This is a genomic window from Trebonia kvetii (genome assembly GCF_007827045.1).
GTDB lineage: Bacteria > Actinomycetota > Actinomycetes > Streptosporangiales > Streptosporangiaceae > Trebonia > Trebonia kvetii.
Genome location: NZ_RPFW01000001.1, coordinates 344190 through 574875, shown reverse-complemented (window position 1 = coordinate 574875; position 230686 = coordinate 344190). Strand labels below are relative to the sequence as shown.

188 protein-coding genes and 3 pseudogenes (1 of these 191 running past the window's edge) are annotated in these 230686 nt (G+C 69.9%); 120 read left to right on the top strand and 71 right to left on the bottom strand.

The window, feature by feature from the left end:
* Nucleotides 1-178: 178 nt before the first annotated feature.
* Genes EAS64_RS02385 through EAS64_RS02370 form a run of 4 tightly spaced genes read right to left on the bottom strand, consistent with a single transcriptional unit; the run spans nt 179 to nt 5878 of the window.
* Entirely contained in the window at nt 179-637 is a 459-nt protein-coding gene (locus tag EAS64_RS02385) for a hypothetical protein (RefSeq protein ID WP_222848932.1), read from the bottom strand.
* Nucleotides 634-2760, bottom strand: coding sequence for an integrase (locus tag EAS64_RS02380; RefSeq protein ID WP_145851054.1), 2127 nt, complete (start codon nt 2758-2760; stop codon nt 634-636). Before EAS64_RS02380 ends, EAS64_RS02385 begins: the two co-directional genes overlap by 4 nt.
* Nucleotides 2757-4499, bottom strand: coding sequence for a hypothetical protein (locus EAS64_RS02375; protein WP_145851053.1), 1743 nt, complete (start codon nt 4497-4499; stop codon nt 2757-2759). The genes EAS64_RS02380 and EAS64_RS02375 overlap by 4 nt, the downstream gene beginning before the upstream one ends.
* On the bottom strand, nt 4496-5878 hold the full coding sequence (locus tag EAS64_RS02370; RefSeq protein WP_222848931.1) for a site-specific integrase: 1383 nt from the start codon (nt 5876-5878) through the stop codon (nt 4496-4498). Before EAS64_RS02370 ends, EAS64_RS02375 begins: the two co-directional genes overlap by 4 nt.
* Here EAS64_RS02370 and EAS64_RS02365 point away from each other — a divergent pair.
* From EAS64_RS02365 to EAS64_RS02330, 8 genes are all read left to right on the top strand, one after another.
* Nucleotides 5759-7513 (top strand): YifB family Mg chelatase-like AAA ATPase, encoded by a 1755-nt coding sequence (locus tag EAS64_RS02365; RefSeq protein WP_342781999.1) that lies wholly within the window; start codon nt 5759-5761, stop codon nt 7511-7513. The two genes, EAS64_RS02370 and EAS64_RS02365, sit on opposite strands and share 120 nt — an antisense overlap.
* Entirely contained in the window at nt 7510-8652 is a 1143-nt protein-coding gene (gene dprA / locus EAS64_RS02360) for a DNA-processing protein DprA (protein WP_246115490.1), read from the top strand. The genes EAS64_RS02365 and dprA overlap by 4 nt, the downstream gene beginning before the upstream one ends.
* A 51-nt stretch (nt 8653-8703) precedes the next feature.
* A complete protein-coding gene (locus EAS64_RS02355) occupies nt 8704-9705 on the top strand; it encodes a tyrosine-type recombinase/integrase (RefSeq protein WP_145851051.1) in 1002 nt (333 codons plus the stop codon).
* Nucleotides 9706-10032: 327 nt separating this feature from the next.
* Complete coding sequence (gene rpsB / locus EAS64_RS02350) at nt 10033-11031, top strand: 30S ribosomal protein S2 (protein WP_145851050.1); 999 nt, start codon at nt 10033-10035, stop codon at nt 11029-11031.
* 53 nt (nt 11032-11084) lie between these two features.
* Nucleotides 11085-11921 (top strand): translation elongation factor Ts, encoded by an 837-nt coding sequence (gene tsf, locus EAS64_RS02345; RefSeq protein WP_145851049.1) that lies wholly within the window; start codon nt 11085-11087, stop codon nt 11919-11921.
* A gap of 103 nt (nt 11922-12024) precedes the next feature.
* Nucleotides 12025-12582, top strand: coding sequence for a ribosome recycling factor (gene frr, locus EAS64_RS02340; protein ID WP_145852287.1), 558 nt, complete (start codon nt 12025-12027; stop codon nt 12580-12582).
* 26 nt (nt 12583-12608) lie between these two features.
* Nucleotides 12609-13472, top strand: coding sequence for a phosphatidate cytidylyltransferase (locus EAS64_RS02335; protein ID WP_145851048.1), 864 nt, complete (start codon nt 12609-12611; stop codon nt 13470-13472).
* A gap of 130 nt (nt 13473-13602) precedes the next feature.
* Complete coding sequence (locus EAS64_RS02330) at nt 13603-13782, top strand: hypothetical protein (RefSeq protein ID WP_145851047.1); 180 nt, start codon at nt 13603-13605, stop codon at nt 13780-13782.
* Between the two features lie 2 nt (nt 13783-13784).
* Here EAS64_RS02330 and EAS64_RS02325 read toward each other — a convergent pair whose 3' ends face one another.
* Complete coding sequence (locus EAS64_RS02325) at nt 13785-14888, bottom strand: suppressor of fused domain protein (RefSeq protein ID WP_145852285.1); 1104 nt, start codon at nt 14886-14888, stop codon at nt 13785-13787.
* A 99-nt stretch (nt 14889-14987) separates the two neighbouring features.
* Here EAS64_RS02325 and rlmN point away from each other — a divergent pair, with 99 nt between their 5' ends.
* Together rlmN and EAS64_RS46630 are read left to right on the top strand one after the other, a co-directional pair.
* Nucleotides 14988-16094: a dual-specificity RNA methyltransferase RlmN gene (gene rlmN / locus EAS64_RS02320; RefSeq protein WP_246115489.1), complete on the top strand. Its 1107-nt coding sequence runs from the start codon at nt 14988-14990 to the stop codon at nt 16092-16094.
* Nucleotides 16095-16213: 119 nt separating this feature from the next.
* Nucleotides 16214-16879 (top strand): acyltransferase, encoded by a 666-nt coding sequence (locus tag EAS64_RS46630; protein ID WP_281283172.1) that lies wholly within the window; start codon nt 16214-16216, stop codon nt 16877-16879.
* Here EAS64_RS46630 and EAS64_RS02310 read toward each other — a convergent pair.
* Nucleotides 16830-17444: a response regulator gene (locus tag EAS64_RS02310; protein WP_145851044.1), complete on the bottom strand. Its 615-nt coding sequence runs from the start codon at nt 17442-17444 to the stop codon at nt 16830-16832. The genes EAS64_RS46630 and EAS64_RS02310 overlap by 50 nt on opposite strands.
* Before the next feature lie 198 nt (nt 17445-17642).
* Between EAS64_RS02310 and EAS64_RS02305 the strand changes: the two genes are divergently transcribed.
* The 3 genes from EAS64_RS02305 to EAS64_RS02295 are packed head-to-tail and all read left to right on the top strand — an operon-like array spanning nt 17643 to nt 20175.
* Complete coding sequence (locus EAS64_RS02305; protein ID WP_222848930.1) at nt 17643-18374, top strand: ABC transporter ATP-binding protein; 732 nt, start codon at nt 17643-17645, stop codon at nt 18372-18374.
* Nucleotides 18371-19135 carry an ABC transporter permease gene (locus EAS64_RS02300; protein WP_145851042.1) on the top strand — a complete coding sequence of 255 codons (765 nt, stop codon included), beginning with the start codon at nt 18371-18373 and terminating at the stop codon, nt 19133-19135. Before EAS64_RS02305 ends, EAS64_RS02300 begins: the two co-directional genes overlap by 4 nt.
* On the top strand, nt 19132-20175 hold the full coding sequence (locus EAS64_RS02295; RefSeq protein ID WP_145851041.1) for an ABC transporter substrate-binding protein: 1044 nt from the start codon (nt 19132-19134) through the stop codon (nt 20173-20175). The genes EAS64_RS02300 and EAS64_RS02295 overlap by 4 nt, the downstream gene beginning before the upstream one ends.
* On the opposite strand, the gene EAS64_RS02290 is transcribed toward EAS64_RS02295, so the two are convergent.
* The 3 genes from EAS64_RS02290 to EAS64_RS02280 all read right to left on the bottom strand — a co-directional run bounded on the left by EAS64_RS02290 (nt 20172) and on the right by EAS64_RS02280 (nt 21801).
* The gene (locus EAS64_RS02290) at nt 20172-20381 is read right to left on the bottom strand and encodes a type II toxin-antitoxin system antitoxin (RefSeq protein WP_145851040.1); all 210 of its coding nucleotides are present in this window, start codon (nt 20379-20381) and stop codon (nt 20172-20174) included. The genes EAS64_RS02295 and EAS64_RS02290 overlap by 4 nt on opposite strands.
* Before the next feature lie 7 nt (nt 20382-20388).
* Nucleotides 20389-21318 carry an SPFH domain-containing protein gene (locus tag EAS64_RS02285; RefSeq protein WP_145851039.1) on the bottom strand — a complete coding sequence of 310 codons (930 nt, stop codon included), beginning with the start codon at nt 21316-21318 and terminating at the stop codon, nt 20389-20391.
* Between the two features lie 114 nt (nt 21319-21432).
* Nucleotides 21433-21801, bottom strand: coding sequence for a hypothetical protein (locus EAS64_RS02280; protein WP_145851038.1), 369 nt, complete (start codon nt 21799-21801; stop codon nt 21433-21435).
* A gap of 162 nt (nt 21802-21963) precedes the next feature.
* Here EAS64_RS02280 and EAS64_RS02275 point away from each other — a divergent pair, with 162 nt between their 5' ends.
* Genes EAS64_RS02275 through EAS64_RS02265 form a run of 3 tightly spaced genes read left to right on the top strand, consistent with a single transcriptional unit; the run spans nt 21964 to nt 23916 of the window.
* On the top strand, nt 21964-22896 hold the full coding sequence (locus EAS64_RS02275; RefSeq protein WP_222848929.1) for a zinc-dependent alcohol dehydrogenase: 933 nt from the start codon (nt 21964-21966) through the stop codon (nt 22894-22896).
* Nucleotides 22886-23278: a 6-pyruvoyl trahydropterin synthase family protein gene (locus tag EAS64_RS02270; protein ID WP_187365637.1), complete on the top strand. Its 393-nt coding sequence runs from the start codon at nt 22886-22888 to the stop codon at nt 23276-23278. Before EAS64_RS02275 ends, EAS64_RS02270 begins: the two co-directional genes overlap by 11 nt.
* Nucleotides 23275-23916 carry a histidine phosphatase family protein gene (locus EAS64_RS02265; protein WP_145851035.1) on the top strand — a complete coding sequence of 214 codons (642 nt, stop codon included), beginning with the start codon at nt 23275-23277 and terminating at the stop codon, nt 23914-23916. Before EAS64_RS02270 ends, EAS64_RS02265 begins: the two co-directional genes overlap by 4 nt.
* A 1-nt stretch (nt 23917) precedes the next feature.
* On the opposite strand, the gene EAS64_RS02260 is transcribed toward EAS64_RS02265, so the two are convergent.
* Nucleotides 23918-26296, bottom strand: a complete 2379-nt coding sequence (locus tag EAS64_RS02260) for a CDP-alcohol phosphatidyltransferase family protein (protein WP_145851034.1) — start codon at nt 26294-26296, stop codon at nt 23918-23920.
* A gap of 156 nt (nt 26297-26452) precedes the next feature.
* On the opposite strand from EAS64_RS02260, the gene ribA reads away from it, so the two are divergent.
* On the top strand, nt 26453-28147 hold the full coding sequence (ribA, locus tag EAS64_RS44435; protein ID WP_222848928.1) for a GTP cyclohydrolase II RibA: 1695 nt from the start codon (nt 26453-26455) through the stop codon (nt 28145-28147).
* Here ribA and EAS64_RS02245 read toward each other — a convergent pair.
* Both EAS64_RS02245 and EAS64_RS02240 read right to left on the bottom strand, forming a co-directional pair.
* Nucleotides 28144-29028, bottom strand: a complete 885-nt coding sequence (locus tag EAS64_RS02245; RefSeq protein WP_145851033.1) for a class I SAM-dependent methyltransferase — start codon at nt 29026-29028, stop codon at nt 28144-28146. The two genes, ribA and EAS64_RS02245, sit on opposite strands and share 4 nt — an antisense overlap.
* Complete coding sequence (locus EAS64_RS02240) at nt 29025-29690, bottom strand: class I SAM-dependent methyltransferase (RefSeq protein WP_145851032.1); 666 nt, start codon at nt 29688-29690, stop codon at nt 29025-29027. The genes EAS64_RS02245 and EAS64_RS02240 overlap by 4 nt, the downstream gene beginning before the upstream one ends.
* Nucleotides 29691-29896: 206 nt before the next feature.
* Here EAS64_RS02240 and EAS64_RS02235 point away from each other — a divergent pair, with 206 nt between their 5' ends.
* The 5 genes from EAS64_RS02235 (at nt 29897) to EAS64_RS02215 (ending at nt 33366) form a co-directional block, all read left to right on the top strand.
* Complete coding sequence (locus EAS64_RS02235) at nt 29897-30958, top strand: glycosyltransferase family 4 protein (RefSeq protein ID WP_222848927.1); 1062 nt, start codon at nt 29897-29899, stop codon at nt 30956-30958.
* Nucleotides 30955-31416 (top strand): SRPBCC family protein, encoded by a 462-nt coding sequence (locus EAS64_RS02230; protein WP_145851030.1) that lies wholly within the window; start codon nt 30955-30957, stop codon nt 31414-31416. The genes EAS64_RS02235 and EAS64_RS02230 overlap by 4 nt, the downstream gene beginning before the upstream one ends.
* Complete coding sequence (locus tag EAS64_RS02225; RefSeq protein ID WP_145851029.1) at nt 31417-32133, top strand: class I SAM-dependent methyltransferase; 717 nt, start codon at nt 31417-31419, stop codon at nt 32131-32133.
* A gap of 85 nt (nt 32134-32218) precedes the next feature.
* On the top strand, nt 32219-32737 hold the full coding sequence (locus tag EAS64_RS02220; RefSeq protein WP_145851028.1) for a hypothetical protein: 519 nt from the start codon (nt 32219-32221) through the stop codon (nt 32735-32737).
* Nucleotides 32734-33366 carry an RDD family protein gene (locus EAS64_RS02215; protein WP_145851027.1) on the top strand — a complete coding sequence of 211 codons (633 nt, stop codon included), beginning with the start codon at nt 32734-32736 and terminating at the stop codon, nt 33364-33366. Before EAS64_RS02220 ends, EAS64_RS02215 begins: the two co-directional genes overlap by 4 nt.
* On the opposite strand, the gene EAS64_RS02210 is transcribed toward EAS64_RS02215, so the two are convergent.
* From EAS64_RS02210 to EAS64_RS02200, 3 genes are all read right to left on the bottom strand, one after another.
* On the bottom strand, nt 33363-34898 hold the full coding sequence (locus EAS64_RS02210; protein WP_145851026.1) for a beta propeller repeat protein: 1536 nt from the start codon (nt 34896-34898) through the stop codon (nt 33363-33365). The genes EAS64_RS02215 and EAS64_RS02210 overlap by 4 nt on opposite strands.
* Nucleotides 34891-35460, bottom strand: a complete 570-nt coding sequence (locus EAS64_RS02205) for an RNA polymerase sigma factor (RefSeq protein ID WP_187365636.1) — start codon at nt 35458-35460, stop codon at nt 34891-34893. The genes EAS64_RS02210 and EAS64_RS02205 overlap by 8 nt, the downstream gene beginning before the upstream one ends.
* 76 nt (nt 35461-35536) lie before the next feature.
* Nucleotides 35537-36139 (bottom strand): TetR/AcrR family transcriptional regulator, encoded by a 603-nt coding sequence (locus EAS64_RS02200; RefSeq protein WP_246115488.1) that lies wholly within the window; start codon nt 36137-36139, stop codon nt 35537-35539.
* A gap of 99 nt (nt 36140-36238) precedes the next feature.
* Here EAS64_RS02200 and EAS64_RS02195 point away from each other — a divergent pair, with 99 nt between their 5' ends.
* Nucleotides 36239-37120, top strand: a complete 882-nt coding sequence (locus EAS64_RS02195) for an LLM class flavin-dependent oxidoreductase (protein ID WP_222848926.1) — start codon at nt 36239-36241, stop codon at nt 37118-37120.
* Nucleotides 37121-37218: 98 nt separating this feature from the next.
* Here EAS64_RS02195 and EAS64_RS46625 read toward each other — a convergent pair whose 3' ends face one another.
* Both EAS64_RS46625 and EAS64_RS02185 read right to left on the bottom strand, forming a co-directional pair.
* A complete protein-coding gene (locus EAS64_RS46625; RefSeq protein ID WP_145851024.1) occupies nt 37219-40200 on the bottom strand; it encodes a helix-turn-helix transcriptional regulator in 2982 nt (993 codons plus the stop codon).
* A gap of 122 nt (nt 40201-40322) precedes the next feature.
* Complete coding sequence (locus EAS64_RS02185) at nt 40323-40580, bottom strand: hypothetical protein (RefSeq protein ID WP_145851023.1); 258 nt, start codon at nt 40578-40580, stop codon at nt 40323-40325.
* 331 nt (nt 40581-40911) lie between these two features.
* On the opposite strand from EAS64_RS02185, the gene typA reads away from it, so the two are divergent.
* From typA to EAS64_RS02165, 4 genes are all read left to right on the top strand, one after another.
* Nucleotides 40912-42777, top strand: coding sequence for a translational GTPase TypA (gene typA, locus EAS64_RS02180; RefSeq protein WP_145851022.1), 1866 nt, complete (start codon nt 40912-40914; stop codon nt 42775-42777).
* 97 nt (nt 42778-42874) lie between these two features.
* Nucleotides 42875-43552 (top strand): hypothetical protein, encoded by a 678-nt coding sequence (locus EAS64_RS02175; protein WP_145851021.1) that lies wholly within the window; start codon nt 42875-42877, stop codon nt 43550-43552.
* Nucleotides 43553-44004: 452 nt separating this feature from the next.
* Complete coding sequence (locus tag EAS64_RS02170; RefSeq protein WP_187365635.1) at nt 44005-44862, top strand: GH25 family lysozyme; 858 nt, start codon at nt 44005-44007, stop codon at nt 44860-44862.
* A 63-nt stretch (nt 44863-44925) separates the two neighbouring features.
* Nucleotides 44926-46392: a GH25 family lysozyme gene (locus EAS64_RS02165; protein WP_145851019.1), complete on the top strand. Its 1467-nt coding sequence runs from the start codon at nt 44926-44928 to the stop codon at nt 46390-46392.
* A 65-nt stretch (nt 46393-46457) separates the two neighbouring features.
* Here EAS64_RS02165 and EAS64_RS02160 read toward each other — a convergent pair whose 3' ends face one another.
* The 6 genes from EAS64_RS02160 to EAS64_RS02135 form a co-directional block, all read right to left on the bottom strand.
* A complete protein-coding gene (locus EAS64_RS02160; protein ID WP_145852278.1) occupies nt 46458-47243 on the bottom strand; it encodes a succinate dehydrogenase/fumarate reductase iron-sulfur subunit in 786 nt (261 codons plus the stop codon).
* A 1-nt stretch (nt 47244) separates the two neighbouring features.
* On the bottom strand, nt 47245-49167 hold the full coding sequence (locus EAS64_RS02155) for a fumarate reductase/succinate dehydrogenase flavoprotein subunit (protein ID WP_145851018.1): 1923 nt from the start codon (nt 49165-49167) through the stop codon (nt 47245-47247).
* A 26-nt stretch (nt 49168-49193) separates the two neighbouring features.
* The gene (gene sdhC, locus EAS64_RS02150; protein WP_145851017.1) at nt 49194-50000 is read right to left on the bottom strand and encodes a succinate dehydrogenase subunit SdhC; all 807 of its coding nucleotides are present in this window, start codon (nt 49998-50000) and stop codon (nt 49194-49196) included.
* Nucleotides 50001-50329: 329 nt separating this feature from the next.
* The gene (locus EAS64_RS02145) at nt 50330-52471 is read right to left on the bottom strand and encodes a prolyl oligopeptidase family serine peptidase (protein WP_145851016.1); all 2142 of its coding nucleotides are present in this window, start codon (nt 52469-52471) and stop codon (nt 50330-50332) included.
* A gap of 168 nt (nt 52472-52639) precedes the next feature.
* On the bottom strand, nt 52640-53623 hold the full coding sequence (locus EAS64_RS02140) for a YncE family protein (protein WP_145851015.1): 984 nt from the start codon (nt 53621-53623) through the stop codon (nt 52640-52642).
* Nucleotides 53624-53746: 123 nt separating this feature from the next.
* Nucleotides 53747-56407 carry a helix-turn-helix transcriptional regulator gene (locus EAS64_RS02135; protein WP_145851014.1) on the bottom strand — a complete coding sequence of 887 codons (2661 nt, stop codon included), beginning with the start codon at nt 56405-56407 and terminating at the stop codon, nt 53747-53749.
* A gap of 58 nt (nt 56408-56465) precedes the next feature.
* Here EAS64_RS02135 and EAS64_RS02130 point away from each other — a divergent pair, with 58 nt between their 5' ends.
* The 4 genes from EAS64_RS02130 (at nt 56466) to EAS64_RS02115 (ending at nt 59403) form a co-directional block, all read left to right on the top strand.
* Nucleotides 56466-57263: an alpha/beta hydrolase gene (locus EAS64_RS02130; protein WP_145851013.1), complete on the top strand. Its 798-nt coding sequence runs from the start codon at nt 56466-56468 to the stop codon at nt 57261-57263.
* 2 nt (nt 57264-57265) lie between these two features.
* Nucleotides 57266-58045: an SDR family NAD(P)-dependent oxidoreductase gene (locus EAS64_RS02125; RefSeq protein WP_342781998.1), complete on the top strand. Its 780-nt coding sequence runs from the start codon at nt 57266-57268 to the stop codon at nt 58043-58045.
* A 93-nt stretch (nt 58046-58138) separates the two neighbouring features.
* Nucleotides 58139-58945 (top strand): N-acetyl-1-D-myo-inositol-2-amino-2-deoxy-alpha-D-glucopyranoside deacetylase, encoded by an 807-nt coding sequence (mshB, locus tag EAS64_RS02120; protein ID WP_145851012.1) that lies wholly within the window; start codon nt 58139-58141, stop codon nt 58943-58945.
* Nucleotides 58946-58980: 35 nt separating this feature from the next.
* Entirely contained in the window at nt 58981-59403 is a 423-nt protein-coding gene (locus EAS64_RS02115) for a DUF6113 family protein (RefSeq protein WP_145851011.1), read from the top strand.
* 85 nt (nt 59404-59488) lie between these two features.
* Here the strand turns inward: EAS64_RS02115 and rocD are convergent, their stop codons facing one another.
* The 5 genes from rocD to EAS64_RS02090 all read right to left on the bottom strand — a co-directional run bounded on the left by rocD (nt 59489) and on the right by EAS64_RS02090 (nt 64140).
* Complete coding sequence (rocD, locus tag EAS64_RS02110) at nt 59489-60715, bottom strand: ornithine--oxo-acid transaminase (RefSeq protein ID WP_145851010.1); 1227 nt, start codon at nt 60713-60715, stop codon at nt 59489-59491.
* Nucleotides 60712-61548, bottom strand: a complete 837-nt coding sequence (gene ddaH / locus EAS64_RS02105; protein WP_145851009.1) for a dimethylargininase — start codon at nt 61546-61548, stop codon at nt 60712-60714. The genes rocD and ddaH overlap by 4 nt, the downstream gene beginning before the upstream one ends.
* A 152-nt stretch (nt 61549-61700) precedes the next feature.
* On the bottom strand, nt 61701-62831 hold the full coding sequence (dapC, locus tag EAS64_RS02100; RefSeq protein WP_222848925.1) for a succinyldiaminopimelate transaminase: 1131 nt from the start codon (nt 62829-62831) through the stop codon (nt 61701-61703).
* Nucleotides 62828-63154 carry a ferredoxin gene (gene fdxA / locus EAS64_RS44430; RefSeq protein WP_145851007.1) on the bottom strand — a complete coding sequence of 109 codons (327 nt, stop codon included), beginning with the start codon at nt 63152-63154 and terminating at the stop codon, nt 62828-62830. The genes dapC and fdxA overlap by 4 nt, the downstream gene beginning before the upstream one ends.
* A gap of 62 nt (nt 63155-63216) precedes the next feature.
* Nucleotides 63217-64140: a hypothetical protein gene (locus EAS64_RS02090; RefSeq protein ID WP_145851006.1), complete on the bottom strand. Its 924-nt coding sequence runs from the start codon at nt 64138-64140 to the stop codon at nt 63217-63219.
* Nucleotides 64141-64194: 54 nt separating this feature from the next.
* Between EAS64_RS02090 and EAS64_RS02085 the strand changes: the two genes are divergently transcribed.
* Together EAS64_RS02085 and EAS64_RS02080 are read left to right on the top strand one after the other, a co-directional pair.
* The gene (locus tag EAS64_RS02085) at nt 64195-65028 is read left to right on the top strand and encodes a 2,3,4,5-tetrahydropyridine-2,6-dicarboxylate N-succinyltransferase (protein WP_145851005.1); all 834 of its coding nucleotides are present in this window, start codon (nt 64195-64197) and stop codon (nt 65026-65028) included.
* 104 nt (nt 65029-65132) lie between these two features.
* Entirely contained in the window at nt 65133-65885 is a 753-nt protein-coding gene (locus tag EAS64_RS02080; protein WP_145851004.1) for an LOG family protein, read from the top strand.
* Between the two features lie 176 nt (nt 65886-66061).
* Here EAS64_RS02080 and EAS64_RS02075 read toward each other — a convergent pair whose 3' ends face one another.
* On the bottom strand, nt 66062-67519 hold the full coding sequence (locus EAS64_RS02075; RefSeq protein WP_145851003.1) for an MFS transporter: 1458 nt from the start codon (nt 67517-67519) through the stop codon (nt 66062-66064).
* Nucleotides 67520-67676: 157 nt separating this feature from the next.
* Between EAS64_RS02075 and EAS64_RS02070 the strand changes: the two genes are divergently transcribed.
* The 4 genes from EAS64_RS02070 to EAS64_RS02055 all read left to right on the top strand — a co-directional run bounded on the left by EAS64_RS02070 (nt 67677) and on the right by EAS64_RS02055 (nt 70769).
* Entirely contained in the window at nt 67677-68561 is an 885-nt protein-coding gene (locus tag EAS64_RS02070) for a helix-turn-helix transcriptional regulator (protein WP_145851002.1), read from the top strand.
* Nucleotides 68562-68653: 92 nt separating this feature from the next.
* Nucleotides 68654-69289: a hypothetical protein gene (locus EAS64_RS43200; RefSeq protein ID WP_187365634.1), complete on the top strand. Its 636-nt coding sequence runs from the start codon at nt 68654-68656 to the stop codon at nt 69287-69289.
* The gene (locus tag EAS64_RS02060) at nt 69282-69920 is read left to right on the top strand and encodes a DNA-3-methyladenine glycosylase I (protein WP_145851001.1); all 639 of its coding nucleotides are present in this window, start codon (nt 69282-69284) and stop codon (nt 69918-69920) included. Before EAS64_RS43200 ends, EAS64_RS02060 begins: the two co-directional genes overlap by 8 nt.
* A 111-nt stretch (nt 69921-70031) precedes the next feature.
* Entirely contained in the window at nt 70032-70769 is a 738-nt protein-coding gene (locus tag EAS64_RS02055; RefSeq protein ID WP_145851000.1) for a hypothetical protein, read from the top strand.
* A gap of 36 nt (nt 70770-70805) precedes the next feature.
* Here EAS64_RS02055 and EAS64_RS02050 read toward each other — a convergent pair whose 3' ends face one another.
* Entirely contained in the window at nt 70806-72038 is a 1233-nt protein-coding gene (locus EAS64_RS02050) for a CehA/McbA family metallohydrolase (protein WP_145850999.1), read from the bottom strand.
* Nucleotides 72039-72215: 177 nt separating this feature from the next.
* On the opposite strand from EAS64_RS02050, the gene EAS64_RS02045 reads away from it, so the two are divergent.
* Nucleotides 72216-74432, top strand: a complete 2217-nt coding sequence (locus EAS64_RS02045) for a HelD family protein (protein WP_145850998.1) — start codon at nt 72216-72218, stop codon at nt 74430-74432.
* An 81-nt stretch (nt 74433-74513) separates the two neighbouring features.
* Nucleotides 74514-74816 carry a hypothetical protein gene (locus EAS64_RS02040; RefSeq protein WP_145850997.1) on the top strand — a complete coding sequence of 101 codons (303 nt, stop codon included), beginning with the start codon at nt 74514-74516 and terminating at the stop codon, nt 74814-74816.
* Here EAS64_RS02040 and EAS64_RS02035 read toward each other — a convergent pair.
* Complete coding sequence (locus EAS64_RS02035; RefSeq protein WP_145850996.1) at nt 74809-75237, bottom strand: ferritin-like domain-containing protein; 429 nt, start codon at nt 75235-75237, stop codon at nt 74809-74811. The genes EAS64_RS02040 and EAS64_RS02035 overlap by 8 nt on opposite strands.
* Nucleotides 75237-75731: a hypothetical protein gene (locus EAS64_RS02030; protein WP_145850995.1), complete on the bottom strand. Its 495-nt coding sequence runs from the start codon at nt 75729-75731 to the stop codon at nt 75237-75239. Before EAS64_RS02030 ends, EAS64_RS02035 begins: the two co-directional genes overlap by 1 nt.
* 172 nt (nt 75732-75903) lie before the next feature.
* Between EAS64_RS02030 and rimP the strand changes: the two genes are divergently transcribed.
* The 15 genes and pseudogenes from rimP (at nt 75904) to EAS64_RS01955 (ending at nt 93707) form a co-directional block, all read left to right on the top strand.
* Nucleotides 75904-76482, top strand: coding sequence for a ribosome maturation factor RimP (rimP, locus tag EAS64_RS02025; protein WP_145850994.1), 579 nt, complete (start codon nt 75904-75906; stop codon nt 76480-76482).
* Nucleotides 76472-77554: a transcription termination factor NusA gene (gene nusA / locus EAS64_RS02020; protein WP_187365633.1), complete on the top strand. Its 1083-nt coding sequence runs from the start codon at nt 76472-76474 to the stop codon at nt 77552-77554. The genes rimP and nusA overlap by 11 nt, the downstream gene beginning before the upstream one ends.
* A gap of 19 nt (nt 77555-77573) precedes the next feature.
* Nucleotides 77574-77924 (top strand): YlxR family protein, encoded by a 351-nt coding sequence (locus EAS64_RS02015; protein ID WP_145850993.1) that lies wholly within the window; start codon nt 77574-77576, stop codon nt 77922-77924.
* A 122-nt stretch (nt 77925-78046) separates the two neighbouring features.
* Entirely contained in the window at nt 78047-81406 is a 3360-nt protein-coding gene (gene infB / locus EAS64_RS02010; protein WP_145850992.1) for a translation initiation factor IF-2, read from the top strand.
* 21 nt (nt 81407-81427) lie between these two features.
* Nucleotides 81428-81721: pseudogene (locus tag EAS64_RS02005) on the top strand (DUF503 domain-containing protein); the annotation flags it as partial.
* 31 nt (nt 81722-81752) lie between these two features.
* Nucleotides 81753-82223: a 30S ribosome-binding factor RbfA gene (gene rbfA, locus EAS64_RS02000; RefSeq protein WP_145850990.1), complete on the top strand. Its 471-nt coding sequence runs from the start codon at nt 81753-81755 to the stop codon at nt 82221-82223.
* Nucleotides 82186-83235, top strand: a complete 1050-nt coding sequence (gene truB / locus EAS64_RS01995) for a tRNA pseudouridine(55) synthase TruB (RefSeq protein WP_145850989.1) — start codon at nt 82186-82188, stop codon at nt 83233-83235. The genes rbfA and truB overlap by 38 nt, the downstream gene beginning before the upstream one ends.
* 184 nt (nt 83236-83419) lie before the next feature.
* Nucleotides 83420-84511 carry an ABC transporter ATP-binding protein gene (locus EAS64_RS01990; RefSeq protein WP_145850988.1) on the top strand — a complete coding sequence of 364 codons (1092 nt, stop codon included), beginning with the start codon at nt 83420-83422 and terminating at the stop codon, nt 84509-84511.
* Nucleotides 84512-84577: 66 nt separating this feature from the next.
* A complete protein-coding gene (locus EAS64_RS01985; protein ID WP_222848924.1) occupies nt 84578-85813 on the top strand; it encodes an ABC transporter substrate-binding protein in 1236 nt (411 codons plus the stop codon).
* Nucleotides 85814-85824: 11 nt separating this feature from the next.
* Entirely contained in the window at nt 85825-86757 is a 933-nt protein-coding gene (locus tag EAS64_RS01980; RefSeq protein ID WP_145850987.1) for an ABC transporter permease, read from the top strand.
* An 18-nt stretch (nt 86758-86775) separates the two neighbouring features.
* Nucleotides 86776-87585 (top strand): ABC transporter permease, encoded by an 810-nt coding sequence (locus EAS64_RS01975; protein ID WP_145850986.1) that lies wholly within the window; start codon nt 86776-86778, stop codon nt 87583-87585.
* A 223-nt stretch (nt 87586-87808) separates the two neighbouring features.
* Nucleotides 87809-88759: a bifunctional riboflavin kinase/FAD synthetase gene (locus EAS64_RS01970; protein ID WP_145850985.1), complete on the top strand. Its 951-nt coding sequence runs from the start codon at nt 87809-87811 to the stop codon at nt 88757-88759.
* 494 nt (nt 88760-89253) lie between these two features.
* The gene (rpsO, locus tag EAS64_RS01965; RefSeq protein WP_145850984.1) at nt 89254-89523 is read left to right on the top strand and encodes a 30S ribosomal protein S15; all 270 of its coding nucleotides are present in this window, start codon (nt 89254-89256) and stop codon (nt 89521-89523) included.
* Nucleotides 89524-89879: 356 nt separating this feature from the next.
* Complete coding sequence (locus EAS64_RS01960; RefSeq protein ID WP_145850983.1) at nt 89880-92228, top strand: polyribonucleotide nucleotidyltransferase; 2349 nt, start codon at nt 89880-89882, stop codon at nt 92226-92228.
* A complete protein-coding gene (locus tag EAS64_RS01955; protein ID WP_145850982.1) occupies nt 92229-93707 on the top strand; it encodes a M16 family metallopeptidase in 1479 nt (492 codons plus the stop codon).
* Here the strand turns inward: EAS64_RS01955 and dapB are convergent.
* Nucleotides 93670-94413 (bottom strand): 4-hydroxy-tetrahydrodipicolinate reductase, encoded by a 744-nt coding sequence (gene dapB / locus EAS64_RS01950; protein ID WP_145852270.1) that lies wholly within the window; start codon nt 94411-94413, stop codon nt 93670-93672. The genes EAS64_RS01955 and dapB overlap by 38 nt on opposite strands.
* Nucleotides 94414-94509: 96 nt before the next feature.
* Between dapB and EAS64_RS01945 the strand changes: the two genes are divergently transcribed.
* The 4 genes from EAS64_RS01945 (at nt 94510) to EAS64_RS01930 (ending at nt 96873) form a co-directional block, all read left to right on the top strand.
* Entirely contained in the window at nt 94510-94734 is a 225-nt protein-coding gene (locus EAS64_RS01945) for a DUF2277 domain-containing protein (protein ID WP_145850981.1), read from the top strand.
* Nucleotides 94735-94801: 67 nt separating this feature from the next.
* Nucleotides 94802-95224, top strand: coding sequence for a YccF domain-containing protein (locus tag EAS64_RS01940; RefSeq protein ID WP_145850980.1), 423 nt, complete (start codon nt 94802-94804; stop codon nt 95222-95224).
* A gap of 45 nt (nt 95225-95269) precedes the next feature.
* Nucleotides 95270-95500 carry a DUF397 domain-containing protein gene (locus tag EAS64_RS01935; protein WP_342781997.1) on the top strand — a complete coding sequence of 77 codons (231 nt, stop codon included), beginning with the start codon at nt 95270-95272 and terminating at the stop codon, nt 95498-95500.
* A 92-nt stretch (nt 95501-95592) separates the two neighbouring features.
* Nucleotides 95593-96873 carry a PrsW family intramembrane metalloprotease gene (locus EAS64_RS01930; RefSeq protein ID WP_145850978.1) on the top strand — a complete coding sequence of 427 codons (1281 nt, stop codon included), beginning with the start codon at nt 95593-95595 and terminating at the stop codon, nt 96871-96873.
* A gap of 14 nt (nt 96874-96887) precedes the next feature.
* On the opposite strand, the gene EAS64_RS01925 is transcribed toward EAS64_RS01930, so the two are convergent.
* Together EAS64_RS01925 and EAS64_RS01920 are read right to left on the bottom strand one after the other, a co-directional pair.
* Nucleotides 96888-97445 carry a methylated-DNA--[protein]-cysteine S-methyltransferase gene (locus EAS64_RS01925; RefSeq protein WP_145850977.1) on the bottom strand — a complete coding sequence of 186 codons (558 nt, stop codon included), beginning with the start codon at nt 97443-97445 and terminating at the stop codon, nt 96888-96890.
* Nucleotides 97446-97476: 31 nt separating this feature from the next.
* Nucleotides 97477-99048 carry a DNA-3-methyladenine glycosylase 2 gene (locus EAS64_RS01920; protein ID WP_145852268.1) on the bottom strand — a complete coding sequence of 524 codons (1572 nt, stop codon included), beginning with the start codon at nt 99046-99048 and terminating at the stop codon, nt 97477-97479.
* Nucleotides 99049-99163: 115 nt separating this feature from the next.
* Here EAS64_RS01920 and EAS64_RS01915 point away from each other — a divergent pair, with 115 nt between their 5' ends.
* Nucleotides 99164-100000: an N-acetylmuramoyl-L-alanine amidase gene (locus EAS64_RS01915; protein ID WP_187365632.1), complete on the top strand. Its 837-nt coding sequence runs from the start codon at nt 99164-99166 to the stop codon at nt 99998-100000.
* A 10-nt stretch (nt 100001-100010) separates the two neighbouring features.
* Here the strand turns inward: EAS64_RS01915 and EAS64_RS01910 are convergent, their stop codons facing one another.
* Both EAS64_RS01910 and EAS64_RS01905 read right to left on the bottom strand, forming a co-directional pair.
* Entirely contained in the window at nt 100011-100832 is an 822-nt protein-coding gene (locus EAS64_RS01910; protein WP_145850975.1) for a PHP domain-containing protein, read from the bottom strand.
* Nucleotides 100833-100876: 44 nt separating this feature from the next.
* Nucleotides 100877-103066: a helix-turn-helix domain-containing protein gene (locus EAS64_RS01905; RefSeq protein ID WP_187365631.1), complete on the bottom strand. Its 2190-nt coding sequence runs from the start codon at nt 103064-103066 to the stop codon at nt 100877-100879.
* Between the two features lie 256 nt (nt 103067-103322).
* Here EAS64_RS01905 and EAS64_RS01895 point away from each other — a divergent pair, with 256 nt between their 5' ends.
* On the top strand, nt 103323-103754 hold the full coding sequence (locus EAS64_RS01895) for an NfeD family protein (protein WP_145850972.1): 432 nt from the start codon (nt 103323-103325) through the stop codon (nt 103752-103754).
* 2 nt (nt 103755-103756) lie between these two features.
* Nucleotides 103757-104908 carry an SPFH domain-containing protein gene (locus tag EAS64_RS01890; protein ID WP_145850971.1) on the top strand — a complete coding sequence of 384 codons (1152 nt, stop codon included), beginning with the start codon at nt 103757-103759 and terminating at the stop codon, nt 104906-104908.
* Here EAS64_RS01890 and EAS64_RS43195 read toward each other — a convergent pair.
* From EAS64_RS43195 to EAS64_RS01855, 5 genes are all read right to left on the bottom strand, one after another.
* A complete protein-coding gene (locus EAS64_RS43195; protein WP_187365630.1) occupies nt 104891-105982 on the bottom strand; it encodes a helix-turn-helix domain-containing protein in 1092 nt (363 codons plus the stop codon). The two genes, EAS64_RS01890 and EAS64_RS43195, sit on opposite strands and share 18 nt — an antisense overlap.
* A gap of 253 nt (nt 105983-106235) precedes the next feature.
* Nucleotides 106236-107114: a 1,4-dihydroxy-2-naphthoate polyprenyltransferase gene (locus tag EAS64_RS01870; protein ID WP_145850968.1), complete on the bottom strand. Its 879-nt coding sequence runs from the start codon at nt 107112-107114 to the stop codon at nt 106236-106238.
* 191 nt (nt 107115-107305) lie between these two features.
* Nucleotides 107306-107863 carry a GNAT family N-acetyltransferase gene (locus EAS64_RS01865; RefSeq protein ID WP_145850967.1) on the bottom strand — a complete coding sequence of 186 codons (558 nt, stop codon included), beginning with the start codon at nt 107861-107863 and terminating at the stop codon, nt 107306-107308.
* Entirely contained in the window at nt 107860-109740 is a 1881-nt protein-coding gene (gene ilvD, locus EAS64_RS01860; RefSeq protein ID WP_145850966.1) for a dihydroxy-acid dehydratase, read from the bottom strand. Before ilvD ends, EAS64_RS01865 begins: the two co-directional genes overlap by 4 nt.
* Before the next feature lie 35 nt (nt 109741-109775).
* Nucleotides 109776-111146 carry a nuclease-related domain-containing protein gene (locus EAS64_RS01855; RefSeq protein WP_187365629.1) on the bottom strand — a complete coding sequence of 457 codons (1371 nt, stop codon included), beginning with the start codon at nt 111144-111146 and terminating at the stop codon, nt 109776-109778.
* A 651-nt stretch (nt 111147-111797) separates the two neighbouring features.
* On the opposite strand from EAS64_RS01855, the gene EAS64_RS01850 reads away from it, so the two are divergent.
* From EAS64_RS01850 to EAS64_RS01840, 3 genes are all read left to right on the top strand, one after another.
* A complete protein-coding gene (locus tag EAS64_RS01850) occupies nt 111798-114512 on the top strand; it encodes a penicillin acylase family protein (protein ID WP_187365628.1) in 2715 nt (904 codons plus the stop codon).
* Nucleotides 114505-114960 (top strand): hypothetical protein, encoded by a 456-nt coding sequence (locus EAS64_RS01845; RefSeq protein WP_145850963.1) that lies wholly within the window; start codon nt 114505-114507, stop codon nt 114958-114960. Before EAS64_RS01850 ends, EAS64_RS01845 begins: the two co-directional genes overlap by 8 nt.
* A 140-nt stretch (nt 114961-115100) precedes the next feature.
* A complete protein-coding gene (locus EAS64_RS01840) occupies nt 115101-116846 on the top strand; it encodes a proline--tRNA ligase (RefSeq protein WP_145850962.1) in 1746 nt (581 codons plus the stop codon).
* A gap of 296 nt (nt 116847-117142) precedes the next feature.
* On the opposite strand, the gene pepN is transcribed toward EAS64_RS01840, so the two are convergent.
* Nucleotides 117143-119680 (bottom strand): aminopeptidase N, encoded by a 2538-nt coding sequence (gene pepN / locus EAS64_RS01835; protein WP_145850961.1) that lies wholly within the window; start codon nt 119678-119680, stop codon nt 117143-117145.
* Nucleotides 119681-119935: 255 nt separating this feature from the next.
* Here pepN and EAS64_RS01830 point away from each other — a divergent pair.
* Nucleotides 119936-120397: pseudogene (locus EAS64_RS01830) on the top strand (ribose-5-phosphate isomerase); the annotation flags it as partial.
* Nucleotides 120398-120956: 559 nt separating this feature from the next.
* On the opposite strand, the gene EAS64_RS01825 reads toward EAS64_RS01830, so the two are convergent.
* Nucleotides 120957-122228 (bottom strand): GNAT family N-acetyltransferase, encoded by a 1272-nt coding sequence (locus tag EAS64_RS01825; RefSeq protein ID WP_187365627.1) that lies wholly within the window; start codon nt 122226-122228, stop codon nt 120957-120959.
* Nucleotides 122229-122391: 163 nt separating this feature from the next.
* On the opposite strand from EAS64_RS01825, the gene EAS64_RS01820 reads away from it, so the two are divergent.
* Nucleotides 122392-123492 carry a PP2C family protein-serine/threonine phosphatase gene (locus tag EAS64_RS01820; protein WP_246115485.1) on the top strand — a complete coding sequence of 367 codons (1101 nt, stop codon included), beginning with the start codon at nt 122392-122394 and terminating at the stop codon, nt 123490-123492.
* 153 nt (nt 123493-123645) lie between these two features.
* Here the strand turns inward: EAS64_RS01820 and EAS64_RS01815 are convergent, their stop codons facing one another.
* Nucleotides 123646-125775 carry a hypothetical protein gene (locus EAS64_RS01815; RefSeq protein ID WP_145850957.1) on the bottom strand — a complete coding sequence of 710 codons (2130 nt, stop codon included), beginning with the start codon at nt 125773-125775 and terminating at the stop codon, nt 123646-123648.
* A gap of 827 nt (nt 125776-126602) precedes the next feature.
* Here EAS64_RS01815 and hpnC point away from each other — a divergent pair.
* The 11 genes from hpnC (at nt 126603) to EAS64_RS01760 (ending at nt 142423) form a co-directional block, all read left to right on the top strand.
* Nucleotides 126603-127541, top strand: a complete 939-nt coding sequence (gene hpnC / locus EAS64_RS01810; protein WP_145850956.1) for a squalene synthase HpnC — start codon at nt 126603-126605, stop codon at nt 127539-127541.
* Nucleotides 127542-127543: 2 nt separating this feature from the next.
* The gene (locus tag EAS64_RS01805; protein WP_145850955.1) at nt 127544-128476 is read left to right on the top strand and encodes a phytoene/squalene synthase family protein; all 933 of its coding nucleotides are present in this window, start codon (nt 127544-127546) and stop codon (nt 128474-128476) included.
* Nucleotides 128473-130119 (top strand): hydroxysqualene dehydroxylase, encoded by a 1647-nt coding sequence (locus EAS64_RS45445; protein WP_145850954.1) that lies wholly within the window; start codon nt 128473-128475, stop codon nt 130117-130119. The genes EAS64_RS01805 and EAS64_RS45445 overlap by 4 nt, the downstream gene beginning before the upstream one ends.
* Nucleotides 130116-131132 carry a polyprenyl synthetase family protein gene (locus EAS64_RS01795; protein WP_246115484.1) on the top strand — a complete coding sequence of 339 codons (1017 nt, stop codon included), beginning with the start codon at nt 130116-130118 and terminating at the stop codon, nt 131130-131132. The genes EAS64_RS45445 and EAS64_RS01795 overlap by 4 nt, the downstream gene beginning before the upstream one ends.
* A 14-nt stretch (nt 131133-131146) precedes the next feature.
* The gene (gene shc / locus EAS64_RS01790) at nt 131147-133222 is read left to right on the top strand and encodes a squalene--hopene cyclase (protein WP_145850953.1); all 2076 of its coding nucleotides are present in this window, start codon (nt 131147-131149) and stop codon (nt 133220-133222) included.
* 2 nt (nt 133223-133224) lie between these two features.
* A complete protein-coding gene (ispH, locus tag EAS64_RS01785) occupies nt 133225-134799 on the top strand; it encodes a 4-hydroxy-3-methylbut-2-enyl diphosphate reductase (RefSeq protein ID WP_145850952.1) in 1575 nt (524 codons plus the stop codon).
* A gap of 354 nt (nt 134800-135153) precedes the next feature.
* Entirely contained in the window at nt 135154-136707 is a 1554-nt protein-coding gene (locus EAS64_RS01780; RefSeq protein WP_145850951.1) for an ABC transporter permease, read from the top strand.
* Nucleotides 136708-136729: 22 nt separating this feature from the next.
* Nucleotides 136730-137410, top strand: a complete 681-nt coding sequence (locus EAS64_RS01775; RefSeq protein WP_145850950.1) for an ABC transporter ATP-binding protein — start codon at nt 136730-136732, stop codon at nt 137408-137410.
* Nucleotides 137411-137990: 580 nt separating this feature from the next.
* On the top strand, nt 137991-140192 hold the full coding sequence (locus EAS64_RS01770; protein ID WP_145850949.1) for a sensor histidine kinase: 2202 nt from the start codon (nt 137991-137993) through the stop codon (nt 140190-140192).
* 86 nt (nt 140193-140278) lie between these two features.
* Nucleotides 140279-141292 (top strand): phosphate ABC transporter substrate-binding protein PstS, encoded by a 1014-nt coding sequence (pstS, locus tag EAS64_RS01765; RefSeq protein ID WP_187365626.1) that lies wholly within the window; start codon nt 140279-140281, stop codon nt 141290-141292.
* A 195-nt stretch (nt 141293-141487) separates the two neighbouring features.
* On the top strand, nt 141488-142423 hold the full coding sequence (locus EAS64_RS01760) for a serine protein kinase RIO (protein WP_145850947.1): 936 nt from the start codon (nt 141488-141490) through the stop codon (nt 142421-142423).
* Nucleotides 142424-142471: 48 nt separating this feature from the next.
* Here the strand turns inward: EAS64_RS01760 and EAS64_RS01755 are convergent, their stop codons facing one another.
* From EAS64_RS01755 to EAS64_RS01745, 3 genes are all read right to left on the bottom strand, one after another.
* Entirely contained in the window at nt 142472-142714 is a 243-nt protein-coding gene (locus EAS64_RS01755; protein ID WP_145850946.1) for a type II toxin-antitoxin system RelE family toxin, read from the bottom strand.
* Nucleotides 142711-142956 carry a hypothetical protein gene (locus EAS64_RS01750; RefSeq protein ID WP_145850945.1) on the bottom strand — a complete coding sequence of 82 codons (246 nt, stop codon included), beginning with the start codon at nt 142954-142956 and terminating at the stop codon, nt 142711-142713. The genes EAS64_RS01755 and EAS64_RS01750 overlap by 4 nt, the downstream gene beginning before the upstream one ends.
* 141 nt (nt 142957-143097) lie before the next feature.
* Entirely contained in the window at nt 143098-143517 is a 420-nt protein-coding gene (locus tag EAS64_RS01745) for a hypothetical protein (protein WP_187365625.1), read from the bottom strand.
* Nucleotides 143518-144023: 506 nt separating this feature from the next.
* Here EAS64_RS01745 and EAS64_RS01740 point away from each other — a divergent pair.
* From EAS64_RS01740 to EAS64_RS01730, 3 genes are all read left to right on the top strand, one after another.
* The gene (locus tag EAS64_RS01740; protein WP_222848923.1) at nt 144024-145004 is read left to right on the top strand and encodes a PfkB family carbohydrate kinase; all 981 of its coding nucleotides are present in this window, start codon (nt 144024-144026) and stop codon (nt 145002-145004) included.
* A gap of 134 nt (nt 145005-145138) precedes the next feature.
* Nucleotides 145139-146842 carry a CHAD domain-containing protein gene (locus tag EAS64_RS01735; RefSeq protein ID WP_145850943.1) on the top strand — a complete coding sequence of 568 codons (1704 nt, stop codon included), beginning with the start codon at nt 145139-145141 and terminating at the stop codon, nt 146840-146842.
* On the top strand, nt 146843-147616 hold the full coding sequence (locus EAS64_RS01730; protein WP_145850942.1) for a ParA family protein: 774 nt from the start codon (nt 146843-146845) through the stop codon (nt 147614-147616).
* Here the strand turns inward: EAS64_RS01730 and EAS64_RS01725 are convergent.
* Nucleotides 147613-149019 (bottom strand): FUSC family protein, encoded by a 1407-nt coding sequence (locus EAS64_RS01725; RefSeq protein WP_145850941.1) that lies wholly within the window; start codon nt 149017-149019, stop codon nt 147613-147615. The two genes, EAS64_RS01730 and EAS64_RS01725, sit on opposite strands and share 4 nt — an antisense overlap.
* Before the next feature lie 240 nt (nt 149020-149259).
* On the opposite strand from EAS64_RS01725, the gene EAS64_RS01720 reads away from it, so the two are divergent.
* Entirely contained in the window at nt 149260-151800 is a 2541-nt protein-coding gene (locus EAS64_RS01720; RefSeq protein WP_145850940.1) for a LuxR C-terminal-related transcriptional regulator, read from the top strand.
* 106 nt (nt 151801-151906) lie between these two features.
* Here EAS64_RS01720 and EAS64_RS01715 read toward each other — a convergent pair whose 3' ends face one another.
* The gene (locus EAS64_RS01715) at nt 151907-153421 is read right to left on the bottom strand and encodes a hypothetical protein (RefSeq protein ID WP_222848922.1); all 1515 of its coding nucleotides are present in this window, start codon (nt 153419-153421) and stop codon (nt 151907-151909) included.
* A 365-nt stretch (nt 153422-153786) separates the two neighbouring features.
* Between EAS64_RS01715 and EAS64_RS01710 the strand changes: the two genes are divergently transcribed.
* Both EAS64_RS01710 and EAS64_RS01705 read left to right on the top strand, forming a co-directional pair.
* Nucleotides 153787-154884: a glucosyl-3-phosphoglycerate synthase gene (locus EAS64_RS01710; protein ID WP_187365624.1), complete on the top strand. Its 1098-nt coding sequence runs from the start codon at nt 153787-153789 to the stop codon at nt 154882-154884.
* A 130-nt stretch (nt 154885-155014) separates the two neighbouring features.
* A complete protein-coding gene (locus tag EAS64_RS01705; protein ID WP_145850938.1) occupies nt 155015-156610 on the top strand; it encodes a GMC family oxidoreductase in 1596 nt (531 codons plus the stop codon).
* On the opposite strand, the gene EAS64_RS01700 is transcribed toward EAS64_RS01705, so the two are convergent.
* A complete protein-coding gene (locus EAS64_RS01700) occupies nt 156570-158078 on the bottom strand; it encodes an alkaline phosphatase family protein (protein ID WP_145850937.1) in 1509 nt (502 codons plus the stop codon). The two genes, EAS64_RS01705 and EAS64_RS01700, sit on opposite strands and share 41 nt — an antisense overlap.
* Before the next feature lie 250 nt (nt 158079-158328).
* On the opposite strand from EAS64_RS01700, the gene EAS64_RS01695 reads away from it, so the two are divergent.
* The 5 genes from EAS64_RS01695 (at nt 158329) to cysS (ending at nt 166900) form a co-directional block, all read left to right on the top strand.
* Nucleotides 158329-161619 carry a BTAD domain-containing putative transcriptional regulator gene (locus EAS64_RS01695; RefSeq protein WP_145850936.1) on the top strand — a complete coding sequence of 1097 codons (3291 nt, stop codon included), beginning with the start codon at nt 158329-158331 and terminating at the stop codon, nt 161617-161619.
* Nucleotides 161620-161783: 164 nt separating this feature from the next.
* Nucleotides 161784-162245, top strand: a complete 462-nt coding sequence (locus EAS64_RS01690; protein ID WP_145850935.1) for a YybH family protein — start codon at nt 161784-161786, stop codon at nt 162243-162245.
* 157 nt (nt 162246-162402) lie between these two features.
* On the top strand, nt 162403-163425 hold the full coding sequence (locus tag EAS64_RS01685) for a hypothetical protein (RefSeq protein WP_145850934.1): 1023 nt from the start codon (nt 162403-162405) through the stop codon (nt 163423-163425).
* Between the two features lie 107 nt (nt 163426-163532).
* Entirely contained in the window at nt 163533-165329 is a 1797-nt protein-coding gene (locus EAS64_RS01680) for an AMP-dependent synthetase/ligase (RefSeq protein WP_187365622.1), read from the top strand.
* A 41-nt stretch (nt 165330-165370) separates the two neighbouring features.
* On the top strand, nt 165371-166900 hold the full coding sequence (gene cysS, locus EAS64_RS01675) for a cysteine--tRNA ligase (RefSeq protein ID WP_187365621.1): 1530 nt from the start codon (nt 165371-165373) through the stop codon (nt 166898-166900).
* A gap of 188 nt (nt 166901-167088) precedes the next feature.
* On the opposite strand, the gene EAS64_RS01670 is transcribed toward cysS, so the two are convergent.
* The 3 genes from EAS64_RS01670 to EAS64_RS01660 all read right to left on the bottom strand — a co-directional run bounded on the left by EAS64_RS01670 (nt 167089) and on the right by EAS64_RS01660 (nt 171915).
* Nucleotides 167089-168306 (bottom strand): winged helix DNA-binding domain-containing protein, encoded by a 1218-nt coding sequence (locus tag EAS64_RS01670; protein WP_145850931.1) that lies wholly within the window; start codon nt 168304-168306, stop codon nt 167089-167091.
* Nucleotides 168307-168333: 27 nt separating this feature from the next.
* On the bottom strand, nt 168334-169161 hold the full coding sequence (locus tag EAS64_RS01665) for a putative protein N(5)-glutamine methyltransferase (RefSeq protein ID WP_145850930.1): 828 nt from the start codon (nt 169159-169161) through the stop codon (nt 168334-168336).
* Between the two features lie 210 nt (nt 169162-169371).
* Complete coding sequence (locus tag EAS64_RS01660; RefSeq protein ID WP_145850929.1) at nt 169372-171915, bottom strand: DEAD/DEAH box helicase; 2544 nt, start codon at nt 171913-171915, stop codon at nt 169372-169374.
* A 470-nt stretch (nt 171916-172385) separates the two neighbouring features.
* Between EAS64_RS01660 and EAS64_RS01655 the strand changes: the two genes are divergently transcribed.
* A complete protein-coding gene (locus tag EAS64_RS01655; protein WP_187365620.1) occupies nt 172386-173690 on the top strand; it encodes a glycosyltransferase family 4 protein in 1305 nt (434 codons plus the stop codon).
* A gap of 243 nt (nt 173691-173933) precedes the next feature.
* Here EAS64_RS01655 and EAS64_RS01650 read toward each other — a convergent pair whose 3' ends face one another.
* Nucleotides 173934-175577 (bottom strand): glutamate--tRNA ligase, encoded by a 1644-nt coding sequence (locus EAS64_RS01650; RefSeq protein WP_145850927.1) that lies wholly within the window; start codon nt 175575-175577, stop codon nt 173934-173936.
* Between the two features lie 140 nt (nt 175578-175717).
* Entirely contained in the window at nt 175718-177319 is a 1602-nt protein-coding gene (locus EAS64_RS01645) for a protein kinase family protein (RefSeq protein ID WP_145850926.1), read from the bottom strand.
* 219 nt (nt 177320-177538) lie between these two features.
* Here EAS64_RS01645 and EAS64_RS01640 point away from each other — a divergent pair, with 219 nt between their 5' ends.
* From EAS64_RS01640 to dapE, 4 genes are all read left to right on the top strand, one after another.
* On the top strand, nt 177539-178225 hold the full coding sequence (locus EAS64_RS01640; protein ID WP_145850925.1) for a Crp/Fnr family transcriptional regulator: 687 nt from the start codon (nt 177539-177541) through the stop codon (nt 178223-178225).
* Between the two features lie 423 nt (nt 178226-178648).
* Nucleotides 178649-179236: a TMEM165/GDT1 family protein gene (locus EAS64_RS01635; protein ID WP_145850924.1), complete on the top strand. Its 588-nt coding sequence runs from the start codon at nt 178649-178651 to the stop codon at nt 179234-179236.
* Between the two features lie 52 nt (nt 179237-179288).
* Nucleotides 179289-180251, top strand: a complete 963-nt coding sequence (locus EAS64_RS01630) for a LysR family transcriptional regulator (RefSeq protein ID WP_145850923.1) — start codon at nt 179289-179291, stop codon at nt 180249-180251.
* Nucleotides 180252-180332: 81 nt separating this feature from the next.
* Nucleotides 180333-181379 (top strand): succinyl-diaminopimelate desuccinylase, encoded by a 1047-nt coding sequence (dapE, locus tag EAS64_RS01625; RefSeq protein WP_145852260.1) that lies wholly within the window; start codon nt 180333-180335, stop codon nt 181377-181379.
* 137 nt (nt 181380-181516) lie between these two features.
* On the opposite strand, the gene EAS64_RS01620 is transcribed toward dapE, so the two are convergent.
* The 6 genes from EAS64_RS01620 to EAS64_RS01595 form a co-directional block, all read right to left on the bottom strand.
* On the bottom strand, nt 181517-183166 hold the full coding sequence (locus tag EAS64_RS01620; RefSeq protein ID WP_145850922.1) for a S1C family serine protease: 1650 nt from the start codon (nt 183164-183166) through the stop codon (nt 181517-181519).
* A gap of 222 nt (nt 183167-183388) precedes the next feature.
* Complete coding sequence (locus tag EAS64_RS01615; RefSeq protein WP_145850921.1) at nt 183389-184588, bottom strand: S1C family serine protease; 1200 nt, start codon at nt 184586-184588, stop codon at nt 183389-183391.
* 94 nt (nt 184589-184682) lie between these two features.
* Nucleotides 184683-185306: a hypothetical protein gene (locus EAS64_RS01610; protein ID WP_145850920.1), complete on the bottom strand. Its 624-nt coding sequence runs from the start codon at nt 185304-185306 to the stop codon at nt 184683-184685.
* 36 nt (nt 185307-185342) lie between these two features.
* Nucleotides 185343-185912, bottom strand: a complete 570-nt coding sequence (locus EAS64_RS01605) for a TlpA family protein disulfide reductase (protein WP_145850919.1) — start codon at nt 185910-185912, stop codon at nt 185343-185345.
* The gene (locus tag EAS64_RS01600) at nt 185909-187294 is read right to left on the bottom strand and encodes a sensor histidine kinase (RefSeq protein WP_145850918.1); all 1386 of its coding nucleotides are present in this window, start codon (nt 187292-187294) and stop codon (nt 185909-185911) included. Before EAS64_RS01600 ends, EAS64_RS01605 begins: the two co-directional genes overlap by 4 nt.
* Entirely contained in the window at nt 187269-188012 is a 744-nt protein-coding gene (locus EAS64_RS01595; protein WP_187365619.1) for a response regulator transcription factor, read from the bottom strand. The genes EAS64_RS01600 and EAS64_RS01595 overlap by 26 nt, the downstream gene beginning before the upstream one ends.
* Nucleotides 188013-188288: 276 nt before the next feature.
* Between EAS64_RS01595 and EAS64_RS01590 the strand changes: the two genes are divergently transcribed.
* The 10 genes from EAS64_RS01590 to EAS64_RS01545 all read left to right on the top strand — a co-directional run bounded on the left by EAS64_RS01590 (nt 188289) and on the right by EAS64_RS01545 (nt 200174).
* Entirely contained in the window at nt 188289-189020 is a 732-nt protein-coding gene (locus EAS64_RS01590) for a hypothetical protein (RefSeq protein ID WP_145850916.1), read from the top strand.
* The gene (locus EAS64_RS01585; RefSeq protein WP_145850915.1) at nt 189020-189997 is read left to right on the top strand and encodes a cytochrome c oxidase subunit II; all 978 of its coding nucleotides are present in this window, start codon (nt 189020-189022) and stop codon (nt 189995-189997) included. Before EAS64_RS01590 ends, EAS64_RS01585 begins: the two co-directional genes overlap by 1 nt.
* Before the next feature lie 20 nt (nt 189998-190017).
* Nucleotides 190018-192021, top strand: a complete 2004-nt coding sequence (locus tag EAS64_RS01580) for a cytochrome c oxidase subunit I (protein ID WP_187365618.1) — start codon at nt 190018-190020, stop codon at nt 192019-192021.
* Between the two features lie 4 nt (nt 192022-192025).
* Entirely contained in the window at nt 192026-192694 is a 669-nt protein-coding gene (locus EAS64_RS01575) for a hypothetical protein (RefSeq protein WP_145850913.1), read from the top strand.
* A 9-nt stretch (nt 192695-192703) separates the two neighbouring features.
* Complete coding sequence (locus EAS64_RS01570) at nt 192704-193030, top strand: hypothetical protein (protein ID WP_145850912.1); 327 nt, start codon at nt 192704-192706, stop codon at nt 193028-193030.
* Nucleotides 193030-193995, top strand: a complete 966-nt coding sequence (locus tag EAS64_RS01565) for a heme o synthase (RefSeq protein ID WP_145850911.1) — start codon at nt 193030-193032, stop codon at nt 193993-193995. The genes EAS64_RS01570 and EAS64_RS01565 overlap by 1 nt, the downstream gene beginning before the upstream one ends.
* Nucleotides 193989-194639 (top strand): sigma factor-like helix-turn-helix DNA-binding protein, encoded by a 651-nt coding sequence (locus EAS64_RS01560; protein WP_145852259.1) that lies wholly within the window; start codon nt 193989-193991, stop codon nt 194637-194639. Before EAS64_RS01565 ends, EAS64_RS01560 begins: the two co-directional genes overlap by 7 nt.
* Before the next feature lie 304 nt (nt 194640-194943).
* Nucleotides 194944-195798 (top strand): LamG domain-containing protein, encoded by an 855-nt coding sequence (locus tag EAS64_RS01555; RefSeq protein WP_145850910.1) that lies wholly within the window; start codon nt 194944-194946, stop codon nt 195796-195798.
* A gap of 835 nt (nt 195799-196633) precedes the next feature.
* On the top strand, nt 196634-197530 hold the full coding sequence (locus EAS64_RS01550; RefSeq protein WP_187365617.1) for a LamG domain-containing protein: 897 nt from the start codon (nt 196634-196636) through the stop codon (nt 197528-197530).
* A gap of 451 nt (nt 197531-197981) precedes the next feature.
* Entirely contained in the window at nt 197982-200174 is a 2193-nt protein-coding gene (locus tag EAS64_RS01545; RefSeq protein WP_145850908.1) for a discoidin domain-containing protein, read from the top strand.
* 55 nt (nt 200175-200229) lie between these two features.
* On the opposite strand, the gene EAS64_RS01540 is transcribed toward EAS64_RS01545, so the two are convergent.
* Nucleotides 200230-201453, bottom strand: a complete 1224-nt coding sequence (locus EAS64_RS01540; RefSeq protein WP_145850907.1) for an ROK family transcriptional regulator — start codon at nt 201451-201453, stop codon at nt 200230-200232.
* Nucleotides 201454-201612: 159 nt separating this feature from the next.
* Here EAS64_RS01540 and EAS64_RS01530 point away from each other — a divergent pair, with 159 nt between their 5' ends.
* Complete coding sequence (locus EAS64_RS01530; RefSeq protein ID WP_187365616.1) at nt 201613-204570, top strand: pectate lyase-like domain-containing protein; 2958 nt, start codon at nt 201613-201615, stop codon at nt 204568-204570.
* 155 nt (nt 204571-204725) lie between these two features.
* Here the strand turns inward: EAS64_RS01530 and EAS64_RS01525 are convergent, their stop codons facing one another.
* Together EAS64_RS01525 and EAS64_RS01520 are read right to left on the bottom strand one after the other, a co-directional pair.
* Nucleotides 204726-206294 carry a sensor histidine kinase gene (locus tag EAS64_RS01525; RefSeq protein ID WP_246115483.1) on the bottom strand — a complete coding sequence of 523 codons (1569 nt, stop codon included), beginning with the start codon at nt 206292-206294 and terminating at the stop codon, nt 204726-204728.
* The gene (locus EAS64_RS01520) at nt 206287-206967 is read right to left on the bottom strand and encodes a response regulator transcription factor (protein WP_145850906.1); all 681 of its coding nucleotides are present in this window, start codon (nt 206965-206967) and stop codon (nt 206287-206289) included. The genes EAS64_RS01525 and EAS64_RS01520 overlap by 8 nt, the downstream gene beginning before the upstream one ends.
* A gap of 281 nt (nt 206968-207248) precedes the next feature.
* Between EAS64_RS01520 and EAS64_RS01515 the strand changes: the two genes are divergently transcribed.
* The 3 genes from EAS64_RS01515 to EAS64_RS01505 are packed head-to-tail and all read left to right on the top strand — an operon-like array spanning nt 207249 to nt 210347.
* Nucleotides 207249-208433 carry a LolA family protein gene (locus EAS64_RS01515; RefSeq protein WP_187365615.1) on the top strand — a complete coding sequence of 395 codons (1185 nt, stop codon included), beginning with the start codon at nt 207249-207251 and terminating at the stop codon, nt 208431-208433.
* Nucleotides 208430-209443, top strand: a complete 1014-nt coding sequence (locus EAS64_RS01510) for an ABC transporter ATP-binding protein (RefSeq protein ID WP_145850904.1) — start codon at nt 208430-208432, stop codon at nt 209441-209443. Before EAS64_RS01515 ends, EAS64_RS01510 begins: the two co-directional genes overlap by 4 nt.
* Entirely contained in the window at nt 209430-210347 is a 918-nt protein-coding gene (locus tag EAS64_RS01505; RefSeq protein ID WP_145850903.1) for an ABC transporter permease, read from the top strand. The genes EAS64_RS01510 and EAS64_RS01505 overlap by 14 nt, the downstream gene beginning before the upstream one ends.
* Here EAS64_RS01505 and EAS64_RS01500 read toward each other — a convergent pair.
* Nucleotides 210337-211675: pseudogene (locus EAS64_RS01500) on the bottom strand (AMP-binding protein). The gene EAS64_RS01505 and the pseudogene EAS64_RS01500 overlap by 11 nt on opposite strands.
* 205 nt (nt 211676-211880) lie before the next feature.
* Between EAS64_RS01500 and EAS64_RS01495 the strand changes: the two are divergent.
* The gene (locus tag EAS64_RS01495) at nt 211881-212435 is read left to right on the top strand and encodes a hypothetical protein (protein WP_145850902.1); all 555 of its coding nucleotides are present in this window, start codon (nt 211881-211883) and stop codon (nt 212433-212435) included.
* Between the two features lie 93 nt (nt 212436-212528).
* On the top strand, nt 212529-213572 hold the full coding sequence (locus EAS64_RS01490) for an FAD:protein FMN transferase (protein ID WP_145850901.1): 1044 nt from the start codon (nt 212529-212531) through the stop codon (nt 213570-213572).
* A gap of 32 nt (nt 213573-213604) precedes the next feature.
* Here EAS64_RS01490 and ggh read toward each other — a convergent pair whose 3' ends face one another.
* A complete protein-coding gene (gene ggh / locus EAS64_RS01485) occupies nt 213605-214939 on the bottom strand; it encodes a glucosylglycerate hydrolase (RefSeq protein ID WP_145850900.1) in 1335 nt (444 codons plus the stop codon).
* Nucleotides 214940-215341: 402 nt separating this feature from the next.
* Between ggh and EAS64_RS01480 the strand changes: the two genes are divergently transcribed.
* The 7 genes from EAS64_RS01480 to EAS64_RS01450 all read left to right on the top strand — a co-directional run bounded on the left by EAS64_RS01480 (nt 215342) and on the right by EAS64_RS01450 (nt 221215).
* On the top strand, nt 215342-216022 hold the full coding sequence (locus EAS64_RS01480; RefSeq protein WP_222848920.1) for a ferric reductase-like transmembrane domain-containing protein: 681 nt from the start codon (nt 215342-215344) through the stop codon (nt 216020-216022).
* Nucleotides 216019-217338, top strand: coding sequence for an NADH-ubiquinone oxidoreductase-F iron-sulfur binding region domain-containing protein (locus EAS64_RS01475; protein WP_222848919.1), 1320 nt, complete (start codon nt 216019-216021; stop codon nt 217336-217338). The genes EAS64_RS01480 and EAS64_RS01475 overlap by 4 nt, the downstream gene beginning before the upstream one ends.
* 5 nt (nt 217339-217343) lie before the next feature.
* Nucleotides 217344-217544: a ferredoxin gene (locus EAS64_RS01470; RefSeq protein WP_145850899.1), complete on the top strand. Its 201-nt coding sequence runs from the start codon at nt 217344-217346 to the stop codon at nt 217542-217544.
* 203 nt (nt 217545-217747) lie between these two features.
* The gene (locus tag EAS64_RS01465) at nt 217748-218890 is read left to right on the top strand and encodes an MFS transporter (RefSeq protein ID WP_145850898.1); all 1143 of its coding nucleotides are present in this window, start codon (nt 217748-217750) and stop codon (nt 218888-218890) included.
* Between the two features lie 14 nt (nt 218891-218904).
* Nucleotides 218905-219468: an MFS transporter gene (locus EAS64_RS01460; protein WP_145850897.1), complete on the top strand. Its 564-nt coding sequence runs from the start codon at nt 218905-218907 to the stop codon at nt 219466-219468.
* 26 nt (nt 219469-219494) lie between these two features.
* Nucleotides 219495-220109: an acyl-CoA-like ligand-binding transcription factor gene (locus tag EAS64_RS01455; RefSeq protein ID WP_145852248.1), complete on the top strand. Its 615-nt coding sequence runs from the start codon at nt 219495-219497 to the stop codon at nt 220107-220109.
* 113 nt (nt 220110-220222) lie between these two features.
* Nucleotides 220223-221215, top strand: a complete 993-nt coding sequence (locus tag EAS64_RS01450) for a pirin family protein (RefSeq protein WP_145850896.1) — start codon at nt 220223-220225, stop codon at nt 221213-221215.
* A gap of 51 nt (nt 221216-221266) precedes the next feature.
* Here the strand turns inward: EAS64_RS01450 and EAS64_RS01445 are convergent, their stop codons facing one another.
* Nucleotides 221267-221779: a hypothetical protein gene (locus EAS64_RS01445; protein WP_222848917.1), complete on the bottom strand. Its 513-nt coding sequence runs from the start codon at nt 221777-221779 to the stop codon at nt 221267-221269.
* 590 nt (nt 221780-222369) lie between these two features.
* Between EAS64_RS01445 and EAS64_RS01440 the strand changes: the two genes are divergently transcribed.
* The 3 genes from EAS64_RS01440 to EAS64_RS01430 all read left to right on the top strand — a co-directional run bounded on the left by EAS64_RS01440 (nt 222370) and on the right by EAS64_RS01430 (nt 224937).
* Nucleotides 222370-223341, top strand: coding sequence for a helix-turn-helix domain-containing protein (locus tag EAS64_RS01440; protein WP_145850894.1), 972 nt, complete (start codon nt 222370-222372; stop codon nt 223339-223341).
* Nucleotides 223342-223366: 25 nt separating this feature from the next.
* Nucleotides 223367-223570, top strand: a complete 204-nt coding sequence (locus tag EAS64_RS01435; RefSeq protein WP_145850893.1) for a DUF397 domain-containing protein — start codon at nt 223367-223369, stop codon at nt 223568-223570.
* A 158-nt stretch (nt 223571-223728) separates the two neighbouring features.
* Complete coding sequence (locus EAS64_RS01430; protein WP_246115575.1) at nt 223729-224937, top strand: IS701 family transposase; 1209 nt, start codon at nt 223729-223731, stop codon at nt 224935-224937.
* Nucleotides 224938-225186: 249 nt separating this feature from the next.
* Here EAS64_RS01430 and EAS64_RS01425 read toward each other — a convergent pair whose 3' ends face one another.
* From EAS64_RS01425 to EAS64_RS01415, 3 genes are all read right to left on the bottom strand, one after another.
* Nucleotides 225187-226824 carry a S53 family peptidase gene (locus EAS64_RS01425; RefSeq protein WP_145850892.1) on the bottom strand — a complete coding sequence of 546 codons (1638 nt, stop codon included), beginning with the start codon at nt 226822-226824 and terminating at the stop codon, nt 225187-225189.
* Between the two features lie 334 nt (nt 226825-227158).
* Entirely contained in the window at nt 227159-229525 is a 2367-nt protein-coding gene (locus EAS64_RS01420) for an ATP-binding protein (protein ID WP_145850891.1), read from the bottom strand.
* Between the two features lie 147 nt (nt 229526-229672).
* Nucleotides 229673-230167, bottom strand: coding sequence for a pyridoxamine 5'-phosphate oxidase family protein (locus tag EAS64_RS01415; RefSeq protein WP_145850890.1), 495 nt, complete (start codon nt 230165-230167; stop codon nt 229673-229675).
* A 299-nt stretch (nt 230168-230466) separates the two neighbouring features.
* Between EAS64_RS01415 and EAS64_RS01410 the strand changes: the two genes are divergently transcribed.
* On the top strand, nt 230467-230686 hold the beginning of the coding sequence (locus EAS64_RS01410; protein WP_187365614.1) for an MFS transporter. 1073 nt of this gene lie beyond the right edge of the window; the window shows 220 of its 1293 coding nt (coding positions 1-220); the start codon lies at nt 230467-230469; its stop codon lies off the right edge, out of view.

Sequence of the window (230686 nt, the reverse complement as noted above, 5' to 3'; positions counted from 1 at the left end):
GGCTAGCCGCCCTGGCCCAATCGTCAGGCTTTGGACACCCATCTGACCTCCCAGGCGTGATCATCATCGGGGGACGCTCGCCAGCTTGCGTCGCTGCACGCCGCCTGGGCAGGGCGGGCATAAGGCAGCCGCCGCGCTGATTTCGCCAGGATGGCGTCGGCCTGGGCCGGGGACGAGGTCACGGGGCTGGCGTTGTGGTCCAGGTCGGCGATGACGACGGTCCGCGGGAGGGCTGGATCGTGGCGGGGAATGGCACGACCACGCGGTCGCGGGTGGCCTGGGCCTCGCGGAGCTGGTGGTTCTCCGTGGTGAGCTGGTTGACGGCGCGGACGAGGGCCTTGATGTCGGCGCGGGCTCGGGCGAGGTCCCTGCGCGTGGCGGCGGCGCCCTTGCGCAGCTCGCGGATGGTGGCGCGGAGCCGTTCCTCGTCCTCGCTCCCGGCGCCGCGTTCCTTGACCCGCTGGTAGAACTCGGCCTTCAGGTCGGTGTGCCTTTGGGTGAGGGCGTTGCGGGGGACCCCGGCCTCGATCGCGAGCGCCACGATGGTCATCGCGCCATCGGACCGCTCGGGGGCGCCGCCGAGGATGCGGTCCATTGCGGTGCGGATCTGGTCCCGCTCGCCGGTGCCCGGGGTCATACTGCGCTCCTGTCCAGGGTGATGCGGGTGCGGTCGTGCTTGTCGGCGAGCTCGCGGAGCCGGGCGGCGTTGGCTCGCATCCGGTCCCCGATCGGCTGGGGGACGTAGCCGGCCTGGGCGTCGAGGGTGGCGGCGCGCTCGCGGAGTTGCGCGGCCTGCCGGTCGGTGCGGGCGATGTTCGCGCACCTCGGATCGCACCGGTCAAGCCTGGGCGTGTCCCTGGCCTTATCGTGATTGCAAAGCGCCGTGTCCCGTTTGTGGAGGCAAAGGACGGCGGCGTGCGGGTTGTCGTAGATCACCACGTCCTCGTTCTGCATCAGCTTGCGGGCCCCGGCCGGCGTGAGCAGGGCGCCCTCGAACCGGGCTGCAACGGCGGCGGCCCTGAGCGCGCGGCCGGCCGCGGGCCCGGAGACTCCTCCGCCGCCTTCCATTTCCTCCCGCAGCGCGGCCGCGGTGTCGACGCCTGCCAGGGCGGTCTCCATGTTGATGAGGTCGTGGATGCCGTCGCGGCTGCGGCCGGCGTACCCCTCTGATGGCGACCCGAAGGCGGTCCGCATGTGGCCGTACTGGATGGCCAGGGCCACGTGCCCGCCAGGCCGCCGGGCGATATGCCACGCCAGGCTCCGCCTGAAGCGCGCGGTGCCGATGTGCCCGTGCGGGTCATCCGGGATGGTCTCGCCGGGCAGTTCATGGCGGCTTGCCTCGCGGTTCGCCCAGGCCACGAAGTCCTCGATCCGCCCCCGGAGCGCGCTCACCTTCAGGGAGCCGGTGCCCGGGCGGTTGCCGGCGTCGTGGGCACTGTGGTCGAACAGCAGGTGCCCTTCGGGGACCATGCGCTCCAGCACGCGGATCGCGTTGACGACGGGAGTGATGGCGACCCAGGGGACCTCGCGCTCGGCACCGCTGGACTGATGGTTGCCGTCGTCGTCAGTAGCGGTCTTGAACTCGTGGCCGCGGATCAGGTGCCTCCCGGGCTGCCCGTCGGGACCGGCAGCAGTGTCAGGGCAGCAGCCGGCGCGCAGGCCCAGGACTTCTTGTGGCCGCATGCCGGTCAGGTAGGCACAGACCACCCAGGCGGCCGTTCCCAGGTGGCGGATGAGGAACGGGGCTTCGTTATAGTCGAGAGCCGTCCGCCACGGCTTCCCAGCGATCCGCCCGGTTACGGGAACGTCTAGTGGGCACGGGCCGGGACGCTGCTCAACCATGGCCGTCAGCCCCCGGCGATACCTGAATCCGTCCACCTGTCCGGGCGATGCGCCGGTGACGCCGCTGATGTAGTAGCGGGCGAGGACGAGGTTGCCGTTGGAAGTGGTCGCGGGCAGGGGCATCTGGCTGGCGACCAGGGGGCGGAGGTATGCCTCCAGGGCGGCATGCCCGGCGGGCGTGGCCGTCGTGGCCTGGGCCGCCTTGATGAGGCGCTGCCGTTCAGCCCAGGCGGCGAGGATGTCACCGGACAGGTCATCGACCATCCTCATCGCCCAGGTGAGCAACGGGCCCATGGTCTGCTCGGCGAGGGGCTCGGTCGTGTTCTCCCCGCCTCCGGGTGTCGCCGCCGGCAGGTAGTCATCAACGCCCAGGTCATCCCATGGAGGCCGGCCGATGCCGTTCGGGCGGGCACTTAGCTGGTCGAAGGCCCACAGCCGCGTCAGCGAGACAAGGATCTTGAGGACGGCCTTCCTGGTGCAGTTCGCATCTCGGAGATGGAGGCCGTACTCGTGCAAGAGGCTGGTGCTGCAGTCAGCGAGGCTGCGGGCTCCCCTGTCATCGAGCCAGTGAGCAAGCTGCTTCCAGTTCCGCGTCGTGTCGTAGAGGTGAATGGAGGAGGTGCGGCCCCGCATCCGGGTGCCGCGCTGCAGCAGGAACACAGGCCGGAGCTCGCCGTTGATGAGGTTCCAGACCGCGAGCCGCATCTCGCCCTCGAACGAGGCAGGCCAGTTCCGCCACAGGATCGCGTGCTTGCGGCCGCTTGGGTTGTCGGTCAGCGGGGCTAGCTGCCATTCGGGGTCGGCGTAGCGGCCGTTGAGGTGGGCATGCATGGCACTTGCCAGGTGCGACGGGACAACAGGAGTGCCCGGGGCGGGCAGGGGGAGCAGGTAGGGGTCGAGGTCCGGTGCGGCGGTCATTCGTCGAGGTTCCCGGTGAGCAGGTGGTGGATGAGGGCGCGGTCAGCGTCGGTGACCCGGGCCAGGGCGCGGGTCCATGGTCCCTCGCCGACACGCTCGCGGAGGTCTTCCAGGCGCTCGTGGGCGTCGCGCCAGTCTGCCGCCCAGGCCGCGGGCGGCAGGACGGACCGCAGGCTGCCCAGCGCCTCGTGCAGGTGAGCGAGGCGGGGGTGGTGGCCGGCGTGGACCCGCGCGTTCGGGCAGGCCAGGCAGAGGAGGAATGAGGCGCCGCAGCCCCCGCCCGGGGACGGCCACGGGCTGTCGTCGGGGCTGCAGCAGTCCGCCGTCGCGGTCTCGACGTCGCCCGGGTCAGGCTGGTCACGCACCTGGGCGACCAGGACCACTGTGCGGGCACGAGCGGCGGCATCCTCCGCCCCGCCGGCGATCACCTCAACCGCCTGAGCCTGAACCCGCTTGTCAGGCAGCACGTAGGCACGGTCGTGGGTCTCCTGGGAGTGCTGCGCAGGTTCCCGCCGGTCTAGCGCGACGACCGTCCGCCGCCCCCGGCGGAACGGGCTGCCGCCGAGTCCCGCGGCTCTCGCCCATGTGCTCCCGGCGTCGCTGTGAACGCCGAAGCTGAACGGGCCGACCGGAGGGAGCCGGTCCCCGTCCGCCTGCGGGCGCCCGGGCTGGTTGGACCGCCACACGATCAGGCGGTTGGTGCCGGGTGCGGTCTCCTCGACGATGGCCCGGGCGAAGCGCGTGGCGGCCAGGGCCTGGGTTATCAGTCGCCCTGGCGAGCCGGCGCCATGATCGGTGACGTTGCGGGTCTCGTGGCTGCGGCCGGGCCCGCGGCGGGGCTTCTCCAGCGATATGTGATAGGTGGGATGGCCGTCACTGCCTTGGTCAGGGGACGCCACCGGCACTGCGAGCGTGTCGATCACTGACAGGTTCCATCCGAATTCGGCCATCAGCAGGACTCCCAGCGCGGCTGCTGCCTCCCGCGTCAGGAACAGCCGCTGCCAGGTCGCGGCGCCTGATGATCCGCCGAACGCGATGCGGTACCTGCCCTTGACGGTCAGCCGGCCGTTCTTGTCGGTGTATTTCGGCAGGGCACCGGTGCGGGCCAGCAGGTCCAGCCCTTCGCCGATCACCCAGTCGCGGCTGCCCTCGGCAATCGTGCCGTCTCGCCATCGCTGCAAGTGCAGCGCGTTGTCGTTGATGCGCTGCAGTGCGGAACGGAATTGGCGCCGGGCGGCCTTCCTGACCTCGCCGAGCTCGGCCTCGCTGTAGGACTGGACCTTGCTGCGGGCGGGTTTTCGGCGGCGGGCCAGCTCATCGGCGGCATGGCCCGCCTGGAGCCTGGCGTCAGCGCGCAGCATGGCAGCGATCACGATCCAGCACATGTAGTCGCAGGATGACCGCCACTGCCGTACGAGTTCCGGGGTGAGGTCGTCCAGGTCCCGAGGCGGCCGCTGCTGCTGGGCAAGGAATTGCGCGAAAGACCGCAGGTGAACCCATGCCGTCTTCGACGTGCGGTGGACGGACCAGTAGGCCGGCGTGCACCGCGCCGCGAACAGGGCCGCCAGCGAGGCCTGCATCGGCGGGGCGACCGGCAGCTCCGAGAAGTCGAACTCCAGGACCTGGCCATGGCGGTTGTAGTGGCGCACCACGAGGCCGCCCTGTTCGTTCGTTGTGACGTAGTCCGGTCTCGCGTGGTCACCGTCCGGGAGGGCTGCCCGGTGTCCCCGCCCGGTCACCAGGCCACCCCTGCCACTGACTGGCCGATGTCGGCAACGTTCAGGCCGACGTCCTGGATGCCCTCCGACTCCCGCGCTACCCGGGCGAATACGTCGTCTAGCTCGGGCATCGGAGCGGCGATCGGCTCTTTCTCCCCGGCCAGCATGGACCGCAGGCTCAGGTCGGCTACCGGCGCGAGGTACCGGGAGACGGTGGTCTCCCGGGATGCGTGGCCTAGCAGTTGCTGGACCATGAACCAGGGGTCCCCGTAGAGCATCCGGTACTCGCGGCGTTCTTCCTCGGTCAGGCCGTACCTCTGGTCCATCAGGACGTTAAGCACGACCAGCATGTAGAGCGCGTAGCTGTGGCGTGCGGAGTGGATGGTGGCCTTGGGAGCGTAGACCTGGTGGGGGTCCAGGCCGGCCCGGCGGGGCGGGGTGAGAACGCGCTCGCACCTGTTGCTGGCCTCGCGGAACACGTTCTCCCAGGAGTGCACCGCGAACGGGAGCCCCCGCTCGTTGAGCCACAGCCAGAGCGGTTCCAGGCCGTGCGTTCCCTCGGTGAGCAGCACCGACCGCTCCTCGACGGTCATCTCTCTCAGGCGGGTCTTGCCGGACGTGCCGTCCAGGCGGCGCCAGTTCACCACGGGATCGGCGCCCCGGGTGATCCCGGTGACCACCTGTGCCCCCGGCATCATCTCGTAGCGGCCCTTGCGTTGCGCCTCTCTCACCGCCCACGCCCGCGACGACTCCACGTAGGCGGCGATGTCCCCGATCGCGTCTGCCGCCGCGTAGAACACCCTGTTCTTCTTCGACCTCGTCGGTCCCGCCATGACCTTTCCCCGGTAGTAGCGGCCCGCGCCCAGCCGAACCTCGGGCACCTCGAACGTCAGCAGCGACCCGCCTTCTGACCTGCGCAGGCCAGAGGAGACCAGCAGCCGCACGAACGCCACGTTGCGGTCCTCCAGTCGCCCCGCCCAGCCCGCCACCGGGACCCCGTCGCGGCCGTGCCCGCGCAGCCCGACGTCAGTCCACAGTCGCCACGTCCGGGGTGTCAGCCAGTGCACGTTCGACCGCCTGGCGTCCTTTGCACGCGCCGCCGGCACCGTGGCCATGCCCCCGTCGCGGCCCCTGAACTGCTTCATCGCCACCGGGTTCCGCGCCACGTACCGGTTCTCCTCCTTGACCGCCCACCGGTACAAGTGAGCGAACGCTGTTAGCTCCCGGTCCCACTTGTCCCCTCCCACGCGGCTCGGGTTGCCGTCGGCGAACCGCCGCCAGTGCTCGTAGTCCTCCAGATCCCGGCTTGTCGCGTCCGTCCAGGCCTTGCCCCGCCCCCACAGGAACGTCAGCAGCAGCGCGATGTCCGTCGCGTAGCTCTGCTTCGTCGAAGCCTTCAACCTGCGAAACCCCGGCCACTGGACGTACAAGCACAGCAGCGGGTCCACCCGGTGATCCGGCGACAGGAAAATCGGGTCACCTGCGCTGATCCCAGCTGCGTCCTCACGCGCCGGAAGGTCTTCCCAGCCCGCCAAAACCCGCCGTCTGATCCCTGTCCGCACCGCGTTCCGCGGCACCCAGAACACCCGCCACATAGGTCTAAGATCCTTTCACAGCCACCTGCATCAACACGGGTATTTAACAGGGAACTGCGGAACAGCGGCGAGAGCTGGCCGAACTCGAAGATCACCGTCGGCCTCTCCCCGGCGGCGCTGCCGAAGCGCGGCAGCGGCTTCGACATGGCCATCGCAGTTGCCATCCTCGCCGCCGCCGACGCGGTCCCGCTCGCCACGCCGGCGGGCGCGATGTTCCTCGCCGAACTTGGCCTCGACGGCAGGCTGCGCCCGGTGCCCGGCGTGCTGCCCGCGGTGGCCGCGGCCGAGGGCGGCGTGAGCACCGTGGTCGTCGCCGCGCAGAACGTGGCGGAGGCCGCCCTGGTCCCCGGGGTCCGCGTGGTCGGCGCGAACACCCTCACCGAGGTGATCGTCTGGCTGCGCGGCGGGCCACTGCCCGTGCTGGCCCCGGTCCCTGAACCGCCAAATGGGCCGCCGTCCGCGGACGCCCTCGCGAAGAGGCTCGACCTGGCGGACGTTCTCGGCCAGGCGGAGGCGCGGCTCGCCGCGGAGATCTGCGCCGCGGGCGGCCACAATCTGTCGCTGCTCGGCCCGCCCGGCGCGGGCAAGACCATGCTGGCCGAGCGGCTGCCGACGATCCTCCCCGAGCTGGAGCGGGCGGCGGCGATCGAGGTCACCTCGATCCACTCCATCGCGGGCCGGCTGCCCGCGGGCGCGGGTCTGCTGAGCATGCCGCCGTTCTGCGCTCCGCACCACACTTCCTCGATGGCGGCGATCGTCGGCGGCGGCAGCGGCGTCGTCCGCCCGGGCGCCGCCTCCCTGGCGCACAACGGGATCCTGTTTCTCGACGAGGCGCCCGAGTTTCATCGCGATGTTCTGGACGCGCTGCGCCAGCCGCTGGAATCCGGCGAGGTCGTGATCGCCCGCAGCGGAGCGCAGGCCGTCTTCCCCGCGCGGTTCACCCTCGTGATGGCGGCCAACCCGTGCCCCTGCGCGAACACCGCGGGGCCAGGCAAGGCCGGCTGCTCCTGCTCCCCCGCTGCCCGCCGCCGCTACCTCGCCAGGATCTCCGGGCCGCTGCTCGACCGGGTCGACGTCAAGGTCCGCCTGCAGCCGGTGTCCCGCCGCGACATGCTCTACGACCGCAAGTTCGCCGAGACCTCCGCGACCGTCGCCCGTCGCGTCATCGCCGCACGCGAGCGCTGCACGGCTCGCCTCGCGGGCACCCCGTGGCGGCTCAACGCCGAGGTCCCGGGCACTGTGCTGCGCCGCGAATTCCCGCCGCGCCCGGGAGCGCTGGCATCCCTCGACCGGGCCATGGAGCTCGGCCAGGTCTCCGCCAGGGGCGCGGACAAGATCGTGCGCGTCGCCTGGTCGCTTGCCGACCTGGCCGGCCAGGACCAGCCGGGGGCGGACCAAGTCAACCTCGCGATCGGACTATGGCTAGGAGTGGCACAGTGACCGACGGACTGACCGAGGAAAACTACGCGCGAGCGGCGCTCACCTACCTCGCCGAGCCGGCCGACCGCCGCCTGGCGCGGCTGTTCCGTGAGCACGGTGCGGCCCGGACCCTGGACGCCATCAACTCGGGCCGCCAGCTTGGCTCTAGCTCTCAGGGTCAGGGGGCCAGCATGGACCGGTGGCGGGCGCGGCTACCCGAACTTCCGCGACAGGAACAGCTGATCGCCTTCCGTGAGTCAGGGATCAGGCTCATTTGCCCAGGCGACCCGGAGTGGCCGGGGCAGCTGGCCGACCTGGGCGACGACGAGCCGTACGCGCTGTGGGTGCGCGGCAGCGCGGACCTGCGCTTCAGCTGCCTGCGTTCGGTGGCGATCGTCGGTGCGCGGGCGGCGACCGCCTACGGCTCCTATGTCGCCGCCGAGTTCGCCGCCTCCGTCGCCGCGCGCGGCTGGGCGGTAGTCTCTGGCGGCGCGTTCGGTGTCGACGCGGCGGCGCACCGGGGCGCGCTCAGTGCGGACGGGGTGACGATCGCGGTGCTCGCCTGCGGTGTGGACGTGCCCTACCCGTCCGCCCACGCCGACCTGCTCGACGCGATCGCCGCCCAGGGCGTGCTCGCCAGCGAGTGGCCGCCCGGCCGGCAGGTGAGCAGGCTGCGCTTCTTGGTCCGCAACCGGGTCATCGCCGCCCTCGCCACCGGCACGCTCGTCGTGGAGGCGAGTCACCGCAGCGGCGCGATCAACACCGCTCGGCACGCCAGGGACCTGCAGCGCCGGCTGATGGCGGTGCCAGGCCCGGTCACCTCGGACCTGTCCGCCGGATGCCATCACATAATCCGCGAATGGCAGGGCGTGCTCGTCACCAGTGCGGCCGAGGTGACAGAGAACCTGTCCCCGGTCGGCGCGACCGTTCCCGCGCAGCTTGGCGTGGCACTGCTGCCCCGCGACGCGCTCGGCCAAGATCAGGCAACCGTGCTCGACGCGATGCCCCGCCGCGGCGGCTCGGGCACGGTGCGGGTCGCGCAACGGGCGGGCATGGACCCGGCGACCGTCGTCCGCTGCCTCGGCGAACTGTCCGCCGCCGGTTTCATCGAGCGCTGCGACGACGGCTGGCGCTTGCGCCGTCCTGCAACAGCCAGGTAAAACCTTGCGCAGGTCGTTCCCAAGTCGCGTGGCCGGGTGCACACTTTGGCCATGGACGAGGGCCTGCCAGCGGCGCTCAGTTCGGCGCTGGCCGAGTTCTGCCGCCATCTCGCGGCCGAGCGTGCCCTCTCGCGCCACACCGTCCGCGCCTACCAGGGCGACATCCAGTCGCTACTCGAATACGCCTGGCACGCCGGCATCGAAGATCCGGCGTTCATCGACCTGACGACGCTGCGCGGCTGGCTGGCGAGTCAGCACCAGGCAGGCGCCGCCCGTGCCACGCTGGCCCGCCGGGGCGCGGCGGCCCGCGCGTTCACCGCTTACGCCCACCGTCAGGGCTGGCTTGCCGTCGACCCCGGACCGCAGCTCGGCACGCCCAAGGCCCGGCGTGCGCTGCCACAGGTGCTGCGCAGGGACGAGATCAACGTGGTGCTCGCCGACTGCGAAGACCGGGCGCTGCGCGAACTCGCCGTCGGCCAGCGCTCCACGGCGGCCCTGGCCATGCGCGACGCGGCGGTGCTCGAACTGCTCTACGCGTCGGCGATCCGGGTCAGCGAGTTGTGCGGGCTCGACACCGACGGGCTTGACCGCGGTCGGCGGACCGTGCGGGTCTTCGGCAAGGGCCGCAAGGAGCGCGTCGTCCCCGTGGGCATCCCCGCGATGCGGGCGCTCACGCGCTGGGAAGAGGTCGGACGGCCGATTCTCGCCAATGAGCACAGCGAGGACGCCCTGTTCCTCGGCGCCCGCGGCGGCAGGCTCGACACGCGGACCGCGCGCCGCATCGTCCACGTCCGGCTCCGCGCCGCCGACCTGGCCGCCCGGCACGCGGCCGGTCACGCGGATCCCGACGCCGGCGCAGCACCCGCCGTCCGCGACGCGGGCCCGCACGCGATCAGGCACACCGCGGCAACGCACCTGGTGGAGGGCGGTGCCGACCTGCGTAGCGTCCAGGAGATCCTCGGCCACGCCTCGCCAGCGACCACCCAGATCTACACCCACGTCTCCGCCGAGCGCCTCAAGGCCACCTACCGCCAGGCCCACCCGCGCGCCTAGGCCGGCGGCCGCGCCGGCCCAGCCGGCCTCCCCGACTGCAGGACTTCCGCGCTCGGGATAGAATACGAACGGTCGTCTAGCCGCATGCCCTCGGGAGTGCGGCCTCGGGCGGCCAACTTCGCGTGTCCGCAAGCCGCGCCAGCCATGGCGCGGGACACACCACTCGGTCCACCGGTCCCTTGGGGCAGGTAGGCACGGTGTGGATGCCACTAGCAGAGCCGGCGGGCACCAGGACAGACAACCGAGCCGCGCGCGACAACGAACGGCAACCGCCCTGACCGAAGGGACGGCGAGCGGAGCCGCGCGCAACAACACGGAAGGACCGAGATGGCCCCGGTCGTAACCATGAAGCAGCTCCTGGAGAGCGGCGTCCACTTCGGGCACCAGACCCGGCGCTGGAACCCGAAGATGAAGCGCTACATCTTCACCGAGCGCAATGGCATCTACATCATCGACCTCCAGCAGTCGCTCGACTACATCGACCGCGCGTACGAGTTCATCAAGGAGACGGTCGCGCACGGCGGCACGATCCTTTACGTCGGCACCAAGAAGCAGGCCCAGGAGGCGATCGCCGAGCAGGCGCGCCGGGTCGGCATGCCGTTCGTGAACCAGCGCTGGCTGGGCGGAATGCTCACCAACTTCTCCACCGTCTACAAGCGGCTGCAGCGCCTCAAGGAGCTTGAGGAGCTCGACTTCACCGACGTGGCCGGCTCCGGCATGACGAAGAAGGAACTGCTCGGCCTCAAGCGCGAGCGCGACAAGCTGGACAAGACCCTCGGCGGCATCAGGGACATGGCCCGCGTGCCGAGCGCCATCTGGGTGGTGGACACCAAGAAGGAGCACATCGCGGTCAACGAGGCGCGCAAGCTGGGCATCCCGGTGGTCGCGATCCTCGACACCAACTGTGACCCCGACGAGGTGAACTACCCGATCCCGGGTAACGACGACGCGATCCGCAGCGTTGCGCTGCTCACCCGCGTGGTCGCCGACGCGGTGGCCGACGGCCTGATTTCCCGTTCCGGCGCGGCCGAGACGGACGTGAAGCCGTCCGAGGACCAGTTCTCCACCAGCGCCGACGAGCCGCTGCCCGAGTGGGAGCGTGACCTGCTCGCGGGCTCCGCGGCTCCGGTTGCCGAGGGGACCGGGGAGACCGAGGGGACCGAGGACATCCAGGAGTCTCCGGTCACCGACGCAGCCCAGGCCGACGCTGACATCGCCGAGGTCGAGGCCGCCGCCCCGGAGATCGCCGAGGCCGCCGCGGCACAGGAGTCCGTCGAGACCGCCGAAGCCGCAGCCGAAGAGGCCGCCACCGAAGACGCCGAGTGACGCTGACTACGCGCTGACCACGCTGACCACCACTCCAAAGCGAGGAACAGACAATGGCGAATTTTTCCGCCGCTGACATCAAGCGGCTCCGGGACCTGTCCGGGGCCGGCATGATGGACTGCAAGAACGCGCTGGCCGAGTCCGATGGCGACATCGACGTGGCCATCGAGCTGCTGCGCAAGAAGGGCGTCAAGGACGCGGGCAAGCGGGCCGACAGGACCGCCGCCAACGGCCTGGTGATCGCCGAGCTCGAGGGCACGAGCGCGGGCGTCCTGATCGAGCTGAACTGCGAAACCGACTTCGTGGCGAAGAACGAGGGCTTCCAGGAGCTCGCCGCCAAGATCGCGCAGGCCGCGATCGCCAAGAAGCCGGCCGACCGGCTCGCGCTGCTGGCCACGGAGACCGCGGACGGCAAGACGGTCGAGACGCTCATCGAGGACGCGAGCGCGTCCATCAAGGAGAAGCTCGAGCTTGGTCGCTACGCTCTGCTTGACGGCGGGTACGTGACCACCTACCTGCACAAGTCCGACCGGGACCTGCCGCCGACCATCGGCGTGCTCGTCCAGCTCGACGCGGCCAACGAAGAGGTCGCCAAGGACATCGCGCAGCAGATCGCCGCGGCCGGTGCCCTGTACGTCACCAGGGACGAGGTGCCCGCGGACGTGGTCGAGAAGGAGCGCAGGATCGCGGAGGAGATCACCCGCGAGGAGGGCAAGCCGGAGCAGGCCATCCCGAAGATCGTCGAGGGCCGCGTCGGCGCCTTCTACAAGGACGTGGTGCTCACCGAGCAGGCGTCGGTGAAGGACCCGAAGCAGACGATCAAGTCGGTCCTCGCGGCCGGCAAGGTGAACGTCAAGGCCTTCGCCCGCTTCCGCGTCGGCCAGGCGTAACGCAGTAGGGCTCTGCCGTCCGAGAGGTCGTCCTCTCGGACGGCAGAAGTGTATCCGGGGTAATGTGGTCAACGCCGCCGTCCGTGCACAGGAGCTGAACACGATGATCGATGACACCCTCTTCGAAGCCGAAGAGAAGATGGACAAGGCCGTCACGGTCGCCCAGGAAGACTTCAGCAATATCCGCACCGGCCGTGTTACTCCCTCTGTCTTCTCGAAGATCACCGCCGAGTACTACGGCACGCAGACGCCGCTTAACCAGCTTGCCTCCTTCCACGTGCCCGAGCCGCGGATGATCACCATTCAGCCCTTTGACAAGGGCTCCACGGCCGGCATCGAGAAGGCGATCAGGAACAGCGACCTGGGCGTCAACCCCACCAGCGACGGCGTGCTCATCCGCGTGGTCTTCCCCGAGCTGACCGAGGAACGCCGCCGGGAGTACGTCAAGACCGCCAGGTCCAAGGCGGAAGACAGCCGCATCAGCATCCGCAACATCAGGCGGCACGCCAAGGACGCGCTGGACAAGATGGTGAAGAACGCCGAGGCGGGCGAGGACGAGGTGCGCCGCGCCGAGGCCGAGCTGCAGAAGCTCACCGACAGCTACATCGCGAAGGTCGACGAGCTGCTCAAGCACAAGGAATCCGAGCTGCTCGAAATCTGAGCCGCACACCTAAGCCACGCGACCCCATGTCCGCAGAATCCGCAGAAGCAGAAACCAAGCAGCCCGACCGCCACATCAGCACCGGCAGGAACCTGCCGGCCGCGATCGGCATCGGCGTCCTGCTCGGCGGCCTCGCGCTACTTACGCTGCTCACCGTCAAGGCGACCTTCCTGATCTACATGGGCGTGGCCCTCGCCCTGGCCCTGCATGAGCTGGCCGCCGCGTTCCGGACCAAGGACATCCACGTACAGCTCGCCCCGGTCGCCCTCGGCGGCGCGGCGATGCTGACCGCCGGGTACTGGGCGGCGGGCGGCGCGGTCGCCGCGGCATTCGCGCTGACGCTACTCGGCGTGCTGATCTTCCGCATGTTCCTCGGCGCGGACGGCTACGTCAGGGACGTCTCGGCGGCCGTGTTCGCCACGGCATACCTGGGCCTGCTCGGCGCCTGCGTCTCGGCGATGCTCGCCCCGCACGACGGCGGCAAGCGAGTGCTCACCTTCATCATCTTGACCATCTGCAGCGATATCGGCGGCTATTTCGCCGGCATCACGCTCAAGCCGCTGACCGGCGGCCACAAGATGGCCCCGATTATCAGCCCGAAGAAGACCTGGGAAGGCCTGGCGGGCTCGGCGGTGCTCAGCATCGTCGCGGGCGCGATCCTGCTTCCCGCGCTGCTGCACGGCCACTGGTGGCAGGGCATCATCACCGGCGCCGCGGCGGTCGCCGCCGCGGTTTTCGGCGATCTGGCCGAGTCGATGATCAAGCGCGACCTGGGCATCAAGGACATGGGCAGCCTGCTGCCCGGCCATGGCGGCGTCCTCGACCGCATCGATTCCCTGCTCTTCTGCGCCCCGGTGGTCTGGCTGCTGCTCGCCCTCTTCATCAAATAGATCATCCCGGCTTCGCCCAATCCCAAAACGTCGCATCCGTGTTTAATCGCGCGAATCCTAGGCAGTTAGACCGGCGGGCAAACGGCACGGCCAACATGGGCACGGCCTTTTCCGAAACGGAGAATCGGGCATGTCCGGTAAGTGGGTCACGCGCGTCATCATTCTGATCTATCTCGTCATCGGCGTCTTCATCGCCTGGGACCACGGATACCTCACCCTGAGCTGGCTCCGCACCGTGGCAAGCGCCCTGCTGGCGATCCTGCTCTGGTGGCTGATCCCGCTCGGCGTCAACCTGCACATCCACGGCTAGGTCTACTGGGGCGGAGTCACGATCCAGCTCCGCCCCTGCTCCGCGAGGCGGGTCACCAGGCTCGCCGAGCCGTATTCCTTGGCAACCTGCCTGGAGCGCTCGGTGATCGGGACGATCCACAGCCAGCGGACCGGGTCGCCGTCGACCGAGAAGCCGGACAGGTCCGGCGCCGGCGGCCCGGCTAGCCCCGACGGATCCTCAAGCAGCAGCACGCCCTCGTACCCGCCGCCGAGCGGGAACGTGGACGGCTTGTCGTACCAGCGGATGCTGTGCCCGGGCCCGAACCAGGTCACCGCCCGCCACGGGTATCCGGCGAGCCAGAGGAAGACCAGGGCGGCGACGCCGGACGGCAGCGTCGTCGCGACCGCGAGCTCGATCCGCGAGTACCCGGCGGGGTCGTCGACGACCTGCTCGACGAGGGGCATCCGCTGCGCGCTCATCCCCACCGTGGACAGGATGGTGAACGGGCGCTGCGAGCCGGACGGCCGCTCGGAGATGCCGATCGCGGGCCGCTTGCCCGGCGCCCCGTCCCAGTAGTGCGCGCCAGGCCCGAGCCGCGATGTGAGGTGGCCGAGCGCGGCGGCCTGGAACTCCGACCAGCGGCCGGGCGATTCGCGCCACCGCCAGAACTCCGCGGCCCGCTCCACCCGTGGCCCGAGCCCCTCGATGGCGTCGTCGAGGCCCCAGGCGAACGGCGTCTGCCCGATCGCGTCCCTGCTGTAGCCGGGCATGCCGCGGCTGGAGTCCGCCCAGCCGGGGATGACCGCGAGCAGCGTACCGCGCTCGAGCAGGGCTACCCCGTCGCCCTCCTCGAACCACAGCGCCTGCAAGGTGGCCGGGTCGAGCGGTGGCCTGCCGCGCGGGTGCCTGGTCCGCCCGGCGGGCATAACGGGCGCCTGCCCCGCGTTGATCCTTTCCGGATCAGTCGTGCGCGGCGCACGGACATGGTTGGCTATCCAGGTAGCGGCGATGACACTCGTCTCGTCCCGCAGGTAAGCGGCTGTGGTCGAACCGTCGAACTCGACCGTCAGCCGCCTGGACCCGTACGGGTTCACGCTGTCGAGCAGCGTCACAGGCGACGGGAACGGATCTGGACCAGACAGCATAATCGCCATATTCCCACTATCGTCCTGTTTGCCCTACGTGATCAAGTGCTCACGTTAAGGTAAATAGAACCTAGAACTTTTATCCCGAACGGAGGAGTCGTGCCCCACCCGCCCCGCCATCTCGCCGACCTCGATCTGGCCGGACGGCGCGCGGCTGTCACGGCGCTCGGCGAGAAGCCGTTCCGCGCGGACCAGCTGTCCCGGCACTACTTCGCCAGGTATACCGACACTCCCGAGGATATGACGGATCTGCCCGTCGGCGTCCGCGACGCGCTGGCCGGCGAGATGCTGCCGCGGCTGCTGACCTCCGAGCGGGAGATGGCCTGCGACGACGGCGCGACCCGCAAGATGCTGTGGCGGCTGCACGACGGCGCGCTTGTCGAATCGGTGCTGATGAAGTACCCGGACCGGGTCACGATGTGCGTGTCGTCGCAGGCCGGCTGCGGGATGGGCTGCCCGTTTTGCGCGACCGGCCAGGCGGGCCTGACCAGGAACCTGTCGACCGCGGAGATCGTCTCCCAGGTGGTGGCGGGGGAGCGGGCGCTCGCACCGGACGGGCGCGTCTCCAACATCGTCTTCATGGGCATGGGCGAGCCGCTCGCCAACTACAAGAACGTCATCGGCGCGGTGCACCGGCTGTCTGACCCGGTGCCGTCCGGCCTCGGCATCTCGCAGCGGAACCTGACCGTCTCCACCGTGGGCCTGGTTCCGGCGATCCGCCGCCTGACCGAGGAGAAGCTGACCGTCCGGCTCGCCGTCTCGCTGCACGCGCCGGACGACGAGGCACGCGACGAGCTGGTCCCCGTCAACCGCCGCTGGAAGATCGCCGAGGTGCTGGACGCGGCCTGGGACTACGCCGCGGTCACCGGGCGTCGCGTCTCCATCGAGTACGCGCTGATCAGGGACGTCAACGACCAGGCGTGGCGGGCGGACCTGCTCGGCTCGCTGCTCGCCGGCCATCTCGTGCACGTGAACCTGATACCGCTCAACCCCACGCCGGGCTCGAAGTGGACCGCATCCCGCCCCGGCGTCCAGGAGGAGTTCGTCGACCGGGTAGCCGCCCACGGTGTCGCGGTCACTGTCAGGGACACCCGGGGACGGGAGATCGACGGCGCCTGCGGTCAGCTTGCCGCGACCGTGACGGGCCGCTCGGTCGGCCCCGCCTCACACCCCAAGCCGGGCGCCAGGCTGCTCCCGCTGGCCTGACGTGACGCGGCGGCCGCCCAGCCGTCGCCGGGACCTTCTTCCGCCCGCCTGGCCAAGCGCGCCGTGCAGCGGCACGAGACAATGTGCCGGTGAAGTGGTGGATGAGGGCTAAGTGCCGCGTGACGGCGGCGCGGCACGCCGTGGTCTGGCGGGCCGTGCACTGGGGCTGGCGCGAGTTCCAGCGGGCCGGCCTGGTGACCGCGGGCACCCCGGCCGGCCGGGCGTTCAAGTCGTTCGGCCGCGGCTCGATCATGGCCTTCCCGCCCGGCTCCCTTTTCGGCGAGCATGCGATGGAGGTCGGCGAGGACACCCTCATCGGCCAGCTCGTGACCATGTCCGCGGGCATCCTGCCCGGGCAGGACTTCTTCGGCCTCACCGTGCTGAAGGTCGGCGACCGCTGCGTGATCGGCCGCGGCAGCCACATCATCGCGCACGAGCTCATCGAGATAGGCGACGACGTCTGGACAGGCCCCTACGTCTACATCACCGACCAGAACCACGGGTACGCCGACCCGGACACCCCGATCGGCCTGCAGGTCCCCGTCAACCGCCCGGTGAGCATCGGCTCGGGCTCGTGGCTCGGCGCCGGGGCGATCATCCTGCCCGGCGCGACCATCGGCCGCAACGTGGTGGTCGCGGCCGGCTCGGTGGTGCGCGGCACCATCCCCGACCGCTGCGTGGTGGCGGGAGTGCCCGCCCGCGTCATCCGCGAGCACACCGCCGGCGGCTGGCGTCCTAGCGCTGACCCGGCCCGGGATCCGGTCGGTCCGCCGGGAGACCGCTGATCGTCGACCGGAGCGCCGCGATGGCGTCGTCGAGCCGTGCCAGTTCGCGGGCCAGGGTTGCCTCGGTCAGCGCCCCTGAGGCGAGTTCCGCGGGCAGCCCGGCGAGCCCGGCCGCCGCCGCCTCGATCGCCGACAGCCGGGACGGCAGCGCGGACACCTCACGCAGCTGCCGGTCCTTCAGGTACAGGTCGACGAAGACCGAGACCTTGGCGCGCAGCACCCAGGGATCGAACGGCTTGGAAATGTAGTCCACGGCGCCGGCGGCGTAGCCGCGGAAGGCGAGCTCGGGCTCCGCGCCCGCCGCCGTCAGGAAGATGATCGGCACGTTGCGGGTCACGCCGCGCCGCTTGATCCGCGCCGCCGTCTCGAATCCGTCCATGCCCGGCATCACCACGTCAAGCAGGACGACCGCGAAGCCGCCGGCGACCAGCGCGTCGAGAGCTGCGCTGCCGGACCTGACGGCGACGAGGTCCTGGTCGAGGGACGACAGGATCGCCTCAAGCGCTACCAGGTTCTCTGTTCTGTCATCGACAAGCAGGATCTTCGCGCGCGGGGCCTGGGACATTCTGTTGTCCTCCCAATGGCGTTTCGCGTGACGCTCCAAGTCTGTCACGTCCCGCGGTCCGGCACGCGACCCCGTCACGTGGGAGAATCCGAGTTGGCTGATGCTGCCGGTGATTACTAATGTTCACAAGTGGGCGTTTCAGGCGGCTCGGACGGTTCAGGCCCGGCGGGCGACGGTTCCGGATTGCTGCTACGCGGGGTGACCAAGCGATTCGGCATGACAGACGCGATCGCCGGTGTCGATCTCGAGGTCCCGCCGCAGGGCCGGCTGGCGATCGTCGGCCCGAGCGGCTGCGGCAAGTCGACGCTGCTGAACCTGATCTGCGGTCTGGACGAGCCGACGGACGGCACGATCGAGGTGCTCGACGCGACGACCGCGCCGCAGCGGCTGCGCCGCTGCGCCTGGATGCCGCAGCGGGACCTGCTGCTGCCCTGGCGGGACGTGCTCGGCAACGCGGCGCTCGCGCTGGAGAACCGCGGCATGCGCCGCGCGGCCGCGCGGCGGCAGGTGGCGCCGATGGTGGCGCGCTTCGGCCTGGCGGAGTTCGAGGACAAGCTGCCGCGTGAGCTGTCCGGCGGCATGCGCCAGCGGGTGTCGTTCCTGCGCACCCTGGTCGCAGGTAAGGAAGTACTGCTGCTCGACGAACCGTTCGGTGCTCTCGACTCGATCACCCGCGGCGACCTGCAGCAGTGGCTGCGCGGCGCGCTCGACGAAGAGCCAAGGACGGTCGTGCTCGTCACGCACGACGTGGAGGAGGCGCTGCTGCTCGGGCGCCAGGTGGCGGTCATGTCGCCGCGGCCTGGCCGGATCGCGGCGTCGTTCGACGTGGACCAGGCCATGACCGAGGGCAGCCGCCGCGAGGTCATCAGGCGGCAGGAGTTCACGGCGCTGCGCGACGAGATCCTGTCCGTGCTCGAGGCCCCGGCATGAAGGCGCTAACCCGCGCGCTGCCGTCGCTGCTGATCGTCGCCGTCCTCGCCGCGCTCTGGGAGGCGGCGAGCCACTGGTTCGGCGTGCCGGACTACATCCTGCCGTCGCTTGACAGCATCTTCGCCACAATGGCCGGCCAGTGGAAGGGCACGCTGGCCAGTGCCACCTGGACCACCACCGTCGAGGTGCTCGCCGGGTTCGCGCTTTCCTTCGTGGTCGCCGTGACCCTCGCGGCGGCGCTGCACAGCTCGCGGACTGCCCGCAACGCCCTTTACCCGCTGCTCATCGGCTCGCAGGCGGTGCCCATCGTGGTGATCGCCCCGGTGCTGACGATTATCTTCGGCTTCACGATCACCCCTAAGCTGGTCGTGGTCGCGCTGATCTGCTTCTTCCCGATCGTGGTGAACACCGTCGATGGCCTGGCATCGGTCGATCCCGAGCTGCTGCGGGTATTGCGCACGCTCGATGGCGGCAAGTGGGCGACCTTCCGCCGGGTGGAGGCGCCGGCGGCGCTGCCGTCGATGTTCTCCGGCCTGCGCATCGCCGCGACGTACGCGCCGATCGGCGCGGTGTTCGGCGAGTTCGCCGGTTCGCAGAACGGCCTGGGCTACCTGATGCTCCAGGCGACTCCGCAACTTGAGACGTCGCTCGTTTTCGCCGCCATCTTCATACTGACAGCAGAAGCGATCGTGCTCTTCCTCGCAGTCACGGCGATCGAGCGAATCTGCTGCCCCTGGGAGCGAGAAGGGAAACGATCATGAGACAGACACGTGGCGCGCGCCGCGCCGTCGGGCTGGCCGGCGCCGCCGCCGCAGCGGCTGCAGCCCTGACCATGACACTGGCCGCGTGCGGCTCGTCGGGCAGTGGCTCGTCGGGCAAGGCCCTGACGTCCGCCACGGTGCTGCTCGACTGGTTCCCCAACCCGGACCACATCGCTCTCTACACGGCCCAGCATGACGGCGACTTCACCGCCCAGGGCCTGAACGTGACGTTCCAGTCCCCGTCCGACACCACCGACGCGCTGAAGCTGGTCAGCATCGGCAAGGTGCCGCTAGCCATCTCCTATGAGCCGGACGTGATCACCGGGGCGACCGACCCGGCGATGAACGCGACGGCGGTGGCCGCGCTTGTCCCTGTCCCGCTTGACTCGCTGATCATCTCCGGCAAGGCCGGTGTCGCCAACCCTGGCGCGCTCGCGGGCAAGACGGTCGGCACCGACGGCGACCCGACCTCGGCGGCTATCTACAAGCTGATCCTTGCCAAGTACGGCCTCAGTGCGACCAAGACGAACCTGGTGACGGTCAGCGAGGGCCTGATCCCGGCGATGATCTCCGGCAAGGTGGCGGCGATCATCGGCGGCTACCGCAACGTCGAGGCCGTACAGCTCAAGGCCGCGGGCCTCAACCCCGAGGTCTACCCGGTGAACGAGGAGGGCGTGCCCAACTACGACGAGCTCGTCGTGGTCGCGAACAAGTCCCGCCTGGCCTCCGACGCCGCCTACCGCACCCTGGTCCGCGAGTTCCTTGCCGGGCTTGCCAAGGGCTCGGCGGCCGCGCAGGCGAGCCCGTCCGCCGCCGACACGGCACTCACCCCGGTGGCCAAGGGCTACAGCCCGGCCCTGCTCAAGCAGATGGTCACCGTCACGGCCCCGCTGCTCGCCAACTCCGGCGGCTTCGGCGCGATGTCCGCCGCCGACTGGCAGTCCTTCGCCGACTGGATGCTCAAGGCCGGCCTGATCACCAAGGCCGTCAGCGTCTCATCCGCCGGCATCGTCAACACATCCCTGCTGCCGAAGGGCTAGCTCTCCGGTTCCTCGGCGGCGGCGGGCCGGCCGGGCCTGCGCATCGCCCGCGCGGTGCCCGGCATCCGGCCCGCGTCGCCGAGGGCGCGGCGGAGCAGGAACTCGATCTGGGCGTTGGTCGAGCGCATCTCGTCGGCCGCCCACTTCGCCAGTGCGTCGTGGACGGCCGGGTCGAGTCGCAGCAGGATGCTCTTGCGTTCAGCCATCAACGCCTCACGCGTAGAGCGAGCCGGTGTTCACTACCTGCTGGGTTGCCTGTTCGCTGCACAGCACGACGAGCAGGTTGGACACCATGGCGGCCTTGCGCTCCTCGTCGAGTTCGACGACGTTCTCCTCGTCGAGGCGCTGCAGCGCCATCCGGACCATGCCGACCGCGCCCTCGACGATCTTGGCCCGCGCGCCGACGACCGCGGCGGCCTGCTGCTGGCGCAGCATGGCGCCGGCGATCTCCGCCGCGTAGGAGAGCCGGGTGAGCCTGGTCTCGATGACCTGCACGCCCGCGGCCCGTACCCGGTCGGCGAGTTCGGCGGATAGCTGCCTGGTGATCTCGTCGGCGTTGTCCCGCAGCGAGAGCACGCCCTCGACGCCCCTGGCGTCGTAGGGGAAGCTGGAGGCGATGTGCCGGACGGCGGTCTCCGCCTGGATCGCGACGAACGTGAGGTAGTCATCGACCGAGTAGATGGCCTGCGCGGTGTCCTCCACCTGCCAGACGACCACGGCGGCGATCTCGATCGGGTTGCCGTCGGCGTCGTTCACCTTCGCCTGCGTGGTCTCCATGTTCCTGATCCTGGTGGAGACGGGGATCCGGTTCGAGAACGGGTTGACCCACTGCAGCCCGGGCTGGCGGACGGTGCCCTTGTACTGGCCGAACAGCTGCACGACGTGGGCGCGTCCCGGCGCGACCACGATGATGCCGCGGAACACCAGGAAGAACACGATGGCCAGGAGGATCGCCGGCACGGCGAAGGCCGCGGCCGCGCCGCCCTTGTGCACCGCCGCCTGCCAGAACAGGATGCCCGCCGCGGCGAGCACGACGATGTCGATCAGGATGAGGGTCAGGCCGGCGGCATATCGGGCCTCGCGCTCGCGCATCGGCTGGGCAGGACGGGCGAGCTGTTCAGGAACTTGAGTCTGGGCTGTCATGATGCCCACCTTCGGGAGGAATCGCTGATACTAATATCATACTGATATCAGTTTTCCTCCGCAAGCTGTCCTGGAGCCTGGGGTGCTCCTGACTCTTGGAAGTGAAGGTATCGCCTAAAGCCTGGGAGTGAAGGTATCGCCGCGCAGCGCCTGCTCGATGAGAACCACGGCCCGCGCGGTGCTGGCGAGTCGCCGCCCCTCGGTCCGGTAGGCGGCGAGGACGGCGTCGATGGCGTGCGGCGGCAACTCCTCGCCCAGTTCGCTGCGCGCCGTCCGGTAGCCGGCCCTGGCGCCCTCGACGCAGGCCTGCGTGTGATGCCTGGCCATCGCGGCCAGGGCCGCGGGGTGCCGGCGCAGCACCCCGTGCAGCCGGAAGTCCGGCGGGACGACATCGAGCAGCCAGGCGATGGCGGTCGCCTCGAAGTCCTCACTGCCCGGCGGATGCACTCCGGTTGGCCAGCCCGGTGGTATGTACGCAGCCATGGGCGGCAGCATAACACGCCATCGAACGGCCGTTCGACTGCGAGCCGGGGCCGTTGTATTTACACTCCTGAACCAGGTGGGTATACCAACCGTTGTATAGGTAAACGGAGGGTAGGGAGCTGCGTGCCTGCTCGCGCACTATTTCATACCGCGCCGCGCTGTGTGGAGATCAGGGAACTGCCCGCACCACGGCCTGCGGCCGGCGAGGTGCTCGTCCGCACCGTGTGCTCTGGCATCAGCGGCGGTACCGAACGGCTTGTGTACCGCGGCGAGGTCCCCGCCGACTTGGCGCTTGACGACACGATCGACGCGCTCGGTGGCACCTTCTCCTATCCCTTCGCCTATGGGTATGCCTGTGTCGGCGAAGTAGCGGAGTCCGGCCAGGCGGTTTTCGTGTTCCATCCGCACCAGGACGTGTTCGCGGCGCGGGCTGACGACCTGATTCCGCTGCCTGGAGTCGATCCCGCGTCCGCAACCTTGCTGCCGCTCGTCGAGACGGCGCTGCAGGTGACGCTCGATGCGGGGACCGGATACCGCGACCGGGTCGTCGTGCTCGGGGCCGGCGTGCTCGGCCTGCTGACCGGCCTGCTGTTGCGCAGGGCCGGGTGGCGGCCGCTGATTGCCGAGCCGCAGGCGTGGCGCCGCGCCGTGGCCAGCAGCCTCGGCGCCACCACCGTAGCGCCGGAGGAGCTGGTGAAAGACGAGGTTCCGCTGGTCATTGACGCCAGCGGTAACCCGGATGCGCCAGCGATGGCGCTGAACTTGCTGGCCCACGAGGGAACCTTGCTGATCGCGTCGTGGTTCGGCACCAAACCAGTTGTGCTGCCGCTAGGCGGCGCCTTCCACCGGCGCCGTCTGACGATTCGCAGCACGCAGGTCTCCACCGTGCCGGCCCGGCTGTCCGGGACCTGGAGCCGTTCCCGGCGCCGCCAGGAGACCGTTGAACTGCTTACCGAGCTACCGTTGGCGGAGCTGTGCACGCACGTCTTCGACTTTGGTGACGCCGCCGAGGCGTTCCGAGCCGTGGACCAGGGGAAACCAGGGCTGATGCATGCCGTTCTCAACTACGACAGGAGTGCTGTCCGTGACCTGTGAAGTCGGGCTGAGCCGAAGCGTCCGCGCCTTCCACATCATGCCGGGACTGCCCGGGCCAGAGGGGCAGCTCCATGATCACGACTACCGGATTGACATCGTGGTGGACCGCGAGCAGCTTGACGAGCGCGGCATGGTCTGTGATCTGGATGTGCTTGAAGCGGCGCTGATCGAGCTGACCAGCCGGATCGAAGACCGCAACCTGGAGGAGATACGCCCGGCCGAGGCCGAGGCGGTCACGGTCGAGGTGTTCGCCCGCTGGGTGCATGACACCCTCTCGCCCGTCGTCGCTGCCGCGGGCGGCGAATCACTGGCAGTGCGAGTCTGGGAGACACCCGTCGCGTTCGGCGGATACCGCGCAGGGTGCGGGGGAGCAGCTGTATGACTCTGGGCTGGGATAACCCCACAGCAGACCCCACCACCACTGTCCTGCTGCGGCACGGCGATACCCAGCTGTCACCCGAACACCGCTTCTGCGGGCTGCGCGACCTCCCGCTTAGCGCCAGCGGCACCCGGCAGGCCAAGGCGGCCGCCGGCCGCCTCGCCAGCGGTGCCCCGATCGACGCCGTGGTCAGCTCGCCGTTGCTGCGCGCTGTCGCCACCGCCGCCATCGCGGCCGGCGAACTGGGCTTGACCGCGGCCATCGATGACGATCTCCGTGAAACCGACTTCGGTGACTGGGATGGCTTCACCCTGGAAGAAGTACAGCAGCGGTGGCCCGCGGCCGCGGCCGCCTGGCGGCGCGACCCCGAACAGGCGCCGCCGGGCGGCGAGAGCTTTGCCGACACCGCACGCCGGGTAGACCGGGCCCGTGACCGGCTGCTGCGGGAACACGGCGGCCAGACCGTCCTGGTGGTCAGTCACGTAACCCCGATAAAGATCATGCTGTGCGGGGCTCTCGGCGCCCCGCTCAGCACCCTCTATCGGCTATATCTCGGTTCCGCCTGCATCAACGAGATCCAGTGGTACGGCCAGGGATTTGCCGCCGTCCATCGCGTCAATGACACCAGCCACCTGCCGTGACTCACCGGGTCGGTGCCGCCTTGGCCGGGACCGTGCTGAAGGTGTTGAGGAGCTGATTGCGGAAGGCGTCCATCGGCTCGAACGGAGCGCTGAGATCGGGCAGCAGCCCGTTCTGCCAGTGCCAGGAGGAAATCTGCTTGAGCACCGAAGGGGCACGGGTGACGATCGAGAGCGGCACATAGTTGTCGGGATCCGGGCCGCTGATGGTGCTGTGCGGCTGCTCGTCGCCGAGCAGGATGAGCACGAGGTTCGGGTCGTTCAGCTCGGTGACCCATGAAGTGAGGGCAGTCATTGAGTACTGGATCGACTGGCCGAAGAACTGGCGCACCGTGTTGGTGTTGCTCCATACCCGGGCCACGTCTGCGGCCGTCCCCCGCTGGGAGTCGAATACCGAGCCGTTGCCTACCTGGTTCCAGGGCACCATGGACGGCAGCGGGGCCCAGGGGGTGTGCGAGGAGGTCGTAGCGATCTGGGCCATCACGGGCTGGTGGCCGGGGGTGAGCTCAAGCCGCTGGAACTCGGCATAGGTGTACTGGTCGGGCATCGCCGAGTAGCTGAAGGATGGGCCGTGGTAGCCGACGTTAGACCGGTTATAGACCTGGGCGTAATGGTAGAAGGACGTGGCGGTGGCCCAGGGTGTGTCCTCTGGGTCGTCGAGGACCGTGTGCCACCCGGCCTTGTTGAAGGCGTCGCTGAGCGTGAACCGCTGGCTGGCGATGAGCTCGTCATACCGCTGCTGGCTATTGACCCACAACCCCGACTGCAGGGTGGAGTGGGCGAGCCAGCTGACCCCGCCGGAGGTCGGGGAGCCGGCCCAGGCGCTCTTCGTGGACCAGCCGGCGCGGGTCAGCATGCCCTGTTGCTGGCGCAGGACGGCGTCGATGCCCGGCGAGAAGCTCGTACCCCGGACGGCGACCTGCCCGTAGCTCTCGACGAAGACGATGAGGACGTCCTTGCCGCGCAGCCCGGTCAGCAGGTCGGACGCGGGGATGGCGGCCTCGGGGTCGCGGCTGTGGATGGCCTGCCCGAAGATGCGCGGGTCGGCGAGCGCCGCCTGGACGGCGTGCACCTGATCGACGGCCAGCCCGGTTTCGCTGGCCGAGGCGAGCGCGGTCCCCGGGATGAGCTGCAGTGACAGGCCCGCGGACAGCCCCCAGACGGCGGTGAGAGCGGCAAGGCCGCGAACGGTGCCGCGGCGGTGACGGGCGGCCACTGCGGTGAGGTGAATCGCCGCCGCGGTGATCGCGACGAGAAGCAGGCCGAGACCGATCACGAGCACGACGGCCACGACGTTGGTGAGCTTGGCGCCGATCGAGTCTTGGAGCACGCCCTTAGCCTGTGCGATTTCGCTCCAGTCGGTCACCGGGTTGAACGCCCGGTTGAGCAGGTCGTAGTACCCCATGTTGAGGAACTTGGCGAAGAGGAGCACGGTGAAGAGGATCCCGGCGATAGCGGCCACGATGCGTCGCGGCCAGGGCGGCAGAAACAGCGCCACAGCGACCAAGACCAGCAATTCTATCGGGATGCGGACAAAATTTCCCAAGGCGAACTGATAGGTACGGTCAGGCAGCAAAAGGGTGAACCAGAGGAGCGCGAGCGCAAGCGCGGCGATGGTAAACCGCACAGCCAAGCGGGCGCGCGGGTCGGCGCCGGTACGGTACAGCCAGATCACATTGCGGCCGAACGACTCTGCAAGCAGCAGCAGTGCGGCGGCGACCGCGATCATTCCGGTAATGCGGTTGATCAGTCCGGATGCGGCGACGGTGAGCACGATGCCGGTGACCGCGGCCGCGACCTTGCCCCAGTACCGCGGTGGCAACGGCGCGGCCAGCCACGGGATCAGCAAGCCTGCCAGCAGGAACGCGTAGCGGGCGGCGCCGATGGCCAGCACCCAGCTGCCGTAATCCCGGGATACTGCGATGCTGAGCACCAGGATGAGGAAGGCGTCGGCCTCGCCGTCGAAACGGCCGCCAAGCGGGGTGGCGGTGCCGGTCCGGCGCGCCACTTGTCCGTCTACCGCGTCGAGGGCCAGCGCGACGGCGGACAGGGTAACCAGCGCCGTGATCGACACCGGCCGGCCGAACGAGTCGGCGACTAGGCCCGTGACCCCGGCGATCAGCACCATCCGGGTCAGGGTGACCCAGTCCGCCGGGAATATCGCCGGCTGGTCGCTGCGCTTGCGGGCGGTCGCCAGCAGCGCGGTCGCCACCGAACCGGTGACCAGGCCGGCGATCCAGCCGGCGGCACCGAGACCAGCGGTGACGGACACGACGCCGAGCAGGGCGGCTGTGGCGAGGATCCCCAGGATCGTCGCGAGCCGGATTACCCGCAGCGCGCCTTTGTCCGCGACCTGAACCGCCGGCGGCTGAATGGTCTGCATTGCGCCTACGTCCCCCTTGCCGTCATCCGTCACTCCTCATAGGGACAACGGGCCCCAGGTCACGCTGGTTCACCGCGGCCGGCCGCGTGCCGGGATGTTGCTCCAGTGACGATTGAACTATGTGCTCAGTAGGCACGTATAACCAGTGTGGCGCCCATGCACTCAGTTCCGGTCGGGATCGGTCGGGCCGTCGGTCGTTTCGGCCCGTCGTTGCTGCGACTGGCCGCCGGCGTCACCGTGCTGTGGTTTCTCGTACGGCAGGTAGGCGCGGCGCCGTTCGAGGACGGGCTGCGCGCGGTCACCTGGCAGGCGGTCGTGGCCGTCGTCACGCTCACGGCCGCGACCACGGTGTGTTCGGCCTGGCGGTGGCGCGTCGTCGCCCGGGCACTCGGCACCGACATCGACCTGCCCGTCGCGACCGGCGCCTACTACCGTTCCCTGTTCCTCAACTCCGTGCTGCCCGGCGGGATTCTCGGCGACGTGCACCGGGCGGTCACGCAGGGCCGGCGCGCCGGAGACGTCGCGCAGGGGGTGCGCGCGGTGGCGTGGGAACGGCTGTGCGGTCAGGTCATCCAGGCCGTCGTGACCGCCGTCGTGCTGCTGACGCTGCCCTCGCCGGTCCGGCCCGCGCTGCCCTACGTGCTGGCGGGCATCGCCTGTGTGGCCGGGTGTGCTGCGCTCGTCGTGCGCTGCGCCGCTCGCCGCCGCCGGTCGCGGCTGACCCGTGCCGCCCGGGCCATCGCCGCTGACCTGCGCCGCGGCCTGCTGCCCCGTCGTGTGTGGCCGCGGCTCACGCTGGCCTCGCTGCTGGTCGTCGCCGGGCACACGACAACGTTCGTCGTCGCGGCCCGGGTCGCCGGCTGTACCGCACCCCTGGGCGAACTGATCGCGCTGCTGATGGTGGTCCAGACCGCATCGGTGATCCCCTTGAGTATCGGCGGGTGGGGGCCACGGGAGGGCGCTGCCGCCTGGGCCTTCGCCGCTGCCGGGCTCGGCGCGGCTATCGGGGTCACGGTCGCCACCCTCTATGCGGTGCTCATGCTGGCCGCGGTTACCCCGGGCGCGGGCCTGCTGCTCGGGGACGCCGTTCGCCGCCGTCGCGAGCAGGGACCCGCGAGCGAGCTGACAGAACCCGATCCGGAGCCGCTGACGATGGAGGCTATTCGTGGTTTACAGGCCTTGCCCGTGACCCGGGCGGTCCAGGCGGCGGCCATCCGCCGGCGTGTTCGGATCCCGCTGCGCTTGGCTGACGGCTACTCAACGACTGCCACGGTCGTCACCTTCACCGGCCTGGCCGACGCGCAGCAGCACGTCGCCCTCGAGTTCGGCCGGCCCGCCCGGACCCGGCTGCCGCTGGTGCGCCTGCACAGTGAATGCCTCACCGGTGACGTGTTCGGCAGCCAGCGATGCGACTGCGGGCCGCAACTGCGCGAAGCGATCGAGCGGATCACCGAACACGGCGGGTACGTGCTGTATCTGCGTCAGGAGGGGCGCGGCATCGGACTGTACGACAAACTCGATGCCTACGCGCTGCAAGACGATGGCCTGGATACGTACGACGCGAATCTCGCGCTCGGTCACCGGGCCGACGAGCGCGACTACACCAGTGCCGCCCAGATGCTGAAGGCGCTTGGCGTCAATCGCATCGCCCTGCTGAGCAACAACCCAGACAAGGGCGCTCAGCTGGGCCGCCTGGGCATCACGATCGCCAGGCACGTCCCCACTGCCCTGCACCTTACCGAGACCAACGCCGCCTACCTGACCACCAAGGCCCGGCGCGGAGGGCATGACCTGCTTTCGCTGAGTCTTGACCGCGCCGCCGAGCCGCACCAGCAGGTCGGCCCCGCTTAGGCGCGGCCCACGAAATCAAGCTGGTGGGCGAGGTAGACCAGGTCACCCGCGGCCAGTTGCTGACCGCGCGCGGCCAGCCAGTCGGTCAGGTCCGCCGGTTCCATCCAATCCTCGCGACTCCGCAACGCGTTCTCGATCGTGCTGAGGATGCTGCGCAGGAAGTAAGCCTCATCGCCCGGGTAGCTCCCGTCCGGGCCGGCGCTTACCACCCAGTCCGACGGCCCCGCCGCCAGCGCGGGCGCCTTCGCGGCCCGCAGCTGGTGGAACAGGCGACGGCCCGTCCGGCTATCCCCGGCCGGCCGGCCGTAGCGAATGCGCTCATCCATGTCGCGGTGGTAGGCCCGCATGACCTGGTCATCGTGGGGGTGGCCGGGCTCAAGGATGCTCTCGCCGTCGTAATTGATCGTGAACCAGTAGACGCCGCCGGGGACAAGCAACCGCAACAATCCGGGCAGCACGGCCGGCACGTCCACCAGGTCGAGGACGGCGTTGGCGATCAGCACATCGGCCGGCGCCCCGTGAGCGACCTCCAGGTAGCTGCCGAGCTCGGCGTGCACTAGGCGCACCCGCAGCTCACCCAGCTGCAGCCCATCCGGCAGCGGATCGCTGCGCAGGCCCCGCACGGCCGCCCAATCGCACAGCCACCGGCGAGAATCGTCCAGCAGCTGCCGATCCGCATCCAGCAGGATGTACTCGCCGCTGCCGAGCACACCCCAGTCGATCAGGCGGGCCACCATCGTCCCCAGGCCGGCGCCGACTTCGAGTATTCGCGGCTTACCCGCAGGCATGAGGCGGCGCAGTTCGTCCAGCACATGCCGGTTAAGCGCCCGGTCATCCACGGTCGTCTTCGCGGCCAGGTAGCGGGCATAGTCGAAGGTCACTGCTTCTTCGCCACCATCGCGAACTTGCGCACCCGTCCGCTGCCGAGCCAGTCACTCCACAGCTGATGGGCCGTGATCAGCTCGGCGGTGGCCTGCGTCCCGATCTGGCGGGCGATTTGCGGTGAATCAGCCCGGTAACAGCGAAGCAGCGCGGTCGCCATCGCCTGATGGGCCGAGCTGTACTCCTGCCGCCAGATCACGGTCAGCCCCGCGTTGCGCAGCACGCCAGTCAATTCCGCCAACTCGATGGGCCAGACCGTATCGGCGCCCGGCATGCGCGTGCGTTCCTGCTGGGTGAGCGGCCGGCCTTCCTCGACGGTGAAAGCGAAACGCCCGCCCGGCTCAAGCACGCGCGTCACCTCACCCATCAAGGCCTCCTTGTCGGGGAAAGCCAGCATCGTCTCCAGCAGGAATATCACCTCGAAGCGGCCGTCGGGCAGCGGCGGGAGGTGAGCTTGCTCGAAGCGGCAGGGAAGACTCCCGGCCAGCTGCCGGGCAATGGCCAGTGCGCTGGCAGAGTGATCGACACCCAGGTAGCGGCATCCCGACTCCGCCGTGATCATCCGGCCGGGGCCGGCCACACCGCAGCACAGGTCGAGCACCGAGTCGCCAGGGCTGACCCGGGCCTGGTGAGCCAGCCTCCGGACCTCGGCCGCCCGCATGAAGCTCTCCTGGCCCACATACTCGCCAGCGGGGTAGGCGCTCGCCCTGGCCCGCTCTAGCGCCGTAGTCTCGGGTCGAACCACGTCCTCTGCTCCCACGTTCTACCTGGTGTCAGGTATCACGGACCGGCGGCGGGTCTGGTTCAGCTCCTCCGCAGGGGGAAGGCTGATTCGGTGCGGCAGGCGCTCTGGAGGGCCGGAACATCGTGCGGGTCCACGTAGTAGTCCCCGAGGGGTTCGACAATCCCGGGCAGCCTACCGGCGGCAACATCTATGACCGGCGGGTCTGCGCCGGACTGGCCGAGGCAGGCTGGGAGGTGCTGGTCGCGACCGTCACCGCGCCGTGGCTGGTACCCGGTGCCGAGCTGGCCCGCATCGTTTCCGCCATCCCCGACGGTGAGACTGTCCTGATCGACGGGCTCATCGCCTCCCCGGCCGCCGCGCAGCTGCTGCCGCACACCGGGCGGATTCGAATGACTGTGCTGCTGCACATGCCGCTGGCCACCGCCCTCGACACACACCATGATGCCAGCGCGGAGCGCTCCGAACGGATCGTGCTCCGCGCGGCCGCCGGCGTGGTCGTTACCAGCGAGTGGACCCGCAGGCAGGTCCTGACCCGGTACGCGATCCCGGCCTGCCGGGTGCACGTCGCCCGGCCGGGCGTCGACCGGGTCGCTGCCCAGGCCCGGCCGGTCAGCGGCCGGCTGCTCTGCGTCGGCGTCCTCGGCCGCCACAAGGGGCAGGACCTCCTCGTCGAGGCACTCGCGGGCCTCGCCGACCGGGACTGGCATTGCGTGCTTGCCGGACCGCTTGACCGCGACCCGGACTTCGTCGAGCGATTGCGGGCACGTATCACGCGCCTCGGCTACGGTCACCGCGTCCGGCTTAGCGGCGTGCTGACCGGCGCGGCGCTCAGCCACGCGTATGCCACCGCCGACCTGCTCGTCGCGCCGTCCCGCTCGGAGACTTACGGCATGACCGTCACCGAAGCGCTCGCTCGCGGCCTGCCCGTCATGGCTGCCGCCGTCGGCGGGCTGCCGGAAGCGCTCGGCACCACCGCCGATGGCACTGTCCCTGGCCAGTTGATCCCGCCCGATGATCCGGCTGCCCTCGCCGCCGCGCTCGGCGACTGGCTGGGCGACGAGTGCTGCCGGCGCCGGCTACGGGCCGCGGCACGACAGCGACGGTCGACTCTGTGCGGCTGGGAGCAGACCATAAAAGAGATAGCGAACGCAGTGACCGTTCACCCTGGAGAGAACGCCAGATGACAATCAGGACCGAAAGCCGCATAACAATCGCCAGCAGTGTCCATGAGGTGTGGGCGTACATCTGTGACGTCGGACGTTGGCCAGAGTGGGCGCCGACAGTACTCGAATGCCGGGTTCGCGGAGGAGGCCCGCTACAGCCCGGCTCGCGGGTCGATCAGCGGGCGAGGGACCTGTGGTGGACTCACGACCGGAGCGAGGAAGTGACCGCTGTCGAGGCGCCCCGCTCCGTGGCGTTCGCCGGGACAATGGGGACGTCCGTGGCGCGCTGGGCAATGGAACTCGAGCCGGCCGGCGATAAGCAGACCGACGCCATGATGTGGATTGAGGTCGACCTCGCGGGCATCATGCGCGCGGTCCCGGGCCTCGTCAAGGGCAGTATTCAGCGAGTAAGCGATCGCGAGATGGCGGCGATGAAGGCTGCGGTGGAGTCCGCGACGCGTGAAGGCGCGGTGTCCTAGATGGTGGCCCCGACCAACCGTACGCAAGAGCGCCTAATCGCGACATACCGCAAGAAGGCGAAGCACTACGACATCACGTCCCGGCTCTACCCCGCGCCTGGCTACCCTCAGCGGGCACAACGCCTCCGTTCCGTACGAGCTCTTGGCCTTCGCCCGGGTGACAGCGTGATCGACATGGCATGCGGCACGGGCCTGAACTTCTCGCTGCTGGAGAAGGCGGTCGGTCCCGGCGGCCGGATCGTCGGCGTCGATCTGACCGATGCGATGCTCGCCCGTGCCAAGGATCGGATAGCGGCGAACGGCTGGAGCAACATCAGCCTCGTGCAAGCCGACGCGGCCGGCTTCGGCTTCCCCGCCGGGGTCAACGCGATCCTGTCCACCTACGCCATGACGCAGGTGCCCGAGTGCGCAGAGGTCATCGCCCACGGCGCCGCGGCGCTTTCCGCGGGCGGACGCTGGGTCGTGCTCGATCTCAAGCTTCCCGACAGCCTGCCTGGGTGGCTAGCGCAGCTGGGAACCGCGACTGTGCGGCCTTTCGCCTCCATAGATGAGTGGATCATGCGCCGTCCGTGGGAGGCGATTCGCGCCGCCATGCAGGCGGAACTGGCCGATCTCCGCTGGACTGAGTTGTTCTTCGGAACCGCATTCCTCGCTGTCGGGTCCCGCGGCCCTGAACCCTCCGGTGGGCGACCGCAGGGGAGCGGCCAGAGCGACTGACGTCATGCGGCTCTCCGGGTCGCCTTCGCACGCATCACCCCCGCCGGGGGATATGGCCGCGCCCTGGCGGGAAGACGATGGGCAGGTGGATCCGGTTGATCGAGTGCGCCAGGCGAGCAGGCGCCTCGCCGAGCCAGTGGACTCGGTAGCGCAGACCGTCGCGCGGCGCGCTACGGAGCTTGTGGTCGACTCGCTCGACATCAACGCGCTGCTCGGGCAGATCGACGTGAACAAGCTCCTAGCCCAGGTCGACGTTGACCGGCTGCTGGACAAGGTGGACCTCAACCGGGTGCTCGACCGGGTTGACGTGGAACGGATCATCTCCCGGGTGGACATGGACGCCCTGCTGAGCCGGGTGGACGTGAATGCGATCGCGGACCGCATCGACATCAGCGCGCTGCTCGACAAGACCGAGCTCTCCGCAATCCTCACCCGGTCCTCAAGCACCGTCTTCAGCGAGGGAGTCGACCTTGTCCGCAGCCAGGCGGTCGGCCTCGACAACTTCATCGCGCGCTGGGTCGACCGCATGCTCGGCCGCGGCACCAAGCGACCGCCCGCACCGCGCGGCCCGCGGCTCCTGGTCAGCGTGCAGGCCGGGCGATGACGGCCGGCCTGCGTGAGCTGACCGGGCTGCGCGGCCATTACGCGGGGTCCGTCTCGCGCTTTCTCGGCTACGCGATCGACCTCGGGGTAATCAGCGGGTTGTTCGGGCTGGCGCTTGCCGTCGTGTCGTTCGTCGCCAGCTTGATAACAGGGCACACGGTCAGCTGGAACGGGAGCGGCATTCCGGTGGCGATCGCCTACGGCTGCTGGTGGTTCGTGTACTTCGCCTACTCGTGGGCGGCGAGCGGCAAGACCTTCGGCATGGCGGTGCTCGGCGTGCAGGTCGTCAGCAGGGAAGGCGCGACGGCAGGCCCGCGCCGCGCGATCGTGCGCACGCTGGTCTTCCCGCTCAGCTTCCTGCTGCTTGGACTCGGCTTCGTCGGCATTCTGGTCGACCGCGAGCGTCGTGCGCTGCATGACGTAATCGCGGGCACCACCGTCGTCTACACGTGGGACGCCCGTGCGCAACGGCTGCGCTTCCTGGCCCGCGATGACCTAGCACAGGTACCAGCACCGGTACCCGCGCAGCAGGGACCGCCCGAGCGCGAGCGGACGGTGACGCAGCACCAGGCCGCACCGGCCCCGGATTCGGCATCGAACCGGCCAGCTTCCCGCGATGGCCGTGGCTAGCCGTGGTTGGTGTAGATGGGCGTGGATGTCGATCCCTGGTCGGAGATGCCGATCGCGACGCAGGCGTCCGCCTGCGGGCATTCGATCTGGCCGATGTCCATGAATGAGTCGCCCTGCATCCCGCCGGGCACCTGCGCGGGGACGGCGAAGGTGACCCGCTGCCAGGTGCGGCCCGCGTCGTGCGTGACGGCGACGACGGCGGACCCCGCGTTGTACGTGTTGCCGATCTGCTGGGCGATGAGGTCGCCTCCCGCCGCGTAGCAGGTCGTGCTCGTGGGGCAGGTCAGGTCGTTCATCAGCGGGTAGGGGATCGAGTGCGGGAACCCGCTGGTCCTCGCCCAGGTCCTGCCGCCGTCGGCGGAGAACCCGATCACGGAGTACTGCACGGCGTCCTTCCCCGACGTGTAGCCGTACTTGTCCCGCTCGATGCCGTCGTGCTCGACGAAGCCGATCATCGCGCAGTGGCTGACGTCCGTGCAGGTGACGTCGGGCTCCGGGCCGGGGCCGTACCCCTTCGGCCAGGCGTCCCGCTGCCAGGTCAGGCCGCCGTCATCGGATGTCAGCAGCACGCCGTGGTCGAGATCAGGGCCTTCCCTGGGGCGGAACTTGGTGTGCACGCCGATGGCCACGCAGTGCGCGGCCGTCGGGCAGGCCACGCTCTGCATCGCCGCGTCATCCGGGAACTTGACCACGGTGAAGCGCTGCCCGCCGTCGGCGGTGGCAAAGAATCGCGTGCCAGAGACGAGCGTCGCGATGCCCGGGGTCATCGATTTCCCCGATGCCGATGCCAGCCCCCGGCAGGCCGTCGCGGTGGCGCAGGCGATCTTCATGATCTGGCCGACGCCGGCGGGCAGCGGGCGCACGGTCCAGGAATGCCCGCCGTTGACGGTGCTGACGTACACGGGCTGGCGCCCGGAATACAGCCCGCCCGCCGCGCAGTCCGTCACGGACGCGCACGACAACGCCGACGTGAACGTGACGCCGCCCGGCACTGGCAGGACACTCCAGGACTGCGCGCCGTCAGTCGAGACGTAGAACGAGTTCATATTCGCTGGGCCGCTCGGCGATTGCGCGCTATCGCCCTCGACGTAGCAGGTCGTCGCCGTCGGGCAGGTGAGAAGCCCCGGCGCGGGGCCAGACGTGGCCTCCTGCCAGCCCCTGGCCACGAGGTAGCCCATCAGGCGCCAGGTGCCTGCCTTTGCCGTGATGCCCGCAGCGCCGGAAGGCAGCTGCCTGGCCGGCTGCCATGCGCTGACAAGCGGCGCTGTCAGGGTGGGCGGCGGCTGCAGCACCGTCGTGGCTACCAGGGCGACGAGGGCCGCGGCGGCGGCGACCCTGACCTGGCCCTTGGTTACCCGGCCGACGTGGATTCTCCGGATCGCGCGCGGCCATTGCCGGCGTGCACCCGGGGATGGCGCGGCGTCCGCGCTCTCGGCAAGCGCCACGGCCGCGCGGGCGCGCGCCCACGCCGCCGCATCCGGCCCCGGGGTGTCGGCGCGGAACTCCCGCAGCAGGTCGATCTCGTCAGGCATGGTCATTCTCCTTGAATGTCCACAGGGTGAAGTCGAACTCGCCGAGCTGGGCCCGCAGCGCCGCCCTGGCCCGCGACAGCCGCGACCTGGCGGTCCCGTTGGCGATCCCCAGGGCGGCCGCGATCTCCTCGTGGCTGAGGTCCGCCCACGCGTGCAGCAGCAGCACGTCGCGCTGCTCCGGGTTGAGTGCCGCGAGCGCCCCCGCGATCCGCGGCATCAGCGCGGCCGCGGCCACGCGAGAGTCGGCGTCGGTGTCGAAGGACCGGGTGCCGTCGGACGTCAGGCGCGCGTCAAGCTCGAGCAGTTCCTGCTCGTCCCGCCAGTGCCCGCGCAGGACGTTGGCCGCGATACCGAAGAGCCAGGACCGCACCGACCCGCGAACGGGGTCGTAGGAGGCCCGCCGCCGGTACGCGGTGGCGAAGGCCTCGGCCGCCAGGTCCTCGGCCAGGCCGGTGCCAACGCGCCGGGCGATGAACCGGTACACCGGGGCGAAGTGCTCGCGGAACGCGTCCGCGAAGTCTGCCGGTGCTTCGATCGGACCAGATCTCAGTTTCTCGTCCACGCATAAGTATTGGCGCGCCGGCGCAATCCGTTCCCGTCGTTTGCCGCCCGGGTAAGCGGGGCTCGTCCTGCCGGGGTCAGTGGGGCTCGCGCAGTCCGGCGATGAGCAGCCCGGCCAGCCGCCTCGCGTCGTAGCCGGCATCGTCTCCCGCGCCGACGCAGAGGTTGCCGACGCCGCGCATCAGCTCGTAGGCCTTGATGTCGGACCGGATCTCGCCCGCGTCCGCCGCGGCGTCGAGCAGCTGGGCGCAGACCGGCACCAGGCGGTCGAGGAACCAGGAGTGCAGCGACGCGAAGCCGGCGCTGTCTCCCCGCAGCACGGCAGCGAGCCCGTGCTTGGTGACCAGGAAGTCGACGAACATGTCGATCCACCGCCCGAGCGCGGCGTACGGCGTCGGGCCCGCCGCGAGCAGTGCGGGGCCGGCCGCGGCGCAGGCCTCCACCTGGTGCCGGTAGACGGCGATGATCAGGTCAGCCCGGGTCGGGAAGTGCCGGTAGATCGTGGCCGTCCCGACGCCGGCCTCGGCCGCGATGTCGCGTACCGGGGCCTCAACACCGGACCTGACGAAGACCGCGGCGGCCGCGTCGAGCAGCGCCGCCTGGTTGCGCCTGGCGTCCGCCCGCCTGGGCCGGGCAGCTTGCCCCAAGCCGTTGATCTCCTGCACCGCACCGTCGTCCACCGCACCGTCCCTCAACAACCGAGCTTGCTAAACGGGACACTGTCCCGTATTGTCAATCGGGACAAGGTTCCGTTTGACTGAGCATAGAGGAGTGACCCGGTGAAAGACACCTCCCGGCCCAGCTTCGGCATCATGACCGCCCCGATGCAGGTCTCCTACCAGGACATCCAGCAAGTCTGGCGCGAGGCGGACGCGATCGCCGAGATTGAGCACGCGTGGCTGTTCGATCACCTGATGCCGATCGCCGGCGATCCCGACGGGCCGATATTCGAGGGCTGGACGCTGCTGTCGGCCATGGCCGCGCAGACCCGGCGACTACGCCTCGGCCTGCTGGTGACGAGCAACCGGTTCCGGCCACCCGCGATGCTGGCCAAGATGGCCGCGACCGTCGACGTCGTCTCGGGCGGGCGCCTCGACTTCGGCATCGGCGTCGGCTCGCGCCCCGGTCACCCGCTGGCCCGGCGCGAGTACGAGGCTTACGGCCTGCCCTTCCACGAGACGGACCGCGCCGTGCGAAACTTCGCGGAGGCGTGCACGGTGATCCGCAAGCTGTGGACCGAGGACAAGCCGTTCGACTTCCACGGCGACACCATCCAGCTCACCGGGGCATTCTGCAACCCCAAGCCCGTCCAGCGGCCTCATCCGCCCATCATGATCGGCGGGCGCTCTGCCGCCACGCTGCGGGTGATCGCCGAGCACGCGGACCTGTGGAACCTGCCAAGCGGTGACATCGCCGACGCGGTGAGCCGCGGCGCGCTGCTCGACCGCTACTGCGCCGAAATCGGCCGCGACCCCGCCGAGATCACCCGCTCGATCCCGGTGCCGGTCTCCTACGACCAGCCCGCCCGCACCAGGGCCGCGATCGCCGCAGCGCTTGACGCCGGCTTCCGCCACATCATCCTCGGCCTGACCCCGCCCTACCCGCCCAGCGTCGCCCGCTGGGTAGCCGACGAACTTATCATCCCCAGCCAGGCCGTGTAGGGTGCGCGGGTGCCGCCGTTGACCCGGGACCGGCCTACCGCAGCGCCCGCGCCCCATCAACGTTAGCCCGAGTCGGTTGCGGCCAGGGACGCCGTCGGCTAGAGCAGCAGCAGCTGATGGGCCTTGACCGCGGCCTCGGTGCGGGTGGCCGCGCCGAGCTTGGCGAGGATGTTCGATACGTGGACGCTCGCCGTCTTCGGTGAGATGACGAGCGCGGTGGCGATCTCCCGGTTGGACCGCCCGGCCGCGACGAGGCGCAGGACCTCGAGCTCCCGGCCGGTGAGCACGGGATCGCCCGCGTCACTGTCCGGACCGACCCGGCGGGTCAGGTCGGTAATCTCCGCGGCGAGCGGGCCCACGCCGAGCCGCTCCGCGAGCGGGGCCGCGCGGCGCAGCCGGCTGGCCGCCTCACGGGTGGCCCTGGCAGCCAGCGCGGTCCGCCCGGCGTGTATCAGCGCGAGGACGGCGGGGAAGGGCTGCCCGACCGCCTCCCACGCGTCTGCCGCGGCGTCCGCCGCCGCGAGCGGGTTCACGGGAACGGCGTCCTCGCTGGCTGAGTCCGCGGAGCCAGCCAACGCACCCGCGAGCGCCGTGAACGAGAGCTGCCAGGCCTCCTGCACCGGGCCGAACGCTGCCAGCTTGCCCGCGCTCAGGCGCAGCTCGTGGAGCAGGCTGGCGGCGGCCTCACCGGGGGCGCGCCTGGCCGCGTACGCGGCGGTGGTCAGCAGCGGCCAGACCCACCGGGGGCTGCTCTTCTGCAGGTCGTAGCGGGTGATCAGCTCGGCGGCGAGGTCGGTGGCCTGGACCGGGCCCTGGGTGGCCAGGGTGATCGCGATGTCGAAGGTGGCGAGCGGCAGGTGGTACTGGTCCTCGTAGACGGCGCCTGACAGCACCGCGCGTGCGGAGGCGGCGCGCCTGAGCGCTGTCTCCAGGTCACCGCGGGCGGCCGCGAGCCAGCCGAGGATGAGCCACAGGGCGGCCCGGGTGAGCGGGGGCGGCGCCAGGTCAAGTGCGCGTTCGGCCACCTCGGCCGCCTCGTCCCAGCGACCGAGGTGGAACAGCGGCTCGGCGACGTTGATCGCGAGGAAGGCGCCACCGGTGCGGGCCAGGCCGTGCCGCTCGGCGTCGACGATCCCTTCCTGCGCCGCCCGCGCCGCCTGCTCGAACTCGCCCGCGCCGCACAGCAAGTGCGATTCGAGTATCGCCAGCTTGAGCGAGCGGTGGAAGGCGTCGGTCCGTTCCAGCACCCGCGCGGCCTCCGCGAGCAGCTCAAGCGGCTTGCTGCCTGGCCCCGCCATCTGGCTTGCCCCGGCCTCCATCATGGCCAGCGAGGCGAGAGCGTGTCCCTCCGCGTCCGGGTCGCCGTCCTCGCGGGCGTACTCGAGCGCCTCCTCGGCCCAGTCGCGGAACTCGGGGTCGTTATCGGTGCAGCGGGCCCCGGAAAGCAGCAGCTGGGTCCGCGCCTGCGTGGACAGCGACGCGGGCACGAGCGCTAGTGCGCGACGCAGGTCGGCGATGCGCGTGCCCATCCCCAGGCTGCTGCGGAACGAGGACCGCCGCTCGAGCAGCAGCGCGTACCGCAGGGGGTCAGTAGCCTCGTCGACCAAGGTCAGCGCGAGTTCGGCGATCGCCAGGCCGCGCTGCAGCTCACCGGCGTCATCGGCGGCGCTCGCCGCCTCCTGGAGCACGCGCACCCGGTCGGCGCCGATCAGGGTCGCCGCGTTGGGCACCTGCTCCCACAGCTCGAGGACCCGGTCGAGCAGCATCAGGCGTTCGGCGTGCGCCATCCGGTTCGAGGTCTGCACGGCCGCGTGCCACGCGCTCACCAGCGCACCGGTCGTGTTGTGCGCGGAATACCAGTGGTGGGACTTCTCGATCTCCACGCGCCCGCGGGAGACAAGCTCCGGTTCCGCCTCGATCGCCTGGGCGAACCGGGTGTGCACCGCGGAATGCTCGCCCGGCAGCAGGTCGGCGTGCACCGCTTCCTGGATGAGCGCGTGCCGGAACCCGTAGCCGTCGGCGTGCGCCACCAGCACGTTCGCCGCCACGGCAGGCCGGATGGCGGCCGCGAGCTCGGCAGCGCCGAGCCCCGTCACCTGGGCGAGCAGTGCGTCGCTGGTCACCCCGCTGCCCGCGCTCGCGATGCGCAGTACGTCCTGACTGTCCTCCGGCAGCCGCCGCACCGCCTGCAGCAACAGGTCCGCCAGGGTGTCGGGCACCGCGTCGCACTGGCCGGCGCAGAGGAGGAGCTCCTCGGTGAACAGCGGATTGCCCTCGGCACGCTGGAAGATCGAGTCGGCGAGCGCACGGTCGGGGGAGGTGCCGAGTATCGCGGTCGCCAGTTCCTCGGCCTGGCCGCGGGTAAGCCGCGGCAGCTCGTGCCGCTCTACCCACTCCACCCGCGCCAGCTCGGCGAGCAGCGGCCGAAGGGGATGGGTGCGGTGCAGCTCGTCGGAGCGGAAGGTCACCACGATAAGCACGCCGCGCAGCGCGCGCTGGTAGCCGATGAGGAACGCGAGCAGGTCGCGGCTAGAGCGGTCAGCCCAGTGCGCGTCCTCCACGATCAGGACGACCGGCCGGTGCGCCGCGAGACGCTCAAGCAGTGTAAGGAAGCCCTCGAAGAGCTGTGCGCGGGCCTCGCCCGCGGTGCGGATGCTGGTGCGGCCGTCGTCGGCCAGGGCGCTCACCGCCGGCTGGCCGTCGTCGCCGGCCTCCCGGCGAGCGGCGAATTCTGGCAGCAGCCTGGCCAGCTCACGCGCGGCCCGCCCGCTGCCGGACAGCAGACTCCCGATCTCGCCAGCGTCGCTTTCCCTGACGAAATCGCGCAGCATCGCGGTGAACGGGCTGAACGGCAGGCCGTCGGCGCCGAGTTCCAGGCACGCCCCGGTTAGCACCCGGGCCCCGGCGTCACGCGCGACCGTGGTGAACTCGCCGATCAGTCTCGTCTTGCCCATCCCGGCCTCACCGCCGATGAGCATGGCGGCAGGGTCGCCCCGGCGGACCGTCTCGAGTGCGGCCTGCAGGGCGGCCATTTCCGCTGTCCGTCCGACAAGGACTGGGCTGGCTCCGCGTCTGCTCATCTCACCATTCAGCATCGCATGAGGGCCCGACATTCCAGCCCGCCCCGTGTGGAGCGGGCTGGAATTCGGCCCGAATTCTCTGCTGTCTGACATGGCGGATGCCTGCCCTGCTCAGCGGGGGTTTACCGGCCCGCGCGCGCGTGCCGCCCGCGCCCCGCCTCCGGCCGCTGCGCGGGTACGGTCTCCCGTCCCGCCGCCGCGAGCAGTTCGTGCGGGTAGTCAGGGATCGCCGGCGTGGCGATCGGCTCCGCGGCCTCGTTCCGCGCGCGCCGCCTGGCCCGCGCCGCCGCCCGGCTCACCCTGGCCTCGCCGTCCTTGACCGCTGCGCGCTGCTGGTCGGCGATCCGCTGCCGTGCCACTTCGTACATGATGCTGTGCATTTGGGTTCCTCCCCGATCCTGGGAGACCGCCTTGGTTTCCCGTATTTACAGGTTCGGTCTAAGGTCCCCCCGTCCGGCTATTGGTCGTTCGCCTTATCTTGGGCGTCCTTGACGGCTTAGGCGCGTGACCCGTCTTAGGCACTGCCCAGAGACAGAGGTCAGGGCAGCGGCCAGGGGCAGAGGTCAAGTCGAACGCGGCGCCGCAATACAATGGAAGGTGCCGCGATTCGCGCGGCCAGCCAGGCGCCGCACCGAAGCGCCCATCCGACCTGGCGCAGACCCGATGCCGAATGAGCGAGATTCACGCATGCCCGCACAGCAGGAGACCATCATGACGACCGCGCCAGGACTGGCCACCCGCGACGACCTGCGCAATGTCGCCATCGTGGCGCACGTCGACCACGGCAAGACCACGCTGGTCGACGCGATGCTGTGGCAGTCAGGCGCGTTCGGCGCGCACGCTCATGTCAACGAGCGGGTGATGGACTCCAACGACCTGGAGCGCGAGAAGGGCATCACCATCCTCGCGAAGAACACCGCGGTCAAGCACGGCGGCCTGACGGTCAACATCATCGACACGCCGGGCCACGCGGACTTCGGCGGCGAGGTGGAGCGCGGCCTGTCGATGGTGGACGGCGTGGTGCTGCTCGTCGACGCGTCCGAGGGGCCGCTGCCGCAGACCAGGTTCGTGCTGCGCAAGGCGCTCGAGGCGAACCTTCCCGTCATCCTCGTCATCAACAAGGTGGACCGCCCCGACGCGCGTATCGCCGAGGTCGTCGACGCCTGCTACGAGCTGTTCATGGACCTGGACGCGTCCGAGGAGCAGATCGAGTTCCCGATCGTCTACGCCTCCGCCAAGGTTGGCCGGGCCAGCCTCAACAGGCCGCAGGACAGCCAGCTGCCGGACAGCGAGAACCTCGAGCCGCTCTTCGACACCATCAAGAGCACGGTGCCCGCCCCGGTCTACGACCCGACCGCACCGCTCCAGGCGCACGTGACGAACCTGGACGCCTCCTCCTACCTCGGCCGCATCGCGCTGTGCCGTGTGCACAACGGCACGCTCAAGCGCGGCCAGCAGGCCGCCTGGATCAAGCACGACGGCTCGATCGAGCGGGTGAAGATCACCGAGCTGTACCTCACCGAGGCGCTCGAGCGCAAGCAGGCCGACGAGGCGGGTCCTGGCGACATCGCCGCGATCGCCGGCATCGCCGACATCATGATCGGCGACACCCTCGCCGACCCGAACGACCCGCGCCCGCTGCCGCTGATCACCGTGGACGAGCCGGCCATCTCGATGACGCTCGGCACCAACACCTCGCCGCTGGCGGGCCGTGAGCGGGGCACCAAGGTCACCGCACGGCTGGTCAAGGACCGCCTCGACCGTGAGCTCATCGGCAACGTGAGCCTCCAGGTGCTGCCCACCGAGCGTCCCGACGCCTGGGAGGTCCGCGGGCGAGGTGAACTCGCGCTCGCGATCCTGGTCGAGACCATGCGCCGGGAGGGCTACGAGCTGACCGTCGGCCGCCCGTCCGCGGTGACCAGGGAGATCGACGGCAAGACGCACGAGCCGTTCGAGCGGCTGTCCATCGACGTTCCCGAGGAGTACCTCGGCGCGGTCACGCAGCTCGTCTCGGTGCGCCGCGGCCGGATGGAGACGATGACCAACCACGGCACCGGCTGGATCAGGCTCGCGTTCCTCGTCCCGTCCCGCGGGCTGATCGGCTTCCGCACCCAGTTCCTCACCGAGACCCGCGGCACCGGGATCGCGCACCACGTGTTCGAGGGTTACGAGCCGTGGGCCGGCGAGATCCGCGGCCGCGCCACCGGCTCGCTTGTCGCCGACCGGACCGGCGCGTCCAACAGCTACGCGATGTTCAACCTGCAGGAGCGGGGCTCGCTGTTCGTTTCCCCGACCACCGAGGTGTACGAAGGCATGATCGTCGGCGAGAACTCCCGCGCCGACGATATGGACGTGAACATCACCAAGGAGAAGAAGGTCACCAACATGCGGCAGTCGACCGCGGATGAACTCGAGCGGCTCGTCCCGCCGCGCATTCTCAGCCTGGAGCAGGCGCTCGAGTTCTGTGCCGAGGACGAATGCGTCGAAGTGACCCCGACGGCGGTCCGGCTGCGCAAGACCGTCCTCGATGCCAAGGAGCGCGGCCGCGTCCGCGGGCGCATCTCGCGCGAGCAGTAATCGTCTAATTAACCCCCTGTGCATGAGAAATCTGCACAGGGGGTATCAGCCCCTTATCGCAGTGATCGCCGCGGCGGAACTGAAACGGGGGCAAGTTATGAGCCAGCCGCTGGCTTCATTTCAGATAGGCTCGAACATCCAGGATCGGCTTAACACGGCATTCCATTCCGTACCGAAAATCCTGGTATTCCTGGTCATTCTGGTAATCGGATGGTTTGTCGCTACTGCCGCGATCGTCATCGTGGCGCTCGGCGTCATCGCCGTCTTCAACCAAGTGGGACTCGCCACGGCCGTCACCCGGCCGATCCTCTATACGGTGCTGCTGACCTGCGGCGCGATCATCGCGATCGGCGTCGGCGGCGGCTTGATCAAGCCGATGCAGGCCCGCTGGGAGCGCATGCTGGCCGCCGCGGAACGCGAGACGAGCAGCCAGTTCGCCGCCTACCAGCAGGGCCGCACCGCCACGCAGGGCCAAGCCAGACAGCAAGCCCAGCAGCAAGCCCAGCAACAAGACGAGCGACAAGCTCAGCAGCAAGCCCAGCAACAAGACGACCAGCCGCCCACGGTCTGCCCGCAGCCCGCAGGCCAGCCCCCAGGCCCGCGCTACCTGCAGAGCCACGGCTTCGCCCGCGGCGCCGGCTACCTGCGCAGCCCCGTCTTCTCTCCGGGCCCCGGCTATCACCAGAGCCTCGGTCACCAGCAAAACTCCGACCAGCTCCAGGAAACGGGCATCCAGGACGACCCGGACAACTACCCCGGCGGCCAGTACATGTAGTCGCCAGGCCGCCCGCCGGCCCCGCGTCGCACAGCAAAATGCAAACGAATTCAAAATCTATCATCGCGAACGGTTGCGGCTGACTCTCCCCGCCGCCAGTACCTGTCCCTTTCGGTGATGCCTCATCGGCCCGCCCCTGCCGCATTCCATCCGATAGCGCCCAATTCCGCGCGCTCGATAACAACTCACGCCCCAATGGTCACACAGTTAATACGCAGACCGCGCCGATAATGGTGCGATCCCCGAATAGCGGCATGATCACGGAAATTACGATTACAACGGAAACTTTTCCCCGAATCGGGGTCTTTGTTTCCATCAGGAGGAAAGTTTCCAAGATCATCGCGGCCATCTTGCGTTTTTCGAATAGCCATAATTACTCTCGGTGTCTGTCGCCGTGGCGCCAGGGGCAAGCGCTGCGGCCGCCGGGGCAGCGGAGCGCCCGGTGCGCGGGGGTGGACATCTCGGCCTTTCAGCACGCCGGCCGGGCGATCGACTGGCGGCTGCTGGCCGCGGAGGGCATCCGCTTCGTCGGGATCAAGGTCACGGAGAGCACCTACTACACGAACCCGTTCTACAAGGCGGACGCGCGGGCGGCCTCCGCCGTGGGCCTCGCCATGCTGCCCTACGCGTTCGCCAACCCGGCGGCCGCCAACAGCACGAGCACCGCGTGGTTCGCGGTCCGTGCCGTCCGCACCCCGGCCCTGCGCGGCAGGTCGCCCCTGGACGTCGACCTGGAGAACGACCCGTACAAGAAGAACAGGGACTGCTACGGGATGCGCGGCAGGCGGATGATCTCCTGGATCTCCAGCTTCACCACCACCGTGCGCAAACTCACTGGCGGGTGGCCAATCATCTACGCCACGGCCGCCTGGTGGCGCGAGTGCACGAGCGATACCCGCGGGTTCCCGCACGACCCGCTCTGGCTGGCCCTGTACGGCGCGGCGCCCTCCGTACCCGCGCACTGGGCCAGGTGGACGTTCTGGCAGAACAGCGGCGGCGGCCACGTCCCCGGAGTCGGCCGGGTCGACCTGGACTACTTCCAGCCGACCGGCGTGTACCCCGGGCTGTTCCCGCCGTCAAAGGAGAAGAAGACGGGACAGCGGGCGAAGACGGGACACGCGAAGAAGCGGCACGTCCGCAAGGTGCGCCACCGGAAGGTGACGGTGGCGACCGCGACCAAGCACGTGCAGCTCCCGGTGCACAGGGCACGAACGACAGCGGTGAGCACGTCATCGCCCGGTCATGTCGTCAATTTACCGGTAATTCAATTCAAATCATCAGGTCCGCCCTTCTTCGCACTAACCCGTTGATAGGCTCCCCGGGTGAATCGGCTCAGGCGGCGCAGCAGAGTAGCGGGAAGCGTTTTCGTTCTGATGGCGGGACTGGCCGCCGCGGTGGCCATCCACACGGGGCTGCAGGAGCCGGCGGCGAACGCCGCGGTGGCCGCTCCGTCGGCCCAGGGCACGGACGTGTCGAACCTAACGTCGGTGTCGAGCTGGGCCAACGTCAAGGCGGCCGGCATCACCTTCACCGGCGTCATGGCATTCGACGGCGCCTCGGTCAACAATCCCTCGTACAACGCGCAGGTGACCGGCGCGCTCGCGCAGAACCTTTTCGTCATGCCCTACGTCGTCGCCGACCCGCTCAAGATCGGCGGCGCCGCGCAGTTCGCCAAGGCGTGGCCGGTGATCGACGGAGTTACCAGCGCCCCCTACGCGGGCGGCGGCCAGTACCTCCCCGTCGCGCTCGACATGGAGGCGCAGCCGCAGGTGACCCCCGACGCCTGCTACGGGCTGAGCAAGGCCAGCATGGTCGCCTGGATCCAGGCGTTCCTCAACGCGGCGCAGCAGCAGACCAGCGTCACGCCCATCGTCTACTCGAACCCGAACTGGTGGCAGGCCTGCACCGGCGGCAGCACCGCCTTCGGCGGCTATCCGCTGTGGATCGCGGACTACGGCGTGCGCGCACCCGCGATCCCGGTCGGCTGGTCCGGTTACACCTTCTGGCAGAACTCGGGCAACGCGACGCTGAACGGCATCGCCGGCGCCGGCCAGGCCGACCTGGACCAGCTTGGCGGCGACCTCATCACCGTCAAGTCGGGCACCAGCGGCTCGTTCCAGGTCCGGACGCTCAGCTCGCTGGCCGGCCAGCCGGTGACCTACTCCGCGGCGAGCACGCTGCCGAACGGGGTCTCGATGTCCGCGAGCGGCAAGCTGAGCTGGACGTCGGCCGCGCCGGCCGGCGCGCTCGCCGTCAAGTGCCTCGACGTGGTGGGCGGCTCCACCGCCAACGGCGCGAAGCTCCAGCTCTACACCTGCAACTCGGCCGACCTCGGCCAGGTGTGGCAGGCCGGCACCGACAGTCAGCTGGTCAACGTGAAGTCGAAGAAGTGCCTCGACGTCCCGGTGGCCCGGGCCGGCAACGGCACCCGCGCGGTGATCGAGCCCTGCGCCAATTCCGCGACGCAGCCGAACGAGCACTGGCTCAGGCCCGCCGCTCCCCTCGTGTCCGGCACGCCGGGCAAGTGCGCCGCCGTCTCCGGCGCCGCGGCCGTCCTGGCCGGCTGCGCGAACACGACGGCACAGCACTGGCAGGCGCAGCCGGACGGCACCGCCAGGGCAGCGGGCAAGTGCCTGGCGAGCGGGACCACCGCGGGCTCGGCGGTATCGGTCGCGGCCTGTTCCGGTGCGGCGTCCACCAAGTGGCAGCTGGTCAGCAAGAACCCGGTGGCCGTCCAGGTGTCAAGCGGCGGCCTGTGCGTCACGGTTCCGTCCTCGGGCATGCGCCTGATCATGGAACCCTGCGTCAACAACGCCACCGACACCTGGCAGCTCCGCTAGCGCGAAGCGCCCGTAACCCGAAAATTCCGGGTTACGGGCGCTCGCAGTCAGCCAAACCGGCCGTACTACCGCTTGCCTGGCACCGCCGGGGTGCCCTTGTCGGCAGGCCGCCGCGAGATCTTCGAGCCGAGCCAGACCAGCGGGTCATACTTCCGCCCGGCGACGCGCTCCTTCATCGGGATGAGCGCGTTATCGGTGATCTTGATGTGCTCGGGGCAGACCTCGGTGCAGCACTTGGTGATGTTGCAGTAGCCGAGGCCGAAGTCGTCCTGCGCGATGTCGCGCCGGTCGGCCTCGTCGGCCGGGTGCATCTCGAGCTCCGCGATCCGCATGAGGAAGCGGGGGCCGGCGAAGGCCTCTTTGTTCTCCTCGTGGTCACGGATCACGTGGCAGGTGTTCTGGCACAGGTAGCACTCAATGCACTTGCGGAACTCCTGCGACCGGTTGACGTCCTCCTGCTGCATCCGGAACTCGCCCGGCTTGATGGACGGGTCGGGCGAGAATGACGGGATCTCCCGCGCCTTGGCGTAGTTGAACGACACGTCCGTGACCAGGTCCCTGATGACCGGGAAGGTCCGCATCGGGGTGATCGTCAGCGTCTCGTCCTCGGCGAATGTGTTCATCCGGGTCATGCAGCCGAGCCGCGGCATGCCGTTGATCTCCATCGAGCACGAGCCGCACTTGCCTGCCTTGCAGTTCCACCGCAGCGCCAGGTCCGACGCCTGGGTGGCCTGCAGCCGGTGCAGCACGTCGAGGACGACCTCGCCCTCGTTGACCTCGACCTTGTAGTCCTTCAGCTCGCCGTTGCCAGCGTCGCCGCGCCAGACCCTGAGCTTCGCCAGGTAGCCCACGTCAGTGCCCCTCTTCAAGCGCAGCCGCGCCAGGGTGCCCGGCCAGCTCTTCCTTGGTCATGTACTTCTTGAGTTCCGAGATGTCGAACAGCGCGAGCAGGTCCTCGCGCACGACCGGGATCGGCTGGTGGACCATCTCCACCTTGTCACCGTTCAGCGACAGGATCAGGTTGACCTTGCGCCACTCGGGCGACATCTCCGGGTGGTCCTCGCGGGTGTGCCCGCCGCGCGACTCCTCGCGCTCGAGGGCCGCCATGGCCACGCACTCGGCGACGAGCAGCATGTTCCGCAGGTCCTGCGCGTAGTGCCAGCCCGGGTTGTAGGCCCGCTCGCCTGGCACCGACAGGTTCGCCGCCCGCTCCTTGAACTTCTCGAGGGCGGAGAGCGCGTCGCGAACCTCCTGCTCGCGGCGGATGATGCCGACCAGGTCGTTCATCGTCTGCTGCAGTTCGGCGTGGACCTCATACGGCGACTCGCCGTCGGCCCGGGCGAACGGCGCCAGCGCCTCGGCCACCGCCGCGTCCAAGTCCGCCTGGACAACCGAGGGCTTAGCATCAGCCAGCGACGAGATGTAGTCCGCCGCGCCGTCGCCCGCCCGTTTGCCAAACACGAGCAGGTCGGACAGCGAGTTGCCGCCGAGCCTGTTGGACCCGTGCATGCCGCCGGACACCTCGCCCGCCGCGAACAGGCCGGGCACCGAGGCAGCCGCCGTGTCCGGGTCGACCTCGACGCCGCCCATCACGTAGTGACAGGTGGGGCCGATCTCCATCGGCTCCTTGGTGATGTCCACGTCCGCCAGCTCCTTGAACTGGTGGTGCATGGACGGCAGCCGGGTGAGGATGTACTCGGCCGAGCGCCGCGAGGCGATGTCCAGGTACACGCCGCCGTGCGGCGTGCCGCGCCCGGCCTTCACCTCGGAGTTGATCGACCGCGCGACCTCGTCACGGGGCAGCAGCTCAGGGGGACGCCGGTTGTGGTCCGGGTCGGTGTACCAGCGGTCGGCCTCTTCCTCGGTCTCCGCGTACTGCGCGCGGAACACGTCAGGCACGTAGTCGAACATGAACCGCTTGCCCTCGGAGTTCTTCAGGATCCCGCCGTCGCCGCGGACCGACTCGGTGACGAGGATGCCCTTCACCGAGATCGGCCATACCATGCCGGTCGGGTGGAACTGCACGAACTCCATATTCATCAGCTTGGCGCCGGCCAGCAGCGCCAGTGCGTGACCGTCGCCGCTGTACTCCCAGGAGTTGGAGGTGACCTTGAAGGTCCGCCCGATGCCGCCGGTCGCGAGGATGACGGTGGGCGCCTCGAACAGCACGAAGCGACCCGTGTCGCGGATGTACCCGAAGGCGCCCGCGATGCGGCCGTCAGGAGACTTCAGCAGCCGCGTGATCGTCGTCTCGGCGAACACCCGAATACGAGCGTCCGGGTCGCCGAACTCGTAGGAGTCCTCCTGCTGCAGCGCGACGACGCGCTGCTGCAGCGTGCGGATCATCTCAAGGCCGGTCCTGTCGCCGACGTGCGCGAGCCGGGGGTACTCGTGCCCGCCGAAGTTGCGCTGCGAGATCTTGCCGTCCGGTGTCCTGTCGAACAGCGCGCCCCACGCCTCGAGCTCCCAGACCCGGTCCGGTGCCTCCTTGGCGTGCAGCTCCGCCATGCGGGGGTTGTTCAGGAACTTCCCGCCGCGCATGGTGTCGCGGAAGTGGACCTGCCAGTTGTCCTTGGGGTTGACGTTGCCCATCGCGGCGGCCGCGCCGCCCTCGGCCATGACGGTGTGCGCCTTGCCGAACAGCGACTTGGAGATGATCGCCGTCTTCAGCCCCCGCGCTCGCGCCTCGATCGCCGCCCGCAGCCCTGAGCCGCCGGCGCCGATCACTACGACGTCGTAGGAGAAGCGCTCGATATCGGTGTCGTTAGTAGCCATAACTAAGTTCGCCCGTTCCGTAACGCCTAGTTGAAGAGCCGCGGGTCGCTGAAGGCGCCACTCGCGACCAGCATGATGTAGAAGTCGGTGAGCATCAGCGTGGCAAGCGAGATCCACGCGAAGGCCATGTGATGCTTGTTCAGCTTCGAGATCTGGGTCCAGATCCAGTACCTGACCGGGTGCTTGGAGAAGTGCTTGAGCCGCCCGCCGGTGATGTGCCTGCAGGAGTGGCACGAGAACGAGTATCCCCAGACCGCCACCACGTTGATCAGCATGATGATCGAGCCGAGCCCGATGCCGAAGTTGCCGTCAGGACCGCGGAACGCCTGCGCCACGTCGTAGGTGAGGATGGCCGCGATCACGAACGCCGCGTAGAAGAAGTACCGGTGCACGTTCTGGATGATCAGCGGCACCTTGGTCTCGCCTGAGTACGAGGCGTGCGGCTCGCGCACCGCGCACGCGGCCGGCGAGCGCCAGAACGCGCGGTAGTAGGCGCCGCGGTAGTAGTAGCAGGAAAGCCGGAACCCGAGGACGAACGGCAGTGAGACGAACGCGTAGGGAATGATCGGCGGGATCGCGGGAATCCACGTGCCGATGGCGGCAGACCCCGGCACGCATTCGCCGCTAACGCACGGCGAGTAGAACGGCGTTAGGTAGTGGTACTGGGGCACGAAATACCAGTGCCCGGTAAAAACGCGAACGGTCGCATAGAGGACCCAGATGGTCAGCAGGGTCGCGACGACGCGACCGCGGTTCCACCATGGGTCCGTGCGGAGCGTCCGCTCCTTTATCTGCGCCCGCTTTCTGGCCGGCGCCTCAGAAACTTGTGTCATCCAGCGTCCTCGCTGCCTTGTGCGTGATCGTGACCGCGGACGCGCGGCCAGGCAACCCAGACTGAGGGCAGGGGGCGGGGCGCGCATGCGATGCCCACGAACTTATTCCAGTTAGTGACAGGATGCCGCATCGGGGCACCCTTCCAGCATGTGAGACACACAACACTGCCCGTTTCCACCTGCGCATCTACGTCTGGAGGTGAGCGGGCTCACATCTTTTATGATCCCGAACGGCGAGCTCTTTTCTCCTGCATCCACCACCTTGAGTCCAGCGGGGCCGGTCAAGTCGGGAGAAAAGGGCTCGAAAGCGTGCTTCGCCTCGACACTCCCTACTTGAGCCCCCAGGTTCCGTCGAGCGCCTCGCGCAGGAACGCGACCTGGAGCAGCAGCAGGTTTTCCGCCACGACCTCTTGCGGTGTCATGTGGGTCACCCCGGACAGCGGCAGGACGCGATGCGGGTACCCGGCCGCGAGCAGCGCGGAAGACAGCCGCAGCGAGTGCGCGACGAACACGTTGTCGTCCGCTAGCCCGTGAATGATGAGCAGGGGGCGGACCACGGTAAGCACAGCCCGTTCCGGATCAGCATTGACGGAGCTGACCGCGTAGGCGGCGGGGTTGCTCGCGGGGTCACCCAGATACCGCTCGGTGTAGTGGGTGTCGTACAGCCGCCAGTCGGTGACCGGCGCGCCCGCGATCCCGGCGTGGAACACGTCGGGCCGCCGCAGCACGGCGAGTGCTGAGAGGTAGCCGCCGTGCGACCAGCCGCGCATGGCGACGCGGCCCGTGTCCAGGTCGGCGAAGTGTTCAGCCGCCGCCTGGAGCGCCACCACCTGGTCCTCGAGGGCCGGCGTGGCGAAGTCGCCCGCGATCGTCCTGTCCCACGACGGGCTGCGGCCTGGCGTGCCCCTGCCGTCGGCCACCACGACCGCGAATCCCTGCTCCGCGAACCACTGCGAGGTGAGGAAGATGCCCGCCGTCTTGACTGTGCGCTGCATGGCGGGGCCGCCGTAGGGGTCGACAAGTACCGGCAGCTTCGTGCCCGGCTCGTGCCAGGAGGGAAAGAGCACGGCGGTGCGGATGCCCGTCGGGCCGGCGTCGAAGAAGCGCGGCGCGGGCAGCGGCAGGTTGGGCAGCTCGGCGTGCGAGACGACCGTGCCCGCCGCCGCCCCGCCCTCGGTGACAGGGCCGCTGGTGATTGAGAGGTGCAGCCGTGGGCTTTCCAGGGTCCGGCTCGACAAGATGGTCGTTCCGCCCGCCGTGATCGCGGTGTGCACGCCAGGCGCGGTGGCGACCTCGCGCAGGCCGTCGGGACCGTAGCGCCACACGCCGGCCTCGGTGGGCTCGGTCGAGGCCTGGAACAGCACGTCGTTGCCGTCGGTGCCGAGGATCTGCCTGACCTGGAGCCCGGCCGGCGTGACAGGAACAGCGGCGGCCAGGTCGCCCGGCTGGGCGACGAGCAGCCGCCTGGTGTCCTCGCTGATCTCGGTCCAGACGACGGCGCCGTCGTTGAGCTGCGCGGGGACGCCGCCGATGATGTCGGTCCACTGCGGGTCGGTGTCCTCGCGGATCGTCTCGCCGGTGAGCCCGTTGAACAGCCGCATGCTCCGCTGGTCCCTGGTCTGCACCACGATAAGCAGGTCCTTATCCCAGGCCGCGGTGACCAGGTAAGGGAAGCGGTCCCGGTCCCAGTGCACCTCGGTGAGCTGGACGCCGGCCTCTTCCTCAGGGTCGGGCCGGGTGGCGAGGAACAGCGAGACCTCGGCGTTCGGCGTGCCCGCCGCGGGATAGGCGACGACGTTGGGCTTGCTGTCCGGGTTGGCCGGGTCGGCGATGTGCCAGCGGCGCACCGGTGACTCATCGACCCGGCCGACGAGCAGGCCGGAACCGTCGGCGGCCCACCAGTAGCCGCGGGCGCGGCCCATTTCCTCGGCGGCGATGAACTCGGCAAGGCCGAAGGTGACGCCTTCTTCCTTCGCGACGACGGCGTTCTTGCCGGTGGCCAGGTTCACCGCGCACAGCGCGCCGTCATGCACGTACGCGACGAGGGTGCCCGCCGGGTTGACCCGGGGGTCGAGCGCCGGCGTCTGGGTGGGCAGCAGCTGCGGCGTCGCCAGCGGGACGCCGAGCGGCACGGAGTACACCTGCCCGGAGAGGGCGAAGACGGCGATCGTCGCGTCCCGGTCGACGGAGAAGGCGACGATGCCGGCCGCCGTCTCCCTGACCCGCTCGCGGCGTGCGCGCTCCTCTGGGGGCAAGTTCTCCTCGGCGGCGCCGAGCGCCCGTGGGTCGGCGACCAGCCACTCCTCGCCAGTGCCGAGGTTGAGCTCCCACAGGCAGTTGACCGGGTCGCTGCCCGCCTTCGACCGCAGGAAGATGAGCCGTTGCCCATCGGGCGAAATCTGGAAAGCCCGGGGAACCCCGAGCGAAAACCCGCGCGTCCGCGCCTGCTGCCTAGGAAAGCTCTCCGTCATAGCTCCCGATCATGCCGTACCGCCGGGGGGACGGGCCCTGTCCCCCCGGGTTCCGCGCCCGATGGCAAAAGGCGCCATCGTATCGGGCGCGCAACCCGGGCATCTCCCGGGGGAGCGACCCCCCGTAACCCCCCGGACAAGAGCTCCGTGAGTACCCGCGCCAGCTCGTTATGGCTGGATGGCGATGGCGACGGGTCCCTCGCCGACCCAGAAGCCCGGGTGGTACCGGTTGTCGGTGGTGGTGAAGTTCACCACGATGCCCACGCCTCCCGGAGCCGCGTCGATCACGAAGAGCGTCTTGGCGTCGGGGGTGAGCGCCATGGCGCGCGGGTAACTGGGGCCGAACCAGTGCTTGATGAACGCGACAGGGGCAGTGCTGATCGCCCACGTTGAGTTGTCCTTATTGCCGTTCCAGATGGCGTCGGCGTAAATCCGGCTGCCGTCCGGCATGACGGCCAGGTGAATCTCATCCGCCGCTGGGCCGAGCACGAGGAACGGTGCGGGCTTTTCCGTCGCGGTGCTGACCGGGGTCAGCTTGGCATGGACGAAGGCCTTGGGGCCCTCGCCGGAGCTTGCGACGTAGGCCGTCTTGCTGTCCGGTGCGAACGCGATGGTGAGCGGCCCCTGGCCGACCGGGACCGGGGTGCCGGCCTTGTTCGTGGCGGTCCTGATCGGGGTCACCGTGGTCACGGTCGCCGCGGGGTCGCTGCCAAAGGCGTACAGCGTCTTGCCGTTCGGGGAAAGCGCCAGGTGAGCGGTTCCCGCCGGGTCCCTGAACCCGAAGGGGATGGCCTTGCCTGCCTTGCCGGTGGCGGTACTGATCGGGGTGACCGTGCCAAGCGCGCTTGCCACATACACGGTCTTGCCATCCGGCGTGATCACCAGCGGGGACGGGTTCTGGCCGCCGCCGGGGGCGAAGGTGATCGGCTTGCCGGCCTTCCTGGTAACCGCGCTGATCGGGATGACCGTGTTGACTTTGGTAGACGTGCGGCTGGTGGTGACATAGAGGGTCTTGCCGTTCGGTGTGATCACCATGCTGGCCGCGCCACCCTGGAGGGCGATCAGCTTGCCGGCCTTGTTCCAGTCGGTGCCGACCGGCGTCACGCCGGCGCTGCTTGCGACGTAGAGGAACTGGCCGTTCGGCGAGAACACCAGGGCACCGGGGCTGCCCGTGACCGGGATGGGCTTGCCAGGTGTCTTGAGCGCGGTGTCGAACGGGGTGAAGGCAGCAGGATTTGGACACCATCCCCCGGGGGACGACCGGTCTCCAAGCTCTCAGGGAGCAATCAGCGCGGCGATCTGGCGGCGCGAGGAGATTGCGAGCTTGCGGAACACCTTGTTCAGGTGGAACTCCACGGTGGAGACCGTGATGAAAAGCCGCTCCGCTATCTCGGCGTTAGTGTGACCGCCCGCCGCCAGCACCGCGACGTGCCGTTCCTGCGCGGTCAGCTCGTTCCCGGCGGGGGTGGCCCGGTTGCGGACGTGCTCGCCGGTCGCGAGCAGTTCGGCCCGCGCCCGCTCGGCGAACGGGACCGCGCCGCAGGATTCGAACACCTGATGTGCCGCGCGCAGTTGCGCGCGCGCCTCGCCGCGGCGCTTGCCGCGCCGCAGCCACTCGCCGAACAGCAGCCGGGTGTGCGCGAGATCAAGGTCAACGGGCACGCGGCCGAGCCGGCTGACCGATTCCCGGTAACAGGCCTCGGCGTGTTCGTCCACGCTCATCAGGGCCTCGCAGCGGGCCAGCAGGCCCAGGCCCCACGGGGTACCGGCGTCCCGGGCACGCTCGGCCATCCGCGTCAGGGCCGCCGCCGCCGCTTCGCGGTTTCCGGTACGCACACCGGCCTCGATGATCACCGGAAGCACGAGGTTGCCCGCCGACGGTGGGTCATCGCGGAAGACGGTCAGCGCGTGGTCCAGGGCGGACTGATAGCGGCCAAGCCCTAGGTCGAGAATGGACAGCGCGTAGAGTCCCATCTTGTTCATGTGCCCTTGGCCGAATGCCTCGGCCAGCGATGCGATGCCCGCGAGCGCGCCCCGCAGCTCGTCTTCGCGGCCGCTCCAGGCGAACAGCTGAGCCCGGTTGACCGCACCGTCCGCCGGGAATCCTGTCGCCGCGAAGAACTCATCCGCCTCCGCGTAGCACGCCTCGGCTTCGGCGAACCGACCGGCGGTAATCTCCGCCTGCGCGGCCACCAGGAGCGTCAGGCTCAGTGCGTACAGCGCGCCCTGGCCTCGGTCGACGGCGGCGAGGCGTTCGGTGAGTTCGCGGCGGCTCTCGATGTCCCACACCTCGTCGGTGGCGAACGAGATGAGCACGCTGAGGGGTATGCCAAGTTCCCGCAGCTCGGCGGCCCCGCGAAGCCTGGCGAGCGCCGTCCGCAGTACCGGTGCTGCCTGTGCGTGCCCTTCTGCGACGCGCCTGGCCAGTCCCACCATGACCAGATCGCCGCTCCAGACAGGTGCGTCCGGGTCGTGCCAGGCGGTTGCCGTGGCCTTGGCGACGTCGAACAGCGTTGTCCCGCTGACATGCTCGCGTGCCATCATCGCGGCGTGCATCGCCTGGAAGAGCAGATCCCAGGTCATCCGCGGGTCCCGGTCGCCAAGCTCGGCGACCGCTTCCATCAGCATCGCGGGGACGTTCGAGACACGGGCGCGGAACATTTCGAGCACGGCCCGGGTCCGCAGTGCACGCGCCCGGGCCACCCGGCCGTCCACGTCCGCCGCCGCCAGGTCAAGCAGCACTTCCGCGGCAGCCGGATCACCGGAGATCACGTGGGCATCCGCGGCCGCGAGCCTGCGTTCGGCGCGCGTGACAGGCGCGGGGGACAGCTCGGCGGCCCGGGACAGGAACAGCGCCTGCTCAGAGAACCCGCCGCGGGCTCGGGCTCGCTCGGCTGCCGCTTCCAGTTCGGCCGCGACCTGCTCGTCGGTCCCGGCAGCGGCCTCGGCGCGGTGCCACGCCGACCATTCGGCATCGCCGACAGAGTCATACGCCCCGGCGAGTGCCGCGTGCACCAGGCGCCGCTGTACGGGATCGGCGTCAGCGTAGACCGCCGACCGGATCAGCGGATGCCGGAAGCCGGGCTGCGGGTCCCTGGTCACGATGCCTTGTTCTGCCGCCGGCTGCGCCGTCCGCGCGGACAGCCCGAGCCACCCGGCCGCGCGCCAGATCAACGGCGCATCGTCGGCGGGCGCCGCGGCGATCAGCAGCAGCAGGGTTCTGGTGTCGGGCGGCAGGACGGCGATGGCGGCACGGAAGTGGGCGTCAAACAGGCGACCGGCCGGCAGCTGGGCGGGCAGCGGCGCCACCCCGGCAAGCTGCTCCGGACTGAGCCGGGCGGTGATCTCGAGCAGCGCCAGCGGATTGCCGCCGGTCCCCGCGACGATCTGGTCGACTGCTGCGGCATCAAGGTATCCGGCGACGTGCGAGGCGAGCAGCGCCTTCGCGTCCGGCGCTGCTAGTCCGCCGAGGCGCAGCGTCGCCAGGGAAGCGAAGACCGACTGCTCGCCGATCTCTCGGCGGGCAGTGAAGATGAAGATGAGCGAGTCGGCGTGCAGCCGCCGTGCGGTGAACGCCAGCGCTTCACAGGATTCCCTGTCCAGCCAGTGCACGTCATCGACCAGGCACAGCATCGGCTGCTCGGCGGCAACGTCGGCCAGCACGTTCAGTATGGCCAGGCCGACCAGGTAGCGATCGGGCGGCGCGCTGTCGGTCAGCCCGAACGCCGCGCTCAGCGCGTCGCGCTGCGGCACGGGCAGGCCGGGAATGCGGTCGAGAAACGGGCGCAGCAGCCGGTGCAGCGCGCCGAAGCCGAGGCGGGTCTCGGACTCGACGCCAGCCAGCCGGATAACGCGCAGGTCAGCGCCGGCAGTGGCGGTAGTGCCACGGGCGTCCTTACGATGAGTTGTGCAGCCAAGGTTACTGGGATTGCCCATTTCGCACTGGGGTCGGACCCCAGTGCGAAACGCCACGGCACGGTGGTGTCCTGACGGCATGACGAACCCGACACCTGTCATCTTCATCCACGGTCTGTGGCTGCACGCCAGCTCCTGGGACCCATGGGCCGACGTGTTCGCCGGCGAAGGCTACCAACCGCTCGCGCCGGGCTGGCCTGGTGACTCCGCCACCGTGGCGGAGTCACGGGAGAATCCGGAGAGCATCGCCGACCACGGCGTCGACGACGTCGTCGACCACTACGCCGCGATCATCGCTGACCTGCCGGCCCGCCCGATCCTGATCGGCCACTCCTTCGGCGGGATGATCGCGCAGAAGCTGCTTGGCCAGGATCTGGCCGTGGCCGCGGTCGCCATCGACGCCGCACAGATCAAGGGCGATCTGCCGCTGCCGCTGTCCGCACTGCGCGCGACCCTGCCTGTATTCAAGAACCCGGCCAACAAGCACAAGGCGGTGACGCTGACGTCGGAGCAGTTCCGCTACGCCTTCGGCAACGCGCTGAGCGAGGAAGAATCCGACGCGCTGTACCAGCGCTGGACGATACCCGCCCCCGGCCGGCCGCTGTTCGAGGCCGCCACCGCTAACTTCAATCCGCACGCCTCGACCAAGGTCGACACCCATAACAGCTCGCGCGGCCCGCTGCTGCTGATGAGCGGCGGAAAGGATCACACGGTACCGGAAAGCGTGGTCAAGGCCACGGCCGCACAGTACCGGCATTCCGAGGCGGTGACCGACCTCATCGACTTTCCTGACCGCGGTCACTCGCTGACCATCGACAGCGGCTGGCAGGCAGTCGCGGCCGCCGCGCTCGACTGGCTGCGACGGCAGTCGCTCTAGCCATGGCTATGGACTTGCGCCTGGCCGGCAAGACCGCCGTTGTCACCGGGGCTAGCAGGGGTATCGGCCTGGCCGTCACCCGCGCGCTGATCGGCGAAGGGGTTCGCGTCGTCGCCGCAGCACGGGAAAGCACGCAAGAGCTGCGCGAGGCCGGCGCCGTGCCGGTCGTCACCGATCTCACCTCGCCGGACGGCCCGGCCACGGTGATTGAGGCGGCAGCAGCGGCGTTCGGCGGCCTGGACATTCTGGTCAACAACGTCGGAGCGGTCCGGCCGCGCACCGGCGGCTTCGAGTCGGTCACCGCGCAGGACTGGCTCGCGACTCTGGCCGTCAATTTCCTCGCCGCCGTGCACGTGACCCGCCTCGCGCTGCCGCTGCTGACCGTGCGGGGCGGCAGCATCGTCACCATCTCCTCGGTGAATGCCGTGCTGCCCGACCCGCTGGTCATCGACTACAGCGCCGCCAAGGGCGCACTGAGCAACTTCTGCAAGGCGCTCTCCAAGGAGGTGGGGCCGCAAGGGATCCGGGTCAACACGGTCAGCCCTGGACCGGTGGCCACCGACTTGTGGCTAGGCGCCGGCGGGGTCGCGCAGACCATCGCCGACACTGAAGGCGGCACGCCCGACGCGGTGGCCGCGGCCGCGGTGGCCGGCACCGCAACTGGCCGGTTCACCCAGCCTATCGAGGTAGCAGACCTCGTGCTATTCCTGGCCAGCCCCCGAGCCGGGAACATCACCGGCGCCGACTTCGCCATCGACGGCGGCCTGAAGCCCACCCTGTGACCGACCTTGCGATGATGCCCGTCACCGGGCTGCGAACCGCCCGAGTTCAGTAACCTTTCCGTGCGGTAGCGTCGGCGACGGGGGGACAAGGACTTGGAACGCAGTCTGCTGCTGGTGCACGCGCATCCGGATGACGAGTCGATCGGTACCGGCGCCACCATGGCCAAGTACGCTGCGCAGGATGCCCGGGTCACGCTGGTGACCTGCACGCTCGGCGAGCTCGGCGAGATCATCCCGCCGGACCTGCGGCACCTGCTGCCCGACGAGCTCGGCCAGCACCGGATCACCGAGCTTGCCCGCGCGTGCGAGGCGCTCGGCGTGCAGGACCATCGTTTCCTCGGCGGAGAGGGACGCTACCGCGACTCGGGGATGATGGGCCTGCCTGACAACGATGACCCGGACTCCTTCTGGCAGGCGAACATCGAGGAGGCCGCCGCGGCGCTCGCCACCGTCATCGAGGAGGTCGCGGCCGGCGTGATCGTCACCTACGACGCCAACGGCTTCTACGGCCACCCCGACCACATCCAGGCGCACCGCGTCACCGTGCGCGCCCATGAGCTGACCGGGGGGCGGGCGAAGCTGTACGCCACCGCGGTGCCGCGATCGGCGCTCGAGCGGGCCGTCGAGCTGCCGGCGGACTCCTGGTTCATCCGCTATACCGACCTGTCCATCGGCGTACCCGACGACCAGGTCACCGCGGAGATCGACGGTACGCTCTTCCTTGGCGCCAAGCGGGCGGCGATGCGCGCCCACGAGACCCAGATCACCGTGGACGGCGACTTCTTCGCCCTGTCCAACGACTTTGGCCAGCGCATACTCGGCACCGAGTACTACACCCAGCTGGCCGGACCGCGAAGCGACACGGGCGCAGGCCACGAGCGCGACCTGTTCGCCCGCTGAGATCGGTACCCTGGCGTCGTTATGGGGACATCGTGATGGGGACTTCGCAGGGCCCGGTGAGCAGTGGCCCGCTGAGCAATGGCACTGGGCGGGGCAGGCAGCGGGTGCTGACCGCCGCCGGTTACGTGCTGCTGTTCGTGCTGGGCGCCGTGCAGGGCCTGTTCGGCAGCTTCCAGTACTCCAGGGAGCCCGCGCCGCTGATAGCGATACTCCTCGCCGTGGTCGTCCTCGTCACCTGCGTGGGCTGCGGCTGGGGGATCGGCACGTTCGCCGCCGGGCTGCTGCCCGCCGTCGGCTGGATAGTGGTGTCGTTCGTCCTGGCGATGTCGCGGCCGAACGGCAGCGTGATCATCACGGCGACCACCGCGGGCGAGTGCTACCTGTACGGCGGTGCACTCGCGGCCGCGGTGGGCTGCGTCATCGCCTTCTACATCCGGGCCAGGCGCTCAGCGCGGTGAGTCGGCAAGCACCGCCTCGCTAGGCGCCGAGCCCCGCCTCGCTAGGCGCTCAGCCCCGCCTCGCTAGGCGCTGAGCCCCGCCTCGCTAGGCACTGAGCACTGCATCGGTGAATCGGGCCAGGCCCCAGGATAGGTCGTCTTCCTCGATGACCAGCGGGGGAGCGAGCCTGATCGTCGATCCGTGGGTTTCCTTGGCGAGCACGCCGAGCGCCGCGAGCCGCTCGCAGACGGCCCGCCCGTCCAGGGCGGCGAACGTCACCCCGGCCCACAGGCCGCGCCCGGTCACCGACGACACGACCGACGGCGGCAGCCCGCCGAGCGCCTCGTGCATCCGGGTGCCGAGCCTCGCGGAACGCTCCTGGTACTCCCCGGTCCGCAGCATCGCGATCACCTCGCGGGCTACCGCGCAGGCCAGCGGGTTGCCGCCGAACGTCGACCCGTGCTGCCCCGGCTTGAGCACGCCGAGCACCGCGCGGGAGGAGACCATCGCGGACACCGGGATGATCCCGCCGCCGAGCGCCTTGCCGAGCAGGTACGCGTCGGGCACCACACCCTCGGCCTCGCAGGCGAAGGTGGTCCCGACCCGCCCGAGCCCGGACTGGATCTCGTCCGCGATCATGAGCGCCCGCGCCCCGGAGCACAGGGAGCGCACCCCGGCGAGGAAGCCGGGCGGCGGCACGACCACGCCCGCCTCGCCCTGGATCGGCTCGACGAGCACCGCGACGATGCGATCGCGGTGCGCGTCGAACGCGGCGGTGAGCGCCGCGAGGTCACCGTAGGGCACCGACACGAACCCAGGGGTGTACGGGCCGAAGTCGTCCTTCGCATCCGGGTCGGAGGAGAACGACACGATCGTCGTGGTCCGCCCGTGGAAGTTGCCGTCGAACACGACGATGACCGCCTCGTCGTGCGGGACGCCGTGCGTGGTGTAACCCCACTTGCGCGCCACCTTGATGGCGGTTTCCACCGCCTCGGCGCCGGTGTTCATCGGCAGCACCATCTCCATGCCGCACAGCCCGGCGAGCTCGGCGCAGAACGGGCCGAACTGGTCATGGTCGAACGCCCTGGACACCAGCGTCGCCCGGCCGAGCTGCCTGGTGGCCGCCGCGATAAGCCGCGGGTGCCGGTGCCCGAAGTTCAGCGCCGAGTACCCGGCGAGCATGTCCAGGTACCGCTGCCCGCCGACGGCGGTCACCCAGGAGCCCTCCGCGGACGCCACCACGACGGGCAGCGGGTGGTAGTTGTGTGCGCTGTATTCGCCGGTAAGCCCGGACAGCTCCGTGGCGGAGCTGAGGTCAACTGTGTGCGTCATGGGGTCGTCTTCTCCCTTAGTTCGAGCGTGCAGCACTTCGCGCCGCCGCCGGCCTTGAGCAGCTCGGACATGTCGACAGGAACCGGCTCGAAGCCACGGCCGGCCAGCGCCCTGGCGAGCCCGGTCGCCTGCCTGGCGAGCACCACGTGCCGCCCGTCGGATACCGCGTTGAGCCCGAGCACCTCGGCGTCCTCGTCCTTCGCCTCGATGAGCTCGTCGAATACCGAGGCGAGGGCCGCGCGCCCGGCATCGTCGAAGGCGGGCGGGTAGTACATCGCCGTCGTCGCGTCGAGCACGCACAGCGCGGTGTCCAGGTGGTAGAACCGGGGGTCGGCCAGCCGCAGCGAGATCACGCGCCGCCCGAACGCCTCGGCGAGCTCATCCGCGGCCTCGACGTCGGACCGGAAGCCGTAGCCCGCGAGCAGGGTGTCGCCGGCGACCAGGATGTCGCCCTCACCCTCGTTGACGTGCCTTGCCTCGTGCACCGCCGGGTACCCGTGCGAGCGGAACCAGGACAGGTAGGCGGCGGCCTCCGCGGCGCGCTCGGGATACCTGAACCGCACGCCGAGCACGATCCCGTCGACCACGGTCGCGCCGTTGGCGGCGAACACCATGTCCGGCAATCCGGGCACCGGCTTGATCGTGGCCACGGTGTGCCCGAGCGACTCGTGCGTGGCGCGCAGCGCCGACCACTGGCGCATCGCCAGGTCGGCGTCGACCGGCGAATCTGGCCGCATCCACGGGTTAATCGCGTAACTGACCTCGAAGTACTCCGGCGGGCACATCAGGTACGACCGGGGCGTTGCCGCCCGGTACGGCGCGTCGCTGCTCATACCAAGAGAGTACGAAGCGCGGTCAGACTGCTAACAGAGGGTAATCATGCACCAGTCCGGCGATCCATTGCGTTTCCCGCGGCAAGACAGGCGATTCGTTGCGCGGTCGGCGTCGCGCGGGGACCTCAGTGCGTTCAGGGCGTTCAGTGCGTTCAGCGCGCCGGGCGGGACGCGAGCGCGCGCAGTCGCTCGCCGGCGGCGGCGACCCGCTCGTCGGTCGCGGTCAGCGCGACCCGGATGTAGCTGTTTCCCGCAGGCCCGTAGAAGGACCCGGGGCCGACCAGCATGCCGCACTCGGCGGCGAGCAGTTCGCACGCCGCCCAGCAGTCAAGACCAGGGCGGGTCGCCCACACGTACAGTCCGGCCTCCGAGTGCTCGATGCGGAAGCCAGCCGCGGTGAGCCCCTCGGTCAGCACGGCGCGGCGCGCCGCGTACCTGGCCTTCTGCTCAGCCGCGTGGGCGTCGTCGGACAGCGCCACGGTCATCGCCGCCTGCACCGGGCCAGGCACGATCATCCCGGCCTGCCTGCCGATAAGCAGCAGTTCCTTCATCAGGCCGGGGTCGCCGGTCACGAACCCTGCGCGGTAGCCGGCCAGGTTGCTCCGCTTGGACAGCGAGAACACCGCGAGCACCCCGTCAAGCGAGCCACCGCGGACGGAGGGGTGCAGCACGGAAACCGGGGTCACGTCCCAGCCGAGCTCGATGTAGCACTCGTCGGAGGCGAGCACGCAGCCGCGCGACCGCGCCAGGGCGACCCCGGACCGCAGCGTTTCCGCGTTAAGCACCCGTCCGCTCGGGTTGGACGGCGAGTTCACCCAACGCAGCCGAGCCGAGGCCGGCGCCGCGCCGAGCGCATCGTCCGACAGGTCGTCGACGGGAGCGGAGGCGGCCCCGGCGAGCCGCGCCCCAATGTTGTACGTGGGGTACGCGAGGTCTGGATATAGGACGGTGTCGCCCGAACCGAGCCCGAGCATGGTCGGCAGCCAGGCGATGAACTCCTTGGTCCCGATCACCGGGAGCACCGTCACCGGGTCCACGTCGACGCCGTGCGACCGGGACAGCCACCCCGCGGCGGCCGCGCGCAGCTCCGGGGTGCCCGCGGTGAGCGGGTACCCGGGAGCGTTGGCTGCCGCGCGCAGCGCGTCCTGGATGACCGCGGGCACCGGGTCGACCGGCGTGCCTATCGACAGGTCAACGACACCCCCGGGGAAGGCGCGCGCCTTCTCGGCGATCGGTGCCAGCTCGTCCCAGGGGTATTCAGGAAGCCGTGCGGCGAGGGTCACTCTTCCGCGGCCTGCGGCGGGAGCGCCGCGACGGTGGGGTGGTCCTTGCCGATCTTGCCGCTCTTGGAGGCGCCGCCGGGTGAGCCAAGGTCCTCGAAGAAGTCGGCGTTGATCTTCGTGTATTCCTTCCACTGCTCCGGGACGTCATCCTCGTAGTAGATGGCCTCAACCGGGCAGACGGGCTCGCAGGCGCCGCAGTCCACGCACTCGTCGGGGTGGATGTACAGCATCCGCTCGCCCTCGTAGATGCAGTCCACGGGGCACTCTTCGATGCAAGCCTTGTCGAGCACATCGACGCATGACTGCGCGATGGTGTAGGTCACGTGAGCTCCTCTTTAACGTCTTAACCCACTTCAGGTACCACACAGTATGGTGGTCCGCCCGGCTAGCTGGCGACAATACCCCCCGCACTTGCATTCGGATCCCGCTGCCAGCTCGATTCCGTCAGCGTGGCCGTCCAGTGGTATCCCGCGTAGCTGACCTTGGTAATCCCGTACGAGCTCGCGTTCGCCATCAGCCAGTTCGCCACCGCCCAGCCGCTCCACGACGGCGCCTTGACCACCGTGGCATGTCCGGAACGGATGGGGGTGACTTTGGTCACCGCCGACCCCGCCTCCGGCTTGCCGAACGCGTCGGTCAGCCCCTTCGCGGCCCCGGTCAGGTTCAGCTTGGCCGACACGCCGGCGCTCGCGGCCTGCGTGCCCGGGTTGTACCAGCAGGTGACCGCGTGCGGCACGCTCGTGTAGTACTTGGTGAGCAGCTCGCCTGACTGTGTGTACTGGTCATAGGCGTAGCCGTCGGCGCTGCGCTGCACGTCCTGGGCGGCCTGGTACACGGGGATCTTCGTGTAGTCCTTCACCTTGACGAGGGCGCGGAAGAACGCACGCGACGCGAACGCCGGGTCCTTGAGGTCCTTGGCGGAACCCCAGCCCATCGAGGGCCGCTGCTGGAAGATGCCGACGGAGTCCCGGTCGCCGTAGGTGAGGTTCTCCAGCTTCGACTCCTGCCACGCGGTCGCGTAGGCGATGGTCAGCGCCCTGGCAGGCAGCCTCTCCCGGGTGGCGACGGCGGCGATGGTGGCCGCGTCCGCCGCCTGGCCGAAGTCAAGCGCGATCGCGTTGTCCCCGGTCCCCGCCTGGCAGCCGGGGACGGTGAGCAGCTGCACCACGTACCGCTGGTAGGCCGTGTAGGCGACGTACGCCCCCACGCCGAGCAACACCACGATTACCGTGAGCACGATGAGCGGGCGACGCCACGACGGCCTGTGGTACCGGTACCCGGGCGCGCTGCCGTGTGAGGTCGTCCGCACAAGTTGAAGGTACCCGCGCCCCGGAGGTTTCGGTGCCCGATAGGCTCGCTGAGCATGAGTGAGCTGAAGTCCCCGCTGCCTGCCGTCATCGATGAACTCTGGGAGCGCCGCACCGAGCTGAGCCCGGACGACTCCGCCGCGCGGGCCGAGATCGTGGCCGCCGTTGACCAGATCGACGCGGGCAGCGCCCGGGTGGCGTTCGTGGACGCGGAGACCGACGAGGTCGTGGTGGACGAGCGGGCCAAGCGGGCGATCCTGCTTGCCTTCAAGGTGCTGCCGATGGCGCAGGGCCAGGTGGGCGACTTCCGCTACCACGACAGGGTGCCGCTGAAGACCCGGCTCGACGGCGTGCGCGTGGTGCCTGGCGCCATCGCCCGCTGGGGTGCCTACATCGCGCCGGGCACGGTCCTGATGCCCTCGTTCACCAACATCGGCGCCTACGTGGATTCCGGCACGATGGTCGACACCTGGGCCACGGTCGGCTCCTGCGCCCAGATCGGCAAGAACGTGCACCTGTCAGGCGGCGTGGGCATCGGCGGCGTGCTCGAGCCGCCGAACGCGGTTCCCGTCGTCGTCGGGGACGAGTGCATGATCGGCTCCCGCTCGATGGTGGTGGAGGGCGCGCGGGTGCACACCGGCGCGGTGCTCGGCTCTGGCACCAACCTCAGCCGTTCGACGCACGTCATCGACGTGGAGACCGGCGAGGAACTGCCGCGCGGCGAGGCCCCCGCCTGGTCGGTGTGCGTGAACGGCACGCGTTACCGTCAGTTCGCAGGCGGCGAGTTCGGCATGCAATGCGTGCTGGTTCTCAAGCGGCTCAAGGAGGGGGAGCGGCACAGCAAGGCTGAGCTGAACGCGATCCTTCGCGACCACGGCGTCGACGGCTGAGCAACCGATCGCAGGACGTCTACCAGGCGTTAGCCGTTAGTTCTTGCGTCTGCCGCGTGTTTCAGCCAGAGCACTGTCCGTCCATAGCTACCTTGGATAGGACTATGGGCGGAAGTAACTCGCGCCGGGTCCGTCGCCAGGGACCCGTGACGTTGCGCGACAAGCAGATACCGGCGACAACAACTGACCAGCGGCTGCTCGACCGCCGCGGTCCCTCTGACTGGGTGCACACCGATCCGTGGCGGGTCATGCGCATCCAGGCGGAATTCGTGGAGGGCTTCGGCTTCCTCTCCGAGCTTGGCAAGGCCGTCTCGGTCTTCGGTTCCGCGCGGACCAAGCCAGGCACTCCCGAATACCAGAAGGCGCAGGACATCGCCTCCGGCCTGGTCAAGGCCGGCTACGCGGTCATCACCGGCGGCGGCCCCGGCATCATGGAGGCGGCCAACAGGGGCGCATTCGAGTCCAACGGCACCTCGGTCGGACTCGGCATCGAGCTACCGCTCGAGTCGGGCCTGAACGAGTACGTGAACATGGGCATCGAATTCCGGTACTTCTTCGTCCGCAAGACGGTGTTCATGAAGTACTCGCAGGCCTTCGTCGTCCTGCCCGGCGGCTACGGCACGATGGACGAGCTCTTCGAGGCGCTCACCCTCGTCGCCACCGGCAAGATCACCCGCTTCCCGATCGTCCTGGTCGGCAGCGAGTACTGGTCGGGCCTCCTCGACTGGCTCAAGACGACGATGCTCGCCGAAGGCAAGATTGGCCACGACGAACTGGCCCTCCTGCACCAGGCCGACGACCCCGACGAGGTAGTCAGCATCATCCGCGAAGCGCACAAGGGCCTCTCCTTCGCCTAACCGACCCGTAAGCCCCGCACGTCACCTGCGCCTCCGTGCATCGAACATGATCACGGAACTTCGGTTTACAACGGAACTTTTCTACCCGGATCGGGTAGAAAAGTTCCGCCAGGATCAAAGCTTCCGTGATCATGCGTCCCGGATGTCTTATCTATGGCGATTTGCGCCTGCCGCGGCTATTTTGGCTCGCGCGCTCCGGGACGGCCGAGCACGGTGAACGCGGCGGCGGTGCTCGCCGCGAGCAGCGCGGCGGCGATCAGCATGCTGACCCGCATCCCCGCCTCGAACGAGCCGAACGCCCCGGACACCAGCGCACCGAACACCGCGACCGCGATCGCGCCGCCGGTCTGCCTGCTCGCGTTGAACAGCCCGCCCGCCAGCCCGGCCCGCTCTGCGGGCAGGGCGTCGAGCAGCAGGAACGTCAGCGAGGGCAGGCTGAACCCGAGCCCGGCGCCCGCGGGCACGAGGGCGACCTCCGTCGCGATGCTGCCGTCCGGCAGTGAGAGGGCGAGCATGCCGAGCGTCCCGACCGACAGGCCGAGACCGACTGCGAGCCGATGCCCCCAGCGCGCCGCGAAGCGGGCGGAAGCCAGGTTGGCGACGGCCAGCAGCCCGGTCATCGGCAGGAACAGCAGGCCCGCGGTGACCGCGGGCTCGCCGAGCACCCGCTGGAAGTACAGGCTGAGCAGGAACGCGATGCCGTAGAAGGCGGCATTGATGGAGAACCCGGTGAACAGGCAGGCGGCAACGGTCCGCGACCGCAGCAGGGACAGCGGCACCATCGGTGCCCGCACCCGCGCCTCCGTCATGAAGAACGCGACGGTCGCAGCGGCCGCGACGAGCAGCGAGACAACCACGCGAACGCCGCGGAAACCATCGGCGCCGCCCGCGATCACCCCGTAGGAAAGCGCGGTGAGCCCGAGCACCGCGGTGGCCTGACCCGCCAGGTCTAGCGGCGCGGACCGCCGCGCCGACCTCGGCGCCCAGCCGAGCAGCGCCACGGCGAGAACACCGACAGGCAGGTTGACGAAGAAGATGGCGCGCCACCCGGCCGCCGACGTCAGGACGCCGCCAAGCACCGGGCCTGCGGCCATCGCGGTCGCGCCGCCAGAACTCCACACCGCGACGGCGCGCGCTCGGGCCGCGGGATCGTGACAGGCCTGCCTGACCAGCGCCAGCGACGCGGGCAGCAGCACCGCCGCGGCGCTGCCCTGCACCACCCGGGCCGCGATCAGCGCCCACAGCGAGGGCGCGAGCCCGCACCCCGCCGAAGCCAGGGTGAACACCGTGAGCCCCCAGCAGCAGACGCGCCGCGCCCCGAGCCGGTCAGACAGCGCGCCCGCCGTGATCAGCAGCGCGGCGAACGGCACCGTATAGCCGTCCACCGCCCACTGCAGCCCGCCGGTTGAGCCGTGCAGCGACCGCCCGATCGCCGACAGCGCGACGTTCACCGCGGTCGCGTCCAGGCTGATCATGAAGAACCCGAGAATCGCGGCGATGAGCACCAGCCGCGCCTGCCGCGAGGGCGGCGCAACCGGGGCGGGCTGCGGAACCGGGGCGGGCCTTAGGACGCCAGCTTCGGTAACCCGCCGGGTGGGGGCGTCGGTCGCTCGCCAGAGGTCAGAATCGGTCATATCCCGAGCCTGCCGCCGCGCGCCGCCCCGTGGCAGACCGCGAATCTCCGCCGCGTGGTGATCAGGGGACCGAGGAACGGGTGCGCGCTAAGCCAGGGAGCAACGGGGCCCCTCTGGGAGCCGCCGGCCGGGCGGGAGCCCAGGCAGAATGGGAAGCATGACCGAGCAGGAGCAGACCGAGCTCGGGCGTTTCCTGCGAGCCCGCAGGGAAGGCGTCCGGCCGCAGGACGTCGGCCTGCCGCGGGGCCCCGGCGCGCGCCGCACTCCCGGCCTGCGGCGCGAGGAGATCGCGACGCTCGCCGGGGTCAGCATCGACTACTACACGCGCCTGGAGCGCGGCAAGGAAACCCGGCCTGGTCCCGCGGTGGTGGACGCGGTCGGCAGGGCGCTGCGCCTCGATGACGAGGAGCTGAACTACCTGCGGGCGCTGGCGGTGCAGGCCGCGCGCCGGCCCCCAGAGCCGCGCAAGCCGCCGACACGCACCGTGCGCGCCACCGCCAGGCGGCTGCTGGAGGCGCTGCGGCCGCACCCGGCGTACGTGGTCAGCAGGACCTACGACATGCTCGCCGCCAATCCAGGCGGCGCGCGGATCCACCCCGGGCTGTTTGACTGGCCCGCGCGGCAGCGCAACACGATCGCCTATACGTTCCTGCACCCCGCCGCCCGGGAACTGTGGCCCGACTGGGAGCAGAAGGCCCGCGGCTGCGTCGCGCAGCTGCGCGCCGTCGCAGGCAGCGATCCAGACGCACCCGACCTGGCGGCCCTGGTCGGCGAACTGCTCGTCAAGAGCCCGGATTTCGGGCGGCTGTGGGGCCGCTACGAGGTGCGCAGGGCAGGCGCGGGGGACAGGGTGATCCGGCATCCGCTGGTCGGGACGCTCACGCTCGCGCACGAGACCCTCGACCTGAACCGGGCTGACGGACAGCGTCTCATCGTCTACCTAGCCGAGCCTGGCACACCCGACCACGACGCGATGGTCCTGCTCGACCGGGCGGGCTCGCTGGACGCCGGTTCGCTAGACAGCCTGCCGCTGCCCGGCTGATCGCCGTCCGGTCGGTGGGGGAGCGCGCAGCAGGCGGCCTCCGGTGACATTTTGTCGGCGGTTCGTGGCACGATGGGCGTGTGCTTGTTGTCATGGTGATTGCCACCCTCGCCGTCGTCGCCGCGGCGGTGCTCGCGTTCCGCGGACGCCTCGGTGAGATGTCGGTCGAGCGCACCGATTACGTGCCGCTCGACCTTGGACCGGTGTCCGCCACCGACGTCGCCCTGCTGCGGCCGCCCACGTCACTGTGGGGGTACAACGTGCAGGCAACCGACGAGGCGATGGAGCAGATCGCCGAGTCGATCAGGGAGCGCGACGTGCGGATCGTCGCCCTCGAGCAGCTCGTCACCGACCTGGGCAGGGAGCACGCGCCGATGACGCCGCTCGGCAGCCCGTATGAGGGAGCCAGGCACCGCCGCGCGCCCGCCGACGGCGTTGCCGATACGGCGACGATGCGCTGGCAGGGCACCGAGCCGGCCTGGCAGGCCCCTGAGCAGTCTTGGGAAGGGCACGAGCCGTCGTGGCAACAGCAAGAGCAGCCCTGGGAGCAGGGCCAGGAGGAGCCCTGGCAGCAGAACCAGGAGCAGCCCTGGCAGCAGGACCAGGGGCAGCACTGGGAGCAGGCGCAGGAGCCGCCGTGGCAGTCACCCGAGCCGCCCTGGCAGGCGCCGGACCCGGGCTCCGCCGGCGACGACCAGGCGCCGCCGCCCGAGCGTTCGCATGACTGACGGTCCTGTGAGCCCGGAGGGCGCGGGGCCCGCGCAGTTGGCGGCACCGGACGGCACCCCGCTGCCGAAGGGAGCGGTCGCCGGGCCCGACGGCAAGCTGCGCTGCCCGTGGGGGCTGAGCGCACCGGAGTACGTCGCCTACCACGACGCGGAGTGGGGCCGGCCGGTCCGCGGTGACCAGGCCATCTTCGAGCGGATCTGCCTTGAGGCGTTCCAGTCGGGCCTGTCCTGGCTGACGATCTTGCGCAAGCGGGAGAACTTCCGGCGCGCGTTCGCGGGCTTCGAGATCGCCGCCGTCGCCAAGTTCGGCGATGACGACGTGGCGCGGCTGCTCGCCGACGCGGGCATCGTCCGGAACCGCGCCAAGATCAACGCGTCCATCACCAACGCCCGCGCCGCCCTTGACCTCCCCGAGGGCCTCAGCGACCTGGTGTGGAGCTACGCGGAAACCGGCCCGCGCCCGGCGCCCCGCACGCTCGCCGACCTGCAGGCGCAGACACCGGCCTCCAAGGCGCTGTCCAAGGAGCTGCGCAAGCGCGGCTTCGTGTTCACCGGGCCGGTCACCATGTACGCGGCGATGCAGGCCTGCGGCCTGGTCAACGACCACCTCGAGGCGTGCTTCGCCCGGTGACGAATGGGCGGTAAGTCCGGGTAAGCCGGACCGACCAGGCAAGATGATCATTTGCCCCCAGGAGCCCACATTCGCGGGCACAAGGGTAGCGATCGTGTAACAATACGCCGCATGGCTTTCTCCGAATCCGACATTGCCGAGCTCTTCGCCCCGCTAAAGCCAGCGCAGGCCTTCGGCGTCGTGCTGAGCGAAGCGCGGCAGGTCCTGGCCCACGTCAGGCAGCCGATCGACGCGGAACTGTGGGGATCGGACATGATCGGCGCCCTCGGGTCGGGGGAGTCGGGGCCGGATGACAGCGAGGTCATGCGGGAACTCGCGCTGTCGGTGGTGCCGGCGGCCGAGGAGGACGCGACCTCCGAGTCGCTCGCCCTGCTGCGGATTCTCGGCGCGGTCGGCGGGCCGCCACTGCGCCGGGTCGCGCGGGCGGCGGCGGACCGGGTGGCCGCGGGCGGCGTGCCCGACGCGGACTGGGCCGCGGCCATCGGCTCGCCCTCGATCGGGAAGTGCTGGCACTACAGCGACGTCGGCGGCCGGCAGGAGTCGGTCACGGTGAGCTTCGGTTACGGCACGGCGGAGCACGCGCTGTCGGTCCTCATCGACCACGGCAACGGCGGCAAGATCAAGGACGCCTGGGTGGACGACGCGGCGGGCCTGCTCGACAAGACCTGGCTGGCCGCGGAGAGCGACCCGCTGATCGTCTTCGAATCCCTCGAGCCAGGCGACGCGGGGCAGCGTCTCGCGCAGGCGCTCCAGGCGGGGGAGCGGCCCACCAAGCCGGACGAGGTCGATGACCTGACGGCGCACCGCGCGCTGCTGCACGCCCGCGTCGCCTACCTCGCGGCGAACTGAGCCGGGCGAGGCGACCCAGGCCGGGACCGGAGCCGGTTACGGCGTCAGCGCCAGCGTCACTCCCGCCGGGGTGAGCAGCCGCTGGTAGCCGACGGCCCCAGGCAGCCGTACCAGGTCACCGGATATCCGCCGGTAAGGACCTGACGGCCCGGTGAGCACCAGGCCGTCCGCCGCCACCGCGAGCAGGTCGTCCTCCTGCCGCAGCAGCAGCGGGCCGTCGCGCGAGGCGGAGATCGCCACCCGCCCCGCCCGCAGCCCGTCAAGCACCCCGGCGACAGCAGGATCCGCGCACAGCACCCAGGTCGTCGGCGTGCCGAGCGGAGCGTCCGAACCCGGGCGGTGCCAGTCGCTGCCGCCCACCGGAATCGCGGCCGGATCCCACGCCTGCCACCAGGACAGGGGCAACGTCCACAACGGATCGAGCCACGACCAGTGCCAGACCTCGAGCAGCGGCGGCCGCCGCGGCATCGGATGCAGCCAGGAGACCGGCCCGGCGAACGGGTGGTTGACCGACATCAGCGCGCCCGCCGCCTCGGCCGCCGTCAGCCACGACGCGGCGGGCTCGCGGAAGTCGATCCACCCGGCATCGCCGATCACCCCGGCATGCCCGGACACGGTGGTCACTTCCTGCCCGGGCAGCAGCGTGACCCCGTATCTGGACGCAGCGGGGCCGAGCGACGCGTGATGGCTCACCGTGTTGTGATCGGTCACCGCCGCGAAGTCAAGCCCCTGGGTCACCGCGAAACTGGCCAACTCGGCCACGCTCAGCACCCCGTCGGAGTGCTCAGTGTGCGCGTGCAGATCGCCTGCCAGCCATGTCATCCCGGCCGGCGAAGGCAGCGCCCGGCGCGCCGGCCGGTCCGCGGGCACCGGGGGAGCGGCGCCGCCAAAGCCGCCGGACACCCCGGCGGGCAACGCTGCGGCGGACAGCGCCTCGGCGGTCAGCGCGTACGGCACCCCGTCCGCAGGCAGCAGGTGCACTCCGATGATCACCTGCCACACCCCGGCGGGCACCGGCCCCGGCAGGTACCCCGGCGTCGCCCCGGCCTCGGAGACCACGAACGATTCCCGCGCTCCGCCTGACCAGCCGCGGAACCCCGCGGGGTCGAAGCAGCCGAGGTCGAGGACGGCGCCGCTCTCCGCCGGGTAGGACAGCGTCACCCGCAGCGCCGCGGTACCCGCCGGAACCTCGACGGGCAGGTAGTGCCACGGCGCGGCGATCCGGTCGTCGAGCGTGAACCTTCCGGTGTGCCTGATTAGCGACCCCATGCCTCCATCTGATCAGGTCAGGCCGCGAGGACGAAGCACTTGCGCGGAAGCGCCGGGAAGAAAAACCAGGTGACCTTCCGCTAGCCAAGTGCTAGGGTCTTGAACTTCGCGCGCACGCCGGGCACGGGAAACCCGCGCGGCAGCGAAACAACCGTCGACCGTTCGAGGGAGTCAGCCATGCCCGCCGACGCCGGGCCAGCGGCCGCTGCAGCGGCCACCGCAGACGGACCAAGCGCAGACAATGACGGCACGATCGCGGCCGAGCGCGCCCACCTAGCACTCTCCCGCGAGTTCCTGCACCTGATGTGCGAGAACGTGCTCACGCTCGCGCAGAACCCGATGGCCGGCGACCGGGTGAGCCTGGAGTACCTCAAGGCCGACCTGTACCGCCGCGCCGAGGCGCTGAAGGACCTGCCAGACGCGCCGCTCTTCTTCGGCCGCCTCGACTACAGCGAGCTCGCCGAGTCCGACAAGGACTTCGCGGGCGCCGACTTCCATATCGGCAGGCGCCACGTGCACGACCCAGACGGCACCCCGGTGGTGCTCGACTGGCGCGCGCCGGTGTCCCGGCCGTTCTACCGGGCAAGCCAGTCCGACCCGATGGGACTCACGCTGCGCCGCCGGTTCGGTTTTTCCGGGGGAGCGCTTACCGCCTTCGAAGACGAGCGGTTTACCGGGATTGGTGTAACGGGAAACCGTTCCGACGATCCCCTTAGTAACCCGAGCAAGCTGCTGATCACGGAAATCGAGCGGCCGAGGTCCGGCCCGATGCGCGACATCGTGGCGACGATCCAGCCCGAGCAGGACGACATCGTGCGCGCCGGCGCGGGCACCACCGTGTGCGTGCAGGGCGCGCCGGGGACAGGCAAGACCGCCGTGGGCCTGCACCGGGTCGCCTACCTGCTGTACGCGCACAAGGAGCTGGTGACCCGCCGCGGCGTGATCGTCGTGGGGCCCAACCTGGCCTTCCTCTCCTACATCAGGAATGTGCTGCCCGCGCTCGGCGAGCTCGACGTCACCCAGACCACGGTGACCGAACTGGTCGCCTCCACTCAGATCCGCGGCACGGACACCGACGAGGCCGCCGTCGTCAAGGGTGACGCGCGGATGGCGGAGGTACTCCGCAGGGCGCTGTGGTCGCAGCTCAGGGCGCCCAAGGAGGCGCTCGTCGTCAGCCGCGGCGCCCGGCGGCTGCGGCTGCCCGCCCACGAGATCGAGGCGCTCGCCGCCGAGCTGCGCGAGCGCGGCGCCCGCTACGGCACCGGCCGCGACCTGCTCGCGCACCGCATCGCGCACGTGCTGCTCACTCAGCTCGAGGCGGCAGGCGAGACGTGCGACGACCGCACGCACGACGCGATGCGGCGGTCCGCGCCGGTGCGCCGGTGCGTGGACGAGGTCTGGCCCAAGGCCGACCCCAAGAAGCTCGTCTTCGCCCTGCTTTCCAGTCAAGACCTGCTGATCCAGAACGGGTTCGGCCTCCTCTCGGACGCCGAGATTGCCGTGGTCGCGTGGCAGAAGCCGCCGCGTGGACTCGGCTCGGCGCCATGGAGCCGCGCCGACCAGGTGCTCATCGACGAGGCGGCCGACCTCATCGAGCGCACGCCATCGATCGCGCACATCGTGGTGGACGAGGCGCAGGACCTGTCGCCGATGGAGGTGCGGGCGATCGGGCGGCGCTGCGCCACCGGCGCCGCGACCGTGCTCGGCGACATCGCGCAGGGCACCACGCCGTGGGCCGCGACCTCCTGGCCCACGCTGCTCATCCACCTCGGCAAGCCGGACGCGGCGGTCCGCGAGCTCGACGTGGGCTACCGGGTGCCGCGGCAGATCCTCGACTTCGCCTCGCTGCTGCTGCCGTCGATCGCGCCCGGCCTGGCGCCGGCCAGGTCGCTGCGCGCGGACGCGGGTGCGCTGCGGGTGACCCGGGTGCCCGCGGCCGATATCGGCGCACGCGTGGCCGCCGAATGCGCGACGGCGCTCGAGCGGCCCGGCTCGGTGGCGGTGATCTGCGCGGACGAGCACGTGGCGGAGAACTCCCGCGCGCTGCGCGCCGCGGGCCTGCGCTTCGACGTGCTCGGCGCTGACGACGCAAGCGTCGGCGGGCCGGCCGAGGACGCCGGGGCGGGCGACCCCGACGCCGGACGGCTGACGCTGGTGCCCGTCACCCTGGCCAAGGGCCTGGAATTCGACCACGTTGTCCTGGTCGAACCCGGCTCGATCGCGACGGGTGAGGCGTACGGGCTTAGACGGCTCTATGTGGCGCTAACCCGCGCGGTTTCCAGGCTTTCCGTGTTTCACGCCGAACCGCTGCCCGCCGAGCTTTCGTTACATACCATAGGAACAGGCCACGATTTTTGGCCCGTCCCGGCATTTTCGCCATGTGCATTGCAGTGACTGATGGGGCGGCTGCATTCTTATGTGATCCAGCCGCGTTCGGTCTCGGCGAACTACGATCAGTAGCAACGGTGGTGTTCTGTGGAAGCCAAGGGGAATCTCCCAGAGGCGGCTGTCTACCTGGACAAGCTGGCCGAAGAGCTGACCAACCGGGGTCTTGAGGCCTGGGTCATGGCACCGCCGGGCCGCATACCGAGCGTGTACATCACCAATCCTGGCGCGCGTGCTCTTGAGGAGAACGTGTACGTCGACCGCTGCAGTGACGGCCTGTGGTGGTTCTGGTGGTCCTGGGCGGAGCGCGTCTCGATTGCCGACGACCTTGACGCCGCCGCGACGGCGATCATCAGGGTCTTGTCCGTGCCGCGCGCTCTCGCGGCTAGCTAGGCATTCCGGGGAAGGCGACCGTGCTGCCGCTCCACGCGGTGGCCCGGACCGCCGCCTTCTGCATCGCCTTCGCGGCGAAGAAGCGCAGATTCGGGTTGCTGACCGCGACCATCGCGAGGTAGGCACTCGTCAGCCCGTCCTCGAGGGCGGCGGCGAGCCTGCGCGCCGCGGCGGCGCTGCCGACGGAGAACGGGAGCTTGTACGCCGGGCTCGCGGTCACCGGGGTGGCGCCAAGCCTGGTCAGCATCGCCTGCAGGTTGTCCCTGGCCAGCTGATGCGCGTTCCAGTCGGCCTTCGCGTTCGCCAGGTCAGCGCCACTGAGCAGCGCGCCCGCCACGCCGTAGCCGTAGACCGCGGCGTGCTCGGCCGCGAGCGCGGTCTGCAGCGCCGCGATGTCCTTGCCGCTTGACGTGGCGGCCATCAGGCGCCGGCCTTCGCGCCGAGGACGCTGGCGTGCGTCGCCTCCGAGGCGGCGATCGACGCGTACAGCTGGGCGAGCGACGGCGACGCGCCGCCTAGACGGCTCATCAGCGTCTGGACGGCGGCCTGCTCGGCGGCCCGGAGCTGATCGATGGCGGCGGCCTGGGTGGCGGCGATCGGGGGCTTCGACGTCACGGTCTGCGGCACCTTCTTGCCCGCCGGCTCGATGACCCGGCCGCGCAGCTCCGCCAGGTGCGCCTGGTGCTCGGCGCGCAGCGGCGCGAGACGCGGCTCCAGCCCGGAATAGGCGGCGATGGCCTTGTCGTATACCCAGATCAGGTTCAGCTCCGCGGTCACCGCGTGCAGCAGCATGTGCGTCTGGGGTGACACCGTGGGGGGCGCGCCGAGGACGGCCGGGCCCTTGCAGGCACTCAGCGCGAGAAACAGGGGCAACGCCGTGGGCGACGCGGCGAGCAACTGACGCCTTGACAGCATAGGCTCTAAGCATGCCATGTGGCGCGAGCCGCTGAGACAGCCAAGGGGACCCGGCTCTGCCGGGACGGCGGTCCCGCGGTTGCGACGCTCGGCATCCCTGGCCTATAGGCTGGACCTGGGAATACTAATCTGATAGAGCAGCGGCGCGGGGGACGCAGACGAGGAGGTCGAAATGCCCGGTGGCCTTCGCTCCACAGCGGGACCAGTGGACGACAAGAAGCTGGCCGGCCTGATCGAGCCCGCCGTCGCCGCTGCCGGGATGGACCTGGAGTCTGTGCGCATGTCCGTCGCGGGCAAGCGGCGGCTGCTGCGCATCGTGGTCGACAGCGACCACGGGGTGAGCCTCGACGACGCGGCCGACGTCAGCCGCGACATCTCCGCCCTGCTCGACGCCGGCAACGTACTCGGCGAGACGCCGTATACGCTGGAGGTTTCCTCGCCGGGCGTGGACCGGCCGCTGACCCAGCCACGGCACTGGCGGCGGGCCCGCGGCAGGCTCGTCAGGGCGAAGGTGACGGGGGAGGGTTCCGTGGAGGGACGGGTGCTCGCGGCTGACGCCGACGGCGTAACGCTCGGCCTGTCCGACGGCGAGCGCAGGTTCTCCTACCCGGACCTGGGCGCGGGCAGCGTTCAGGTGGAGTTCGGCCGGATTCCGGACGCCGAGCTCGACGAGTTCTCCGACGATCCGGAACCCGACGACGCGGCGTTCGACAACGACACCGACCTTGGAGCTGGCGGCGATGGACATTGACCTGAGCGTCCTGCGCAGTCTCGAGAGCGAGAAGGACATCTCGTCAGAAACGGCGATCAAGGCGATCGAGGACGCGCTTCTGATGGCCTATCACAAGACGGACGGCGCCAACCCGGCGGCACGCGTCGAAGTGAACAGGAAGACCGGGCACGTGACGGTCTGGGCGAAGGAGACGGGACCCGACGGAGCGACGGGCCGGGAGTATGACGACACGCCGGCCGGCTTCGGCCGCATCGCCGCCACCACTGCCAGGCAGGTGATCCTGCAGCGGCTGCGCGACGTCGAGGACGAGATGACCTTCGGCGAGTACGCGGGGCACGAGGGCGACATCGTCGCGGGCGTGATCCAGCAGGGCAAGGATCCCCGTACGGTGCTCGTCGACCTGGGCAAGATCGAGGCGGTGCTGCCGCTCGCCGAGCAGGTGCCTGGCGAGCGTTACGTGCACGGCGAGCGGATCCGCTGCTACGTGTGGCGGGTGCGCAAGGGGCACCGCGGCCCGTCGGTGACGCTGTCGCGGACCCACCCGGACCTGGTGCGCAAGCTGTTCGCACTCGAGGTGCCGGAGATCGCCAGCGGCGCGGTGGAGATCGTCAAGATCGCCCGCGAGGCCGGGCACCGGACCAAGATCGCGGTGCAGTCGCACCAGCAGGGCGTCAACGCCAAGGGTGCGTGCATCGGGCCGGTCGGCAGCCGGGTCAGGAACGTGATGGCCGAGCTGCACGGCGAGAAGATCGATATCGTCGACTACTCGGACGACCCGGCGGAGTTCGTCGCGAACGCCCTGTCGCCTGCCCGGGTCACCCGGGTGGACGTGGTGGACCGCGACGCGATGGAGGCGCGGGTCACCGTCCCGGACTACCAGCTCTCGCTGGCCATCGGCAAAGAGGGGCAGAACGCCCGGCTTGCCGCACGGCTGACCGGCTGGCGGATCGACATCCGCTCGGACGGCGCCGCGGACGCTTCGGCGCCCGCACCGCGCCACCCGGCGACACCGGGGGCCGCGGCCAAGGCAATACCCGAGCCGGCGGCCGCCACGGAGGCGGAGCCCGCCGCCGAGGCAGCGGACGCCTAGGGGGTAGACTTGCCTGGCAATGATCGCGCGAGCCAAGCTGCCTGAGCCGGGGAATCAACCCCTGCGGTCCTGTGTTGGCTGCAAGGAACGCGCGGTTAAGTCCAGTCTGCTTCGCCTGGTGGCGGTCAGGGACGGCATCGTGCCCGACCCCCAAGCGCGGCAGCCGGGCCGGGGGGCATACCTGCATCCCAGCCTGGCCTGTTTCGAACTGGCGCAGCGGCGCCGGGCGTTCTCGCGTGCACTGCGCGTCTCGGGTTCGCTCAGTGCCGCACCGCTGGCCTCGTACCTTTCCGAACGGAATGGTGAGGGGCCGGGAAGTACACTGGACATGACGGGAAACCTGTACGGAAAGCAGGTCGAGAAGCTATGAGCGCTCGATGAGCACAAGGCGATGAACGGCACGAACTGACGCCGGCCCGGAGCAGCCCTATGCACCGGATCGGCTGATGATCCGGTTTTGAGGCCCTGGGAGGGGCCGGGCAGAGGAGCATAGTGGCGAAGGTCCGGGTTTACGAACTCGCGAAGGAGTTCGGGGTAGAGAGCAAGGCTGTCATGGCCAAGCTCGAAGAAATGGGCGAGTTTGTGCGTTCGGCGTCATCGACTATCGAGGCGCCAGTAGTTCGCAGGCTCAAGGAAGCGTTCAACAACGGCGGTCCCAAGTCCGGTGGCACCGCATCAGCGCAGGGACGGCGCGAGCAGGGTGGCGGCGGCTTCGCCCCGCGCCCGGGCGGCGACCGTCCGGCACGGCAGCCCGACAGTGTCGGCCAGAGTGACACGCCCGCGCCGAGCATGCCGGGCAGCCAGGGACCGCGGCCAGGTCCGCGTCCCGTGCCGCGGCCGGTGCCGCAGGCTCCTGGCGTGCCCGCACCGAGTGTCCCCGCCGCACCCGCGGCGGCGGCTTCAGCCGCGCCCGCTGCGGCGGCTTCAGCCGCGCCCGCCGTTCCGGCGGCACCCGCGCGTCCCGCACCAGCACCGCGTCCGGCCGATACCGGCGCTCCGGGCCAGCGCCCGGCGGCGCCCCGCCCGGCCGTGCCGCGTCCTGACGCGCCGGCGGCGCCGGCTGCAGGCGGCCCGCAGGGCACCGCGCCCGGCGGCACCGGTACCGGCGCACCGCGTCCCGGCGCGCCGCGTCCGACAGCACCGGGTCCGCGGCCTGCCGCTCCCGGTCAGCGCGGCCCGCGTCCCGCCGGCCCGCGGCCGGGCAACAACCCGTTCAGCTCCACGGCGACCGGCATGGGCGCCGCGCCAGCCGCGCGTCCTGGCGTTGACCGCCCCGAGCGCACCGACCGGCCCGAGCGCGGCGACCGGCCGGACCGCGGTGACCGCGGCCCGCGCCCTGCTGGCGACCGCGGCTTCGGTGACCGTGGCCCGCGCCCTGCTGGCGACCGCGGCTTCGGCGACCGTGGCCCGCGTCCCGGCGGCGGTGGCGGCTTCGGTGACCGTGGCCCGCGTCCTGGCGGCGGTGGCGGTTTCGGTGACCGTGGCCCGCGTCCCGGTGGTTACGGCGACCGTCCCGCGGCGGCCGACGGCGGTCCCCGTCCCGGTGGCCCGCGTCCTGGCGGTCCCGCAGGTCCTGGTGGCCCCCGTCCTGGTGGTCCGCGTCCCAGCCCGATGAACATGCCGTCCCGTCCGGTTGGCCCAGGTGGTGGCCCCGGTGGCGGCGGCGGGCGTCCCGGTGGTCCCGGTGGTCCCGGTGGCCGTGGGCCGCGTCCCGGCGGCGGTGGCGGCTTCAGCGGCCCGCGTCCCGGTGGCGGTCCCGGCGGCGGCCGTCCGGCCGGCGCGGGCACTGGTCCGCGTCCCGGTGGCGGTGGCGGCTTCAGCGGCCCGCGTCCCGGCGGCGCCCCCGGTGGCGGCGGTCCCGGTGGCGGCGGCGGTCCGGCCCGTCCTGGCGGCGGCGGTGGCGGCCGTGGCCGTCCCGGCGGCGGCGGTACCGCTGGCGCGTTCGGTCGTCCCGGCGGCAAGCCGGGCCGTGCCCGCAAGTCGAAGAGGCAGCGCAGGCAAGAGTTCGACAACATGCAGGCGCCGACAATCGGCGGCGTGCAGGTTCCGCGCGGTCAGGGCCAGGTCATCCGGCTCAGCCGCGGCGCTAGCCTGTCCGACTTCGCGGACAAGATCGGCGCCAACCCGGCCAGTCTGGTGCAGGTGCTGTTCCACCTCGGCGAGATGGTCACCGCCACCCAGTCGGTGAACGACGAGACGCTGCAGCTGCTCGGTGCCGAGCTCAACTACAACGTTCAGGTCGTCTCCCCCGAGGAGGAGGACCGCGAGCTGCTCGAGTCGTTCGACATCGAGTTCGGCGAGGACGAGGGCGACGAGGCAGACCTCGTGGCGCGGCCCCCGGTGGTCACCGTCATGGGTCACGTCGACCATGGCAAGACCAAGCTCCTGGACGCGATCAGGCACACCAACGTGGTCTCCAAGGAGGCCGGCGGCATCACCCAGCACATCGGTGCCTACCAGGTGCAGACCGAGGTCGACGGCGAAGAGCGGAAGATTACCTTCATCGACACCCCGGGTCACGAGGCCTTCACGGCCATGCGTGCCCGCGGCGCGGAGACCACGGACCTCGCGGTCCTGGTCGTCGCGGCCGACGACGGCGTGAAGCCGCAGACCACTGAGGCGCTCAACCACGCCCAGGCGGCAGGCGTGCCGATCGTGGTGGCGGTCAACAAGATCGACAAGGAGGGCGCCGACCCGTCCCGGGTCCGGGCACAGCTCACCGAGTACGGTCTTATCGCCGAGGAGTTCGGCGGCGACACCCAGTTCGTGGACGTGTCCGCGACGAAGGGCATCGGTCTCGACAAGCTGCTCGAGGCGATCATCCTCACCGCCGACGCCTCGCTCGACCTGCGGGCCAACCCGAACCAGGACGCGCAGGGCGTCGCGATCGAGGCCCAGCTCGACAAGGGCCGCGGCCCGGTGGCGACCGTGCTCGTGCAGCGCGGCACGCTGCACGTCGGTGACTCGATCGTGGCGGGCGAGGCCTACGGCCGCGTCCGTGCCATGCTCGACGAGGACGGCACGCAGCTGTCCGAGGCGCCGCCGTCGCGTCCGGTGCAGGTGCTCGGGCTGACCGCGGTGCCGAAGGCGGGCGACAACTTCCTCGTCGTCTCCGACGACCGGATGGCCAGGCAGATCGCCGAGCGCCGCGAGGCGCGCGAGCGCACCGCGCAGTTCGCGCAGCGCCGCCGCCGAGTGACGCTGGAGGACCTGGAGTCCGCGCTGAAGGCGGGCGAGCGCGAAGAGCTGCTGCTGATCATCAAGGGCGACGTGTCCGGTTCGGTGGAAGCCCTGGAAGACGCGCTGCTCAAGCTCGACGTGGGCGAAGAGGTCTCGCTGCGGGTCATCGGCCGCGGCGTCGGCGCGATCACGCAGGACGACGTGAACCTGGCCATCGCCTCGGAAGCGGTGATCATCGGCTTCAACGTCCGCCCGGCGGGGCGGGCCGGCGAACTCGCGCAGCGCGAGGGCGTGGACATTCGGTACTACTCGATCATCTACCAGGCGATCGAGGAGATCGAGGCCGCGCTCAAGGGCATGCTCAAGCCCGAGTTCGAGGAGGTCCAGCTCGGCACGGCCGAAGTCCGCGAGCTCTTCAAGGTGCCGAAGGTCGGCACCGTCGCCGGCTGCATCGTCCGCTCCGGCACGATCACCCGCAACAGCAAGGCGCGGCTGATCAGGGACGGCGTGGTCATCTCCGACAACCTCACGGTGGAGAGCCTGCGCAGGTTCAAGGACGACGCGACCGAGGTCCGCGAAGGCTACGAGTGCGGTATCGGCGTCGGCTACAACGACATCAGGATCGAGGACGTCATCGAGACGTTCGAGATGCGGGAGAAGCCGCGGGCCTAAGCCGCCCGCGGCAACCCACCGATGTACGTAGCCGCGCTAACCCTTGACGTGCTGCTTGGCGACGTCCGCTCTCTGAAACAGAAGCGGTCCGTCGTCAGGCCGCTCGTCGCGGAGCTGCGCCGCCGCTACCCCGGGGTCGCGGTCGCCGAAACGGGTCACCTTGACCTGCACAGGCGAGCCGAAATCGGGGTAGCGGCGGTGTCGGCCACTGCCGGGAACGCCAGCCAGCTGCTCGAGGAGTGCGAGCGGCTGGTGGCCGGCCACCCGGAGATTGAGCTGCTGTCCGCGCGACACCGGCTCTACAGCGAAGAAGAAGAGTTACCTGACCAAGACGGGGTGACCGACCATGGACGACGCCCGCACGCGACGCCTTGCCGAACGGATCTCGAAGATCGTCGCCGAACTGCTTGAGCGCCGGATCAAGGACCCCAGGCTCGGCTTCGTCACGGTGACAGAAGCCAGGCTCACCAACGACCTGCGCGAGGCCAAGGTCTTCTACACGGTCTTCGGCACCCCGGAGGAGCAGGAGGACAGCGCCGCCGCGCTTCGCAGCGCGACCGGCATCATCCGCTCCGAGGTGGGCCGCCTGACCGGCCTGCGGCACACCCCATCTCTTGAGTTCATCGCCGACGCGCTCCCCGAGAACGCGCAGCGGATCGATGACCTGGTCGCCACGGCGAAGCAGCGCGACGAGGAGCTGGCCCGGGCCCGTGAGGGCGCGCAGTGGGCCGGCGACCCCGACCCGTACAAGAAGCCGGCCGACGACTGGGACGACGAGGATGACGACGACGAAGACGGCGACGACGAAGACGACTGACCGTCCGGCCCCGTGGCCGTCCGGCCTGCTGATCGTCGATAAGCCGGCCGGGCTGACCTCGCACGACGTCGTCGCGCGGGTCCGCCGCCTGGCGCACACTCGCCGCGTCGGCCACGCGGGCACGCTCGACCCGATGGCCACCGGCGTCCTCGTCATCGGCATTGAGAAGGCCACCCGCCTGCTCGGCCACCTCGCGCTCACCGAGAAGACCTACGAGGTGGTGATCCGCCTCGGCCAGTCCACGACCACCGACGACGCCGACGGCGAGCCGACGGGCGGCAGCCCGGCGGCCGGCCTCGTATCAGGCGCGGCGCTAAACGCGGAGATCGCCAGGCTCACCGGCGACATCATGCAGGTCCCGTCGAGCGTCAGCGCGATCAAGGTCAACGGCCAGCGCGCCTATAAGCTGACGCGCGCAGGCGAGGCGCCGGAGCTGGCCGCCCGTCCCGTCACCATCCGCGAGTTCCAGGTCCTCGGCCTCAGCACCGACGGCGATTTCCTCGACGTGGCCGCGCGCGTCCGCTGCTCGAGTGGCACCTACATCCGCGCCCTCGCCCGCGATCTCGGCAGCGCGCTCGGCACCGGCGGCCACCTGACCGCCCTGCGCCGCACCGCCGTCGGCCCGTACACCCTGCAGCAGGCGCACGCCCTCGGCGAACTCGAGGATCAAGTCCGTACGGAACGGGTTCGGCTGACTCCCGACACGCCCGCAACCTCCGCAGGCCGGCCGCCGCCGGCGCCGGCGCTGTCCGCACCCGATCCCGATCCCGAGGCGGAAGGCTGGCTGACCCCGCTCGCCGCGGCCGCCGCGGCCGCGTTTCCCCGCCTCGACCTCACCGTCGACGACGCCCGCCGCCTCGCCCAGGGCGCCAAGCTTCCCCTCCCGGCGGACCTGTCCGTCCAGCCCGGTGACCCGGCTGCGGCCTTCGACCCGGACGGCACGCTCGTCGCCCTGGTCACCGCCGAATCGGGCCGCGTCCGCTCGCTGGCGGTCTTCACCGCCGTGTCCTAGACCCCCTCGCGCGAAGCGCGCACCACGGGCGTATGGTCACCGTATCCGGTTAGGGCACCGTTTCCGGTTTGTGAACTCTTGACCTGGCCGGATACGAATTCGGTAGGCAGAACGTCGAGATTCAACTGTAACCATCGTTAAAACTGCCAACCATTGCGCAAACCGTCGATACGGCGGTACAACGATGCGGATGATGGTTCCCACTCCTGCACCTGGCGGAGCCGCGGACGAGCCGCCGGCGGTCCGCGTCACCGGGCTGCACAAGCGCTACGCCGACGTGACTGCCCTCGCCGCGACTGACCTGACGGTCCGGCCAGGGGAGTTCTTCACGCTCCTTGGCCCCTCGGGTTCGGGCAAGACCACGCTCCTGCGGCTGATCGCCGGCTTCGAGCGTCCGGACGGCGGTGCCATCGAGCTGGCGGGCAGGGACGTCACCGGGGTGCCGCCCTTCGCCAGGGACGTGAACACGGTCTTCCAGGATTACGCGCTGTTCCCGCACATGACGATCGCGGAGAACATCGAGTACGGCCTGAAGGTGCGCCATGTCGGCAAGCAGGCCCGCAGGGACCGGGTGGCCAGGGCGCTTGACATGGTCCAGCTCGGCGGCCTCGGCGGGCGCAAGCCCGCGCAGCTGTCCGGCGGGCAGCGCCAGCGCGTCGCGCTGGCCAGGGCGATCGTCAACGAGCCGCAGGTGCTGCTGCTCGATGAGCCGCTCGGCGCGCTTGACCTGAAGCTGCGCCAGCACATGCAGCGTGAGCTGCTGCGCATCCAGCGCGAGGTCGGCATCACCTTCATCTACGTCACGCATGACCAGGAAGAGGCGCTGACGATGAGCGACCGCATCGCGGTCCTCAATCTCGGCAAGATCGAGCAGGTGGGCGCGCCCGCCGAGGTCTACGAGCACCCGAAGACGGCGTTCGTCGCGGACTTCATCGGCGTGTCCAACCTGATCCAACGGGACGGCCGCCAGCTCACCGTGCGCCCGGAGAAGATCACCATCCTCGCCGACGGCGACGCGGAGCCGGCCGGCGCGCACGTCGAGCCGGGCACGATCAGGGACGTGATCTACGCGGGCGTGCTCACCCGCTACGTGGTCGAGCTCGACGCGGGCGGCGAGCTGACGGTCAGCCGTCTCAACACGGACTCGTCTCCCGGCGACACGTCCGGGGGCCGGTCCGGCGGCGCGCGGGTGCGCGTCGCCTGGCAGGACCGGCAGGCCGTCACGATTTCCGAGCAGGCTCCCGGCGCGGTCGTCGCCGGGGCAGGGGAGGGCTAGAAGAACATGACCAGATTCAGAAAGCGCGCCGCGCGGTCTGCGCGCACCGCGTACACAGTCCGATCGGTGACCGCGATCGCCGCGGGGCTCGCCGCGATGTCCCTGACGGTCGCCGCGTGCAGCAGCTCGAGCAGCACGCCGCCGGCCAGCTCGACGTCGAACGGTGCGAGCAGCAGCGCCAGCGGCAGCCCGAGCCAGCAGGCGGGCACCGCCGGCCTCACCGTCCCCACCGCGAACCTGCCGGTCCTGCAGTCGGTCGGCAAGGGCGAGGGCCAGCTCAACCTGATCGCCTGGGAGGGCTACCTCGACCCGTCCTGGGTCAAGCCGTTCCAGCAGCAGACCGGCTGCCAGGTCAACGCCAAGTACGCCGGCTCCTCCGACGAGATGGTCTCGCTGATGAAGAACGGCGGCGGCGGCCAGTACGACATGGTGTCCTCCTCGGGCGACGCCGACCTGCGCATCCTGTACGCGGGCGACGCGCACCCGGTGAACATGGCGCTCATCCCGGCCGCCAAGGACTTCTTCCCGGCCTTCCAGGCGCCGAGCTTCAACACGATCAACGGCGTGCACTACGGCGTATCCCTGCAGTGGGGCCCGAACGTGCTGATGTACAACAAGAAGGACTTCCCGACCGCCCCGACCTCTTGGTCAGTGCTGTACAACCAGGCGTACAAGGGCAAGATCACCGTCCCCGACAACCCGATCCAGATCGCGGACGCGGCGCTGTACCTGGAGAAGACCAAGCCGAGCCTTGGCATCACCGACCCGTACGAGCTGACCCAGCCGCAGTTCCAGGCCGCGGTCGCGCTGCTCGCCACGCAGCAGCCGCTGGTGAAGAAGTACTGGGCGCTGGCGTCGGAGGAGATCTCCGACTTCCAGAACGGCAACGTGACCCTGGGCGCGGGCTGGCCGTACCAGGTCAGCACGCTGAGGGCGGCCAAGTTCCCGATCGGCGATACGGTTCCCGCCGAGGGTGCGACCGGCTGGGCGGACACCTGGATGCTCGCCGCCAAGGCGCCGCACCCCAACTGCGCCTACAAGTGGATGCAGTACATCAGCACCCCGCAGGTGCAGGCCAAGCAGGCGGTCACCTACGGCGAGACGCCGGACAACTCCAAGGCTTGCGCGTACATGGACAAGCTGCAGGCAGGCTCGTGCGCTCAGTACCACGCCAACGCCCCGGCCAGCTACCTGGCGTCCATCAGCCTGTGGAAGACGCCGCTCGCGACGTGCGACAACGGCCAGAACAACTGCGTGCCCTACGCCGGCTGGGTCACCGCATGGAACACGCAGGTTAAGTAGATAGCGATCAGATGACCGACATAGCGGGAACCAGGCAGCGTGCTTACGGGCGGGAAGGGAGCGGGCAGGGGCGGTTGCTCCGGTTGTCGACCATGCTCTGGCGCCGCCCCTGGGCGCGCGCGACGCTGCTGCTCACGCCGCCGCTCGCCTGGTTCCTGCTTGTCTACGTCGCCTCGCTCGTCATCCTGCTGATCACGGCGTTCTGGTCGATCAACCCGTTCACCACGAACATCGACAGGACCTGGTCGCTGTCGAACTTCCACCAGATCTTCACCACCCCGGCGTACCTGTCGGACATCTGGCAGACGGTGGCGATGGCGGCCGAGGTTACGGTGACCGACGCGATCATCGCGTTCCCGTTCGCCTACTTCATGGCGCGGGTCGCCGCGCCGCGGACCAGGACCGTGCTTTTCGTGGCGATCCTGCTGCCGCTGTGGGCGAGTTACCTGGCCAAGGTCTACTCCTGGGTGCTGATCTTCACCAACAACGGCTTCCTTGACTGGGTGGCCGGCGGGCTCGGCCTCGGGCACCCGCAGCTGATCTACACGAACTGGGCCGTCTACGCGGTGTTCTGCTACCTGTGGCTGCCGTACATGATCATCCCGGTGTACGGCGCGCTCGAGCGCGTGCCTGGCTCGCTCATCGAGGCGTCGCAGGACCTGGGCGGACGGACCTGGCGGACCACCCGCTCCGTGCTGCTGCCGCTGGTGCTGCCCGGCATCGTGGCGGGCTCGATCTTCACGTTCTCGCTGACACTCGGCGACTACATCACGCCGCTGCTCGTCGGCGGCACCAAGGCGAACTTCATCGGAAACGTCATCTACACCAACATCGGCATCGCGAACAACGTGCCGTTCGCGGCCGCGATGGCTCTGGTCCCGATCGTCATCATGGGCCTGTACCTGTCGGGCGCCCGGGCGCTCGGCGCGTTCGAGGCCCTGTAGGAAGGCGGTGGGGTAGCCATGGAATCCCGGGGCCTGCGGATCGCGCTGCGCGTGTGGGTGGCGCTCGTCCTGCTCTTCCTGTTCATACCGATCGCGCTGATCGTCCTCTATGCGTTCAACAAGTCCAACATCGAGAGCTGGCCGATTCCCGGCTTTACGACGCACTGGTTCTCTGTCGCCTGGCACGACTCCCAGGTGCGCTCCGCGCTGTGGCTCTCGGTGCAGGTGGGCCTGGCCGCCACCGCGCTCGCGCTGGTACTCGGCGGCATGGTCTCCTTCGCCCTGTACCAGTTCAAGTTCTTCGGCAGGGACGCCATCTCGCTGCTGCTCGTGCTGCCCATCGCGCTGCCGGGCATCATCACCGGCATCGCGCTGAACTCGTTCTTCAGCTTTACCGGGATCCAGTTCAGCATCCTGACGATCGTGGCGGGGCACGCCACGTTCTGCATCGTTGTGGTCTTCAACAACCTGATCGCCCGGCTGCGCCGGCTGCCAGGCTCGGTGACCGAGGCGTCGATGGACCTCGGCGCGCGCGGCTGGCAGACGCTGCGCTACGTGACGCTGCCGCTCAGCGCGACGGCGCTGGTCTCCGGTGCGCTGCTGGCCTTCGCGCTGTCCTTCGACGAGGTCATCGTGACGATCTTCACCGCGGGCGCGCAGAACACGCTGCCGCTGTGGATATTCGGCGCCATCCGCCTCGGCCAGCAGTTGCCCGAGGTCAACGCGGTGGTCACCATCGTCATCCTGCTGACGCTCATCCCGGTGGTCCTCGCCGCCAGGCTCGCGGGCGCCGGGGCGCTGAGCCGCTCCGGCGGCAACAGAGGCTGACCCGCCTGCCGCACCTTAACCGGAACTTTGCCCATTTCTCCCCTAAGTGTCCCGCCCCCACCCGAATGCCTCGCCCGCCGCGGTCACCGGGCAAGCAAGGTGCCGCCGTCGCCTCCGGCGAGGCGGCGGGTGACGCACGCCTCCTGCCCGCCGGCGCGGGCGCGGCACCCGGCCCGGCGCCGCATCGCTAGGCTTGTCTTGAACTAAGGAGGGCGGAAGAGTCGTGTACCGCTGGCAGGGCCTGGATGAGGTGCCCGCAGGATGGGGCGAGTCGGTCGTCACGATCGGCGTGTTCGATGGCGTGCACCGTGGCCATCAGCGCATCGTCGCCCGTGCCGCCGAGATCGCGGCGGAACGAGGGCTGCCTGTCGTGGCGATCACCTTCGACCCGCACCCGGACGAGGTGATCAGGCCGGGCAGCCACCCGCCGTTCCTGTGCTCGGCCCGCCGCCGCGCCGAGCTGCTCGGCGGCCTCGGCGTCGACGCGGTGTGCGTTCTCCCCTTCACCCTGGACTTCTCCAGGCTCGACCCCGACGAGTTCGTCCGCCAGGTGCTCGTCGAGCGGCTGCACGCCGGGTCGGTCGTGGTGGGGGAGGACTTCCGCTTCGGCCACAAGGCGACGGGCGACGTCGCGCTGCTCGACAGGCTCGGCGAGAAGTACGAGTACACGACGGAGGGGCTGCCGCTGCTCGTGCTCGACGGCATGACGATCTCCTCCACGGCCATCAGGACGCTGCTCTCGGCCGGCGACGTGACGGAGGCGTCGAAGCTGCTCGGCCGCCCGCACCGCGTCGAGGGCGTGGTGGTCCGCGGTCATCAGCGGGGCCGCCAGCTCGGCTTCCCGACCGCGAACGTGGAGTCGCCGCCGCACACCGCGATTCCCGCGGACGGGATCTACGCGGGCTGGCTTGCCACCCTGGACGAGGCGGGCCACGAGACGAGCCGCTGGCCCGCCGCGATCTCGATCGGCTCTAACCCCACATTCGACGGCCAGGTTCGCACGGTCGAGGCCTACGCACTCGACCGCACCGATCTCGACCTCTACGGACTGCACGCCGCGATCGACTTCGCCGTCCGGCTGCGCGGCACCCTCCGCTTCGAGTCCATCGACGCCCTCGTCGACCAAATGCACAAGGACGTCGATCAAGCACGCGACATCTGCGCCGCCCAATAGCCGCCAATTTGCGCAACACATTGCCATTGGCAATACATTGCCGCAGGTTACAGACATTTTTAGCGATTTTCTTCGCATTATGCGGGAATTGATCTTCATGGCTCGCTAGCGTGATTTGCATGTCACGAAGAGCGCGTCTCGGTCGTCGAGAAAGATGTGACGGCCCTGCACGCATACGCACAGCGCGCCCACGCCGAAGCTAGGCCGCGTCGAGGACCGCCTCGACGGCATCGAGGTCACGCTGCAGGATCAAGGGGAACTGCTCAGGCAGATCCTTGCCAAGGTCGCCTGACCGCACGTCTGGTAAGCCGAGAACCCGGCTTCGGTCCGGTGGGAGCGGACGCGGAGCCGGCCCCTTTCTGGGCTCGGTCAGAGTCCCCGCTACTGCATGGTAGGGTGAAACGCTACCGGTAACATGCCGGTCGGGACTGGCTGCACCCTCATCGCGGCCGTCTCCTACGGGGAATCGAATTCTTTCATTTTTAAGGAGCCACGTGCCGCTCGAAGCCGAAGTTAAGAAGCAGATCTTTGCGGAGTACGCGATCAATGAGGGTGACACCGGTTCGCCGGAGGTCCAGATCGCGCTCATGACCCGCAGGATCAACGACCTGAACGAGCACCTCAAGGTGCATCAGCACGACCACCACAGCCGCCGCGGCCTGCTGCTGCTCGTCGGCCGCCGCCGTCGCCTGCTCGGCTACCTGCGCAACACCGACATCACTCGGTACCGCACGCTGATCGAGCGCCTCGGCCTGCGCCGCTAGCCCAGGCCCACACGGAGTCTGGCGTGGTCCCCCGGCGCGAGGAGCCCCGGGCGTGACACGCTGGACCTGGTGATACCCGGGCCGGTACTGTGGGGTCTGGCCCGGGTGATAACAGAATACGAGCGACAACTCACATCCCGTAGCCCCCGGCCCAAGCGCCTGGGCCGGTCCTCGGTAGTGGTCCCCGGGTTCCAGGACAGCTTGTCGTCACGGCGTATCGCCGGCGGCAGCACTGTCCCCGAGGACTTCGATCGAAGACCGGCCGGCGCACTCGCTTGAAGGCAAGCGGGTGCGCCAGAGCTGACCACGGCATGGCGGCGGGTGGGTGCGGGATCTACCGCAAGGAGGTCTCACCCGTGAAGGGTGTGAAAAGCGCCGAAGCCGTTATTGACAACGGCGAGTTTGGCGTACGCAAAATCAGGTTTGAAACCGGCCGTCTGGCTCGCCAGGCGTCCGGCTCCGCTCTCGTCGTCCTCGATGAGGAGACCGTCGTCCTGTCGGCGACTTCCGCGTCCAAGCAGCCGCGGGAAGGTCTCGACTTCTTCCCGCTGACCGTGGACGTCGAGGAGCGCATGTACGCGGCCGGGCGCATTCCCGGCTCGTTCTTCCGCCGCGAGGGCCGCCCGTCCGAGGACGCGATCCTCACCTGCCGGCTCATCGACCGCCCACTGCGCCCGTCCTTCGTCAAGGGCCTGCGCAACGAGATCCAGATCGTGGAGACGGTCCTCGCGCTGCACCCCGAGCACCTGTACGACGTGGTGGCGATCAACGCCGCATCCATGTCCACCCAGCTCGCGGGCCTGCCGTTCGCCGGCCCTATCGGCGGGGTCCGGGTCGCGCTGATCAAGGACCAGTGGGTCGCGTTCCCGACGCATCCCCAGCTTGAGCTCGCGACGTTCGACATGGTGGTCGCCGGCCGGATGCTCGAGGACGGCGACGTCGCGATCATGATGGTCGAGGCGGAGTCCACGCCGCAGACGCTCAAGCTGCTCGCCGACGCCGAGAACACCGGCGCGGTCGCTCCCGACGAGGAGACGGTCGCCGAGGGGCTCGAGGCCGCCAAGCCGTTCATCGCCGCGCTCTGCGAGGCGCAGCGGATCCTCGCCGCCGCGGCGGTCGAGTCCGGTCTCGCCCCGGCGAACACCACGCAGTTCCCCGTCTTCGTCGACTACGAGGAAGACGTATTCGAGGCGGTCGCCGGCGCGGTGTCCGACGAGCTCGGCAAGGCGCTGACCATCGCGGGCAAGCAGGAGCGCGCCGCCGAGGAGGACCGGGTCAAGGCCCTCGCGCAGGAGCGGCTCGCGGGCAAGTTCGAGGGGCGCGAGAAGGAGATCAGCGCGGCCCTTCGCTCGCTGACCAAGAAGCTGGTCCGCAAGCGGGTCGTCAACGACGGTCTCCGCATCGACGGCCGCGGGCTGACCGACATCCGGCCGCTGGCGGCCGAGGTCGGCGTGCTGCCCCGGGTGCACGGCTCGGCGCTGTTCGAGCGCGGCGAGACCCAGATCCTCGGGGTCACCACGCTGAACATGCTCCGCATGGAGCAGATGATCGACACGCTCAACCCCGATCGCACCAAGCGCTACATGCACAACTACAACATGCCGCCGTACTCCACCGGTGAGACCGGCCGCGTGGGCTCGCCGAAGCGCCGCGAAATCGGCCACGGCGCGCTCGCCGAGCGGGCGATCCTTCCGGTGCTGCCGACCCGCGAGGAGTTCCCCTACGCGATCCGGCAGGTGTCCGAGGCGATCAGCTCCAACGGCTCGACCTCGATGGGCTCGGTCTGCGCCTCGACGCTCGCCCTGCTCAGCGCCGGCGTGCCGCTCAAGGGCATGGTCTCTGGCATCGCGATGGGCCTGATCTATGAGGGCGGTCAGTACGTGACGCTGACCGACATCCTCGGTGCCGAGGACGCGTTCGGTGACATGGACTTCAAGGTGGCGGGCACCGAGCAGGTCATTACCGCGCTCCAGCTCGACACCAAGCTCGACGGCATCCCTGCCTCGGTCCTGGCGGGCGCGCTCAAGCAGGCGCGCGGCGCCCGGATGACGATCCTCGGCGTGATGCGAGATGCGATCAGCGAGCCGGCCGAGATGTCGCCCTACGCGCCAAGGATCATCACCATCAAGGTCCCGGTGGACAAGATCGGCGAGGTCATCGGCCCGAAGGGCAAGATGATCAACTCGATCCAGGACGACACCGGCGCCGAGATCACGATCGAGGACGACGGCACGATCTACATCGGCGCCACCGACGGTCCGTCCGCCGACGCGGCCAGGGACGTCATCAACGCGATCGCGAACCCGCACATGCCCGAGATCGGCGAGCGCTTCCTCGGCACCGTCGTGAAGACGACGACGTTCGGCGCGTTCCTCTCACTGCTGCCAGGCAAGGACGGCCTGCTGCACGTCACGCAGATCCGCAAGCTGCACGGCGGGCGGCGGATCGAGAACGTCGAGGACGTCATCCACGTGGGCGACAAGATCCAGGTGGAGATCCGCGAGATCGACGACCGCGGCAAGCTCTCGCTCGTCCCCGTCGAGGTGATCGAGCGCGAGGCGGCCGGAGAAGACCTCGGCGGCGGCGAGGACGACCGGCCCCGCGAAGACCGTGGTCCGCGTCGCGACAGGAACGACCGTGACCGCGGTGACCGGGACGGCGGCGGCCGGACCAGGCAGCGTTCGCGCGGCGGGCACCGCGACTAGATGATGGATTCTGCTGAGTCGACCGTGCGCAGGACCGTCCTTGCTGGCGGCCTGCGCGTGGTCACCGAATTCCTCCCCTCCGTGCGGTCGGTCGCGCTCGGCATCTGGGTAGGCGTGGGCTCGCGTGACGAGGACACCTCGCACGCGGGCGCCACCCACTACCTTGAGCACCTGCTGTTCAAGGGGACGCACAAGCGGACGGCCCTGGAGATCTCCTCGGAGATGGACGCGGTCGGCGGCGAGATGAACGCGTTCACCGCCAAGGAGTACACGTGCTACTACGCGCGGGTGCTCGACGCGGACCTGCCGCTGGCGATCGACGTGCTGTCCGACATGGTGACGTCCTCGCTCATCGAGCCGAAGGACGTCGACGCCGAGCGCAACGTCGTGCTCGAAGAGATCGCGATGAACGAGGACGACCCGGCGGACTCGGTGCACGAGGCGTTCACCGGGCGGCTGTTCGGCGACACGCCGCTCGGCCGGCCGATCCTCGGCACGGTGGACTCGATCAACGCGATCACCAGAGAGCTGATCTTCGAGCATTACCGCGCCAAGTACACCCCGCCGCACCTTGTCATCTCGGCGGCGGGCAACCTGGACCACGACACCCTGGTCGGCTACGTCCAGGCGGCGTTCGGCCCGGTTCTCGCCGAGTTCGGCGGCGCCGAGCCGGCCGCGCCCAGGCTGCGCGGCTCTGGCGGCCTGTGGGACGGCTACGGCCCGGCGGCCGGGTCCGGCGTGACCCTGGTGTCCCGGCCGATCGAGCAGGCCAACCTGGTGCTCGGCTGTGAGGGCCTGTCCCGCACGGACGACCGGCGGTTCGCGCTCGGCGTGCTCAACGCGGCACTCGGCGGCGGCATGTCGTCGCGCCTCTTCCAGGAGGTGCGCGAGAAGCGGGGCCTGGCCTACTCGGTCTACAGCTTCGCGTCGCAGCACGCGGACAGCGGCCTGTGGGGCATCTACGCGGGCTGTCTGCCGTCCAAGGCCGACGAGGTGCTGTCGATCTGCACCGCCGAAGTGGCCAAGGTCGTTGAGACCGGACTGACGGACGCGGAACTCGACCGCGGCAAGGGCCAGGTCCGCGGCGGCATCGTGCTCGGCCTCGAGGACCCGTCATCCCGGATGACCCGCCTCGGCAAGGCCGAGCTCGTCTACCCGGGCCTCGAGCCTGTCGAGGAGATCCTCACGGCCATCGACGCGGTGTCGCACGACGACATCCGCGCGATCGCCGCGGAGATCCTGACCAAGCCCAAGGTCCTGGCCGTCGTCGGCCCCTTCGAGGACGAGGCGCCCTTCCAGGCTGCCCTGTTATCTCCCGGGGGGACGACCCCCGTACCCCCCGATGTCTTGACTGGCGCGCCCGATGGCAAAAACCGCCATCGTATCGGGCGCGCCAGTCAAGACCAAGGCCTTGGAGTGGCTCCGTATCCCCGGGCGCCGGCTAGTCGAGGCCTAGGAGCGGCTCGATGCCGACGGTGAGGCCGGCCGGCAGCGAGGCGACGCCGCGCACCGCGAGCAGCACGCCAGGCATGAACGAGGCGCGGTCGAGTGAGTCGTGCCTGATGGTCAGGGTTTCCCCGTGCCCGCCGAACAGCACCTCCTGGTGCGCGACAAGGCCGGCCACCCGCACCGAGTGGACGTGCACGTCGTCGACCGTGGTACCCCGCGCGCCCGGCAGTTCCTGCTTGGTCGCGTCGGGGGAGGCGCCGAGGCCCGCCTTGGCGCGCGCCTCGCCGATTACCGAGGCGGTGCGCAGCGCAGTGCCTGACGGCGCGTCCATCTTGTTCGCGTGGTGCAGCTCGATGATCTCGGCCGAGTCGAAGAACCGCGCGGCCTGGGCCGCGAAGCGCATCATCAGCACCGCGCCCACGGAGAAGTTCGGCGCGATGAGCACCCGGCCGCCGGGTGCCGCGGCCAGCCAGGAGCGGACCTCCGCCAGCCGGTCGTCGCCGAAGCCCGAGGTGCCGACGACGACAGTCACCCCGTGCTCGATACACCAGCGCAGGTTGTCCATCACCGCGGCGACGTGCGTGAAGTCCACCACGACATCGCAGCCGAGCAGCGGGTCGAGCGGGTCGCCCTGGTCCACCTGCGCGACGAGTTCGGTGTCCGGCGCCTCCTGCACGGTCTCGCAGACGGTGCGCCCCATTCGCCCTCTGGCGCCAAGGACTCCCACCTTGATCATTACGCCTCCCGTGCCGTTGCCGTAAGCCTCGCCTGCCAACCGCAGGATTCTACGCCGCAAGGCCCAGCGTCGGACCGGGCACGTACGCTGGCAGACATGTGTCGCTCCATTAAGACCCTGCGCCCGCCGTACACCGAGGCGGTGACCGACACGGACATGCGCGCCGCGGCGCTGCAGTACGTCCGCAAGATCAGCGGCTTCCGTGCCCCGGCCGCCAAGAACGCCGCGGCGTTCGACGCCGCCGTGGAGGAGATCGCGGCAAGCACCGCCCGCCTGCTTGCCGCGCTGGAAGTGCGCCCGCCAGCCAAGACCAGCGCCTGATCCCAGAACGCCCAGGTTACTATCCGTAGCAGGCGTGGTATTCATCCGCTACGGGTAGTAGCTCCGTATGCGGCTGATCCTCAACGTAATCTGGCTGGTGCTCTGCGGCTGGTGGATGGCGATCGCGTACGTCATCGCCGGGGTCATCTGCGCCATCCTGATCATCACCATCCCGTTCGCGATCGCGTCGTTCCGTATCGCGTCCTACGTGATCTGGCCATTCGGCCGGTCCATCACGAGGCGCCGTGACGCCGGGGTGGCGTCGGTCATCGGCAACATCATCTGGATAATCCTGCTCGGCTGGTGGCTGGCGATCGGTCACCTGACCTCCGGCATCGCCCTGTGCATCACGATCATCGGCATCCCCCTGGGCCTGGCCAACTTCAAGATGATCCCGATCTCACTGGTCCCGCTCGGCGTCCGGATCGTGCCGTCGGACGAGCTGTACCCGGGCTACGGGGCGGGGCGCTCAAGCGATACCTACGCGTGAGCTTCTTGGCCCCACGCCGAGCATGCCGCGCAGTAGCCTATGGCCATGGAGGAGACAGAGAGCCGCGTCGAGGTATACGTCACCACCGACACCTCGCAGGCCCCGCACAAAGCGGGCGAGCCGAAGCTCTACGTGATGTACGACGCCGCCAAGCCGGAAGCGGGCAAGCTGTACTTCACCGAGGCCGAGTGGGACGCGTTCGTGCTCGGCGTCAAGGACGGCGAGTTCGACCTGGACGAGGACGGCAACCTGCCGCTGCTGCCCGCCGGCGAGTAGACGCGCCGGCCTGACCGGGCCAGCGGAGCACGGAGATCCACCGCGTACCTAGCGTCTGGTATCGCCCGGTTCGTAACGGTTACCCTTTTGGTATGTCTCCACGGGCGCGCAGGCCAGTGCTTGACTCCTCGCGTTTCGGACGTACCCCGGTGATTTTCCTGCTCGGCCTTGCGGCCTGCTGCCTCATTGCCATCGTCGCGCTCGTGGCCGTGGTCTTGCAGCGCGGCCCGGCGCCCGCCCTGGTCGGCCTGCTGCTCGCGCTGCTGCCGTTCCCGCTGCTTGTCACGCTCATCCTGTACCTGGACAGGCTCGAGCCGGAGCCGAGGGCGCTGCTCGCGGCGATCTTCGGCACCGGCGCGGGCATCGCGGTCGTCACCGCACTGCTCGGCCGTGCGCTGCACACCGCCTCGATCACCACACCGGAACTCAGCCCCCACCCGAGCCTCACGGTCGCGGTCCCGGCCGGCGCGGCCATCGGCGGTGCGCTCGTCGCGGAGACGCTCAACGGTCTCGTGCTGCTCGCGCTGCTCGCCTCCCGGCGCACCGAGATCGACGGCGTGGAGGACGGCGTCGTCTACGGCTCCATGGTGGGTCTCGGCTTCGCCCTGGTAGCCAACGTCTACGGCTACTCCGTCGCGTGGGGCAACGGCGCCGGCGCGATCGCCGAGGAGTTCACCAGGCGCGGCCTCTTCGGCCCGGCGTTCCACGCGCTGTTCACCTCGCTGATCGGGCTCGGCGTGGCCTACGCCGCGACCCGTCCCGCGGTCACCGGCCGGTACCTGGCGATCGCCGCCGGCTGGGCCGCGGCGGTGGCGCTCGACGCGGTCTGGAATCACTCGGTGACCGCGGAAGGCACCGCGCTGCTCGCCACCTACGTCATCCTCGTGGGCGTGCTCATCGTGGTGATCACCGCCGTGGTCGCCGACAGGCAGCGAGTGATCAGGCTGATCACCAGCTTCCTGCCGGACTTCGAGCATCCCGAGGTGGTGACCGCGCAGGACATCCCGATGCTCGCCAACCTGCGAATGCGCCGGCTCGGCCGCCACTGGGCCAGGCTGAACCTCGGCCTCGACGGCAGGCGCGCGATGACCCAGTACCAGCTGGCCGCCACCGAGCTCGCCATGGCCTGCCGCCGCAAGAGCCTCGGGCAGACGAGTCACGATGTCTATGAACGGCACCGCGACGACTCACTGACCCTGATGCGCGACGCCGCGGCAGTCGTCCGCCGCCAGGAACACCTGTATCCGCCGCCGTGGCTCGCCCCTGACGACCGCTCGGTCTTCGTCAGCGACCCGGCGACGCGGGCCGGCCGGCCGGACGTCCCGGACGACGGGCCGGCCGGCCGCCCGACCTGGCCGCCAGACTGGGGCTAGCCGAAGAGGCTGGGCTAGCCGAAGAGCGCGGGCTGCACGTCGGCAGGCTCCCGGACGGCGACCGCGCCCTCGTGGCGCAGCAGCCATTCCTTCCGCTCGACACCCCAGCCGTAGCCGGTGAGCGAACCGTCTGAGCCGATCACCCGGTGGCACGGCACGATGATCGAGATCGGGTTGCGCCCGTTGGCGAGTCCCACCGCGCGGGACGCGACGAGCCGCTTGCCGAGTGCGAGCGCGATGTCGCCGTAGCTGACCGTCTCGCCATAGGCAATCTTCATCAGCTCGGCCCAGACGGCGAGCTGGAACGGGGTACCGCACGGCGCGAGCGGCACGTCGAACTCCCTGCGCGTCCCTGCGAAGTACTCTTCGAGCTGGCCGGCCACGGTCGGGAATGCGCCTGGACGTCGCTCCAAGCCGGCCGGAATCCGGTAGGAACGCTCTCCCGCGTCGAGCAGGTAGAGCCCGGCAAGCGCCCGCTCGTCCCCGGTAAGCAGCACCCGGCCCACGGGCGAGTCCACGATGTCGTACCACGTCGGCGCCGTCGGGCCGGCGGCCAGAAACTGTCCTGCCATGACACTTCCTCCTGAATGAATACCCTCGGCCCTAACTGGCGGCCCGCGACTCGGCCGCCGGGCTGGCCGGCGGCTCCTCGATGGCCCATAGGTGATGCACCGCGTATGAACGCCACGGATGCCACCGCGACGCCACGACGGACGCTGTCACACTGGGCACGGTCACGGGCGCGCCCGGGTCGGCCGCGAGCCCCCGCAGTGCCCGCGCCACCCCGACGTCTCCCTCTAGGAAAACATCCGGGTCTGACAAACCCCGCATCCTGATGTATCCGGCGGTCCAGGGCCCGATTCCCGGCAGCGCCAACAGCCGCGCTTCGACCTCCTCGCGGTCCGCGCCCGCGTCCACCCGGATGTCACCGCCCGCAAGCGAAGTAGCGAGAGTGGCAAGCGCCCGTGCACGCGACAGCGGCATCGGCAGCGTGCCCGGGTCGAGGCCAGCGATCGTCGCCGGGTCGGGGAAGACGTGCGTGAGACCCCACTCGGCGGCACCGAGATCAGCAAGGCCAGGGGGAAGCGGCGTGCCGTACAGCGCCGTGAGCCGCCCGCCGAGCCGCCGCGCGGCGGCCACCGACACCTGCTGGCCGAGCACCGCCCTGACTGCGATCTCGTCGCCGTCCACCGCGCCGATCGAGCGCCGGCCCGGGCATTTCGCGGCGAGCGGCCCGAGCAGCGGGTCCTCGTCGAAGAAACCGGAGATCGCTGCCGGGTCCGCGTCCAGGTCGAGCAGCCTCCGGCAGCGCTGCACGGCCGCGGTCACGTCCCGCAGATCGGAAAGCACCAGCGAGCAGTCCACCCAGCTCGCGCTTGGCACGTGGCGCAGCGAGAGCAGGCCGCAACCGTTCGGGAGTCTTATTGTCCTTCGGTACTCGCCGGGGGAGGCGACCTCGACGCCGGGAATGGCGCGCGCCGCGAGGAAGCCGAACATCCGGTCCAGGTCGATCGGCGGCCGGTACGGCAGGCGCAGCCGCAGCACCCCGGTCGCTCCGGCGTCGCCGGCCGGCTCGGGGACAACCCGGCGCCGGGTGGCCGCGACGGAAACGCCGCTGCGGGCGGCCCGCTCGCGAAGCGCGGTCGGCGGGATGTCGTAGACCTCGAGCATCGTCGCGTTGAACTGCCTGATCGAGGAGAACCCGGCCGCGAACGCGACGTCGCCCATCGGCAGGGCCGTCGTCTCCACCAGGATGCGTGCGGTCCGTGCCCGCTGCGCCCTGGCAAGCGCCAGCGGCCCAGCGCACACCTCGGCAGTCAGCACACGCCCGACCTGCCGCGGCGAGTAGCCGAGCCGGTCGGCGAGCCCGTCGACGCCGGCCCGGTCCACCACCCCGTCCGCGATCAGCCGCATGGCGCGCCCGGCGACGTCGGAGCGGATGTTCCACTCCGGGGAGCCGGGGGAGGCGTCGGGCCTGCATCGCTTGCAAGCGCGGAACCCGGCCTGCTGCGCCGCGGCCGCCGTCGGGTAGAACACGACGTTGGCACGTTTGGGAGTGATCGCGGGACACGACGGCCGGCAGTAGATGCCGGTGGTCTTGACCGCGGTGAAGAACACCCCGTCGAACCGCGCATCCCGGCTGCTCGCCGCCGTATACCGTTGCTCGTCGTCCATCACGTCCCCCACTTAACCACCCGTACTGGACCGGCACTAGCGGAAATCGGACATGAACAGTGTGGTGACGTCAACCCCCATACCGGGACGGCGCGCGCATACTACGCTGACCGCTGTGACACGTCGCCTCGCCCGCCCCGCACACTGGCTGGCCATCGCCGCGATCGCCATCGTCCTCGCCGCCACCGCGACCGGCACCATCTCCGCGCACGCGGTTGCCACCGCGACGCGGACGGCGCTCATCGTGCAGCCGCAGTCCGCCGCCGCGATGACCGCGGCGACCGCGCTGCCGCTCAAGGGCAAGATCGTCGGCATCGACCCCGGGCACAACGGCCTCAACAAGGACTACCCCGCCTACCTCGCACAGCAGGTGTGGAACGGCAGGGAGTGGGAGGACTGCGACACCACGGGCACGCAGACGGACTGGGCGCACACCTTCACCGAGGCGCTGTTCAACTGGCACGTCGCGAGCTACCTCAAGGCCGACCTAGTCAAGGACGGCGCCAAGGTCGTCATGACCAGGCCGAGCAACAAGGGTCACGGCCCCTGCGTGAACAAGCGCTCGTTCATCATCAACGGCGCGCACGCCAACGTCGCCGTCGACATCCACGCGGACGGCGCCTACTGCGCGGGCTGCCGCGGCTTCGCGCTGCTTGAACCAGTCGCCGACGGCCCGAACGACAAGGTGATCCACTCGTCGCGCACGTTCGGCGCCGACATCAAGGGGGCCATGCTCGCCGTGAAGAAGATGCCGGTCAGCAACTACGACGGCACCAACGGCGTCAGTTACCGCGACGACCTGGCCGGCCTGAACCTCACCAAGGTCCCGAAGATCCTCATCGAGGTCGGCAACATGAAGAACGCCACCGATGCCCGGCTGCTTGCGTCCGCCACGTTTCAGCAGCAGGTCGCCCGCGCCCTTCTCAACGCGATCATCAAGTTTCTGAAGTAACGGCGGGCGGCTAGGCGCGCCAGAAGTCGTACGGGTCGCGGCCCGGGCGGAAGCCGGCCGCCTCGACGACGTCGACCGCCAGCTTGAAGCGGTCGCCGACGCGGTTGGGCAGGTGGGCGTCGCTGCCGAAGGAGACGGCGGTCCCGCCCTCTTCCCGCCACCAGCGAACCAGGTCGACCGAGGCGAGCGGCGTCTTCGTGTTGATCTCGAGCACCCGTCCGGTGGCGGCGAGTGCGCGAAGCACCGTGCGGTACTCCTCCTCGAACGGCTGCTCACGAAACAGGTGCGCGCCCCGCGGCCAGTAACGGCGCGGGAAGTCCAGGTGGGCGAGCACCTGAAACAGGTCACTGCCGTCGATAAGCGCGACCATTTCGGTGAAGTAGTAGCGCATCGCGTCGGCGTCGGACATGGGGCCGAAGAGCGCGTCCGCCGAGATGAGCCTGCCCCGGTACGGCACCGCGTGCAGCGAGCCGAGAATCCGGTCGAAGTCGTGACTGCCCACGATCGCGCCCGCGCTCGCGCCGAACAGGTGCGACTCACCCGCTTCCACTCCCGACAGAATCCGCAGGCCGGGAAAGCGCTCTCGGCATTCTGCGATGCACGCCAGGTATCCCTCGGCGTCAAGCGGCTTGATCCTGCTCCACCAGCGGTGGTCGGTGGCGACATCGTGGATGGCGTCGCCCGGGCCGCCGCTGGTGAACTCCAGGTGCTCAGTGAACGCGATGGCCGGCAGTCCGACGGCCACGGCCTGCTCGCAACTGCGGACCATCGAGGCGCCCGCAGACGTGTCGTAGGACCATTCGGTATGCACATGATTGTCCGCAGGCAGCACCCGGCCATTGTATTTGCGGTGGGATGACCGCCCGCACCCGCCGGCTACCAGCGCTCGTCGCGCTGCCTGGCCGAGGTGATGACGTAGATCTCGCCGGTCTGCCGCGCGCCCTGCGGAATCGGCCCGTTGCCCTGGTGCGAAGCCTGGTCTTGCCCGCCAGGCAGAAGCGCCACCTGCCCCGTGCGCTTACCCGACTTGGTCAGCCGGCCCCAGCGCTCTTCCCACTCGGCGACGTCGCCCCCGCAGGCGTTGACGTAGGCGATGAGCACCGGCAGCGTGGGCAGCCGCAGGCCGCCGGCGGCCGAGGCCAGGGTGCGCATGGTGTAGTGCGACTTCTCCGCCATGTCCGGGTAGTCGAGCCCGACCTTCGAGCGGAGCATGCGCAGGTCGCGGGCGAACGCGGCGACGTTGTCGTTCTCAATCGCGGCGATTGGTGCCTTCGGCCCGGGCGGCGGGTCAGGCAGTGCGCTGTCACGCTGCCTGATGACCGGACTGCCTGCCCGCCCGAAGCCGCCGGAGTTACGCAGGCCGGCGTCCTGTGCCCCCTGATAGGGCTGGCCCTGGTGCGGCTGGCCAGGGTACGGCTGCTGTCCCTGACTGGGCCACCCGGGCCCGGGCGGACCGCTAGCGGCCTGCCAGGAACCCGTGTTCCTGGCCCCCTGGCCGTACTGGCCCTGGGCCCCGCCGTATCCCTGATCGGGTCCTGCGGCTTGCCAGGAGCCGGTGTTACGGCCGGCGTGCCCCTGGCCCGGCGCCCAGCCCTGAGCCTGCTCGGCCCCGGCCGCCTGCCAGGAGCCAGCGTCTCGGGGCACGCCACCGAACTGCCCGGGACCCGACGCCTGCCAGCCGCCCGTCATTCGCGTGTCGGGACCGTACGCTCCGGGGGCAGCCTGCCAGGAGCCGGTGTTCCTGGGGTTGCCGCTGGGATATCCCGGACCCGGTGTCCATGCCTGACCCGCGGCAGGGCCAGCGGCCTGCCATGATCCGGTGTTTCTCGGGTTAGCGCCGGGGTGGGACGGACCTGGTGTCCAGACCTGGCCGGCTGCCGGGCCCGTGGCCTGCCACGACCCGGTGTTCCGCTGATTCGGGCCGGGGTGCGCCGCACCGGGCGTCCAGCCCTGTCCCTGGTCAGGCCCGGCGGCCTGCCAGGATCCGGTGTTACGCGGAGGCTGCCCGAACTGCCCGGCCGCCTGCTGGCCGTCGTACTGCCCGTTTCCGTACTGCTGGCCTGCGCTGTACTGCTGCTGCCCGGCGCCGTGCTGGCCCGCGTGGTAGGGAGCCTGCCCGGCCGCGGCGCCGTACGGCTGTCCCTGGCCGAACCAGGCCTGACCTGCCGCTCCGTACCCGGCCGGGTACGGAGCCTGTCCGTAGTCGTTGCCATGGTCTGGGTACGGCTGCCCGGAACCCGGTGACGCGAAGCCCTGCTGGCCGAACCCCGGTTGCCGGTAGCCCTGCTGTCCCGCCGACCACGCCTGCTCCTGGCCTGGTCGCGGCGCCTGGCCCCGGCCCTGCCAGCCGGGAGCGAACTGCCCCGCCTGGTACTGCCCCTGACCGGGCATGCCGCCCTGAGCTTGGCTCGGCCCTTGCCCGCCCGCGCTGCCGCCCCGGCCTGAAGGCATCGGTCCCGGCTGCCCCGCCTGCCCGGCGCCTGCCCACTGCTGGACGTCCGGGTACCCGGACGTCCCCGCCCATCCTGGCGCGGGGTTCTGCCTGCCAGGACCGTGTCCCTGACCGGGATAGCCGGCCTCCTGCGGCCTCTGCCCCTGCCCAGCCGGCGGATATGGCCGCGCCTGCTGGCCCTGGGGGTCGTAGTACCCGGCGTCGCGCGGGCCGCGCGCGGAACCCGGACGTTGCTGACCAGGCGGCGCCTGCCGGGGGCGCGGTCCCGCCGGGCGCGGGCGTGGACGGCCCACGCCGGGCATGGCGTCCGCGGGACGCTGCCAGGGCCGGTCGGCCGATCCTGGGTCCTGCGTCGCCTGGCGGGCGCCCCGTGACGGGGAACCTGGCCTGGGCGGGGCGCCGCGCTCCGGTCGCGGTCGCGGTCGCGGTGGACCAGGCGGCTGGTCGGCGGGCCGCGGGCGCTCGCGGCCTCCCGCATAGCCCTGGTATCCGGGATCGACGGGGTAGGCGCTCGCCTCCAGGTAGGAGTCACGCTGGTATGCGTCGCGAGCGAAGGCAGCGTCACCTGGCCGGCCGAACGTGCCTCTGCCGGGCCCGCTGCCCTGACGATTCACCCGGCACCTCCTGGTCCCAGCGTGTGGCGCTCGCCATCCACCCAAACGAGTGTAGGGCGGACAAGTCGCCACGACAGGTCCGACGAGTAATTGCTGCTCGTTCGACGCTGTTTAATCTCGGCGGCCAGCGGCCTCGCCATGTGCGGATGCTTGCGCGGGGGGCTACTCTGTGGTTAGGGGCACGAGCGATTTGCCCGCGCCATAGGGTTTTGCGGCGCGTGAGCGTCGTGACGGGACTTTCCCCCGCGGAGCGGCCATGGTGGCTTGGATCGTCTGGCTGATCGTGGCGGCCGTGCTCGGCGTCGCCGAGCTGGTCACGTTCACGTTCGCGCTCGGCCTCATCGCGATCGGCGCGTGCGTAGCGGCCGCCGTTGCGGCCGTCGACCTCGGCCTGCCGTTGCAGTTGCTCGCGTTCGTCGTCGCCTCCACGGCGGGACTCGGCCTCGTCCTCCCCGTCGCCCGCCGGCACGTGCGGCAGGCGCCGCTGCTCAAGACGGGGCCCGCCGCGCTTGTCGGCCGCCCGGCCCGCGTACTCGAAGAGGTCACTGGATACAGCGGCCGAGTGCGCATCGGCGGCGAGGAATGGTCGGCCCGCTCCTACGACGAGTCGCTGGTCATCCCCGTCGGCCACACTGTCGATGTCATGCAGATCGAGGGCGCTACGGCCCTTGTTTACCCTAGGGAGTAGCCATGGTCACCGCAGAAATCATCATTGCGGCGGTGGTCGCCCTGATCGTCCTGCTCACAGTGGTGCGGTCGGTGCGCATCATTCCTCAAGCGCGAGCCAGGAACGTCGAGCGGTTCGGCCGGTACCGCAAGACCCTTGAGCCGGGGCTGAACTTCATCGTGCCCTTCGTTGACCGGGTCAAGGCGTCGATCGACCTGCGCGAACAGGTCGTCTCGTTCATGGGGCAGCCGGTCATCACCGAGGACAACTTGTCCGTCCAGATCGACACGGTGCTGTTCTTCCAGGTCACCGACCCACGGGCGGCGGACTACGAGATCGTTAACTACATCCAGGCGATCGAGCAGATCACCGCGACCATGCTGCGTTCGGTCATCGGCTCGATGGACCTTGAGCAGACGCTCACCTCGCGGGACAAGATCAACACGCTGCTGCGCGGCGTGCTCGACGACGCGTCCGGCAAGTGGGGCATCCGGGTCACCCGGGTGGAGATCAAGGCGATCGACCCGCCGAAGTCCGTGAAGGACGCGATGGAGAAGCAGATGCGCGCCGAGCGCGAGAAGCGCGCCGCCATCCTGAACGCAGAGGGGCAACGGCAGTCGCAGATCCTCACCGCGGAAGGCGACAGGCAGAGCAAGATCCTGCGTGCCGAGGGCGACAAGCAGGCGGCGATCCTCCGCGCGGAGGGCGAGGCGCTGGCCATCACCCAGGTATTCGAGTCGATCCACCGCAACGACCCGGACCCGAAGCTGCTCGCCTACCAGTACCTGCAGACGCTGCCGCAGCTCGCGAACGGCGCGGGCAACACGTTCTGGGTGATCCCGAGCGAGGTGACGTCGGCGCTCAAGGCGGTGACCTCGGCATTCACCGGCGGCGAGGCCGCGCAGGCAGGTGCGGCCGGGCCGGCGAGACAGGGCGACCAGCCGGCCAGCGCCGTGCCTCCGGCCCCCGCGCCGCAGCAGGTGCCGTCGCCGGAGGTGCAGGCGGCGATCCCATGGCAGGCAAGCCCGCAGGAACTCGGCGCGCAACTGGAGGAGCAGCCCGCGCCGCACCCGGAACTCACGCTTGACACCGACCCCGCCATCGGCGCGGGCGTCACGCAGGTCAGCCCGCCGAACGGCAACGGCAGCGGCCCCGCGTCAGGCGAAGATCGCTAGCACCACCGCGAGCACGCAGACCAGCACGACCGCGACCATCAGGGTGCGCGCCCGCGATCCAGGGCGCGCCACTCCTGTTGGCTCGCCAAAGGCGTCCGCACCGCGGGCCCAGGCCGACTGACGGATGACGGGTTGCGTCCCGCCACCCGTCGGTGCGGCCGCATCAGTGGCAGTCGGGGACACGCGAGGGTCGTCGTTGCCGATCGCGGGCCACGCGGCGGACACGCGGATGGGGTCCCACCCCTTAGGCCTGTCGTCCGTCTCACGCTCAGCTGGCCCGGCCGTCGAGTCGGCCGTCAAGGCGTCCGCCTGAGTGACCAGTGGGTCGTCAGCCGGAGTAACCGGCGTAAACGAGGTAAACGGCGAGAAATCAGCCGAGCCGACCACCGGGTTGTCGGCCGGGCCCGCCGCGAAGGCGTCGCCTATCGACACCTCGGGCAGTGACACGTCGGGTAGCGGGACGTCGGGCAGCGGGACGTCGGGCAGCGGGACGTCGGGCAGCGGGACGTTGCCCAGCGACATCTCGGGCAGCGACACGTCGGCAGGCGGGATAACAGCCGACGAGGAGACAGCGGGTGCGTCATCGCCGGGATAGGCGGGCCGCGGCGGGATGGTAAGCGGCGCCGCGTCCATGCCGGGCTCGCCGACGGCCATTCCGTCGGCGACGCGGCCGAGCGCCGCGAGGATGACCGAGGGATCGGGAGCGTCCACGACCTGGGTCGCCGCCCCGATCCTGGCGCCCGCCGTGGCGGCGGCGGAATTGCCCGCGTGCCGCGAGGCGGAGACCGGCAGGGATGGCGTCCTCGTCAGCCGCCGCCACCGCTCCTCCCACTCCTCGGCGGTGCCGCCGCAGCCGCGGACGTACGCGGAAAGCACCGGCAGGTCAGGCAGCGTTGGCCCGGCCTCGGCCGCCTTGATGGTGTCGTACGGGAAATGCGCACGCGCCGCGAGCTCGGCATGACCGAGTCCGGCGCCGTCTCTGAGCTGGCGCAGCTCACGCAGGAATCGCGTGGTGTCGTCGCCGGCCGTTCCACGGCCCGCTACCTGCCATACATCAGCCTTATGGTGCTCCACCCAGGCACCCCTCCCCTGTGAATCCGACAGACGACAGGAATCCACGGCTCGTCCCGTCGGGGGCGCCGCTTCCAGCCAGGATTCAGATTCACCCGCAGGTTATCGCCTGGAATTGCGGCAGGCCCGGTAACCGCCAGCATTTAGGCCTGCAGATTTCGCCAGCCACCGCGACTTGCACCGTTTTGTGGCCATTGCCGCACCGCCCACGGCCGCCGCCGACGACAGTCCGGCCGCCCACCCGCCCGGAAGCCAGCTACACGTGAATGGCCAGGCCCACCGTGAAGGCCACACCGAACGCGAGCTGCAGCCGCCCCGTCTGCCCGAGCGTCGCGATCAGCCCGGGACCGGAAACCCCGCCGCGCACCGCCCGCACCGGCGCGATCGCGAGCGGCAGCGCAAGCAGCATCAGCAGCGCGAACGGCCGGTACACCGCGATCGCCGCGCCGAGCGCGAACGGCACGAGGAGGAACAGCAGGTAGGTCAGCCGCGCCCGCGAGTCCCCGATCCGCACCGCGAGCGTCCGCTTGCCCGAGGTCGCGTCGGACCCGATGTCCCGCAGGTTGTTGACCATCAGCAGCGCGCAAGACAGCAGCCCGGCGGGCACAGAAGCCGCGAGCCCGAGCCATGACGGCCGCCCCATCTGCACGTACGCGGTTCCCGCGACCGCCGCCACGCCGAAGAAGAGGAACACGGACACCTCGCCGAGCCCTCGGTACCCGTACGGGTGCGACCCCCCGGTGTAGAACCAGGCCGCGAGCACGCACAGCGCCCCCGCCGCCACGATCCACCAGGATGTCACCGCGGCGAGCGCCAGCCCCAGGCAGCAGGCGAGACCGAAGCAGCCGAACGCCGCGTACTTCACCGCGCGCGGCGACGCCGCACCGGAACCGACAAGCCGCATCGGCCCTGCCCGCCGCCCCGCCGCGTCGGTACCGCGCACGCCGTCGCTGTAATCGTTGGCGTAGTTCACGCCGATCTGCAGCGCCAGCGCCACAAGCAACGCGAGCAGCGCCCGCCACCACGAGAACGATCCGTACCCTGCCGCCACACCCGACCCGATGAGCACCGGCACCACAGCCGCCGGCAGCGTCCGCGGCCGCGTCCCTGCCACCCATTCCCGCGCACTAGCCACCGCCAGATCCTATGCGTCCCCGGGCCGACAGCTGAAACCCAAGCTCAGCCCCGCCACCGCGAGTCCGGCAGGCCTCACCACTCCGCCGCCACCGCTCCCACTGATCCCGAACGGGTGCGTGTTCCACCGCCCCCGTTACCCAGAGCCACTCCCGGCCAGACCTGCCAATGCATGTGAGTAAAACGGATTGGTCAGCTGGCCGCAGAAAGCCGGGTGTGCAGGCGTACCACGGGCACTCTTACTCCCATGTCGAGGCTGGCCGTGCTGCCGTCGGGCGCCCACCCGGCCGCCTCGAGGAAGGCGATCCGCGCGGAGTCGCCGGCCAGCGCCCAGGTGTACCCGGTGCTGAAGCCGTCCTCGGCGAAAGTGTCGGCGACCGCGTTCAGCAGCCGCTCGTCATGACCGGCAGTAGAGCACGCAGGCAGCACGTGCAATTCGTAAAGCTCGCCGTCGGTTCCCGGCCACAGGTCCTCGTCGGTGGCCGGCCCGGCCGCGGCGAACCCGAGTATCTCGGGTTCGCCCGGCTTGTCGATCGCCACGTGCACCCGGTGCCGCGAGGTGGGGGGAGCCCCGATCGCCGCCAGCCAGCGCTCGGTGAACTGGCCGAGCGCCTCATCGGAGGCGAGCTCAGCGATCACTGAATCGGGTACCAGGCCCGCGAACGTCGCCTGCCAGCTCGCGACCTGCACCCGGGCAAGCCCGTCGGCGTCCGCCTCTCGCGCCGCCCGGACGAATCCGCCAGTCGTCACGCGCCCGGCGTCTCCGGTGCGAGCCGCGCGAGCGCGGAGACGTCCCGCGACGCCCCGGTTGACGCCGAGGTGGCCAGCGCCGCGTACACCTGGAGCGCCGGGCTCACCGGCCGCTGCCGCGACTCGGGACGGTAGGACCCGAGCCTGGCGAGCAGCGCCTGCCGCCGTTCGGCGATCTCCGCGTCCGGCACGTCGAGCCGCAGTTCACGCCGCGGGATGTCGATCACGACCGTGTCGTTCTCCTGGACGAGCGCGATCACGCCGCCCGCGCCCGCCTCGGGGGACATGTGCCCGATCGACAGCCCGGAAGTCCCGCCGGAGAACCGCCCGTCGGTGATCAGCGCGCAGGCCCGGCCGAGGCCCTTCCCCTTGAGGAACGAGGTCGGGTACAGCATCTCCTGCATGCCAGGACCGCCGCGCGGACCCTCGTACCTGATGACGACGACATCCCCGGCCGCGACGCGTCCAGCGAGAATCCCGTCCACCGCGTCTTCCTGCGACTCGAACACCCGGGCCGGGCCGGAGAACGTCCACAGCTCCTCGGGCACGCCCGCCGTCTTCACCACCGCGCCGTCCGGGGCCAGGTTGCCGTACAGCATGCAAAGCCCGCCGTCGACGGTGTACGCGTGCTCGACATCGCGGATGCACCCGGCGGCCGGGTCCAGGTCGAGCGACTCCCAGCGCGCCGACTGGGAGTAGCCGTGCACGGTCCGCACTCCGCCAGGCGCGGCGTAATACAACTCCACTGCCTCCGGCAGGACTGACGGGGACCGCAGGTCCCAGTCGGACAGCGGCGACCCGTGCACCGAGTGCACCGTCTTGTTGAGCAGGCCGCCCCGGTCAAGCTCGCCGAGGATCGTGTAGATGCCGCCGGCCCGGTGCACGTCCTCCACGTGGTAGGACCCGTTCGGCGCCACCTTGCACAGGCACGGCACCCGCCGGGACAGCTCGTCGATCTCCTTGAGTCCGAAGTCGACGCCGGCCTCGCGCGCGGCCGCGAGCAGGTGCAAGATCGTGTTGGTCGACCCGCCCATGGCGATGTCGAGCGCCATCGCGTTCTCGAACGCGTCCCTGGTCGCGATCGACCGGGGCAGCACCGACTCGTCGTCTTCGTCGTAGTAGCGCTTTGCGAGCGACACCACGAGGGCGCCCGCCCGCTCGAACAGAGTGCGCCGCGCGGTGTGCGTGGCGAGCGTGGTGCCGTTGCCGGGCAGCGCGAGCCCGATCGCCTCGGCGAGGCAGTTCATCGAGTTGGCGGTGAACATCCCGGAGCAGGAGCCGCAGGTCGGGCAGGCCGCCTCCTCAAGCGCGTCAAGCTCGCTGTCCGACACCGACGGGTCCGCCGCGGCGACCATCGAGTCGATCAGGTCGAGCTTGCGCACCCCGGACCGGGCGGACGACGGGGAAACAGTCGCGACGACCTTGCCCGCCTCCATCGGCCCGCCGGAGACGAACACGGTCGGGATGTTCAGCCGCATGGCGGCGATCAGCATCCCCGGCGTGATCTTGTCGCAGTTGGAGATGCAGATCATCGCGTCCGCGCAGTGCGCGTTGACCATGTACTCGACCGAGTCGGCGATCAGCTCGCGTGACGGCAGCGAGTACAGCATGCCGCCATGCCCCATGGCGATGCCGTCGTCGACCGCGATCGTGTTGAACTCACGGGGAATCGCGCCAGCGGCGCGGACCGCGTCGGACACGATCCGCCCGACGTCCGCCAGGTGGACGTGACCCGGCACGAACTCGGTGAAGCTGTTGGCCACAGCCACGATCGGCTTGCCGAAGTCCGATGCGGCTACACCGGTCGCGCGCAGCAGCGCGCGCGCTCCCGCCATGTTCCGACCGTGCGTGACCGTGCGTGACCTCAACGGCGGCATCGCCGAACTCCCCTCACAGAAAGCTAATGGGGTATTCAGCCTACCGGGGTGCGGGTCATCGACGGTGCGACGTCCGGCAGCATGCGTGACGCCGTGTCATAGATCGTGCGGACCTGCTCGCGGGTGAGCGGCACCACGCCGTCCTTCGTCTTGCCGCGCCGCTTGAGGTACCGGCGCAGCGCGGTCCCGGTAAACACGTCCACGTTCCTGATCGTGGCGATCTCCCAGGGGATCTTCGGGCCGTAGATGGCGAGCGCGGCGCGGACCGGCACGTCATAGCCGAGCGCCGCGGACAGGATCTCACTGGCCTGCGACGCCTCCCACAGGGCGTGCTCGAGCCGCTCCTTCTGCGATTCGGGCCCGAGGTACAGCCGCTTGCCGTTCAGCGTGCGGACCGGCAGCTTGGCGTCCCACTTCTCCGAGTCGATCGCGTAGACACCGGACGGGCCGATGACCAGGTGGTCGATGAACTCCCTGCTGTCCGGGATGGGCCTGGCGTCGAGCGCGAAGTATCCCTCGCGCCGCAGCCTGGCGAGCTGCCTGCTCGTGTGCCTGCGCGCGCCGGGGTGGCTGGCGCCGTTCCGGTAGGACGCGGCGTTGCGGGAGCGGTAGATGGTGTCGACGATCCCGGCGAGGATCGCGAGCGTGAGCGCGATCTCCCAGCTCCTGGTGAGCGCCGCGAAGACCGCGCCGACGATGACCATGATGGTGGCGCGCAGCCGCCAGAACCGCAGCTGCACGTCGGGCGGCAAGTCGCGCATGCTCACCCGCGGCTCGCCGTCGTCCGCCTGCTCGCCTGCCCACGGCACTGACCTGAGCATCCCGAACGGGTTCCGCTTCCTCTCCTCCGCCCCGCCGTTCGCGGGAGCTGGGGGAGGAGCGATCGGCTGGTTCCACGTCGCGCCGGTCGCATCGGCGCGTCCCGGCTCTGGCGCGGGCTCGTGCCGCTCCGGCGGGCGCGGATGGAAGCGCGGCTGTCGCGGTGGCGGCGGTGCGTCCGACTCGTCGTCGGGGACGACGGTGGTCTTCACGCCGCCGAAGATCCCGAGCCCCTCGTCCGCGACCGGCTCGCGGACCGGCGGCACCGGGTCTTCCCGCGCGGGAAGATCGGTGATCTCGACGGGCATCGTGGCTGGAGCGGCGTCACTGGCCAGCTCGTCGGCAGTCCGGCTGTCGCCCGCCCTGGCGTGGGCGTAGCGGATCGGGCGCGGCCGCCTGACGGTCCTGCCGTCCTCGCCCGGCCCTTGGGCGACCGCGTACGTGGTGCCGCTAATCCCCGTGTTCTGCCCGCTGCCGGGGGGCGGCTCAGCGTCAGGTGCCGGCGTTACGGATGCCTGCACGCCGTTGTGCGGGTGCATACCGGGCTGCGCTGATGACCTGGAGTTCTTGATTCGGGGCCAAGCCATCCATCTCACCATCTCAGCGTACCGATTCGCCGCCGTGAGGCGGCGCTCTGTAATCGATGTGCCCTATATCTCGTCGATCAAAAGTGATCTAGGTCCCTTAATCGCACTGTAAATCGATCCGCGCGATCCGCATAGTGCTGTTTGTCCCCCGTTCCCCGCCGAAGTCCCGAACAATCACAGCTCGAGGCCAGTGTCAAGGCAAGCAAGGAATTCGCAGGTACCAGGCTCGCCGACATTCCTGATGGTGGCCCTCACCGGTGCTAACCGCAATCTCAAGAGCCATCGGCGATCGGCGATCGCAAACGATTCCCATCGATTAACACAGAACTCCGCCGTCACCACTGACGGCCGGCGGACCGTCATCAACGCCTGACGTTTTGCGCTATCGGCGAGGGCGGGGTTATTCAGCCCCTCGGCGGCCGCCGCGCCCGCGATCCAGGCGGATGGTTGCGGCAACCATCCGCCTATGGCCAGCCCCTGGCCGTATCGTTGCCGCAACCATACGGTCAGGGCGGCCGCAACCGGGGCGTCGCAGCGGCCCGCGGCCGCAGGGCGCAGCGAAGGCAATCGGACTTTCGTGATAGAACGTCCGGGATGTTGAAGCGTGTTTGGCCTGGCAGTGGCGGGCGAAGGTGGCGGGCGCGCCGGGTCGTGAACCTGGCAGGCGCAGTGGTCGTGTCGGCGCTGCTGCTCGGCGTCCTCGGGTTCGGCTACGGGGCGATCCCCGCGCTCGGGCCGGTGCTCGACCCGGGCCGCGGTGCCTGGACGTCGGCGACTGGCGGCCAGCCGGTTAGCTCGCAGTGGCTGCACGTGCCCGGTCTGGCCGGGCCGGTGACGGTCTCCTACACCAAGCAGGGCCTCGCGTCGATCTCCGCGGGCAGCACCCACGACGTCTTCCTCGCCCTCGGCTACGTGCATGCCAAGTTCCGGCTTTCCGAGCTCGACGCCGAGCGCCGCCTCGGCAAGGGCCGCCTCGCACAGCTCGCCGGCCCCAGCGACCTGTCAAGCGACGAGTTCGAGCTCCGCCTCGGCCTGCTGCGCACAGCGCGCAACGAGTGGGCGCGGACCACCGGGGCGTCTCGCGCCGCGCTTATCGCCTACTCCCAGGGCGTCAACGACGACATCGCCGAGGTCAGGGCCTCCGGCGACTGGCCCGCGCTGTTCTCGCTCTCCGGCCAGTACCCCCGCGACTGGACGCCGGTCGACAGCCTGGTCGTCCAGGGTGTGCTCACCCAGGAGCTCGACTACACGACCGGCCCGCTCGACATGGCGCTCATCGACAAGTCACTTGGCTCGGCGCACACCGCCGACTGGTTCCCCACCACGGCGGGAAACACCCAGACGCCCTATGACCCCGGGCCGTACGTCAAGCTCCCGCTCACCCCGGTGGCGCCGGACGCGGCCAGCTCCGTCCCCCTCGCAGTCACCACAGGAGCAGGCACCACAGGGGCAGGCACCACAGGAGCAGGCATCACGGGGGCAGGCACCACGCGGGCAGGCGGCTCGGCCGCGTCACTGACCGCGGCCGTCGCGCCGGCCGGCTCGCCAGGCGGCGGTGGAGGGGCCGGAGATGCCGGAACCCGTTCCGATGATTCCACGGCGGCGGGGGCGGCGAGCGTGCTCGCACAGCTCAGCCAGCTGCTGCCGACACAGACTCACCACTATCCGGACTCCAACGCGTGGGCCGCGAACGGGCCCGCGGTCAAGGGAGGCGGGGCGCTGCTCGGCGGCGACCCGCACCTGCCGCAGACGCTGCCCTCGGTCTGGTTCGAGGTGTCGCTGTCCGCGCCGGGGTACCAGGCGGCCGGGGTGAGCGTGCCGGGGATGCCCGGCGTGCTGCTCGGGCATAACAAGAACATCGCCTGGTCGCTGACGGACACCCAGAACTCCGCGACGTTCTACTACAAGGAGCAGGTGCGCGGCTCGCAGTACTACTGGCGCGGGGAGTGGCGGCCGCTCACCGTGGTGCACTACTCGATCCCGGTCCGCGGCGGCGCGACCAGGCAGCTCACCGTGCGGATCACCGACCACGGACCGATCATGAGCCAGGCGGGTCAGACGATGGCCGTGGACTGGATGGGCAACGTGCCGTCCGGTGACCTCGGCGCGCTGCTCGGTCTCAATACCGCGTCGAACTTCACGCAGTTCAAGACGGCGCTGGCCGGCTGGCACGCGCCGACGCAGAACTTCGTCTACGCGGACGCGGCGGGCAACATCGGCGTCTTCGCGCCCGGCTACTTTCCGCAGGTCCCGGCCGGCTGCCAGCCGTGGCTGCCGATGTCCGGGGCGGGCGGCTGCGACATCACCGGGGTCATCCCGGACCAGGCGGTGCCGCAGGCCTACGACCCGCCGTCGCACCTGATCGCGACCGACAACCAGCGGCCGGTCGGCGCCGACTACCCCTACTACGTCGGCACCGCCTACGACTTCTACGATCCCGGCTACCGTGCCGCGCACGCCTACGCAGCGCTGCGGGCGGCGGAGCCGCTCACCGCGGACTCGATCGCGAAGCTGCAGAACGACGTGACGGACCCGCTCGCGTCGCGGCTGCTTCCCGCGGTGACTAGCGCGCTGTCGTCGGCCGGCCTGTCTGGGGCGGATAAGGACGCGGCGGCGCTGCTGTCGTCGTGGCACGGCAGCACGGACCAGGGCTCGGCCGCCGCGTCGCTGTGGTGGACGTTCTGGAACGACTACCTGACCACCGTCTTCAACCCGTGGTGGAAGTCCGCCAAGGTGCCAGTGAGCAGGGACCGCATCGACCTGGCCGTCGGGCCGGGCATCGCGCCGCTGGCCGAGGACCTGGAGGCGTGGACTCTCGGCGACCAGTCCAACGCGGCGTTCGCCGGGCCGTCGGGGCACGGGCCGGGTTCCGCCCAGGCGGCCATCGCCGCCGCGTTCAAGACGACCGTGTCGCGCCTGTCGACGAAGCTCGGCGGCGAGCCGGCCAGCTGGACCTGGGGCAGGCTGCACAGCCGCTCGTTCCCGTCGATCACCGGCGCGGACGGGCTCGGCTACGGCCCCCGCCCGGCCGGCGGCGACCCGTACACCGAGGACGCCGCCGACGGCGGCCTCGACGCGAAAACCGGCCCGAGCTGGCGGATGATCGCCTCGCTCGGCCTCGGGTACCAGTGGACGGACGTCACCGGCCCGGTGTACCGGAGCGACGCCGCCTCCCTGGGCGCCACGAAGTTCACCGCCGACGCCCCGTACGTCTACGCGATCGGGGCGTACCCCGGCGGGCAGTCGGAGAACCCGGCCTCGCCCTGGTACGACAACCTGGTGCCGCTCTGGTGGGACGGCCAGTACCTCGCCATTCCGGATCCCGGCAGCACCGCCGGCGCCGTCACCTGGAGGCTCGATGGCTAGCGCGACGCCAGGATCGAAGTCGTCGCCCACGGTGGCGAGCGCGGCTCGGCGGGTTCCAGTGGCGCAGCGCATGCTCGCCGATTTCCTCGCGGTGCTGGCCCTGTCCCTGGCTGGCGCGCACTTCGGCCTCTGGTTCGTGCCGTTCGTCCTCGGCGCCGTAGTCAGCGCGTTCCGGCCGCGCGCACGCGCCTACGTGCTAGTCGTCGCGGCCGGCGCTGCGGCAGGCTGGGCGCTCGCCCTTTGGCTCATGGCGCTTGACGGCCTTCCGGTGGGCGCGACCGCCAGGACGATCTCCGCCCTCGCCGGGCTGCCGCCTTACGCGGCGGTCGTGGTCGCGGTCACGCTGCTGCTCGCGGTCCTCCAGGCGCTTGCCGGGATCTGGCTTGCCAGGGCGGTATTTCCGCGCCAGGTCAGGCTGCCGTTCCCCGGACGTCATCCTCAGCCGTGAATATGGGTCGGGGGTGACGGTCGGCCGGCGATAGACTCCGACCTGAGGCACTAGACCGCTTTCTGATCTCCAGGCCCCCCGGACGTCTCACTACGTATCCGGGAACGTCTAGGCAGACGCGACAAAATCGGAGTTATCAAGTGCGCTGGTCAACCATGCACATCCCGACCCTGCGGGACGACCCCGCGGAGGCGGGCGCGCCCAGCCACCGGCTGCTGCTGCGGGCCGGGTACATCCGCCAGCTGATGGCGGGTCACTACTCGCTGCTCCCGCTCGCGGTCCGGGTCCGGCTCAAGGTCATCGGCATTATCCGGGAGGAGCTGAACCGGATCGGTGCCCAGGAGATCCTCATGCCGGTGATGCACCCGGCCGAGCTGTGGCAGCTCAGCGGTCGCTGGCAGCTCATGGGCGACGAAATGTTCCGGCTCAAGGACCGCAAGGGCGCACAGCTCGCGCTCGGCATGACGCACGAGGAGATCGTCACCAGCCTCGCCGCCGAGCTCAACTCCTACCGGGACCTGCCGCAGATGTGGTACCAGTTCCAGACCAAGCTGCGCGACGAGCCGCGCCCCAAGGCCGGGCTGATGCGGACCCGCGAGTTCACCATGAAGGACTCCTACAGCTTCGACCTGGACATCGCGGGCCTGGACAAGTCGTTCGACGCGCACCACGCCGCCTACAGCCGCGCGTTCACCAGGATCGGCATCCCGGCGATCCCGGTAGAGGCGTCCAACGGGTCGATGGGCGGCTCTGGCTCAACCGAGTTCATCTGCCCCTCGCCGACCGGCGAGGACGACATCGTCTACAGCCCCGAGTGCGGCTACGCGGCGAACATGGAGGCGGCGGTCTCCGCCCTGGCGCCGGTCGACCCGGCCACCGACGCCGCCAGGTCGCTCGACGAGCCGCAGCGCTTCGACACGCCAGGCGTCAGGACCATCGAGGACCTGGCCACCGGCTACGACGCGCCCGCCGACCGGCAGGTCAAGACCCTCGTCTACGTGCTCGACGGCCGGCTCACCCTGGTGCTGCTGCGCGGCGACCACGCCCTTGAGGAGCAGAAGCTCATCGACGCTACCCGCGCGGTCGCGGTGCGCCCGGCCGAGGCGGGGGAGATCTTCGCCGAGCTCGGCGCGCACCCCGGCTCGCTGGGCGCGGTCGGCGTCACCACCCTGCCGGTGATCGCGGACCTCGCGCTGCGGGGCCGGTCCGGCATGACCACCGGGGCGAACACCGACGATGTGCACCTGCGCGGCGTCGACGTGGACCGCGACATCGAGGTCAGCGAGTGGGCCGACCTGCGCGCCGCCGAGGCAGGCGAGCCCTGCGCACGCTGCGGCAACCCGCTCACCGTGCTCAAGGGCATCGAGGTCGGGCACATATTCAAGCTCGGCTACAAGTACACCGACGCCTTCGAGATCACCGTCTCCGGGCCCGACGGCAAGCCGGTCAAGCCGGCCATGGGCTGCTACGGCATCGGCGTGGAGCGCGCGATGGCCGCGTGCATCGAGGTGCACCACGACGAGAAGGGCATCGTCTGGCCGGCCGCGATTGCGCCGTTCGAGGCGGTCGTCATCGTCGCGCAGCAGAACGACGCCGCCGTCGCCGAGGCGGGGGAGCGTGCTTACCAGGCGCTGCTCGACGCCGGCGTCGACGTGATCATCGACGACCGTTCCGACCGCGCGGGCGTGAAGTTCAGCGACGCCGAGCTTGTCGGCATCCCGTTCCGCATCACGATCGGCAAGCGCGGCCTGGCCACGAACACCGCCGAGCTCACCGAGCGCGCAACAGGCGAGACGGTCTCGGTGCCGCTCGATGACCTGGCAAAGCACGTCCGCGAGGCGGTCGCCCAGGCCATCGCCGCCACCAACTCGGCGCCCGCGGCATAGCGATTAACCCCATACAGAACGGGTGCGGCTGACTCCGGTCGCACCCGGTGTCCGCGGAGTGGGCCCGATCGCAAGAACCGCGATCATACCGGGCCCGCCCGCGGACGTTATCTTCCGGGGGGACGACACCCCGTACCCCCCGAGGGAACCGCGATCATATCGGGCCCGCCCCCGGCCAGCTATCGTCCGGGGACGACCCCCGTACCCCCGGAGCTGTAGGTGTGCTCAGCGCCGGATTCCGCAAGATGGTGGATCGTTAGGAGGTCTCTGTGCCTCCCAACGATCCACCATCTTCGTCAGACGGCCGCGGCCTTGTCGCGGGCCTGGTTTCGCAGGGCGCGGGCGACCTCGTCGCGGCCCTCGACGAGCAGCCGGCGCAGCGCTGCCGGTGGCTCGGGCCTGATGAGGTAGGCGTCGGTGGCGGCGATCGTCGCCTCGTCGACGGCGCCGATCGTGTAGCCGTACTCCACGAAGTCCTGCGCCATCGCCGAGGACCACTCCGCCCACACCGCCCCGATCGCGGCGAAGTACTCGTCGCGGTAGGGCTGGACGAGTTCGGGCTGGTCGGGGTCTGCGAAGCTGGCGATGGTCGCGCGGAACATCGCGATCGTCAGCTTCCCGTCGGTCAGCTCTTCCCAGGTCTCGCGCTTGGCGGCGACCGTCGGGATGGCCGCACGGCAGCCCGCCGCCTGGCGCTCGCCAGCGTCGGTCGCGTCGCGCGACAGTTCCGCGTCGATCGCGTCCTCGCCGCGCACGCCGCGGCTGACCAGCCGCCGCAGCAGCGCCCAGCGCAGGTCCGTGTCGACCGCGAGCCCGTCGAGCGCGACCGTGCCGTCGAGCAGCCTCGTGAGGTACTCCAGGTCCGCCGCCGACGTCGCCACCGAGGTGAACGCCCGCACGTAGGCGAGCTGGTGGTCGGAACCCGCGGGTGCGGCCTCGAGCAGCGACCGCAGCGCGGAGGCGAGGAACGCGAGCCCCTCACCGCGCCAGGACGGGTCGGCGTACTGCCGCACCGCCAGGGTGGCCTGCCGCAGCAGTGTCTGCACCACGCTGATGTCCCGCACCGAGTCCACGCCACCCGCCACCAGGCGCGCATAGTCCCGCGCGGCCATCTCACCGTCACGGACCATGTCCCAGGACGCGGCCCACACCAGCGCCGCGGGCAGCGACGAGGTGAACGACCCGACCGAGGTGACCGCGGTGTCCAGCGAGTGCGGATCGAGCCTGATCTTGGCGTAGGTCAGGTCGTCGTCGTTGATCAGCACCAGGTCCGGCCGCTGCATGCCGACGAGCTCGGGGACCGGAGTCCAGTCGCCCGTGACGTCGGTCTCCACCGAGTGCACCCGGGTCAGCGCGCCGTCCGCCAGCGAGTAGAGCCCGATCGCGATCCGGTGCGAACGCAGCGTCGGATGCGACGGCGCCGCCGACTGCAGCACGGAGAAGGCGGTGAACCGGCCGGAGTCGTCCACCGAGTACGACGGCCGCAGCGTGTTCACCCCCGCGGTCTCCAGCCACTCCTGCGACCAGGCGCCAAGGTCTCGCCCCGACACCTCTTCAAGCGCCGACAGCAGATCGGCAAGGGTCGCGTTCCCGTAGGAGTGCGCGGCGAAGTAAGCGCGCACCCCGGCGAGGAAGTTGTCGTAGCCCACGTAGGCGACGAGCTGCTTGAGCACCGCGGCGCCCTTGGCGTAGGTGATGCCGTCGAAGTTGACCTCGACCGCGTGGATGTCGGGGATATCGGCGGCGATCGGGTGCGTGGACGGCAGCTGGTCCTGCTTGCAGGCCCACGCCTTCCAGGCGGTGGTGAAGGTGGTCCACGAGTGGTGCCAGCGGGTGGCCTTGGCCTGCGCCTCGGTGCCCGCCCAGGTGGCGAACGACTCGTTCAGCCACAGGTCGTCCCACCAGCGCATGGTGACCAGGTCGCCGAACCACATGTGCGCCATCTCGTGCAGGATCGTCTCGCCGCGCGCCTCACGGGAGAAGTCGGTGACCCGGGACCTGAACACGTAGTCCTCGAGGAAGGTGACCGCGCCCGCGTTCTCCATCGCGCCTTCCTTGAACTCCGGCACGAAGAGCTGGTCGTACTTCCCGAATGGGTACCTGATGCCGAAGGCCTCGTGGAAGAAATCGAAGCCCTGCCTCGTGACCTCGAAGATCTCCTCGGGGTCCAGGTACCTGGCGAGCGACTGGCGGCAGAAGATGCCAAGCGGAATGCCGTCGTGCTCGGACCTGACGATGTGCCACGGCCCGGCCGACACGTGGGTGATGTAGGTCGACATCACCGGGGTGGGCGGGAACTGCCAGCGGTGCACGCCGTCCGCCTGCGGCACGCCGCCCTCGGTGACCGGCGCCATGTTGGACACCACGTACCAGTCCTGGGGCGCGAGCACGGTCAGCTCGTAGCTGGCCTTCATGTCCGGCTGGTCGAAGCAGGCATAGATCCGGTGCGCGTCGAACGTCTCCAGGTCGGAGTACATGTACACGTTGCCGTCGGCCGGGTCAGTGAACCGGTGCAGGCCCTCGCCGCTGCGCGAGTAGCCGCATTCGGCGTCGATGACCGCCACGTTGCGCTCCGCGAGGCCGTCGAGCGCGATCCGCTCGCCGTCGAAGGCGTCGAGACCGACCGGCCTTCCGTTGAGCGTGATCGCGTGAACCCTGGGGGCCGCCAGGTTGAGGAAGGTCGCGCTACCAGGCCGTGAGCAGGCGAACTCGATCGTCGAGACCGAGCGGAAGGTGGTGTCTCCGCCGGTCAGGTCGAGCTCAACCTGATACGAGTCGACGGCGACCGACTCGGCACGGGTACGCGCTTCTTCGCGCGTGAGGTTAACTGCCACCAGGTGGTCCCTTCGTGGTTGCTGGTTCGTCCTGGGGAGGGGATTACCCCCACATCCCAAGAATCTGCGCCGCGCGGAGATCCTTCTGCACGTGCATTACGTTGATCTTGCCATGGTGATGAGGCGACTGTGCCCGCCGCTATGCCCGGCGACTTCCGTCATTATTACACGGTGTGTCTGTTTAATCATCAAGTGTGACCGCCTTCTCCGGGCGGCGGCGTCCCCGGCCACCCGAACGTCTGGCAGACTGACCCCGTGCGCGTATACCTCGGCTCCGACCACGCCGGCTTCGAGCTCAAGGCTGCCATCATCGCCTGGCTCGGCGAGGCCGGCCACGAGGCGGTCGACTGCGGGCCCGCCAGCTATGACCCGGAGGATGACTACCCCGTTTTCGTGATGCGCGCGGCGGAGGGCGTTATCGGCGATCCCGGCAGCCTCGGCATCGTGATCGGCGGCTCAGGCAACGGCGAGCAGATCGCCGCGAACAAGGTGCCTGGCGTCCGCGCGGCGCTCGCCTGGACGGCCGAGACCGCCCAGCTGGCCCGCCAGCACAACGACGCCAACGTGCTCAGCCTCGGCGCCAGGATGTACAGCCTCGCGGACGCCGTCTCGTTCGCGAAGGTCTTCGTGGAGACCCCGTTCTCCGGCGAACCGCGCCATGCCCGCCGCCTGGCCATGATCGCCGACTTCGAGAAGACCGGCGACCTCCCGCCGCTGTTATCTCCCGGGGGACGACCCCCCGTACCCCCCGGTGTCCTCGCGCGGCGGCCCGATGGCAAAAACCGCCATCGTATCGGCCCGCCGCGCTGCGGCGGTTGGGTTCCGCGGTGACTCCCGCCGATCGCTAGCCTCTTCGGCGCCTGCGCCGCCGGGGCGGTGGTGCCGGCTCGGCAGGCCCTGGCTCCTGCGCGGGCTGCCGCCGCTGTCGCGGTGCCGGATCCCGCGGTGCCGGGTCACGTGGGACCGGGTCCGGCGGTGCCTGATGCCGCGGTGCGCGGCCCGGCGCAGGCTCCTCCGCATGACGGCCCGCCGCTTCCTCGCGCTCAGCCGCCTCGGCAAGCTGCTCGTCTCGGGGCCGTGACACGTCCCGTGCCCGCATCGCCGTCGACAGCGTGATCTTCGTGACCGGCATGCCCCCATTATCCGTCGCCTCGCCCCCAGGCGCCGCTCCCGCCCAAGCGCGGCTCCGTGACGGCCCCGTGCACGGCACGAAATTAGCGTGGACCATCCGCCTGTTGCCGCAGGTGACCCATGATCATGAGCCGAGCGGTGGTTCTCAGAAGACGCGCGGGCACCAGGGGGCGGGGTCCCAGGTGAAGGCCGCGGAAAGCGCGCCGAGCGCGCCAGGGCGCAGCTCGGTGACCAGGCCGGCCGAGGCCAGCGTGCCAAGCCTGGTACCGCCCAGGTAGGCCGCGCCGAGCTCGCGGACGTCGAGCGCGACGTCGGCGGGATCGTCAGTCCGCTCGCAGCTCACCTCGGAAGCGGGCCCGCCGCCTGGTGCCGACGCGCGCAGCCGCCACCGGCCCGTGTTGCCTGGCAGCAGTTCGTCGGCGACCTCGAGCACCGCGTCGACCGGGCACGCGTAGGACCGCCGGGCGAGGGCGGCGGGAAGGTCGATGATCCGCACCCAGAGGCCGTCCGTGACATTCGAGCGAGCACGGCGCGCGTCAAGCAGCTGATACAGCACAGGGTCCTCGGCCGGGCGGTGGTCGGCGAGCACCGAGGTGATCAGGTCCCTGCCGAGCAGGTCGGTCCAGAGCGCCGCGGCGGCCGCAGGGTCCGCGGCGATAAGCTCCCTGATCTCGAGCACTCCGTCGGGCAGGCCAGTCGTATCGTCCCAGCGCCCCTGGGCGGCGTAGAGGGCGTAGCCGCGAATCCCCGATCCGTGCTCGGCGAGCACGCAGCGCTGCGGGCTGAACCCGTGCCTTTCGCCCTCCGGGTCGTGCAGCATCCGCGCCCACCAGGCATCGGACCGGGTAGGGAAGCCGGGCTGGCCCGCGAGCACGGCGTCGTACACCTTCGCCAGTTCGGAGGCGACCTCGGCCGGCTCGGCCAGGCGCAGCGACAGGGCAGAATCGGACGGCGCGTGTGGGTCGAGCGCGCCGTCGCCGCGCCCGAACCTGAAGTAACCGTGCGCGGTCGCCTTCCCGTACCCGTACCGGCCGTAGATGGGCGTTTCCGACGCCCAAAGCGCGGCGATCGGTTCCTCGCCGCGCGCCGCGATGTCGGCGATCTGCCGCCGCATGATGGACCGCAGGATGCCCTGCCTGCGGTGGCTGGGCAGCACTCCCACCATGGTGACCCCGGCGACGGGCAGCACCCCGCCGGGAACCGCCATGCCGAAGGTATAGATGCCGGTGGCGCCGACCGGACCAGCGTCAGGCCGCGCGGAGTCAAAAGCGGCGAGCGAGCGGTCGATCTCGAAGAGCTGCTGTCGCCACGGCGGGTTCTCCCGGTCCCCTCCGCCGTGGAACGCGTGCTGCAGGACCAGCCGGAACCCGTCGTACTCATCGTCGGTAATGGGACGGATCAGGTACGAGTCTGCCATGATGGAGTTCTTATCCCGCGCGGCCCGCAGGATGCCAATGATTTTCGAAGCCGAGATCGTCGCTGGCGGGGCCAGCCTGCCGGCGAAGATGGAGCGAGGACCGCGTGCGACCGAAACCATTTGCGGATAACCTGCGCAGGTCATGAAGGTTCGGGCTCCCCTGTTGGCAGCGCGCCACGCCGCGCGTCCCTTCCGGCGTGCCGGGACATGGCTTACCGACCAGATCAGGCGGCAGCTGATCACGCGGAACCGCCGGGTCGCGATCGTGCTGGCCGTGATCAGCATGGCGGTGGCTTTTATCGCGGCGCACGTGTCCGCGTGGCTGGTCTCGCCGGGCGTCATGGTCTTGCCGCTGCTGGCGGGCGGGCTGCTGCTGTGGCCGAGGGCGCTGCGGATCCTGATCGGCATCAGCGCGGCGGGCCTGGTGTACGACGTCGTGCTGCACAGGACGGGCCCGGGGATCGTGCTGACGATCGGCGCCACCGCGTACTTCGCCGACGTGCTGTCTAACACGCGGGGCAAGCTCGGCACCCGCGGGCTGCGCGCCGACCGGATGATGATCGAGCTGCGCGACCGCATCAGGGCCCAGGGCAACCTGCCCGAGCTCGGCGAGGGCTGGGGCTCGACGGTGGTGCTCCGCCCCGCGGGCGGCTCCTCGTTCGGCGGTGACTTTGTCGTCTCCTACAGTGACGGCAAGACGCTTGAGGTGGCGCTCGTCGACGTGTCAGGCAAGGGCATGGACGCGGCGACGCGTGCCCTGCTGCTTTCCGGTGCCTTCGGCGGCGTGATCGGCTCGGTGCCGAGGGAGCAGTTCCTTCCCGCGGCCAATGCCTACCTGCGCCGCGGCTCCACCGACGAGGGGTTCGTGACGGCGGTCCACCTGTCGATCGAGCTGGCCTCGGGGGAGTACACGCTGTACTCGGCCGGGCACCCGCCGGCCGCGCGGTTCGACGCGACCACCGGGAAGTGGCGGATGAGCGGCGCCCGCGGCATCGTGCTCGGCGTGGTCCCCGACCTGGCCGCCGTGCCTGACGTCCCCGAGGAGGGCGTGCTCCGCCGCGGCGACGCCATCATGCTCTACACCGACGGCCTGGTCGAGGCGCCGGGACGCGACATCGACGACGGCATTGCGCGCCTGCTCGGAGAGGCGGAGCGACTGGTAGTCGCGGGTTTCAAGACCGGCGCGCCCGACTTGGTCAGCACCATGCAGCGCACGGTCGCCAGCGGCGACGACTGCGCCCTAGTGCTCATCTGGCGCTCGTAACAGCCGACCCCCCGCCCAACGAAGATCATCCCGAAAATGCCCTTGTTGTTGCCGGGGTCATAGTCCCGGTAGCTACAAGGGCATTCGCTTAACGATCTTCCGGGCCGTGTGAGTGCCGTTGGGCCGGCGACAGCCGGCCCAACGGCACGTCGCCTAGGGGAGTGCTTTGGCGGACGACAGCAGGTCAGCGGCCGCCTTGATCAGGTCGTCCGCCTTGCTTACGTTCACCGGCCGGCCGCCGAACGCCGCGCCGTACAGCATCGTCTTCATTCCGGCGACGAGCATGTCGCGCTGACTGCCGAGCCCTGCGAGCAGCGACTCCAGCTTGGTGTAGGTGACATCGCTCGCCGAGGTCGACGAAAGCGCGACCGTGGACGCCCGCAGCGTGTCGAGCCCGAACGGTCCCACCGCCGCGTTGATCGCGGTGAAGGCGTCGCCGAGCCGCACCAGCGTGGGATAGGAGGCCTTGAGCGACGGGCGCAGCGCGGACGGCTTGATCACCTCGGGGAGCACCCGGCCGTCCGGCGTGTAGTCGTCGCGCAGGCCGAGCAGCTCCATCATCGTCGGCTGGATGTCGGTGTGATCGGACCAGATGGACCCGGTCGCTCCCAGATGACGGACGCCGGGTCCGGCGAAGCCGAGGAACGTGGTGTTGATCTTGGAGGCGACGTCTCCGTGGTTCCACGCGTCCCCGCCGGCCGGCTCGCAGGTGAGCACCTTGGTGCCGCAGGAGGCGGGCAGAGAGCTGTCCAGCCAGAAGTCCGGGTTGCCGAATAGCGCGAGCGTTGCCGTCCGCTTCGGGTCGCCGGTGACCATGTGCAGCAGCTTCATCTCCACCGGGTCGGCTAGGTAGTTGGTAACCCGGACGGTCTTGCCGGTGGCCACGTCCTTGGCGGTCAGCTTCGCCGCCGCGCGTTCCAGCGCCCGCACCGCGGCCGTCGTCCGCCCCGGCTGGTGGTGGACGTAGATGATCGGCGCGGAGTCGGCCTGCACGTCGAACGGTGTGGTCACGCCCTTCGCCGCGAGCATGCCGGTCAGGTTGCCGTCCACCTCGCCGACGTTCTTGTAGTGGCAGACGACCGTGACGCCGTTGCAGCCGGGGTTGGACGGCGCGCCGCCGACGAAGTGGTCGCCCTCGTCCGCGGTGACGACGAACAGCGTGTTGGCCTTGGTGATGCCGTGCGCCGCGAGGCCGGAGAAGAACGTGCCGAACGCCTTGTTCTCCGTGCGCAGCTGCGACTCGTACTGCGCGGAACCCGGGCCGAGGCCGGCTCCGGTGGTCCAGGAGTCATGCACGTCGGACAGGTACGTGAAGGTGACGGGGACGCCGTGGGTCTGCATGTCCAGGGTGTAGGCGAGCGCGCTAGGCCCGGTCATGCCGTCGTACCCGGGGAAGCCGATGTCCCCGGCGGAATCCTTGATGACCGCGCCGTTGAGGCTGCGCACCGGTCCGGCGGGCGACATCAGCGGGTCGAGGTACTTGGCACCGAAAAGCGCACGGTAGCCGTGGTACCCGCCCGGCTCGGCGGCCAGCGTGTCGGGCACCGAGTGGTACTTCGCGCACAGGGCCGACTGGCGCGCGCAGTGCACCGACAGGCCCTCGTAGTCGGCGGCCGCCTTGGCCGACAGCTTGGGGTTGTCCGCCTCCTTGGCGTCGGCCGACTTCGCGCCGAACACCTTGGCCACGTCGGGCGCCTGGTTCTCGAGTTCGGTGTCGGCCGCCGCGACCGAGCCGAAGTCGCAGCCGGCGCGGGTGTACGGCACCCACGGCGCGGGCGGGTTCTTGCCGTTATGCCCGACGAGCGTGGTGTGCGAGTCGCCCACCGGGGTCCCGGCGTAGCTCGTGAAGTAGTCCACGATCGGGTCGGTCCAGTAGGCGAAGTCGCCGGCCTCGTCGGAAGACCCGTCGGCCGCCGAGGTGTAGTAGTGGTACTCGTTCGCGACGGCGGTACCGGTGCCACTGCCGTACAGGCCGGTTTCCGATGTCACGATGTCGTTGGCGGTGTGCGCGATCAGCGGCGTGTGCTCCTGCGACAGCAGTGCGCCCGAACTGGTGATGAACGTCAGCAGGTTCGGCATCTGCTGCAGGTCGCTCGGCACCCGCGGGTTGTCCCGCGTGTAGTGCACGTTGTCGAACTGGATGTAGATGACGTGCTTGATCTTCCCGCCCGCCATCCGGCAGGCGGCCGGCGAAGACGAAGACGGCGAAGACGGAGCGGCAGCAGCGGCCGCGGCCGCGCCGCCCGCGACCATGCCTAGCGCGAGGACACCGCCGCCAAGCACGGCAAGCGCCGAACGTGATCGAGGGAGACGACGGTGATTCGGGGAACGGGGTACACGCATCTCAGGTGCCTCCACCGCGTCAAGACCCGCTCCCGACGCGGGTCTGGCCACGCCACCGTAGGCGCGCAAGACCATGCCTAAGCGGCGGCACTGTGACAATAACCTGAACTCCAGCCGAACGGACCCTGCATTAAATCTTTACGTATCCTTAAGACCCGGGCCGCGGAAGGCATCGCAACCGAAAACTTTGCGACTCCTTCAGACAGGGCGCAGACGAGGCTTGCCGGGTGCAAGCGATCACGACGTGCGGTTTCTCGCCTGTGGCATCATCCGTCTCGCCGCAGCCGCCGCTGCACGGCGCGCGTCCGGCACGGCACTCCGCGTCAGATTGTTTCGACAATGTATCAAATCGCCATTTCACTGGATGGCGCATCGGCAGGCGTAAAAATGCTCTCGCCGGGGTAAGCAGCACTACTTCCGCCGTTCCAGTGCACCCGAGACGGGCAGATGTCAAGCCGGCGGGCCGTTCTGCTTAACCCGCGTATCTTCCCAGCTCAGTAGGCTCTTGACAAGACCAGTCCGCATTCTCAAGCATATCGGGTGTGCCCGATGCAAACTAATTAAGTGATGGCAATGCCGCTACCGAGGGCACGCAGGGCCGTTTCCCTGACGGGCCTGTCATAGTTCTCCGACAGCCGCGTCAGGTGACGGGTGCGTCATTGTTTGCATTTATTTCTGTCCTGTGCCCAAATAGACAGGTGACACGATCGGAGGGTCTAGACCAGGTTGCGGCGGCAGACGGCACGAGCCGGCCGATCGTCCGGCCCGTGACACGATCGGAGGGTCTAGACCAGGTTGCGGGGGCAGGGCCGACGCCGGGTATCACCGTCGCGGCCGAGGTCTCCCTTGCCGTCGCGGCAAAGGCCTCAGCGGAGAACTTCCCTGTCGCCCTCCGTGTCCTGCCCAGGCGCTGGCGTGCTCACCTCACCGCGCTGTACGGCTTCGCCAGGCTCACCGACGACATCGGCGACGAGCCGCTGCCCGGCATACCGCGCGGTGCCACCGAAGCAGAGGTCACCGCGATCAGGCTCAAGCTGCTCGACGAGCTTGAGCAGGACGTCAGGCGGATCTTCGACCAGGGTGCCCCGGAGCCGGAACTCGAAGCCATCAGGGCGCTCAAGAGCACCGTAAAAGCCTGCCAGATCCCTGCCCAGCCGCTGTACGACCTCATCCAGGCAAACCGCCAGGACCAGGTCGTCACCAGGTACGCGAGCTATCAGGAGCTCGTCGACTACTGCAAGCTGTCGGCCAACCCGGTCGGTCAGGTCGTCCTGTACATCATGGACGCCGCCACGCCGGATCGCATCGCCGCCTCCGATAGCATCTGCACTGCTCTGCAGGTCATCGAGCACTGCCAGGACGTCGCCGAGGACTTCGGCAACGGGAGGATCTACCTGCCGCGCGAAGACATGGACGCACACGGCGTCACCGAGGCGGACCTGGCACGGCCCGCCGCGAGCCAGCGGGTGCAGGATCTCGTCAAGTTCGAGATCGACCGCGCCGACGCGCTGCTCGCCGCGGGCGCCCCGCTGGTTGGCACGCTGCACGGCATGGCCCGGCTGGCCATCGCGGGCTACGTGGCCGGGGGCCGCGCGACTCTGAAATCTGTCAGAGGCAGTAGCTACGATGTCCTGCGCGCCGTGCCCAGGCCCGGCAAAGCCGACACAGTCGCCATGATGGCGAGCTGTTACATCAAGGGGAGGTGAGAGTGAACGCCGACGAGGCCTACGCCGAGTGTGAGCGGATCACCTGGGAGCAGGCGAGGAACTTCGCCTACGGCATCAGGCTGCTGCCGCCCGCCAAGCGCCGTGCGCTCGCCGCCGTCTACGCCTACGCCAGGCGGATAGACGACATCGGCGATGGCGACTTGCCTGCCGAGGAGAAGACGGAGGCGCTCGAGGCCGCACGGGAGCAGGTTCTCGGGCTAGTCGAAAAGGTCAAGAACTCCGTCAAAAACACCACGGACACCGCGGACAGCGAAACCGATCCGGTGCTGGTGGCGCTGGCCGACGCGGGCGCCAGGTTCCCGATACCGCTCGAGGCGTTCACTGAGCTCATCGATGGCTGCCTGGCCGACGTCAACAAGGCGACCTACAAGACTTTCGACGACCTGCTCTGGTACTGCAGGTGCGTCGCGGGCAGCATCGGCCGGCTGAGCCTGGGCATATACGGCCCCACGCACCCGGAACGTCAGAGCAAGATCGCCGACGACCTCGGCGTGGCGCTCCAGCTCACCAACATCCTGCGCGACGTCCGCGAAGACTTCCTCAACAACCGGATCTACCTGCCGGAAGAGGACCTGGAGCGGTTCGGCATCCAGTTCGAGCCGTTCGGCTCGACTGAGCCGTTCGCCACCGATGCGATGCGGGCGCGGTTCGCGAACCTGGTCGAGTTCGAGGCCAACAGGGCCCGCGAATGGTACGGAAGCGGCCTGCGGCTGCTCGCCACCATCGACCGCCGCAGCGCGGCCTGCACCGGCGCGATGGCGGGCATCTACCGCCGGCTCCTCGAGCGCATCGCGCGAAACCCAAGCGAGGTGCTCGCCGGCCGCATGTCGCTGCCCGGCAGTGAGAAGGCCCTGGTCGCCGCCCAGGCACTGGCCGGCTTCGACCGCTGGAAGTACCGCAAGGGGGCAAAGTGAAGGTCGTCGTCATCGGCGGCGGCCTGGCCGGCATCACCGCGGCGGTCGCCCTCGCCAATGCGAAACACGAGGTGACGCTCCTCGAGGCCAAGCCGCGCCTCGGCGGCGCGACGATGTCCTTCAACCGCGACGGGCTGGTCGTCGACACCGGGCAGCACGTGTTCCTGCGCTGCTGCACTGCCTACCGTGGGCTGCTCGACCGGCTCGGCATGTCCGCGCACGCGCCGATCCAGCCCCGCTTCGAGGTGACGGTGGTCGCTCCGGGCAAGCGGACGGTCATGAAGCGCCGCCGCGTCCCCGCCCCTCTCCACATGCTGCCTGCTCTCCTCGGGTACCCCTTCTTGACTAATCCCGAACGGGTTCGGCTTTCCCGTGCCGCCCTCGCTTTCAAGCGACTGGATGAGAACGACCCCAAGACGGATCAGGTCCGGCTCGGCGACTGGCTCGAGGCGCACGGCCAGGACGTGCGGACAAGGCGCGTGCTCTGGGACCTGTTCTCTGTCTCCTCGATCAACGTGCCAGGCGACGACGCGAGCCTCGCCCTGGCCGCCGTCGTGGTGAAGACCGGCCTGCTCGGCGCCGCGGACGCCGCCGACATCGGCGTGCCCGCGCTGTCGCTCGGCGAGCTGCACGGCGCCGCCGCGGCCAGGCACTTGGCCAAGGTGGGCGCGACCGTCCGCCTGCAGGCGAAGGTCGCCGCGATCGAGCCCAAGGGCGAGGAGTTCCTCATCCGCCTCGCCAGCGCTGGAAACGGCAGCGCTGGAAACGGCGGAGCTGGAAACGGCGGGGCTGGCAACGCCGGGAGCGCCGAAGCAGGCGCGGAGTCCGGCGAGGTCCCGGCCGGCGGGGGAGAAGCCGGCGAGGGAGAAGACATCGTCGCGGACGCCGTCGTGCTCGCGGTGCCGCACGAGCAGGCCGCACGGCTGATCCCGCCCGGCGCGCTGCCGACCGATACGGTCGACGGCTGGGCCGGGCTCGGCGCCGCGCCGATCGTGAACGTGCACGTTATCTACGACCGCAAGGTGATGGACGTGCCGTTCGCCGCGGCCGTGGACTCCCCGGTGCAGTGGGTGTTCGACCGGACAAGGATCTCCGGGATGCACGCGCGCGGCGACGACGGCCAGTACCTGGCGATCTCCCTGTCGGCGGCCGACGAGTACGCCAACATGCCGGTCGCGGAGCTGCGCGAGAAGTTCGTGCCCGCGCTCGCGGAGCTGTTCCCCGCGGCAAGGGACGCGAACGTCTCCGAGTTCTTCGTGACAAGGGAGAAGCGCGCGACCTTCCGCGGTGTGCCGGGCACGGCGCGGCTGCGCCCGAAGGCGGCGACCAGCCTGCCCGGCCTGGTGCTCGCGGGCTCGTGGACCGACACCGGCTGGCCCGACACCATGGAGGGCGCGGTTCGCAGCGGCCTGAACGCAGTGATCGCGATCCACGAAGCGCTTGCTGAGCGCCCGATGGCAAAGGGCGCCATCGTATCGGGCGCTCAGCAAGCGACTCTCCCGGGGGGACGACCCCCCGTACCCCCCGATGTGTCCGCTAGCGCGGACACAGGTTCCGGTACCGATGCCGACGAGAAAACAGTTACTGAAGTGAGCAAAGCCGAGATGAACAACGAAGCGGATGAGAGGGAGGTGCGCTCGTGACGGTCGTGATGCCCGCAGGCGTCGCCGTGGCGCGTGACCTGGTCGGCCCGGCCACGGAAGCCGCGATCAACCGGCTGACCCCCCGCGTTCGCCGGGTGGCCGCCTACCACTATGGCCTGGCCGACGCGCAGGGTAATCCGGTGCGGGTCGGCAGCGGCAAGGCGCTGCGCCCGGCGCTGGCCCTGCTCTCCGCCCGCGCCGCGGGCGTCGCCCCCGAGCGCGGGGTGAGCGCGGCGGTTGCGGTCGAGCTTGTGCACAACTTCTCGTTGCTGCACGACGACATCATGGACGGCGACACCGAGCGGCGACACCGGCCGACCGCGTGGACCGTCTTCGGTGTCGGCGCCGCGATACTGGCAGGCGACGCGATGCTCGCGCTGGCCAACGACCTGCTGCTCGAGGACACCGCGCCCGGCGGCCTGTGGGCGGCGCGATGCCTGTCCACCGCCGTGCAGCGGCTGATCGCCGGGCAGGGCGAGGATCTCGCCTTCGAGGAGCGCGGCGACGTGACGCTCGCCGAGTGCATCGAGATGGCCGGCGACAAGACGGCCGCGCTGATGGCCTGCGCCTGCACGATCGGCGCGGTGCACGTGGGCGCGGCGCCCGAGCTCGCGATGGGCCTTGCCGAGTTCGGCGGGCACGTCGGCTTGGCGTTCCAGCTCACCGACGACCTGCTCGGCATCTGGGGCGCGCCAGAGGTGACAGGCAAGCCGGTCCGTGCCGACCTGCGGGCACGCAAGAAGTCGCTGCCCGTCGTGGCCGCGCTGACCAGCGGCGCGCCGGAGGCACCGGAACTCAGGGCGCTGCTCGCCCGCGAGGACGACCTGTCCGAGGACGAGCTGCTGCAGGCCGCGGACCTGATCGTCGCCGCCGGCGGCAAGGCCTGGGCCGAGAAGGAGGCCGACGACCGGCTGGCGGCCGCCGCGGCCTCACTCGACGGCATCGGCATCCCCGCCGACGTCCGGGCCGAGTTCATTGCCATCGCCGAATTCATCACCGCCCGCCAGTGGTAACGGAGCAGCAACCGATGACGACCGCAGCCCGCAGGGCCCCGACCAGGGGGACTGAGGCGGAGGGCGCCAAGCCCGGCACCGTACCGGCACCGGCCAGCCCGGTGGAGGCCGGCACCGCGGCCGAGGTCTCCGGCGCGCCGGAGACCCGGGCTGCCCCGGCATTCGCGGCGATCGGCGACCTCGCTGAGGTCGCCGCGGCCACGCTGACCGCTGCCCGCGATCACCTGCTCGGCCTGCAGGACCCGCGCGGGTGGTGGATCGGCGAGCTCGAGACCAACGTGACGATGGACGCCGAGGACGTGCTGCTGCGGCACTTCCTCGGCATCCTCACTGACACCGACCTGAAGGAGACCGCGGTCTGGATCCGCTCTCAGCAGCGGGCGGACGGCACGTGGGCCAACTTCTACGGCGGCCCCGGTGACCTGTCCACCACGGTCGAGGCGTACGTCGCGCTGCGCCTGGCGGGCGATCAGCCGGACGCGCCGCACATGCGGACCGCCGCCGAGTGGATCACTACGAGCGGCGGCCTCACCGCGACCCGCGTGTTCACCAGGATGTGGCTCGCGCTGTCCGGCCTCTGGTCGTGGGACGCGTTGCCGGTGATCCCGCCCGAGGTCATCTACCTGCCGTCCTGGTTCCCGCTGAACATCTACGACTGGGGCTGCTGGGCCAGGCAGACGATCGTCGCGCTCGCGGTCGTGTCGAGCTTCAAGCCGAGCAACCCGCTGCCGTTCACCATCGACGAGCTGTACGCCGCGACCCCTGGCCTGCCGCCCAAGGCGGACCAGAAGGACGCCTGGTCGGTGGCGTTCAACACCCTGGACAAGGCGCTGCACAAGGTCGAGCCGAAGATCCCGGCCCGCGCCAGGAGGGCCGCGCTGCGCCGCTGCACCGACTGGATCGTCGCCCGCCAGGAGGCCGACGGCTGCTGGGGCGGCATCCAGCCGCCGTGGGTGTACTCGATCATGGCGCTGACCCTGATGGGCTACGGCCTGGACAACCCGATCGTGAAGAAGGCGCTCGACGGCATCGAGGGCTTCACGATCCGCGAGGACGGCATGCGCCGCATCGAGGCCTGTCAGTCCCCGGTCTGGGACACCGTGCTGACGATGGTCGCCCTGGAGGACGCAGGCCTCGCCGCGGACCACCCGGCGCTGGTCAGCGCGGCGGGCTGGCTGCTCGACGAGGAGATCCGCCAGCCGGGGGACTGGGCGGTGCGCCGCCCGCATACGGACCCGGGCGGCTGGGCGTTCGAGTTCGAGAACGACAACTACGCCGACACCGACGACAGCGCCGAGGTCATACTCGCGCTGCGCCGGGTCGACCTCGCCGAGCGGAATCCGGCCAACAGGGCCGCGATCCGGCGCGGCCTGCGCTGGCTCGAGGGTATGCAGTCCAAGGACGGCGGCTGGGGCGCGTTCGACGCGGACAACACCCGCGAGCTGATCAACAAGCTGCCGTTCTGCGACTTCGGCGCGGTCATCGACCCGCCGTCGGCCGACGTGACCGCGCACATCGTGGAGGCGTTCGCCGCCGAGGGGCTGGCCAGCGAGACCGCGTGCCGCCGTGGCGTGATCTGGCTGCTGAAGAACCAGGAGCCGGACGGCTCGTGGTTCGGCCGCTGGGGGGCGAACTACCTGTACGGCACGGGCGCCGTGGTGCCCGCGCTGATCGCCGCGGGGGTGCGGCCGCACAAGCCGCAGATCCGCCGCGCCGTCGCGTGGCTGGAAAGCGTGCAGAACGCGGACGGCGGCTGGGGCGAGGACCTGCGCTCCTACGACGACCCGAACGCCTGGTCGGGCCGGGGCGCGTCAACCGCGAGCCAGACCGCGTGGGCGCTGCTCGCCCTGCTCGCGGCCGGCGAGCGGGACGGCGCCGCCGTCGAGCGGGGCATCCGGTGGCTGGCGGCCACCCAGCGTGCCGACGGCACCTGGGACGAGCCGTACTTCACCGGCACCGGCTTCCCGCGCGACTTCTACCTCAATTACCACCTGTACCGGCTGGCTTTCCCCGTCTCCGCTCTCGGTCGATTTGTCGGGGGCGCGGGGGTCGTCCCCCGCAAGGAGCAGAGCTACGTGAGGGGTACTTAACAATGACTGAAACCATTCCGCAGCCGCGAACGCACGTGGCAGCGGACCGGATCGAGGACACGGCGCCTGAGTCTGCAAAACCGGGCCTGCTCGTCTTCGCTCCGCTCCGCATTGAGGCAAACGCCGTCCGCCGCGGCCTGACCAGGCCCGGCAGCCAGGTGCTGCGCACCGGCATGGGCGGCACCCGGGCGAAGAGGTCGGCGGTCAAGAGCCAGCCGCACTCGTTCGGCGCTACGGTTGTTATGGGGACGGCCGCCGGGCTTTCCGACGACCTCAGCCCGGGCGACCTGGTCGTCGCGACCGAGGTGAGCGACGGCGAGACCACCGTCGCCCTGCCGGGCGCGGCCCTGCTCGCGGCGGAGCTGCGCCGCGCCGGGCTTAATGCCCGCGCGGGACGGCTGGTCACCGTCGGCAAGCTCGTCAGGTCCGCGGAACGGGTTCGGCTTGCCTCCGACGGCTACCTCGCCGCCGACATGGAGTCGGCGGCCCTGGTGGCCGCCCTTGCGGGCACAGCCGCGGGGCACCCGGTCGCCGTGATCCGCGCCGTCTCCGACGCCGGGTTCGGTCCGGGGATGGTCAGCGGCGGGATGGCCGCGCTGCGCTCGCTGCGCCTGGCCGCGCCCGTCGCGGAGAAGTGGGCCGCCGCCTGCCGGCAGCGGACAGTGCTTCTCGCCGGGCCGCGGTCGTTCTGCGCCGGCGTGGAGCGGGCCATTGAGATCGTGGAGCGCGCGCTCGAACTGCGCGGCGCCCCGGTCTACGTGCGCAAGCAGATCGTGCACAACACCCGGGTTGTCTCCGACCTCGAGCAGCGCGGCGCGGTGTTCGTCGATGAACTCGACGAGGTGCCGGACGGCGCGACGGTGGTGTTCTCCGCGCACGGCGTGTCGCCCGCGGTGCGGACCGACGCGAGCGGTCGCGGCCTGTCGGTGATCGACGCGACCTGCCCGCTGGTGTCGAAGGTGCACGCGGAGGCGCGCAGGTTCGCCCGCGAAGGCTACACGGTGGCGCTGATCGGGCACGCGGGCCACGAGGAGGTCGAGGGCACGCTCGGCGAGGCGCCGGACTCGACGGTCCTGGTGCAGACCGCGCAAGACGTGGCGTCGCTCGACGTGGCAGACCCGTCGAAGCTCGCCTTCCTGATGCAGACCACGCTGGCCATCGACGAGGCCGCCGATGTGGCGGGCGCGCTGCGTGACAAGTTTCCGCAGATGCGCGCGCCCGGCTCGGACGACATCTGCTATGCGACGACCAACAGGCAGGCCGCCGTGCGCGCCGTCGCCGCCGAAGCGGACCTGGTGCTCGTCGCCGGCTCGGCGAACTCCTCCAACTCGGTCCGGCTCGTCGAGCGCTCGCAGCGCGACGGCACCCCGGCGCACCTGATCGACGGGGCGACCGACATCGACCTGGCGTGGCTGTCCGGCGTCTCGGTCGTCGGCCTCACCGCCGGCGCGTCCGCGCCGCCCGCGGTGGTCAGCGAGATCATCGACGCGCTGTCCGGCCTCGGCACGGTGACCGTGACCGAGCGGGTGACGACCACCGAGTCGGTCCAGTTCGGCCTGCCGCGCGAGGTCCGCTAGCGGCGAGACCCTTCAGGTTCTTCAGCTTCCTCGGCATCGTCAGCCCCGCCCGCGGCAACCGCCGCGGGCGGGGCTGACGCGTTGCGCGGGCCCCATGCGGCGCGTTTCCGGACATTTCGGATATCTCATACCGGCCGGATAGGCCCGAATTCGGTCGCCGATTCACTGTCAGAGGCTGACGGAACACGGCTTGTTCGAAGCATGGGCTCAGGGATCACTCAGAAATGGCCGCCAGTGTATGAGCTGGCGCGGCCGTCGTGCCGGGGTTTGATGCGCTCCCCCGGGTGCGGCGGTACCGCGCCGCCACTGTAGTCATCCCCGGGCACATCCTGCTGAGTCCGTTTGAGGAGTCTGATGTTCTTCACGTACCTATGGCGCGAGTTGCGGCGACGCGCCCGCCAGGCCACATTCATAGCGGTGGGCCTGGCGCTAGGAATCGGGCTGGTGATCACCGTGACCGCGGCGTCTGCCGGAGTTAAAAACGCCCAGTCCTCGGTCCTCCATTCCCTGTACGGCGTCGGCACCGACATCACCGTGACCAAGACGCCGACCTTCGGCAGCGGCACCGGCGGCACCGGGTTCAACTTCCGGCAGTCCTTCGGCAGCTCGAACAGCAAGTCATCGAGCACGTCGGTCAACCGGAACATGCTGACCTCCGATTTCACGCTCGCCTCGATCGCCTCGACCGAGGTGACCACCGTCTCCAAGCTCAAGAACGTTTCGGCGGCGGCCGGCGGGCTGACCCTGACCGACCGGGTGATCAGCGGCAACTTCGGCAGCAACTCCACGCCGGGCAGCACTCCGACGGCACGGCCCACCGGCGGTTACGGCGGCTCGGGGAGCGGCAGCTCGAACGGCGGATCGCGGTCCTTCAGCGGCGGCTTCAACTTTGGTAACAGCTACACCGTCGAGGGCGTCGACCTCGCCAACGGCGAGCTCGGCCCGCTGTCCACCGGGACCGTCAGCACCGGCAGGACCTTCGCCTCGGCCGACGCGGCCAAGAACGTCGCGCTCGTCGACTCTAACTACGCCACCTCGCAGAAGCTGAAGGTCGGCTCGACGGTCAGCATCGGCAACTCCAAGGGCGTGGCCACCAAGTTCACGGTCATCGGCATCGTGAAGGACGCCTCGGGCACCACCGAGGACGACGTCTACATCCCGCTCGGCCGAGCTCAGGCGCTGTCCGGCCTGACCGGCAAGATCAACACCATCTACGTGGCAGCGAGCAGCGGCGACAAGATCACCACGGTCGCCAGCTCGATCAAGACGGCCGTGTCCGGCGCCACCGTGACCGACCAGGACACCCTGGCCAGCCAGGTGACGGGTTCCATCTCAAGCGCCGCGTCGCTCGCCAACAACCTCGGCAAGTGGCTGGCCATCGCGGTGCTCGCCGCGGCCTTCCTGCTGGCGAGCCTGCTCACCATGTCGGCCGTCTCCCGCCGCGTGCGTGAGTTCGGCACGCTGAAGGCGCTCGGCTGGAAGTCACGCCGGGTGGTCGGCCAGGTCGTCGGCGAGTCGATCGCGATCGGCATTGTCGGCGGCGTGATAGGCGTCGGACTCGGCTTCGCCGGCGCCTGGGCCGTCGGCAAGTTCGCGCATCCGCTGTCCGCGTCGCTTGGCTCGACCACCGGCTCTGCGACTCCGGGTGGCGCGCAGCGGTTCGGCGCCTTCCCCGGCGGGGGCACGGCTCCCGGCGGTACCGGCGGGACCAACCCGTTCCGCGGCGCCTTCGGCAACGCGGCCAACAACGCCTCCTCGGTCACCGTGCACCTGAGCGCGCCGGTCACCATCACCGTAATCATCCTCGCGGTCGGGCTCGCCGTATTCGGCGGGCTGATCGCCGGCGGGTTCGGCGGCTGGCGGGCCGCGCGGCTGCGCCCGGCGGCGGCACTGTCCAAGGTCGCCTGATCAGGGCCTGAAAGGGAGTTTCATGTACAAGCTTTCTCAAGTCACCAAGGACTACCCCAAGGGCAGGGCGACGGTGCACGCGCTGCGCGGCGTCAACGTGGAGATCGCCGACGGCGAGTGGCTGTCCATCCAGGGGCCCACCGGACATGGCAAGTCCACCCTGCTCCAGCTGCTCGGCGGCCTCGACAGGCCGACCTCGGGCTCGCTCGAACTGAACGGGCGCGACCTGGCCAGGCTCGGCGAGAACGCGATGACCAAGGTCCGCGCGTCGCAGATCGGCTTCATCTTCCAGACGTTCAACCTGATCCCGACCCTGTCGGCGCAGGAAAACGTCGAGACGGCGCTGGTACCGCTCGGCATCAAGGACAGCGCGCGCAGGTCACGCGCGGCGGAGGCGCTTGCCTCTGTCGGCCTTTCCGACCGCGCCAGGCACCTGCCCTCGGAACTGTCCGGCGGCCAGCAGCAGCGTGTGGCGATCGCCCGGGCGCTGGTGAAGGAGCCGAAGGTGCTGCTCGCCGACGAGCCGACCGGCAACCTCGACGAGGACACCCGCGACGAGATCATCGGCCTGCTCGAGAAGCTCTGGCAGGACAACGGCCTGACGATGATCATGGTCACCCATGACAGCACCGTCGCCAGGCGGGCACAGCGCCTCGGCACGATGCGCAACGGCCAGCTCACCGTCAAGCAGACGGTCAAGTAGCGAGACCGTTCACCCAAGTCCGCGGGCCGTCCCCTGGCTCCTCCCACAGGGGGCGGCCCGCGGCGCGTGAAAGCACCCCAGGGCGCGATCCCCGGCGCGCCCTGGGGGTTCGCATTCCCTAGGGCGATCCGGTGGTCCAGAAATATGTCATTTACGTCGATATGCACAACAAATGACACACAATGGCCAGACATGAGCTGAGAGCGCGATCCTGGACTTGCCGAAATGCTGGTCGTTAAAGCTATTAATGAGCCTTAAGGAAACAGGTGTTACCCGTGATGTGGGATCAGCTGAACTGGGCAAGAATGTGCGCCGTCTCGGGAGTTCCTCGGAAGCAAATATTTGTTGATTTGCGATGAATGTCAGCAACCCGTATCCGTACTGCGCGAAGTTTTGGTTCAATGCAATTGCATTTCGCGGCAATGCGTTTCCGGCCTCGGTGGCGGTGCCAGGCCTCGCTGACGCTATCCCGTACGGGCGGTGCGTCTGCGGAGCGGAGAGTGGCGCGGTGTTCTAGGCCCTAATCTCGCAGCCCCGACGTGCGCCCTGACCACGCTGGCGGAGGCGAGGTGGGATCGCAGTGTCTAGACACACGGTGACGAATCCGGGTGACTGGGGGCGGCACGCGGCGGCGCGAACGCGGGCCGGGGTGACGTGGTCCAGGTTCGCGCCCACGAGATGGCGGGTCCGCTGGCGACTGGCGGCCATCGTGGTGGTGCCCGCCATCACCGCGGCCTGCCTCGGCGGGATCACCATCGACCGCTATGCGAGCGGCTGGCTGGCGGCCGACCGGGTGCAGAACCTGGCACAGATGAACGTGTCGGTGGTGCGACTGGTCCAGGCGCTGGAAGACGAGCGCGACCTGTCCCTGGGGTACGCGGCGAACCGGGTGGCGGTGCCGGATCTGGCACGGAAGCTAAGGCTCGCGCAGCAGACGTCAGCCAGTGCCGGGCAGGCGGTCAGGGCCGGGGCTGCCGGGATCCGGAGCGGCGCCGGGTACCAGGCGACCATCGTGCAGGACCTCGCCGCCCTTCTCCAGGCAGTCACGAACCTTCAGCGCGCCGGCAAGGCGATGTCGTCATCGCCGGCTTCGGCGTCGGTCAGCGTCCAGTCGTACGCAGATCAGGCCATCCAGGCGGCCGACACGTTCAGCGCCTCGGTCGGCAACGGGACCAGTGACGCGGACCTTAACGGCAACGAAGCCGCCCTCGGCGCCCTGCTCCGGGTAGAGAACCAGATGTCGGTACAGCGTGGCCTGCTGTTCGTCGCGCTCGGCTCCTCGCCTCCAGCGCTCAGCCCCGCCGCGCTGACTGCTCTGCTGCAGGCCCAGCAGCAGCAGGCCGCGGACCAGGCCGAATTCACCGCGTCTGCTAGCCAGGCGGAGCTGGCGGACTTCGGACGGACGGCCGCAGGCGGCGCGGCGATGACGGAGGAGGCGCTTGCGCTGACCAATGCCGTCAGCGACATGCCGCTGACCGCGCTGAACAACGTCAGCAATCCGAAGCTGACCGCACCGGGCTGGTACGGCGCCATGTCGGCCACCATCGACGGCACGCGGCAGATGGCTGACCAGTTGGCCGGCGGCATCGCCGCCAGGGCCGGCACCCTTCGGTCCCAGGCCACCTCGGGCCTGGCGTTCACCAGCGTTCTGACCGTAGTCCTGCTGGGCCTGGCGGTGCTGATTTCGACGATGGTGGCCAAGTCCCTGACGCGTCCGCTGCGCAAGCTGCGCTTGGACGCGCTTGACGTGGCAAACCGCCGGCTGCCCGAGATGGTCCGCCGGCTCAGTGAGAGTGACGGCGCCAGCGAGAGGGTGGAGATCGATCCGATCGATGTCACCTCGGCCGACGAGATCGGGGAAGTGGCGCGTGCCTTCGACCAGGTGCACCGCGAGGCGGTCCAGCTGGCCGCCCACCAGGCGAGGCTGCGCGGCAACCTGAGCGCGATGTTCGTCAACCTGTCTCGCCGCAGTCAGATGCTCGTTGAACGGCAGCTCGGCATCATCGACTCCCTTGAGCAGTCCGAGCAGGACCCCGACCGGCTCAGCAATCTGTTCCGGCTGGACCACCTGGCGACCCGCATGCGCCGCAACTCGGATAATCTGCTGGTCCTGGCCGGCCACGAAGATCATCGCATGTGGGGTCAGCGGGTGCCGCTGGTCGACGTCGTGCGCGCCGCCATCTCCGAGATCGAGCAGTACGAGCGGGTCGTGGCGAACATCCAGCAGGGGGTACTCATCACCTGGCGTGCGTCGAGCGACGTCGTGCACCTCGTGGCCGAGCTGGTGGAGAATGCGGCCGTCTTCTCCTCGGCCCCGGTGCTGGTCACCGGTCACATGCTGACCGCCGGCGGCGTGCTGGTCCAGATCGCCGACGAGGGGCTGGGCATCGCGCAACAGGATCTGCAGCACGCGAACTGGCGGCTGGACAACCCGCCGGTGATCGACGTGGGGGTCTCGGGCCGGATGGGCCTGTTCGTGGTGGGCCGGCTCGCGGCCAGGCACGGCATCCGGGTCCGGCTGACGCAGGCCCAGCCCCGTGGCGTGCTGGCCCTGGTATGGCTTCCCGAGACGGTGGCCGAGCTGGAGGCCGCGCCGCTGCCCAGCTCGCCGCTGCGGCGCTTCGAGGCCGATGCGCCATCGGCGCCCGCCTGGATGACCGCCTTTGTCCCGTCCCCCGTGGTGACATCGGCGGCGGGGCTGCCGACGCGGGTGCCGAACGCGAACTTCGCCCCCGGCTCGATTCGCCGGCCAGCTGGCCAGCACGCCAGGCATCAGACGTGAAGACAACGGCACTTCGGCGCGGACGGAAAGCCGCCGCGATAGGGGCGGCGCTGGCAACGGCGACTCTGGCGCTCGCCGGATGCTCCTTGGCGGCGCCGGACAGCAGTTCCTCGCCGGGCGGCAGCGGAGCCTCGGCTGGCGGTTCCGTCCTCAGCGGAACGCTCAGCGCCAGCGGATCGACGTTCCAGCTCACCTTCCAGGAGGTGGCCATTTCCGGTTTCAAGTCGATCCAGCCCGGCATCACGGTCAACTACGGCGGTGTCGGCTCGGGTGCGGGCCGCGCGGACCTGGCCGCGAACAAAGTCAACTTCGCCGGGTCGGATTCGCCGATTCCCCCCGCCGAGAAGGCGGGCTTCACGGGCAAGAAGGTGCTCTACTTTCCCGTCGTTACCGGCCCGGTCACGCTGTCCTACCACCTGTCGGGCGTGCGCGAGCTCGATCTGTCGGCACCGGTGCTCGCGGGAATCTTCGACGGCAAGATCAAAACCTGGGACGATCCAGCGATCGAGGCCGACAACCCCGGTGCCCTCCTGCCTGTCACCCCGATCACCCTAGCCGTCCGCTCCAATTCGTCAGGCACGACCGCCAACTTCACGAAGTTCCTGGTGGAGGCAGCAGGCAGCCAGTGGCCGCTCGGCACGGGCTCGACGATTTCCTGGCCGGCCGGCAGCCGGAGCGCCACTGGCAACAGAGGGGTAGCGCAGATTGTCAAGTCCACCCCCGGGGCGATCGGGTACGTGGACTACGCGACCGCCAAGGCTTCCGGGCTGACCTTCGCCTCCGTCAAGAACAAAGACGGCGACTACGTGGCACCCTCGCCGGCCTCCGCCGCCTTGGCCGCCAGCCAGGTCACCCTCATGCCCGACGAAACCTTCAGCGCGGTCTGGGCGGGCGGAGCGGGCTCCTACCCGATCACCTACCAGTCATGGGACCTGGTTTATGCCAAGCAGCCGAACGCGAACGACGCCAAGATGCTCCGGGCGTACCTCGGGTACCTGCTGGGAGCGGGCCAGGAACTGCTTCCAGAACTCGGCTACGCGCCGCTGCCCTCCGGTATCGACCGGCAGGCCCAGACGCAGCTGAGCAAGATCGGCGACTAGCTGCCCGGCCAATATTCGGTTGCCTGCGGCTGCCGGCTCATGGGATAGTGCCGTCGAATCAGGTTCGGTGCCGGTTCGGGCGGAGCGCCTCCGCCTTGAGTCGGCCGTGTGGAAGGGAGGCGTCTGTGATGCCAGCGCCCGTTGCGGGCTTTCTCAGCCCTTTCCTGACCACATCCTGCCTGAGGAGCACCACCCATGCGCGACAGCGCGGACTCCGGCGACTACGGAGTCACCCGCCGCGGTAAGAAGCGCGGCAAGTTCTACGACGACGAGTCCGTCTACGCGAAGCGCGACCGGCACCTGCCGCGGCTCGAGTCAGAAGACGCCAACGACGAGACCGACGGCCTGCCAGAGGGCGACCGCTGGTCGACCTGGGATCAGTCGACACCGACGGAGCGCGGCCCCCGGCCGCATCCGAAGTGGCTGGTCACCGACCTCGCCGCGGTCGATACCGAACTAGGCATCCTGAAGACGGGCAAGGAAGCTGACGTTTACCTGCTCCGCCGTCACGTGCCAGGCACCGACCGGTCCTGCCTGCTCGCCGCCAAGCGGTACCGGGACGCCGAGCACCGGCTGTTCCACCGGGACGCTGGCTACCTAGAGGGCAGGCGCGTCCGGGAGAGCCGCGTCAACCGGGCGACCGCCAGCAGGAGCGCGTTCGGCAAGCAGATGATCGCCGGGCAGTGGGCGGGCGCGGAGTTCACCGCGCTGTGCCGGCTGCACAGCGCCCGGCTGCCCGTGCCGTACCCAGTGCAGATCACCGGCACCGAGGTACTGCTTGAGTTCATCGGTGACTCCGGCGGTACCGCCGCGCCGCGGCTCGCCGAGACGCGCCCGGGGGAGAAGCTGCTCGCCAGCCTCTGGGAGCAGTTCACCGGCGCGCTCGACATGCTGGCAAGGCACGGCCTGGCGCACGGCGACCTGTCGCCGTACAACCTGCTCGTGCACAACGGCCGGCTGGTGATCATCGACCTCCCGCAGGTGGTCGACGTGATCGCGCACCCTGCCGGGCGCGACTTCCTGGTCAGGGACGCCCGCAACGTCGCGACCTGGTTCGCCGCCAGGGGCCTGCCCGCGGCCGACCCGGACGCCCTGGCGAGCCGGGTCACGGAGCAGGCGGGCCTGGCCTGACGCGCGCTTGTCCCGGCGGCACTCGCCGCCGGGACAAGCGATAGCCAGCTATGACGTGGCCAGGCGGTCAACCCGCTCGATCGTGATCACGTCCTCGTCGACCACGTACATGATGCGGTAGCCGCCAGCGCGCAGCCGGTGATAGCGGCCACGGTGAAATCCCTCGGGAGGCTCCGGGTAGGGGTCGACGGCCAGCGCGGCGACGGCCGCGCCGATGGCGCGCATGCTGTCCTGGTCGTGCATGTACCGGCGTGCGGACGCCACGGCGACTGGCGTCCACTCGATCCTCACTGGCCGAGCAGCTCGGCCATGACGTCGTCGTGTGTCCTGGCGCCGGGCCGGCCGGCCCGCGCCCAGTCGTCATGCCCGGCGAGCGTGGCCTCGATCTCGGCATCCTCGCGTGCCTGGGCGGTCGCGTGCCGCTCCACGGCCCGCAGGCGGCGCAGGTCGGCGAGCGGAACGATCGCCGCCGCCTCGCCCCCGAGATGGATCACCTCGTACGGCTCCGTGCTATCCGTCGGCTGCGCGCTCATGCAGTTCACCGTACGACATCCCCGGCCCCATTTCCGGCATTCGCGCCCCGTGCCGCACGCGTCGGGCCTGCCCGCCGCCGGCCCGGCGCGATGGCGCCGGTTGTGCCGGGGCGGGCAGGCCCGTGACGTGCTGCGTTAGCGCTAGGCGCTGGTCCCGGTGCTGCCGGAGCCAGAGCCGTCAGCGCTGCTCGAGCCGCCGCTGAAAAGGTCGTGCATCGCCTTGCGCGCGCTCTCCTCGGCCTTCTTGACCGGCTCCCGCTGGCGCAGGTCGGACAGCGCGTTCTCCGCCTTCTTGCCCGCGTCGCTCGCGCGCAGATCCTGGAACGCCGCCTCGGCCCGCTTGGCCGGCTGGCTGGAGCGCAGGTCGCTCAGCTTGCTCGCGGCCCGCTGGCCGCGGTCGCTGTCCTTGAAGTCCTGCATTCGCGCGGCCGCCTGCCTTGCGCGGACCCTGGCCTCGCGCCGCAGGTGAGCGGTGCCGTCTGAGCGCTGCTTCCTCGTCGAATTCCACCATTCGGCCAGCCGCGCAGTCAGCCCGCGCACCCGGCCCCCTGCCTGCCTCATGACTACCTCCCAATTTCCGCTGCCCCGGGGGGACCATCCCCCGCATCCCGCATCCCCACCGCGCGCCCGGTCGCGGGGCGGCGATGCCCGGGCGCACGAGAACCCTCGGATGACTACTTCCGACCACTCAATAACAAGATATGTCGCGTTTGGCTTCCCGTCCAGCCGGGCCTACTCGGCCAGCCCCGCCGCCGCGGCGGAGCCTGCCCGAACAGCACGGTCCGCGGGCGCATGTCCGTGTTTTCCCGTTATCTCTACCCGTGCCGCGCGCGGTATGCATGGCGCGGGCAGAGGTCCCGCCGCCATGCCTGCAAACTAATTGCCCCATTTGTTCGATTTCTGCACCGGAACCCGGAGCGCGATCACGGAAATTTTGATTATCACGGATAACTTCGCGCGCGCATAGCGTCTTTTATTTCCGCCAGGATCTAAAGTTCCGCAATCGTGCCGGAACCGGCGTGGCTGCTGCCCCTTCCCTTGTGCCGCGTGCGGAGTACGGTGCGATCGTGGCTAACGTGGCGCGGCTGACAATCCTGGGCAGCCTGAACATGGACATCGCGGTGGCGGTTCCTGCGCTTCCTGGGCCGGGCGCGACGGTGCTCGGCGGTGCGGCGGTCTTCGCGCCGGGCGGCAAGGGCGCCAACCAGGCGGTGGCGGCCGCCAGGCTGGGCGGCGCGGCGGGCATGACCATCGCCATGCTCGGCTGCGTCGGCGACGACGAGTTCGGCGCGGCGCTGCGGCAGGCGCTGCGCGCCGAGGGCGTCGACGACACGGGGGTGCGGGTCGCCGCGGGCGTGCCGACCGGGATCGCGATGATCACCGTCGACCAGGCGGGCGAGAACATGATCACCGTCGCGCCCGGCGCGAACCGCGAGACGGGAGCAGCGGAACTCGACCGGCTCGCCCAAGAACCGCGGCTGCCCGGCGCGCCGAGCGTCCTGGTGATCAGCGCCGAGGTGCCAACAGCCGTGATCCGCGCCGCCCTGAACCAGGAGGGCAGGCTCACGGTGCTCAACCTCGCGCCCGCGCCGCCTGCACCCGGGGCGGCTGCCCTGCTCGCGGCGCACCCGGACTGGCTGGTGGTCAACGAGTCGGAGGCGGCGGCGATACTCGGCAGGCCGGTCTCCGGCCTGACCGAGGCGGCAACCGCGGCGGCCGACCTGGTGCAGGCCGGCGCCCGCAACGCGGTGGTCACCGCGGGAGCGGCGGGCAGCGCTTATCGCGCGACGACAATCGAACAAAATCAATCAGGCGGAACGGTTGCGGCCTTCCCCGTCACCGCCGTGGACACCGTCGGAGCGGGCGACACGTTCGTGGGCGCGCTAGCGGTGGCGCTCGCGGCCGGGATCGGCCCCGCCGATGCGGTCACCGCCGCCGCGGCGGCCGCCGCCACCGCCGTGACCAGGGAAGGCACCCAGACAGGGATGCCGCGTCCGGCCGATGTGCACGCGGCAACCGGCTACCGCTGGCCGCTGCTCGCCCCTTAACAGGCCAAAACCAACTTCGCTACCCGTCAAGGTGAACATGGAGTTAACAAGAGATGAACATGATTACCCATTGACGGTGAATTTATGATTAAATCAACCTAGAGTTGAAGCATCGCCGGAAGAGGAGTTGTGCGATGACCCCTGGCCTGGCGGGTTTCATTGCCGAAGGCAGCGAGCCGCAAACATGGGATGACGCGGTCGACGCCGCGCTCGCCGCGCTGGCGGCGGAGTTCGGGGTGGTGCCCGAGCGTACCCCAGGTGAACACGGTGGCACGCGGCGCACGACCTGGCTCGACACGTTCGACTGGCGGCTGCACAAGGCCGGGCTGACCCTCGAGTACGCGCCGGGCCGCGGTGGCAGCGAATTGCTCCTTGCGGGCAACGGCGGCGACGGCTCAGGCGCCGGCGACGAGGAACTGGCGCAGCCGGTGGCCCGCTGGCAGGCAAGCCGTCCGCTCTTGCTGCCCGACCTGCCGGACGGCCCGGTCACCGCTCGCATCGCCGGCCTGGTCGCGCCGCGCGCCCTGCTTCCCGTCGTCAGCACGACCACGGTGACCACCGTGTACCGGCTGCTGAACTCCGACGGCAAGACCGTCGCCAGGCTGCACGTCGCGCGGCCGTCACTCGACGGCTCGCGGCCGGCCGGGCGCGCAAGCACCGGATCGGCTACCCCGCAGCCGGTCCCGCTGCCGGCCCGGCTGACGATCACCGCGATCCGCGGCTACCTGGGGCCGGCTCGGCGGGCCGTCCGCCTGGTCAACGCCGTTCCCGGCCTGCAGACCACCGTGGACCAGCCGCTCGCCTACGCGCTGCGCGCGCTCGGTCGCAGGCCAGGCGACTACTCCAACAAGGTCGACGCTGACATCACCGCCGCGATGTCCGCGTCGGCGGCCGCCGCGGCCATCCTGTTGCGACTGCTCGACACCATCGAGGCGAACGTACGCGGCGTACTCGCGGACACCGACTCGGAGTTCCTGCACGACCTGCGAGTCAGCGTGCGGCGGACCCGCAGCGCCCTGAAGCTGTGCGGCGACGCCCTGGTCGGCATGCCCGTCGAGGAACTGGCCATGTTCGCCGCCGAGTTCAAGTGGGTCGGCGACATGACGACGCCGACCAGGGACCTGGACGTGCACCTGCTCGACTTCGAGCAGACGGCCCGCGGCCTCGCCGCGGCGAAGCCGGACGACCTCGAGCCTTTCCGCGCCTACCTGGAGCAGCGGCGGCGCAGGGAGTTCCGCGCGCTCAGCCGCGGGCTGCGCTCGGAGCGGTTCGTCACCCTCCTGTCGGAGTGGCGGATCAGGCTCACCAAGATCAGGCAGGATGCGCAGAAGCCGGGCAGGCGCAGCCGCAACCGTTCCGGACAGTTCACCGGCGACGCCGCCGGGACGGCGGGCGTGCTCGCCGCGGAGCGGACCAGAATCGCCTTCACGAAGGTGGCGCGGCGCGGCGCGGCGATCACCCCGGAGACGCCCGCCGAGGCCCTGCACGACCTGCGCAAGCGGGCCAAGGAGCTGCGGTACGCGCTTGAGTTCTTCGCGCCGCTGCACGATCCTGGCGACTACGGCAAGGTGGTCGGTGACCTCAAGCGCCTACAGGACTGCCTTGGGGAATTCCAGGACACCGAGGTGCAGGTGCACGAGATCCGGACGCTCGCGGCGGCGATGCTCGCCGCTGGCGAGGCGCCCGCGGTGACGCTGCTCGCGATGGGCGAGATCACGGCGGGCCTCGCGGTGCGACAGCGCGCGGCGCGCGCCGACTTCGAGCGGCGCTTCACCGCATTCGCCGACGTGGAAGGTCAGCGCCGGATGTCCGCGCTGCTGCGGGGAGGTACCGCCTAAATGCGGATTTACGCCACATACAACATCAAGGGCGGGGTCGGGAAGACAACGACCGCGGTCAACCTGGCCTACCTGGCGGCGGAGAGCGGCCTGCGCACCGTGCTGTGGGACCTGGACCCGCAGGGCGCCGCGAGCTTCATGTTCCGTGTCAAGCCGAAGGTCAAGGGCGGCGGCAGGGCGCTGATCAGCGGCAAGCGTCCGCTCGACGACGAGATCAAGGGCACCGACTTCGACAACCTCGACCTCATCCCCGCCGACTTCACCTACCGGAACATGGACCTGCTGCTCGACATCGGCGACGCGAAGACGGGCGGCGGCGCACCGGGCGGCAAGCAGGCGCGCAAGCTCGCCAGACTCCTCGCGCCGCTCGCCGCCGAGTACGACGCGGTGTTCCTCGACTGCCCGCCGTCAGTGTCGCTCGTCTCGGAGAACGTGCTGCACGCCGCCGACGTCATCGTGGTACCGCTTATCCCGACCACGTTGTCGGTGCGCACCCTGGAGCAGCTGTCGGACTTCGTCGGGGAGTTCAAGGGCCGTCGCCCGAAGCTCCTGTCGTTCTTCTCGATGGTCGACCGGCGCAAGAAGCTGCACAGGGAGATCACTGAGAAGCTGTCCGCGGAACGCGACGAGGTAGCGAGCACCGTGATCCCCGCCCTGTCCGTCATCGAGACGATGTCGGTGGAGCGCGCGCCGGTCACCGTCTTCGCGCCGGCCAGCGCCGCGGCGAAGGCCTACCGCGCGCTGTGGGCCGAGATCGGCGAGATGACCAGCTAACGGTCGGCAGCGGGCCGCCGCCAGTCTCGCGGATGCTCGCCTCGCTGCTTGTCCCTCTTGTTCTTTTCGCGCGTGGCTATGTCGCGCTTCGCCGTGCCACATTTGGCCGCGACGGGACGGCCGAGCGGCTTGCGAACGGCCGCCCGCACCCGGTGCAGCCGGATGCCGGGCGGCGCCACGGCCCGCGCGACGATGTCCGGGCTCAGCCCGGTGCGGAGCCGGTCGATGTGGGTGAGGATCTCGCCGCGCAGCGGCCACTCGCTGGCGCCGCCCGCGGCCGGGGTGCGCGGTTCGAGCACGGCGGCGAGTTCGTCCTGCTCCCGGTGCGCGGCCTCGAGCTGCCCCTCGAGCTCGGACTTGAGCTGCTCGCTGTCCGAGGGGAAGACCTGGGCGAGGCGCCCGTAGGTGCGGACCGCCGACGCGAGGTTGCGCAGCACGTCCGCCAGCCTGGCGCGGGTCTGCTCGTCCCTGACCGGCGAGGTGTCGCTGTCGATCCCCGCGCTGTCCAGGATCGAGCGCGCAAGCCCGCGCACCGTGACGGTGGCGTGCTCGAGGGCCTCCAGGCCGCCGTGCAGCCCGGGCCCCGCGGCAAGCAGGTCGTCGGGGACGCCGCCGAGGCGGGTGCGGGGATTGAGCCGGACGCTGTCGTCCGCGCTGCGCAGCGTGTCGTCGACCCGCTCGATCTCGTCGCGCAGCGCCCGCGCCTGGGTGAGCCAGTCGCGGACCTTCGCCGGGTCGGGTGCGGCTGCGGCGCCCGCAGTGTCGTGGCCAGCAGCGTCGCTGCCAGCAGTGTCGTGGCCGTCTTTGGCTTGGTCGTCGCCGGCCGGCGATAGCTCGCTGGCCATCCGCTCCAGCAGGCCGGCGAGCCGGCCGGCCAGCGTGCCGACCGCCTCGCGGGCAGGCTGCACGTGCGGCTTGGCGAAGACAAGGCCGCCGGCCAGCCCGGCGGCGGTACCGACAAGGGTGTCGACGATGCGGCCGGTCGCGGCGACGTGGGTGCCGGCCGACGAGAAGATCAGCATCGCGCTGATCGGAACTTCGAGCAGGTCATCGCCGAGCCGCAGCATCCGGCCGATGAGCAGCGCCGCCGCGATGACGATGGCGAGCTGCCACCAGCTGAAGGCGATGAACTCCGAGACGCCGACCGCGACGAGGACGCCCGCGGCGACGCTTATCACCTTGCGGATGCCGCTGCGGATCGTCTGGTACAGGCTGGCCTGGAGCACGAGCAGCGCGGTCAGCGGCGCGAGCACCGGGCGGGAGGTCCCGGCGGGGATCAGCAGCGCGAGCAGGTACGCGAAGGTCGCGGTTGCCGTCAGCCGCGTGATGTGGGACGTGGCAGGACTTGCGGTTTGCAGTGCGGTACGGGCGGTTCGGACGTAGCGGAACGGTGCGAAGCGCATGATGATGAGTAGGCAGTCCATCTCGCATGGCGGGCAGGGACGACACGGCCGCGCGTTATGGGCCGTCCCAACTGCAACAGGTCGCTGGCCTAGGTATTCCACGGCGGCGTCGGCGGGTGTAACCCGGCTTTGCATCCGGCGCGAGGGTGTTCTCACCGGTTAGCTACGACACGCCGGCGTTTACTCACTCTCGGCACCCGGGGAGGCATTAGTGTTTCCCCAGGGGAGAGGGTCAACAGCTTGATAACGCATGGGGGGAGACTGCCCGAACCGACCTCGCGGTTCGTCGGGCGGTCGCAAGAGGCTGCCGCCATCAGGGACGTGCTGACCAGGGCCAGGCTGGTTACGCTGACGGGTCCCGGCGGCATCGGCAAGACACGGCTCGCCATCAGGGTGGCGGGCGAGGCCGTGCGAACGTTTCCCGACGGGGTGTTCCTCGCCGACCTGTCTGCCGCGCGGGACGCGGCGGGGGTGGTGCGCGCGGTGGCAGCCGCCGTTGGGAGCCGGGGACAGACGGGTTCACGGGGGCAGCCGTCGGCCGGCTGGCTCGCAGGCCGGCTGCGCGGCAGGCGGGTGCTGCTCATTCTTGACACGTGCGAGCATGTGGTCGACGCCTGCGCCGACCTCGCCGACACCATCGTGCACGGCGCCGCCGAGCCGGTGCTGCTCGTGACGGGCCGCCAGCCGCTTGACCTGCCGGGCGAGGTGGTCTTCCGCATCCCGCCGCTCGGCGTCGCCGACGGCGCCAGCGAGGCGGTCAGCTTGCTCGCCGACCGGGGCGCGGCGGTGCCTGGGTTCGCGGTCACGCCCGGCACGCTGCCCAGGCTCGTGGACCTGTGCCGCCTGCTCGACGGCATGCCGCTGGCGATAGAGCTCGCCGCTCTCCGGCTGCGCACCGCCGACCTCGACGAGCTGCTCGGCTGGCTACCCGGTCACCTGCGGCAGCTCGGGGTCGGCCGCCCGGCCGCGGGGGTGGCACGGCACCAGTCACTGCACGCGTCCGTCGTCTGGAGCTATGACCTGTGCACGCCCGCCGAGCGGCTGCTCTGGGCGCGGCTGTCGGTCTTCCCCGGAAGCTTCGACCTGAAGGCGGCGGAGGCTGTCTGCGGGTCTGGCACGCTTGCCTTTCTGCCGGGCCCGCCCCGGGGGGTACGGGGGGTCGTCCCCCCGGGGGATGACCGCGGGTCGGGCACGCTTGCCTTTCTGCCGGACCCGCCCCGGAGGGTACGGGGGGTCGTCCCCCCGGGGGATGACCGCGGGTCGGGCACGCTTGCCTTTCTGCCGGGCCCGCCCCGGGGGGTACGGGGGGTCGTCCCCCCGGGGGATGACCGCGGGTCGGGCATGCTGGCGGCCGCGGAGATCGTCGACACGCTCGTCGCCCTGGTGGACAAGTCGGTTGTGCTGCGCGAGCAGGACGAGGGTGACGCGGCCAGGTACTGGCTGCCGAGGGTGGAACGGGAGCACGGCGCCGAGTTCGCGACCGACGCGCGGGTGTGCGCCGCGCGGCACCGCGGCCACTACCTGGATGTGGCCGCCGCGTTCGCCGCGTCCTTCAATGGGCCAGGCCAGCCTGGCCTTGTCGCGGCGCTCGCCAGGGACGAGGCCAACCTGCGGCTCGCGTTCGACGGCGCGCTCGCCGAGGGTGACGGGGCGATGGCCGCGGAGCTCGCCGTCGCCTGCTGGCCGTGGCTGATCTGCACGGACCGGTTCGGACTGGTGCGCTCCTGGCTCTCCGCCGTCTCGGCGGGCCCGCGGCCGCCGCACCGCCAGTTCGCCGGCCGTCTTGCCTGGGTGACATTCATCCAGGGTGACGCTCCGACCGCCGGGCCGCTGTCCGACGGGCCCGCGGCGGGTCCGTTCGCGCGGCTGCTCGACGGCCTTGCCGCGGCCATGGACGCGCTGCGGCACGACGCGTACGCCGACTGCGCCGCCCGTTGCGACCAGCTGACGGCGGTCCTGCCCGCGGATGAGCGCTGGGCGCGCGGCTGGGCGGCGTGGCTCGGCGGCGTCGCCGCGTGGTTCGACGGTGACCGGGACACCGCGGCTGAGCGGCTGCGGTCGGGGCTCGAGCTGCTTGTGCCGTTCGGCGGCGAACTGGCGGTGGCGCAGCACCTGGAGGCGTTTGCCTGGCTCGCCGAGGGCGCAGGCGATCACCGGCGGACGGCGAGGCTGCTCGGGGCGGCGGACCGGATCTGGCAACGACTCGCCGTGCGGGAGGGTGTGCGCGCGCCACGGTTCGGCCTCGCGCTGCTCGACGCCGAACGAGACGTCGCCGCGCGCCAGGCGACCGACGCGCTCGGCGCCACCAGGTACACGGCCGAGCACGCCGCGGGAATGGCGCTGACGACCCAGGCGGCGGCCTGGAACGCGGTGCAAGCGCCGCCGCAGGCCAGGTCAGGGCGGGGACGGGCGCCCGCCGCCCGGCAGCCGGGCACGGTGCGCGGCAGTGGCCGCGCTCCCGGTGCGAGGCCGGGCGGTGCGGGCGGAGCCGGGTCGGCGGCGGCAGCGGTGCCCGCCCAGGCCGGAGCGGCGGAGTCGGCGGCTCGCTGGGCGCTGCTCACGGCTCGCGAACGCGAGGTGGCCGCGCTGGTGGCCGGGGGTCTTGCCAACAAGGACATCGCGTCCCGCCTCGTTGTCTCCAAGCGGACGGTCGACGCGCACATCGAGCACATACTCGGCAAGCTCGGCTACAGCAGCCGGGTGCAGATCGCCGCGCTCGCCGCGGGCCAGCGTGACTACGGCGAGGGTCCGCCGATTCCGCCGCCGCGCGAGCCCGGGTGACGGTCGTTCGCCCGCGAAACCGCGTGACGGCCGGCCCCCCTCGCGGGAAGCCGGCCGTCAGGGCAGCGCACTAAACCGTTAGGAATCGGCCGGAAGCAGTCAGCCGCTAGAAATGGTCATGGTCGGTGCCTGGCGTGAACGACACGCCGCGCACCACCTGGTCGTAGCGGGCGGGTACCACGGTGAAGAACCGCTCGGACGCCGGCAGGCTGGTCGCACCGAGGTTGTCGGTGATCGCCACCAGCTTGTTCGGGTCGGCGCCCTGGTCGCCGCCGCCGCTCACGGTCGAGGTGACCCCGTAGATGGTCACGGAGCCATCGCGGTTGACCCTGCCGGTGATGTTCCGCAGACCGTCGGTGGCCGGCGACCACGGCAGCGACGTCACCGAGTTGATCCCGGTCGGGTAACCGGGGACGGTGTACGGGGTGCCGAGGCCGAGCCCGTTCTGCAGGGTGTAGGCGAGCTGCCACTGGCCGGCGGTCGCGTTGTACACCCATTTCTGCAGGCCGGCTGTGGTGGAGGCGGCCGCCGCGGTGTAGCTGCCGCTTGCGGAGGAGTAGGCGTTGTCGCCGGCGCCCTCGTCGGCCACGTACAGCGTGGTCGGGTTGGCGAACCAGATGCCGAACGGATAGTCAGAGGCGTCGGTCGCCGACTTGGCGAGCACGGTCGGGAAGCCCTTGAGCACGCACATGTTGCTCGCGAGTCCCGTCGCGGTCAGCGTGGACGCGATGTCCGAGGTCGGCAGCGGCGCCCCGGCGACCGGCAGTCCGCTGCCTCCCGGGCACGCGGTCCCCGTCGTGTCGAGGAAGTAGATGGTGTTGACGCCGTTGCTGCCGCTGCCCTTGGTGTAGTAGAGCACGCCGTTGTAGAGCGTCAGGCCGCGGAAGTTGTCGTCCTTGCCGACCTTGTCGGCCTTGTCGCCGAGCTGAGTAACGTTGAACGAGCCGACCGGGGTGGGCTGGCCTGGAGTCTGGTCCGCCTCGGGCAGGGCCGACGGAGTCATGATCTGCGTGCCCGCGCCGAGCACGACGCCGGTGGGCTGCGGGTTGGACCCGTTGCCCGCGTTGCCCGCGGTGTAGATGTAGTACTTGCCGTTGACCTTGGCCTCGACCGCGGCGCGGCCGTTGTTGCCGCTGTAGGCGTTGGTCTCGGTAAAGGTCCACTTGCCGTTCTCCGACAGCGACGCCACGGCGCGGTAGTAGGCGGCGCTGACCGGGTTGGTCGTGTCGATGACACCAGGGGTATTCGCGTTGGAGACGTCGACCGTGTCCGGCGCGGCCACGTAGTCGATGAACGACAGGTACTTGCCGTCGGACGACAGGTTGAGCGCGCCCTCGGACTTCGAGGAGAAGCTGGTGACCAGGTCGCCGCTCGGCACCGGGATGGTGCCCTGCGGCTGGCCCCAGGGGGTGATCTGCTTCAGGTAGAGCCTGGACGTCACGCCAAAGCTCGCGTCGACCGTGTCGTTGTTGAACACGTACGGGTAGTCGCCGCCGGCGATGGCGGTCGCGCCGGCCGAGCCCGATCCCGGCGGCAGCACGGTCTGCCCGGCCACGATGTCGGGCACGCCCGCCACGCCTGCGGCTGTCACGAACGCGGCGATGCCGGTTCTCTGACGCATGAATCCTCCTAGAACGCGGACGCCCGAAGCCGCCGAGTGCCCGCCGAGTGCCGGTGGGCGGGAAAGCCCCGGGACATCGAATCCCCGGCGCGCGTCCGTCATGCGTCACGAAGATGAACGAAAAGTGCCATTAGCATGACCAATTTGACAGTCGTTACATCTAAACCAGTTCTTAACGTTAGGTCCGTCAACGAGCAGCCGTTAAATGGGCCAGCGGAGTGTCCGATATATACCCAAATAGCCGGATGGGAAAGATCACATACCGCATACTCGCCCCCGCCGTGGGTAGCCCAATCGGGCAGGAAGGGACCGCAAGACAGACAACTTCGACCGCGGTGCAACTAAACGGATCAGGATGGCGTTATATGAGCATGACAGTCTGGGAATGGTTTGAGCAGCGCTCGTATCACCACCGGGACTTCGCCGGTCTTGGTGAGGCGAGTGGTACTCGGGCGGAACGGCCCACTACTACCCTGATCTTCCCGGCCCGCAACGTCGCAGGCACCATCGGCACCATCCTCTCCATCGTCGAAGAACTCCGCGCCCGCACCGGGCTGCCCGACCAGGTGATCGTCATCGACGCCGACTCACCGGACGGCACCGCCGACGTGGCCCGCGCCCATGGCGCCGAGGTCTACTCGGAGAACGAGCTCATGCTGGGGTACGGGCCGGCGCAGGGCAAGGGCGACGCGATGTGGCGCGCCCTGTCCGTGGCCAGCGGGGACATCGTGATGTTCGCGGATGCCGACACCATCGACTTCGAGGAGCACTTCGTCTACGGGACGCTCGGCCCGTTGCTGGCTGATCCCCGGCTCCAGTTCGTGAAGGCCGCCTACCGGCGGCCTTTCAAGCAGGGGGAGGAAAAGATACTCGACGGCGGCGGGCGAGTCACCGAGCTGATGGCCAAGCCGCTGCTCAACCTGTTCTATCCGGAGCTCGCCGGGTTCGTGCAGCCGCTGGCAGGCGAGTTCGCGGCGCGCCGTGAGGTGCTGAGCAGCGTCCCGTTCTTCACCGGCTACGGCGTGGAGATCGGCATGCTGATCGACGTGCTCGACCAGGTAGGCCTGGAAAGCATGGCCCAGGTGGACCTCGGCACGAGGCAGAACAGGCATCAGCCGCTTTCCAGCCTCACGAAGATGTCCTCGGTCGTGCTGCGCACCGTCGCCGCGCGCGAGGACCTCGGGCAGCGCCTCGATGGCGTGGAACTCGGCGCCGGCCTCGACCCGTCCATGCCGGGCCTGTGGGAGCTGCGGCCGCCGGACACGTACCTGCACGCCGTCGCGACGGATGAGGGGCTGCGGCTCGACGAACAGCTGAACGAGCTCGTCGAACGGCCGCCGCTCGCCAGCCTCGCCGACGGCAACGCGCTCACCGCGACCGCGTTATTCGCTCCCGAGGGCGCCACCACGGAACTGCTCCGGGGTGGCGCCCTCGCCTTGTCCCATGCCTGCACAAGCCAGTGATCAGGAGTCTGTGCCGCGAACTCAATGACATCCGCGCCGGAATTGGGATGATGTGCCCCAGGACCCTGGCCACGGCAGCGCCAGAACGAGTGCCGGGACGAGCGCCAGCGCGGCGGACTGGGAGGGCGGCATGTCAGCCGGCAAGAGCGAAGAGTTCGATCACATCGTCGTCGGCGCGGGCTCGGCCGGCTGCGTGATCGCCCGCCGCCTGGTGGACGCGGGCCGCAGGGTCGCGCTCGTCGAGGCGGGCGGCCCTGACTACAACCCGGCCATCCACAAGCCGAACCGCTCCTGGGAGCTGTGGAACTCGCCCGAGGACTGGGCGTTCTGGACAGAGCCGCAGCAGCACTCGCTCAAGACCAGCCTCTTCTGGCCGCGCGGCAAGGTGCTCGGCGGCTCGAGCTCGCTCAACGGGATGATCTACATCCGCGGCGCGAAGTCCGACTTCGACGCGTGGGCCTACAACGGCGCACCCGGCTGGTCCTACCGCGACGTGCTGCCGTACTTCAAGAAGTCGGAGGACTACGAGGACGGCCCGAGCGAGTACCACGGCACCGGCGGCCCGCTCCCAGTCACCCACATCAAGGAGCCGAACCCGGCGACGCTCGCGATGATCGAGGCCGCCGCGGAGACCGGCGTGCCGCGCAACGACGACCCCAACGCCGACGACATCCTCGGCGTCGGCCTGTCGCACATGACGGTGCGCGACGGCCGGCGGATGTCCACCTGGACCGCGTTCATCGAGCCGGTGGTCGACAGCCCGCTGCTCACCGTCGTCACCAGCGCCCAGGTCAAAACCCTGGTCTTCGACGGCACCGGTCGTGCGGCAGGAATCCGCCTGTCCCGGCCTGGCCTTGTCTACGCCCACCGAACGGATCCGGCTGACTCCGTCCCCCGCCCGGTCCTCCCCGAGTGGACGGCCACCGAGCTGCGCTGCTCTGCTGACGTCATCGTCTGCGCGGGCGTGATCGGCTCACCGCAGCTGCTGCTGCTTTCCGGCATCGGCCCCGCCGACGACCTCAAGCCGCTCGGCATCGAGGTGCGCGCCGACCTGGCCGGCGTGGGCGGCAACCTGCACGACCACGCGCTCGCCACGCTGCTGTATGAATCGGCACGGAAGATCCCCGAGGGCAAGGCCAACAACCTGGAGGCGCACTTCTTCGCCAAGAGCGACCCCGGGATGACCGCGCCCGACCTCCAGCCGCTCATGTCGCACTTCCCGATGCCCGTCGAAGGCTACCCGCAGCTCGAATACGGCGACGGATACGCGATCGTGGCGGGCATCATCCGCCCGCTGAGCCGCGGCAGGCTGTGGCTCCGCTCCGCGGACCCGGCGGAGCACCCCGTCATCGATCCGCACTACCTGGAGGAGAAGGCCGACGTGCGGGCGCTGCTCGCCAGCCTGAAGCTGTCCCGCGAGGTCGGCCAGGCAAGCGCGCTGAGCGAGTTCCGCGCGCGCGAGATCGCACCGGGCCCCGACGTCAGAACCGACGAGGAACTGATCGAGTACGGCATGCGGAACCTGATCACCTATCACCACCAGGCCGGCACCTGCAAGATGGGCATCGACAACCGGGCCGTGGTCAGCCCCGCCGACCTCACCGTCTACGGCGTGCCTGGCCTGCGCGTCGCCGACGCGTCGGTCATGCCGGCGGTCACCTCGGGCAACACCAACGCGCCGAGCATCATGATCGGCGAGCGCTGCGCAGAATTCCTGACCGCCTAGCCTGGAAGTGGAAGCCGCCAGCGCCCGCGGCGGGCAGCTGGGGCGGCGTCAGGAACGCGGGCGGCGCATCGAGGTCGAGCGCGCCGAGCGGCGAGGTGGCATGGGCGTCGCGATGGGTGAGCGGCGGCAGGTTCCACTTCTCCTCGATCAGCTTGAGTATCGAGGTGTGGTCGAACTCGTTGTGCAGGACGCAGTCCTTTTTCGCGTACGGCGAGACGATCACCGCGGGAACGCGGAACCCGTAGCGGTCGTAGGTGACGGGACCGTCGTCGGCGTTCTCGAGCTCGGCGAGCTGCTTGGGCAGGACCAGGCGCAACAGGGCGCGGAACCACCGGTGCGACAGCTGCCAGTTGCGCGCGGGCACGTCGTCCGGTGCGACGGCGGCCGGCGGCGCCACGTGGTCGTAGTAGCCGCCGTGCTCGTCGTAGGTCCAGATGAGCAGCGTCGACTCCCAGTCGGGGCCGTTCATGACCGCGTTGACCACCGCGGCGGAGAACGCCTCGCCCTGCGTGATGTCCTGCGGGTTTTCCTCGGAGTAGAGGCCGAAGTCCGGGTCGACGACGGACACTGGCGGCAGCTTCCCCGCCTTCGCGTCGGCGAAGAATTGCTGCGTGCTCCGCAGGTGCCTGATGCTGCCGGTGAACCCGAGCGGGTACAGGTCGGCGGTGAACGACTTGTTGCCGCGGATCGCGTTGGTCACCCCTGGCAGCCAGCGGCCAACCGCGGCGAGCCGCCGCAGCAGGACAAGCCCCGCGCCGCCCAGCAGCCGCTTGAGCACCACGGACACCGGGTGCACGTTGTGGTAGTTCACCCACATGATGCCGTGTTTGGTCAGCGCGTCGAAGATCGTCCCCGCCTCTGGGTAATCGACGAGGTCCCAGGGCAGGTCGTCGATCAGCCCGTGCGCCGTCCCGGCGATCAGGAACCGCCGGTTCGGGAAGGTCGGACCGAGACAGGAGCAGAACCAGCGGTCGGCCACCGGGAAGACCCTGGCGAGCCCGTGATAGAAGGGCAGGTCCGTCTCGGTCCAGTAGCCCATCGGGACGGCGGGGTCAGCGCCCTTCACTGTCTTGAACACCGACTCGGCGAAGCCACCGCAGCTGCCGTCCGCGTCCGCGATGTGGCTGGCGTTCCACGTCTGGGTCGGGTTGCCCGCGGTCTGGCTGGTGGAGGCCAGGTGCCACGAGGTGAACTCCCGCCCGTCGGACAGCTTGTTGACCGCGGCGGGCGCGCCGGAATCGTCGACGGGCAGCCCCTCGCCCCGGCCGGCCAGCGTGCCCAGGTAGTTGTCGTAGGAGTGGTTCTCCATCATCAGTACGACGATGTGCTTGATCTTCGGCAGCAGGTCCGTGCCGGGATCCAGGTCCGGACGCGGCCGCTCCGCCGGCCCCGCGACAAGACCCCGACGCTCGATGCTCCTGCGTTCCGCCCGTTCCAGCATCCGGTTCGACCCTTCCCCTGAGGCCATCCCTCGGCGAAATCATGTCATCAAGCCGCCACACCCCGAAAGCGCCTGAGACAAAATACAAAGAAAACATTAAGAGCCGTCACGTCCCACCCGCCGGTGATAGATCCGCTATGCCATGGCGGCAGAAAAACAATTCCTAACTTTCCGTTCAGTGAGACATCTGCCCTATTCCTTGCGGAGCATCGTTTCGTTAGCTTCGTGAAAGACTGATGCGGTGGCTTGTCGGCGAGACGCGGGGCGGACGCGACAGATGGCGGTGCTGACGACAGGACGGCTCCCCGTGCGGCTGACGCCGCTTGTGGGCCGGGACGGCGAGCTTGGCGCGGTGACGCGCGCCCTCGCCGGCTGTCGCATGCTCACGCTGACCGGGCCGGGCGGTGCGGGCAAGACCCGGCTCGCGCTCGCCGCCGCGGGCGAACTCGCGGCCACGGACCTGGACGTGGCCTGGGTCGAGCTGGCGCCGCTATCCGATCCGCCGCTCATCGCTCCCGCGCTGGCGGGCAGACTCGGCGTGCAGGAAACACCAGGCGTCGAGCCGTCCGCCGCCATCGCCGCCCACCTGGCCGCCTACCGCCACTCGGGCGGGCTGCTTGTGGTGCTCGACAACTGCGAGCACCTGGCCGCCGAGATCGCGAGCCTCGCCGAGTACCTGCTCGCCGAGTGCCCGGCGCTTACCGTTCTCGCCACCAGCAGGGAGCCGCTTGGCGTCGAGGGCGAACGCTCCTGGCCGGTGCCGCCGCTCGAGCGCGCGGACGCGGCGCGGCTGTTTGAGGACCGTGCGCGCCTTGTCGCGCCGGCCTTCGCCATTACCGACGCGAGCAGGGATGCGGTCGTGGAGGTGTGCGAGCGCCTCGACGGACTGCCGCTGGCGATCGAGCTGGCCGCCGCCAGGATGCGGGTCCTTTCTGTCGGGCAGCTCGCGCGGCGGCTCGACGACGTGTTCGGCGTGCTGACCGGCGGCGCGCGGTCGGCGCCGGCGCGCCACCAGGCGTTGCGCGCCACGCTCGACTGGTCCTATGAGCTGCTCAACGGCCAGGAACGGACGGTCTTCCGCAGGCTCGCGGTGTTCGTCGGCGGGTTCACCCTGCCCGCTGCCGAACAGGTCACCGCCTTCCGCGGCATCGCGCCTGGCCAGGTCTTCGACCTGCTGAGCAGGCTCGCGGACAAGTCGCTGCTCCAGGTGGACAGCGAGCGCTATCACCTGCTTGCCACGATCCGCGAGTACGCGGCGGACAAGCTCGCCCAGGCGGACGAGCGCGACCAGGCGCGGCGCGCGCACCTTGCCCACTACACCGGGTTCGCCGAGGAGGCGGGCGACAGCATCGAGCACGCGGCTGCGGCAGGACTCGAGGCGGAACTCGACCGGGTCGACCAGGAGCGGGCCAACCTGCGCGCGGCCACCGAGTACGCACGGGGCAGCGGCGATGCGGTCGCCGCGCTGCGGATCGTGGGCCAGCTCGGCAGGTACGCCTACCTGCGCGGTCACTATCGCGAGGTGCGCGAGTGGATGGACCAGGCGGTGGCCGACGGCCCCGGCGCGCCGCCCGAACTGCGCGCGCGAGCGCTGTACGGCAGCGGCCGCCTCGCCTACCTGCAATGCGACTACGAGCCCGCGGTCCGCCGCCTCGACGCCGCGCTGCTGCTTTACCGTGAGCTCGCCGACGACGCGGGAACCGCCGCGTGCCTCCAGGCGCTGGGCAGCGTGGCACGCGAGCAGGGCAGGTACGTCAGGTCCGGGCAACTGCACGAAGAGGGGCTGCGGCTTGCCCAGGCCGCGGGCGACCAGTGGGCCGAGGCGAGCGCGCACGGTTATCTCGGCTTCGTCTCCTGGCTCCAGGGGAACCTTGAGCTGGCGGCGAGCGAATGCACCCGCGCCCTCGCGATGTTCCGCGCGCTCGGCGACGCGGAGGGCATCGCCTGGTCGCTGATCAGCCTCGGCGTGACGGCCCGCTACGCCGGCGACCTGGCGGCCGCGGCGGAATCGCTGGCCGAATCCCTCGAGCTGTCTCGCTCGATCGGCTTTCGCGAGGGAACCGCCTGGTGTGAGGAGCAACTCGGCCTTGTCGCCCTCGCCAAAGGCGACAAGGCGACGGCGGAGACGCGGCTGCGGTTCAGCTACGCCACACACGACGAGCTGCGCGACCGCTGGCGCGTGGCCAGCGTCCTTGAGAACCTCGCCGCGGTCTCGCTGGCGCATGACGCCCCGGACGGTACCCCGGCTACCCGGACCGCCGGGCCGGAGCGGAGCCCTGGGGCCGAGCGAGCCGCCGGGGCGGAGCGGGCTGCGCGGCTACTAGGGCTCGCCCACGCGACGCGCGAGGCGATCGGCACCGTCATACCGCCAGTGGAGCGCGCACAGCACGAAAAGATTGTCGCCGCCGCGAGAGCGGCCCTCGGCGACGCCGCCTACCAGGCCGCCTGGCGCCGTGGCAGCACCGCCTCCGGGCTGCCCGAAATGACCGGAGCCTCTCCGCTGACCGGCGTAACCCCGGTGCTGGTGTCCGCGATTCCTGGGCAGCCGACCGCGTCGCCGGTGACCGGCGCGACTCCAGTGCTCACCGCAGCGCAGCCCGGGCAGGCACCCACGGTCGCGGTCGTGCCGTCGGAGACACCGGCCAGCCCGCGGGCCGGACGGACGGTGACTGCGGACTCGTCGGGGTCAGCCGCAACCGTTCCTCCTGATGGGTTTGATTCCGGTGGGTCGGGGGGTGACCCGGTGCCGCTGGCCGCGCCGGCCGGCCCGCAGCCAGCGGGGAGGCCGGGCCGCCGGATGCCGGCGCAGGCGGGCACGGCGGACCGGGCGGAGGGACCGCTGCGCGTGCGCGCGCTCGGCAGGGCGACCGTGGAGCTCGGCGGTGTCGCCCTGACGACCGCGGACTGGGGCTACGCCAAGCCCCGCGAGCTGCTATTCCTGCTGGTCACGTCGCCCCCGCTGACCAGGGAGCAGCTCGGCGCCGCGCTGTGGCCTGACCTGTCGCGGCAGCAGCTGGGCAACGCGCTGCACACCGCGCTGCGCGAGCTGCGGCGCGCGCTCGGCGGCAACCACTGGGTGCGGTACGCCGCGGGCCAGTACACGGTCAATCGGGACCGCCCGTGCGACTGCGACGTGGACGCGTTCGAGTCCGCGCTCGCCGCCGCCAGCCGGGCCCGCCCGGCGAGCGCCGCGCTGCCCGACCTGCAGCGCGCCGTCGCCGCGTACGGCGGTGACTTCCTGGCCGGGATGAGCGCGGGGGAGTGGGCGAGCACCCGCCGCGACGAACTGCGCCGCCGGTTCGAGTCGGCGCTGCTCGCGGCCGGCCGCCTGCACGTAGCGGCGGGACGCCACCAGGCGGCGGTCGCCGTCTTCCGCCGCGCGATCGAGCATGAGCCGCTGAACGAGTCGGCGCACCGCGAGCTGATGACCTGCTGGTCCCGGCTTGGCGAGACCGCCCGCGCGGTGCGGCACTACACCGAGCTGACGGCGCTCCTGCGCGAGCAGGTCGGCGTCCCGCCGGCCGCGGAGACCACCGCGCTGTACGAGCGGCTGTCGGGCGGCGGCTGACTCCCGGCGTTGGGTGCCCCCTGCGTTTCACCCGGTGATTCCCCTTGTCGCAGTACGCTCCCCGGCACCGGCGATGCCAGACTCGTGCCCCGGGGAAAAGCCGTTCCCTGGCCGCGCGCGCGGCCGCGCGCGTGCGCACGCGGGCGCTGCGGCTGGAGGCATAGTTGTCCGATCCGATCGCCCCGCCTGCCGCCCGGCGGCCGTCGGAGGCCGCGGAACTGGTCGCGCTCGCCGTCAGCGATGGCGACCTCGGCGCCGCGGTCGCCCAGTACGAGCCCGCCGCCGCACTGCTGCCATTGGCCAGCCAGGACGGCGGAGACGGCCTGGCTGGCCGAGACAGTCCGAATGGCCACCCGGGCAACGGCGGGGACGGCCGTCGGCTCGCGGAGACGATGGCCGGCATCATGCGGCTGCGCCTTCCCCTGGATGTCCGGCTCATCGCGGTGCTGCCTGCGGCGGGCCTGACGATGCTGGTCTGCGAGCGGCGCATCGCGGGACAGGGGCCGGACGGTCAGCCGGTCAGCCTGCACGGCGTCGGCTGCACGGTGGTGCGGCCGCAAGACGACGGCACCTGGCGGATCGCGGCCGACGCCTGGCAGCTGACGGACAACAGCGGTGCCGAATAGCCAGGCACGCGCATAGCCGCGCCCCCGATGAGTCACCCATAACCCCCGAAGATTCCCCCGGATTCGTCAGCACACAGTGATTCGCGAACACCGCCGGGTGCGGGCGACACCGCCCGCACCCGGCGGACCACGGGGTTAATCAGAAGGGATCGTCATCATGGGCATTTCTTACCGCTTGCTTGGCGGCGGTGTGGCCGCGCTGGCCGCGAGCGCGCTCGCTATCGGGTCGCTCACCGGGAGCGCGTCGGCTGCCGGGGGCAGCACGGCCCTTGCGACGCTTGACGCGGCGACCTCGCCCGCGGCCGCTGGGGCCGCCGGCTACCAGTTCGTCGAGATCGGCAGCCACCAGGACCGCACGTTCAACCAGTTGCTCGGCATCAACAACAGGGGCCAGATCGCCGGGTACTTCGGCGCCGGCGTGCCCGGCCACCCGAACAAGGGCTACGAGATCAGCGCGCCGTACGCGCAGAACGACTTCCAGCACGAGAACTTCCCCGGCTCCGTGCAGACCCAGATCACGGGCCTGAACGACACCGGCATCGAGGTCGGCTTCTTCTCCACGCAGAACAAGAACGGCAACCCGGACAGCAACTTCGGCTTCTGGCGCCAGAACGGGAAGTACCACGAGGTCAATTTCCCGGCCAAGAACAACTCCACCCCGCCGCAGGACCAGCTGCTCGGCATCAACGACACCGGGACCGCGGTCGGTTTCTACAACGACAACGCGGGCAACTCCCACGGCTTCGCCTACAACATCGCCACGAAGAAGTTCAAGGTGATCACGGTGCCGGGTGCGACGTCGGTCACCGCCGCCGCCATCAACGACAAGGGCACCGTCGCCGGCTTCTACGTCAACGCGAAGGGCAACACCGTCTCCTTCACCAAGACGCACACCGGCAAGGTCACCACGATCGCGGTAGCAGGCGCCACGGCGACGAGCGCGCTCGGCCTGAACGATAACGGCTGGGTGGTCGGCTTCTACACCACGGGCAGCGGCAACTCCGCGGCCACGCACGGCTTCGTCTTCCTGCCCAACGGCAAGTTCATCACCAAGTTCGACGACCCGAACGGCCTCGGCAACACGACGCTCAACGGCATCAACAACGAGAACGACATCGTCGGCTTCTACGGCGACGCAGCAGGCAACACCGACGGCCTGGTGGCCTTCCCGCCCTTCTAGCGTCCCGAGCCCGGCCGCCGGCAGCACCACCCCGCTGCCGGCGGCCGTCCATTTTGTCGCGAAATCGACCCTGGTCACCGAGCAACCATCGGTACACAATGTTCGCCATGACCCAAGAAGACTTGTCCGGTGTCCCCGAGGACGTGGCCGCCGTCCGAGCGTCGATCGAGGCGGAGATCGCCGGCTCGACACTGCTTGCCGTCTACGCCGAGACCGTGGCGCAGGCGCCGGATGTGGTAGCGCAGGAGTGGCTGGACGGCGGCGAGTGGCGCTCGCTGACCTATGCCGAGGTGTATCAGCGGGTGCGGGACGCGGCGCTCGGGCTCGTCGCGACCGGCCTGCAGCCGGGCGAGTTCGCGGCGGTCTGGTCCCGCAACCGCTCGCAGGCGACGATCGCCGACTACGCGGTGATGCACGCACGCGGCATCCCGGTATTCATCTACCCGACGGTCTCCCCCGAGCAGGGCGCGGACATCATCAGCCACTGCGAGGCGACGGTGGTCTTCGTGGAGCGGGAGTTCCTCCCGGTCCTCCGCTCGGTGCGGCACCTGCTGCCCAAGCTCCGCGCGCTCGTCGTCCTCGACGACGGGCCCTCGGGCGAGACGGACGCCGAGGAAGGCACGCTCGGCTGGGCCGAACTGCTCGAGCGCGGCCGCGCCGAGGCCGAGGCGGACCCAGGCGCGTTCGAGCGGACCTGGCGCCAGGTGACACCGGACGACCTAGTGACCCTGATCTACACCTCGGGCACCACGGGCAGCCCGAAGGGCGTCATGATCACCCACCGGGGGATCCGCTACTCGCAGCGGGCGACCGAGCGGGTGATACCGCACGATCAGCTGGTGTCCGAGGACGGCACCGCCACGCTTGTCTCCTACCTGCCGATGGCCCATGTCACCGGGCGCCATGTGGACCACTGGGGCCCCATGGCGAGCCCGACGACGCTGGCCTACTGCCCGGACAACCTGCGGCTGTTCGAGATCGCCGCACAGGTCCACCCGACCGCGCTTATCGGCATCCCCCGGGTCTGGGAGAAGCTGCACGCCGCACTGCGCGGCGCGCTTCCCGACGTGACGCCCGCGGCGGTGAGCGCGCTGCCCGACGCGGTGAAGCAGGCCGTGCTGACCAGGATCGGCCTCGACCGGTGCCGGATCGCGACGAGCGGCGCGGCGCCGATCGACCCGGAGATCGTCGGGTTCTTCCGTGCGCTCGGCCTGCCGTTGACCGAGGGCTGGGGGATGAGCGAGCTGTCCAACGCGGCGACGCTCTCCGCGCCCGGCGACGCCCGCGGCGGCGCGGTGGGCACCGCGTTCCCCGGCATGGAGGTGCGCATTGCCGAGGACGGCGAGGTACTCGTCCGGGGCCCGCTAGTGATGGCCGGCTACTACAAGGACCCCGAGCTGACCATGGCGACCATCGACGCGGCGGGCTGGCTGGCGACCGGCGACATCGGCGAGATGGACGCCGACGGCTTCCTGAAGATCGTGGACAGGAAGAAGGAGCTGATCATCACCTCGGGCGGTAAGAACATCTCGCCGGCACAGGTGGAGTACGAGCTGCAGCGCCACCCGCTGATCGGCCAGGCCTGCGCGGTCGGCGACCGGCGCAACTACGTGACCGCGCTGCTCGTGCTCGACCCGGACACAGCTCAGGCGTGGGCACGGGCGCAGGGCATCGCGTTCGAGTCGCTCGCGGACCTTGCGGCCGACCCGGCCGTGCTCGCCGAGGTGGAGCGCGGCGTCGCTGAGGCCAACTCGCACCTGGCGCGGCCGGAGCAGGTCCGCAGGTGGAGGCTGCTGCCCGCCGAGTGGACCGCGCAGTCGGGCGAGCTCACCCCGTCGATGAAGCGCCGGCGCCGGGTGATCGTCGACCGCTATGCGAGGGAGATCGAGAGCCTGTACTACTAGCGATCCGCTGGGCACCCGGCGGGGCCCCTATCATGGCTTGGGTGACAGGTCATCAGCTGAGGCTCTATAACTCGCTCGGGCGGCTTACCGAGGATTTCGCGCCGTCCGCCGACGTCGTGGGCCTGTACAGCTGCGGGCCGACCGTCTACTCCTACCAGCACCTCGGCAACATGCGGCCGTACGTGTTCGCCGACACGCTGCGCCGCGCGCTGCGCTGGAAGGGCATTCCTGTCCGGCACGTCGTGAACATCACCGACGTCGGGCACGCCGTCGCGGACTCGGACACCGGCGAGGACAAGCTCGAGCTCGCGGCGGCGAAGGAACGCAGGTCCGTCGAGGAGATCGCCGAGTTCTACGCGCAGGACTGGCTGGACGCGCTGGCCGCGCTCAACGTCCAGCCAGCCGACGTGTACCCGCGGGCCAGCGCCTACGTGGACCAGATGATCGAGTTCGCGAAGGTGCTCGAGGACAAGGGCTACACCTACGAGCTGCCGTCCGGCCTGTACTTTGACACCTCCAAGTCGCCCGGCTACGGCACCCTCGCGCTGCTCGACCTGGCGGGCCAGCGGGAGACGGGCCGCGTCGAGCACGTCGAGGGCCGCAGGCATAACAGCGACTTCGCGCTGTGGCGCGCGGAGGAGCCGGGCGTCCGGCGGATCATGCGATGGAACTCCCCGTGGGGCTGGGGTGCGCCCGGCTGGCACCTGGAATGCTCGGTGATGTCGATGACGCTGCTCGGCGCCCACTTCGACATCCACACCGGCGGCATCGACCACCGGGAGCTGCACCACGTCAACGAGATCGCCCAGAGCGAGGCGTACCTCGAAGACGACCGCCCGTGGGTCCGGTACTGGCTGCACAACGAGTTCATCCTGCTCGACGCGCAGAAGATCGCGAAGTCGGCCGGCCATACCCTGCGCCTGGCAGACCTGGTGGAATCGGGCTATCACCCGATGGCCTACCGGCTGTTCCTGCTCGGCGGCCACTATCGCAGCCAGGTCGACTTCACCCTGACGGCGATGGACGCCGCCCAGGCGAGGCTGCGCCGTCTCGTCGCCAGGGTGGCACCGCTCCGCCCGTTCCCGCGGGTGGAAACGCTCGCCGCCGCCAGGTCACTGCTCGGCGTCCCCGTCGACGCGACCGGTGCCGCCATCGACGGCGAGGCAGCGGTGCCGGACACGGTCGATATCAAGACGGCGCTCGCCTACCTCGACGCGATCGACGCCGCGATCTCCACTGACCTCGCCACGCCCAAGCTGCTTGCGACGCTCCAGGACGCGCTGAAGGACCCGGGATTCACCCCGGACGGCCTGCGCGTCGTGGTGGCCGCCGCCGACGCTCTGCTCGGCCTGCGCCTCGACAACCTGGAACTCGCGGAAGTGGAGCAGCGCCGCACCGCCGAGGACCTGGCCCCGGACGAAGTGCAGGAGATCGAGCGCCTCGTCGCCGAGCGCACCCAGGCGCGCGCGGAGAAGAACTGGCCACGCGCCGACGAGATCCGCGCCGAACTCGATGCCCTCGGCGTCCAGGTAACCGACACCCCCTCCGGCCCCACCTGGCAGCTCCGCTAACTCCCGCCACCGCCGCGCGCCGCCGCGCTAGGGGATGTCGCAGATGAGGGAGAGGGTCACGGTGTGACCGGCGCGCACGTGCGTGGTCAGTGGCCGTGAGGACGCTGACCGGGCACCGCGGGTTCCGGCGTTCTTCCGGCTGGACAGCGGCCGTCAACCGCCGCCTGAAACCCCGCCCGCGGCAACGGTTAGCCGGACAGTTCCCGTTCCAGCGGGGTGCGGAAGCGCGGCGTGACCCGGCCCGTCCCGAGCCACGTCTCAAGCGAGCCGGCCAAAGCCGCGACCGCGGCCGCGCCGTCGGCCCCGATGTCCTCGAGCAGCCGGTACGCCACCTCGCCCGATGGGCGCTGCGCCCAGCCGCCGACCACGCGTCCCGCCCACCACACGCTCGGCCCGATGTTGCCTGTCCGGTCGAACAGGGTCGGCGTGTGCGGTCCCAGGTACCACGACCGCGACTGCCAGCCCATCGGCGTCGGGTCGAGCGCGGGCAGCAACGCGGCCGCCGGCGGCGCGCCAGGGGGGAAATCGAGGTCATCGGCGAGCATCACGCCGGCCTGCCCGTCGAGGTCCACCTCGGTCACCGGCAGCCCGTCGAGCGCCGCCTTCGTCTGGGCGCCCGTCCACCCGGCCCACCACTGCAGGTCGGACACCGGCGCGGGGCCGAACACATGAAGCCACCGCCGGGCGAGCTCGATCCGCGCGGCCCCCGCGTCCAGGCCCGCGCCAAGACCCGCACCGGGGTCGCCGGACGGCGCCGCATCGTGCTGCAGCCACGCCGCAGGCAGGAACCACTGGAACTGCCCGGAGGTCCAGCCGCCCTTGCGGTGTCCGCGGATGGTCCGCCCCTCGGCGGCGATCAGGATGAGCACCCGCGACGTGATGTTGGCGACCCCGCCGTATGACTTGTCCGGCGCGTAGACGAGCTGCGTCCGCAGCCGGGGCTCGTCCGCGGACAGTTCCGCGCCGCTCGCACCCCCGCCACGGCCCGCGAGCGCCCGCAGGACCCCAGCCTCGACATCCCGCAGCCAGCCGTCGGGGTCGCCGTCGCCCACCCCGCCGGCTGCCAGGTCCTTCACCAGCCCCCGCCGCATGCGCTTCGCGACGTCATCGGTGCACGCCGCCTGCACCACGCCGGCCAGCCCTGCGGGCACCACGAACACCGTCCGCCGCATGCCAAGCATCCTGACGACCGCACGGTCCGCATACAGCGCCGCGTCGACGTCCCCGGCCGCGCACCCGATGCGTGCCCAGGCCGACAGGTACACCGTCACGGGATCGGTCGCATGCAGCGCGATGAGCGAATCGGTCACCGAGGCAACCGACGAACCGGAAGATTCCGGCGCGCCAAGCCGGTGCCGCTCGAAGAGCCGCCCTTGCCGCTGCGCGGCGCTAACCTTCACTGCCATGACTCAGACACCGCCATGAGTCAGAAGCTACCGGGTGCCAGTGACAACGGTGGCACCGTACTCGTCGTCGTCGTGAATCCGCGCGTCGAGTCCGGCGCCGTCCATCTCCGCGGCCATCACCGGCGCCTGCTGTTCGCTGGTCTCCACGAGCAGCACGCCGCCCGGCGCGAGCCAGTCAGGCGCTCCGGCCGCGGCCCGGCGCAGGACGGCAAGGCCGTCCGTGCCGCCATCCAGGGCGAGCAGCGCCTCGTGGTCCCGCGCCTCGGCGGGCATGAACGCGATCTGCGATGTCGGCACGTACGGCGCGTTGCAGATCAGCACGTCGATCAGGCCGCGCAGCGAACCGGGCAGCACCGTGAACAGGTCTCCCTGGTAGACCACGCCGCCCAGCGGCTCGACGTTACGTCGCGCGCACGCGACCGCCGCAGGATCGAGATCGGAAGCGTGCAACTCCACCCGCCCGCCAAACCCGGCCAGGCCGGAACCGGCCAGGCCGGCGGGACCGGTCAGCCCCGAGGCGACCGCGAGCCCGAGCGCCCCGGTCCCACAGCACAGGTCGACGATCGCCGGCCGCGCGAGTTCGCCCCGCGCGCGGACCAGGCCGACGGCGACGGAGACAAGGAACTCGCTGCGGCGGCGCGGCACGAACACCCCAGGATCGACGAAGACCCGCAGCCCGCAGAACTCCGCCCAGCCGACCACTTGCTCGAGCGGTTCCCCGGCGGCCCGCCGCTCGACTAGCGCCTCAAGCTCGGCAGGCGTGGCCGCGGTCGCGAACAGCAGCGCCGCCTCCTCCTCGGCGAACACGCAGCCCGCGGCCCGCAGCCGGGCTATCACCGCTCCCTCTGTTCCCATGAGGGAGCCCACGCTAGCGGCGCCCGGCCGGCCACTCAAGCGTTTAATGACCGTGGCGGCAGCCCCGTCGCGCCAACCGATTTCCGGCAGCGCGCGTGCGGAAAGCGCGCAGCTGCCTCGAACTCTTTTCTCCTGACCTGGCCCGCCCTCAAACTCAAAGTGGTGAAGCAGGAGAAAAGAGCTCGCCGTTCGGGATGATCAACTAAAGACCTAAAGCTGCCCGACGTCGGTGACGTGTACGACCGCCGTGCCCTCGGCGTCGGAGGCGGCTAGGTCGACGGTGGCCGAGATGCCCCAGTCGTGGTCGCCCGCCGGGTCGTCGAAGATCTGCCTGACCGTCCAGCCGCCGGGAGCCTCGTCAATGATCAGCATCGACGGCCCGCGCGCGTCCGGCCCCGTGCCGATCTGAGAAAACTCATCGAAGTACGCCGACAGGGCCTCCGACCAGGCCGCCGCGTTCCAGCCGTCGGCGGCGTCAAGCTCGCCGAGCTCGTCGTAATGCCGCAGCGCGGCGAGGGTGACCCGGCGGAACAGCGCGTTGCGCACCAGCACGCGGAACGCACGCGGGTTGCTTGTCACGGTCTTCGGCTGCGACCTCAGTTCGGCGAGGTCAGCGGACAGGTCGTCGGGGTGGGTGAGCTTCTCCCACTCGTCCACCAGGGAGGAGTCGACCTGGCGGATCAGCTCGCCGAGCCATTCGATGAGGTCGGTCAGCTCCTCGGTCTTGGCCTCGTCCGGCACGGTCTGCCGCAGCGCCTTGTAGGCGTCGGCCAGGTAGCGCAGCACGATCCCTTCTGAGCGGGAAAGACCGTAGAACTGGACGTACTCACCGAACGTCATGGCCCGCTCGTACATGTCCCTGACCACTGACTTGGGCGAGACCATGTAGTCGCCCACCCAGGGGTGGCCGCGCCGGTAGATCTCGTAGCCGGCCTCGAGGACGTCCTCCAGGGGCTTCGGCCAGGTCACGTCCTCGAGCAGTTCGATCCGCTCCTCGTACTCGACGCCCTCGGCCTTCATCGCGGCGACGGCCTCGCCGCGGGCGCGGAACTGCTGCGCGGACAGGATCTGCCTGGGATCGTCAAGGGTGGACTCGATGACGGAAAGCACGTCGAGGGCGTACGTGTCGGTTTCCCGGTCGAGCAGGGAGATCGCGGCGAGCGCGAACGGCGACAGCGGCTGGTTGAGCGCGAAGTCGAACTGCAGGTCCACGGTGAGCCTGACGTAGCGGCCCTGGTCGTCCGGCTCGTCGAGCCGCTCGATCACGCCGCCGGCCAGCAGCGCACGGTAGATCTCGATGGCCCGGTGAATGTGCTTGCGCTGCTTCGCCCGGTCCTCGTGGTTGTCGGTCAGCAGGTGCTTCAGCGCCTGGTACGCGTTGCCCGGCCGGTCGATGACGTTGAGCACCATCGCGTGCGTCACCGTGAAGCTTGACGTGAGGGGTTCTGGCTCGGCGGCGACAAGCCGCTCGAAGGTCGGCTTGCCCCAGGAGATCGTCCCCTCCGGCGGCTTCTTCTTGACGACACGCCGTCGCGCCAGGGCCTCGTCGCCGCCGGTCTTCGCGAGGGCCTTGGCGTAGGACCGCTCGTTGTCGATGACGTGCTCGGGCGCCTGAACCACGACTTGCCCGAGAGTGTCGAACCCGGCCCTGCCCGCCCGCCCGGCGATCTGGTGGAACTCGCGGGCCTGCAGCAGCCGGGTCTTCTTCCCGTCGTACTTGGCCAGCGCGGTGAACACGACGGTGCGGATCGGCACGTTGATGCCGACGCCGAGGGTGTCGGTGCCGCAGATGACCTTGAGCAGGCCGGCCTGGGCGAGTGTCTCGACCAGACGCCGGTACTTGGGCAGCATCCCGGCGTGATGCACGCCGATGCCGTGCCGCACGAGACGGGACAGCGTCTTGCCGAAGCCGGACGCGAAACGGAAGTTGCCGATCAGCTCGGCGATCGCGTCCTTCTCCGCCCGGGAGCACATGTTGGTGGACATCAGCGCCTGTGCCTGCTCAAGCGCGGCCGCCTGGGTGAAGTGCACCACGTAGACGGGGGACTGGTTCGTGGTCAGCAGCTCGTTCAGCGTCTCGTGCAGCGGCTGCAGGCTGAAGGAGAAGACCAGCGGCACCGGGCGCTCGGCGTTCTTGACCACGGCCGTGGCCCAGCCGGTGCGCCTGGTCAGGTCTTCCTGAAACCGGGTGACGTCGCCGAGGGTCGCCGACATGAGGACGAACTGCGCCTTGGGCAGTTCGATGAGCGGCACCTGCCACGCCCAGCCGCGGTCGGGGTCGGCGTAGTAGTGGAACTCGTCCATGATGACCTGGCCGACGTCCGCGTCCGCGCCGTCGCGCAGAGCGATGGAGGCGAGCACCTCGGCGGTGCAGCAGATGATCGGCGCCTTGGCGTTGACCGACGCGTCGCCGGTCATCATCCCGACGCTCGCCGGGCCGAAGATCTCGCACAGCGCGAAGAACTTCTCGCTGACCAGCGCCTTGATCGGCGCGGTGTAGTAGCTGCGCTGCCCGTTGGCGAGCGCGGTGAAGTGCGCGCCGGTGGCCACGAGCGACTTGCCGGATCCCGTCGGGGTGGACAGGATCACGTTCGAGCCCATGACGACCTCGATCAGCGCCTCTTCCTGGTGCGGATAGAGCGCGAGGCCGCGGTCCTTCGCCCAGTCGGCGAAGGCGCTGAAGATGGCATCGGGGTCCGGCGGATTGTCCGGGTCGGTAAGCAGCGGGGGCAGCAGTTCGGTGAGCGTCGTCATGTCGTTATCTATCGTGCCTTGCCGTCCCGACTGCCTGAACCGCTTCCTGACCCGTTTCCTCAACCGTGAAGAGGGCGGTGACAGCGGCCGCTCTCCAAGAACGGCCCCGGGATATCACACGATGTGATCAACAACTCGAACGAGCCCGCAGATCTTCCCGGTCCGACCCGTGCCGAACGACGGAATCGGGTCCGAACAAGCCTCAACACGACGTCTTCGGGTCAGCAACAGTTACCAGAAGTAAACAGTGGATGAAGTGCTCGGCGAAGGTGCTGCGCTCGCCGTGCCGTGAACGGTATAACCGGACCTCCGGGGGACGCGCCCAGGGCCTGACGGGGGGCCGCGGAGCGGTGCGCGACACCCCGTTTAGGCCTCATTGACAATGGCGTCACGTGTGCCGCATCATGGTCTCTCTTGCTACCGCAAGAAAAACTTTCCCAGGCCATCACTTTAACTTCCGGATGTCGTATATGAAAAATTCCCTCCGGTTCATCACGCTCAGCAAGTACCCGCCCTATCGGTCGGGGCACGCGAAGCAGGCGCTGTGGAACAACACCGCGCTTGCCGTGCTCACTGGGGCAGAGCAACACCAAGTAACGTACTGCGGGGCATCCCCGGATCCGGAGGACGACGCAGGCCAGGGAGTCGTGGTCCACCACGTTCGGGAAGTGCCGGGAAATCGCCGGGTGCCGGACGGGCACCTGCTACGCGCGGTCGGGGCGGAGCTTTATCGAGCCTGCCTTGAAAACGATATCGACGTCATAAACACTTATTACATCGATCCGCACGCGGCCCTTGCCAATAGGGTCGCGGACGCAGTCGCACTTCTGCGGCGGCGGCCTATCGTTATCCACAGCATAGAGGGCAGCGACGTTCTCGAATCCGTCTGCGAGCACCTCGTGGACGGGTCGGCCGGTGTGCTGTTCGGTGACGTAATGCGCGCCGATGTGCTGTGCACGGTGTCGCACTACACAGCGCAGCGCTTCCTGGCCGGCGCCGAGGCGGTCGGCGGCGCGCGCCTCGCAGACACGCTCGCCGAGTCGATCGTGCTGCGCTACCCGGGCCTGCCGCCCGTCGCGTACGCGCAGCCGTCGCAAGAGGAACTGCGCGAGTTCCGGCAGCGCTCCGGGCTGCGGCAGGACTCGGTGATCATCTCCACGCTCGGCAGGCTCGAGGAGGAGAAGGGCCTCGACACCCTGCTGGCGATCGCCGACCTCGCCGCCGCCTGCCGGCCGGAGTTCGAGTTCGTCATCGCCGGGACCGGCTCGCTTGGCGACGTGCTCACGGAGCGGGCGGCGACTATGCCGAACCTGACCGTGCTGCGCAACGTCAGCTCCCACGACGCCCAGTGCTTGCGTGCCACCTCCGAGGTCGGCGTCTTCCCAACCCGGGTCATCCCCGGGTTCATCGAGACGTTCTGCGTCGCGGCGCTCGAATACGAGGCGCTCGGCGTCCCGGTGCTCGCCTCGTCGATCGGCGGCGTGCCCGAGGCCACCCCCGACGACCGGTTCCTCGTCGCGCCGCACACAGCGCCGGCCGAGTGGCTGGCGCGGATCGAGGACGTGCTGGCGAACCGGGCCGAGCGCAGCGCGGTCGCGGCCGCCTTCGCAGGCAAGTTCACCAGCGCGCGCAGCGCTCAGCGGCTCATCGACCTGGCGAACCTGGCCGCGGACCGCTTCAACCGCTCGGTACCGCTGAAGGCCGACCCGGTAGACGACTACCTGGCCACCTGGCCGGCCCGCCGCCAGCTGTTCGCCGAGCCGGTCCAGATGTAACCAAACCAAGGACGCCACCCCGCCCGCAGAGTCATAGCAAGGCGTCCCAGCCAACCACCACCCCGTTCGGGCTTCTCCAGCCGTTGACTTTGATCTTGACTTTGACCTTAGTCAGCCACCGAGGAGAGGCGCGGGTGCCGGGAGATTAGCCCGCGGCCTTCCGAAGGAGCGCCGCGGGTAATCTTCCGGTACCCAAGCCATGACCGGCTCTTGATCTTGATCTTGAGACACCAGCCGGAAACGTCAGCCCAGCGCGGTGACCCGGCGCAGCACCTCGGCGCGCCCGAGCGCCGCGCAGGTCTGCGCCAGGTCGGGCGACTGGCGTGAGCCGGTGACAAGCACGCGGATCACCGCGGCGGCGTCGGCGATAGAGCCGGGGAAGGCCTCGGGGTTCTTCTTGTAGTCCTTCTGCCGCAGCGCGAAGCCGAGCTCGCCGGCCAGGTTGCGGATCTGGTCGAACCACTCCACGTCCGGCCCTGGCTCGACGTAGGCCGCCGCGAACCCGGACGCCATCGCGCGCACCTTGTCCACGGCGAGGCCGTTGAACCGCTCGTCCGCCGGGTCGGTGACAAGCTCGTAGACCTCGGGGAAGAAGAACCCGTACACGGTGCGGAAGTCCGCCCACTTGCGCAGGTCCTTGCGCGGCTTCTCGGTGTCGACCCGCTCCACGTCAAGGGCGCGCAGCGCCAGGTCGCGCTCCGCGGTGACCACCGCGGCGAGGTCCTTGTCGTACTCGGCGAGCCAGGGCAGCAGGCGCTCGAGTATCACCGGGCTCGGCAGCGTCGCGACGTAGTCGGCGCTGACGTCATCGAGCTTGACCATGTCCAGCAGCGGCCCGGCGACGCCGAACTCCGCCAGCCGCAGCGGCTCGGCGAGCGCCTGGGGCAGCGGCATCTCCGCGAGCCGCCCGTTGGCGAGCCCGCGCAGGTAGTACAGCACCGCCTCGGCAGGGAAGCCCTGCTCGAGGTAGTAGCCGACGCTTGCCTCCGGGTCCTTCCGCTTGGAGAGCTTGCGGCGGCTGCCGCCGTCCTGCTTCATCAGCGGGGCCACGTGCGCGTAGGGGATCCTCGGGAACCCAAGGGCATCGAATAGCTGCAGGTGCAGCGGCACAGAGGAGATCCACTCCTCGCCGCGGACCACCAGCGTGATCCCCATGAGGTGATCGTCGACCGCGTGCGCGAAGTGGTAGGTGGGCAGCCGGAGCTCGGCGTCGCTGCGCTTGAGTATGACCACGTCGTTGCGGTTGTCGTCGGCGCTCAGCTCGCCGCGGATCTCGTCGGTGAAGCTGACCCGCGCGCCGCCGATGCCCGGTGACCGGAAGCGGACCACGTACGGGTCGCCAGCCGCGAGGCGGGCGCGCACCTGGTCTTCCGGTGCGTCGCGCCAGATCGCCCAGTCACCGTAGTACCCGGGCAGCGCGCCGACCGCCTTCTGCCGCTCGACCCGCGCCTCGGCCTGCTCGGTGGTCTCGAAGCACGGGTACGCCTTGCCCTGCCGCAGCAGTTCCCGCACGTACGTGTGGTAGATCGCGGCGCGGGCCGACTGGGTGTAGGGGCCGTAGGCCCCGCCCACGGCATCCGACTCGTCGGCCGCGATGCCGAAGTACTCGAAACCCGCCTCGAACTGCGCGAGCGCCCCCTCGGAGAACCGCGCCTGGTCGGTGTCCTCGATGCGCAGCAGGTAGCGGCCGCCGCTGTGCCGCGCGAGGTCGAAGTTGACCGACGCGGTGAAGATCCCCCCGATGTGCAGCCAGCCGGTTGGCGACGGCGCGAACCGCGTCACCTGGGCGCCGGGCGGCAGCGACCGCGCCGGGTAGCGCGCCGCCATCTCCTGCGGTGTGGGCAGGTCGGCGGGGAAGAGGGAATCGATAAGGTCCGCGCTCAGCATGAGTCAAGCCTACCGAGGGCCCGCTTGCCCCCGCTCCGGTTAACCGGCCACGGCCCGCGGCGCCCCGCTACGGCCCCGCGGTGCCCCGCGGTGCCCCGCTACGGCCCCGCGGTGCCCCGCTACGGCCCCGCGGTGCCCTGCTACGACTCGCGGCCGCGCGGCCAGCGCAGCCGCCCGCGAGGCGGCGGCAGCGCCTGGCATTCTGTGACCCGGGCGGCGACCGGGCCGGGCAGCCAGGACCGCGGCTGATGGCCGACCTCGGCGAGCAGCCAGGCGTGCAGCCGCTCGGCGGTTGGCCGTTTGGCAGGGTCGGCGGCCAGGCAGGCGAGCACGATGGGCGCCAGCCACGGCGGGCAGCCGTCGAGATCGGACTCGCCAGGCGGCACGCTCACGGTCACCCGGATGCCGGGAGCGAGCGGCGCCGGAATGTCGGCCCACGGTGACCGGCCGGTCGCCGCGTAGAGCGCCGTGACACCGAGCATCAGCACGTCATCGGCGGCCGCTCCCGGCCCGGCCACCAGCGCCGCCCTGCTGGTGCCGAAGTCGGTGAGCACCGGCCCGTGCCCGCCGAGCAGCACGTTGCGCGGGCAGACGGCGTGGTGGGCGAGGCCGGTCTCGTGCAGCATGGCGAGCGCCCCGGCGACGCCGAGGGCGATCCAGCCCGGCGTCTCCGCCGGCAGCGGGCCCGTTTCTGTGACGACGGCGGCGAGCGAGGGACCGCGCACCAGGGTGCTCGCCACCCACCGCTGCCCGCGGCCCGCCAGCGCGCCGCAATCGATGACCGACGTCAGATGCGGGTGGCGGACCACGGAAGCGGCGAGAACGCCCACCGGCAGGCGGCGCCGGACATCCGGGTCCGCGGTCAGCTGCTGGTCGAACATCTTGACCGCCGCCCACCCCGAGTTCACCGCGCCGGAGTCGCCGTCGTCGTCGTCGGCGTCGCCGCCGAAAATGCTCTCGCCCGCGAAACCGCTTCCGCCGTCGATGGCCCGTCCGCCGCCGAAGGGGCTGGCACCAGGGACGGCGGCGCCGGCCGCGCCCGCGACGTTGGCGAGGTAGACGGTCCCGGCCTGCCCCTCGCCAAGCCGGGCGACGATCCGCCACCCGTCTGCCTCCCGCGGGTCACCAGGGCCAAGGGGAAGGTAGGCGGGCTCGCTCCATTGCCGCGTCGATACCCATATCCAGGCAGGACCGGAGAATTCCTTCGCCGCGACGTCCGCCCTGGTGAACTGAGCGACAGGAATTCCCGGATATCCCGGTTGGATTATTAGCGCAAACGCATGATCGGAAAGCGCGACGGCGAGATCGGCGGTGGGTTCGGCATCGAGTGCGGACCGCAGCGCCGCGCTGTCCACCAGCCGGTTGATGTCGACGATGACCGGGCCGCCAAAGCCGGCCACGTTCCGCTCGACCAGCCCGACGCCGATCGCCATCCGCAGCCTGATCCGGTCCGCATGCTCTGCGTTGTCTCTGCTTAGGCTCGCCGTAAGCGACCTCAGCAGAACCGCTAGCACGGCGGTCGGGTCGATGTCGGCGGGCAGGATCGCATTGATCCCGTCTCCGGTCCACTGATGGTCGACGACGGTCGCGTCGAGCCTAAGCCCGCATTCCGCGAGCGTCGCGACCACCAGCCGGCGCAGCCGTTGCTGCACGCTGTCCCTGCCAGGCACGGAGCGGCCGCCATATCCGGCGACATCGAGCACGAATCCCATTCGCAGCGCGCGACCGGATTGCCGTCGCACGCCAGATGCTCCGCTCCCGGGCCCGGCCGTCCCCACGTCCTGCGCCCAGTCTTCCATTTTCGCCACGCTCCCACCCCATAGCGTAATAGCAATTGCCCAAAGCGGAAGGTGCCAAATACTCGTTATCAGTCCGTGAGATCTGGCAATATAAGTGACGTGCCAGTGTCGATATCTCCCCTGCCCGTTCCCGCCGCTGGCACGCGGGAGCGGAGGGCGTCCATGAGCCTCGCGAGCCGCGACCAGTGGCCGGAGAGCAGCTTCGTCGGCCAGCTCCAAGAGACGGAGCGGGCCGCGTTGCTTGCCGCTGGCGCTCCCATTCGCTTTGACGACAACGCGATCCTGCTGCTCCAGGGCGAGATCGCCGAGTGCGTTTACGTGCTGACCAACGGCTTGGTCAAGGTCATCGTCGCCGCCGAGAGCGGCGCGGAGACGACGCTCGCCATCCGCTCGCGCGGCGACCTGGTTGGCGAGTTCGCGCTGCTCGACGAGAAGCCGCGGACGGCGACGGCCCGGGCGGTGGGCGAAGTCACCGCGCTGAAGATCGGCGGTAGCGCCTTCGTGCAGATCACCGGCGAGTCCGCCGCTATGCAGGGTGCGGTCACCAGGTACCTGCTGGCGAAGATGCGGTCGACCACGGAGCGGCGCGCGGCGGAACGAGTCTGGGATGCCAAAGAGCGGCTCGCCCAGGTTCTCTACGACCTGGGCCGGCTGCACGCGCAGCCGGGACCCGATGGCTCGGTCCGGGTGCCGATTACCCAAAGCGAACTCGGGGACCTCGCGGGAGTGGCGGTATCCACCACGGAGCGCGTGCTGAAGGACCTTCGGAAGCAAGGCGCTGTCACAACGCGTTATCGAGAAATTACAATACGCGACATGGCCTATCTCGATAGCCTCCGATTTCCCTAGGAAATCGGCTGAACCCCTCGTCGGAGGGAATTTGCCGCGGCGCCATGGGCTATGGTTCCTCGCGGAGATTAGTCCTTGCGGAGGGACAGATCCGTTGCGAGCGACCGGCTTGGGGTGGTGGCCGGTCGCTCGCTAATTTTCCGCTACTATGGGTAGCGCGAAGGGGAGTAGCTCCCGAAGACGTGTTTTGGACACGTCTTCGCCGGGACGCCGACAATCGCGGTTCGGTGGCCAGCCAAAACTGTCCAGCCGGATCCGGTGCCCGGGGGCCGTGCCAGGGATTTGCCTGGTGGGGTCTGAGTGAGACCTTCGGCCGACAGCCGGTGCCCGGAATCCCTGGACATCGCCCGCGCTGCCGTGCCGGAGGCTCGTGGCCGCACAGCGAGAAACCGGCCGGCCCGATTTCAGGGAGCCACCCGAGCGATGAGCCTGACCGCAGCGGCCGCCACTTTCCTGGCCGTGCTGCCCGCCGAACTCCCCGACAAGACCATCCTCGCGTGCCTCATCCTGTCCAGCCGCTATCGTCCGAGCGCGGTGTTCGGCGGTGCCGCCCTGGCCTTCATGACGCAGGTGGTCATCGCGGTGGCGGCGGGCGGAGCGCTCAGCCTGCTCCCGCACCACATCGTGGAGGCGTGCGCCGCGGCCGCGTTCCTCGCCGGCGCCGTGGTGCTGTGGCGGCAGAAGGCAGAGAAGGACGACGAGGACGATGACACCGGCAGGGACGGCATGCGAAGCGGCTTCTGGCCCGTGTTCGGCACCGCCTTCGCGGTCGTGTTCCTCGCCGAGTTCGGCGACCTGACGCAGTTCCTTACCGTGAGCCTCGCCGCGCGCTTCCATGACCCGATCGCCGTCGGCATCGGCGCAACCCTTGGCCTGTGGGTCGCCGCCGCGTGCGCGGTCACGCTCGGCTGGCGCCTGCTCAAGCTGATCCCGATGCACTGGCTGACCAGGGGCGCGGCCGTGGTCATGGTCATCTTGGCCGGCACAAGCGCCTATGCCGCCGCGAACTAGTCGAGCGTTAGGGCTAGCGCTGATCGCCGCAGCATCAGGATAAGATTTGGTAATGCTTGATATCCGCAGGCTCCGCATGCTGCACGAGTTCGCCGCGCGAGGTTCGATCGCGCGGACCGCGGAGGCCCTGGGCTACACACCGAGCGCGGTCTCGCAGCAGCTTGCCGTGCTCGAAAAGGAGGCGGGCACCCCGCTTCTCGACAGGACCGCGCGCAGCGCGGGCCTCACCGATGCGGGCAAGCGCCTGGCCGTGCACGCCGAGCGCATCCTCGCCATGGTGGAGGCCGCGGAGGCGGACTTGTCCGCCCACGCCGCGCAGCCGAGCGGGCGCGTGGTGGTGACCGCGTTCCCGTCCGCGGCGGTCGCGTTCGCCCCGGCGCTGGCACGCTCGCTCCGCGAGCATCAGCACCTCAGCCTGCTGCTGCGCGAGGCTGACCCCGCCGAGGGCCTGCAGCTCGTCAGGTCGGGCGAGGTCGAAGTGGCGATCGTCGACGACTGGACCGGCCGGATGTCCGCCGACCTGGACGCGGGCGACGCGGGCCACGGCATGCTCAGCTACTACCACCTGGTCCGCGACCCGCTCATCCTCGTCGTCGGCCGTGACCACCCGGCCGCGGACCCGGACCGCCCGGTCGACCTGCGCGCGCTGCGCAACGAGTCCTGGCTCGCCGCCCCGTCAAGCGAACCGTCGCGGCAGGCCGCGGACCGGCTGCTCGCCGCTGTCGGGCTGACCCCGCCGGTCCCGTCGGAGTTCGAGGGCCTCGGCACGGTCGCCAACCTGGTGGCACGCGGCCTGGGCATCGCGATCATGCCGCGGCTAGCCGTCGGCGCCTACGAGAAGCGGGTCGTGGTCCGCGAACTGCCGGCCGGCCTCGACCTGGCCAGGGACGTGTTCGCGGTGGCCCGCACCGCCTCCGTGGTCCGGCCGTCGGTCGCGGTCATCGTGGCGGCACTGCGCAGCGCCGCCAGGGCAATGGCCCGCCAGCCCGCGGTCGGCGCCCACGAGCCGGTCTAACCCGCGACCCGGCCCGCCCGGGTGTGGCTCTGCCGCCGCACCGATAGGTTTGATGTTGTGGATCACGACCTCGACCTGCTCATGGACGGCCCCGACCTGACCGCCGCCCTCGTCGACATCGCCTCGGTCAGCGGCAACGAAGGCCCGCTCGCGGATGCGATCGAGCGGGCGCTGCGCCGCCTGCGGCACCTGGAGGTGACCCGCCACGGCAACACCCTCGTCGCGCGGACCGCGCTGGGCAGAAAAGAACGAGTGGTGCTGGCCGGCCACATCGACACCGTGCCGCACGCCGGCAACTTCCCCTCTCAATGGGACGCCGAACGGGTTCGGCTGACTGGGGTCGGCACCTCAGACATGAAGGCGGGGGTGGCGGTCCAGTTGCGCCTCGCAGCCGGGGTCCCGGAGCCCAACCGCGACATCACCTACGTGTTCTACGAGTGCGAAGAGGTCGACGTCGCGCAAAACGGCCTGTACCTGCTGTCGCGCTCCGCCCCCGAACTGCTGGCCGGCGACTTCGCCATCCTGCTCGAGCCGAGCGGCGGCTCTGTCGAGGGCGGCTGCCAGGGCACCCTCCGCGCGGCCGTCACGGCCAGGGGCGCGCGGGCGCACACCGCACGCTCCTGGATGGGTAAGAACGCGATCCACGAGGCGGCAGCGATCCTGGACGTGCTGCGCGCGTGGGAGGCCCGCAAGCCGGTGGTCGACGGCCTGCAGTACCACGAGGGCCTGAACGCGGTGGAGATCTCCGGCGGCGTCGCGGGCAACGTGGTCCCCGACGAGTGCACCGTCACGGTCAACTACCGCTATGCCCCGGACACCTCGGGCGAGCAGGCGGAGGCCTACATCCGCGACCTGTTCCCCGCCTGGGAAGTCACCATCCTCGACAACGCCCCCGGCGCCCGCCCCGGCCTGGCAGCGCCCCTCGCCGCCGCCTTTGTGGCCGCCGTAGGCGCCGAGCCCCGCGCCAAGCTCGGCTGGACCGACGTGGCCCGCTTCGCCGAACTGGGCATCCCCGCCGTCAACTACGGCCCAGGCCGCCCAGAAATCGCTCACACCCCAGGCGAATACGTAGAAGCCGCCCCCATAACCGCCGCCGAGCAATCCCTAACCACCTGGCTAACCACCTAACCCCGCCCCAGGCGCCGCCCGATCCTCGAGATAGACCCTACCGTTGGGCCGGCTAGAACCCCATTCCGTCACTAACGACCCGGCTAACGACCAAAGTCGCAACCCATGTTTTGGCTTATGCGGAGTAACCCCAGAGGCTACTTGGCCCACCCGGTGAGAGTCACGGTGGCCGAGTGGTGAGCACCGTACGCGTCCACGTAGTTGATCGCGAACGCGTCCCCGGGGTGCGACCCAGATGTGAACTTTGTCAGCCCGTCCGCCGACGAGATCGCGGAGCCGTTGACCGAGGTGATTACATCGCCGCTGGCCAGGCCGCCCTTAGAGGCCGGGGCGTCCGGGTAGACCTGGCAGATCAGCGCGCCAGAGCTCACCGCGGGCTGCTGGCCGCCGCCCAGGCCGCCGAAGCCGTCGCCGCCGGTGTTGCAGTTGCTCGGCTTCGACGCGTCCGCGACGTTGACCCCCATGAAGCCGGCCAGGCCGATGTGCACGCTGCCCTTCGCCTGCCCGGACTTGATCTGGTTGGCGATAGTAAGCGCGGAGTTGATCGGGATCGCGAAGCCGGTCGTGGCCGTCGAGTAGTTGCCGTACCCGGTGGAGTTGGCCGCGGTGTTCATGCCGATCACCGCGCCGCTGCCGTTGACGAGCGGACCGCCGGAGTCACCCTGCTGGATTGGCGCGTTCGTCTCGATCATGCCGTGCAGCTTCTCGGTGGTCCGCGCGCCGCTGTCGCTGGCCTCGATGGACTGGTTGAGCGCCTGGATGGTGCCCTGCGCGGTCGACGGGAGCCCGCCCCTGCCGCCGGCGTTGCCGAGCGCCAGGACCGCATCGTGGACCTTGGCCTTGGACGAGTCAGACATTGTGACGGTCTTCAGCCCCGACGCGCCCTGCAACTGGAGCAGTGCCACGTCGTCGGTGGCGTCGTAGCCGAGCACCTTGGCCGTGTACGACTTGCCCGAGGTCACCAGCGTGGCCGACACGTTGGTCGCCTCGTCGATGACGTGGTTGTTGGTGAGGACGAGGCCGTCGGAGGAGATCACCATGCCGGTGCCCTCCGCGGTGGCGTCGCTGTAGTGCAGGTCGGACGTGATGTCGACGATGCCCGGGTCAACCTTCTTGGCGAGCGCGCTTGCGTTAAGCGAACCGGTGCCGCTGTTGCCGCTGGCTCCCGAGTTGCCCGAGCTGCCGTTCGGCACGCTGCCATTGCCTGACGACGGGAACGGGTATGGGTTGGCGTTCCCGTTGGCGTTCCCGTTCCCGTTGCCGTAGGGGTTCACCTGCGACCCGCCGTTCCCGAGGGATACCGGCGCGCTGTTGCTCGAGTGGTTCAGCGCCACCGCCGCGCCTGCACCGGCGCCGGCCGCGAGGATGGCAACGGCCAGGTAGGCGAGCGTCCGCCCGAACCCGGAGCGAGGCGGCGGCGGGGGAGCGCCATAACCGCCCCAGGGGTACTGTCCGTAACCCGGCTGCCCGTAACCGGCCTGTCCGTATCCAGGCTGCCCGTATCCGGGCTGCCCGTATCCGGGCTGCCCGTAGTCGGGCTGCGGGCCGTACCCGGGCGGCGGGTAGCCCGGCGGGTAACCGCCAGGCCCGTATGCGTGACCACGGTCCTGGCCGAAGGAGATCGTGTCGTTGCCGTCGCCGGCCTGCCCTGTGGCGCCCGGCCGCGTGCCGCCGGGAGCGCTGCCGGATTCGTCGTCATCCGGGCTCGACGCGGGGATCCAGGGGCTCACGTACTCGGGTGGCTGCCATCCGCCGTGCTGAGCGCCATCACTCTCGTCGTCGTGCATCAATCTCGCCTTCACAAGAACAGCGTCGGTGTTGACCGTGACGGTAGGCGGCGGCTGCCACATGCCGTCATTTATTAGTAAGCGACTCGAACCTGAAGAGAAGCTGGAAGGCCGCTTAGGATTGGCGGCCCCACCGTGCCGGTCCCCAATAGAGCAACGGCGGAACACCCGAGAATTATGCCGACCGCTTCCTGGCCGCCATCGGGAAAGGACGCCCCAGGGTCAGATGGCCGGGGCGGCACCAAGCCTGACCTGCGAGGTCCGCAGGGTTCCTGACCTGCTGACCCAGGTGACGGAGACCACGCTACCCGGCCGGCTGCCGTTCACGATGGCGGTCAGCTCATTCGGCGAGCCGATCCGGCGTCCGGCGGCCTCGGTGATCACGTCGCCTGAGGCGATACCGGCCGAGGCGGCACCGGTGCCGCACAGCACGCCGATGACGAGTGCGCCGACGCGCACCGGAGCGATGGCCGTGGGCGGCAGGACCTCTGACTTGGTGGAGACGCATCCGCCTGGAGAGCCGGCCGCACCCGTTCCTCTGTGTTCCTGCGCTCGCTGCTTTGCGGGAGATGACGCCTTGCTCGATCCCACGACGACGCCGAGGAAGCCGTTGACGCCGAAGGTGACGCCGGGGGCCGGGCGTCCCTCGGTGATCTGCCGCTCGGCGGCCATGGCGGCGTTGATCGGGATCGCGTAGCCGGTCGAGGTGCCGCCGGTGCCTGCCGCCGTGTCCACGCCGATGACGGTCCCCGCGGTGCCCGCCAGCGGGCCGCCCGAGTCGCCTGGTTCGATCTTCGCGGTCGTGGCCAGCATGTTGTGCAGGGTCTCGCTGAACCCGGACGCGCCGTCGGCCGCCTGGATGGTACGTGCGGTGCCGCTGATCATCCCGGTGCCGACCGCGGGCGAGCCTCCCGCGCCCGCCTGGTTGCCGAAGGAAATGACCTTGTCGTTGGCGTCGAGATCGGCGGAGTCGCCGATCGGGGCCGCCTTCAGCCCTGGGACGGGCTTGATCTCGAGGACGGCGATGTCGGCGGGCACGTCCGCGCCGACGATCCGGGCCGTATAGCTCTGCCCGGTCGCCGGAATGGTGACGGAGACCTCGGTGGCGTCCCTGATCACGTGGTTGTTGGTGACGATCAGAACCTTCTTGGCGTCGACGACGAACCCGGTGCCCGAGGCGGTCTCGTCGTCATAGGTGAGCGTGGCGGTGACGTCGACGACGCTCGGCTCGATCCGGGCCTCGATGGCCTGCTGGGACAGTGCCTTCCCCGCGTTCCCCTTGGCCGCGGTGGCGGCCAGCGTGGTCGGCGGCTCCGGCGTGAACTTGCGCAGCAGGGCCAGTCCGCCCGTGCCGAGGATGATGCCCAGCACGGCGACCAGCAACGGGATCAGCGCCCGACTAAGGCCAGGCTCGCGCGGCATCACCTAAGCAATATTTCCCGCGACTTAACCCGGTCATTCCTGCTTTGACCAGCCGAGATGCTGGATGGCCTGGTTGCCTGAGCCGACGGCCCCGTCAGGCCGGCAGGCTAGGGAACGCGGAAGTGGCGCCGGTAGCGCGCTTTGCGGCGGTCCAGATCGCGTCGATGGCCGCCCGTTCCGCGTCCAGTTTGGCGAGCCCGGACGCGAGCGTCGTCTGGGCGCTCGCCCGGGCGGCGCCGGTCGCCCGGACCACAGCAAGCATGTCCTGCTGCACCGCGGTGGCCTCGAACGACCAGGTGATGAGATCGTTGTCCGCCGCGTCGAGGTTCAGCGAAGACAGCGACTCCGTCACCTGGTAGGAGGCGAAGTCGGTCAGCGCCTGGTTGCCCGCCACGGTGCAGTTCGACCCGCCGTAGGTGAAGACCGACTCCGCTGTCTTCTCGTGCCCAGTGTCGCCGCCGAGCACCTGCCGGTAGGCGTTCTCCGAGTCGCGCAGGCCTGCCGCGCAGGAGCCGATGCCGGCCTGCGCGTCGCGGAAGTACCCGGTCAGGTCGGCGGCTCGCTGGGAGTCCGAGGGCTTGTGTGACAGGGAGACAAGGAGCACGCCGACCGCGAGAACGGCGAGAGCGGCGAAGACCCACAGCGGGGTCCGCCGGGTGGCCCAGCCGGACGGCCGCAGCGGCGCGCCAGGCAGCCGCGTCTGCGCGGGAGAGGTCATCGGCCGGTCACCCTTTCACAAGGCGCCACGAGAGCTTCACGAGGCGGAGTTCATCAGGCGCACTCCCTTGGCCAGCTCGGCCTCGGTCACCGCGCCGAGCACGTGATCCACGATCTGGTGCTTGGCGTTGAGGAAGAACGTCTGCGGCAGGCCGTCGACGCCGTACTTGCTGGCCACGGTCACGTTGGGGTCGAAGCCAATGGGATAGGTGACGCCCTTGGCGTTGACGAACTTGACCGCGTTCGCCACGGCGTCGTTCTCGTCGAGGCCGAGCAGGACGACATGCCCGTGCTGCTGCTTGTACCAGCTGGCGAGCAGCGGGGTCTCCTTCGCGCACGGGTCGCACCAGGAGGCCCAGAAGTTGATGATCACCGGCTTGCCCGCGTACTGGCTGAGCGATACCTGCTTGCCCGGCTGGCCGAGGGCCGTCAGCGTGAACCCCGCCGCGGCCGGGTGGTTCTCCGGCGCGGCCGAGCCGCTCGTGGCCACGCTGACTACGATGACCGCGGCGGCGAACAGCGCGACGGCCGCGGAGATCACCTTGTGCCTGCCGATCAGCTGGGCCGCCCGCGCTACCGGCGGCCGAGCCACGCCCGGTCCGTTCATCGTGTGGCACTCCCTTGCCCGTGGTTCCTCGCCGCCTGCGCCGACGGGTCGTTGTCCGCGCCTGCATCGCCGCCGGCGCCGCCCGTACCGGCGCCCACAGTACCGGCCCCCACAGTACCGGCGCCGACGGTATCCACGGCACCACTCGCACCCACGGTACCGACGTTCACGGGGATGCCGAGGCCAACATCGATACCGGTGCCGCCGACGGGCAGCGCCTGCCGGGTGCTGGACGGCGCGGGCAGCGTCAGCTCGAACTCGCTGCCCCGTCCAAGCTCGCTGTGCACGGTGACGTTGCCGCCGTGCGCGTTGGCGACCGCGCGGACCAGGGGCAGGCCGAGGCCGGTTCCGCGCGAGTGCCCGTCGTCCCCGGGGCGGGGATCGCTCTCGTGAACCTGTCCGGTGCGGAACCGGTCGAAGATGAGCGGCACCTGGTCCTCGGGTATGCCGCTGCCGGTGTCCGCGACGATGATCCTGGCCGGTGCCCCCGGGTAGCCACGGATGACGGACAGCTGGATGACGTCGTTGCTCTCGGTGTGCCGGACCGCGTTCTCGATCAGCGCGTCGAGCGCCAGCCCGAGCCGCTCCCTGTCGGCCCGCACCGCGACCGCGTCCAGCTGCCCGATCCGCAGGTGCCTGTTCACGGTGGGCCGCCAGCGCCTGACATGCTCGGCGATCAGCTGGTCGAGCGACACGTATTCGGGGTGTAGGAACGCGGGGTCGCCCGCGGCCGCTATGAGCAGCAGCCGCTCGGAGATCCGCCGCAGCCTGTCGAGCTCCCCGATGACGACATCAATGTCCTTGCCCTGCTGGCTGGTGAGGTCCTCGGCGAGCAGTTCCGCATGACCGAGCGCGATCGTGATCGGGGTGCGCAGCTGGTGCGCGGCGTCCTGCAGGAACTGGCGCTGGTCGGCAAGAAGCCTGGCGTTCTGCTCGCTTACCAGCCGCAGCGACCGTTCCGCCGCCTGCTTGCGCTGCGCGTGCCAGACCATGGCGACGAACACGGCGGCCATCAGCGGGACCTCGGTCAGTTCCTCGGGCGGCTCGGTCTGCCGCCACACGTCGAGGCCGATGCCCAGGGCGGTGGTCGCCATGACCGCGCCAAGTATCCACAGGGTCGGCCCCGTCGGCCAGGAACGGAACCCGTAGAGCAGGGTGATGCTGATCCAGATGAAGTGGAACGGGATCGTCTCCCAGTAGGCGAAGTAGTACATCGCGGACAGGTTGAGCACGGAGAAGACGGCCCAGCTCACGTCGAGCGTGCGCGGGCTGTACGGCCAGCGCAGCGCGACGAGCCGCGCCTGTGTCCGCCGGAGCCTGACCGCAAGACCAATAGAAGAGACGGCAGGAGAGCCTCTAAGAGACGAGCTGATAGCCCTCACCCCGCACCGTCTTGATCAGCTCGAAGCCGAGCTTCGAACGGATCCGGCGGACGCACACGTCGACCACATTGGAACCGGGATCGAAGTCGTATCCCCAGACGGAGGCGAGCAGCCTGCCCTTCGACACCGACTCGCCCGCGTGCTCGGCGAGCTCGCGTAGCAGCAGGAACTCCAACCTCGTCAGGGGGACCGGCCCGTGCCCGATGTCCGCGACTAGCCGCCCCACGTCCAGCATGACGTGGCCGGCCTTGATGACCTCGCCGACCGCGGTGCCCGAGTGCCGCGGCGCGGTGAGCGGCGGCATCAGCGGGCGGGGCTCCGCGAGGCCGGGGCCCCCGGCCTCGTGCGCCTCGTCGCGCAGCCGGACGCGGACCCTGGCGAGCAGTTCGGCGAGGGAGAACGGCTTGGTCAGGTAGTCCTGGGCGCCCCGCTCGAGCAGGTCGACCTTGGCGGCCACGTCCGCCACGCAGGACAGCACGATCACGGCCTGGTCTGGCCGACAGGACAGCAGTTCCCGCAGCACCTGCCTGCCGTCCATGTCCGGCATCACCAGGTCGAGTATGACCAGGTCGTAGCGGTTCGCGCCGCAGCTGCGCACGGCTTCCGCGCCGCTGCCCGCCGACTCGGGCGTGTAACCGGCGGCTGCCAGCGCCCGGCCGACAAACGAACGGATCTTGGGCTCGTCGTCGACGATGAGGATCCGCCCCAGAGGTGCCACGTTCACCTGCCTGACCGATCAGTGTCCTCTTGATGGTGTCTGTGACCTTTTCTGGGGTCAACTTGGTGCGGCCCGCCGTATCGCACTTGTTACCTGAAAGCGGCGCAATCGATTGTAAATCTGCTGCGAAGACTCGCACAGGCGACGCTGGTTGGCCATCAGGACCCGCATGACAATTTTGTCATCCATGGGCGTGAGTGTTGCTACTGCACTGTGACCGCCATCACCATCAGGGGCGTAAGTGAGCAAACCTGCGCGGGAACGAGGTGGTATCCGGTGTCACTACCGGCTCGGGTGGCGGCCTTGGTGGTCGCCTTCCTAGCGGTTGTCGCGGGCGTGGCTTTCGTTGCATTCCATATCATCGGCGAGCAGCCGCCTGTTGAGAATTACGCTCCGTACGCGAAGAACGGCGCGGTAGACATCACGCTGATGACCACGCCTCAGACGACGACGTCGAATAAGCCCGACTGGGTCTCGTATTTCATCAAGAACCCGGCAACCGGCCAGTTTGAACACACGACGTACTTCGAAGTCCCCGCCAACACCAGGATCAACGTGACGATCCTGGGGTACGACGGGTGCACTCCGCTGCGCAACCCGCTCTGGGGACGGGTCGCCGGCGTCGTAGGCGACGTCGAGCACCTCTCCATCTACAACAAGGGGAAGACCTCCCCGGTGACGCCGGTGTCGACCTTCGACTCGTGGGCGGACTGCTCGGTGCAGCACACGTTCGCGATCCCCGGACTCGGCGTCAACGTGCCTGTCGCGTCGCCGCCGACGGTCGATGAAAACAACAACCTGTGCGCCGTAAGTCCGTGTGTGGGGAACGACGCGGCCACCGGTAACGCGCCGCACTCCATCGTGACCTTCAGCTTCAAGACACCCAAGACGGGCGGCACCTTCCGCTGGCAGTGCTTCGTGCCGTGCGGCGGCGGTTACGTGGACGGCAACGGCGGCCCGATGGCCGCGCCGGGCTGGATGATGGGCCAGATGGAGGTGGAGGCCTGATGGCCGCCGACGCGTCAACCGCCACGCCAGCTGCCGAAGGCGGGCGAAGGGACACCCTGTGGCTGCTGGTCACGTGGATCGTCCTCAGCGTCATCGGGTGCCTGCTCGTGGCGCTTGTCCTGGGGCCGCACATGCCCCCCGGGCGCGCCTCTGAGCAGGCGGCGAGCCAGCAGACCGACATCACGGTCCTCGGCACGATAGCCACTCCGGTGGTGGTCGGCGTGCTGCTGTACTTCGGCTGGGCGATTGCCTTCTGGCGGCAGAAGCCGGGTGACGAGACCGACGCCGCGCCGATCCACGGCAACACGAAGGTCCAGGCGACCTGGATCATCGGCACCTCCGCGATCGTGCTGAGCCTTGCCGTCTACGGGACGATCGAGCTGTTTGTCCCGGCCGGCGCAGGCGCTGGACAGGGCCCGCAGCCGGTCTTCAAGAACGGCATACCGCCGGCCGCGTCGCTCACCTCGTGGACGCCGAACTCCAATAACGTGCTGCAGGTCCAGGTGATCGGCCAGCAGTGGGCGTGGACGTACCGCTACCCGCAGTTCGGCGGCTTCGAGACCACCGAGCTCGCGCTCCCGGTCGGCCAGCCAGTGCAGTTCAACGTCACCTCGCTGGATGTCATCCACTCCTTCTGGGCCTACACGCTCGGCGTGAAGGCCGACGCGAACCCGGGTGTGAACAACGTCGCGTACACCACGCCGAAGGCGACCGGCTACTTCCAGGTCCGGTGCGCCGAGCTGTGCGGGATCTGGCACGGCGCGATGTACGACACGGGTCAGGTGATGAGCGACTCGGACTTCCTGGCATGGACGAAGGCGTCGCAGGTCAAGCTGGCGGCCGTCACCAAGATCCTGCCGCCTTACGCGCTCACCTACGACCCGACCAACATCCCCGCGGGCAAGATCAACCAGGCCCTCGGCCTGACCAGCGCCGGCGGCGGTTACTACAACCCGGCCGACCCGGAACAGCCGTAGGAAAGGAGCGAGGTAACCCCATGGCTATCGAAACCCAGCCGGAGAGTGCCCAGATCCCCGGCGGCGGCGGGCCGGGTGCCATCCCCAGGGAGCGCTCCTGGTGGCTGCGCCCCAACATCTTCACCGCGATCCTCGGGGCCGTGATCGGATATCCCATCGGCCACTGGCTCGGCAACTACATGACCCCGAGCTTCACGGCGACGGGCGGTGGCGCGGCAGACAGCAACGACACGGCGATCGTACTCGGCTACGCCTTCCTCGTCCTTGGCTGGCTGATCGGGCTCGGCGTATTCAACGACCTGTTCCGCCAGATGCTCGGCAGGCCGCTGAACAGGAACGTCCCTCTCCACGAGGGTCACGTCAACGGCAAAGGCGTGGCGAAGTACTTCAGGTTCACGCTGGACCACAAGGTAGTGGGCCTGCAGTACCTGTTCGGCATGCTGATCTACTTCTTCACCGGCGGCCTTCTGGCGATCGCGATCAGGACCGAGCTGCTGTCACCTAGCTACCACGTGATGTCGCCGACCATGTACCTCCAGGTGGTCGGCGAGCACGGCACCATGATGATGATGATGATGACTTCGGTCATCGTCGGCCCGTTCGGAAACTACCTGGTGCCGCTCATGATCGGCTCTAAGCGGGTGGCGTTCCCGCGGCTCGAGGCGCTGAGCTTCTGGCTCACGCCGGCCGCGTACCTGATCCTGCTCTCGGCCTTCCTCGACGGCGGGTTCCCGACCGGCTGGACCGGCTACGCGCCGCTGTCCATCCAGGCCGGCGTGGGCATGGACGGGTACGCGTTCGCCTTCGGCCTGATGGGCGTCTCGATCATCCTGGCCGGCTTCAACATGATCGTCACGATTATCTGCTACCGGGCGCCAGGCATGCGCTGGTCCCGGCTGCCCGTCTTCGTCTGGGCGATGCTGACCACGGCGTTCCTGCTGGTGCTCGCCGCGCCCGTGCTCGTCGGCGGCATGTACATGATCATCACCGACCGGACGGCGCAGACCGCGTTCTTCATCGACCAGCTAGGCGGGTCTGGCTATCTGTACCAGGACCTGTTCTGGTTCTTCGGGCATCCCGAGGTCTACATCCTGGCGCTGCCAGGATTCGGCATCGTGTCCGAGCTGATCCCGGTCTTCACCAGGAAGCCGCTGTTCGGGTACAAGATCAGCGTGGCCGGCATGTTCGGCGTCGCGATCCTGTCGTTCTTCGTGTGGCAGCACCACCTGTTCGACTCCGGCATGGACCCGGACATGCGGCCGCTGTTCATGCTGACGACAGAGCTGATCTCGATCCCGACCGGGTTCATCTTCCTGGTGGCGATGGGCACCTTCTGGAAGGCGAAGCTCCGGCTGACGGTGCCGATGCTGTTCTCGATCGCGTTCTTCGTGAACTTCCTGTTCGGCGGGATTTCCGGAGTATTCCTGAGCGACGTTCCTGCCGACACCACCGCGCACGGCAGCTTCTTCGTGATGGCGCACTTCCACTACACGATCATGGGCGGCCTGATCTTCGCGTTCTTCGGCGGCATCTACTACTGGCTGCCGAAGGTCATGGGCGTCACCATGAACGAGCGCCTTGGCAAAATCCACTTCTGGACGATGTTCATCGCGTTCAACTCGACGTTCATGCCGCTGTTCGCGGCGGGAATGCTCGGCCAGCCGCGAAGGGTCTTCGAGTACGCCGCCAACCTGCAGACGCTGAACGACTGGGTGAGCATCTCCGCGTTCTGCCTCGGCGGGTCGATGTGCGTGTTCATCTTCAACTTCGTGATGTCCACGGTGGTCTGGCGCAAGCCGGCGGCGGCGAACCCGTGGCAGTCACGCGGCCTGGAGTGGCAGGTGCCGAGCCCGCCCCCGGCCGACAACTTCGAGTACATCCCGGTGGTCCTGGCCGGCCCGTACGAGTACGGCGACCCGGACGCGCTGCCGGTGGCGGACCTGCATCCGCCGGCCGGCGTGATCGACGGCTCTCTGGCGCCGCCGGTCCTGGCCGGCGCGGCAAGCACCGGATCGGAGGCCTAGACAGATGGCGGAAATCACTGCCCCGGGCAGCGGCGAGGCCGCTGTCCGGGCGACCGAAGAGAATGCCTACTACCATGAGGCGGCGCTCAACGCGGCGTGGACGGGCAGCAGGCTGGCGATCGGAGCGCTGTCGTTCCTGTTCGGCGCGTTCGCCTTCGCCTACTTCTACCTGTTCTCGTCGAACGGCCACGGCATGTGGCTGCCGAGCTCGACGCGGATCCCGTCGAACCACTACGGCGAGGCGATCACGGGCCTGATCGTGGTCAGCGCGGTCATCCAGACCGTCGGCCTGCAGCGGATCAAGGGCGGCAAGAAGGGCGACTGGTTCGTCACGGCGGCCGTCGCGCTGGTCTTCGGACTCGCGGCAGTGGCGCTGCAGCTCGTCGAGCTGCTCAACCTGCCGTTCCAGCCCGGCCAGTCGGGCTTCGCCAGCGTCTTCGTCGGGTTCTACCCGGTGGCGCTCGTCACCTGGCTGGGTGCGATGATCTGGCTGGAGATCCTGGTCGCACGGTCGAGGAACATCCCCGCCATCTCCTTCGTGGAGCAGCCGCCCACCTACGCGCAGGCGTATGAGGTGCAGCGATTCCAGTCGGGGCTGAGCGCCTTCACGGTGGTGTGGAACTACCTCGCCATCGTCACGTTCATATTCTGGCTACTGTTCTACGTGCGCTGAGCTGGAGGAATGACAACCGTGTCGCAACTGGCGGACGGTCCCGCGATGTACTTCGGCGGGACGATCATGACCTTCGCCCTTCCGATGGGCGCGTTCATCGCGGCCTCGGTCGCGCTGTACTACCTGTTCCGGGCAAGGCACTCCGGTGCGAGGCTGAAGTACCTGGCCACCGCCCCGTTCACCTCGCTTGGCACTAGAGAGCCCGGCCCGGTCCCCGCGCCCCCGGTCGCGGCCCCGGCGTCGGAGCTGATTGCCGACCCGGAGGTCGGCACCGGACCCGGGATCACCGGCGGACCGGGATCTGGAACGAACGCCGAACCGGAGGCGGGGGAGTAGTGACTCCCTCTCCCGCGGCGCTCGCGGCGCAGGCTGGCCGTGCGGCTGGCCAGCCTGCGGCCCGGCGCCACCCCCGGGCGGTGGCCGGGGCGCTGGTCGCCCTGACCAAGCCGCGGATCATCGAGCTGCTGCTCGTCACCACGGTGCCGACCATGCTGCTCGCACAGCGCGGGCTCCCGTCTGTCAAACTCGTCCTCGCCACGCTGATCGGCGGCACCCTCGCCGCCGGCAGCGCGAACACCATCAACTGCTACATCGACCGCGATATCGACGCGGTGATGAAGCGCACCTCGCGCCGGCCGCTCGTCAACAAGCAGGGCATGGTCAAGCCGACCGAGGCGCTGATCTGGGGCATCGTGCTCGGCGCGGCCGCGACGGCGACGCTGGGCCTGGCCGCCAACTGGCTGTCGGCGATCCTCGCCGACACCGCGATCCTGTTCTACGTCTTCGTCTACACGCTGCTGCTCAAGCGCCGTTCGCCGTCCAACATCGTGATCGGCGGTGCGGCGGGCTGCTTCCCCGTCCTTGTCGGCTGGGCGGCCGTCACCAACACCGTCGCGATCCCGGCGATCGTGCTGTTCGCGGTGATCTTCCTGTGGACGCCGCCGCACTTCTGGGCGCTCGCGATGAAGTTCAAGGACGACTACGCGGCGGCCGGGGTGCCGATGCTCCCGGTGGTGGCCAAGCCCGCCGCCGTCACCCGCAAGATCCTCGTCTACTCCTACCTGATGGTCGCCGCGACCCTGGCACTCGCACCGTACGCAGGCTGGCTCTACACCGCCGCCGCCGTCGGCCTCGGCGCCTGGTTCCTCGCCGAGGCGCACCGCCTGCACGGCACCGTGTCTCAGCAGACCGACGCGGCCAAGCCCTTTCCGATGCGCCTCTTCCACCTGTCGATCGGCTACCTGACCCTGCTGTTCGCCGTGGTCGCGGTAGCCGCTCTGCTGCCAGTAGGCCGCTGGTAGGCAAATCAGGATTACCCCGAACGGGTGCGTGCTCCGTCCGCCCGCACCCGCGGATCCCCGCCGCGTCCCGACCCCCTCCGGGACGCCAGCGGGCCGTCCTGATCCTGCGCGACGTGCTCGAATTCCGAGCGAGCGAGGTCGCGGGCATTCTCGGGACGACCGAGGAGTCAGTGACAAGCGCGCTGAAGCGCGCCCGCGGCACGCTGGCCAAGCAAGGACCAGGCGCCGCGGCCGCGCCGCCAGCGGCCGGGTCGGCAGCCGAGCTGCGGCTGGTGCGGAGGCTCACCGCCGCCTTCGCGGCCGCCGACGTGGCGGCCGTCGTCACCTTGCTGACCGATGACGCTTGGTTCACGATGCCGCCGCTGCCGCTCGAATACCAGGGTCGCGACCTGGCCGGGGAGTTCCTCGCCGCGACGGCGTTCCGGCCCGGCTGGGTACCGGCGCTCGTTGGGGCGGGGACGCGGGTGAACGGCGGGCAGCCGGCGTTCGGCTTCTACATGCACAACGTCGTCCGGGTCCAAATGATCACTTTCCGCACGTTACCGGAATGGATCATGAAAGCATTGCCGGTGGGCGATCGTCTGGACCCCCGAGTGAAAGGCCGGTCAGCTGTTCGTGATTTCCACGCGGAAGGCAAGTCCTGACCGCGAGGTGACGGGCACCCCCGCGCCGGGCAGTCCACGATCCAGACCCTGGCTGGGGGCAGTCTGGCTGGTCTTCTTCGTGTCCTGCCTGGCCGCGGTCGTGATCCCGTCGCTGAAATCTAGCAGCGGGAGCTTCGCGCCGTGGACGCAGATCAGGGCGATGGGCCGGGGCGCGGCGCCGCCGATCCTGGCGACGCTTCCCGCTTCCAGGTCGTCGGCGGACGCGACGGCACGTCCGGTTCAGTCTCCTTCCCATGCTGCCCCGAGCACGCATGCGCCCGCCTCGACGGCGCCGGCAGCCAGCGTGCCGACAGCGACTGCGGGTACGACAGGGGCGACGGCTGCGGGCGTCCGCGGAACTCCGTCGCCGCCGCCCGGATTCACCACGGTGTTCGCCGACGATTTCAACGGCCCCGCCGGCTCGGCGCCCTCGCAGCAGAACTGGTTCTATGACCTGGGCACCACGTTCGGCAGCGACCAAGTCAACCAGACCAACTCCACGAGCAATACCTATCTGGACGGCAAGGGCGACCTGGTCATGCAGGCCAACGACACCGGCGGCAAGTGGACGGCGGCCGAGATCGAGACCACGCGCGATGACTTCGCGGCGCCGCCTGGCGGCAAGCTGGAGATAACCGCCTCGATCGAGCAGCCGAACCCGGCCAACGGCACCGGCTACTGGCCGGCCTTCTGGGCGGGCGGCACGCCGATACGAAACGGCGGCCCCTGGCCGCAGTCGGGCGAGATCGACATGATGGAGGACATCAACGGCCTCAACGAGGCTGCGCAGACGTTCCACTTCGGCAGCTCAAGCTCAACCCAGCTGGGCGGCGAACTCATGTCGTGCCCGGACAAAGCGTCGACTTGCCAGACCGGCTTCCACACCTACTCGGTCATCATCGACAGGACCAACACGAGCGACGAGTCGCTCCAGTTCCTGATGGACGGCCGTATCGAGGCCACCTACACCGAAGCCCAGGTGGGCACGTCGACCTGGCAGGCGGCGATCGATCACGACTTCTTCATCCTCCTCGACGTGGTCCTCGGCGGAACCTGGCCGGACAATCAGTGCGGCTGCACCTCCCCGACGTCCGCAACCACCCCCGGCGGTGCCATGCGGGTCGGCTGCGTCGCCGTCTACGAGGAGGCCGCCAACTAGACGAATAATCCCTCGGTGCCAGCGTGAAGAAGCGTCACGTAGCGCCGGGCGTGCCGCAACGCGGCGGCTGATGGTCGCCGTCGCGCCCGGCCAGTGAGCAGTCAAAGAACAGTCCGTGACATCATTCGTCCCGCCTTCCGTCCGTGAGACGCTGTCTCATCGAGAGTGGCGTGTTACTCCGATAGAGAGGCCGGTGGGGGCCGTGGCATTGACGCGGAAGGCACGTGCGCGCCGCGAGGCACCACCCGCGGGCCCGGACCCTGACAGGCCGGACCCGCAGAGTCCGGACCCGCACGATTCGTCCCCGCACGGACGGGCGCCGCTCGGTCCCGCCCCGCACGATCTGGCAACGCGCGGGGCGGCCCTGCCGCCATGGTCTGCGGTGGTCGCCGTGCTGCTCGTCGTCTCCTGCATGGCCGCAGTCGGTGCCGCTGCCGGCAGCGATGCCTCGCCGTCGGCAGTGCCCAGTGCGTTCCCGCCGTCAGCCACGCCCTCGGCGGGTGCGCCCGCCGGCGCGAAGATCCTGGCGACGGGGATCCTTGACGCAGCCTCGGCCACGCAGCCGTCGGCGCCGCCGTGGCAGTACACGTCGACTGCTGCCACCACCTCTGCTCCGGCTCCCTCCGCCTCTGATCTCAGTCAAGTAACCGCGACCGGCCCTGGCAGACCGACCCCGCACCCGTCTCGGGTTCCGACGCGGCAGGTTACGACCGCCCCACCCTCCTCGGGTCCGTCGTCAGCTCCGGTCCCCATGGCGACAAGCGGTGGCACCGCGCCGTCCACGTCCGCCCCTGCCCCAACGGCCTCCGTGCCGTCGCCAGCTTCAGTTCCCACCGTGACGAGCAGCAGCACACCTCCGGCCGCTCCGACACCGAGGCCAACGCTGACCTCGGCCTCGCCTACGGCGGGCCCGGTACCGTCACCGACCCAGACCGCGGTAGGCACCACGGTGCCGCCCGCTCCGGCCGGGTTCACCACCGTGTTCAGTGACAGCTTTGACGGCCCCGCGGGTTCGGCGCCCTCGTCGCGGAACTGGTTTTTCGAGACTGCCCCGTATTTCGGTGCCAACGAGTGGACGACCTCGACCAGCAACGCATACCTGGATGGCAGCGGTGACCTGGTGATCCAGGCCAATGAGAGCAGTGGTAAGTGGACGTCGGCCGAGATCCAGACCATGCGTGATGATTTCGCGGCGCCGCCGGGCGGCAAGCTGGAGCTGACTGCATCGGTGGAGATGCCGTACCCCGCTGATGCGCTTGGTTACTGGCCGGCGTTCTGGGCGGCGGGCGCCCCGATGCGGTCCGGGGGTACCTGGCCAGCTTCCGGTGAGATCGACATGCTTGAGAGTGAGAACGGGCTGAATGGCGCTGCGCAGACGTTCCATTTCGGCGCGTCCAGTCATCTGGGCGGCCGGCTTGTGTCGTGTCCAGCGCCGTCGGCGTGCCTGACCGGGTATCACACGTACTCGGTGCTCATTGACCGGACCAACACCAGCGCTGAGACGCTGCGGTTCTTGATCGACGGCACGGCTCAGGCGACCTACACCGAGGCCCAGGTAGGCACCGTGGCCTGGCAGGCGGCGGTTGATCATGGCTTCTTCATCCTGCTTGACCTGGCGATGGGCGGGAGCTCACCAGACCGCGCGTGCGGGTGCACCACCCCCACCGCGGCGACCGCGCCTGGCGGCGCCATGCGGGTCGGCTACGTAGCCGTCTACCAGAACCCCGCCTAGAGATCTTGGTCGCTAGCTAGCTGCCCACCTCTATGCGCGCAGCCCCGGCCTGCGTGCATAACGCTTTTTGCATGTGCATAACGTTTTTTTGTTTCCGCCGGGGTCAAAGTCTTTGTGATCATTCAAGGCGCCGGTGAGGCCGGCGTTCCATCGGCCGCCGGCCCCTGGGATCGGGGGCCTCCCTGCCGTGAGCCGCCCGAGCGTACCCGCACCTCGGTGTCTGCGGCGCGCTCATCGCCTGCCGCGCCGGGTCATCCCGGCTGGCCAGCCCAGTTTCGCGGACAGGGAGGCGCGCTGAATTATTAACGCTATTTTAACTTTAAATAGGCCTTGAACTAAGTGACCATCATGGGTGAGCCACCGAATCCGGAATGTAAAGAATGTAAGAAATGAAAGAAATGTAAAGGCACGGTGGCCCTCCCGCGGTACCCCACCCGACCGAGGAGGCCCAATGATGAGCCACGGAACGAAAAACGCACTGGGACCGCCGAGCGGCCTGCAGACAAAGCTACGCCGCGCGGTATTCAGCGCCCTCCTGCTCCTCGCCAGCTGCCTGGCCGCGGTCGCGTTCTCCGCCCTCGCCGTCGCGCCGGCCAGGGCCGACACTGTGCCGCCCCCGCCATCCGGCTGGAACACGGTGTTCGGCGACAACTTCGCGGGCGCGGCGAATTCGGCCCCGTCGGCGCAGAACTGGTTCTACGACATCGGCACCGGGTACGGCACCGGCGAGACCGAGCAGACCACGAGCTCGACGAACAACGTCTACCTGGACGGCAACGGCCACCTGGTGCTCAAGGCCATCAACAACGGCGGCACCTGGACCAGCGCGCGGATCGAGTCGACGCGCGACGACTTCCAGGCGCCCGCGGGCGGCAAGCTGGAGATGACCGCCGAGATCCAGCAGCCGAACCCGGCCAACGGCCTTGGTTACTGGCCCGCCTTCTGGGCGCTCGGCTCGCCCATGCGAGCCGGCGGTGGCTGGCCGCAGTCCGGCGAGATCGACATGATGGAAGACGTCAATGCCGGGAACACCGCCTCCCAGACGCTGCACGACTCCGCGGGGAGCAGCGGTCACGCGCTGATCGCCTGCCCCAACACGGCCTCGACCTGCCAGACCGGCTATCACACCTACTCGGTCATCGTTGACAGGACCAACACCAGCGCGGAGACGCTGCAGTTCCTGATGGACGGGACCGTGGAGTCGACGATCACCGAGGCCTCGGTCGGCACGGCGGCCTGGCAGGCGGCCATCGACCACGGGTTCTTCATCATCTTCGACCTGGCCATGGGCGGCAACTACCCCAACGGCATCTGCGGCTGCACCAGCCCGACCTCCGCCACCACCTCGGGCGCGTCGATGAGCGTCGGCTACGTGGCCGTCTACGAGCAGGGCGGCAACTCCACGCCAACCGGTACCGCCTCCGCGACCGGACAGCTCACCGGGCAGAACGGTAACTGCCTGACCAACCAGAACTCGCTTAACACCGAGGGCAACCCGATGTACCTGTCGGGCTGCAACAGCTCCGCGGGTCAGCAGTGGTCGCCCTATACCGACGGCACGATGCGGGTCCAGGGCGGCTGCCTCGATGTGGTGAGCGCGGGCACCACGAGCGGTACCAACGTCGACTGGTACGCATGCAACGGCACTGCCGCGCAGAACTGGACGCATCAATCCAACGGCGAGCTGGTCAATCCGAGCTCCGGCCTGTGCCTCACCGATCCCGGCGGCAATACCGGCTCCAGGCTCGACATCGAGACTTGTACCGGCGCCGCCAATCAGCAGTGGACGCTGCCGACCGGTAGCGGCGGCGGTGGTGGCGGAGGCGGCGGCAGCTGCGGCACCGCCAACGTCGCGCTGAACAAGACCGCGACCGCCTCCTCGACGGAGAACGCGGGCACCCCGGCAAGCGCCGCGGTTGACGGCAACACCGGCACCCGGTGGTCGAGCGCGTTCTCCGACCCGCAGTGGCTCGAGGTCGACCTGGGCTCCTCGCAGAGCATCTGCGGGATCACCCTGAACTGGGAAACCGCCTACGCGAAGGCGTTCCAGATCCAGGTGTCCACGGACAACACGAACTGGACGACGATCTACTCCACGACGACGGGCACCGGCGGGGTACAGAACCTGACGGGTCTATCCGGCACCGGCCGCTACATCCGGATGTACGGCACGACGCGGGCCACCCAGTACGGCTACTCGATCTGGGAGTTCCAGGTCTTCACGACGGGCAGTGGCGGCGGGACGACCTGCGGCACTACCAACGTCGCGCTGAACCAGCCGACCACGGCGTCCTCGCTGGAGAACGCCGGCTTTACCGCGGCGGCCGCGACCGACGGCAACACCGGCACCCGGTGGTCGAGCGCGTTCTCCGACCCCCAATGGCTGGACGTCGACCTCGGCTCGACGAAGAGCATCTGCAAGGTCACGCTCGACTGGGAAGCGGCCTACGCGACCGCCTTCCAGATCCAGGTGTCACCCGACAACACGAACTGGACCACGATCTACTCGACCACCGCGGGCACCGGCGGTACCCAGAACCTGACCGTCAGCGGGTCCGGCCGGTACATCCGGATGTACGGCACGGCGCGAGCGACACAGTACGGCTACTCCCTGTGGGAGTTCCAGGTGAACGCGAGCTCGTGACCGATGACCGCGACAGCAAACCCTAGTGACCGCTGACCTGCCGGTTCCGCCGGGCTCAGCCGCCTTCGCGCGGCTGGGCCCGCGGCCCGGCCCCGTTGAGGAAGGACTCCATCGGAAGCGTCGCCGCGCCGAGCGCGACCACGCCGGGACCGAGCTGCCCGAGCTCGATCGAGGTGGCGGCGAACGGGTGGTGCAGCGAATGCTGCCGCGCGGACTCGCGGATCTCGGGCAGCAGCCGGCCGCCGAGCAGCAGGCCTGCCCAGCCGCCGAGGATGACGCGCTCCGGATTGAACAAGTTGATCAGGGTGCCGATCCCGGCACCCAGGTACTGCGCGGTCTCGTCGAGTATGGCGGCCGCGAGCGGCGCGGTGCCCGCGGCTTGGATCAGCTCGGCGAGCGCCAGTTCCTGGTCGTCGGCCGCCATCGGGCGCCCGTACCGCTCGAGTATGGCCTCGGCGCCCGCGTACGCCTCGAGGCAGCCCGTCGAGCCGCAACGGCACTTCCTGCCGCCGACGACGACGGTGACGTGGCCGAATTCCGCCGCACTCGACGTGGCCCCCTGGTAGGTGGCGCCGCCGGAGATCAGCGACGCGCCGACGCCGGAGCCGATCAGCACCACGACCGCGTTCCGCGCGCCCCGGCCGGCGCCGAACCACAGCTCGGCCTGGCCCATGGTTTTCGCGCCGTTGTCGAAGCGCAGCGGCACCTCGGCCGGCAGATCGGTATGCACGCGAAGCAGCCGTTCGAGTGGCACCGCGTCCCAGCCGTAGGTCTGGCCGTGCACGAGCACCTCGGGCCCCTGCTCGATGATGCCCGGCACGCCCACGCCGACGCCGAGGATCTCGTGCGCGTCCACTCCGCTGTCGGCCAGCACGGTGTGCAGGCCCGCCGCGATCTGCCCGACCACTACGTCGATGTCGTGCTCGGCGACTCGGTCAAGCGGGTACTCCACCCGCGCCCGCTCCGTCATGGTCAGGTCGAACAGCTCGACCCGTGTGCGCGTCTCGCCGATGTCCACGCCGATGACGTAGCCGTAGGTGGGGTTCATCCCGAGCATCGCCCGCGGGCGCCCCCCGTCGGACTCCGCGAGCCCGGTCTCGATGACGATGCCCTCGTCGATCAGCTCGCGGATCACGTTGGTCACGGAGGCGGGACTGAGCCCTGTCGCGGCGCTCAGTTCATGCCGGCTCCGTGACTGGCTCAGATAGAGCGACCACAGGACCGCGGCTCTGTTCTCCCGCCGCAGGTCCCGGACCGTGCCACGCTTTCGGTCCCGCATGCGGTCCCCCCCAGTTCAAGGCAGTTATCAAACGATATAGCCAGCGTCTGGCTACGTCGTTACTCAACTTCCTGCCTATGGACCCTAGGTTTCAATCGAGTTACGTTCTGGCTTGAAATAAGTCACAGCCATAGTTGTGACGTCCATTCGGAGGGAAAAGTGCTACGAAGAAGACTCAGGAGGCGGGTACCCGCCTCCGGCCGCACGGCGCTGAGCCTGCTGGCTGTCGCCGCGCTCATCGTCTCGGTCCTGGTGGCCGCCTTCGGCGCGGCGGCGCCCAAGGCGTCGGCCGCGACCTGCGGCACCACCAACATCGCGCTGAACAAGACCGCGACCGCCTCCTCCACGGAGAACGCGGGCACCCCGGCAAGCGCCGCGGTTGACGGCAGCACCACCACGCGCTGGTCGAGTGCGTTCTCCGACCCGCAGTGGCTCGAGGTCGACCTGGGCTCCTCGCAGAGCATCTGCGGGGTCACCCTGAACTGGGAAACCGCGTACGCCAAGGCGTTCCAGATCCAGGTGTCGACCGACAACACCAACTGGACGAGCATCTACTCGACCACGACGGGCACCGGCGGCGTGCAAAGCCTGACGGGCCTGTCCGGCACCGGCCGCTACATCCGGATGTACGGCACGACGCGGGCCACCCAGTACGGCTACTCGATCTGGGAGTTCCAGGTCTTCGCCACCAGCACAGGCGGCGGGAGCGGCGGCATTGACATCTCCGCCGGCGGCCCGGCGGCGGCGCCGTTCGTGGCCGACCAGGACTTCTCCGGCGGCACGGCCACCTCCACAGCCAACACGGTCAGCACCACCGGCGTTACCAATCCGGCACCGCAGTCGGTCTACCAGCACAACCGCTACGGCAACTTCACCTACACCATCCCCGGCCTGACCGCGGGCGCCAGCTACAGCGTGCGTCTCGACTTTGCCGAGACATACTGGACGGCCGCCGGGTCGCGCACCTTCAATGTCCTCATCAACGGGACCCAGGTGCTGACCAGCTTCGACATCTTCGCCACCGCCGGCGGGCAGAACAAGGCGGTCGCCGAGTCGTTCACCGCCACCGCGAGCAGCGCCGGAGCGGTCACCATCCAGTTCGTCACCGTCAAGGACAACGCCCAGGTCAACGGCATCGAGGTCCAGCCGGCTGGCGGCGGCACCGGCAACACGGTGACGGTGTCCAACCCGGGCGCCCAGACCTGGACCGTGGGCACCGCGGCGAGCCTGCAGGTCCAGGCCAGTGACTCGGCGTCCGGGCAGACGCTGACCTACTCCGCGACCGGGCTGCCGGCCGGGCTGTCCGTCAGTTCCTCGACCGGGCTGATCTCCGGCACCCCGACCGCGACCGGTACGGGCAGCGTCACAGTGACCGCCGGGGACACCACCGGCGCGTCCGGCTCGGCGACGTTCAGCTGGACCGTCAACCCGGTGGCCAGCGGCTGCGTCGGCGGGTCGAACCAGCCCAACCTCGGCCCGAACGTTTACGTCTTCAGCCCGAGCATGTCCGCCACCACCATCAGCAACACGCTGAACACCGTCTTCAACACCCAGAAGCTCAACCAGTTCGGCACCCAGCGCTACGCCGAGCTGTTCCTCCCCGGCACCTACACCGGTATCGAGGACAACGTCGGCTACTACACGTCGGTGCAGGGCCTTGGCCAGAACCCGGACCAGGTCGCACTCAACAGCAGCGATGTGACCGTGGACTCCTTCGACGGCACGGGCAACGCCACCCAGAACTTCTGGCGCTCGGCCGAGAACATGGAGATCACTCCCTCCGCGGGCAACGACCGGTGGGCGGTCGCCCAGGCCGGCCCGTTCGAGCGGATGGACGTCCACGGCGGCCTCGAGCTCTACCCGGCCAGCTACGGCTATGCCAGCGGCGGTTACATCGCCGACAGCATTGTCACCGGCCAGGCGTCCAGCGTGTCCCAGCAGCAGTGGTACACGAAGGACAGCAACCTGGGCAGCTGGAGCGGCTCGGTGTGGAACATGGTCTTCTCAGGCGTGAATGGCGCGCCCGCGCAGAGCTACCCAACGCCGCCGATGACCACCCTGGCCACCACTCCGGTCGCCAGGGACATCCCTTACCTGTACGTCGACAGCAGCGGCAACTACAACGTGTTCGAGCCCAGCCTGCGGACCAACGCGTCCGGCCCAAGCTGGTCGGGCGGCAGCAACTCTGCCGGCACGAGCGTGCCGATGAGCAAGTTCTTCGTCGCCACCCCGTCCAACACCGCCGCGCAGATCAACACCGCACTCGCCCAGGGCTGCAACCTGCTCTTCACCCCCGGCGTTTACACCATCAACCAGACCATCAACGTCACCAACCCGAACACCGTGGTGCTCGGCCTCGGCTTCCCGACCCTCATCCCGACCGGCGGCGTCAACACCATGCAGGTGGCGGACGTCGACGGCGTGCGGATCCAGGGCATCCTGTTCGACGCGGGCACGACCAACTCCAGCGCGCTGCTCACGGTCGGAACGCAGGGCAACAACACCAGCCACGCGTCCAACCCGATCTCGGTCCAGGATGTGTTCTTCCGGATCGGCGGCGACATCGCCGGCCAGGCCACCAACAGCCTGGTCGTCAACGCCAACAACACCCTCGTCGATGACATCTGGGCCTGGCGCGCCGACCACGGCAACTCGGGCACCGTCGGCTGGACCGTCAACACGGCACAGCACGGCCTCGTCGTCAACGGCAACAACGTCCTTGCCACCGGCCTGTTCGTCGAGCATTACCAGAACTACGACGTCCAGTGGCTCGGCAACGGCGGCGAGACCATCTTCTTCCAGAACGAGATGCCCTACGACCCGCCGAACCAGGCGGCCTGGATGAACGGCTCATCCGACGGATACGCCGCCTACGAGGTCGGCCCGAGCGTGACCTCCCATCAGGCCTACGGCCTCGGCAGTTACTGCTACTTCAACGTCAACCCGGCGGTGGTGGCAGACCATGCCTTCGAGGCACCGGCCGTCTCCGGCGTCCAGCTCCACGACCTGCTCACCGTTTCCCTGGGGAACGTCGGCGTCATCGAGCACGTCGTCAACGAGATCGGCGCGGCGACCCCGACAAATACCACCCCGTCCACCGTCACCAGCTTCCCGTGACAAAACCCAAACCGGTCAATCCGAACGGTTAAGTGCTCCGCCCCGCCGCGCCCACCATCCCACCGGGCGTGGCGGGGCGGCCCAACACGGTTACATACTCCGCCCCGCCGCGCTCGCATCTCCGCGGGGCGTGGCGGGGCGGCCTACCGATGCCGTCAGGCCGGCCCCGGCCGGCCTGACGGCATTTCCTTGTCCGCCGGAAGCCGGACCACCGCCCGCAACCCGGGCGGCGGGCTAGCCGCCTCGAGATGCGCGGTACCGCCGTAGGCCTGCGCGGTGGCGCGGACGATGGCAAGGCCGAGACCGGCGCCGCCCGCCTCGTCGCCCTCGCGGCTGCGCGCGTCGTCAAGCCGGGCGAACCGGTCGAAGGCCCGCTCCAGGTCGGCGGCGGGGATGCCTGGCCCGTCGTCGGTCACCGAAAGCTCGGCCCAGCTGCCGTCCCGCCGGACCGAGATCGTGACCGCCGACTTCGCATAGCGCACCGCGTTGTCCACCAGGTTTACCAGCAGCCGGTCAAGCCGCCCCCAGTCCCCGGTCACCAGGACCGGCACGTCCTGCGGGCTGTCGGCGGCATCCGCGCTGTCTGCGGCACCCGTGGGATCCCGGGAGTCTGTGCGGTCCTGGGCGTCCGGGGTAGCGTACGCCGCGCAGATCACCGCCACCGGCGCGTCGGAGTAGCGGCAGGCGGCCGAGCGGCACAGCGCGGCCAGGTCAACCGGCGCGCCGCGGTTCGCCGTCTCGTGGCCGGCCTGCTCGTCGAGGCGGGCGAGGAGCAGCAGGTCCTCGGCCAGCCGCGCCAGGCGCAGCACGTCCGCGTGCACGTCCCGCGCGGTCGTCTCCCAGTCCTGGCCGGCCGGGAAGTCGAGCGCCACCTCGAGTTGCGTGCGGATGGAGGCGATGGGGGAGCGCAACTCGTGCGCGGTGTCGGAGACCAGGGCGCGCTGTCGCTGCTGCGCGGCCGCGAGCCGGGACAGCATGTCGTTGAGCGTCACCGCGAGCAGCCGCACCTCGTCCCGCGCCTCGGGCACCGGAAGGTCGCTGACCTGGCCGGTCGCCGTCACCTGGGCCGCGCCCCTGCGCAGCGCGCCGATCGGCCGCAGCGTCAGCCCGGTCACCAGCCAGATTGCGCCGGTGAAGACAAGGAACAGCGCGGGCGTGCCGATGACCAGTCCGCGCGCCACCACGTTCAGCGATCCCGACGCCTCGCTGAACGGCACGGCGGCGATCACCAGCTGGCCGCCGTCCGCCTTGACGACCGCGACCCGCAGCAGCGACGGCATGTCGAAGGGCGCCCCGTGTACCAGCATGCCGCCGTCGCCGTTGGCGAGCGCCCTCGCCCGGGCCGGGGAAACCAGGGGCACCCACCGGTCCCCGTCCGGTGACACGTCGGTGATCCGCCCGGCGGAGTTGAGCACCTGGATCGTGATGCCCGCGGCGACGGGAACCGGGTCGGGCAGCCGGCTCGCGTCGATCAGCGCCGCGACCTCGGACGCGCCCGACTTGGCGGACGCGTCCACGGAACGGGTGAGCGACACCCGCAGCGTGTTCAGCAGCAGCAGGTCGCCGATAATCAGGGCGACGAGCAGGCCGAGCGCGGCGGTCAGCGTCACCCGGGCCCGCAGTCCCAGCCGCCGCCACCATCGCACGAGCACCGGGCCGAGGCCATGCCGCAGCCACCAGCGGCTCAGTGCCGCCGGCCCCGGGCCGCGTGCCGTGCTAGCCACCGTCGTCGGCCAGCAGGTACCCGGCACCGCGCACGGTTTGCACCGACTTGCGGCCGAACGGCGCGTCGATCTTCCGCCGCAGGTAACCGACGTACACCTCGACGACGTTGAGGTCCGCGATCTCGTCCGGGTCGTCCCAGACGTGGGAGAGCAGTTCCGCCTTGGACACCACCACGCCGCACCGCCGCATCAGGTATTCGAGCAGCGAGAATTCCCGCGCGGTCAGCTCCACGGGCAGGGCGCCCCGCCGGACCGTCCGGGACGCCGGGTCGAGGAAAAGATCGCCCGCCTGCAGCACCGCGGGGCGCGGCGCCGCGCCGCGGCGCAGCAGGGCGCGCAGCCGCGCGGCGAGCACGATGTAGGAGAAGGGCTTGGTCAGGTAGTCGTCGCCGCCCAGGTCCAGGCCGTCCGCCTGGTCGTACTCCCCGTCCTTGGCGGACAGGAACAGCACGGGCACCCAGTTCTCCTCGGCCCGCAGCCGCTCACACACCTTGTAACCGGACATACCGGGCAGCATGATGTCAAGCACCACGCCGTCGTACCCGCCCTCGCGCGCCAGGTGCAGTCCGCTGACCCCGTCGAACGCGAGATCGACGGCGAAACCAGACGCCGCGAGGCCGCGCTTCACCGCCGCGGCGAGCCGCCGCTCATCCTCCACTACAAGCACCCGCACGCACCCAGTCTCACCCAACTCCGGCACCCCCGCACCCGCCTCTCAGCCAACCTTCAGGTAATGGGCGCCCGATGGCAAAATGCGCCATTGTGTCGGGCGCCCATTACCTGAATATCTCCCGGGGGGACGACCCCCCGTACCCCCCGATGTCCGCTGCGCGGACAAAGACTGCGAGGCTTCCTGTGAACCGTCTCAGGGCTCTCAGCATGTCCACAGCAGGGGCAGACGAGAGTGATACTCACAAGGGGAAACCAAGAGCCCGAGGAACGGGTGAGGATGCGATGCCACTAAAGATGTCAAGGCGAGCCCGCTGGGCGGTGCCGGGTACAGCGGTCGCCGTTACCGCGGGCGTGGTCGCGGCGCTGCAGATCCCGGCCGCGCAGGCCTCGCCTGACCTGCCGAACAAGACCCCGGCGCAGCTGCTTGCCAGCCTGACGAACGACTCGAAGGTGCCGCCGCTGACCGGCACCGTGGTGGAGACCACCTCGCTCGGCCTGCCGCAGCTCCCGCAGGCCGCCACCTCGGCGACCAGCATCACGTCGCTGCTCACCGGCTCGCACACGGTGAAGGTGTACTACCAGGACGCCAGCCACTTCCGGCTCGCGATCCCGCAGCCCGAGTCGGAAACCGACGTCATCGCGGACGGCTCCAAGCTGTGGCTCTGGCAGTCAACGCCGGACTCGGTCACCGAGTTCGTTCCGTCGGGAAACGCGAAGCACGCCGTGCCCGAGCCCACCGGTGCGCCGCTCACCCCGCAGCAGGCCGCGAACGAGGTGCTGAAGAAGGTCGGCAAGACCACGCTCGTGTCCGTGCAAGCCAACGTGATGGTGGCGGGTGAGCCCGCCTACCAGCTCGTGCTCGCGCCGAAGGACCACCGTTCGCTCGTCGGCAAGATCGTGATCGCGACCGACGGCAAGTACGGCGTGCCGCTCCGCGTCCAGGTGTTCGCCAAGGGCGCGAGCAACCCGGCGTTCCAAGTCGGTTACACGGCCCTGGCGTTCACCCAGCCCGACCCGGCGAACTTCACCTTCACCCCGCCGTCGGGCGCGTCCGTGGACGTGGTGAAGGTCGGCGCCGATTCCGGCAAGTCGATCGAGAAGTCCGGGCAATCGAGCCTGAGCGGCGTGGGTAGCTACGGCAAGAGCTGGCTCACCGTAGCGTCGTTCCCGCAGCGGTACCTCTCCGAGGCAATGACCGGGAACCTGGGCGCCGTCAGCGGCTCCGGCTCGGCGGCTCCTGGCAAGCAGCCGGACATCTACTCCGCCAAGGGTGGCTCGGTCAGCGTCTCGGCCCAGGAGGTGCTCAACGCGCTGCTCGGCACGGCCAAGCCGGTACACGGCAGCTGGGGGAGCGGCACCCTGGTGACCACTAGCCTGGTCTCGATGCTGATGACCAACGGCGAGGTCTACATCGGAGCCGTGGAGCCGAGCGTGCTCTACGCGGCAGTGGGGCACACGTCTTCATGACCGCACCCGCTCCCGACGAGATAACCGTCTCGCAGGCCGGGACCGCTTCGGCGGCCCCGGCCTCGGCCGCACCCAGCGCCGGGCTGGCGATCGCAAGCACGGCGCTGACCAAGCGATTCCGCGGCGGCCAGGTCGCCGTGGACTCGGTGAACCTGGCGGTGCCGCGCGGCGCCGTCTACGGCTTCCTCGGCCCCAACGGCTCGGGCAAGACCACGACCATCCGGATGCTGCTCGGCCTCGCCTACCCGACGAGCGGCTCCGCCGAGGTCCTCGGCACGCCGGTGCCCGGCGGCGTGGTGCGCGTGCTGTCCCGGGTCGGCTCGCTGGTAGAAGGCCCTGCCTTCTATCCGTACCTGTCCGGCTGGGACAACCTGGCCCGCTACGACGCGGCCGACCGGGCGACCACCGGCGCGACCGCGAAGGCGCGGATCGGCGAGGCGCTCGAGCGGGTCGGCCTCACCGCCGCGGCGAAGAAGCGGTTCCGCAACTACTCCCTCGGCATGAAGCAGCGCCTCGCGATCGCCGCGGCGCTGCTCACCCCGCGCGAGCTGATCATCCTCGACGAGCCGACCAACGGGCTCGACCCGCAGGGCACCCGCGAGGTCCGCACGCTCGTGCGGCAGATCGCGGCCGACGGGATCACGGTGTTCGTCTCCTCGCACCTGCTCGCCGAGGTCGAGCAGGTGTCCACGCACGTCGGCGTGATGCGCCTTGGCAAGCTCGTCTTCCAGGGCGAGCTCGCCGAGCTGCGCCGCACCGCCGCGCCGCGGGTCTCGGTTCGCACCGGCGACGTCGCGGCGGCAGGCGAGGTGTTCGCGAAGCTCGGCCTGGCCGACCCGGTGCTCGCCGAAGAGCTGATCACCGCCGAGATCGGCGGCACTCAGCCGGAGCTGATCACCGCGGAACTTGTGCACGCCGGGGTCGGTGTCCGCGCGCTGAGCGTGGAGTCGCCGAGTCTTGAGGATCTTTTCGTCGGCCTGACCGGAGAGGGCTTCGATGTCGAGCGCTGAGGTTCTTGACCGGCCGTCCGCACCCGGGGAAGCCGTGGGCGGGCCGGGGGCAGCCGAAACCGTTCGGAGTGATCTGCGGTTTTTCGCCAACGAGCTGCGGGTCACCTTCTTCCGCCGCCGCAACCAGCTGCTGCTGCTCGTGGTGGCGGTGTTCCCGCTGCTTATCGGCATCGGCCTGAAGGCCGCCGCGCCGCAGGGCGGTGGCGGCGGCGGACGCGGGCCGAGCGCCAGCGGCGCCGCCTACTTCAGCCAGCTCGCGGGCAACGGGGTGTTCCTCACCTTCGTCGCGCTGTCCCTGCTGCTGATCCTGGTGCTGCCGATGATCGTCTCTGTCTTGTCCGGCGACTCGATCGCCGGCGAGGCCGGCTACGGCACGCTGCGCTACCTGCTCGCGGTGCCTGCCGGGCGGACCAGGCTGCTCGTCGTCAAGTACGCGACGATCGTCGTGTGGGCGGTGGCCGCCACGTTCGTCGTGTCGGTGGTCGCCCTGCTCGCCGGCGTGGCGCTGTTCGGGGCCGGCCCGGTGACCCTGCTGTCCGGCACCACCGTGTCCCTCGCCAACGGGCTGGTGCACGTGCTGTGGGTGACGCTGTACGTGTGCGCGGCGATGGCGGCGCTCGGCGCGATCGGGCTGGCGATCTCGACGTTCACCGAGCACTCGATCGGCGCTATCGCGGCGGCGATGATCATCGTGGTGGGCAGCGAGGTGGTGGACAACATCCAGCAATTCGCGCCGGTGGCACCGTACCTGCCGACGCACTGGTGGCTCTCGTTCGACTCCCTGCTGCGCACGCCGATCGACACCACGACGCTGTGGCACGGGCTCGCGTCGTTCCTGATCTACGCGGGCATCTTCAGCTGCATCGCCTGGGCCAGGTTCACCTCGTCCGACGTCACCAGCTGAAGTCTTCCTCCCAGAACTCCGTGCTGCCGCGGGTGCCGCGGACCTCGTCCTCCTGGGTGCGCAGCTCAACGCGGCGGATCTTGCCCGAGATCGTCTTGGGCAGGTCGCCGAACTCGACCCGGCGGATGCGCTTGTAGCCGGGCACCCGCTCACGGACGAAGGCCATGATGTCCCGGGCGAGTTCGGCGGACGGCTGCGCGTTTCCCGCGACAATCACGTAGGCCTTGGGAACGGCGAGCCGCAGCGGGTCGGGTGACGGGACGACGGCCGCCTCGGCAACTGCCGCGTGCTCGATGAGCACCGATTCGAGCTCGAACGGCGAGATCCGGTAGTCCGACGCCTTGAACACGTCGTCGGTGCGGCCCACGTAGGTGATGTAGCCCTCGTCGTCCGCGGTGGCGACGTCGCCGGTGTGGTAGTAGCCGCCGCGCATCGCCTCGGCGTCCCGCTCGGCGTCATCCTGATAGCCGGTCATCAGGCCAAGAGGCCGCCTGGCCAGGTGGAGGCAGATCTCGCCGTCCCGACCGGGCTCGCCGGTCACCGGGTCGACGAGCACCACCGGGTAGCCGGGCAGCGGACGGCCCATCGAGCCTGGCTTAAGCGGCTGGCCGGGCGGGTTGCCGACCTGCGCGGTCGTCTCCGTCTGGCCGAAGCCGTCCCGCACCGTGATGCCCCAGGCCTTGCGAACCTGGTCGATGACCTCCGGATTCAGCGGCTCGCCAGCCGCGACGCACTCGCGAAGCGCGCTGGTGTCGGCGGCGGCCAGGTCGGCCTGAATAAGCATCCGCCACACGGTCGGCGGCGCGCAGAACGTGCTGACGCCGAAGTCGCCGAGCGCGCTGAGCAGCCCCTGGGCGTTGAACCGCTGCTGGTTGAGTATCAGGATCGTCGCCTGCGCGTTCCACGGGGCGAACAGGTTCGACCAGGCGTGCTTCGCCCAGCCTGGCGAGGAAATGTTGACGCTTCATCGCGGCGAGCATGATCTCCCACAGCGGGACGACGTTGCCGAGCATGAGCAGCAGGTGGTCGCCGCGCCGCACCCCGAGGCCGCGCAGCCAGTTCGCCACCTGCGCGGAGCGGCGGGACATGTCCCCGTAGCTGACCGCCTCGTCGGAGCCGTCGTCGCCGACCACCCGCAGCGCGATCCGCCCGGGATGCTCCGCGGCGATCGCGTCGAACCAGTCGAGCGCCCAGTTGAACTCCGCAAGCTCCGGCCAGGCGAAGGACGCGGCCGCCGCGGCGTAGTCGGTCCTGAGCTCAAGCAGCAGGTCACGCGCGGCACGGAGCGCGCCCGTGCCTAGTGACTCAGCGGAGGCGTCGTTGCGCATTGCTCAATACTGGCAGCTACCCCCGGCCCGGCAAACCCCAGTCCGGCCAGGTAGTCCCCGGCCGCCGGGCGTGCCCGGCCCCTCTGGCCAGCCCGGCGACCCCGGCTGCCGGCCGCGCCCGGCGCCCAGCAGACGCCCGGCACTCAGACGACTCTGAGAAACTTCCCCAAAAGCGCCTACAGCAGTCAGTGTCAGACTGTCATACGTGAACAGCCGTGACACGAACGCCGCCGGGCAGCGAGCTTCCAGTGCTCCGGAAGCGAAGGCTCAGCGCGCCGCCCGGCCCGCGCCGGACGCCACAGCGCCGGACGCCACAGGGCCGGACGGCGGCAGGCTGGCGCCGGAGAACCCGTGGTCGGGCCACCGTGGCACGTCAGATCGCGCCGCGGCGCGTCAGGTCGCACACGCAGTCGCCGAGCGGGAGCAGGGCCGGCGTCGGCTGAACGCGACCACTGTGACCCTGACGGCTGCCAGCGTGGTAGCGGTCGGCGTTGTAGCGGCGATGCTGCCGGGATCTAGCCACGCGGCGGTGACCCAATCGGGAAACGGCTCATCGACGACCGGGAGCGGCTCATCGTCTTCCGGTGCCGGCTCGTCCAGCTCGTCCGGCTCGTCCGGTTCGTCAGGGACGGGCTCCTCCGATGGCTCGTCGGGTGACTCCAACAGCAGCTCGACGGGCGACCAGGGGGGCTTCCAGGCGCCGGGCAATCCGCCGCAATTCGGCGGTGGCGGTGGCGGCTCTACCTCGGGCGGGTCGTGACTGACCGGGCGCTCGGGGAAGATTTCCGCCCGCGCTCCTTCGCAAGGCCGGCGGAAAATCTCCCCGGTTCCCCGCTCCTGGGAGGTGGTAGGCATGCTCAGAGGTGAACTGTCGGAGCCTGAGGTTGAGGTCCCATCGGCGGGCGACGGCTCGCTCGGGTTCTCTGCCTGGACGGCTTTGGGGTTTCTTGTCCAGCTCGTGGTAACCGATCCAGGCGTGGTTGCTGCGGCGCGGGAATTGCTTGAGGCCGACTTGCTGGCGCTTGACCTGGCTTGCTCTCGGTTCCGGTCTGATTCCGAGCTTGTCGCGGTGGGGACTGCGGCTCGGGGCGCCGCGCGGGAGGTCACCGTTTCTGTGAGCCCGCTGCTCGCGGAGGCCGTGGCGGTGTCGCTGCGGGCGGCGCAGCTGACCGACGGCGACGTGGATCCGACAGTGGGCGGTGCGCTCGCTGCGCTCGGGTATGACAGGGACTTCGCCGAGCTTGGCGCGGGGGGGCCTGGCGGTGACGGGCTCGCGGTGGCCGACGCGACGGTGACCCCGCTGCGCGGCCGGCTCGGGGTGCGGGTCATCCCAGGCTGGCGGGCGGTCCGGGTGGACCTGGCCCGAATGCGGCTCACCGTGCCGGCCGGGGTTCAGCTCGATCTGGGGGCGACTGTGAAGGGGTGGGCGGCCGATCGGTCGGCTGCGAGGATCGCGGAGCGGCTCGGCTGCGGCGTGCTTGTCAGCCTGGGCGGTGACACCGCCGTCGCGGGGGAGCCGCCCGAGGGCGGCTGGCGGATCAGGGTGCAGGACAGGACGGCGCTGCCCGACGAGCCGCCAGGCGGGCCTAGCCAGGTGGTGACGATCCGCGACGGCGGCCTGGCCACGTCGTCAACGGCCGCGCGGCGCTGGCGGCGCGGCGGCGACATCCTGCACCACATCCTCGACCCGCGCACCGGTCGCCCTGCCGCGCCGGTCTGGCGTACCGTCTCGGTGGCCGCCGCCACCTGCGCCGATGCGAACACCGCGGCGACCGCCGCGATCATCAGGGGCCGTCAGGCACTCCCGTGGCTGAGCGGCCTCAAGCTCCCGTCCCGCCTAGTAGCCCAGGACGGCACCGTCCATACCCTCGCCGGCTGGCCAGCAGACCCCGCCTGACCGCCACCGGCGACCAGACGGTGGACGGCGCGCTAGGCCTCGTCGAAAAGCCAGTCGAGGGCGGCGGCGGCGGTCCAGGACTGGTGCAGCGAGCCGAGCGGCTCGCCGGTCACCGGGTGGTAATACTCGGCGAACGTCTCGTCGGCGAGCTGGGCGAGCGATGCCTCGCGCAGTGCCGACGCGGCGCCCGGCTCGCTGGACCTGGACAGCGCCCAGGTCAGCAGCCAGGTGAAGACCGGCCACACCGGCCCGCGCCAGTAGCACGCCGGGTTGTACGCCGACGAGCACGGCGAGGTCGACGGCGGCAGGGCGTACTTGAACGACGGGTGCCCGGCCCAGCGCTGGCCGAGCAGCATGTCCACTTGCCGCCTGCGCAGCTCGAGCGGCATACCGCCGGCGATCAGCGGCGCGAAGCCGGCGATCGTCTCCGTCCGTAGCCAGGTCTCGGTGCGCAGGTCAACGTCGGCGGCCAGGCCCGACGCCTCATCGACATGACAGAAAACCGCCGCCCGTGCCTCGGCCGCGAAATCCTTGAGCTCGGCGGCGTCGTTCGCCTTGCGCAGGTGAACCGCCAGCTTCGCAAGCAGATCGCAGGCGCGGGCGAAGATCGCCGTGAACAGCACGTCGCCCACCTGGAAGGACCCGGTCTGGCGCAGCAGCCCGGCATCGTAGGAGGCCCGCTTGGCCTCCTCGACAAGCCACAGGTAGCGGTCGTACTCGCGGTCGGTCGGCCGCTGTCCGGCGTTCGCCACGTGCGCCTTGTCCTTCCTTACATAGGAAGGAAGCGACGGGCCGACCTCCACCGCCGCGTACGGCGCGTCCCAGCGGGGCGAGTTGTCGGTGCCCGACTCCCAGCCGTGGAACAAGGTGATCAGCCCGGTCTGCTTGTCCGCCCGGTCACGGGCGAGGAACCGATGCCAGGCGAGCAGCTTCGGGTACAGGTGCGCGGCCCATGCTTCGGTGCGCTCCGCCTCGGGGCCGCCCGCCGCCCTGGCGACCGCCAGGATCCGGTCGACCGCGATCGCGTGCACCGGCGGGTCGATGATCCCGCTGGTGGCGGGCGCGGACGGCGCCTCCTCGCTTAGCGTGGCGCACTCCCACTGCGCGGGTCCCGGCCAGTACCCGTCCGCGGCGGGGTCGAACACAATGTGCGGCAGCAGCCCGTTGCGCCACTGGCCGGAAAACAGGGAGTCAAGTTCAAGACGGGCTCGGGGAAGATCCACGGCGGCCAGGCCGATCGCGTTGAACGCCGCGTCCCAGCTCCATTGGTGGGGGTAGAGGGCGGGGGCCGCCTTAGTGATCAGGCCGGTGCTGTTGTCCCGCAAGATGTATGCCGCCCGGGCGGCGATAGATAGTGACCCAGTCATCTCGTAACAATCAGGTTTCCAAATGTGTCGATCATGTTAACTACCTGGGCAACAAAGATCTTCCGTTGCTAACGCGTTGCTAACGCCGGGTCTCGACGTGCGCGTCGCTTCAGGCGAAGTTACCTGCACGGTGACTACCCGCGCCATGGACGAGGCGCCTCACAAGGCACACCATTGATGAAGCCGGGGGATAGCAGCCGTTACGGTCCGTTAACCAAGGCCGCACCCAAAACCCCGGCCAGCAAAGAAAACCGGCAAGGAACAGCAACCAATAGTAATCGAATGGACACGAATAGCGACCAAAGTCGATCAGCGGTGATACAGAGGCCGGACAGTTGCCTCAGAGGAGGCTCATAGGCGCTTCGTATCCGACGCTGGGCTTCACCACGCATCCTGGTCATCGTGACTGGAATCAACTCCTCGACCGCGCTCTGGTACACGAGCCGCGCCACCGGCGTGGTCTCGCTGCTGCTGCTGACCGCGGTCCTCCTGCTCGGCCTCCTCGTCACCAGGCAGGGGAGACTGCCCGGGCTGCCGCGGTTCGCGGTGACCGGACTGCACAGGAACCTGTCGTTGCTCGCCGTGGCCTTCGTGGCGGTCCACGTCATCACCGCCGTCGTCGACGGATACGTGCACATCCCGATCATCTCCGCCGTGGTGCCGCTCGCGTCGCCATACGAGCGGCTGTGGCTCGGCCTCGGTGCGGTGGGCTTCGACCTGATGCTCGCCGTCATCGTGACGAGCCTGCTGCGCAGGCACCTGTCGCGCCGAGTGTGGCGCGCCGTCCATCTGCTCGCCTACGTGAGCTGGCCGGTCGCCTGGTTCCACTCGGTCTTCGCGAGCGGCGACCTGCGCCACGGCCTGCTGTTCGTGCTGGCGATGGCCTGCACGGTCGCGGTGATCGCCGCCATTGGGTGGCGCGTGGCCGCCGCGGGCAAGGACGTGCCGCGCGCCGAGCGGGTCGGCCTGCTGATGAACGCGGTCCACCGCCGCGCGCCCACGCCAGGCAAGCGCGAAGCCCAGGCAGACAGCCGTGCCAGGCGGGACGAGGTTCCCGGCCCCGAAAGGACGCTCAGCCGATGACCGCCATGACAGAAAGCGCGCCGAACGCCGTGACCGAGCTGCCCCGCCTCCTGCCCCCGCCCGACGCGCCGGGCGGCAGGCGGAGCCACGACTGGTACGCGCACGCCAACAGGCACGGCCGGCTGCCGTACCGCGACCAGCAAGGCGTCCTGATCAGGGACATCGAGGTCGCGGGCCTGACTGGGCGCGGCGGTGCCGCGTTCCCCGTGCACCGCAAGCTCCAGGCCGTGTCCGACGCGGCCCGCCAGCGCCGCCGCGCCCCGGTGGTGATCGCCAACGGCGCCGAGTCCGAGCCGGCGAGCGACAAGGACGCCACGCTGCTGTGGCTGTCGCCGCACCTGGTGCTCGACGGCCTGCAGCTAGCCGCGGAAGCGGTCGGCGCGGACACCGCCATCGTTTACACGCACGCCAGCCGGGCGCGCGACGTCGGCAGCCGCCTTAACGAGGCACTCCAGGCGCGGCAGGCCGCCGGCGTGGACCGGGTCGCCGTCACGCTCGCCGAGGCGCCCGCACGGTTCCTGTCCGGCCAGGAGACCGCCATGGTCAGCCACCTGTCCGGCGGCCCGGCGATCCCGGCGTTCGTGCCGCCGCGGATCACCGAGCGCGGCCTGAACGGCGCGCCGACGCTGGTACAGAACGTGGAGACGCTCGCGCACCTGGCGCTGATCGCCCGCAGGGGACCGCGCTGGTTCCGCTCGGTCGGCACCCAGGCCGAGCCCGGCTCCATGCTCACGACAGTCAGGCGGGCCGACGGCAAGCCGCGGATCACCGAGGTCCCGCTCGGCATACCGCTGCGCGAGCTCACCGGTGACCTGGCGCCCGACGCGGCGGTGCTGCTTGGCGGCTTCCACGGCACCTGGCTCACCGGCGCGCAGGCCAGGATCCTGACGCTGGACAACCGTTCGCTGGCCACGGCGCAGTCCCGGGTCGGCGCCGGCATCGTGATCACGCTGCCGGCCGGCCGCTGCGGCCTTGTCGAGACGGCCCGCGTGGTCCGCTACCTGGCCCTGGAGTCGGCGGGCCAGTGCGGCCCGTGCCTGAACGGCCTGCCCCGGATGGCCGCCGCGCTCGCCGAGATCGCGGGCGGCCGCGCCAGGCCGCAGACGCTCGCGGACGTCGAGCGCTGGGCAGGCCTGGTGACCGGCCGCGGCGCCTGCCATCACCCCGACGGCACCGCGCGGTTCGTGCGCAGCGCGCTGCGCACGTTCGCCGCCGAGCTCGACTTCCACAAGCGCGGCCGCTGCTCCGCGGCCTCAACCGAGCCGTTCCTCCCCGTCCCGCAGGCGACCGCCCGCACGGAAGAAGACTGGATCTGACCCCTATGGCAGAAAAACTCCTGGTCAATCCCATCGACTGCGAGGGCCACGGTGCCTGCGCCGAGCTGCTGCCCGAGGCGATCGAGCTCGACGAGTGGGGCTACCCGATCGTCGATCCCCGCCCGCTGCCGCCCGGCCTCGAGCGTCACGCCCGCGCCGCCGTCTCCGCCTGCCCCACCCTGGCGCTCCGCCTCCAGAAGGCCTAGCGCCTAGACCATACCCACCATCCCGAACGGGTTCATGCTTCGCCTCGACGCGAAGCATGAACCCGTTCGGCGTTGGCGGCCTTTTCTACGGGCGACGCCGCTGGTGTGCGCCTGACCAGCATGGTTGACACATCCAAAAGGCAGTGACACTATTTTGACAGTGACTCTCACTTGAGAGAGACTTCCTGAAGGTGGTAGCTGCTATGAATGCCAAGCTCTCCCGCAACCGGGCGAACCCCGCCCGCATGCAGTCGGCCCCAGGCGACGTGACGCATTCTGCTCGCCGCTGGTGGGCGCTGCTGGCGATCGCCGCCAGCGTGCTCGTTGTCGGACTCGACCTCACCGTGCTCAACCTGGCACTGCCGTCCATGGCCGTCAGCCTGCACGCCTCCACCGGCGACCTGCAGTGGATCGTCGACTCCTACAGCCTGGTGCTGGCGGCCCTCATCCTGCCTGCCGGACTGCTCGGCGACCGCTACGGCCGCAAGCGGATCCTGGTCATCGCGCTTGTGCTGTTCGGTGCCGCCTCCCTGGCCTGTGCCTACGCCACGTCGACCGGCGCGCTGATCGCTGCCCGCGCGGTGCTCGGCATCGGCGCGGCGGCCATTTTCCCGCTGGCCCTTTCCGTGCTGCCCGTGCTGTTCGAGGGTGCGGACAGGCAGCGTGCGGTCGCTGCCATCGGCGGTGCCAGCATGCTCAGCTTCCCGATCGGCCCGATCGTCGGCGGCTACCTGCTCGACCACTTCTGGTGGGGCTCGGTCTTCCTGATCAACGTCCCGGTCGTGGTGCTCGCCCTGATCGCCGTGGTGACCCTGCTGCCCGAGTCGCGCTCCGCAGTGCGGCCGCGCATCGACCTGGCGGGCCTGGCCGTCTCGAGCGCCGGCCTCGTCGCGCTCACCTACGGCTTCATCAAGGCCGGCCAGGACGGCTGGTCGGACGGGCTCGCCGTCGGGCTGATCGCGGCCGGAGTGCTCGCGCTCGCCGTGGCGCTGCCCCTGGTGGAGGGCCTGGTCACCCGCCGCGGCGGGCAGCCGCTCGCCGACCTGCGGCTGTTCAAGTCGGCCAGCTTCCGGTCCGGCACGATCCTCGCCACGCTGATCTCGTTCGCGATGTTCGGCCTGTTCTTCGCGCTGCCCCAGTACTTCCAGGACGTGCGCGGCGCGAACGCGCTCGGCAGCGGCCTGCGGCTGCTCCCGCTGGTCGGCGGCATGCTGATCGGCATGGTGGGCGGCACGCGCCTGGGCACGCCGCGGCGCTCTACCGCTGGCGGACCCGCGACGGGTCCCACCGGGCGCCCGCGCAGGGACGGCAGCACGCTCCAGGGGATGCTCGCCAGCGCGCGGTAGGGCCGCGGGCGCTGGTGACGACCGGGTACCTGATCATGGCCGCCGCGATGGGGCTCGGCGCGCTGACCGGGCTCGGCAGCTCGACCGGCTACGTGGTCGCCTGGGTCGCCCTGGCGGGCCTCGGCCTCGGCCTCGTCATGCCGACCGCGATGAGCGTGGCGCTTGACGCGCTGTCCGCCGAGCGCAGCGGTGCCGGGTCGGCGCTGCTCACGGCGATGCGCCAGGTCGGCTCCACGGTCGGCGTCGCGGTGCTCGGCACCGTGATCAGTACCAGCTACGCCAGCGGCGTGGCCGGCGCGGCGGCCGGGCTGCCCGGGCAGGCCGCGGCGGCTGTCAAGTCAAGCGTCGGCGCGGGCGTGGGCGTGGCGAACAAGCTCGGCTCCACCGAGCTGCTCGACACGGTACGCACCGCATTCGTGCACGGCATGGACCTCATGCTGTGGACGTGCGGCGGCATCGCACTCGGCTGCGCGATCCTCGCAGTGCTGGTGCTCGGCCGCCGCGTTGCGGCCGAGGAGGCCACACGGAACGACGCGGCGGAGACCGGCGGCGAAGCCAGTTCGATCCCGGTCGTATAAGGGGCAGAATCAAGACTGTGACGGACATGATGGCGCAGGCAGGCCTGCGGGAACGGAAGAAGGCCAGGACGCGTGCCTCCCTGCGGGAGCACGCGCTCCGGCTGTTCCGCGAGCAGGGCTACGAGAAGACCACCGTGGAGCAGATCGCGGCCGCGGCGGAAGTGTCACCATCCACCTTCTTCCGGTACTTCCCGACCAAGGAAGACCTGGTTCTCCAGGACGACATGGACACCAGGATCATCGAGGCCTTCGCCAATCAGCCAAAGAACCTGAGCCCGATCGCCGCGATCCGCGCCGCCGTCCGGGAGGCGTGGGATTCGTTCACCCCAGAAGAATGGGAGCAGATCAGGCAGGGCGCCGAGCTGTCCATGCACGTCCCGGAGATCCGTGCGCGGACGGTGAACGAGTTCGCCAGGACGATCAACGTGCTCACCGAGGTCCTGGCCGGCTACACCGGCCGCCAGGCGGACGACTTCAGCATCCGCGTGCTGGCGGGCGCGGTCGTCGGCGTGATGATGGCGGTCTTCCTGCCCGAGCACTTCGCGGCCGATGGGAGCGCCACGACCGCCTACCTTGGCCCGCATTCCGTCTCCGCCATCGATGAGGCCCTTGCCCTGCTCGAACAGGGCCTACCTCTCTAGCCTCCACCCTCTCTAGCCCCACGGAATGTTGAAGATTCAAATAGTGTTACCGAAGTAGGCTGCCAGGAGGCGGGTATCGCACCTGGTCTGACTTACTGAGGGAGGCATTTCTCATGCCAGCAGTAACCGTCGACAATCTCCTGGTCCTGCCCCGGGTCGCCGAGCCCGCGCCCGAGGGGGACCGCCCGGTCGTCAAGATAACCACCGCGCCATCCGGCTTCGAGGGCGAGGGATTCCCCGTCCGCCGGGCCTTCGCGGGCGTCAGCCTTAACGACCTTGACCCGTTCATCCACATGGACCAGATGGGCGAGGTCGAGTACGCGCCGGGCGAGCCGAAGGGCACGCCGTGGCATCCGCACCGCGGCTTCGAGACCGTCACCTACCTGCTCGACGGCGTGTTCCGCCACCAGGACTCCAACGGCGGCGGCGGCCTGATCACCAACGGCGACACCCAGTGGATGACCGCGGGCGGCGGCATCCTGCACATCGAGGCGCCGCCCGAGGAGCTGGTGATGAGCGGCGGCCTGTTCCACGGCTTCCAGCTCTGGGTCAACCTGCCCGCACGGCTCAAGATGACCCAGCCGCGCTACCAGGACATCCGCGCCGGCCAGGTCGCCCTGCTCACCTCGCCGGACGGCGGCGCGCTGCTGCGGGTCATCGCCGGCGAGCTTAACGGCCACGCCGGGCCGGGCGTCACGCACACCCCGATCTCCCTGGTGCACGCGACGGTCTCGCCGGGTGCCCAGGTCCGCCTGCCGTGGCGCGCCGACTTCAACGCGCTCGGCTATGTGCTCGCGGGCGCCGGAACGGTCGGCGCCGACCGCCGTCCGATCCACACCGGCCAGCTCGCGGTGTTCGGCTTCGGCGAGTCGATCACGTTCGGCGCCGACCGGCACATGGACGGCCCGAGCCCGGCCCTGGACATCCTGCTGCTCGGCGGCGAGCCCATCCGCGAGCCCGTCGCCACCTACGGCCCGTTCGTGATGAACACCCGCGCCGAGCTGCAGCAGGCCTTCGAGGACTTCCAGGCGGGCCGTCTGGGCACCATTCCGGCCCAGGCCGCCGCACCCATCCCCACTGACCACCCAGGCCACGACGTTCTCTGAGGCGGCGCGGGCACGACGGTAATCCGTGGTGCCCGCGTCGCAGTCGGTCGGCTACGAAGGACCGGGCTTCCGAAGGCGACGAACATTGGCTGTTGGGCCGCTGCCCGGGGTTGGGCTGGCGCCGTTCTCCTTAGTGGTGCCATTTCCAGTGCTGTCGGTGTAGACCCGGCCGAGGACGTTATTCGGCAAGCGGCGGTTTTCCGGCTGGTCAGGATCTGTGTGGATCGCCTTGATAAGCTTCACGGCGTCATCCACACTCTGGACATCTGTTCTGCCCAGCACGCCTGCCTGCTGCCTCAAGCGTATTTTCGAGGCCTTCCGGTCGGCGATGGCGCGGATCCTGTTGACCTTGCCTTCAGCCTTGGCCGCTTGTATCTGCTGCTTCGATCGAAGGATGTCTTCGCGGCGCTTGTAGATAGACTCAACGATCGGCGGCAGGTTCTCGAAGAGCTTTCGAAGGGCCACGATTAGAGCGATCGTGATACCTGCGGCCACTGCCACGACAGGCCCATGCATGATGGCGAACCGGCTGATGACCGATGCGGATTCTTGCAGCCAGTCCATGGCGTCAGCCGGTTTCATTTGGGCTGCTGAAAATTGGCCCTGGCGCTCGGTGGTTGGGTTCCTGTATCGAAATGACTACGCCGTGCCCATTGGCGTAGTCAGGCACCCGCGCCTGAGTAACAATGTCCGTGGGGGCAGACACTAGTGCCTCCTGCTTGATAGGGGTTCCGGCCTGCCCTGGACCTCCGCGACCTGAGGCAACAGGTCGAGCCTCGGAGTCCAGGACAGGCCGGAGTCGTTTCATCTTGTGTCGCCGGTTCTGGGTGAGCCGCGTCGTCTCGCGGTCGTTCCCCGGCGGGGTGATCTGAGCTGTTTCGGGTGGTTAGGCCGTTCAACTGGGCCTACAGCCGGCTGCGGCGCCCGAGTGGCGCCCCTCCATCCGTGATGGACCTCTCGTTACCCTCCTATCGTACCCCCAGAGTTTCGGGACCACGCAACCCGTTGCCATCCAAGTTGATGCCCATCAAACGGATAGGCATCGGCTTGACGGCGAACAGCCCTAGAGGCAGCAGCGTGACACACAGCAGCGTGATAGACTCCGTGGGTGGACGCGGACACGTACGCCCTGATCCAGGAGAGAGAGAAGGGGCATGAATTCAAGGAGTTACGGGCCAGCCGTTGCGCGGGCGCTCCTGTCATCTGAGTTGAAGAAGCTACGACTCGCCAGCGGGGAGACGCAAGAGGCCGTTGCTACTGCTTGCGAGTGGTCAGTAGCAAAGTTCTCTCGAATCGAGAACAGCAGTTCGCCCGTGAGGAAGGCGGACCTCGAGGCGCTGTTGCGTCACTACGGCGTTGACGAGAGCCGGTTCGCGGAATTCAACCAGCGGGCACGGGAAGCGCGAACCCCGGGATGGTGGGAGGACTTCGACTTCGGCAGCGACAAAGGCTTTGAGGCCTACGTCGGTTATGAAGACGGTTCCTCTTCAATACGGATGTCGCAGCCGAACGTGATCCCCGGGCTACTCCAGACACCCCAATACACCCTGCAAACTCTAGAGGGCTGGGGCGTTCCGGCAGATGCCATCACGCGAGGGATTAAGCTGCGTGAAGAACGTCAGAGGCGTGTCGCCCAGCGCGGTCCGGAGCAGATTTACATTCTGGATGAATCCGTCATTCAACGCCCGCCTGGTAGCTCAATGCCTGAGCAGTTGCGCCACCTGCTCCGGGTCGGAGAAAAGCCCAGTGTCACTATTCACATAATCCCCTTCAGTCACGGTATGCACTTTGGCATGCAGGGACCATTTGTCCTCCTCGGCTTCGAAGGAGAACTGGAAGACGTCCTTTATCTGGAGAGCGCTCGCCGAGGCGACCTGCTCATCGCGGAGAACAGGGATCAGCTGGGCGGCCCCAACGTGCCCAAGTTCGAAAACCCGACCGATGAAGTCGCCAAGTACCAGGATGGCTTCGCTCGGTTGCTTCACGTCGCTCTGCCGCCGAAAGAGTCGCTGGAGCTCATCGAGCAGATCGCGCGCAATCTCGAGCAGAATAGCTTAAATCGTATAGGCAGTGCACGGGCCGCCGGTTTACACTCCAAACGAGGGAAAGTTTCAGTAGCAAAGTAACTTTCCTTGGAACGGGGAGAACTTGATGCCGGGACCGAGCCGCACTGCAGCCCTTTCTTACTTCTCGTGGCGGAAGAGCCGTTTCTCTGTTACTGGTGAGTGTGTCGAGGTAGCTGCGGCCAGAGAGACCGTTGCTGTAAGGGACTCCAAAGACCGGGAAGGCCCGACAATGGTTTTCACCGCCGAGGCCTGGCGGGAGTTTCTGAGAAGTATGGATAACAGATCGTAGACACGAGATAGCAAGCCTGCGGTAGCGCGCGGGGCGCAGCGGTTTCCGCTGCGCCCCGCGCGCCTGACTAGTACTACAACAGAGATCTGTGATGTCGTTCGGTGCGGCTGCGTGACTTGAGGCTTTCCGATGGCCAGGATTGCTGCATGCTTGGTGTCATGGAGGGCTCGCGGGCAGGTGCCGCAGATGCGCATGCCGCGTGGTCGGAGTCGTTTAACGAGCTGTTCGCGCAGGTTGCTGGTGTTTTCTCGAATGCGCATGTGCGCAGGCGCGGGCGGGCGTACGTGCTGGGCCTGCTGTCGCAGACGGAGCGGAAGAACTCCTGGCAGCTGGCGGAGTTCGCCGGGGAGCCGTCGCCGGACGGGCTGCAGCGGCTGCTGAACTTCTCGCCGTGGGACGAGGACGCCTGCCGGGACGCCATCGCGCGCTACGTGATGAGGGCTGTCGGGGATCCGGGCGCGGTCCTGGCGGTCGACGAGACGGGATTCCTTAAGAAAGGCCGGATGTCCGCCGGCGTGGCCAGGCAATATACCGGGACGGCGGGCCGGGTGGAGAACTGCCAGGTCGGCGTGTTCCTCGCGTACTGCGCGCCGGACGGGGCGCGGGCGCTGATCGACCGCGAGCTGTACATCCCGAGGAAATGGGCAGAGGACCGGGAGCGGTGCGCGGCGGCCGGGATCGGCGGCGACGTCACCTTCGCGACGAAGCCGAAGCTGGCGGAGGCCATGATCGGGCGCGCGGTGCAGGCGGGCGTCCCGTTTAAGTGGGTGGCGGGTGACGAGGCATACGGCGGCAACCCGGGCCTGCGGGAATGGCTGGAGGCAGAGAAGATCCCGTACGTGCTCGCGGTTGCGTGCAACGCCATGATCGAGACGAAGGCGGGCGCGAAGCGCGCCGATGAGCTGGCGGGGCTGGTCCCGGCGGGCGCATGGCAGCGGCTGAGCTGCGCCGACGGGTCCAAGGGGCCGCGGCTTTACGACTGGGCGCTGGTCGCGGCCGGCAGTGACGATCACTGGCTGCTGGCCCGCCGGTCCCTGCAACCCGGCGAGAAAGGCAACCTTGAGCTGGCCTTCTACCGCTGCTACTCGCCGCGGCCGGTCACGCTCGCCGAGCTCGCCGCGGTAGCGGGCGCGCGGTGGGGAGTGGAGGACTGCTTCGCCGAAGCCAAGGGGGAGGCCGGCCTGGATCACTACCAGGTCCGCCGCTACCGCGCCTGGTACCGGCACATCACCCTGTCCATGCTCGCGCACGCGTTCCTCGCCGTCGCCGCGCACGGCGCCCGCCCCGCCCCAGCACTCCCGCAGCCGCAGGAACCCGTCCCTGCCAGCGGAAACACTGACGGCGAGGGTACTGAAAAGGGGACCTGACCGCTGTGGACAACTTTTCGCCCCGCCAAGGACATACAGCCCGCCAGCCTTCATAACAGACGAAACCGGGCGTGACCTGATCCCGCTCACCGCCGCCGAGGCCCGCCGCCTGTTCAACCTCCAAACCCGCGTCGCCCGCCCTGCGGCATTCCACGAGCACTGGTCAGACTGGAGACGCCGCCGTCAGGCCGCCGCCCGCAAATCGCATTACGCCCGCCGAATCAGAGATCACGAGGCGCTGTTGTAGTACTAGCTAGCAGTGCTCGGCGTGGTGCTGCTGAGCCGGGCGAGCAGCGCGGTTCCGTCGGGTGAGCCGAGGCCGGTGCACGCGTCCCAGCCGGGTCCGGCGTGGTAGGCGCCGTTGCTGCCGGAGACGACGTCGTTGAAACCTAGCGCGGCCACCCCGGCCGTGACGCCGCTGTAAAGCAGCGGCTGGAACAGGCCGAACCGCTTGCCCGACGCCTGGGCGAGCCGCGCGATAAGACCGGCCCACAGCGGCGCGACCGCCGATGTGCCGCCGATCGGCTGCTGCCTGCCGTCCACCACGACCAGGTAGCCGGTCACCGGATCGGCGTTGCCCGCGACGTCAGGCACGCCGCGCCCGCTGCCGCCGCCGTTGGCCGACGCGGGCACCCCGGCCGACTGCTGGTAGGCGGGCAGCGGGAACGTGTCGGACACCCCGCCGCCGCCCGCGCCCTCGTTGCTCGACAGCTCGTTCCACACCACCTCGGACGAGATAGCGTACGACGTGGTGTTGCCGACTAGCTTCGTCCCGCCGCAGGCGAGCGCGTTCGGTGAGGAGGCCGGGAAGTCGCAGTGCACCGAATTCTGCCCGCCCGGGTCGTCGCTCGCGCCGTTGTCGCCCGCCGCGACCGTGACGGTCACGCCGAGCGCGGCGGCGTCGGCGAAGATGGAGTCCATCGCGGCGCGGGACTGCTGTGACCACTGGTCCTCGGACATCCCCCAGCTGATGGAGACCGCGATCGGGGTCGGCGCGCCGTGCACGGCGTCGGAGATCGCGTCGATGAAGCCCTGGTCGGTGTTGGGGCCGAAGTACACCACCTGCGCCGCGCCGGGCGCGACACCGCCGACGACCTGGATGTCGAGCTCGACCTCGCCGTCGGCGTCCTGGCCGGGGGTGTTGGCCGATCCGTCGACCCCCACCGCGGTCACCGAGGGGACCGCGAGGCCGAGACCGGAGAAGTAGGTGGACAGGTCGGACTGGGTGAAGCCGCCGCCGAGCTCGATGATCGCGACCGTCTGGCCGGAGCCGTCGGTGCCGGCCGGGAACTGGTAGAAGCTGGCGACCTGCGGCGCGGTCAGCGGGCCAGCCTTGACGGCGGGGTCGGCGGCGCCTGTTTCATCCTCCGCTTCTGCCCGGCTGCCGAACGCCGGGGGGCGCCGGAACTGCGGGCGGGCCGCCGGCCGGTCGTCGAGGCCGACCACCGCGGTGATGATGCCGGACAGCTGCGCGGGCACCGACAGCGAGCCGGTCCGGTACCGGTGCTGGACGTGGCCGCTGCCATCCGGGTGCGGCGAGCTCACCGCGGACAGCGTGGTACCGAACGCCGACTGCATCGCGGCGATCGTCCCGCTCACCTTGAGCCGTCGCGACGGGAGGTGGAATTCGGTCACGGTGAGCCCATAGCCGCCGAGGACGTCGGCGACGAGCTGTGCGTCGTCAGTGTCGGCGCCATATCGGTCGCCGAGCTGGGTCGTGCTAACGATTTCAGGTCCCTGCACGAGCGCCGCGGGGACCGCGGCCTTGCGTCGCAGCATCACGGTCACCGTGATGACCTGGCTATCGTCGAGCGGTGCCGCCGCCGGCTGTGCGCCAGGCAGTTCGGAGCGCTCGCTTCCGGATAGCGGTACGAGTGGATCTGGCATGGAATTCCTCCCCGGTGACTCCATTTGGGTCTACCGGAGATTGTGTCGCGGTATCCGAGCCAGCACCCTGCGTTCCGGGCCGATATTCTTAACTTCTTACTAAGAACTTCCCCGTATTCTCCCGGACGGCCCATTTGCCGGGGTAACCCCGTGTGCGGCCCCGGGCCATCTAACGGGTCCAGGTGTCACGCATCGTGACCTCCAATTGGCTACAATTTGTGGTTGCTACGTCTGTTTATATCATCAGACAGTGACCATTCGCAGGCCAGGCGGACTAACCGGCAGACTGTGGCTCGTCATAACGCCGGTAAGGCGAATACGGATAGTAATTAGATCAGGCAGCGCCCGCGTCGGTCGCCGGGCCTTTCGCCAGCTCAGCGAGCTGTGACCGGACCAGGGACGCCGACCGGTGATGCAGCGCCCGCAGGATGAGCAGCGACTCGTCCCATGCCTCCCTGGCGCCGCGCAGGTCGCCGGTGGACGCATATGTCTCGCCCAGGTGCGCGAGCACCATCGCGAGGTCGTACCGGTTGCCCATCTCCCGGTCGAGGGTGACGGCGCGCAGGAAGCAGGACACCGCCTCGTCGTGCGACTCGAGCCGCTGCAGCACCACGCCGAGCGTGTCCCAGGTGCCGGCCTCGCCAGGTGAGTACCCGATCGCCTGGCACAGCTCGATGGCCTGCACGCAGTAGGCCCTGGCCTCCGACAGGTCGCCAAGCTGCACGCTGTTCCATGCCGAGCCGTTGAGCGCGCTCGCCCGCACCAGCCGCATGTTCAGGTCGCTCGGCGCGCTCTCCGACAGGCGCAGCGCCTCGCTGATGACGTCGAGGGCCTCCGCGTGCCGTCCCTGGCACTCCAGTGCCTGCGAAAAGATCACGTCGGTCCGCGCGAGCCCTAGGTCGTCGCGTAGCGCGGTGAACCCCGACTGCGCCGCGGTCAGGCATTGGTAGGCCTCGCCGACGTCGCCGAATGACATCGCGAACGAGCCGATGCCGCGCAGCGCGAACGCCTCGCCCGCCAGGTCGCGGCTGCGCCGCGCCGCCTCAAGCGCGAGCCGGTGCAGCCGCGCGCCGTCGTGCCAGTGCCCGCACACGTTGTGGAAGGTCCACAGCACGACGGGCAGCCGCCACGCGTGCTCGTCGTGCCCCGACCGCGCCGCGACGTCGGTCACCTTGAGCAGCACCTGGTACTCCGCCTCGAGCCAGGCGAGCGCGGCCGCCTTGCCGCCGAACGTCTCAGGGACGGTTCCCGGGGCGAGCGCATCCAGCCCGATCAGCTCCCGCCCGGGATATAGCACCCGGTGGGCACGGTGCGCGGTGTGCAGGTAATGATCAAGCATCCGCCGCGTGGTCTTCGCGACCCCCGCGGCCGGCGTCGGCTGCTCGGCGGCGTACGCGCGCAGCAGGTCGTGGAACGCGTACCGGCCGGGCGCGACCTCCATGAGCAGCGACGCCCTGGTCAGGTCGCGCAGCGCGGCCCGCGCCTGCGCGAGCGGCACGCCGGCCAGCGACGCCGCCGCTGCCGCGCTGATGTCCGGCCCTGGGTGCAGCCCGAGCAACCGGAACAGCCGCGCTGACGGCTCGCGCAGGTATCGGTAGGAAAGAGAAAGGACAGTCCGAACGGATGCGGCCGGATCTCCCACGTCAAGCGCGTCTAGACGGCCGCCGAGCTCGGTCAGTTCCGCCGCCAAAGAGGAAAGCGGCGCCCGCGGCGCGGCGGCGGCGCGGGCGACGACTACGGAAAGCGCGAGCGGCAGCCGCGCGCACAGCGCGGCGAGCTCGGTAACGGCCCACGGCTCCTCGGCGGCGCGCTCCTTGCCGAGCCGCGCGACGAGCAACTCGTTCGCCTCCAGCTCGCTGAGCACGTCAAGCTGGAGCAGCCTGGCGCCCTCGTGCGCGGCGAGCGCCGCGAGTTCCCGCCGGCTGGTGACAATGACGAGGGACTCGGGGGAGGCGGGCAGCAGCGGCCGCACCTGGCCCACGTCGGCGGCGTTGTCGAGCAGCACGAGCATCCGCCGCCCGGCGACCACCGAACGGTAGCGCGCGGCGAGCCCCTCGACATCGGCGGGCAGCCGCTCCGGGTGGACGCCAAGCGCGTCGAGAAAGCCGCGAAGCACGTCACACGGGTCGGCGGGCCTGCCGTCTCCGGCGTCGAAGCCGCGCAGGTTCGCGTAGAGCTGCCCGTCGGGGAAGCGGTGCGCCACCCGGTGCGCCCAGTGCAGCGCGAGCGCGGTCTTGCCGACCCCCGCGGTCCCGCCGATCGCCGAGATGACCACCCCGGTGGCGCCGGCGGCCCGGTCGGAGGCGGCCTCGTCGAGCACGCCGTCCAGCAGCGCCAGCTCACCGGCTCGCCCCGCGAAGTGCGGCACCCGCGTCGGCAGCTGGCGTGGCACCGTCACTCCCGCGGCGCGTCCCGTCTCCTGTGCACCGTCGCCGTCGTGCTCGGTGCGGCCCGCCGCGTCGCTCACGGCCCGGTACCGCGCGATCAGGTCGGCACCCGCGGTGTCCGGCAGTCCGAGCGCCCGGACCAGCGCCCGCACCGAGGAGGGATAGGGGCGCCGGGTCCTGCCGCGCTCCAGGTCGGCGATGGCCCGCACCGATACGCCGGACCGGTCCGCCAGATCCTCCTGGGTCAGCCCGGAAGCGACCCGCTGCTGCCGCAGCCATTCGCCCAGGCGTGCCTGACCAGGATGTGCACTCATGATCACCACCTAGCCGTGACCACCCCGTCACGGAAAGTCTAACTTGTCCGCGCTTTGGCCGAAAGTTGCCAAATGACGCAGCCAAAGTTGGGTGCGGGTGCCAGGCCCGGTGTCAGGGTGTCGTGTCAGGGTGTCATTGTGCCGGCGTCAGGTGCACCAGCCCACCAGGCGGATGCCGGACACGAAGCGGGGCTCGATCGCGACGACCTGATGCATTTCGCCGGCCATCCAGGGGTGGAGCGCGTCGGCGTACCTGGCGATGGCACCAGGGTCGGTCACCAGCCGGGCCAGGCCGGTGACGATCACCGACCAGCCGGTGTGCCTGGCCGGGTCGATCTGGTCGGCCTCGTAGCAGACCACGGAGCCTGGATCCTCCGCTCGGCTGCCTTCGGGGCCGACCGCCGCCCCCGCCGTGCCGGCGGTGGCGCGGGACGCGATCGCCGCGCCGAGGTGCGTCCTGATGATGATCGTCCGCCCCTCCACCAGGTGATTGACCGGCCTAATGGCCGGCATGGCGCGGTGCGTGAACACGACCCGGCCGATAGGGACGGAGGCGAGCAGCTGCCAGCACTCGCCGGCGGTGAGCTCGATCGCGGGCCGCGGGGTGGCGTTGGGCGGCCGTTCTACGCGCTCGGCGGTCATGATCGGCTCCCTCCAGTGAGTATGCGGGCGATGTCTCATCCTGCGCGACACGGGGCGCGGAAGGCAGGGGTCAAAGGTCCCTAGCTTCCCGTCCCTTCGGCCTGATCCGCTCCGGCCCACCTGCCCCGTCCGTGCCTCTCCAGCCTCAGAAAGATCGTTTTGTCAATGATGTGCCGAATGTGACTGTTTGGCTGCCGGGCGTGTCCATCTCTGTCAGCATGGCAATCGGTGACTGGTCAAGCCGCATGCGTGGCGCCGAGCCGTGCAGGCCGGGTACCGAAAAGAACAAAGGGGTCGCCGTGTCTCCCTCTCCGGCCCGCCGCCCGTCTTTCCGTGAAGTCTTCGCCGTACCGGAGTTCCGCACGCTGTGGGTCTCCTACGTGCTGTCCGCGGTCGGCGACCGCCTCGCCCTGGTGGCGCTGACGCTCCTGGTTTACGACCGCTCCAGGTCACCCTTCCTCGCCGCGGTCACGTTCGCGTCCGGCCTCGTGCCTTATCTGGTGGGCGGCATGTTCCTGT

Excerpts from the sequence above, each read along its gene's own strand:
- EAS64_RS02385 (WP_222848932.1), bottom strand. The coding sequence starts at position 637 with ATGACCCCGGGCACCGGCGAGCGGGACCAGATCCGCACCGCAATGGAC.
- EAS64_RS02380 (WP_145851054.1), bottom strand. The coding sequence starts at position 2,760 with ATGACCGCCGCACCGGACCTCGACCCCTACCTGCTCCCCCTGCCCGCC.
- EAS64_RS02355 (WP_145851051.1), top strand. The coding sequence starts at position 8,704 with ATGGACGAGGGCCTGCCAGCGGCGCTCAGTTCGGCGCTGGCCGAGTTC.
- rpsB (WP_145851050.1), top strand. The coding sequence starts at position 10,033 with ATGGCCCCGGTCGTAACCATGAAGCAGCTCCTGGAGAGCGGCGTCCAC.
- tsf (WP_145851049.1), top strand. The coding sequence starts at position 11,085 with ATGGCGAATTTTTCCGCCGCTGACATCAAGCGGCTCCGGGACCTGTCC.
- frr (WP_145852287.1), top strand. The coding sequence starts at position 12,025 with ATGATCGATGACACCCTCTTCGAAGCCGAAGAGAAGATGGACAAGGCC.
- EAS64_RS02335 (WP_145851048.1), top strand. The coding sequence starts at position 12,609 with ATGTCCGCAGAATCCGCAGAAGCAGAAACCAAGCAGCCCGACCGCCAC.
- EAS64_RS02330 (WP_145851047.1), top strand. The coding sequence starts at position 13,603 with ATGTCCGGTAAGTGGGTCACGCGCGTCATCATTCTGATCTATCTCGTC.
- EAS64_RS02325 (WP_145852285.1), bottom strand. The coding sequence starts at position 14,888 with ATGCTGTCTGGTCCAGATCCGTTCCCGTCGCCTGTGACGCTGCTCGAC.
- EAS64_RS02310 (WP_145851044.1), bottom strand. The coding sequence starts at position 17,444 with ATGTCCCAGGCCCCGCGCGCGAAGATCCTGCTTGTCGATGACAGAACA.
- EAS64_RS02300 (WP_145851042.1), top strand. The coding sequence starts at position 18,371 with ATGAAGGCGCTAACCCGCGCGCTGCCGTCGCTGCTGATCGTCGCCGTC.
- EAS64_RS02295 (WP_145851041.1), top strand. The coding sequence starts at position 19,132 with ATGAGACAGACACGTGGCGCGCGCCGCGCCGTCGGGCTGGCCGGCGCC.
- EAS64_RS02290 (WP_145851040.1), bottom strand. The coding sequence starts at position 20,381 with ATGGCTGAACGCAAGAGCATCCTGCTGCGACTCGACCCGGCCGTCCAC.
- EAS64_RS02285 (WP_145851039.1), bottom strand. The coding sequence starts at position 21,318 with ATGACAGCCCAGACTCAAGTTCCTGAACAGCTCGCCCGTCCTGCCCAG.
- EAS64_RS02280 (WP_145851038.1), bottom strand. The coding sequence starts at position 21,801 with ATGGCTGCGTACATACCACCGGGCTGGCCAACCGGAGTGCATCCGCCG.
- EAS64_RS02265 (WP_145851035.1), top strand. The coding sequence starts at position 23,275 with ATGACTCTGGGCTGGGATAACCCCACAGCAGACCCCACCACCACTGTC.
- EAS64_RS02260 (WP_145851034.1), bottom strand. The coding sequence starts at position 26,296 with ATGCAGACCATTCAGCCGCCGGCGGTTCAGGTCGCGGACAAAGGCGCG.
- ribA (WP_222848928.1), top strand. The coding sequence starts at position 26,453 with ATGCACTCAGTTCCGGTCGGGATCGGTCGGGCCGTCGGTCGTTTCGGC.
- EAS64_RS02240 (WP_145851032.1), bottom strand. The coding sequence starts at position 29,690 with ATGCGGGCGGCCGAGGTCCGGAGGCTGGCTCACCAGGCCCGGGTCAGC.
- EAS64_RS02230 (WP_145851030.1), top strand. The coding sequence starts at position 30,955 with ATGACAATCAGGACCGAAAGCCGCATAACAATCGCCAGCAGTGTCCAT.
- EAS64_RS02225 (WP_145851029.1), top strand. The coding sequence starts at position 31,417 with ATGGTGGCCCCGACCAACCGTACGCAAGAGCGCCTAATCGCGACATAC.
- EAS64_RS02215 (WP_145851027.1), top strand. The coding sequence starts at position 32,734 with ATGACGGCCGGCCTGCGTGAGCTGACCGGGCTGCGCGGCCATTACGCG.
- EAS64_RS02210 (WP_145851026.1), bottom strand. The coding sequence starts at position 34,898 with ATGCCTGACGAGATCGACCTGCTGCGGGAGTTCCGCGCCGACACCCCG.
- EAS64_RS46625 (WP_145851024.1), bottom strand. The coding sequence starts at position 40,200 with ATGAGCAGACGCGGAGCCAGCCCAGTCCTTGTCGGACGGACAGCGGAA.
- EAS64_RS02185 (WP_145851023.1), bottom strand. The coding sequence starts at position 40,580 with ATGCACAGCATCATGTACGAAGTGGCACGGCAGCGGATCGCCGACCAG.
- typA (WP_145851022.1), top strand. The coding sequence starts at position 40,912 with ATGACGACCGCGCCAGGACTGGCCACCCGCGACGACCTGCGCAATGTC.
- EAS64_RS02175 (WP_145851021.1), top strand. The coding sequence starts at position 42,875 with ATGAGCCAGCCGCTGGCTTCATTTCAGATAGGCTCGAACATCCAGGAT.
- EAS64_RS02165 (WP_145851019.1), top strand. The coding sequence starts at position 44,926 with ATGGCGGGACTGGCCGCCGCGGTGGCCATCCACACGGGGCTGCAGGAG.
- EAS64_RS02155 (WP_145851018.1), bottom strand. The coding sequence starts at position 49,167 with ATGGCTACTAACGACACCGATATCGAGCGCTTCTCCTACGACGTCGTA.
- sdhC (WP_145851017.1), bottom strand. The coding sequence starts at position 50,000 with ATGACACAAGTTTCTGAGGCGCCGGCCAGAAAGCGGGCGCAGATAAAG.
- EAS64_RS02145 (WP_145851016.1), bottom strand. The coding sequence starts at position 52,471 with ATGACGGAGAGCTTTCCTAGGCAGCAGGCGCGGACGCGCGGGTTTTCG.
- EAS64_RS02135 (WP_145851014.1), bottom strand. The coding sequence starts at position 56,407 with ATGGGCAATCCCAGTAACCTTGGCTGCACAACTCATCGTAAGGACGCC.
- EAS64_RS02130 (WP_145851013.1), top strand. The coding sequence starts at position 56,466 with ATGACGAACCCGACACCTGTCATCTTCATCCACGGTCTGTGGCTGCAC.
- EAS64_RS02125 (WP_342781998.1), top strand. The coding sequence starts at position 57,266 with ATGGCTATGGACTTGCGCCTGGCCGGCAAGACCGCCGTTGTCACCGGG.
- EAS64_RS02115 (WP_145851011.1), top strand. The coding sequence starts at position 58,981 with ATGGGGACTTCGCAGGGCCCGGTGAGCAGTGGCCCGCTGAGCAATGGC.
- rocD (WP_145851010.1), bottom strand. The coding sequence starts at position 60,715 with ATGACGCACACAGTTGACCTCAGCTCCGCCACGGAGCTGTCCGGGCTT.
- ddaH (WP_145851009.1), bottom strand. The coding sequence starts at position 61,548 with ATGAGCAGCGACGCGCCGTACCGGGCGGCAACGCCCCGGTCGTACCTG.
- EAS64_RS02085 (WP_145851005.1), top strand. The coding sequence starts at position 64,195 with ATGAGTGAGCTGAAGTCCCCGCTGCCTGCCGTCATCGATGAACTCTGG.
- EAS64_RS02080 (WP_145851004.1), top strand. The coding sequence starts at position 65,133 with ATGGGCGGAAGTAACTCGCGCCGGGTCCGTCGCCAGGGACCCGTGACG.
- EAS64_RS02075 (WP_145851003.1), bottom strand. The coding sequence starts at position 67,519 with ATGACCGATTCTGACCTCTGGCGAGCGACCGACGCCCCCACCCGGCGG.
- EAS64_RS02070 (WP_145851002.1), top strand. The coding sequence starts at position 67,677 with ATGACCGAGCAGGAGCAGACCGAGCTCGGGCGTTTCCTGCGAGCCCGC.
- EAS64_RS43200 (WP_187365634.1), top strand. The coding sequence starts at position 68,654 with ATGGTGATTGCCACCCTCGCCGTCGTCGCCGCGGCGGTGCTCGCGTTC.
- EAS64_RS02060 (WP_145851001.1), top strand. The coding sequence starts at position 69,282 with ATGACTGACGGTCCTGTGAGCCCGGAGGGCGCGGGGCCCGCGCAGTTG.
- EAS64_RS02055 (WP_145851000.1), top strand. The coding sequence starts at position 70,032 with ATGGCTTTCTCCGAATCCGACATTGCCGAGCTCTTCGCCCCGCTAAAG.
- EAS64_RS02050 (WP_145850999.1), bottom strand. The coding sequence starts at position 72,038 with ATGGGGTCGCTAATCAGGCACACCGGAAGGTTCACGCTCGACGACCGG.
- EAS64_RS02045 (WP_145850998.1), top strand. The coding sequence starts at position 72,216 with ATGCCCGCCGACGCCGGGCCAGCGGCCGCTGCAGCGGCCACCGCAGAC.
- EAS64_RS02035 (WP_145850996.1), bottom strand. The coding sequence starts at position 75,237 with ATGGCCGCCACGTCAAGCGGCAAGGACATCGCGGCGCTGCAGACCGCG.
- EAS64_RS02030 (WP_145850995.1), bottom strand. The coding sequence starts at position 75,731 with ATGCTGTCAAGGCGTCAGTTGCTCGCCGCGTCGCCCACGGCGTTGCCC.
- rimP (WP_145850994.1), top strand. The coding sequence starts at position 75,904 with ATGCCCGGTGGCCTTCGCTCCACAGCGGGACCAGTGGACGACAAGAAG.
- nusA (WP_187365633.1), top strand. The coding sequence starts at position 76,472 with ATGGACATTGACCTGAGCGTCCTGCGCAGTCTCGAGAGCGAGAAGGAC.
- EAS64_RS02015 (WP_145850993.1), top strand. The coding sequence starts at position 77,574 with ATGATCGCGCGAGCCAAGCTGCCTGAGCCGGGGAATCAACCCCTGCGG.
- rbfA (WP_145850990.1), top strand. The coding sequence starts at position 81,753 with ATGGACGACGCCCGCACGCGACGCCTTGCCGAACGGATCTCGAAGATC.
- truB (WP_145850989.1), top strand. The coding sequence starts at position 82,186 with ATGACGACGACGAAGACGGCGACGACGAAGACGACTGACCGTCCGGCC.
- EAS64_RS01990 (WP_145850988.1), top strand. The coding sequence starts at position 83,420 with ATGCGGATGATGGTTCCCACTCCTGCACCTGGCGGAGCCGCGGACGAG.
- EAS64_RS01980 (WP_145850987.1), top strand. The coding sequence starts at position 85,825 with ATGACCGACATAGCGGGAACCAGGCAGCGTGCTTACGGGCGGGAAGGG.
- EAS64_RS01975 (WP_145850986.1), top strand. The coding sequence starts at position 86,776 with ATGGAATCCCGGGGCCTGCGGATCGCGCTGCGCGTGTGGGTGGCGCTC.
- EAS64_RS01955 (WP_145850982.1), top strand. The coding sequence starts at position 92,229 with ATGATGGATTCTGCTGAGTCGACCGTGCGCAGGACCGTCCTTGCTGGC.
- dapB (WP_145852270.1), bottom strand. The coding sequence starts at position 94,413 with ATGATCAAGGTGGGAGTCCTTGGCGCCAGAGGGCGAATGGGGCGCACC.
- EAS64_RS01945 (WP_145850981.1), top strand. The coding sequence starts at position 94,510 with ATGTGTCGCTCCATTAAGACCCTGCGCCCGCCGTACACCGAGGCGGTG.
- EAS64_RS01940 (WP_145850980.1), top strand. The coding sequence starts at position 94,802 with ATGCGGCTGATCCTCAACGTAATCTGGCTGGTGCTCTGCGGCTGGTGG.
- EAS64_RS01935 (WP_342781997.1), top strand. The coding sequence starts at position 95,270 with ATGGAGGAGACAGAGAGCCGCGTCGAGGTATACGTCACCACCGACACC.
- EAS64_RS01930 (WP_145850978.1), top strand. The coding sequence starts at position 95,593 with ATGTCTCCACGGGCGCGCAGGCCAGTGCTTGACTCCTCGCGTTTCGGA.
- EAS64_RS01925 (WP_145850977.1), bottom strand. The coding sequence starts at position 97,445 with ATGGCAGGACAGTTTCTGGCCGCCGGCCCGACGGCGCCGACGTGGTAC.
- EAS64_RS01920 (WP_145852268.1), bottom strand. The coding sequence starts at position 99,048 with ATGGACGACGAGCAACGGTATACGGCGGCGAGCAGCCGGGATGCGCGG.
- EAS64_RS01895 (WP_145850972.1), top strand. The coding sequence starts at position 103,323 with ATGGTGGCTTGGATCGTCTGGCTGATCGTGGCGGCCGTGCTCGGCGTC.
- EAS64_RS01890 (WP_145850971.1), top strand. The coding sequence starts at position 103,757 with ATGGTCACCGCAGAAATCATCATTGCGGCGGTGGTCGCCCTGATCGTC.
- ilvD (WP_145850966.1), bottom strand. The coding sequence starts at position 109,740 with ATGCCGCCGTTGAGGTCACGCACGGTCACGCACGGTCGGAACATGGCG.
- EAS64_RS01855 (WP_187365629.1), bottom strand. The coding sequence starts at position 111,146 with ATGGCTTGGCCCCGAATCAAGAACTCCAGGTCATCAGCGCAGCCCGGT.
- EAS64_RS01845 (WP_145850963.1), top strand. The coding sequence starts at position 114,505 with ATGGCTAGCGCGACGCCAGGATCGAAGTCGTCGCCCACGGTGGCGAGC.
- EAS64_RS01825 (WP_187365627.1), bottom strand. The coding sequence starts at position 122,228 with ATGGCAGACTCGTACCTGATCCGTCCCATTACCGACGATGAGTACGAC.
- shc (WP_145850953.1), top strand. The coding sequence starts at position 131,147 with ATGACGACCGCAGCCCGCAGGGCCCCGACCAGGGGGACTGAGGCGGAG.
- ispH (WP_145850952.1), top strand. The coding sequence starts at position 133,225 with ATGACTGAAACCATTCCGCAGCCGCGAACGCACGTGGCAGCGGACCGG.
- EAS64_RS01780 (WP_145850951.1), top strand. The coding sequence starts at position 135,154 with ATGTTCTTCACGTACCTATGGCGCGAGTTGCGGCGACGCGCCCGCCAG.
- EAS64_RS01775 (WP_145850950.1), top strand. The coding sequence starts at position 136,730 with ATGTACAAGCTTTCTCAAGTCACCAAGGACTACCCCAAGGGCAGGGCG.
- EAS64_RS01760 (WP_145850947.1), top strand. The coding sequence starts at position 141,488 with ATGCGCGACAGCGCGGACTCCGGCGACTACGGAGTCACCCGCCGCGGT.
- EAS64_RS01750 (WP_145850945.1), bottom strand. The coding sequence starts at position 142,956 with ATGAGCGCGCAGCCGACGGATAGCACGGAGCCGTACGAGGTGATCCAT.
- EAS64_RS01745 (WP_187365625.1), bottom strand. The coding sequence starts at position 143,517 with ATGAGGCAGGCAGGGGGCCGGGTGCGCGGGCTGACTGCGCGGCTGGCC.
- EAS64_RS01735 (WP_145850943.1), top strand. The coding sequence starts at position 145,139 with ATGACCCCTGGCCTGGCGGGTTTCATTGCCGAAGGCAGCGAGCCGCAA.
- EAS64_RS01730 (WP_145850942.1), top strand. The coding sequence starts at position 146,843 with ATGCGGATTTACGCCACATACAACATCAAGGGCGGGGTCGGGAAGACA.
- EAS64_RS01725 (WP_145850941.1), bottom strand. The coding sequence starts at position 149,019 with ATGCGCTTCGCACCGTTCCGCTACGTCCGAACCGCCCGTACCGCACTG.
- EAS64_RS01715 (WP_222848922.1), bottom strand. The coding sequence starts at position 153,421 with ATGCGTCAGAGAACCGGCATCGCCGCGTTCGTGACAGCCGCAGGCGTG.
- EAS64_RS01710 (WP_187365624.1), top strand. The coding sequence starts at position 153,787 with ATGAGCATGACAGTCTGGGAATGGTTTGAGCAGCGCTCGTATCACCAC.
- EAS64_RS01705 (WP_145850938.1), top strand. The coding sequence starts at position 155,015 with ATGTCAGCCGGCAAGAGCGAAGAGTTCGATCACATCGTCGTCGGCGCG.
- EAS64_RS01700 (WP_145850937.1), bottom strand. The coding sequence starts at position 158,078 with ATGGCCTCAGGGGAAGGGTCGAACCGGATGCTGGAACGGGCGGAACGC.
- EAS64_RS01695 (WP_145850936.1), top strand. The coding sequence starts at position 158,329 with ATGGCGGTGCTGACGACAGGACGGCTCCCCGTGCGGCTGACGCCGCTT.
- EAS64_RS01685 (WP_145850934.1), top strand. The coding sequence starts at position 162,403 with ATGGGCATTTCTTACCGCTTGCTTGGCGGCGGTGTGGCCGCGCTGGCC.
- EAS64_RS01680 (WP_187365622.1), top strand. The coding sequence starts at position 163,533 with ATGACCCAAGAAGACTTGTCCGGTGTCCCCGAGGACGTGGCCGCCGTC.
- EAS64_RS01670 (WP_145850931.1), bottom strand. The coding sequence starts at position 168,306 with ATGGCAGTGAAGGTTAGCGCCGCGCAGCGGCAAGGGCGGCTCTTCGAG.
- EAS64_RS01665 (WP_145850930.1), bottom strand. The coding sequence starts at position 169,161 with ATGGGAACAGAGGGAGCGGTGATAGCCCGGCTGCGGGCCGCGGGCTGC.
- EAS64_RS01660 (WP_145850929.1), bottom strand. The coding sequence starts at position 171,915 with ATGACGACGCTCACCGAACTGCTGCCCCCGCTGCTTACCGACCCGGAC.
- EAS64_RS01655 (WP_187365620.1), top strand. The coding sequence starts at position 172,386 with ATGAAAAATTCCCTCCGGTTCATCACGCTCAGCAAGTACCCGCCCTAT.
- EAS64_RS01650 (WP_145850927.1), bottom strand. The coding sequence starts at position 175,577 with ATGCTGAGCGCGGACCTTATCGATTCCCTCTTCCCCGCCGACCTGCCC.
- EAS64_RS01640 (WP_145850925.1), top strand. The coding sequence starts at position 177,539 with ATGAGCCTCGCGAGCCGCGACCAGTGGCCGGAGAGCAGCTTCGTCGGC.
- EAS64_RS01635 (WP_145850924.1), top strand. The coding sequence starts at position 178,649 with ATGAGCCTGACCGCAGCGGCCGCCACTTTCCTGGCCGTGCTGCCCGCC.
- EAS64_RS01630 (WP_145850923.1), top strand. The coding sequence starts at position 179,289 with ATGCTTGATATCCGCAGGCTCCGCATGCTGCACGAGTTCGCCGCGCGA.
- dapE (WP_145852260.1), top strand. The coding sequence starts at position 180,333 with ATGGACGGCCCCGACCTGACCGCCGCCCTCGTCGACATCGCCTCGGTC.
- EAS64_RS01620 (WP_145850922.1), bottom strand. The coding sequence starts at position 183,166 with ATGCACGACGACGAGAGTGATGGCGCTCAGCACGGCGGATGGCAGCCA.
- EAS64_RS01615 (WP_145850921.1), bottom strand. The coding sequence starts at position 184,588 with ATGCCGCGCGAGCCTGGCCTTAGTCGGGCGCTGATCCCGTTGCTGGTC.
- EAS64_RS01610 (WP_145850920.1), bottom strand. The coding sequence starts at position 185,306 with ATGACCTCTCCCGCGCAGACGCGGCTGCCTGGCGCGCCGCTGCGGCCG.
- EAS64_RS01605 (WP_145850919.1), bottom strand. The coding sequence starts at position 185,912 with ATGAACGGACCGGGCGTGGCTCGGCCGCCGGTAGCGCGGGCGGCCCAG.
- EAS64_RS01585 (WP_145850915.1), top strand. The coding sequence starts at position 189,020 with ATGGCCGCCGACGCGTCAACCGCCACGCCAGCTGCCGAAGGCGGGCGA.
- EAS64_RS01580 (WP_187365618.1), top strand. The coding sequence starts at position 190,018 with ATGGCTATCGAAACCCAGCCGGAGAGTGCCCAGATCCCCGGCGGCGGC.
- EAS64_RS01575 (WP_145850913.1), top strand. The coding sequence starts at position 192,026 with ATGGCGGAAATCACTGCCCCGGGCAGCGGCGAGGCCGCTGTCCGGGCG.
- EAS64_RS01570 (WP_145850912.1), top strand. The coding sequence starts at position 192,704 with ATGACAACCGTGTCGCAACTGGCGGACGGTCCCGCGATGTACTTCGGC.
- EAS64_RS01545 (WP_145850908.1), top strand. The coding sequence starts at position 197,982 with ATGATGAGCCACGGAACGAAAAACGCACTGGGACCGCCGAGCGGCCTG.
- EAS64_RS01540 (WP_145850907.1), bottom strand. The coding sequence starts at position 201,453 with ATGCGGGACCGAAAGCGTGGCACGGTCCGGGACCTGCGGCGGGAGAAC.
- EAS64_RS01515 (WP_187365615.1), top strand. The coding sequence starts at position 207,249 with ATGCCACTAAAGATGTCAAGGCGAGCCCGCTGGGCGGTGCCGGGTACA.
- EAS64_RS01510 (WP_145850904.1), top strand. The coding sequence starts at position 208,430 with ATGACCGCACCCGCTCCCGACGAGATAACCGTCTCGCAGGCCGGGACC.
- EAS64_RS01505 (WP_145850903.1), top strand. The coding sequence starts at position 209,430 with ATGTCGAGCGCTGAGGTTCTTGACCGGCCGTCCGCACCCGGGGAAGCC.
- EAS64_RS01490 (WP_145850901.1), top strand. The coding sequence starts at position 212,529 with ATGCTCAGAGGTGAACTGTCGGAGCCTGAGGTTGAGGTCCCATCGGCG.
- ggh (WP_145850900.1), bottom strand. The coding sequence starts at position 214,939 with ATGACTGGGTCACTATCTATCGCCGCCCGGGCGGCATACATCTTGCGG.
- EAS64_RS01475 (WP_222848919.1), top strand. The coding sequence starts at position 216,019 with ATGACCGCCATGACAGAAAGCGCGCCGAACGCCGTGACCGAGCTGCCC.
- EAS64_RS01470 (WP_145850899.1), top strand. The coding sequence starts at position 217,344 with ATGGCAGAAAAACTCCTGGTCAATCCCATCGACTGCGAGGGCCACGGT.
- EAS64_RS01465 (WP_145850898.1), top strand. The coding sequence starts at position 217,748 with ATGAATGCCAAGCTCTCCCGCAACCGGGCGAACCCCGCCCGCATGCAG.
- EAS64_RS01455 (WP_145852248.1), top strand. The coding sequence starts at position 219,495 with ATGATGGCGCAGGCAGGCCTGCGGGAACGGAAGAAGGCCAGGACGCGT.
- EAS64_RS01450 (WP_145850896.1), top strand. The coding sequence starts at position 220,223 with ATGCCAGCAGTAACCGTCGACAATCTCCTGGTCCTGCCCCGGGTCGCC.
- EAS64_RS01445 (WP_222848917.1), bottom strand. The coding sequence starts at position 221,779 with ATGGACTGGCTGCAAGAATCCGCATCGGTCATCAGCCGGTTCGCCATC.
- EAS64_RS01440 (WP_145850894.1), top strand. The coding sequence starts at position 222,370 with ATGAATTCAAGGAGTTACGGGCCAGCCGTTGCGCGGGCGCTCCTGTCA.
- EAS64_RS01435 (WP_145850893.1), top strand. The coding sequence starts at position 223,367 with ATGCCGGGACCGAGCCGCACTGCAGCCCTTTCTTACTTCTCGTGGCGG.
- EAS64_RS01430 (WP_246115575.1), top strand. The coding sequence starts at position 223,729 with ATGGAGGGCTCGCGGGCAGGTGCCGCAGATGCGCATGCCGCGTGGTCG.
- EAS64_RS01425 (WP_145850892.1), bottom strand. The coding sequence starts at position 226,824 with ATGCCAGATCCACTCGTACCGCTATCCGGAAGCGAGCGCTCCGAACTG.
- EAS64_RS01420 (WP_145850891.1), bottom strand. The coding sequence starts at position 229,525 with ATGAGTGCACATCCTGGTCAGGCACGCCTGGGCGAATGGCTGCGGCAG.
- EAS64_RS01415 (WP_145850890.1), bottom strand. The coding sequence starts at position 230,167 with ATGACCGCCGAGCGCGTAGAACGGCCGCCCAACGCCACCCCGCGGCCC.